We start from the raw sequence: 230,686 nt of genomic DNA, 5'->3' as shown, positions 1-230,686 counted from the left end.
GCTGTCCCAGCCCAATTGGTCCATCTCCGCGCGGGACATGGGCAGGAAGGGCGCGGTGCCAAAACATTCGGCCCAGTAAAGCGGATAGGAGAACAGCTGGCGTTCGGGGCGGATCAGGCTTGTCGGCACGGGGAACTCTTAAGCGGATGGCGTCTTTGGGGCGAAAATTCTACCGATTTTGCCGGGGAAATGGTGGGGAAATTGCGATCACAATGAGACAGATCAAAAAAATCAGCCCCGCTTATCGCCTGGGCCAGGAAGGCATGGCGGCAATATTACCGGCTGTGCCGTTAACGCTCTTACCGAAATCGCAATGGCCGGAAATGGGCCTGATTAGCATTCAGGCCCTCTAAGTCTTCACATTTTATCTATCAAAGTACATTATCGATCATACACTGGAGGAAAGGTTTGACTTGCTCTTGCCGGTCCTGACTGACGGGTTGGCTTGTTTCGTCGCTAATATTCAGTTCCCTCGTTATTTTATCCTGTTTGTCCGGTGATTTTTTATCAACCGCCACTTTGATATCTATGAGGTACTCATGGCCGTCAGGCAGCAGCCTGGTACAGCTTTTTATCCGCTCACTCTCGTTTTCCCTCAGCTTTACTGACTCATGTGTGGTGTGCGCATACGTGAGTGGGCTAAGCGTTACGATTGGTAATAGCATGCAAAGCAATTTTTTCATCTTATATCCTCGTTAAATTTATTTTTATTAAAAACGCGTTAATTAAAAAAATTATGCCAATTATTCACTTTAAAATTATTTTAAGTAAAATAAAAATGACCCAGAATAATCTAACCGGAATGCAATGCTCGCATACTGCTATTTAAAATAGACTATTGTGGTGTGTTTTTATATAGGGTTGGATGTTGGGTGGGCGGTAAAGTTCATCCATTTTTTAAAATCATTATTCATTTTTTGCAAGTTATAGATAGATTATTTTAATTATAATGTTAATTATATATAGTGATTTAAACACCTGGAGCAGAGGGTGCTGCGTAATCACCGTATCGTGGTATCGGCCATCACCTACGCCGAAATGCGCTTCGGGACAATCGGCCAGAAGGCTTCCCGGCGCCATGCTGGTGACCAATAATATCAGAGAATTTGCGCGTGTGCCGGGACTGGCGCTGGAGATTGGGTGGAGCAACAGGATTCGGCGAGCTTTAGCGTTATTCGTTAACCCAGGAGGCAGCGCCGCGTTTAACGCCGCCGCCTTATCTCCTGCGGCAATGTCGCCAGCGTCGCCAGCTCCGCCACCGGCCGGGGGGCGTCATCGGGGGCGGCCAGTCCCACCCGGTTGTGCCAGAACGTGGGCAGGCCCACTTTGGCCGTGCCGAACAGATCGTAGGCCGAACCGGCTACGAATACCGCCCGGTCGGCGCTGACGCCGGCGATATCCAGGGCCAGTTGATAGGGGCGCGGATCGGGTTTATAGAAGCCGGCCTGTTCCGAGGTGACCACCACATCAAAGGGCACGCCAACGCTGAGGGCCGCGGCCAGACCCAGGCGCTGCGAGCAGTTGGTCACCACGCCCAGCCGGTAATGCCGCGCTAACGCCCTAAGCACGCCCACGGCTTCCGGCCAGGGACGCAAATCGCGCCAGCCCTCCTCCAGGCGGCGGGCGGCGGCTTGACCCAGTCCGACCCCGGCGGCGGCTTCCGCCACCAGGGTTTCATAAGGCCGGTAGGCGCCGCAGCCGTAGGTCAGCCCCAGATAGGCCATGCGCCAGGCGCGCCCCGCGTCTTCGGACCCGGCGGCCCGGTTCCATACCGTCCATGAGTCCAGCACGGCGGTAAGCAAATCAAATAACACCAGCTCCACCGGCAATACGGGTGCCCCTGCCTGGATAGCGGTTTGGTCCATGGGTTTCTCCTTGCCTGGCCTTAGTCTGGTTGCGCGATGGCGCTGATGTCCGCCTTGACGTGCCCCGTATTGCCTACCAGCCGTTGATGCGCGGCCAGAATACCGGCGGCTGGGTATCGGCCAGGTAATAACCGCTGAACTGCGCGGCGGTGGCGCAGGCGTGGTTGGGCAATATCCGCAGCAGGGTGCCGATCGGCAGCGCCGGCAGATCGCGCGCGCCGGAACGGGAGGCGATAATGCCGTGCTCCTGATTGGCGTCGGCGACGATCAGGTCGGCGATGGGGTTGCCCTGATTATCGCACACCAGGCCGTACCCCTGATCGACGGGTTGGGCCGCGGTGCCGCGATCGCGCGACAGGGCCATCCAGCCCGCATCGATAAGGGTCCAGCCTTTGGCCGGCTGATGGCCGATGACCGTGGTCGCCACCGACAGCGCAATATCCCCGGCACGACAGACACCCAGTCCGGCCATCACCAAATCAAAAAACGCGAATACCCCGGCGCGCACTTCGGTTACGCCGCTAAGGTCGCGGGCAAACAGCGCGGTGGGCGTGGAACCCACACTGACGATCTCTATGGGAAAACCGGCCCGGCGCAGCATATCGGCGCTGGTGACCACCGCGTCGCGTTCATCCATGGCGCACTGCGCCAGCGCGGCGGCGGAGCGGCAGTGATAAGAGCCGCCGGCGTGGGTCATGACGCCCCGCAGCCGCACCCTGCTGTTTTGCAGCACGCGGGCGATATCGATAAGCAAGGGCGACGCCGGCGGCACGCCGGAACGGTGGCCGTCGCAATCAATTTCCAGCAGGACGGCGAAATCGACCTGGTGACGGCCGGCAAAGGCCGTCAGCGCGCGGGCGCTGGCGAGGTTATCGAGGATCAGCAGCAACCGGCAGCCGGCGCCGATAAGCCTGGCGGCATGGGCTAATTTATTCGGCGCAATTCCCACGCCGTACAGAATATCCCGGTAGCCGGCGGCGAAAAAGAAATCCGCCTCGCGCAGGGTGGACACGGTAATCGGGCCTTTTTCCCCGGCAAAAAGACGCTCGCTGACCTGAAGGGATTTATTGGTCTTCACATGAGGGCGCAGCGTAACGTTAAACGGCGCAACCTGGCGGCGCATGCGCTGAATATTGTTGTCCAGACGCGCAACATCCAGCGTCAGGTAAGGGGTTTCCATGGTGGCGCTTATATCGGGCATAGGTCCTCCGGCTGAATAGTGACAGTATAAAAAACCGCCGCTGGCGGAGTAAATTGAATCTTTCTGTATCTATGATTCAGTACTACTTAATACTTGATTCATGCATTTAGCAGGATGGCAATATTAGTCACAGTAGTATGGTAACGGGCGGTGACTATGATAATTTATCATTATTAATCCCAGATTCAGGAATGTCCTATGCACGATATGCGGGATCTGAAGCTGCTGCTGGCGATTCGCGATAACGATACCCTCGTGGCCGCCGCCCATCAGCTGGGCCTGACCCCTTCGGCGGTGACCCAGCGTTTGCAGACCATAGAGAAGCGGCTAAATGTGCGCTTGATCGACCGATCCGCACGGGGCTTGTGTTTTACCGGCGAAGGGGAACTGTTATGCCTGCGCGGTAAACAGCTAGTGGAGCAGTACGATGCCCTGATGCATGAGCTGGATAAGCGGCGCAGCGGTTTTGCCGGCACCTTGAAAATCAACGCCCCGTTTGGCTTCGGCCGGCGTTACCTGGCGGCGGCGGCCGCGGATTTTCAGCAGCGCTATCCCGACGTCGAGATGTCGCTTACCCTGTCGGACCGCCCGCTGGTTGAAGCCGCCGAACGGTTTGATATCGTGATTCATATCGGCCAATTGCGGTCATCCAGTTTGATTGGCCATGCTATTGCCGCCAACAGACGTTTTGTCTGCGCCTCACCCGATTTTATCGCCCACCATGGCCAGCCCAGCTCGCCGGAAGAGTTGGCCCGCCTGCCCTGCATCGCCCTGCGTGAAAATAATGAAGACGTGCTGCTGTGGCATTTTACCCGCGGACGCACCAGCAGCAGCGTGCGCGTGCGCTCAACGCTTGCGAGCAACGACGGCGATATTATCCGGCTGTGGGCGACGCGCGGGCTGGGCATTATCATGCGCTCGGAATGGGATGTGGCGGAGGCCTTGCATAAAGGGGAACTGGTGCGCCTGATGCCGGCCTGGAAAACCCCCGACGCCAATGTGATTGCCTTGACCCACCAGCGTGAGGGGTTGCCGCTGCGCACGCGCCAGTTCATGCGTTTTCTGCGGGAACGGTTTTCGCCGGTCCCGCCCTGGCGCGAGGCTCAGGAGGGCATCATCCACGGCTAGGACTACGCGTTAATACCGCCGTCCACATTGATGCCGGTGCCGGTAATATGCCCCGCCGCCGGAGACGCCAGGAACGTGACCGCGGCCGCCACGTCTTCTGCCTTGCCGTAATGGCCCAGCGCAATATACTGGCGCTGGGTCTCGGCGCCTTCGCCGTCGGCGGGGTTCATATCGCTGTCGGTGGGGCCGGGGTGGACCAGGTTAACGGTAATGCCGCGCGGGCCCAGATCGCGGGCCAGGCCGCGGGTCAGCGACAACAGGGCCGACTTGGTCATCGCATAAACGGCAATGCCCGGCATCGGCACCCGATCGGCCAGGCAACTGCCGATATTGATAATGCGCCCGCCTTGCCCCAGGTGCGGCAGCGCGGCCTGGGTGGCGACCACCAGGCCGCGGATATTGACGTTAATCATCGCGTCGATATCCTCAAGCGCCATATCCTCCAGCATGCCGCCGCGCGCGATGCCCGCATTATTGACCAGGATATCGAGACCGCCCAGCCCGGCCACGGTTTGGCTTACCGCATCGCGTACCGCGCCGGACGATGCGCTGTCGGCCTGGATGGCCAGCCCCTTGCGGCCAAGCCGCTCAATCTCCGCTACCACCGCGCTGGCCTTGTCGGCGGATTTTTCATAGGTAATAGCCACGTCGGCGCCGGCCCGCGCCAGCGATATCGCCATGGCCTTGCCCAGGCCGCGGCTGGCGCCGGTAACGAGCGCGCGTTTGCCTTGCAGTGAATTCATGGTCGCTTCCTCTTTATGTGTTAATCGATACAAAAATAACTTAAACGGAATTGCCGCCGAAGATCAAGCGTATTATTATAATGATCGACACATAATTAATGAGGGCAGGCGCAGGTTATGGCAGCACGAGGACGACCCAGGGGTTTCGATCGCGAGGCGGCGTTGGCCGCGGCAATGAGACTCTTCTGGCAGAAGGGGTACACCGCGACGTCAATGGCGGAGCTCTATCAGGCGATGGGTATTCATTCGCCAAGCCTGTATGCCGCATTCGGCAATAAGGAAGACTTGTTCCTAGAAGCCGTGGCCTGCTACGAAAAGTCTATCGCGCCGCTGATATGGTCGCCGCTGGATACCGCGCCGACCGCGCGTGAAGCGGTGGGGGAATGGCTGAAATGCTCGGCGCGTATCCTGACCCGGGACGCGTGGCCGCCAGGCTGTATGGTGACGCTGTCGAATGTGGCGGGTGAAGGAAACGCGCGGCTGGGCGAGCAGGTGAAACGATCGCGCCAGCGCGGTATCGATAAGCTCACCGCCCGGCTGGATCAGGCGGTGGCGGAGCGGGAGCTGGCGGCCGGCATCGATACCGCGGCGCTGGCGCGGATGTACTTTAGCATCCAGCAGGGGATGTCCATCCAGGCACGCGACGGCGCCGGATTCGCTGCGCTTGACGCCATGGCGGATATGGCGCTGGCGCTGTGGCCGGCGGCCCAGTCCATGGCGTGCCATGGTGTCCAGGGCGACATCCCCAGGCAGGGGCGAAAGAATGCCGGCGCCTTGGTTACTCGGCATCGCCGTTAAAATGTAATACCGGCGCCGGCTGCCGGTGGGTGCGACGAAACCCGTACAGGCGCAGCCCGCCTAACGCCAGCCAGATCAGGCCTAATATCATGGCGGTTTTATCCAGGCTGACCAGCAGCCATAAGGTCGCGACGGCACCGAACGCCGGGCAAACCAAATAGAGCAGGGTGGACAGGGGGTCTCGCCGGCGCTGGCGGATGAAGTAGTGGCTGATAACGGACACATTGACCAGGGTAAAGGCCAGGAAAGCGCCGAAATTAATAAATGACGTGGAAGTGGTGACGCTCATAAACAAGGCGAGCAGGGCGACCGCGGCGCAAAGCAGGATGGCGTTCACCGGGGTATTACAGCGTCCCAGCCTGCCCAGGACCCGGGGCAGCACGCCGTCGCGGCCCAGGGTATAGATAAGCCGGCTGGCGCTGGCCTGGGCGGCGATACCGGAGGCGAACTGGCCGAAGACCAGGCCAATCATAAACAGGGTGACGAAAATATCGCCGCCAATATTGCGCGCAATCTCAAATGCGGCCGCGTCGGTATTCGCGAATGCCGCGCCGGGGTGCGCCAGCTGTACGCACCAGGACACCGCGATAAAAATAATGCCGCCGATAAGCGTAATCAGCATAATGGCGCGCGGAATACTGCGTTTGGCGTCGATGGTTTCTTCCGTCAGGGTGGTAATGGCATCAAACCCGAGGAAGGAATAACAGGCCACGGCGGCGCCGGCGACCAGCAGCGGCAGCAGATGGGCGCCGCCGGCGGTAAAGGGCGCCAGGCTCCAGAACGGCCGGGACGCGTCGCCCCAGATATAATGCACCGCGAGAGCCACAAAGGCCGCCAGCACCAGCAGTTGCACTATCATCAGCAGGCTGTTGACGGCGCTGGCGACTTTCAGGCCGATAATATTGATACATGTGGTCACGGCGATAAACGCCAGCAGCCATACGTATTGCCCAACGGCGGGAAACGCCGAGGAGAGGTAGACCGCGCCGATAAGCCAGATCACCATCGGCAGGAACAGGTAATCAAGCAGTATCGCCCACCCGGCGAGAAAGCCCAGGTTATCGCTGATGGCATTGCGCACGTACATATAGGCGGAACCCGCCACCGGGAAGGCGTTGGCCATCCGGCTGTAGCTAAACGCGGTAAACAGCATGGCCACCAGGGCCAGCACATAGGCGCCGGGCACATGGCCGTCGGTAATCTGCGCCAGCACGCCAAAGGTGCCCAAAACGATAATCGGCGTCATATAGGCCAGGCCGAACAGCACCAGATGACCGGTGGTAAGCGTCTTTTTAAATGCCGACATGGAAAACTCCCGTGTGTGTTTAGTTTTACTAAACATCAAGTTTAAAAAATGAACGTTAAGCCGTTAAAGCGGCCACCAGCGTTGCCCGTCGGGGCAGGTTTCCATATGGCCGGATAACATGAGCCGGCGGTCCTTGAGATAGTGATATTGGCTGCGGGCTTTTTCCGGCAGGGTAAAATCCAGCGTGACCCTGAGCGTCGCCTCCTGCCTGCCCAGCGCGCCGAGCAGGTTGCCATAGGGATCCACCACCGCGCTTTCGCCGGCAAACGTGAAACCGGCGCCGGCGCCGGCGCGGTTGGTCATCGCGAAAAAAATCTGGTTTTCGAACGCCCGGGCCAGCGCCGCATGGCGGTGTACCGGACCGTAGGGATCCATATTGCCATTGGTCACGACCAGCAGATCGCAGCCCATGGCGGCCAGGGCGCGGGCGGTTTCCGGGAATTCAATGTCATAACAGATAAGCAGCCCGATCCGCTTGCCGCGCCACAGGCCGCATACCAGGCGATCGCCGGCCAGCACCAGCGCGCGTTCATCCGGCCATAAATGGGTTTTGCGGTATTTAAACGCCACGCCGTCTTCCGGGGTGATAAAAACCGTGGTGTTGAAGACGCCCTGTTCATCCCGTTCCAGCAGGCCGATGGCGATGGCGATATCGCGCCGGACGCTGAGTGCCTTAAGCGTTGCGATCTCCGGCCCGTCCAGCCGCAGGGCGCGATCGTCCACATGGCCGTTTTCGGCAAAGCCGGTCAGAAAGGTTTCCGGAAAAATCACCAGCTGTGTTTGCGGACTGCAACGTTCGATATGCATTACTGCCTGCGCCATATTGCCTTTGATATCACCCTCGCGGTTGCGTGCCTGTATTAATTCAAGCTGCATACACTGTTATCCTTTGTGCATATTTATGGCGTTAATCATTAGTCCGATTATGCATGTAGGGATATGCTTGCCTATAACACGAACGGGGATGACTCAAATGGGTGATAAGCTTTACTTATCAATGGATGACCTGGCCTGGCACCATGAAATCGGGCTGCTGATCGATAGCCTGGACCAGGCGGATTTTTGGCTGAAAGCCGCGCGCTATTTGCATGGACGGCTGGTATTCGATAATTGGGTGGCGCTGCTGTTTATCCGCGACGCGCCGCCGGTGATCTTCGCCGAAAGTGATGAAAGTGACGGCAGCGACGCCAAATTGTTTTTGGATTATCAGAAAGGCCTATACCTGCTGGACCCCTTTTACCTTGGCGTATGGGCCAATCCGCGCAGCGGGCTGCAGCGCCTGGACGAGGTGGCGCCGATCCATTTTCGCGACTCCGAGTATTACCGCCGTTATTTCCAGCGCAATATCGTCGAGGATGAAGTGCAGTTAAATCTGGTGTTGGATGAGCGGCGGATTTTGTGTTTATCGCTGGGCGGGGCGCGGCGTTTCAGCGATCATGACATGGGCTTCCTGCGGCTGTCCGTGGCCTGGCTGCTGCCGCTGATGCGCCAGCGCATGCGTTTTGAAACCGCCCGCGCCGAGAGCGTGGCCTCTCCTTTCCTGACCGGCCTGCCGGGCACCGAAATGCTGACCGAACGCGAAAGCGAGGTGACGCAACTCATGTTAAGCGGCTGCTCCACCAAGGAAATCGCCCGTCGCCTGTGTATCTCCATCGAAACCGTGCGCGCCCATAAAAAGCATATCTATGCCAAGCTGGGCGTGAAAACGCAGTCGGAATTATTTGTGCTGTTTTGGCAGGGGCGGCAGGAGTGATGTTGGCCCATTTTCCCGGGGCAGGCTCTTAAAATCGTCCGTAATCAGCAGCGCGGCGGCTTTTTTCAGGATATCCCTTTCCATCTCCAGGCACCTGATGCGTTCCTCAAGCTCCTGGATGCGCTGTTGATCCGCTGTGACCGCCATGCCCGGCGGCATGATGCCGCTGCGTTCAGCCCGCAGCTGCGCGACCCAGCGGTACAATATGTTTTCGTTGACCCCGGTGGCGTCACAGGCTTCCTTGTAGGTATGGTTTTTATCGAGCACCAGGCTTGCGGCCTCCCGCCTGAACTCCATGCTGAATGTTGTTTTTCTGGTCATCAGGACATCCTTTTTAATCCGGCGATTATATCGCCTATCAGGACGCCCGGCATTAGTAGCACCGCCTGCCGTTGCCGCGCGGCCGTCCCCGGCGGCCACGCTTAACCAACAATCTCGGCCAGGGGATTATTCCCGGCCGGCCGGAGAATAATCATGCTTCCTGCCGTTTCGTTCCTGTGCCGTTTAACCGTTTCTTTGCGATCTTCGCAGGGATAAAACCTGACTGGCTCGCTGAAAGAATCAATTATCTCGCACGCTATAAGGCGGGAAATGCTATTTCGCGGGACGCCTGTCCCAGCGAATAATTTCGGGGCGGCAGCGATGCCGGTTTGACGCTTTGCGCAGGGACCACGCCGTCGTCATAACTTTGTCATGATTGCGTCAGGCCGGTGTCAGCGCCGGGCCTGTAAACTCCTTACCTGAAACAAGTGGTACAGACCACTGCCACCACGGTATATGGAGCTTAAAATCATGCGTATTTTGTTAACCCGTACTATGTTGTCATCCGCCGCCTGCGCGCTTTTGCTTACGGCAGGCATGGTTTCCGCCCAGGCCGCGCCGGTCAGGAATATCGTCCTGGTGCACGGCGCATTTGTCGGCGGCGCCGGCTGGCGGCCGGTGTATGATATTTTGACCAGGGACGGCTATCACGTCACACTGGTGCAGGAGCCGCTGACATCGTTCCCGGAAGATGTGGCCGCCGCCAAACGTACGCTGGCCATGCAGGACGGTCCGGCGGTGCTGGTGGGGCATAGCTACGGCGGCGCCATCATTACGGAGGCGGGTAACGATTCCCATGTCGCCGGCCTGGTGTATATCGCGGCCCACGCCCTGGATAATGGCGAAACCGAGGCCAGTAACGGTAAAAAAATGCCCAACACCGCGCGACCTTTCGCCAAAACGCCCGACGGCTACCTGTACATCAACCCGGCAAATTATCCGGCGGATTTCGCCGCCGATCTGCCGCGCAAACAGGCCGAGTTCGAGGCGCAGGCGCAGATGCCGACCTCGGCCAGCGTATTTACCGCCAATATTGCCGACCCGGCCTGGAAAACCAAGCCGAGCTGGTACATGGTGGCGCAGGCCGACAAAATCATCAGTCCCGACCTGGAGCGGATGTATGCGGCGCGGGCGCATAGTCATACGGTGGAAGTCGCCGGCGCCAGCCATTCGGTATACGAATCCCATCCCCAAGAGGTCGCGGCGCTGATAGAACAGGCGGCGCGCCATGCGTTAGACTAAACCGTGGCCGCGACAGGCCGCGCCGGAGATTATATGAAGATTCTCGTCATCGAAGATGAACCCAAGGCCCGGGACTATATGCGCAGCGGCCTGACCGAATCAGGTTATGTGGTCGACGTGGCGTCGGGCGGCGTGGACGGCCTGCATATGGCCCTGGAAGAACGCTACGATCTGATCCTGCTGGATGTGATGATGCCGGGAATGGACGGCTGGTCGGTGATGGAGGTGATGGACAAACGGATTGATACCCCGGTGATCTTCCTCACCGCCAAAGGCACCCTGGAGGATAAACTCAAAGGGCTGGCGCTGGGCGCGGACGATTACCTGGTGAAGCCGTTTTCCTTCGCCGAGCTGCTGGCGCGCATCCGGATTGTTTTGCGGCGCGCGGGACAGGGCCGGCAGGATGACGTGCTGGCCGTCGCCGATTTGCAGATGGATGTCGCCAAACGGCGCGTGGAGCGCAACGGTGTGCGCGTCGACCTCACCAACAAGGAGTTTAACCTGTTGCATCTGTTTATGCTGAGCCCGGGGCAGGTGCTGACCCGCTCGCTGATTGCCTCCAGGGTGTGGGATATGAATTTTGACAGCGACACTAACGTGGTGGATGTGGCGGTACGGCGTCTGCGGCAGAAAATAGACGAGCCGTTCGGCAAGCCATTGATCCATACCGTCCATGGGGTGGGTTATCGCTGTGAAGACGAAACATGAAACGTTTCTCGCTGACCTCCCGCCTGTCATCGGCCCTGGCCATGCTGGTCATGCTGGTCATGGCCACCGTCGGATACGCCCTGTACCGTACTCTTGAGCAACAGCTGATTATCCGCGACGACGGGGCGCTAATCACCCGCGTCGAGCAGATCCGTACCCTGTTGCTCAATGAAGACGTCATGACGCTGATTCACGATAAGCCCGGCCTGTTTGCCAATATGCTCGGCAATACGGAGTCGTTATTGGTGCTGCAATTTACCGACCGGCCTCCCCTGATTGAAATCAATCCCGGCCATTCGCCCATTCCGCACATCAATCCGGTGCCCGCGGACGCGCCCCTGACGCTCGCCGCCGTACAGCATGCGGTGGCCGCCGGCGGCATTCCCTTTATTTCCGCCTCAGCCCTGGCAAACGTCGCCAGCGCGCCTTATCAGGTAAAAATCACCACCGGCCGCCTGATGTCGGAGCGCACCCGTACCCTGGCCATGTACCGCAACCAGATCATCCTCGTCGCGTCGATCGCCACCGTGCTTACCGCGCTGCTGGCCTGGATTTTCACCCGCCGGGGTCTGGCGCCGCTGCGCCGCCTGGCCGCTGAAACCGCCATGATGGATGTCCGCTTTTTGTCCAGGCGCATCGGTATCACCCATGCGCCGCCCGAACTGCGGGAACTGATCGCGGCGTTTAATACCATGCTGGAACGGCTGGAAATCAACTTTCGCCAGCTTAGCCAGGTATCCGCCGATATGGCCCATGACCTGCGCACCCCCATCGGCATACTGCTAGGGCAAACGGAAGTGGCGATGCGGTTCAAACGTGATAATGACTATTATGAAAACCTGCTGGGCTCGAATTTCGAAGAACTGCAGCGCCTGGCAAAAATGATTGATAACATGCTGTTCCTGGCCCGGGCCGGGGATGCGGGCCATGCCATCCAGCGCGTGGTGCTGTCGTTAGCGGACGAATTCGGGCGTTTGAGCGAGTATTTTGAAGGGCCGGCCGGAGAACGCGGCCTGACGCTGGTCTGTGCGCGGGACGGCGCCACGGCGTGGGCCGACCCCGAGCTGCTGCGCCGCGCCCTGGCCAATCTGCTGGCCAACGCGATACGTTATGCCGACGCGGGCACGGCCATCGTGCTGCGGGCCGTGCAGCAGCCTGAGGGAACCACCATCAGCGTGGAGAATACCGGCCCCGACATTGCGCCGCAGCACCTTGAACGCCTTTTTGACCGTTTTTACCGCGCGGACGCTTCGCGTACCGGCGACGCCAGCGCCAGCGGGCTGGGTTTGTCCATTGTCCGCAGCATCATGATGCTGCATCAGGGCAGGTGGCATGCGCAAAGCGGTAAACGGCTCACCCGGTTCAGCCTGTTTTTCCCGGCAAAACCGCGGTAAAACCATTGCCGGGAATATATTTCATAAAAGTGGCATATCCGGCAAACATATTTGATAATTAATCAAATATGAAAACGACTCTTGATGAAATGCAGGCGTTTATCGCGGTAGTGGACAGCGGTTCCATTACCGCCGCCGCCGCGCAGCTGGATCAAACCATTTCCGCCACCAGCCGCACCCTCGGGCGGTTGGAAGAGAAACTGCGCACCACGCTGCTCAGGCGCACCACGCGCCGGCTGGAACTTACCGAGGAGGGCCGGGCCTTTCTCGAGCGCGCCCGGGATATCGTCCGCGCCGTCGAGGAGACGGAGGAATTGCTGTCCATGCGGCGTAACCAGCCGTCCGGGCTGCTGCGCGTGGATGCCGCCTCGCCGTTTATGCTGCACGTCATCGTGCCGCTGGTGGCGGGGTATTGTGCGCGCTATCCCCAGGTGGCGCTGGAGCTGAACAGCAATGAGGGCATTATCGATTTACTGGAAAAACGCACCGATCTGGCGATCCGCATCGGGCGGCTGAAGGATTCCACGCTGCACGCCCGGCTTATCGGCAACAGCCGCATCCGCGTGCTCGCCAGTCCCGCTTATCTGGCCGCGCGCGGCACGCCGGCAAGCGTGGCGGAATTATCCCGGCATACCCTGCTGGGTTTTAACCAACCCGAAGCGCTGAATGAATGGCCGCTGCCCGATGACAGCGGGCTGCCGCTGCATATCCAGCCGTCCATCCGCGCGTCCAGCGGCGAAACATTGCGGCAACTGGCGCTCAATGGCGCCGGTATCACCTGCCTGTCGGATTTTATGACATGCGCGGATCGGCGGGAGGGGAGGTTGTGTCAACTGTTTCAGCGGCAGACGCTGGATGTCCGCCAGCCGATTAATGCGGTGTATTATCGTAATACGGCGCTGTCTTCCCGGATCCAGTCTTTTGTCGATTACCTGGTCGAGGCCCTCGGCCCCCATGGCTTCGGCGCATAAGGCGCCGCGGTTTAGCTGAACAGGCCGAGATGCTCGATCAGGATATGACAACCGATGCCGACCAGCACCATGCCGCCCAGGATCTCGGCCCATTTACCCATGACCGGGCCCAGGAAGCGGCCAAGCAGCACGCCGGATGAGGTCATGACCAGCGTTGCCGTACCTATGGCCAGCGCCGTGGTGACGATATTCACCTGCAGGATGGCCAGGCCGACCCCTACCGCCATGGCATCCAGGCTGGTGGCGATGGCCGTGGTGACCAGCAGCCAGAAACTGTGTTTTCTGCGCGGCGGCAGATCGTCGGTGGTTTTGTTAAAACAGCCGTGAATCATCATTCTGCCGCCCAGGATGCCCAGCAGGATGAAGGCGATCCAATGATCCCAGGCGACGATGTATTTGCTGGCGGCAATGCCCATTATCCAGCCGATTACCGGCGTGATCGCTTCCACCGCGCCAAAGATGGCGCCGGTTCTCAGCGCCTCTTTCAGCCCCGGGCGTTCAAGCGTCGCCCCTTTGCCGATGGAGGCGGCAAAGGCGTCCATCGACATGGCGAAGGCGAGGATCATGGTGGCGTACATATTCATTATTATTACCGGGTGGTGCCTGGCATCGATCCTGCCGCTGTTCGTCCTGCGCGGCGGGCGCATACCGGTTAATCAGTGAAAGAGGGGATGATACAGCGTTATCGCGGGAAAAAAAAGACAATAAAAACATGGGATTAAGTATAGCCATGGCTATATTTTATAGCCATGGCTGTTTAGCGGTATAAAATTGCGACGCTTTACGCCGGCCGCTGCTCGCTGCGCCGGCCCGCGATCAGCATGATAAGGCCGCCGGCCAGCAGCGTCAGGCCGCTGTAGGCGATGGCGCCCGGCGGCCCGAAGCCGTCCACCAACAGGCCGCCCGCCACTGCGCCCAGCGCGATGGCGATCTGGAACGTCGTCACCAGCAGGGCGCCGGCGGTTTCCGCATGATCGGGCGCGGCCAGCGTGTTCCAGGTCTGGAAGCTTACCGGCAGCGCGCCAAAGGCAAAACCCCAGGTCGCCGTGGCGGCAAAAGCCAGCCCGGCCAACGCGCCGTAGGCAAGCAGTAATGCTGCCATGACGCTGAGCAGGAGCGCCGCCAGCCCAACGCCCAGGCGGGCGCTGCGTTCAGCGATAAAGCCACCGGCGAGATTGCCGAAAAACCCGCCGATGCCGAAGGCCAGCAGCGCCAGGGAAATCATGCGCACGTCAAAGTGCGGCACCTGTTCCAAAAAAGGGCGTACATAGGTAAAGCCGGCAAAATGCCCCGAGATGACGAATATCACGGTAACCAGGCCGATGCGGATGCCCGGGCGGCGCAGCAGCAGCCAAAATGTCCCGAGGCTCGGCACATCCGCCGGCGGCAGCCGGGGCAGGGTGACCAGCTGTGCCAGCAAGGCGGCGATGCTGATGCCGGCGGCCGCCAGAAAAGTGGCGCGCCAGCCCAGGATATCGCCCAGATAGGCGCCCAGCGCCGGGGCGCAAACCGTGGCCGCCGAAACGCCGGTAAAAATAATCATCATGGCCCGCGGCAATAACCGGGCCGGCACCAGGCGCAGGGCAATGGCGGCCGCCAGCGACCAGATGCCGCCCAGGGCTATGCCGAGCAGCACCCGGGCTGCGATCAGCACCCAGATATTGGCGGCGACGGCGGCCAGCAGATTCGACAGCACCAGCAGCAGCGCCAGCCCCCAGACGACCATGCGCCGGTCCACTTTGCCCGTGCCGAGCACCACCGCGGGGCCCGCGATGGCGGCCACCAGCGCCGTCGCCGTTACCGCCTGCCCGGCGGCACCGTCCGAAATGCCCAAATCGGCGGCGACCGGCGTCAGCAGGCTGGCGGGTAAAAATTCCGCCGTCACCAGGGCAAATACGCCGAGCGACAGTGAAACCACCGCGCTCCAGGCCGCGGCGGAGCGCCCGTTATCGGTACGCGCCCCAGGGCATGACAAGCTTTCATCACCGGTACAGGACTTTTCTGACATGGAGACTCCACGAGATTCTTTGCAAGGTATGATCCGGATGGTACAGTTGAAGAGTTGGAACATCCATGCTAGGAAACCCGTAATGCTTGACAATTCGTCCAAATCTGGCGCGCCGCCGTTAAACGATCCTTTAACCGATATGCTGCGGGGACTGCGACTGGACGGGGTGGAATATGGCCGCTGCCGACTTGCCGCGCCCTGGGCCTTTGCGTTTCCGGCCCGCCAGGACGCCTGTTTTCTGTTCGTGGCGGAAAAAGGCTGCTGGCTGCAGACCCCGGCCGGCGCATGGGAAGAGCTGAACGCGGGCGACGCGGTGCTGTTGCCGCGCGGCAGCGCGCACGCGCTGGCAAGCGCCCCGGGCGTGGCGCCGCAAGCCTTTCCCCGCTGGCAGTGTCAATCGATTACCGGCAATTTCTTCGATTTAAACGCCGGCGACGAAGGCGAGCATTGCGTGCTGTTCTACGGTTCCATGCGTTTTAATCTTGATAGCCTGCATCCCTTGCTGCGCATGATGCCCGATATGATGCGCGCCCATGAGCTGATGCGTAACGAGCCGGCGATCGTGCCTTTGCTGGAGGCCATGGGCTGCGAGGTGGCGATGAACCGGGTGGGCGCGTGCGGTATGGTAACGCGCCTGGCCGATGTCCTGGCCGCGCAGATTATCCGCGCCTGGGTAGAACACGGCTGCGGCAGCGCGGCGGGATGGATTGCCGCGGTGCGCAACCCGGAAATCGGCCGCGTGCTGGCGGCTATCCACGCGGCGCCCCACCGTGACTGGCCGTTGTCCGAACTGGCCGGCGTGATGGGCGCGTCGCGCTCCAGCTTCGCCAGCAAGTTTGCCGCCATCGTTGGGCAAACGCCGGCCCGCTATGTCGCGCAGGTGCGTATGCACCAGGCGCGGCAGTGGATTATCCGCGATTCCGCGCGCATTTCCGAGGTGGCCCAGCGGCTGGGATATGACTCCGAGGCATCCTTCAGCCGCGCCTTTAAGCGCATTATCGGCACGGCGCCGAGTCATTTTCGCAACGTTGCGAAACAGGAGGCCTGACATTGTGCATGCTATGGCAAGAGGAAACCCGGGCGTTATTCCGGCCGCTACGCGGCCAGGCGCTACCGTCCGGGCGCGTTATTGAGAACACATCGGCCAGGCCGGGTCGCTTTAGGCCGCGTCGCCAGCGCTGCGGGATTGTCCGCTGATTTTTTGCCGCGCCCACTGCTCTGCGTTTGTCATGCCGATATGGTGCTGGTGATTAAACGTCTGGTTCATATCCCATGCCACGCCGGTCCCTTTGGCGAAGGCCAGCCGGTATTTGCGCACCGTATCCCTGGGTTCACGCGCCAGCCCGGCGGCGAGGTATGCTAAATCCCATGTCACACGGCGAACCTTGGTGCCGGTTACGCCGTCAACGATATCCGCCAGCCGCGCATAGGTCAGAGTATCGCCGGCGATATACACCACCTGGTTGACGATGCGCGGCGCGGCGAACAGGATAGCCGCGGTCAGTACGCCGATGTCCTCGGGCGTGGTGACGGTGACGGCGTTATCCCAACTGCCCAGGGCATGCACGGTGTTGCGCGCCAGATCCACGATGCCGAAAGACGGCTCGAACAGATAGCTGGTAAAGATGCCGGTGGAGACGATGACCCATTCGGTGCGCGTTTGCGCCCGCAGGAGATGGCGCACGTCGAGCTGTTCGTCAAACAGATCCTGGCCGCTGCCTTTGCCGATCAGATCGTAATCGACGCCGAATTGCCAGGGAAAATAGCGTTTCACTCCCGCCGCCAGTACCGCATGGGCTATTTTAAGCTGCGTGCCGCCGCCGGCGGCAAAGCCGGTGCAACACACCAGGGTGGTAAACGGCCGGAAGAGGTCGGCCAGGTCCGATGTGGTCGCGGTGAGCAGATCGCCCGCGAGCAACGTTACGCCCAGCGCGCGCAGTTCGGCCACATCGCGTCGTTTGCCCGGTTCCCGGCTGTGTATGGATGCCTGGCGCAGCAGCACGGTGATGGTGGTGCCGGCGGATAAGGCGGCGCGCTGCGCCAAATTGCGGATCACCGCCATGCCAAGCTCGCCGGCGCCGATCACCAGGATAGCGTCGCGGGTATTTTCAGGGTTGACGTTCATGGGCTTCTCCTATTAAGTTGCGACCAGGGTTACATCTCCCATGATGAAGAACAAGAAGGCACACCGGTGATACCGGGAGGCAATGTGGAAATGAGCGATATGATTGCACGGTCGCAGGCCGTGTGCGACGCGTTGAGCGACGACGACGATGGTTTAAAGCGCGAGGTGCTGACCCATGCCGGCAACCGCTGGTCGCTCGGCATCGTACACATCCTGGGCGTGGGGGGACGGCTGCGCCATGCGGAGATAGCCAGGCGCATGGGCGGGGTGACGCAGCGTATGCTGACCCGCTCGCTGCGGCAGCTGGAACGCGACGGGCTGGTGCTGCGTTATGACTATTTTGAGAAATCCCCGCGCGTGGAGTATGAGCTGTCGGAGCTGGGCAGGCAGTTGCTGGGGCAAATGATACCGCTGTGGTTATGGGTGGTGGAGAATGCCGACCGGTTTCGCCAGGCACGGGCGACTTTCGATACCGCCCGGGAGCGTCCGTAAGTCGTCCCGGGCGGCTAGCGTAATCCGGGGAAACAATCCGGTTTGGAGATGATGCCCGGACGGCGGTTATGTATTACAGTGAGATCAGGATAGTTATGCCAGGGGCCACGGTCCTGTTTAACCCGGAGATCTTACCATGCTCACATCGCATATGCGCATCGCCCGCCCGGTCACCAACCTTGAACTCAGCAGGGAAATGTACTGCTCGGGCCTCGGCATGCGGGTGCTGGGCAGTTTTACCGGCCATAATGGGTTTAACGGCGTCATGCTCGGCGCGCAGGGACTGCCCTGGCATTTTGAATTTACCGTTTGCGAACAGCACCCGGTGCCACCGGCGCCGACGCCGGAAGATCTGCTGGTGCTCTACCTGCCGGATGAGGCGCGGTGGCGGCGATCGTGCCAGCGTCTGGGCGAGGCGGGTTTCGAGCGGGTGGTATCGTTTAATCCGTACTGGGACGTGGCGGGCAAGACCTTTCAGGATCATGACGGTTATCGGCTGGTGCTGCAAAATCGGGCCTGGGGCGACGAATCCGGCGCCGGCGCGGCCTAAGGCAAATGTTGCCAGACGATTTCCAGGCCAAGGCCGAGCAGGCCCAGGAAAAAACAGCGGCGAAACAGTCCGGGGCTGATGACGGCGCGCAGCCAGGCGCCGAAAAACATGCCCGCCAGCGCCGGAATAACGGCCAGCAGCGACAGGCCCAGCGCGTGCAACGGCAGCATATGATGCCAGGCGAGGCTGGCCGCCAGCGCCAGGGTCGAGACGGTAAACGACAGCCCCAGCGCCTGGATAAGCTCGTCCCGCGCCAGGGCCAGGGCATTTAAATAGGGCACGGCGGGGAGGACAAACACGCCGGTGGCGCCGGTTACCAGGCCGGTGATTCCTCCCGCCAGCGGCCCCAGCCATTTCTCCGCCGCGGGCGGCACCCGCGCCTGCCGGTTAAGCAGGCTGACCAGCGCATAGGCCATCAGCAGGATCCCCAGCCACAGCGATGTCCACGCCGCCATTGCGCCCGCCATCATGCCGGCGCCGTACCAGGTGCCGAGGCATACGGCCAGCAGCATCGGCCAAAGCCTGCGGCATAAACGCGCCCGGTGCGGCCCGCTGCACAGTTGCCATATATTCGTCACCAGCGAAGGGATAATCAGCAGCGCGGCCGCTTGCGCGGGCGGCATCACCACGCCCAGCACGCCCATGGCAACGGTAGGCAGGCCAAGGCCAATCACGCCCTTTACCATACCGGCGATCAGGAATGTCAGCCCGATTAACAGGATATACAGCGTCGGTTCCATGGTAAGCTTTTTTCTCAAAGTGCGGGTCCTTCTATTTTTGCCGCGTAAAGCATGCGGCACAATGCGTATGTTTTTAAGTCGGCCTTCGTTATTGCCGAAGGCTGGACGCCAGGCCGCACACGGGTAGGGAGGTAATATCATGCATTTCGACCTGACCGATTTACGTCTGCTGGTGTGGGTCGTCGACGCCGGCAGCATTACCGCCGGCGCGGGCAGGGCCTGCCTGTCCCTGTCGTCCGCCAGCGCCCGCATCGCCGGGCTGGAACGGGAGGCGGGCGTCCGCCTGCTGGCGCGCCGCCACCGGGGCGTCACGGCCACGCCGGCGGGACGGGTGGTCTATGACCGGGCAAAAATCATCCTGGGACACGCCGCGCAGCTGTCGGGCGAATTAAGCGCCTTTACCCAAGGCATCAAGGGGCAGGTGCGGCTGCTGGCGAACACCGTGGCGCTGGGGCAGTTTTTGCCCGGGCCGCTGTGTGATTTCCTGCGGCTGCATCCCGGCGTGGATATTGAGCTGGATGAACTGCCCAGCGAGGAGATTACCCGCGCGGTGGCGCGCGGCGCGGCGGATATCGGTATCGCGGCGGATCATGCGGATTTCAGCGGGCTGGAAATCCTGCCGTTCAGGCAGGATTGTTTAGTGCTGGCGGTGGCGCCGGGACATGCGCTGGAACGGCGTCGGCAGGTCAGCTTCAGCGAGGCGCTGGACCATGAGTTTATTGGCCTGCCGGAAGACAGCGCGCTGGCGCGGCATATCGAAGGACACGCGATCCGCGCCGGTAAAACCCTGCGGCTGCGGGCCCGGGTGCGCGGCCTGGATAATATCCGGCGCATGGTGGCCGGCGGCGCGGGGATTGCCATATTGCCCATCGCCATGGCGGCGAACGGGCCGGACGACGGCGTGGCCTTTATCCCGCTGGACGAAAACTGGACCCGGCGGCAGTTGAGGATCGCCATGCGCTCGCGCCTCGATCTTACCCCAGCGGCAAAAAAGCTGGTTGAATTTCTCGGTGCGTTAAACCCCCAGGCGCCAACACCCGGGGGGATAAAGCCTGGCCAGATTACTCCTCCAGGGTGATATAATCCGGCCATGCCAGCGCGGCTTTGACCTGCAGCAGGTCGCGCATGCGCACCGCTTCCTGGCGTGGGCTGCGTGAGAACAACCGTTTAAACTCCCGGCTGAACTGGGATGGGCTTTCATAACCGACCCGGATAGCGACCTCCGCCGCGCTCAGGCCTGAGCGCACCATCAACAGGCGAGCCTGGTGCAAACGAGTGGATTTAAGATACTGCATCGGCGTGCTTTGCGTCACCGCTTTAAAATGGGCATGAAAAGCGGGAATGCTCATGCCGGCGTTTGCGGCCAGTTCGGTCACATCAATGCGCGCGGCGAACTGCTGCTGTATTTTTTGCATCGCTCTGGCTATTTGCCCAAAATGCCCCTGGTTGTCCAGCGCGGCGCGCAGCGCTTCCCCCTGTTCCCCCAGCAATACCCGATAATAAATTTCCTTGATTATACCTTCACCCAGCACCTGACAGTCGAGTGCGGAACCGAGGATTTTCACCAGCCGCAATATCGCTTCGCTTAACGCTTCATCGATAGGCGTAGACACCATACTGGCGGGAGCCGCATAACCCGCGGGTTTTTGCCGGGACAGGGTTAGCATTACCTCCGCCAGCAGTTTGAAATCCAGTTTCATGGATATCGCCAGCATGGGTTCATCGGCGCTGGCCTCGGTTTGGCTGGCAAAGGGCAGGGGAACCGACAGCACCAGATAGTGCCGGGCATCATAGACAAACACGGCGTCACCGAGAAAACCGCGTTTGCGCCCCTGGCAGACAAATACAATACAGGGCTCATACAAGACGGGGGTACGTTCCAGTGCGGCGTTGGCGCGTAGCAAGCGTACACCGGGCAGCAATGAGTGGTTGTAACCCGGATTGGACGCCAGGCGCAGAAGGTGGCCGACTATTTCCCCGCCTAGGGAGTGTGTGGTAAAAAGCATATTTCTCTCATATATCCAGGTTTTTACTGGATTATTTCAAAATTATTGCTCTTTTTTTACCTTATTGCGATAGGAATAGGCAATTTATTTAGAGGCCTGGGCATTATTTCCCTCGCCGGCAATTTTTACAATAGGCCTCAATCAGCCATCTGGCGAGAAAGGGACACTGGGTTCCTTACCGCCCATCGTAGGGTAAACATTATGTCTATAGATACCACCCAAGGCCTGAGGGAACGGGTTGCCATTGTTACCGGCGCGGCGGGGGATATCGGCCGCGCCACCGTGGCGCTGCTGCTGGCCCATGGCGTTCGCATCGTAGCGGAAGATATTAATCCCGAGGTCAGGGATCTAGAACAAGCCGGCCACATTGCGACGCTGGTGGCGGATGTCAGCGAGGAAGCCACGGCAAAGCAGGCGATAAAGTTAGCGCAAGAGCAGTATGGCGGGCTGGATATTCTGGTGAACAACGCCGGGCGCACGCTGAACAAATCCGTGGCCGACACCAGCGCGCAAGAATGGGATCAGATCCTGGCCGTCAACGCGCGCGGTTGTTTTTTGCATTCCCGCGAGGCGCTGCGGGTGATGGCGGCGCAGGAGCAGGGCGCTATTGTAAACGTAGCGTCGGTGGTCAGCGTTATCGGTATGGCCGGCACCGCCGCGTATGCCGCCTCTAAGGGGGCTATCGCGCAGCTAACCAAAGTGATGGCGCTTGAATACGGCGCCCACAACATCCGCGTAAACGCTGTGGCGCCCGGGGTGGTGGAAACCGGCATCCTGAACGGCATCGTCGCGGATAGCCGCGCCACCCTGGCCGGCTACGGTCATCTGCATGCCTTGGGCCGTGTGGCTCAGCCGGGGGAAATCGCCGATGTCATCGCCTGGCTGGCGTCGCCGCGCGCCAGTTTTGTCACCGGCGCGTTAATCATGGCCGACGGCGGTTATACGGCACGTTAAACATTTTTGGGAGTAAAACAAATGAACAACCAAGACATACTGATCATCGCGGCGGAACGCGGACTGGGCCTTGGCCTGGCGGAACAATTTTTCCAACGGGGGTGGCGGCTGTTTGTGACGGCGTTTCCCGGCGCCGATACCACGTCGCTTGAACGTATTGCGGTAGCCGATCCGGCCAGACTGGCCATCGGCTATATAGACGTTACCGCCCGCGAACAGATCGAGGAGCTTAAAACCGCGCTGGGAGAACGCAAGTTTGACGTTATATATCTCAATGCGGGTATTTACGGCGCCTTACATCAGTCAGTGCTGGAGGCCACTGATGAGGAGATGATGCAGATTATGCTGACCAATACCTTTGGCCCTGCCCGGTTGGCCCGTAGTCTGCTGTCTTTCCTGCGCGAAAGGGGCACGCTGGCGTTTATGTCGTCTCACCGCGCCAGTATCGCCGGCAATGTGGAGGGCGGCCTGGAGCTGTACCGGGCGAGCAAGGCTGCGTTGAATATGTTAGCGCGTGGTATCTATGCCGATCAAAAGGCGCGGGGCGTTACCGTACTTTCGCTGCATCCGGGATGGGCCGCCACCGCAATGGGCACGCTGGACGGCAGGGTGGCCGCGGAAATAGACGTGCTGACGAGCGTCACGGGCGTGGCGGACGTAGTGGAGCATTATCGCCATAGCGGACAACATCTTTACCTGGATTATCAAGGAAAACCCCTACCGTGGTGAACTACAAATAGCGCGCGATAAAACTGTCCAGATCGCGAAAATCCGCCAGGCGCTGTTGCAGCGTCTCATGATCCCAATGCCACCACTGGCTGCGCTCGATACGTTCAATCAGCGTCGCGTCAAAACGGCTGCCGATGGGTTTCGCCGGTACGCCGGCGACAATCGCGTAGGGCGCGACGTCCTTGGTCACCACCGACGCGGTGCCGATGACCGCGCCGTTGCCGATGGTGACGCCGGGCATAATGGTGGCGCCATGGCCGATCCACACGTCATGACCGATGGTGACATGCCGTTCGCGCCGCCAGTCGAAAAACGCCTCGTCGTCGGCGCCCAGTCCGTATGCCGAGCTGCGATAGGTAAAATGATGCTGGGCGATGCGCTGATAGGTGGGATGGTTGCCCGGGTTGATGCGCACATAAGAGGCGATCGAGACGAATTTACCGATGGTGGCGTACGAAATCTTGTTATGGCCGTCGGTATACGAGTAATCGCCCATGTCCACCTCTTCGAGAAAGGCGTCATCGGCCAGATGAACATACTGGCCGAGGCGGGTGCTGTTCAGTATCACGTTGTTGCCGATTTTCGGCTGTGACCGGGATGTCATGAGTTGGGTTCCTGTCAAAATAACGCATTCTTCACGGCGGATCGGCGCTGCCTGCCCCGCCGCCGCGGGCTGAAAGGGGCCGCGGTCAGAAGACCTGCCGCCCTTGCCGCCAGACATTTTTCACCGACACATGGCCGTGATGGCGATGGGCCAGCACCAGATCGGCGCGCAAGCCTTCGGCAATCAGGCCGCGATCGCCGAGTCCCAGCGCCCGCGCCGGATTGCCGGTCATCAGCATCACCGCCTGCGGCAGGGTAAAATCGTTGGTCTCATCCGCCGCGATGCGAAACGCGGCATCCAGCAGGCTGGCGGGATAGTAATCGGAGGAGAGGATATCCAGCACCCCAATCGAGGCCAGATGATGGGCCGCCACATTGCCGGAATGCGATGCGCCGCGCACGATATTCGGCGCGCCCATCAATACCTGCAAACCCAGCCGGTGCGAGGCGCGCGCCGCCGCCTCGGTGGTGGGAAATTCGGCGATGGCGCTGCCCAGGGCGCGCGATTCCTGCACATGCGCCACGGTGGCGTCGTCATGGCTGGCCAGGGTAATATTGCGCCGGCGGCAATGGGCGGCGATCGCCGCGCGGTTGGGCGCCGACCAGCGCAGGGCCAGGGCGGTCTGTTCCTGTTCAAAGGCATCCATTTGCCGATCGCTGAGATGATATTTACCCTGGGTATATTCACGGTATTTCAGCGACGAGACAAACTGGCGCTGGCCCGGCGAATGATCCATTAATGACACCAGCGCCACCGCCGGCTGATCCATAAATTGCTCAAACAGCCCAAGGGTGCTGCTATGGGGCAATTCACAGCGCAGGTGCAGCCGGTGTTCGGCGCGGGTGGCGCCGGAGGCGTGGCTGGCGACAATGGCGTCGATCATTTTTTGCAGCGTGCCGGCCCGGTGTCCGCCGTCGCGCACATCGCCTATCGCCACCGCGTCCAGCACGGTGGTGATGCCGTTGGCCACCATCAGCGCGTCATGGCTGCTCATGGCGGAATGCGCCGGCCAGTCGACATTCGGGCGCGGGGTAAAGAATTTATCCAGGTTATCGGTATGCAGTTCGATTAACCCGGGCAGCAGCCAGCCGCCCTCGCCGTCCAGCGCCTGGGGCAATTGGCTGGCGCTGTCGGCGTAGCTGAGAATCATGCCGTCGCGCATCTCCAGCGAACCGCTGACAATCTCATCTTTTAATATGAGTTTGACGTTATTAATGATCATCGGGGGTGTTCACCTCATGAGACGGTTGCATAGCGTAGAGCCGGTCCGCCACCCGCTGGCGGACGGCGTCGTCATGGAAAATGCCGACAATGGCGGCGCCGCGCTGTTTGGCCTGTTCGATCAGGGCGACCACCGCCGCGCCGTTGCGGCCGTCGAGCGACGCGGTGGGCTCGTCGAGCAGCAATACCGGGTAATCGATGATAAAACCGCGCGCAATATTGACCCGCTGCTGCTCGCCGCCGGAAAAGGTGGAGGGCGCCAGATGCCAAAGCCGGCGGGGCACATTCAGCCGGTCGAGCAACTCCTCGGCGCGCTCCCGGCACTGCACGCGTTCGACGCCCAGTTCCAGTAATGGCTGCATCACCAGGTTCAGGGCGCTGATGCGCGGGATCACCCGTAAAAACTGGCTCACCCAGCCGACGGTATGGCGGCGCACCGCCAGGATTTGCCGGGCCTCGGCCTGGACCATATCCAGCCATCCGCCCTGGTGCCGTATCCAGATATGGCCCTGGTCGGGCAGGTAATTGGCGTACAGCGAGCGCAGCAGGGTGGACTTGCCGCTGCCGGAATGGCCGTGCAGCACCAGGCATTCGCCGCCCTTGACCGTCAGGTTGGCGTCGCGCAGCACCGGCAGGCGCACGCCGTTTTGCTGATGCAGCACAAAGGTTTTACTGAGATGTTCGACCCGCAATTGCGTATTCATCTGATGGTTCCACATGATAGATGCCTTTGTCTCAGGATAAGACCGACGAGACCAGGAGCTGGGTGTAGGGATGATGGGGATCGTCCAGTACCCGATCGGTGAGTCCGCTCTCCACCACCCGTCCTTCCTTCATCACCAGCAGCCGATGGGCCAGCAGGCGCGCCACGCCGAGATCGTGCGTGACGATCACCGCCGCCAGCTGCATCTCGACCACCAGCCCGCGCAGCAGATCCAGCAGCCTGGCCTGCACCGACACATCCAGTCCGCCGGTGGGCTCATCCATAAACACCAGCCGCGGCCGGGTGACCAGGTTGCGCGCGATCTGCAGCCGCTGCTGCATGCCGCCGGAAAACGTGGTGGGCAAATCATCAATGCGCGCCGCCGGGATTTCCACATCCTCCAGCCAGTGGGCGGCCTGTTGCCGGATCTCGCCATAATGGCGCTGGCCGACGGCCATCAGGCGCTCGCCAATATTGCCGCCGGCGGAGACGCGCGGGCGCAGTCCGTCGAGGGGATGCTGGTGCACCACGCCCCATTCGGTGCGCAGCAGGCGGCGGCGGTCGCTTTCCGCCATGGCGTACAGGTCGCGCCCCGGACCGGTGGCCGGACAATAGGTTATCCTGCCCTCCTGCGGCGTGAGCCGCGCGGAAATGGCTTTCAGCAGCGTGGTTTTGCCCGATCCGGACTCGCCGACAATGCCGACCACCTCGCCGGGATAGATATCGAACGAGACGTCGCTGAAGCCTTTTCCCGGCGCGTAGAGATGCGTGAGGCGCTCAACCGACAGCAGCGGCGTCGGGGAAAGCGATGCGGAGGTCATACGGGATTCCCCTGTGGCTGTTGCGCCAGCTGCTGCTGGCAAAAATCGGTATCGGAGCAGATAAACATGCGATTGCCCGCGTCGTCGAGCACCACCTCGTCCAGGTAGCTGGCGCGGGATCCGCACAGCGCGCAGGGCTGCTCCCAGCGCTGCACGCTAAAGGGATGGTCATCGAAATCCAGGCTCTTGACCTTGGTAAAGGGCGGCAGGGCGTAGATGCGTTTTTCACGGCCGGCGCCGAACAGCTGCAGCGCCGGCATCATATGCATTTTGGGATTATCGAACTTGGGGATCGGCGAGGGATCCATGACATAGCGATCGTTCACCTTTACCGGATAAGCGTAGGTCGTGGCGATATGGCCGTAACGGGCGATATCTTCGTACAGCTTGACCTGCATGACGCCGTATTCTTCCAGGGCGTGCATTTTACGGGTTTCGGTTTCGCGCGGTTCGATAAAGCGCAGCGGCTCGGGGATCGGCACCTGGTAAATCAGGATCTGGTCCGCCGCCAGGGACGTTTCCGGGATACGGTGGCGGGTCTGGATAAGCGTGGCCTGGGTCGTGCGCACGGTGGTGGCGACGCCCGCCACCCGCTGGAAAAAGCGGCGGATCGACACCGCGTTGGTGGTATCGTCCGCGCCCTGGTCAATCACCTTCAGCACATCGTTGCGGCCGATAATGCTGGCGGTGAGCTGGACCCCACCGGTGCCCCAGCCGTAGGGCATCGGCATTTCACGCCCGCCGAACGGCACCTGGTAGCCCGGAATGGCCACCGCCTTGAGAATGGCGCGGCGGATCATGCGTTTGGTTTGTTCGTCGAGATAGCCCGGATTATAGCCGGCCAATGTCTCACTCATGGGGGTTCTCCGATCCGGTGCCGGCGCCGTGGACAAATTCCTGGCGCAGGCGTTTAAGCAATTCCAGTTCAGCCTGGAAATCGACGTAGTGCGGCAGCTTGAGATGGGAAACAAATCCCGCCGCCTCCACATTATCGGCATGGGCCAGCACGAACTCCTCGTCCTGGGCCGGGCTATCGACCTGCTCGCCGTACTCGCCGCATTGCAGCGCGCGATCGACCAGCGCCATGGACATCGCCTTGCGCTCGGCGCGGCCGAATACCAGCCCGTAGCCGCGGGTAAAATGCGGCGGCCGGTCCGCGGGGTCGACAAAGCCGTTGACCATTTCACATTCCGTCAGCAGGATTTCGCCGATATCAATGGCAAAACCCAGCTCTTCCGGCACGACGGTGACCGTCGCGTAGCCGCTGCGGATCTCGCCGGCAAACGGATGGGTGCGGCCGTAACCGCGCTGGCCGGAGTAACTTAGCGCCAGCAGAAAACCCTCGTCGCCGCGTACCAGCTGCTGCAGGCGGGCGGAGCGCGAGCTGGGATAGGTGGGCGGACGGCGGGTGATATCGTCCGGTTCCGCGCCGTCGTCGTGTTCGCCGGGAGCCAGCTGCTGCTGGCCGAGCAGGCTGAACACATGGGCGCATTCATCGGGCAGCGCGGCGTCGGCGCGCGGCGCGGCCGGCACCGGCGCGCCCTCCGCCAGCAGGGCGAAGTCCAGCAGCCGGTGGGTATAGTCATAGGTCGGCCCGAGCACCTGTCCGCCGGGCAGATCTTTATAAACCGCCGAAATGCGGCGCTCCAGGCGCATTTTTTCCGTGGCGACCGGTTCGCTCACCGCCAGGCGCGGCAAGGTGGTGCGATAAGCCCGCAGCAGGAAGATGGCCTCGACCAGATCGCCGCTGGCCTGTTTTATCGCCAGCGACGCCAGTTGCCGATCGTAGATGCCGCCTTCGGTCATGACCCGATCCACCGCCAGGCCGAGCTGTTGATCGATCTGCCCGCAGCCGATCGCCGGGATCGCGTCGTCGCCGCGACGCAGATGTTCCTGTAGTTGATGGGCGGCATCAATCGCCTTTTCCCCGCCTTTCACCGCAACATACATCAGCACACCTCCACATGGGTGGTCCTGGGAATGGCCATCAGGCCGTCTTCGCAGGCCAGCAGGAAATCAAGGCCAAGCGGGAAACGCTGTGGCCGGTTGACCAGATAATCCAGCAGCGGCGCCGGCAGCGCCGGGGCCGCCCGGCGCGGATGCTCTATGCCCGGGCCGCTCAGGCGCAGCGGTACGCCATCGTCCAGGCTGTCGATTTGCACTACCACCATGGCGCCGAGCTCGGGCGAAATTTCAGTGCCGTGCGCCAGCGCCTGGAGCTGCGCGGCGCTAAGCCGGTTATCGAATACGGCAAGGCTTGCGAGCGCCGGACGTGCGGCCAGCGGCGCGCCGGTATGGAAACGCAGGTTGTTGATAACGGCGTCGCTGCCCAATGCCGGGCAGATGGCGAGCGGCGTTTCCCCATCGGCCAGCGTCAGCAGTACGCCGGTGGCGGCCTTGCCGAGCGGATGCCACCCGTCCTTTACCGGCAGGGTCACCCGGGAGCCGGGTTCGCTCAGGGCTTTGAGGATCAGGCGAAAAGCCTGCTGGGACTGGTGCACCGGTTGGGTAAATCCTGGCAGCAGCGTCATCAGTTATCCCCCCGCACCAGGGTAAAGAAGTCCACGCGGCTGGCGGCGATTTCACGCGCCCGTAATTGGTGTTGCTCTTGCCGCCGGGCGGACAGGGGCTCGATTAATTGCCGATGCAGGCGTTCATGATGCTCCGCCCGTTGCAGCATGGCATCCGCCAGGGCGCACAGCTCGGCATGGGCTTTATCGCGACCGGCCACGTAGCTGTAGCCATAGGTGCCGCTGCCAAGGCGGACCACGGCCCGCGTTACCGTCATGTCGCCCAGGACAAAACGGCGTCCTGTGGCGCCCATGCGCGCGACAAGCTGGGTAAGCCCGGTTTCCGGCGCGCGGATAATGTCAAACGGGACGTTAAGATCCAGGGTCTGCCAGCCGGCCCGCACTTCCGCGGCGGGGGAGGACGCCAGTACCGACATCCAGCGCTGTCTTTGCTGTAAGGTAAACATTCAGTGCTCCATCGTCAGTTCAATCATATCGGCGCGCGCCAGGGTAAAGGAGTATTCCGCTATCCGGTCGCTGTCGCCGCGGGTATTGAGCGTGCGCACGCAGAGCAGCGGGATTTGATGGGCCGCCTCCAGAAGCTGGCTTTCCTTGGTCTGGGCCCGCCGCGCGCTGATGCGCGTTTGCCTGCGCACCAGCTTCTCGCCCAGGCGCGTAGTGATAAACTCATGTAGCGAACCGCTGGCGAACTGCTGCAGTTCGGGCCACCACTCCAGGTCCGGCAGATAGTGGTCGATAACGCTGAGCGGCACGCCGTTGACCCGGCGCAGCGTGCGTAAATGAATCACGGTTGCGCCGGCCTGGCACGACAGCGCGTCCGCCACCGGCACGCTGCACGGTCGCAGCACCGCCAGCAGCAGTTCGCTGGTGGGGTGGCTGCCCTGATCCAGCAGGTTCTGGCTGAAATGCGCCTGGGCATGCAGCGGATAGTCATAGGGCCGCATCAACACCAGGATGCCGATACCGTGCCGACGCTGCAGCCAGCCGCGATCCACCAGTTGATCCACCGCGCGCCTCAGGGTGTGGCGGTTAACCTGATAGCGCTGCGCCAGGCGCTGCTCCGACGGCAAATATTCGCCGCTGCGGTACTGCGTGCGCAGCTCCTGCTCCAGCTGCGCGGCGATATGCTGATAAAGCGTGGGATAACTGGTCGGATGTCTAGATAACTGCATCATAATAAAAATCTCCACGGGGCGGCGGACAGCGGGTATGCAATAACGGGATGGCGCGGTGTGGCGGCATAACATACGGCAACGCTTCCGTTACGACATTGCATAGCATGATGGCGGCGCAAGATGACAGTGCGGTTAAAATAAGATGACATCGGAATGAATACTTGCCATTCACTGTTTTTATAAAAGAAGAAACGTCTGCAGCTATTTGAATTAAAGAGATAAAAAGATATTGCTCATGCGACGGGAATATATTTTTTGGGGCAATAGGCTGATGAATGACTTAATCCGGGGCAGCGTCATCTGAGCATCATAATAATATCATCCTGCTGTCATATATTAATCCGTTAATAGCAATCCATAGTGGTTTGGTAGACTTATTCCGGAGCAAACTTATGGCACAGGCACTGTTGCAGTTGGCGCAGCCCGAGGATCCCGTACTGCTGGCGCTGGAACAAAAAAAGGTCTTGGCGGTCAGGGGATTGAATAAGCATTTTAATCCACAAAATAAGGTATTGCAGGACATTAACTTTGACCTGTACGCCGGTGAATTTGTCGCGATCATCGGCCGTTCCGGCGCGGGGAAATCCACCCTGCTGCATATCCTCAACGGCTCATTGCCCGCCTCCGGCGGCGAAATCCTGCATTACGCGCAAGACGGCGGCATGCTGGATATCGCCAGTCTGCCCGCGCGCCAGATGCGGCGATGGCGGGCGCAGTGCGGCATGATTTTCCAGGATTTTTGCCTGGTGCCGCGCCTGGATGTCATTACCAACGTTCTGCTGGGACGATTAAGCCAGACATCGACGTTAAAATCCCTGTTTAAAATATTCGACGATAACGATCGCGCCAGGGCGATCGAACTCCTGCAATGGCTGAATATGCTGCCCCACGCCCTGCAACGGGCGGAGCATCTGTCGGGCGGGCAAATGCAGCGGGTGGCCATTTGCCGCGCGCTGATGCAAAACCCGAAAATAATGCTGGCGGACGAGCCGGTGGCTTCTCTCGATCCCAAAAATACCCACCGTATTATGGGTGCGCTGAAGAACGTGGCCGAAAATAATATTTCCGTTTTGATAAACCTGCATTCCGTTGAATTAGTAAAAGAATATTGCACGCGAGTAATAGGTATTTCCCAGGGACGGATTGTTTATGACGGACATCCCGATCTGCTGGATGAGCACGTCTTGCAGATATTATATGGCGATGAAATTGCCCAGGTTCATTGATAAGCAGATCAGCCTCCGTTAATAGAGCGGGCGGGTTGGATTAACCCACACTTTTTGCCATTTTATTCATTGACTCACAAAGGCTATTTTAATGAAAAAGACATGTTCCCTGATAACCTTGCTGGCCGGTGCCTTCATGACATTGAATGCCGGTGCGGCCGATGCCCCGAAAGAACTTAACCTGGGTATTCTCGGCGGGCAGAACGCGACGCAGCAGATTGGCGACAATATGTGCGTAAAGGATTTTCTGGATAAAAAATTAAATGTCGATACCAAGCTGCGCAACTCCTCCGATTATTCCGGCGTCATTCAGGGGTTATTGGGCGAGAAGGTGGATATGGTATTGAGCATGTCGCCGTCGTCCTTTGCCTCGGTGTATATCGCCAATCCCAACGCGGTCGATCTGGCGGGCATCGTGGTGGACGATACCGATCAGTCAAGGGGCTATCATTCTGTAGTGGTGGTCAAGGCCGACAGCCCGTATCAAAAGCTGGAAGATCTGAAAGGTAAATCCTTTGGTTACGCCGACCAGGATTCCACCTCGGGTTATCTGATCCCGGATCATGTGTTCAAGAAGCAATTTGGCGGCAATATTGATAATAAATACAATAACTTTTTCTCAAGCGTTACTTTTTCCGGCGGTCATGAGCAGGATATTCTGGGCGTGCTGAACGGCCAGTTCGAAGGGGCGGTAACCTGGGCGTCGATGGTGGGCGATTACGATAAGGGTTACAACACCGGCGCCTTTGTGCGCCTGATTAAGGCGGACCATCCCGATTTGATGAAACAAATCCGCATTATCTGGCAATCGCCGTTAATTCCCAATGGCCCGATATTAGTACGCCACTCCCTGCCGGCGGATTTTAAAGCCAAACTGGTCGACGCTATCGAGCAGTTGGATAAGCAAGACCACGCATGCTTTATCAAGGCGGTTGGCGGCAAACAGCATATCGCCCCCACGTCCCTGAAGGAATTCCAGGATATTATCGACCTGAAACGCGAGCTGGTGAAAGGCAATCGCTAAGGCGCGGTAGGGTTGTTAACCCCCGCCGGCCGCCAGTTGGCGGCCGGCTCTGAAACGATGGCCTATGAATACTGATTTCAACCACTATTATCATCAGGTCCGGCGCAAACATAAACGCGACTCGCTGCTATGGTCGGGGGCGCTGGTGGTGCTGTATCTTGGCGCCGGCAATATCGCCGAATTCAACCTGTACGCGGTTTGGGTCGCCATTCCCCACTTTTTCGACTATCTGGCGCAAACCATTCCTGTCCTGCATTGGCGGGTATTGTTCGCCGATCGCCATACCCTGGGCTCGCTGCCTTACTGGGGCTACCGGCTGCCTATCCAGCTGCCGCTGATTTGGGATACCGTGCAGCTGGCGCTGGCTTCGACGATATTATCGGTGCTGGTCGCCAGCGTACTGGCGTTTCTGGCGGCTAATAATACCCGCAGTCCCGCGCCGCTGCGCTTCGCGCTGCGTACGCTGGTGGCGTTTTTGCGCACCATGCCGGAGCTGGCCTGGGCGGTGATGTTTGTGATGGCGTTCGGCATCGGCGCGTTCCCCGGGTTCCTGACGCTGGCGGTACATACCGTCGGCAGCCTGACCAAACTGTTTTATGAAGCCATTGAGTCGGCTTCGGACAAACCCGTGCGCGGGCTGTCCGCCTGCGGCGCGGGGACATTACAGCGCATGCGCTTCGGCCTGTGGCCGCAGGTGAAGCCGATCTTCCTGTCCTACAGCTTTATGCGCCTGGAAATCAATTTCCGCCTGTCGACCATTCTGGGGCTGGTGGGGGCGGGAGGCATCGGCCAGGAGCTGATGACCAATATTAAACTCGATCAGTACGATCAGGTCAGCATGACGCTGCTGCTGATCATCCTGGTGGTGGCGCTGCTGGATTATATTTCCGGCAGGCTGCGCAAATGGGTCGTGGAGGGGAGGGGCTGATGCCGACCACAACATTGTCACCGCAGGCGCTGGCGGAATCCAGGCGGCGGCACAAAGATATCTTCGCCCGGCAAAACCGCTACCTGCGCCGGCTGGGCCTGCTGGCCGCCGCCGTCGCGCTGTATTATGTTTATTTTTTTGCGGCGTTCGGCCTGCCGTGGCCGCGTTTCCTGCTCGGTTGCCAGCAAATCGGCCATTACATGGCGCGCATGCTGGTTTGGCATGATGTGGCCCACTGGCCGTTTGCCTATTACCTCGGGCAGATCTTCCTCACCATCGCCATTGTCTGGGTCGGCACCCTTACCGCCACCCTGATTGCCTTGCCCCTGTCTTTCCTGGCGGCGCGCAACGTGATGTCCACGCCGGCGCTGCGGCCTATCGCCCTTGTGGTCCGCCACACGTTTGATATTTTCCGCGGTATCGATATGGCTATCTGGGGAATGGTGTTCGTGCGCGCCGTCGGCATGGGGCCGCTGGCCGGGGTGATGGCGATTATCGTGCAGGATGTCGGCCTGCTCGGCAAGCTGTACGCCGAAGGCCATGAGGCGGTGGATAAATCGCCCGGCCGCGGCCTGAGCGCGGTGGGCGCCAACTACGTGCAAAAACAGCGCTTCGGCATCTATACGCAATCGTTTCCCGCCTTCCTGGCGCTCAGCCTGTACCAAATTGAGTCCAATACCCGCTCCGCCGCGGTGCTGGGCTTTGTCGGCGCGGGCGGGGTAGGGCTGGTTTACGCTGAAAATATGCGCCTGTGGAATTGGGATGTGGTGATGTTTATTACCCTGGTGCTGGTGGTAATTGTGATGGTCATGGATAAGATTTCGTCCCTGCTGCGCAAGAAATACATTACCGGTAATGACATCCCCTTATTCCAGGCGCCGCGGATCGCCCGCGAGGTGAAATAACGGCGTCCGGCGGCGCACGGATATCCGCCTCAGATGCCCTGGCCGCCGGAGACCTCGATACGCTGGGCGTTAATCCAGCGGTTGTCTTCCGACAGCAGGCTGGCGATCATCGGTCCGATATCGTCGGGCAGGCCGGCGCGGCCGAGTGCGGTCATCGCGGCGAAAATCCTGTTGATCTCCGGATTGTCCCGCACCGCGCCGCCGCCGAAGTCGGTTTCGATGGCGCCCGGCGCCACCGTATTGACCGCAATCCCGCGGCTGCCCAGTTCCTTCGCCAGGTAGAGGCTTAACACCTCAACCGCCCCCTTTACCGCGGCATAAGCGGCGTAGCCGGGATACGATACCCGGGTCAGGCCCGAGGACAGGTTCACGATGCGTCCGCCGTCCGCCATGTGCGGCAGCAGCGCCTGGGTCAGGAAAAACACGCCTTTGAAATGGACGTTGACCAGGCTGTCGAACTGCGCCTCGGTCGTTTGTCCGATAGGTGCGTAATCACCATGGCCGGCATTATTGACCAGATGATCAAAGCTGTCGCGCCGCCAGGTTTCGCTCAGCGCCGCCTTCACCGCCGCGGCAAACGGCGCGAAGCCCGCGATATTGCCGGTATCGAGGGGCAGGGCGACCGCCTTGCGCCCCATGGCGTTGATGTCGGCGACGACGGATCGGGCGTCTTCGCCGCGGCTGCGGTAGGTGATGATCACATCCCCGCCGCGGCGGGCGATGGCTAAGGCGCTGCTGCGGCCGAGTCCGCGGCTGGCGCCGGTAACGATGGCGATTTTAGTCATGGGGCACTCCTCTTGATTGGGATGTCCATCATAAGCGGTCCGCCGTGCCTTCATCGTTGCCGAAACCTCGACGTTCTTTGCCTATTCCTCCAAACTGATTTGCCTGCCGGCCGGCGATCGGCTAGCATCTGCGCATGAATGATACCCTGCTTACTGCCGTGCGACGGTATGTCGAGGCTTACGCCGATCCCGCCGGACTTGCCCACACTCCCATCGCCGGGCTGACCACCATCCGCGCGACCGCGCCCAGCGGACTGGTTTACGATATCTCCCGTCCGCTGGTGTGCCTGGTGCTACAGGGAAGCAAGCAGGTGGCGATGGGAACCCGCGCGTTCTCGTTTCGCGCCGGCGACTCGCTGCTGATCACGGCGGATGTGCCGACGGTAAGCCAGGTTACCGGCGCGAGCAGCGACGCGCCCTACCTTTCGCTGGTGCTGGACCTGGATCTGGCGGTGATAGCGGAACTGACGGTGGAAATGCAGGCGGACCCGGCAGCCGCCGGGATCCCGGTGCATGCCCAGCCGACCGACGCCGAGGTCGCCGACGCCGCGCTGCGCCTGATGCGCCTGCTGGACCGCCCGGCGGCGGTGCCGGTGCTGCATGCGCAGCTGGTGCGCGAACTGCATTATTGGCTCCTGGCCGGCCGGCATGGCGCGGCCATTCGCCGCCTGGGCTGGCCGGACGGCCATTTCCGGCGCGTGGCGCGCGCCGTCGCCCTCCTGCGCACCGGGTTCGCCCAGCCGCTGCGGGTCGATAGCCTGGCGCAGGCGGCCGGCATGAGCCCGTCATCATTCCATCATCACTTTCGCGCCGTCACTTCGCTTTCGCCGCTGCAGTTCCAAAAGCAGCTGCGCCTGATCGAGGCGCGCCGGTTATTGCGCGCGGAAGGTATGACGGCGGGCAGCGCCGCGTTTGCGGTGGGCTACGAAAGCGTATCGCAGTTTACGCGGGAATATAGCCGGATGTTCGGCCTGCCGCCGGGTAAGGACACACAGGCAGAAAGACGCGGGGCCCAGTGATTTAATTTGTGATCAATATCACAAAATTTCCCCTTGAAAGCCGTGGTAGCGCCCTTATTTAACTAGCGAAGGCAACAGATGATATTGCCTTCAGGTTTGAGCTTTTGAATGTGCAACTGATATTCAGGAGGTTTAACCATGGCACGCACAACATTATCCGTATTCCCAAGCTTTAACGATGCTATTTTCAGCGATCGGTTCGATCGCATCGACCGGCTGTTCAGCCAGCTCACCGGCGACACGCCGCTGTCCACGACGCCGTCTTATGATATACGCCGGCATGGCGACGACCGCTATGATTTAACCCTCAGCGTTCCCGGCTGGAAGGAAGACGAGCTGGACATCAGCGCCCAGGGCGGCACGCTGGTCATCAGCGGTAAACGCAAAGAAGAAAACACCGCTGAAGAACAAGACGGCTGGGTGCATCGCGGCATCAGCCGGACTGATTTCTCCCTGAGCTACCGGCTGCCGGAACATGTCAAGGTTGAAGGCGCCAATCTGGAAAATGGCCTGTTAACGGTGAATTTGCTGCAGGAAATACCGGAAACGGAAAAACCGCGAAAAATAGCGATTGGACAGCGCAACCAGGATGCGCCGAAAGCGTTGGAGCATGATGTGGCGTAACGGTGTTGTCCGCCCGGCCCTGAACCCCGGCTTTGACCGGGGTTCAGACTATTTGCCGCCGCTATGGGGCAAACAGCGTAAAGCGTTGCGCCCCCGGGCGCCGCTTTGCCTTTGTCATCGGGCTTTTTTACGGTTTCTTTGCGCTTTCTTTGCAATGTGCGCGCTGAAGACGCCCGCAGGGTTGCCGATAACCTACCGGGTGCATAGAAAAAGGAGCCCTACCTTGTCCAATACCATCACATCCTCGGCGTCGGCCACATCGTCCGGGGGCGGCAGCGACGTCGCCGCGCAAATCAAGAATCTTACCCAGCAAATCACCAAATTGACCAAGCAACTGAAAACCGTCTCCCAGTCCAGCCTGACTGCCGACCTGAAACAGGAGCAGCAACAGCTTATCGAGGCGCAAATCAAAATGCTGGAAGCGCAAATTGCTCAACTGCGCCAGCAGCAGGCCGAAAAATCCGTCGGCACGCAAAAAACCGCCGCGACCGACGAGATTAAAGCCGATGGCGTCAATCGCGCCGCCGACGCCGATAAGGTCGACGTGTACATCTAAAGCCGCCGTCCGGCCGCCGGGGCGGGCCCGCTTACCACTCCGGCCAGTCCTGCACTATACTTTACCCTGGTTTGCCGGCCGGGGGGTGTTCCGTTCGGCAATAAAAAACCAATTGGTTCAAAAAATCTTGCTAAGCCCGAAGTGTCGCTATAAATTGAACCAATCGGTTCTAAATAGCCACGACGCTGTCGCCTTCGATTTTCATCACCATCCTGTCAGCGCCATAGCGGCACTTAGCGATATTCCAGACACCAACTCCATAAGGGGACCCATTATGAGCACGATTAACGCAGCGGCTTCAGGACAATTTACGCTAGGCGATATTACCATCAACCGGTTGGGTTTTGGCGCCATGCGCATCACCGGCAACGGCATCTGGGGCGAGCCGGAAGATCGGCAGGCCGCGCTGGATACCCTGCGGCGCCTGCCGGAGCTGGGTGTTAACTTTATCGATACCGCCGACAGTTACGGCCCGGACGTCAGCGAAAACCTGATTCGGGAAGCGCTGTATCCCTATGACGGGTTGCTTATCGCCACCAAGGGCGGCTTAACGCGTCACGGCCCGAATATCTGGCAGCCGGTGGGGCGTCCTGAATATCTGCGTCAGGCGGTTTTGATGAGCCTGCGCAAACTCAAGGTGGAGCAAATCGGGTTATGGCAATTGCACCGGGTGGACGCCAAGGTTCCCGAGGATGAACAGTTCGACGCCATTGCCCAGATGCAAAAAGAAGGGTTGATCCGCCACGTCGGGCTGAGCGAAGTCAACGTGCAGCAAATCAAAAACGCCCAGCGCTTTTTCCCGGTGGTCTCGGTGCAAAATATGTTTAATCTGGTGTCGCGCGGCCACGAAGCCGTGCTGGATTATTGTACTGACAACAATATCGGCTTTATCCCCTGGTTCCCGCTGGCCTCGGGCGAGCTGGCCAATCCCGGATCGATACTTGACACCCTGGCGAAGGAAAAAGGCTTTACTCCCGGGCAGATCGCGCTGGCATGGATATTAAAACGCAGCCCGGTCATGTTGCCCATCCCCGGCACCAGTAAGGTAAAACATCTGGAGGAAAACCTGGCGGCGACCCAGGTGCGCCTGACCGACGAGGAGTTTCGCCTGCTTGATGAGCTGGGCCGTAAAGCGCAGCCCTCCCGGGTGCCGGGCAGCAACTGATCCTTCAGGCTGAGGGAAAACCGGCTATCGTCATGATCCTGCGCCCGTCGCGGCGCAGGTTCCTGTCCCGCGCGCGGATTGCACGCTAAGAAATAAGCGGTCCTTATGTGATGCCGGGTTGATGTTATTAATTACAGTGTTGACATGACGATGGAAAGGGGTAGATTGATTATTAACGCAGGCGAAGGCAGTTTTGAAATACTTAATTAAGCCTGTGTTCCAGAAGATGATGCGATAAAGGCAGCGAAGTGGTAAAAATAGTCGTGATTTAAGGTTTGAGTTTGCCAAACGGCGGACGTCACGATGGTAAATAAGGCCACGTAATAAAGCTTTATCATCGCACAATGGGGTCTTAAATGTTAGCGCGATACAGTAAAGCCTTGTAGTTGAAGTGAATATTCGTGATTGTGGGTTTGTAGCCAAATGATTGAGAATATCACGGAGAAAGTAAGGTCCTGTAACAAAAGTATATATCGCGATGGGTGATGTGCTGTGTTAGTCGGTTGGCGTCTGGACTGATTAACCAATATAAGTGTCGGGAAGCTTTTATTCAGTAATATACCGGAGGATAGTTCGTTATAAATACTTGATGTTCCCGTATGAAAATGTACATCGTTAATGTGGTTTGTGTTAAAAAATTGAAGTATTGAATGTTAAATTTTAAATTCGTAGCACCCTGAAAGCCCTGACCTCACCGTCAGGGCTTTTTTCATGGTTTGCCGCCGCGCTGGCGGAGTATTGTCATAATATCCCCAGCCATGATCTACAATTACCTCAGGTTATGACTCCACCGGAGATGTCCATTATGAAACCTTATATCGTATGCCACATGATGTCGGCAGTGGACGGGCGCAGCCTGACGGATGGCTGGAACCTTGACTACGCCTCGGACTTGTATGAATCCACCGCCGCCACCTTTAAGGCCGATGGCTGGATTTGCGGCCGCGTGACCATGCAGGAAATATCCCACGGCACCGATTATCCCAAGAGGCTGGCGAGCACGCCGCTGCCCCGTACCCATTATTTCGCCAGGCGCGATGCCGAACAGTACGCCATATCCATCGATCCGCGGGGTCTGGTGGCCTGGAAAAGCAATACCGCCCTTAACTCACATGTGATTGAAGTGGTGACAAAACAGGTCCCGGACGATTTTCTGGCCTACCTGCGCTCCATTGAGGTGTCCTATGTGTTTGGCGGCGAACTGGAAATTGATTTGGCGGCGGTGGTTACGCTGCTGGCGGCCGAACTGGGCGTGACCAGGCTGATTGTCGAAGGCGGAGCCCATGTCAGCGGCGCTTTTGTCAACGCGGGCCTGGTGGATGAGGTCAGCGTGCTAATCCTGCCGTTGGTAGACGGACGTCCCGGGCGTCCCTCGTCGTTTGAAATTGCCCGCGAGGCCTGGAAAACGCCGAACTACCTGAAGCTCGCATCGGTGGAAAAAACCGATCACGATGGCGTTTGGCTGCGCTATACCAAAATTTAGCCCGGCCGGTAAACGGCCCAATCCACCCATTTACCGGCGGCGCAAAGACGGCCCGGTGCTATTTAGGCAAAATATCTTTATAGATATGGCCGTCTTTCATGATGATCACGAAATTCTTCCCCGGATCCTCGATAAGCTTGATATTTTCCAGCGGGTCGCCGTCCACCAGCAGCAGATCCGCCAGCGATCCTTCCTCCACCGTGCCGAGCCGGCCGGGATAGGGATTGATAAAACCGGATAATCCCATGAGCTCGCCGTTGTCGCCGGTGGCCATTTTCAGCGTTTCCGCCGGGGTAAACCAGCGTACCAGCTTGGCCAGCTGCGCGCCCTGGCGGCTGGCCACCCGCTGGTCGAACAGCGCGTCGGTGCCGAAAGCCGTCTTGATATGGTATTTACCGGCAAGCCGGTAGGCGTTGCCGGTGCCGGCAAACACCTGCTGGGCTTTTTGCCGGGATAGCTCCGTTGGCAGCGGCGAGGCATCCTCATCGTCGAGCAGCGGCTGGATGCTCAGCCAGATACCTTTGTCCGCCAGTAATTTGGCGGTGTCCTCGTCCATCAACTGGCCATGCTCGATGTTTTTAACCCCGGCGTCCACCGCCTGGCGTATTGCCGCCGGGGTGTAGGCGTGCACCGTGACATAGGTGCCCCAGTTGGCCGCGGCCTCCACCGCCGCGCGAATTTCCGGCACGGTGTATTGTACCGATTCGAGGGGATTGTACTGCGAGGCCACGCCACCGCCGGCCATCAGCTTGATTTGGCTGGCGCCCTGCCTTAATTGTTCCCTGGCCCGCAGGCGGACTTCGTCGGGGCTGTCGGCGATGGCTGCAATGCCCGTGCGTTCAGAAAAGCTTAAGGGGCCGCCAGGCTGGCGGGGCAGCTCGAACATAAAGCGGAAGTCGCCATGGCCGGAGGTTTGCGAGATAAACGCGCCGGAGGGATAAATGCGCGGGCCTGTAATCAACCCTTCGTCGATGGCGCGCTTGAGGCCGAATACCGGACCGCCGAGGTCGCGCACCGTGGTAAAACCGCGCATCAAGGTGGCGCCGGCCTCGTGCGCCGCGCGCATCTGCAGATAGTCCGGACTGGCGGTCATCAGCATCATCTGCGGGGTTGCCGCCATAAACGCATGCCAGTGCGCGTCGATAAGCCCCGGCATCAGCACGCGCCCATTGCCGGCGATCACCTGGGCATGGTCGCCGTTGTCCACGGCGATGGGGTCGGCGGAGATGCGCGCAATGACGCCGTTCTTGACCAGAACGTTGGCCGGACCGGACAGGGCGGTGCTTTTACCGTCAAAGATGCGGACATCCTGGAATAAGGTCACCTCGTGATTGACCGGTGGCGGCGGGGCTTCTCCGGGAATGGCGAAATCGCCTTCATCCGCCAGGGCGACAGACGAAAATAAACAGAGTATTCCCACCAGGAGCAGCCAGGGATATTTAAAGGTTTTGCCGTAACCTGGTGAAACAGCGCCGGGCCAGATGGACTGACTGTTATTTATTAAGCTCATAGTTATCGATCCTTAAGGATATTCTTGCGGGAACACGCCGCCGGCGGGTTAATAAAAACGCCATTACTCAATAAACTATGTCACGTCGCTGTATTCTGGTCGTCAATCATTTGCCGTATTTGAGATCGGGTGCGCATTAAAAATGGCGGCTTATTTTCCGTTATTAGATAGGTGAATAAATAATATTATTAAGTATGAACTTTGAGGGCCGCAAAAGAGTGTGTTAATACTTAACGTTGTTTTTTATTCCACCGGCATAACCATGATTGCCGCTGAATAAAAGCCATGTCCGCCGCGCCGCGCCGGCTTTTTGCCACCCTGGATATATAAGGCGCCGGCATGCAATGACCTGGGATAGTCGTGGGTTAACCCGTTGATTATACTAGGCGGAGGATAAGGTTATACTGATGACATTAAATCATGAGATATTTTTATCTTATTTGGGATACCTTTCCGGCGGATTTAACAGGCCTGCTGATTTATTCGCCGGGCGGCGGCCAGGGCAAAAGTCGCGACCGGACAGATTTTTTTAACCATCGCCTTTCACTGCCGCGCTGGTTGCGGCCTGGCCGGACCGCGGGATAAACAGCCGGCGTAAACCATTCAGGTCTATTTGGCGCAAATTCTGAAGGACCTTCTTAATTTTTCGTCTGCTTCTGCGCATTTTATTATTATGAAGGGAATTATTGCATTTAGTGACCTTTCCCCGTGCCGTATTATTCCCCGCCGGCGGCGCCCCGGGCCGCGCATAGCGCAATTACCGCCCTCACATTAATAAGCGCGCCAGGCGCTGAAAGAATGTCCGGACAGCTATTGCCACCGGAGCGGGCGGGTGGGACAATCGGCGCCCGCCGGCCAGGACGGTAAGCGCGGGCACGTATGAGACAAAATTATTTTTGGAAACAATGATAAAAAATTTAATTAAAATAGGATTAATGTTTTCGGGCACATTTGTCCTCTCCGCCTGCGCCACCCTGTCAAGCATGCCCATTGATAATTCGGCCGTCGAGGGCCTGCGCCTTGCCGGCCATGGCGATTTGCGCGCCCAGGTGGACAGCCTGGCGCTGCCCATGATCGCCGCCGGGCAAACGCCCGGCCTGGTGGTCGGCGTGCTGCGGCCCGACGGCGCCATGGCCACCTTTGGTTATGGCGTTACCGATAAGCGCGGGGGATACCCCGTCCGGGGCGATACGCTCTTTGCCGTCGGATCGGTGAGCAAGGGATTCCTTGCCGAGGTGACGGTCATTCTGGTTAATAAGGGCCTCTTGCGCTGGGATGAGACGCTGGAGACGCTATTACCGTCGACCGTGCCGCTCAGCCCGGACGCGCGCAATATTACCCTGCTGCAATTAGTCACCCATACTTCCGGCCTGCCAAGGCAAATGTTTTCCCTAGAGATATTAACTTCTTTCGTTCATTATTTATTTACCGGCGAGAATTTCTACTCTTCGCTGGATAATGACCGGCTGATGGATGCGTTGGCCGGTTTTCATCGTCCCGCCCGCCTGGAACCGCGCTATTCCAACCTGGGCTATGCCTTGCTGGATTATATCCTGCAGCGCCGCGGCGGAAAAAAAGTCACAGAGCTGCTGGCGGAAAATATTACCGGGCCGCTAGGCCTGGAGCATACCGGCTACGACGCCTGCTCATTGCCAGGTTATGCGCGCCGGGCCATCGGCCACGCGGGCGATCAACCCAAGTTTATCCGCCGCGGGCAGGCGGTGCCCGACTGGCATTTTTCATCGTATATGGTGGGCGCCGCCGGGCTGTACACCAATGCCGACGACCTGCTGCTGTATGCGCGCGCGCATCTGCGCCCCACCGGTTATCCCGCCCTGGACGCGGCGCTGCGGGACTCCCTTAGCGTGCGCTATAGCCGTACGCGGGAAGCCGCGGCGCTGGGCTGGATCGTCGATGATCTCGGCGCGCAGAAAATTACCTACCAGGTCGGTTTTATCGGCGGCTATTCCAGCTATATCGGGCTGGACACGCGGCATAACATCGCGGTGGTGGTGCTGCAAAACAGCTTTAACTGGACCAATAATATCGGCCATCGGCTGCTGCAGCGCATGGGCGAGGCGGAGGATGAAAAGGCCCGCGCGTCGCAAACGCGGGCCACGCCCCCGGCCCATTGACGCCAAAAACGGCGCCATGGCCGGCGCTGGCGACTTTCGCCGGCTTGGCATATACCTAACAGTATCGTGCTTAAACCAGCATCGCGTCGGCGCAGCCGGGAAGGAGGAGCCTCCCGGCGGATATTAAGGGTCTTTTATGAATCATGAGCATAAATGGTGGCATCGTTCCGTAGTCTATCAAATTTATCCCCGCAGTTTTTATGACGCCGACGGCGACGGTATCGGCGATCTGGCGGGCATTATCCGCAAACTGGATTACCTGGCGCTGCTGGGCGTGGGCGTCCTGTGGTTATGCCCGGTATACGCGTCGCCCAACGATGACAACGGCTATGACATTGCCGATTATTACCGCATCATGGACGAGTTCGGCACCATGGACGATATGGATCTGCTGATCGCCGAAGCCGGCAGGCGCGGCATGAAGATCATGATGGACGTGGTGGCTAACCATACCAGCGACGAGCACCGCTGGTTTTGCGAGGCGCGTACATCGCCGGATAATCCTTATCATGATTATTATATCTGGACCAAGCAACCCAACGATCTCATGTCGGTATTTGGCGGCAGCGCCTGGCAATATGAACCACGGCTCGATGAATATTACCTGCATCTGTTCTCGCGCAAACAGCCGGACCTGAACTGGGCTAATCCCCAGGTGCGCCGGGAAATCGTCGATGTGCTGACCTTCTGGCTGGAAAAAGGCGTGGGCGGCTTTCGCTTCGATGTCATCGATTTGATCGGCAAAATCCCTGAACAGCGCATCATCGCCAACGGTCCCCGGTTGCATGACTACGTGCTGGAACTCAATGAAGACGGCTTCGGTCAGTATGACGATATCCTGACCGTCGGCGAAGCCTGGGGAGCCACCCCGGAGACCGGGGTGCGCTGGAGCGATCCCGAGAGCCGGCAACTGAGCATGATCTTCCAGTTTGGCCACCTGACGCTGGATCAGGCCCGGGTCGGTGGCGAAAAATGGGATATCATCCCCTATGACCTGCGCGAGCTGAAAACCGTGTTAAGCCGCTGGCAGACCGAACTGTACGGCCGCGGCTGGAACAGCCTGTTCTGGAACAACCATGACCTGCCGCGGGCGGTGTCGCGGTTTGGCGATGACGGCCGGTATCGGGTTGAAAGCGCCAAAATGCTGGCCACGGTGTTGCACGGCATGGCGGGCACGCCCTATATCTACCAGGGCGAGGAGATCGGCATGACCAACGTGCGTTTTGCCGCTATCGCCGATTACCGCGATATCGAAACCCTGAACATGTACCGCGACCGCCTGGCGGCCGGGTACCGGCCCCATGGCGTCATGGCGGCGATCTACGCCAAGAGCCGCGATAACGCCCGCACCCCCATGCAATGGGATACCAGCGAGCATGCCGGTTTCAGCGCTGGCACGCCGTGGATAAAGGTAAACCCCAACTATTGGGACATCAACGCCTTGTCGGCGGTGGAAGATAAGGACTCGGTATTCCATTATTACCGGCGGCTGGTGGCGCTGCGCAAGACGGCGGACTGGCTGGTCTACGGCAGTTATGAACTGCTGTTGCCCGACCACGGCCAGCTGTTTGCCTATTGCCGGCGGTATGAACGCGAGGAATATCTGGTGTTCGGCAATTTCAGCGGCCTTACGCTTACCGTCGACCCGGCGGAACTGCGCCTTGGCGCGCGATCGGTCCCGCTGCTCAATAACTATCCCGACCCGACCCCGTGGGAAAACGGCGTTATCCGCCCGTGGGAAACGGCCATTATCAAGCTGTAGCGCCCGCGTCCGCGTCGATATCCGCCTTGTTCCTGACAAACACCGGAATGGTGTCGATAGGTGTCGCCACCTCGATCCAGGCGCCGCCGGGGTGGGTCCGGCCGGTGAAAAAATCCCGCCAGCGCATACCCTGGGGCAGCGGCGGCAGATAGACGCGCCGGGATGCCATCCCCGCCTCCAGCACCGGCGCCACCAGGATATCCGGCCCGAACAGATACTGATCCTCGATTGACCAGCAGGGCTCATCCTGCGGAAAATCGTAAAACAGCGGGCGCATCACCGGCGTGCCTTTGTCATGGGCCGCCACCATCTGGCGCTGGATATAGGGCCGCAGACGCTCGCGGATATGCAGCCAGCGCGACAGAATGCGGTAATTCCGTTCGCCGAAGCTCCACAGCTCGTTTGCCGAGCCGCTGTTGCACTGTTCGACGCCGTCGCGGAACTTTTCCGGCGGATCGATTTGCGGCTCGCGACAGCCGTGCAGGCGCATGACCGGGCAGAACACGCCCCACTGGAACCAGCGCACCAGCAGTTCCAGAAAGCCGGGGTCGCGGATGTCCCCGCCCTGGAAACCGCCGATATCCGTCGTCCACCAGGGGATGCCCGCCAGCCCCATATTCAACCCGGCGACCACCTGGATACGCAGTGAAGTGAATGAGGAATGCACGTCTCCCGACCAGGCGAGCGCGTCGAAGCGCTGGCTGCCGGCCCAGGCGCAGCGCACCAGGTTGACGATGCCGGTTTGCCCCTCCCGGCGCTGTCCGTCATACAGGCATTGGGTGAAGTTCTGCGGATAGACATTGCCGACTTCAAGCGCAGTGCCCATGGCATAACGATAATTATCGAAGTGGTAGGTGCGGTATTCCGGCTCCGCCATATCCAGCCAGAACAGGCGAATGCCGATATCGTAATAGTTTTTTTTGATTTTTTTCCAGACATACGCGCGCGCCTTGGGGTTGGTGGGATCAAAAAACGTGGTGCTGCCGCGCGAGTCGAGATTGATGGGCACCCCGCGGTCGGTGCGCACCAGCAGTCCCTTGGTTTCCATATCGGCAAAACTGTCGGCCCGGCTGTCGACGGTCGGCCAGATGGAGACCATGAGCTCAATGCCCATGGCGCGCAGCTCGTCCACCATGCCCTTGGGGTCCGGCCAGTCGCGTTGATCAAAACACCAGGTGCCCTGGATGGGCCAATGGAAGGAGTCGATCACCAGCACCGATAGCGGCAGCCCGCGCCGCCGGTACTCCCGCGCCACCGCCAGTACTTCCTCCTGGGTACGGTAGCGCAGCTTCGATTGCCAAAAGCCGGTGGCGAATTCCGGCATCACCGAGACCGTGCCGGTGGCCCGGGCATAGTTTTCCTCGATGGCGGCCGGGCTGTCGCCGGCGGTAATCCAGTAATCCAGCCGGTCGGTGACCCGCGCGCGCCAGACCGTCTGGTTGGCGGCGAAATGGACTTCGCCCACCGCCGGATTGTTCCATAAAAAACCGTAGCCGAGGCTTGAAAGCATAAAGGGCACGCTGGACTGCGAATTGCGCTGGGCCAGCTCCAGCAGGCAGCCTTTGAGATCCAGCATGCCCTGCTGATATTGCCCCATGCCGTAGATTTTCTCGCCGCGCCGCGCTTCAAAAAACTGCGTCAGCTGATATTTGCCGCCGGGAATGGGATTGAACTCCCGCGCCTCGATTTCCAGCGGGCTGATATATTTGTCCTTATCGGTCTCGCCCGGTTCTATGCCGTCGGTGGTGCGCTGGCGCCACTGTTCGGCCAGCAGCAGCTCGCCGCGCTGGTTGTAGAACGCCAGCCGGCCGCGCTTATCGATTTCCGCCCTGATCTTGCCGTTAACCAGGGTCACCCGCCCATCGGTATGCGTGATGACCGGCCTGGATTTTTTTTTCACCGGCAGCAGCGCCCAATCCTGCTGCATATCCAGTTTGGCATAGTAGCTGACCCTGACCCGCAGGCTGTCTTCGCCCCAGGCCTCCATGATTAACTGCTGGCCGCTGGCGCGCCAGTACACCTTATTATTTCTGATGGCAAAGTTAGACATGCGCTACCCCGGTGACATCCATCCCCTGTTTACTATAGCAACCGCGACGGTAAATGCATGGGCGCGGCCGGGACCGGCACCCCTTTGCGCCCCGGGCGGGCGCGGGCGCCGATCCCGGCGTTCGATTTTTCCGAAACTGTCCGGCATGCGCGCTATTTACTGGCTATAGGGTCACCCGCTCTATATAACTATTAGATAAGGTTGCTTATTATTTGGATAACGGGGCGGGCGCTGATGCTGACACTGCGGCAGTTACGTCATTTTATTGCGGTGGCCGAGGCCGGCTCCATTTCCGGCGCCGCCCAGGCCACCTTCGTCGCCCAGTCCTCGCTGACGCTGGCGGTGCAGCAGCTGGAGGAGGAACTGGAGGCGCCGCTGTTCGAACGGCACGCCAAAGGCATGACGCTCACCCATCAGGGCCACCAGTTCCTGCGCCAGGCCAACCTGATCCTGGCGACGGTGGATAATGCCAAATTCAGCGTCAAGCAGGGCATGGCGCGCCTGAGCGGCAACCTGACCCTGGGGGTGACCAGCCTGGTGTCCGGGTATTTTTTAGTGGATATGCTGACCCGGTTCCGCGCCTGTTATCCCGAGGTGACGGTGCAGATTATTGAAGATGAACGCCGTTATATTGAGCATCTGCTGGTCAACGGCGAGATCGATATCGGCGTGCTGATCTTAAGCAACCTGGAGGACCGCCACGCCCTGCAGACCGAAGTGTTGGTCCATTCCCCGTACCGGTTATGGCTGCCGCCGCTGCATCCGCTGCTGGAGCAGGAAGCCATTTCCCTGGGCGATGTGGCGCCCTATCCGCTGGTGCAGCTCAACGCCGATGAAATGGAAAGGCACGCCAGGCAAATCTGGGCCAGGGCCGGGCTGCATCCCTGCATCGCCATGCGCACCGCGTCCACCGAGGCGGTGCGCAGCATGGTGGCCGCCGGGCTTGGGGTCTCGATCCAGCCGGACATGGCCTACCGTCCCTGGTCGCTGGAAGGCAGCATGATTGAGGCCCGCCAGTTGTCGGATCTGAATGAACATCTCAATATCGGCCTGGCCTGGCGGCGGGGCAACAGCCGGCCGGAGCTGGTGACGCCGTTCCTGGCGCTGGCGCGCGAAAAGACGTCGGCGCGCAAGGTTTCGCTTTAATCGAACGGGGCGTTCGTTATTTAGAATTTGTCGCTGGCAGGCCTGCGGGATAGTCTCAATGTGTAAGCAATTGTACCTACGTTGTTAACACCCGCGCCAATCCCCGAGGGCAACGCCGTGACCGACCTTTCCCTGTTAAGCGAGACCCGTTGGCTCAACTTCATCGACGGCGCAACCGTCGCCGGCGAAGGTGCCGCGCAGCCGATTATCAATCCCGCCACCGGCGCGGTCATCCTTGCGCTTAACGAAGCCGGCGAGGAGCAGGTGATCGGCGCGGTTAACGCCGCGCATCGCGCCTTTGCGCACTGGTCCGCCACCACCCCGGCCTTTCGCGCCGGCATCCTGCTGGAGATCGCGGCCGTCATCGACCGCCACGCCGGTTTGCTGTCCGGGCTGGAAGCGCTGAACTGCGGCAAGCCCCTGCACCAGGCGCGGCAGGACGATATCGTCGCCGCCGCCGACGTGTTCCGCTTTTTTGCCGGGGCCGTGCGCTGCCAGCAAGGACAACTGGGCGGGGAGTATATCGCCGGCCATACCTCGATGCTGCGCCGCGACCCGCTCGGCGTGGTGGCCTCCATTGCGCCCTGGAACTACCCGCTGATGATGGCCGCCTGGAAAATAGCCCCGGCGCTGGCGGCGGGCAATACGTTGGTGTTCAAGCCCTCCGAACATACCCCGCTATCGATCCTGGCGCTGATGTCCCGGCTGGACGGCCTGCTTCCCCCCGGCGTGGTTAATGTTATCTCCGGCCGCGGCGAGACCACCGGCGCGGCGCTGGTCAATCATCCCCTGGTGCGCATGATTTCCGTGACCGGCGATACCGTCACCGGTCAGAAGATCCTCCAGGCGGCGGTCGGCGGCATCAAGCGTACCCATCTTGAGCTGGGAGGCAACGCGCCGGTCATCGTCTGCGACGACGCGGATCTGCAGGCGGTGGTGGAGGGGATCCGCCGCTATGGCTATTACAACGCCGGCCAGGACTGCACCGCCGCCTGCCGCATCTACGCCCAGGCCGGCATCTACTCCCGGCTGGTGGACGCGCTGGGAGAGGCGGTGGCCGGCCTGCGTTATGCCCGGCCCGATGATGCAGACAACGAGCTTGGTCCGTTGATTTCTTCGCGTCAGCGCGACCGGGTGGCCAGTTTTATCGAACGCGCGCTGGAACAGCCGCATATCTCCCTGGTCACCGGCGGCCAGGCCCACGCCGGCCCCGGCTTTTATTACCCGCCCACGCTGCTGGCCGGCTGCCTGCAGCACGATGAGGTCATCAAAAAAGAGGTGTTCGGCCCGGTGGTCAGCGTCACCCGCTTCGAGGATATCGCCCAGGCGCTGGCCTGGGCCAACGACTCGGAGTACGGCCTGGCGTCCTCGGTCTGGACCCGTGATGTCGACCTGGCGTTTTTCCTGGCCTCGAAGCTGCAATACGGCTGTACCTGGATCAATACCCATTTCACCCTGGTCAGCGAGATGCCCCACGGCGGCCTGAAAGGCTCGGGCTACGGCAAGGATCTTTCCGGCGAGGCATTGCAGGAGTACAGCGTGGTGCGCCATATCATGGCCAAATTCGATACCCGTTTTCCCACCCGCCCCCCGACCCCGAGACAGGAGACAGGCAATGAATAAAATAATGCGGTCAAGCGCCTTATGTATCAGCGTGTTATGTATCAGCGCCCTGGCCCGGGCCGCCGATCTTCCCACCCGGCTGGGCGAAAACGAAGGGCGGGTGGATATCATCGCCTGGCCCGGTTATATCGAGCGCGGCCAGACCGACAAGCAGTATGACTGGGTGACGGCGTTTGAAAAGGAAACCGGCTGCCAGGTCAACGTCAAGACCGCCGCCACCTCCGACGAGATGGTCAGCCTGATGGCCAAGGGCGGCTACGATCTGGTCACCGCCTCCGGGGACGCCTCGCTGCGCCTGATCCTCGGCAAACGCGTCCAGCCGATCAATACCGCCCTGATCCCCAACTGGAGCAAGATCGATCCGCGCCTGATGGGCGGCGTCTGGTATAACGTCGACGGCAAAACCTATGGCGCCCCTTATCAATGGGGACCCAATCTGCTGATGTACAATACCCGGGTATTCACCACGCCGCCGGACAGCTGGTCGGTGGTGTTCGAGCCGCAAAACCTGCCGGACGGCAAAAGCAATAAGGGCCGGGTGCAGGCCTACGACGGTCCGATCTATATCGCCGACGCGGCGCTGTACCTGAAAAGTACCCAGCCGCAGCTCGGCATCAAGGACCCCTACCAGCTCAATGAAACCCAGTACCAGGCGGTGCTGGCGCTGCTCAAACAGCAGCATCCCCTGATTCACCGCTACTGGCACGACACCTCGGTGCAAATGAGCGATTTTAAAAACGAAGGGGTGGTGGCGTCCGGCGCCTGGCCTTATCAGGCCAATGCCCTGGCGGGCGAGGGGCAGCCGATCGCCACGGTGATCCCGAAAGAAGGGGTTACCGGCTGGGCGGATACCACCATGCTGCACAGCGATGCCGCCCATCCCAACTGCGCCTACCGCTGGATGAACTGGTCGCTGGAGCCGAAAGTGCAGGGGGATGTCGCCGCCTGGTTCGGGTCGGTGCCGGCGGTGCCGGAAGGCTGCAAGGCCAGTACCCTGCTGGGGAGCAAAGGGTGTGAAACCAACGGCTTCAGCCAGTTCGACAAAATCGCCTTCTGGAAAACGCCGATGGCGAAGTGCGACAGCGGCAACGGCGGCCAGTGCGTATCCTACAGCCGCTGGACCCAGGATTATATCGCCATGATGGGCGGCCGTTAGGGCGCCGGTAATTTGCCCGCGGCGCCTGCGCCGGGGCGCCAGCAGGAGGGGCCATGATGAACAGTGCGGTGAGCCTGGATAACGTAACGCGCCGTTTTAACGGCGTTGCCGCCGTGGACGGGGTATCGCTGGATATTCCCGACGGGGAATTTTTCGCGCTGCTGGGGCCGTCGGGTTCCGGCAAAAGCACCTGCCTGCGCCTGATTGCCGGCTTTGAGCAGCCGGACGGCGGCGTTATCCGGCTGCACGGCGTCGACACCGCCAACCTGCCGCCCTATCAGCGCGACGTCAATACCGTGTTCCAGGATTATGCCCTGTTTCCCCATATGTCGCTGCTCGACAACGTGGCCTATGGCCTGATGGTCAAAGGGGTGGGGCGCGCCGAGCGCATGGCCCGGGCCCGGGCCGCGCTGGCGCGGGTGGCGCTGGGCGATGTGCACGATCGCAAGCCGGCCCACCTTTCCGGCGGCCAGCGCCAGCGGGTGGCGCTGGCGCGCGCGCTGGTCAACGAACCGCGCATCCTGCTGCTGGACGAACCGCTGGGGGCGCTGGATCTCAAGCTGCGCGAACAGATGCAGGGCGAGCTGAAAACCCTGCAGCGCGAGCTGGGAATCACTTTTATTTTTGTCACCCACGATCAGGGCGAGGCGCTTTCCATGTCCGACCGGGTGGCGGTATTTAACCAGGGACGCATTGAACAGGTGGATACGCCGCGCCGGCTTTATCTTCAGCCCAGAAGCCGGTTCGTCGCCAATTTTGTCGGCAGCGCCAATGTGATTGGCGGCGAGCTGGCCCGGGAACTGACCGGCGAAAACGGCCTGTTCGCCGTGCGGCCGGAGTTTGCCCGCATCAGCGTAGCGGGCGCGCCCGCGCCGGCCGGCGAGCTGTCGGTTAGCGGCGTTGTGAGCAATATCCTGTTCCAGGGGGCGATGACCCGCTATGAGCTGGTGTTGGCGGAGGGAACCCATTTTTCCGTCAGCGAGACCCATCCGGTACGTTCATCCGGCCAGGAAGGGATTGCCCTCGGCCAGCGGCTGACCGCGTCCTGGTCCCGGGCGGCCATGACCGTCCTCGAGGAGTAAGGAGTATGGCTATGAGCCTGGCCGATCGGCCGCAAACCGCCCGGCGCCCGGGCCGCGCGATAGCGACATTCCTCTACCGCAGGCCGGCGGTGCTGCTGGCGTTACTGCTGCTGCCGCCGCTGATGTGGTTTGTCATCATTTACCTGGGCGCCTTGCTCAGCCTGCTGTGGCAGGGCGCCTATACCTTTGACGATTTCACCATGACCGTGCTGCCGGAGCTGACCACGGCCAATATCCTCGCGCTGTTCAGTCCGGCCAACTACGACATTATCCTGCGCACCCTGGCGATGGCGGTGGCGGTCACGCTGGCCAGCGCGCTGCTGGCGTTTCCCATCGCCTGGTATATGGCGCGTTATACCAGCGGCCGCTGGAAGGCGTTTTTTTATATTGCGGTGATGATGCCGATGTGGGCCAGCTATATCGTTAAGGCCTATGCCTGGACGCTGCTGCTGGCCCATGACGGCGTGTTGCAGTGGTTTTTACAGCATCTCGGCCTGCAGCCGGCGCTGCAGGCGGTGCTTACCGTGCCGGGCATCGGCGGCAGCACCCTGTCCACCTCCCATTTGGGCCGCTTTATGGTGTTTGTGTATATCTGGCTGCCGTTTATGATCTTGCCGATCCAGGCGGCGCTTGAGCGCCTGCCGCCGTCGCTGCTGATGGCCTCCGCCGATCTTGGCGCCCGTCCGGACCAGACGTTGCGCTATGTGGTGCTGCCGCTGGCGGTGCCGGGCATTGCCGCCGGCTCCATTTTTACCTTTTCGCTAACCCTGGGCGATTTTATCGTGCCGCAGCTGGTGGGGCCGCCGGGTTATTTTATCGGCAGCATGGTTTACGCCCAGCAGGGCGCCATCGGCAATATGCCCATGGCGGCGGCGTTTACGCTGGTGCCGATGGTGTTGATCGGTTTGTATCTTACCCTGGCCAAACGTCTGGGGGCCTTCGATGCGCTCTGATCGCGCGCCGCTGGCGCTGAGGCTTGCCGCCTGGGGCGGTATCCTGTTCCTGCATTTTCCCCTGGGGATCATTGCCCTGTACGCCTTTAACACCGAGGACGCGGCGTTCAGTTTTCCGCCGCGGGGATTTACCCTGCACTGGTTTGAACTGGCCGCCGGGCGCCCGGATATTTTGTCCGCCCTGTGGCTGTCCCTGCAGGTGGCCTGCCTGGCGACCCTGATTGCCCTGCTGCTGGGCACCCTGGCGGCGGCGGCTTTGTACCGGCGGGATTTTTTGGGCAAACAGGCCATCGCCATGATGATGGTGCTGCCCATCGCCCTGCCGGGCATTATCACCGGCATCGCCCTGCTGTCCGCTTTCAAGGCGCTGGATATCAGCCCCGGCCTGATGACCATCGTTATCGGCCATGCCACTTTCTGCGTGGTGATTGTTTTCAATAACGTTATCGCCCGGCTGCGCCGCACCTCTTTTAGCCTGATCGAGGCGTCGATGGACCTGGGCGCCGACGGCTGGCAGACCTTCCGCTATGTGGTGATGCCGGGGCTGTCCTCGGCGCTGCTGGCAGGCGGCATGCTGGCGTTCGCGCTGTCGTTTGACGAAATCATCGTCACCACCTTCACCGCCGGCCATGAGCGCACGCTGCCGCTGTGGCTGATGAACCAGTTGGGCCGTCCGCGCGATGTGCCCATCACCAATGTCGTTTCCCTGCTGGTCACCCTGGTGACCATGCTGCCGATACTCCTGGCCTATTACCTGACACGCGGCGGCGAGGGCGTGGCGGGCAGCGGCAAATAACCCAAGGACTCTCCTATGCATGACACATTATTGATAGACGGCAGGTCGGTGACGGGCGCGGGCAAACCGACGCCGGTGATAAACCCCGCCACCGGCGAAACGATTATCACCATTAACGAGGCCAGCCTGGAGCAGGTGGACGCGGCGGTGCTGGCGGCGGACGCGGCGTTTGAAACCTGGGGGCAAACCACGCCGAAAACCCGCGCCACGCTGTTGCTGCAATTGGCCGACGCCATCGAGCGCCACGGCGAGGCGCTGGCGCGCCTGGAATCCCTGAACTGCGGCAAGCCGTACCACTGCGTTATCAACGATGAAATCCCGGCGGTGGCGGACGTATTCCGTTTCTTTGCCGGCGCGAGCCGCTGCCTGGGCGGCAGCGCCGCCGGGGAATACCTGGAAGGGCATACCTCCATGATCAGGCGCGATCCCATCGGCGTCATCGCCTCCATCGCGCCCTGGAACTATCCGCTGATGATGGCGGCGTGGAAACTGGCGCCGGCGCTGGCCGCCGGCAATTGCGTGGTGTTCAAGCCCGCCGAGCAGACGCCGCTGACCGCGCTGTTCCTGGCGCAGCTGATGGCGCCGATCTTGCCGGCGGGGGTGGTCAACGTGCTGTTCGGCACCGGCGCGGAAATGGGCGACGCCCTGACCGGCCATGAGCGGGTGCGCATGGTATCGCTGACCGGTTCGATTGCCACCGGCGCGCATATCCTGTCCCATACCGCCGGGGGGATCAAAAAGACCCATATGGAGCTGGGCGGTAAGGCGCCGGTGATTGTGTTTGACGATGCCGACATCGACGAGGTGGTGGACGGTGTGCGCACCTTCGGATTTTATAATGCCGGCCAGGACTGCACCGCCGCCTGCCGGCTGTATGTGCAGCGTGGCGTTTACGATGCGCTGGTGGACGCCTTGGGCAAAAGCGTCGCCACCCTTAAAACCGGCGATCCGGCCGATGCCGGCACTGAACTGGGGCCGTTGATTACCGCTGAGCACCTGCGGCGGGTCAGCGGGTTTGTCGAGCGCGCCAGGGCGTTGGCGCATATCCGGGTGATTACCGGCGGCGCGCCGATCGACGGACCGGGTTTCTATTTTGCCCCCACGGTGCTGGCCGATGCGCGCCAGGAGGATGAAATTGTCCAGCGCGAAGTGTTCGGGCCGGTGGTGACCGTCACGGTCTTTGACGACGAAGCGCAGGCGATACGCTGGGCCAACGCCTCCCCCTACGGCCTGGCCTCGTCGGTATGGACGCGGGATATCGGCCGCGCCCATCGGGTTAGCGCCCGTTTGCAGTACGGCTGCACCTGGGTCAACACCCATTTTATGCTGGTCAGCGAAATGCCCCACGGCGGCCAGAAGCTGTCCGGCTTCGGCAAGGATCTGTCGATGTACGGGCTGGAAGATTATACCGCGGTGCGGCATGTCATGATTCGCCATTAGCCGCGGCTTATCACTCCGGTCGGCGGCGGGAATAGGGTTTTTCGCCGCCGCGCCGGGGCCGCGAAAAAATTGCCATAAAAAGCGCTGCCATCGACATAAAAAGATTGCCGTTCCGCTCCGCGTCTGTTATAAAATTCTGCGTTCAAATATTATTGGCTAAATATCACTGGTCAATTGCACCTATTTAATGCAGGCGCGATCTATTATGGTGCATGGTTATTTTCGCAATAAATCCCCCTTATATTTCCTTTGGCAGTAATCAGCATTTCCGGCCGCGGTTCTTCTCTCTCCCTATGTGAATAACTTTTTTTATTGGTCTTATTTATATTTTGTTCTAAACCTAAGCATGTAGTTACAGTTGGCCCGGACGCTGCATCTGTCAGATCGATATCATATGATATCTCCTTCCAAGGAGCTTATTTTGTCTCGTTCAACCCCCATGCTTACCCCGTTAGAATGTACTCAGCAGGCGCTTTCGTGGATTGAGAAAAAAACGCTGACGCATGATGAGATGGTTAACCTGAATAAGGAAGTGATAAACAATTTTAAAGAGTATGTGAATCCTGGTTTTCTCGATTACCGTAAATCCGTGACGGTAGGCGGGGATTACGGAGCCGTAGAATGGCGGGCCGGCGGTCTTAATACGCTGGTCGACACCCAGGGCAGGGAATATATCGATTGCCTGGGTGGTTTCGGCATATTTAACGTGGGGCACCGTAATCCAAAAGTTCTTTCCGCCGTCGAAAACCAACTGGCGAAACAACCGCTGCATAGCCAGGAACTGCTTGATCCGCTGCGCTCCATGCTCGCCAGGACCCTGGCGGCGGTCACCCCCGGCACGCTGAAATACAGTTTTTTCAGCAACAGCGGCACCGAGGCCGTCGAGGGCGCGCTGAAGCTGGCCAAGGCGTATCAAACCCCGCGCGGCAAAACCACCTTTATCGCCGCCACCGGCGCCTTTCACGGCAAAACCCTCGGCGCGCTGTCCGCCACCGCCAAATCCACCTTTCGCCGTCCTTTTATGCCGATGCTGCAGGGTTTCGATCATGTGCCGTTCGGCGATATCGGGGCGATGCGCGATCATGTCTATCGCTGCCGGTCCACCGGCGCGGACGTGGCGGCGGTTATCCTGGAGCCTATCCAGGGGGAGGGCGGGGTCATTATTCCGCCGGAGGGATACCTGACGGCGGTGCGGGCGCTGTGCGACGAGGTGGGCGCGCTGCTGATCCTCGACGAAGTGCAGACCGGCATGGGCCGCACCGGCCGGATGTTTGCCTGCGAGCACGAAGGCGTGCAGCCGGATATCCTGTGCCTGGCCAAGGCGCTGGGCGGTGGCGTAATGCCGATCGGCGCCACCGTCGCCACCGAAGAGGTATTCTCGGTGCTGTTCGAGAACCCGTTTTTGCATACCACCACTTTTGGCGGCAATCCGCTGGCCTGCGCGGCGGCCCTGGCGACCATTAACGTGCTGCTGAGTGAGGATTTGCCGGCGCAGGCGGCGCTTAAGGGCCAGATTTTGCTTAGCGGTTTCGCCCGGCTGGCGTCGGCGTATCCAGAGTTTATGGTGGAGGCGCGCGGGCGCGGGCTGTTGCAGGCATTGGAATTCAGACGCAACGATATCGGTTATGCCTTTGCCCAGGGTATGTTCCGTCATCAAATCCTGGTGGCGGGTACGCTGAACAATTCCAAAACCATCCGCATCGAGCCGCCCCTGACCATTACCCCCGAGTATTGCCAGCAGGTGCTCGCGGTAGCGGAACGGGTACTGGACCAGATGCGCGGCAAGGAACCGGCCCATTACAAAACGCCGGCGACGACGGTGGCGCAGCCGCAAACGCAGGCACACATACCGTTCCCCTTGGCCGCCTCGACCGGCCTGACCGCATAAGACGGACCCGCCGTTGGCGCTTGCGGGAGGGGTTGCCGTGTCGGCGCGGGTTTTGCCTAGGCGGCATAAAGCTTACTCCTAGGCGCCCCCCCACCGGTTCGGCATAAATCCCGCGGTAAGCGTCGTGATGCTCAGCCGACCGGCATCACCTGGCGGCCCAGCTGTTCATTGACCACCTGCGCCATGGCCAGATAAATGGCGCTGGCGCCGCAGAACAGGCCTTCATAGCCGGCAATGACGATGATCTGATGATTGCCGGTAATATTGCCGGCGGCCAGCAGGGCGAACAGCACGGTCAGGCTGCCGAACACGATTTGCAGGCCACGGCTGGATTTAAGGGTGCCCAAAAACATAAACAGGGTAAAAATGCCCCACAGCGCCAGGTAAACGCCTAAAAATACCGCGTCGCTCGGCTCGGCCAGGCCCATGCGCGGCAGCATCAGAATCCCCACCAGGCTCAGCCAGAACGCGCCGTACGAGGTAAACGCCGTGGTGCCGAAGGTATTGCCGTGCTTATATTCCATAATACCGGCGATGATTTGGGCAATGCCGCCGTAAAAAATCCCCATACTGATAATGATCGAGGTTAAAGGGAAAAAACCGGCGTTATGCAAGTTTAGCAAGACGGTGGTCATCCCAAAACCCATTAATCCCAGCGGGCCGGGGTTCGCCAACTTAAAGGTATGCATATATCCTCAGCAGAAAAAAGCAAAATGAAGTGGACTGACTGTCCTGTTGCGTCCCGCGACGGCGAAGATGGCTCTGCGGCCGAAGGAGGGCTGCGGCATCATAATGACCTTGCACGGCTGAAACAATGATTTAGATTAGTGCCGGGTGATTTTTGCCGGTTTTTGCCGGCCGGAAAAAAAAGGTGCGCCTGGGCGCACCAATATTCTGCCAAATATCAGCAGTATCGGGATAACCTTACCCCTTGCCTTTTACACTACTGATAAATGTTTGCCGCGCCGATGACGATCCCAGCCGCTCCGCTTCGTTGAGCAGCTTCAGCGCCTTATCGATATTACCGTCGCGCACCGCTTGTTTAATGGCTTGATTAAAATAGCTCTCGGTATCGTTAAGCATCGGCGCGGCCGGTCCCGCTGCCGCTGCCGCGGCCTGGGGCGCCGGCGCCGGCGGCGCGGTATTGCCGACCACGACCGGCTGCGTCTCGGGGCCGGAGAAGATCTGGCCGATGGTGATATTGCCGCTCTTCTGTTCCGCCTCCACTTTTAACCTGATGGTGCCGGTGTCGCTATGGCGGCCGATGGGATCGGGAATATCGGGCACCGCATTACCGACGCCCTCGGCGTAGGCCTTGGCCGGATTGGTCATGGTGGTGGTGGTCAGCAGGTCCTGGCGGGTGGTATAGATCAGCAGGTAGATTTGTTTCTGTCCCAGGGCGGGGGTGAGCTTAAGCGTGCCTTCCAGCCGGTCCATCGACATGCCGCCCGGTTTTTCATAGGGGAAATAGCTGCTGGGGAAAAACGCCGCCGGACGCAGTTGTTCATCCAGCACCAGCACGTTGGGGGCATAGATCGACTGGCCTTTAGCCAGGCTGCTGAGGGTGATGGCCAGCGATCCGCGGTTGGCCGGCAGCGTAATGGCGGCCACCGGCCCGGTGATATCGCCCATCTGGATGCGGGGCGAGGCGGCGTCGAGAATGATTTCCTGCCTGGCCGGGGGCATCAGCGTCTGCCAGGGCAATTGCCGCAAGGTGGACTGCGGTATCACCGGCGCCACCGACATATCTTGGGGGTTGGTCAGGGTATCCGCCAGCGTGGTGGCCGGCAGGGTGGCGCTCAGTGCGGCCATCAGGCACAGGGAAAGTATTTTTATTTTCATTATTATCGCCTTTTCAGCGTGACGAGCGACGGGCCGTCGCCGGGCAAGTAGCGCCGGCCCGCCAGGTACTATCCCACGCGTCCTACCCCCGGGGGCGGGACGCGCCGGAGATTATTTCCACCAGGCTTCCATCTGCACGCCGAAGGAGACTTCATCATCCTTACCGCGGCTGAAGGTGGTCGAGCTGTTATCGCTATACGCGATGCCGTTGGTAAAACCGGCGTCGTTATTGCCATAACCCCATTTTTCATTCCATTTGGCGTAGGTGGCGAACAGGCGGATCGCCGGACGGGAGAAGATGCTGTCCCCGGCCTGCCACTGCTGCGCCAGCGTCACTTTATACTGATCGTTGCGATCGCTGGTGCGCTGGGATTTGACATTGTCGTAGCCGACTTCCAACAGGGTGCTCATGATCGGGGTCCATTTGTACATCGGGCGTATGCCGACGGTGTACCAGGTGGTGCCGTTATTGTTATCGCGGTCGATATCCTGGTACATGCCGACGTACATCATTGCCCACTTGTCGTTGAAGTCCAGGCCGCCGTGATCCAGCACGCGGATCATATGGCCGTCGTTATCGACGTAGGAGCCGTGCGGGCGCCCGGTATTATCGGTGGTCATGGCGTCGGTGGCGTATTGCAGCACAAACTTGTTAAAGCCGTTGCCGATGGTCTGGGTATGCTCCATCGTGGCCATGGTGCCGTCTTTGGTGGCCCCGTCCGCCAGATTGAAATTGTCCTGCACGTTGGCGCGGCCGTAGTCCACGCCGAATTCCAGCTTGCCGCCGGGGTTGGTTTCCAGTTCGGCGATACGCACGTCGTAGATGTCGTTAATGGTCGGCACCTGGTTGAGCTGGTTATCGATATAACCATAAGAGCCGCCGGACTCGCTGTTGCGCGTTACCGCCAGGGACAGCTTGCCTACGCCCAGATCGATATTTTCCAAACCGGCGCCGGGACCGGAAATGTCCCAGTAGTAGAAGTCGATCATATGGACGTCGTGACGCTGATAGAAACGTTTCCCGGCCCACATATTGGCGCCCGGCAAGGCGTCGATCAGATTCTTGCCCACCACGTTGACTTCGCGGAAGCTGGGTTCCAGCGGTTCGTCATCGTTACGCTGGGAAACGGAGTACCCCACGTTGGTATCGAAGTAGAAGCTCTTGTTGCCTTCGCGCCACAGCTCCTGCCCGAGTTTTAATTCGGCGTAGGTTTCGCATTCGTTGCCGAGACGGTATTTACTGGAGGCGCCGGTGGCCTTGAAGCATTGCTGCTCGCCGCCGCTCCCGGTCCAGCCGATGCCGGAACGGGCATAACCGCCAAAATCCACCGCCATCGCCTGGGCGGAAGCTGCGCCGGCGATGATTGCCACTGACAAAGGTAAAATGCGTAGGTTAGTCATTATTTTCTCCTGATTATTATTGCCTGCGGACAGGCAGACTTATACGCCCGGTTCCTGATGTAACCGTCGGCAGGCGCTGCCATCCTCGCGGAATAAATGGCAGCGCTCGGGCGGCAGGCCGATAGCGAATTGGGCACCCTCGTTTACCAGCACCACGTCATTCTGGCGATAAACCAGATTGAGGCGGAGCGAGGGAATTTGAATATGGATCAGGGTTTCATACCCCAGTTGCTCCACCACCTGCACCACGCCTTCCAGGACGACATCGGCGATGTTGCCGGCCAGCAAATGCTCGGGCCGGATACCCAGCGACATCGTGGCGCCGACCTCCACCCGGCTGCTCTCCACCGGCAGCCACACTTTCTGGCCGTTGTGCAGCGCGATCTGCACCTGGTCGATGGCGATGGCGGTGACTTTTACCGGCAGGAAATTCATCTTCGGCGAACCGATAAACCCGGCGACAAACCGATTTTCCGGGTAGTGATACAGCGCCAGCGGCTTGCCGACCTGCGCCACGCGCCCGCCGTCGAGCACCACGATTTTGTCCGCCAGCGTCATGGCCTCGGTCTGGTCGTGGGTGACGTAAATCATGGTGCGCCGCAGGCGCTGGTGAAGACGTGAAATCTCGATACGCATCTGGACGCGCAGCGCGGCGTCCAGGTTCGACAAGGGTTCGTCGAGCAGGAACACCTGCGGCTCCGCCACCAGGGTGCGGCCGATGGCGACCCGCTGGCGCTGCCCGCCGGATAACGCTTTGGGGCGGCGGTCCAGCAAATGGCCGAGCTGGAGAATCTCCGCCACCTGGTTTACCCGGCGCGTTATTTCCTCTTTTTTCACCCGGGCCAGCTTCAGGCCGAAGGACATATTGCCCGCCACCGACAGGTGCGGATAAAGCGCGTAGGACTGGAAAACCATCCCGACCCCGCGTTCGGCGGGCGGCACGTCATTCATCCGGCGATCGTTGATTTTCAGCTCGCCGGAGGTGATGTCCTCCAGCCCGGCAATCATTCTCAGCAAGGTGGATTTGCCGCAGCCCGACGGGCCGACAAACACCACGAACTCCCCTTCGCCGATATCCAGGTTGATATCGCGGGAAATCACGTTTTCACCGTAGCTTTTGCAGATATTGCGCAGCGTCACGCTTGCCATAGACCCGGATTCCTGCCTCTGTTTACCCTGCCGCCCGGCGGTGCGGCGGCAGGCTGACATCAAGTGTCGGCAAGTGTGAGGGAAATGCGCGGCAGGGAAATCATCCGGGACGGTTTTTTTCAAGGGGGAGGCGGCGGGATGACGGCAATGCGCCATTCACGGCCGCGTCGGCGGCGAGCCGGCAAAAACGTGACGGCGGCGGCAAATATCCAGCATGCTTTTTGTGGCTTGCCCCGCAAATTGTCCACGGAGTGTTAATGCGGTCACATCGGGAGGCGCAGGGGCGTAGGACGGGGGAGGATGAGCGCGCCCGAGGTTAAACGCAGTATGTCCGGTGTGTAAATTCACCACAGCTTTCCGTGCGCCCCGGACATCGCCGGGCTGGTTGCAGGTGCGATGCCTGTCGGGACCCGCTTTGCGCGCGTTGGGAACGCTGCCACCAGTAAGGATGGAACTATGACCCGCATCAAATGCACTCTCCGTACCCTGGCGCTGTCGTCCCTGATGTCGGCGATGACCTGTTCTTCGGCGTTCGCCAAAATAGAAGAAGGCCGGCTGCTTATCTGGATCAACGGCGACAAGAGTTACAACGGCCTGGCTGAAGTCGGCAGGAAGTTCGAACAGGATACCGGCATCAAGGTGAGCGTAGAGCATCCCGATAAGCTGGAGGAAAAATATCCCCAGGTGGCGGCTACCGGTGACGGGCCGGATATTATCTTGTGGGCGCACGACCGCTTTGGCGGTTATGCCCAATCGGGCCTGCTGGCGGAAGTGGCGCCGGATCAGGCGTTTCAGGATAAGCTGTTCCCCTTTACCTGGGACGCGGTGCGCTATAACGGCAAGCTGATCGGCTATCCCATCGCGGTGGAGTCCCTGTCGCTGATTTACAACAAGGATCTGGTCGGCGCGCCGCCGAAAACCTGGGAAGAGATCCCGGCGCTGGATACCCGACTGCGCGCCAAAGGCAAAAGCGCCATTATGTGGAACCTGCAGGAACCCTACTTTACCTGGCCGATTATCGCCGCCGCCGGCGGTTATGCCTTCAAGCCGGAAAACGGCGGTTACAATATCAAGGATGTGGGGGTGAACAATGCCGGCTCCCGCGCCGGGCTGCAGTTTATCGTCGATTTGGTCAAAAGCGGGCATATCAGCGCCGATACCGATTATTCCGTCTCCGAAGCCGCCTTCAACAAAGGACAGACCGCCTTGACCATCGACGGCCCCTGGGCCTGGGGCAATATGGAAAAAAGCGGCGTTCACTACGGCGTGGCGCCGTTGCCTACCTTCCAGGGCCGGCCGTCGAAACCTTTTGTCGGCGTGCTAAGCGCCGGGATTAACGCCGCCAGCCCCAATAAGGAACTGGCGAAAGAGTTCCTGGAAAATTACCTGCTGACCAGGGACGGACTGGATGCGATGAATAAAGACAAGCCGCTCGGCGCGGTGGCGCTGAAAAGCTATCAGGCGGAGCTGGCCAAGGATCCCCGGATCGCCGCCACCATGGCGAATGCGCAACAGGGTGAAATCATGCCCAATATTCCCCAGATGAGCGCGTTTTGGTATGCCGAGCGCAGCGCGGTGGTCAACGCCATAAACGGTAAACAAAGCGTGCAGGCGGCGCTGGACGGCGTGAAGGACCGCATTACCAAATAATCCGCCGGCCGCCGTCACGGGGCCTGCGTTCAAGCGGGTTGTCATCCGCCGTTATAGGAAGGGTTATGTCAAACACCGGCTCGGTTCCTCTGTCCCGCAAGCCCGCGCGCTGGCGGCATCACCGGTTTGTGAAGTGGGCGGTCGTGATTTTTTGCGCCCTGGCCATCGCCTGGATGGTGATACCGCTGTATGCCCGGGGTGAATATCTGTTTGCCCTGCTGACGCTCATCCTGACAAGCGCGGGGCTGGCCGTTTTCGCCAATGCCGGGGCCTATGCCTGGCGCTATGTGTATCCGGGACTGGCGGGCGTGGGGCTGTTTGTGTTGTTTCCGCTGCTGTGCACCGTCGGCATCGCCTTTACCAACTACAGCAGCGTCCATCAGCTGTCCTTTGAGCGCGCGCAATCGGTGCTGCTGGATCGGCAGTTGCAAATCGGCAAAGCCTACGCCTTCAGCCTGTACGGCCAGGGAACCGCATGGCGGCTGGCGCTGGCCGATGCCGACGGCGGACGGTTATGGGTCTCGCCGGCGTTCAGCCTGGACGGCGGCCGGGACCAGACGCTAATGATGTTGCCGAGCGACGCGCCGCCGCCGGGAGAGCGCGGCACGCTCAGGGTGGTAACACAGTATCGCCAGGCCCTCGGCCGGCTGACGCTGCAATTGCCCGACGGCGCCCGGCTGCGCATCAGCTCGTTACGGCAATTTTCCGGCCTGCGGCCGCTGTATACGCTGGGCGGCCAGGACCGCCTGACCGACAGCCGCACCGGGGCCGTCTACCGGCCCAACCGGGCCACGGGTTTTTACCAGGCGGTCGATGCCGAAGGCCATTTTGTCGCCGGGCAGCTCAGCCCGGGTTATACCGTGCCGGTGGGGTGGCAAAATTTTATGCGGGTGGTAGAGGATCAGGGAATCCGGCAGCCTTTCCTGGCCATATTTGTCTGGACCATTGTGTTTTCGTTGCTGACCGTGGTCCTGACGGTGGCCATCGGCATGGTGTTGGCCTGCGTGGTGCAATGGGAGGCGCTGCGGGGCCGCGCTTTGTACCGGCTGCTGCTGATCTTGCCGTATGCCGTGCCGTCGTTTATTTCAATATTGATTTTCAAGGGATTGTTCAACCAGAGTTTTGGGGAAATCAATATGCTGCTGAACGCTGTGTTCGGCATCCGGCCCGCCTGGTTTCAGGATCCGCTGCTGGCGCGGCTGATGCTGGTGGTGGTGAACGCCTGGCTCGGGTATCCCTATATGATGATTTTGTGCATGGGGCTGCTGAAATCCATACCCGATGACTTATACGAAGCCTCGGCCATGGACGGCGCCGGACCGTTACAGAATTTTTTCCGTATTACGCTGCCGCTGCTGCTCAAGCCGCTTACGCCGCTGATGATCGCCAGCTTTGCGTTTAATTTTAATAATTTTGTGCTGATCCAGCTGCTGACCAACGGCGGGCCTGACCGCATTGGCACCAGCACTCCCGCCGGTTATACCGACCTGCTGGTAAGTTATACCTACCGTATCGCCTTTGAAGGCGGCGGCGGGCAGGATTTCGGCCTGGCCGCCGCCATCGCCACCCTTATTTTCCTGCTGGTGGGCGGGTTGGCGATACTGAATGTGAAAACGGCGCGTCTGACATTTGATTAAGGAGGTCCCGGGTGGCTATGGTGCAATCTTCATCGCGTTTCCTGCGGCTGGCGGCGACGCACGTGCTGCTGCTGGGTTTTATCGCCCTGATCGTGTTTCCATTGCTGATGGTGCTGGCGATTTCACTGCGCGTCGGCAACTTCGCCACCGGCAGCCTGATCCCGCAGCAGATATCCCTGGAGCACTGGCGGCTGGCGCTGGGTTTGAGCGTACGGCACGCGGACGGCAGCATAACCCCGCCGCCGTTCCCGGTGCTGCTGTGGTTATGGAACTCGGTAAAGGTGGCGACCATTACCGCCCTGGGCATCGTGGCGCTGTCCACCACCTGCGCCTACGCCTTCGCCCGCATGCGTTTTCACGGTAAAAGCGCATTGCTTCAGGGCATGCTGATTTTCCAGATGTTCCCGGCGGTATTGTCGCTGGTGGCGCTGTACGCGCTGTTTGACCGGCTGGGTCAGTATCTGCCGTTTATGGGGCTAAATACCCATGGCGGGGTGATCTTCGCCTATCTTGGCGGCATTACGCTGCATGTCTGGACCATCAAGGGATATTTCGACACTATCGAGGGTTCGCTTGAGGAAGCGGCCGCGCTGGACGGCGCCACGCCCTGGCAGGCGTTCCGGCTGGTGTTGCTGCCGCTGTCGGTGCCGATACTGGCGGTGGTGTTCGTGCTGTCGTTTATTGCCGCCATTACCGAGGTGCCGGTGGCGTCGCTGCTGCTGCGCGATGTGGATAATTTCACCCTGGCGGTGGGCATGCAGCAGTATCTCAATCCGCAAAACTATCTGTGGGGGGATTTTGCCGCCGCGGCGGTACTGTCCGCCCTGCCCATCACCCTGCTGTTTTTGTTGGCCCAGCGCTGGCTGGTAAGCGGTCTTACCGCCGGAGGCCTGAAAGGTTAAGCCACTGTTGTTGTTCTTGCGTACGTGTCTGTGTCTGTGTCCTGTGTTTTTGGCGACGTTATGTCGCCATTTTTTTGCCGGGCACGAAAATATTGATTTTTTCTGCCAAATGGCTATCATGAAGTATGACATTTGGCAGAAAGTGAGGCGTACATGAAAATATATACCCCTCCCGTAATGAAAGAGCCCGCACATAGCCTGTGGGCCTCCGCTCATTTGCCGGATGCGTCCGGTCCTGAGCTGCGTCATCTGATGATGGAAGGGCTTGAAGTGTCGGTAATTGATAATATCAGGTCCATCGTCGGCTTCAAAAGAGAAGAATTTTTGGCGACGCTTGGGTTAAGTGGACGCAGCATTGCCCGGCGTAAAGAGAAGCTCTCTCCGGCTCAAAGTGAATCTATTACCCGTTATGTTACCGCCTTTGATATGGCTTTAGCGCTGTTCGGCAATGACTTCCAGAAAACCATTGCCTGGATGAACAAACCTGCCAGAGTTTTAGGCGGCGAAACACCCAATCAGGCGATAGGAACTGAAACCGGCGCCCGTGATGTGGTCAGTTTAATTGAAGGCATTAAACATGGAGTTGTCATGTGATCTTGTATCGATTTTGCCAGAAGCAATATATTGCCACCGCGTGGAGTGGCGTTGGCGCTTTTAACAGCTCGGTGGCAAGATGGAACAGAATGGGTACGCCGATGGTGTATATCTCCTCGGCAGTGTCACTGGCCATTCTGGAAGTATTAGTGCATTTACAGGACGAATCCATATTAGATTTTTATCAGTTAATGAGTATTGACGTACCCGACGATTTCATTGTCATGCTCAATGCGCAAGATCTTCCTGCTAACTGGAATGCGCCGGTGCCGATTCCCGCCACCAAGGATATCGGCACACAATGGTTTCAGGGAAAATCGAGCGTCGGGCTAATGGTGCCTTCCGCCATTGTGCCTATGGAATACAATGTATTGATTAACAATGAGCATCCGGCGTTTGCTGGTTGTCTGGCGTCGGTTACGCCGCTCGAATTTACCTTTGATCCAAGGCTGAACCCCAGCCTCTAACGCAACTGGCGACGCCGGTTGATATCCCGCAGCAGGGCATTGATGCCCTTATCGGCGAAAATCTCCTCCAGGCCGCGCGTCAATTTGCGGCGCCAGTTCGGATACCCATCGCTGGTGCCGGGCACGTTGACCGGGGTGGTGATATCCAGCCAGTCCTCGGGCTGTAATCCCAATAACGCGCTGCCGCTGTCGGCCAGATAGCGGTGAATGGCATGGTTAAGCATGCGCGACATCGGCAGGCCATCGGCCCGGCGCGATACCCGCCGCGGCAGGCCGCCGTGACGGTGCAGGGCGTCCAGCAGCCCCTGGCGCGCGCGCCGTCGGTCCTCATGCAGATAATGCAGCACCGCCGCGTCGGGATACAGTCCCAGCGTTTTGCCAAGGCTGAGATCGCCGGCGCCCCAGTAGCCGCGCAGCGTCGGTAAATCATGGGTGGCGGCGGTGGCCATAGACTGCGGCGGGTAGGCTTCCGGCGGCTGGAAATGATGCCGGGCGTCCCGCTCGAAATAGAGCACTTTATAGGAATAAACAGCGCTGTCGCGCAGCCGCGCGAGGATTTCATGCGGCACGGTGCCCAGATCCTCGCCGATCACCAGGCACTGGTTGCGCAGGCTCTCAAGCGCCAGGATGGCGAGCAAATCGTCCAGCGGGTAGTGGACGTAGGCGCCCTGTCCGGCGGTATCGCCGCGCGGGATCCACCACAGGCGCAGCAGCGACATGACGTGATCGATGCGCAGCGCGCCGCAGCCCTGCATATTCGATCGCACAAGATCGATAAACGGCTGGTAGCCGCGGGCGGCCATCACCCGCGGATCCATGGGCGCCAGCCCCCAGTTCTGCCCCTGCGGACCGAGCACATCCGGCGGCGCGCCTATCGCTACTTCCAGGCAATATAATGCCGGATCGCTCCAGGTTTCCGCGCCGCCGGCGCTGACCCCCACCGCAAAATCGCGGTATAAGCCGAGAGGCATGCCAAGCGCCCGGCAGAGCGCAGAACATTCGGCAAACTGACGGTCGGCCAGCCACTGCAGCCAGAGATAAAATGCGATCTCACCGGCATGCCGCCGGCGAAACGCCTGCGTTCCGGCGCCCTGGCTGGCGCGGTACTCGGCAGGCCAGTCCTGCCAGCGGCGCCAGGACGGATCCCGCGCCAGCAGGTACGCGTGCAGGGCGTCAAATTCAGCCTGATGGCGCAGGCTGTCGCCGCCCAGGCGCACAAAAGCGGCAAACGCCAGGCGCTGCGCGTCCTGCTCCCCGCGCAGGCTGAACTGTTGCCAGCACAAACGCAGCGCGGCTAATTTCAGCGCGCCGACCCGGGGATAATCCACCTCGGGAGCGGCGCGCGCCAGCGCCAGCGCTTGCTGCACCTCTTCGCGCGCCCACCATGACCGCGCCGCCGGGCTAAGGTGGAAATCCTCCAGGCTATTGATATCGATATACAGCATATTCAGCCAGCGCCGTGACGACGGGCTGTAGGGACTGGCATCGCCCGGCGTGGCCGGGCAGAGCGCATGGATGGGATTGAGACCGACAAACGCGCCGCCGCGCCGGGCGACTTCCCGCACCATCGTTTTCAGATCGCCGGTATCGCCGATACCCCAATTGACCGCCGAACGCAGCGTATAGAGCTGGATGCAGGCGCCCCAGAGCTTTTGCCCGGCCAGCAGCGCCCCTGGCTGAAAACAGCGGGGCGGGGCGATGATTACCCGGCAATGCCACTCCCGCGCGCCCTGGCTTAACGTTAACCGGTGATAGCCGCACGCCAGGGTGTGGGGCAGCGATAGCGGCGATCCGGCGCTTATCTCGCCCTGAAGGGTTCCGCCCTGCTCGGTGCGCAGTTGCCAGCGGTAATCGCCCCGGCCGCCGGGCGTCAGCGCCGCCGGCGCATCCCGGCGCCAAACGGCCACCGGCGGCAGCGGGTCCTGCGAGACGGCCGCCAATCCTGACCCGCGCCCCATGGCGTCCAGCAACCGTCGTTTGGTTTGTGCCGAGATGGCCTGCCGCTGGCCCAGGGCATTGATATAGTCGCTGCCGATACCGGCCTGGGCCGATATCTGTTCCAACAAGAGTTCTTCCATTATTTTTCCCGCGGTGGATAGCCGTCGCCCGTTTGCCGCCACCGGCCATCATGACGCGGCATAGGGCGTTTTTCATCCTCCCGGCGGCGGGTTAAAAGGGGAGGAGCGCCAAGGCTGAGTTAAAATTGTGATAGGGCGCAATTTACTAAAATGGGATATGGATAACCTTAGGTAATAATTATTTACATTATAATTACAATGGTTAACAGTTAGTTTTAGCACATTGCCGTGTACCCCTGGGGAAATAAAAACAATGCTAATCCCATCAAAACTGAGACGGCCAGTGAGGCTGCAAAGTGCCGTGCCGCGCCAGCGTTTGCTGGACCGGCTGGATAGCGCGGCGAACTATCGCCTGGCGCTGATTACCAGCCCCGCCGGTTACGGCAAAACGACGCTTATTGCGCAGTGGGCGGCGGCGAGGCAGGATCTGGGCTGGTATTCCCTTGACGATAGCGATAATGAACCGGAGATCTTTGCCAATTACCTGGTGGCGGCGATCCAGCAGGCGACGGGCGGCCATTGCCTGCGCAGCGAAGCGCTGGCGCAGAAGCATCAGTATGCCAGCCTGGGAACCTTGTTTGCCCAGCTGTCGGTGGATCTGGCCGACTGGACCACGCCGCTTTTCCTGGTCATCGACGATTACCATCTGATCACCAATACGGTTATCCATGACGCCATGCGCGGCCTGCTGCGCCAGCAGCCGGATAGCCTCAAGCTGGTTCTGCTGTCGCGCAACCTGCCGTCGCTGGGCATCGCCAATCTGCGGGTGCGCGATCAACTGTTGGAAATCGGCAGCCAGCAGTTGGCCTTTACCCATGAGGAGGCCAGGCAGTTTTTCGCAGGACGCCTGGATATGCCCATCGCAGCCCAGGACAGCAACCGGCTGTGCGACGAGGTCGCGGGCTGGGCGACGGCGCTGCAGCTGATTGTGCTGTCTTCCCGCCAGTCCGATACCCCGGCCAGCAAAACCGCCCGGCGGCTGTCGGGCATTAATGCCGGTCATTTGTCCGATTACCTGGTGGATGAGGTGCTCGATCGGGTCGATGGCGCCACCCGTCGTTTCCTGCTGCGCTGTTCGCTGCTGCGCTCGATGAACGATGCGCTGATTGACCGGCTGATGGGCGAGGGAAACGGCCAGCAGCGGCTGGAGCAGACCGAACACCAGGGGCTGTTTATCCAGCGTATGGACGACAGCGGCGAATGGTTTCGTTTTCATCCGTTATTCGCCAGTTTCCTGCGCCAGCGCTGCCAGTGGGAACTGGCGGCCGAGCTGCCCGAGATCCATTGCGCCGCCGCCGAGGGCTGGCTGGCGCAGGGCTATCCCGCCGAAGCCATCCACCACGCGATGGCGGCGAATGATGTGGGTATGATGTGCCGGATACTGCTTGATAGCGGCTGGACGTTATTTAACCATGGTGAGCTGGCGTTGCTGGACCGTTGCCTGAAGCATTTGCCCTACGACGTGCTGATCCTGCGGCCCAGGCTGGTGTTGCTCAAGGGCTGGCTGGCCCAGGGCCAGCACCGGAGCGCCGAGGTGGCGAGTCTGCTGGCCCATGACAAAGCGGAGATGGCGCGGCGCAAACTCGATCTTGCCCCCTGGCTGGTGGCGGAGTTTAACGCCCTGCTGGCGCAGGTGGCGATAAATACCGGCAAGCCCCTTGAAGCGGAATCCCTGGCTGCCGAAGCGCTACGGTTTTTGCCGCAGTTTAATTATTACGGCCGTATTGTCGCCACGTCGGTGACCGGCGAAGTCGCGCATTGCCAGGGACAGTTGGTCAAAGCCTTGAGCATGATGCAGCAGACCGATCGGATGGCGCGCCGGCATGGGGTGTATCACTACGCCTTGTGGGCCTTGCTGCAGCAAAGCGAAATCCTGATAGCGCAGGGGTATTTGCAGGCGGCGTATGAAATACAGGATAAGGCGTTCGAACTGGTGGGCGAGCAGCATCTGGAACAATTGCCGATGCATGAGTTCCTGCTGCGTCTGCGCGCGCAGCTGCTGTGGTCCTGGGCGCGCCTGGACGAGGCCGAACAGGCCGCCAGCGCCGGGCTGAAGGTGCTGGAAAGCGCCGAACCGCAGCAGCAGCTGCAGTGCCTGGCGATGCTGGCCAAAATCGCGCTGGCGCGCGGCGATTTCGATAATGCCCGCAGCCATCTGCACCGTTGCGAGAACCTGATAAGCGGCGCGCAATACCATAGCGATTGGGTGACCAATGCCGATAAGCCGCGGGTGCTGTTCTGGCAACTGACCGGGGATGTCGATGCCGCCGCGAGGTGGCTGGACCAGACGGTGAAACCGGATAACGTCGATAACCATTTTTTGCAGGGGCAGTGGCGTAATATTGCCCGCGCCCAGATTCTGCTCGGCCAGTTCGACGAGGCGGAAGTGGTGCTCGACGAGCTTAATGATAATGCCCGACAACTGCATTTGGTGAGCGATCTTAACCGTAACCTGTTGCTTAATAATCTTATTTATTGGCGCACCGGGCGCAAGAACGATGCCCAGCGGGTGCTGATGGAGGCGTTGTCGTTAGCCAATCGCACCGGTTTTATCAGCCATTTTGTTATTGAAGGCGAAACGATGGCGATGCAGCTGCGGCAACTGCTGCAGCTCGGCGTGCTGCCGGAGCTGGAACAACAGCGGACCCGGCGCATTTTGCGCGATATTAATGCCCATCATCGCCATAAGTTCGCCCATTTCGACGAAGATTTTGTCCAGCAATTGCTGCATCATCCGCAGGTGCCCGAGTTGATTCGCATCAGTCCGCTGACCCAGCGGGAGTGGCAGGTGCTGGGGCTGATTTATTCGGGTTACAGTAACAACCAGATTGCCGGCGAGCTGGACGTGGCGTCGACCACCATCAAAACCCATATTCGTAATCTTTACCAGAAGCTGGGGGTGGGGCAGCGGCAGGACGCGGTGCAGCAGGTGAAAAAGATGCTGACGATGATCGGTTATGCGGTATAAGGCGCGTATCGATTACGCGTCCGGGCTGTTGACGGCGCCGGCGCTTTTTTTCGTTCGGGCGTGATGGGTAAAGGGGGGCGGTATTACAGCGGCCTCGTGGCGGCTTGAGCCCGGTGGGCAAAGGTTTTGTTTGCGGTCAGCTGAATGTTGCGTCGGGGAGGGGTCGCTTGCCGTGTGCGGGGGAGGCTTATACTGCCGAGGCGTAAGGTTCGCTTGCGGGGGAGGCTTATGCTGCGTCGGCGAGAGTTTTGTTTGCGGGTAGGCTTATGTTGCTGCGGCAGAGGTTTCGCTTGCCGTGCGTCCGGTGGTTATATGTATTGCCTGGCGCCGGCAAGCGACAAGGAGGCCGTACCGCGACGGCCTCCTTGACCTCCGCGCGCCCGGCAGGTCGCGCGTCGCTGCGCGATGCCTTCCGCCGCCCATGCCCCCGTGATGCACCGGCCCGGTATGCGCTCCCGGCGCTACCGGGCCTTTCGCCGCTCCCGGCGGCTCATGCCGGGGGCACAGGCGCCGTCAGCGCGCTTTATGCCGGTCCCCATGTCGCGGCTCGCACGGCATATTATGAAGTGATAGCGGCGCTGTTGTTTTGGATGGGGGCTGGCGTCGGCATAGGATTGACGGTTATGGAATGCAACACGTATGGAAAACCGTTGGCACAGCGAAAATCAGGCATACAGTCATGCAGGCATACAGTCATGCAGTCATGCAGTAAGGCAGTAAGGCATTCATCATTCAGTTTTGAGTTTTAACAGTAAGCATTACGCTTTCAGCCATTAGCCATCAGGCTGTAAACATTAGCGCAAAATGAATACTGAGACTTTTCCCGGTAAGCGCATACCGCTAAGGACCCCAAAACGCTGTTTTGCTGGCAGGCGATGGTGTTGACGTGGTGCCGGCATAGAGTGCGCCGGCGGCGCACGTCACGGCTGGATGAGCCGCCGGGAGCGGCGAAAGCCCGGGCTGCGCCGGGAGCGCATCCCGGGCGGTCCACAAGCCGGGATGGGTGATGCCGGGGACCGCGCAGCGGCGCACGATCTGTCGGACGCGCGGAGGTCAAGGAGGCCGTCGCGGTACGGCCTCTTTGTCGCTTGCCGGCACCCGGCAATACATATCACCACCGAACGCACGGCAAGCGAAACCTCCCCCACGGCAACATAAGCCTACCCGCACATGGCAAGCGAAACCTCCCCCACGGCAACATAAGCCTACCCGCACACGGCAAGCGAAACCTCCGCCACGGCAACATAAGCCTACCCGCACACGGCAAGCGAAACCTCCGCCACGGCAACATAAGCCTACCCGCACATCAGAAGTGGGTGTTAAGGCCAAGGTAGAAGGTCCTGCCCGGTTCGTTGTAGGTGGCGGCGCCGGCGCCGTACATATAAGCGTTGGTGGCGGCGTTGCCGGTGGTCTGGGCGTTACCGGCGCGGAACTGGCGCTTGTCGAAGACGTTGTCGATGCCCAGGGTCAGGCTGGCGTATTTGTTGATATCGTAGGTGCCGCTCAGGCCGACAATGGCGTAAGGGCTGACCTCATTGGTTTCGCTGCCGGTAACGCGTTCGCCCTTGTAGTTGTATTTTTTCGGTTTCTGGCGTCCATACCATGAAAGGGTGGACTGTAGCGACAGATCCTGGCGCGCCTGCCAGCTCAGGGTGGAATTCAGCGTATATTCCGGAATGATCGACAGGTAGTCCCCGGTCTCTTTATTTTTGCTTTCAATGATATAGGTAACATTGTTATTCCAGGAAACCGTTTCGCTAACCGGGATATTCAGCGTACCTTCCAATCCCTGCACCACCGCCTTGGGTACGTTTTCCCAGCGATAGATATCGGACGCGCCGTTGGTCGAGACGCCGGTCGGCACATAACCCGCCTCGATTTTATCGCGGTAGTCATTGCGGAAATAGGTCACGCCCGCCTGGTAGCCGTCGCGTTTAAATTCCAGCCCGATTTCTTTGTTGATGCTGGTTTCCGCCTTGAGATCATCATTACCCAGCAGATAACACCCGCCGGTGCTGGCGGCACAGCCCTGGCCGCGGCTGTAGAGCAGGTAGTTGGGGTTGGTCTGGAACAGGCTCGGCGCTTTATAGGCGCGGGCGATGCCCATTTTCAGGGTGAAATCCTGTCCCAGCCCCTGCGAGAGGTTAAGCGAAGGACTCCAGTTGTCGCCGACGATGGAATGGTGGTCGAAGCGCAGCCCCGGCACCAGCATGGTGCTGTCGGTCAGTTCCATATTATCCTCGGCGAACAGCGAGAAAATATCGGCCGAGGAGTAGGGGCTGCGTCCGGTGCTGGCCACGCCCGGGATAGCGCCGCCCAGGAGGGTCTGGGTATTCGACGCCGGATCCTTCATTTTCTGCTGGTTCCACTCGCTGCCGGCCGTGAGGGTCTGGTTGACCCCCAGCTCAAACGGCACGCTGAGTTCGGTATGCGCCAGCACGCTGTCCAGCTGGATGGTGGAAAAATCATTGCTGGCGAAAATCCCCTCCGTGCCGCCGGCCAGCCCCTCGTCCAGGCGGGTATTTTTTGTGCGCTCATATTGCAGGTAATTAAGGGTGCTGACGCCGCTGTCCCAGGCGCCGCGCCAGGTCAGGGCATGGGTCTGGCGATAGATACGGTTGGTTTCATGGCCGTAGTTGTCCTGCACCAACTGGCTGGTATTGGTGTTCTGGGTATCGCCGGCGTAGATATTGCCCTGGCGGCTGTAGGTGGTTTCATATTCCAGGCTTTGCATCGGCGCCAAATCCCAGTGCAGGAGGGCATCGATATTTTTGTCCCTGACCCCTTCGCGTCCGGCCGGGACAGTATCGGCATAGGTGCCGGTGCGCAGGGACTGATGACCGTCGTTAATATCCTGGGCGTCGGCCTGGGTTTTGCTGTAGCCGCCGGTCAGGCGGAAGCTGAACGCGTCGCTCAGCGGCCCGGACAGGCTGAAGTTGGTGCGTTTGGTCGCGCCTTCGTCGTCATGCTGCGGCATATTCAGGTAGGTATTCCATGAACCATGCCAATCGCGGGTGTCTTTTTTGGTAATAATATTCACCACGCCGCCGGCGGCGCCGTTGCCGTAGCGCGCCGCCGCCGGTCCGCGGATCACCTCGATATGATCGATCATTTCCGGCGGCACCCAGGCGGTATCGCCCCGGGTGTCGCGCTCGCCGCGCCAGCCCTGGCGCACCGAGTTGCGGCTGCTGACCGGCAGGCCATCAATCAGGATCAGGGTATTTTCCGGCCCCATGCCGCGGATATCGATTTGGCGGTTGTTGCCGCGCTGGCCGCTGGTGGAATTGCCGGTCAGGTTGACGCCGGGCATGGTGCGGATGATTTCCGACACATCGCGGGCGGGCGGCCGTTTCCTGATTTCATCGGCGCTGATGGTGGATACGCCAGGCGCCTGGAGATTTTGCTTTGCCGCGGTGACGACGATGGTATCGCCCGCCGCGCTTTTGCCGCCGCTGGTTGCCGTGGCGTCGTCCGTCGTCGCGGAGGTTGATACCGGTGCTGTGGTCGTGCTGTCGGCCGCAGGCGCGGCCAAAGGAAGCGCCAGAGTTCCCAGACCCAGACTGATTAGGGTCGCTAAGGAGTAACCTGAGAATGTGGTATGCATATGTTCCCTGATCTGTAGCCGATCCCGTGACTGCTCCGGCGAAAGCCAGCAGTATGGACGGCCTGCTATGTTATAAATTGGATAAAATAAGCAGTTTTTTCAGCAACTGCCGGCGGCTAGCACGCAATGTTAAATCGCTGTTAACATTACGTTATTCCCTCGTTCGGCCACGCCATTGACAAATAAAACCGACCCTTAATGGAACTTTTACACACTATTGCAAATAGAAATAATTATCAATAGTATTTAGTTTACGTTTTAGATTAAAACGTCTACATTCACGGTTTACATAAGGAATCGCGCCGGTGAAAAAAATGATGTTGGCCCGCGCCGATGTGGGCGGCGACGACTGGTGGCGGGAGGTGGAACGCCAGGGTGCGCCCTGGGTGGAGGCCGGTGCGACCGGGCAGTGCGGCGTGATATTCCTGTGGCGCGACCCCGGGGGCGACGAGCGCGCGTCCCCTATCCGCCGGGTATGGATTAACATCAGCGGCGTGACCGACCACCATAGCGATACCGGTCCGCAAAGCCTGGAGCGTATTGCCGGCACGGATGTCTGGTATTGGCAAACCAGTCTCGGCGCGCGGTGGCGCGGCAGTTATTGCTTTATCCCATGCCGGGACGACGGGGCGTTCGGCGCGGCGGCGGCGCCCATGGACCGCGCCGCGCTGCGTAACGCCTGGCGTGGTTTATTTTCCGGCGCGGTCGCCGACCGGCTTAATCCGCTGCGCGCCTGGACCAACGGACGCGGCCATCCGGTTTCCGCGCTGCATATGCCGCTGGCGCCCCCGCAGACAGCCTGGAACGAGTACGACAGGCTTGGCCCGGTGGCCGGGCGCACCCTGCCGCCGCTGCCGTCGCCCGCAGGGCTGGAGTGCCATCGCTGGCATAGCGAACGCCTGGGCAACAGCCGCGATATCTGGGTATTCACCAGCGGACGCCGGCATGCGCCCAGGCGTCCGCTGGCCATCCTGCTGGACGGGCAGTTCTGGGCGCGGCAGATGCCGGTCTGGTCGCCGTTGCTGCATATGACGCGCGCCGGGGTCCTGCCCGAGGCGGTCTATGTATTGATTGACGCCATCGATAGCCCACGGCGCGGGCGTGAATTAACCTGCAACCCTGAATTCTGGCGGGCGGTACGGGAAGAACTGCTGCCGCAGCTGGCAGCCTGGGCGCCGTACCGCGCCGATCCGGCGACGACGGTGGTGGCGGGGCAAAGCTATGGCGGCCTGTCCGCCCTGTATGCCGCCTTAAACTGGCCCGGGCATTTTGGCTGCGTGCTCAGCCAGTCCGGTTCGTTCTGGTGGCCCGACCGGGATGCGGCACAGGCGCGGGACGCCTCCGGCGATGCCCGTGGGCTGCCGGCGCAGATCGGGCGGGGCCTGGGCGACGGACTGGCGCTGAAGGTCTTTATCGAGGCCGGCAACCGGGAGCGGCTTATTCACCAGGTAAACGACCGGGTGGTGGAACTCCTGCGCCGGCAAGGGCACCGGGTTGATTACCGGGTGGTGGACGGCGGCCATGACGCGCTGTGCTGGCGCGGCGGCCTGCTGGACGGGCTGGCCGCGCTCTGGTCGCCCGGCCGCTAGCGCCCCTGGCCGGCGCTTCCCGCGTCCATGCCCGGCCTGGCTATTTTCGCCCCGGGCAATCCCCGTCATTGGCGCTATCGCAGCAAAATAAGGAGTGCGTTTTGGAACACCCCAACCCCTTCGACGATCCGCAACAGATTTGTCTGGTTTTGCAAAACCGCCAGGCCCAATACAGCCTCTGGCCGGATTTCAGCCCGGTGCCCGCCGGATGGACGCCGGTTTTTGGCCCGGCGCCGCGCCCGGAATGCGGCCGATGGCTGGAAACCCACTGGACCGATATGCGTCCCGCCGCGCTGCGCGGGGCATAAGCAGCGCAACCCATCGTTTTTAAGGAGTTACCGCCGTGTCAGAAATATCCTTGCCAACCGGCGCCGATGGACAGCCGGCCGAACTGCCGCTGGTGGCGGCGCAGCCCGGTATCTGGGTGGCAGACCAACTTTCCGCGCAGCCCAACGCCTATGCGGTGGCGCACTATATCGAGCTTAAGGGCGATATCGATGAAGGCTGCCTGCTGCGCGCCATCGACCAGGGCATGGGCGAAGCCGACACCCTGCGCATGCGTTTTGCCGAGCGTGACGGCATTGCGGTGCAATGGGTTGACGGCGATCTGACCTTTGACCGTCCCGATTGCGTGGATCTCAGCGCCGCCGGCGACGCCCGGAACGCCGCGCTGGCGCTGATGCAGCAGGATCTGGCGGGAGATCTGCGGGTGCTGAGCGGCAAACCGTTGTACCGGCATCTGCTGATTCGCGTGGCCCGCGATCGCTGGTTTTGGTATCAGCGCTATCATCATCTGATCGTCGACGGCTTTAGTTTTACCGCCATCACCCGCCGCATCGCCGTGCTGTATAGCGCCTTCATGCGCCGGGAAACGCCGCCGCCGTCGCCTTTTACCCCCTTTCAGGGGGTGGTGGAGGAATATCAGGCGTATTATCAGTCGGATGCCTGGCGCCGCGACGCCGCTTTCTGGCGCGAAAAAACCGGCCGACTGCCGGCGCCGGGCACGCTGTCGCTCAAACCGTTGTCCGGCCAGGCCGCCACCACCCATGTGCTGCGTTATGCGCTTGATCTCGATAGCCGGCTGTTCGCCGGCCTGGTCACGGGGGAGGAGCGCGCGCCGGGCATCGCCGATCTGGCCCTGGCGCTGGTGGCGTTATGGTTTGCCCGGCTGTGCGGGCAACCGTCCTATGCCGCCGGTTTTATCTTTATGCGCCGTATGGCCTCGGCCGCCCTGGATGCCACCGGTCCGGTGATCAATGTCCTGCCGCTGGCCGTGACCGTCGGCCCGGGGCAGACGCTGGGCGCCTTGGCCGCCGCCCTGTCCGGCGAGCTGAAGAGCCTGCGCCGCCATCAGCGTTATGATGCGGAACAGGTACTGCGCGACCTGGGCCGCACAGGGGATGAACAACCGCTGTTCGGCCCGGTATTTAATCTGAAGATGTTCGACTTCCAGCTTGATTTCGCCGGGGTGGAGGGCGTGACGCACGCGCTGGCTTCCGGGCCGGTGCGCGATCTGGAAATCGCGCTCTATCTTGGGGAAGAAACGGTAGCGGTGGAACTGGTGGCCAACGCCGAGCGGTATACCGCCGGCGAGCTGGCCGGCCATGCCCGGCGCCTGCCGCTGCTGCTGCGCCAGTTTGCCGCCGATCCCGCGCTGCCATGCAGCCAGGCCGATTTGCTGGGCGAGGCCGACCGCGCGCTGCTGGCGCGCATCAATGATACCGGTAAAACGCTGGCGCCGGATACGCTCGCCACCCTGCTGGCACGCCAGGCGTTGCGCACGCCCCAGGCCGTGGCGCTGGCGGATGCGCGGCGCCGCCTGACCTACGGCGAAACCCGCGGGCAGGTGCTGGCGCTGGCGCAACGGCTGGCGGCGCAGGGGGTGCGCCCGGGCGATATCGTCGCCGTCGCGCTCCCGCGCTCGGTATTCCTGACGCTGGCGCTGATGGCGGTTATCGAGGTGGGCGCCGCCTACCTACCGCTGGACACCGGTTATCCGGACGAGCGGCTGCAACTGATGCTGGACGATGCGCGGCCGCGGCTGATTATCACCTGCGCCGGACAGGCCGCGCGGTTCGACGGCCGCGGCGATCTGTTGCTGTATGAGGCGCCGTTGACCGCGGACCCGCGGCTGCCGCGGGATTTCCCCCGGCCGTCGGCGCATCATCCCGCTTATATTATCTATACCTCCGGGTCGACCGGACGGCCGAAAGGCGTGGTGGTGGCCCATGACGCCATCGTCAACCGGCTGCTGTGGATGCAGGATCGCTATCCGCTGAGCGCGGATGACGCGGTGCTGCAAAAAACCCCCTGTAGCTTTGACGTATCGGTGTGGGAATTTTTCTGGCCGCTTATCAACGGCGCGCGGCTGGTCATGGCGCCGCCGGACGCCCACCGCGATCCGCAGGTGTTGCTGCAGCTTATCGCCGATTACCGCGTTACCACCCTGCATTTCGTCCCCTCGATGCTGGCGGCGTTTGTCGCCTCACTTGCCGATGACGGCGCCATCGCCTGCTGCGCCACCCTGCGGCGGGTATTTTGCAGCGGCGAGGCGTTGCCCGCCGAACTGTCGCGCCTGTGGCAGCGGCGCACCGGGGTGGAGCTGCATAACCTTTACGGCCCCACCGAGGCCGCGGTGGACGTCAGCTGGTACCCGGCCCACGGCGAGACGCTGGCGGCGGTGCGCGGGGCGCATGTGCCTATCGGCTTCCCGGTATGGAATACCGGCCTGCGCATTCTTGACGGGCGGCTGCGGCCGGTGCCGCCGGGCGTTGCGGGCGATCTCTACCTGACCGGCGTTCAACTGGCCCAGGGTTACCTGGCGCGCCCGGAGCTGACCGCCAGCCGGTTCGTGGCCGATCCCGACGGCGACGGCGGGCGGATGTACCGCACCGGCGATGTTGCCCGCTGGCTGGACAACGGCGCGGTGGAGTACCTGGGCCGCAGCGATGATCAGCTTAAAATCCGCGGGCAGCGGGTGGAGTTAAGTGAAATCGATCATGCGCTGCTGTTATTGCCGGGCGTGCGCCAGGCGGTGACCCATGCCCGGGTATTGGGCGCCGCGCCTGATGGCGGCATCGGCGGCGATGCGCGGCAACTGGTCGGCTATCTGGTGGCGCAGCCGGGTGAAAGGCTGCACCCCGAGGCGCTGCGCGACGCCCTGGCCGAACGGCTGCCGGCGCATATGGTGCCGGTGGCGCTGGTCGAACTTCCGGCCCTGCCGCTCAGCGCCAACGGTAAACTGGATCGCAAGGCGCTGCCGTTACCCCAGTCGCGTCGGGCGACACGGGGGCGAGCGCCGCAAACCGCCATCGAGCGGCGGGTAGCCGCGCTGTTTGCGCAACTGTTGCAACAGGAGATCGGGTCCGTCGACGATGACTTTTTTGCCCTTGGCGGTCATTCCCTGCTGGCGATGCGGCTGGCGGCGGAGCTGCGCCGCGACGTGGGTAAGCCGGTAACCGTCGGTCAGGTAATGGTGGCCTCGACGGTGGCGCGCTTGGCCGCGCTGTTTGATGATGAGGTGGATAACGATCCTGGCGATGCTATCCGGCGTTCCGGACTGGACGCGGTCCTGCCGCTGCGCCAGGGCGAGGGCCCGCCGCTGTTTTGCTTTCATCCCGCCTCCGGTTTCGCCTGGCAGTTCAGCGTGCTGCGGCGCTATATCGATCCGCGCTGGCCGCTGGTGGGTATCCAATCGCCGCGTCCGGACGGTCCGCTGCAGCGGTGCGGCACCCTGGAGCAGGTGTGCGACGCGCATCTGCTGACGGTGCGCGGCATACAGCCGCACGGCCCTTATCATTTTATCGGCTATTCGCTGGGCGGCACGCTGGCGCAGGGCATTGCCGCCCGTTTACGCGCGGCGGGGGAAACGGTGGCGTTTCTCGGCCTGCTCGATACCTACCCGCCGGAGACGCGCAATTGGGACGCGGTGCAGGGTAAACATGTGCTGGACCCCGAAGTGCTGGAGGAAGTACGGCGCGAGCGCGAGCAGTTCATCGCCGCGCAACAGGGTATTGCGGAGCCGGCGGGGGACGAACAGCGGCGGCTGTTCGATGCCATCGAGGGCAACTATGCGGATTCGGTACGCCTGCTGGCGGCCAGCCGCAGCGCGTATTTTGCCGGGGAAGCCACGCTGTTCGTGGCCCGGCGCACGCTGCCCGCCGCTATGGACGTGCGCCGGACCTGGTCAGATTATGTGGACCGGCTGCGCGTGCACGAACTGGACTGCGCCCATGTGGATATTATTTCGCCCGCGTCGTTCCAGGTGCTCGGACCCTTGCTTAACCAGGCGCTCAGGGAACTGTAGGCGTCAGCCCCGGCCCAGCGGCACGATCATCGGCGTATGGGATACCGGATCGTCGATGATCATGCAGCGCAGGCCGAATACCGCCTCCACCAGTTCGGCGGTGACGATGTCCACGGGCGCCCCCTGGGCCAGGATACGCCCGTCGCGCATCGCCACCAGATGGGTGGCGTAGCGGCAGGCGTGATTAAGATCGTGCAGCACCACCACCAGCGTATGGCCGGCGCGGTGCAACTCGCGCATCAGCTCCAGCAGGTCTATTTGATGGGCGATATCCAGCCAGGTGGTGGGTTCGTCCAGCAGCAGCAGCGGCGTTTGCTGCGCCAGCACCATGGCGATCCAGACCCGCTGCCGCTGGCCGCCGGACAGGGTATCCACCGGCCGTTCCGCCAGCCCGGCGACGCCGGTGGCGCGCATCGCTTCCTGCACCGCTTGTTCATCGCGCCCGCTCCAGCGGCTTAATAGCGATTGATGCGGGTAGCGTCCGCGCGCCACCAGATCGCCCACCGTGATATCCCCGGGCGCGCTGGAGCTTTGCGGCAACAATCCCAGGCGCCGCGCCACCTCCTTGGTGGCGTAGGCGCCGATCTCCCGGCCGTCCAGCCATACGGTGCCCTCGCCTGGCCGCATCAGGCGGCTGAGCGTGCGCAGCAACGTCGATTTGCCGCAGGCGTTGGGGCCGATGATCACCGTCAGTTCACCATCGGGGATGGTGATGGACAGATCGCGGGCAATCACTTTTTTATCATAGGCGAGCGTAAGATTTTCCGCCCGCAGGCGGCTGGACGACGGGGTAAGGGCGCTCATTTTTTTCGCGACTCCCGGATTAATAAGCCGATCAGATAGAGGCCGCCGATGCTGACGGTAACCACCCCGACCGGAAGCTGATAAGGCGTAAACATACGCTGTGCGGCGAGGTCGGCCGCCAGCAACAGCAGCGCGCCGGTCAGGGCCGCCAGGGGGATCGCCAGGGTTTGGCTGCCCGCCAGGCGGCGTGAAATCTGCGGCGCCACCAGGGCGATAAAGGAAATGGGGCCGGCGGCGGCCGTGGCGGCGGCGGTCAGGGCCACGCCCGCCAGCATCAATCCTAGTCGCGATCTTTCCACCGGCACGCCGAGCGCGCAGGCGGCGTCATCGCCCATTTCCAACAGGCGCATGCGCCGCGACAAAGCCAGGGCCAGGGCAAAGGCCAGGACAATCGGCACGGCCACCGGCGGGCATTTCGCCCAGGTCATGCCGTTAAGCGATCCGGCGCTCCATAGCCCGGCGGTCAGGGCGGATTCCAGCGAAGCGCTGACCACCAGCCAGGTGTTAAGCGATACCAGCAGGGCGCGAACGGCAATGCCGACGATAATGAGCCGGAAGGTCTGGATGCCGTTGCGCCAGGCCAGCAGGTAGACTATGGCGGCGGTCAGCAGGCCGCCGGCAAGGGCCGCGCCGGTTATGCCCAGATAGCTGCTGTTGAACAGCACTATCGCTATCAATACGGCGCTGTGCGCGCCGGTATTGAAACCCATGACATCCGGGCTGCCGAGCGGGTTGCGCATCAACGACTGGAAAATAGCGCCGCTGGCGCCCAACGCCGCGCCCAGCAATAACGCCATCGCCACCCTGGGCAGCCGCCATTGCGTCACGATAACCTGGATATTGTGCGCCGCCGCGCCGCGCAGGGCGTCCACCACCTGCCGGGCCGGAAGCGGGAGCGACCCGGCGCCGAGGGCGTAAATCGCCAGCGCAAGGCAGGCAAGCAGCAGGATGCCGACGGTCAGCGACGTCCTGATCCGGGCGTGCCGGTTCGCCAGCATCACCGGCTTATCATCCGGTGGCGGCGTACCAGGGCTATCAGCACCGGCGCGCCGAGCAGCGCCGTTATCACCGATACGCGCAGCTCGCCGGGCACCATCACCCGGCCCGCCATATCGCTGCCCAGCAGCAGCAGCGGCGTAAGCAGCAGCGTCCAGGGCAGCAGCCAGCGGTGGTCCGGGCCGGCTATCCAGCGCGCGATATGCGGCATCATCAGCCCGATAAAGGCTATCGGCCCCGCCAGCGCCGTAGCCGCGCCGCATAACAGGGTAATGGCCGCCAGGCCGAGCAGCTGCGTCAGGCCCACCCGCGAGCCCAGCGCCGTCGCCAGTTCGCTGCCCATGCCCAGGGTATTGAGCGCCCGCGTTAGCCAAAGCGTCAGACCGGTGCCCAGGACGATAGGCCAGATAACGGCGTTTACCGCCGCCATGCTGCGGATATCCAGCGAACCGGCCTGCCAGAAGCGCAATTGGTCGTAGACCAGGGGATTGAGCAAGGAAATACCGGAGGCCATGCCGTCCAGCACCGCGCCCAGCGCCACGCCCGCCAGGGTGAGGCGAATGGGGTTCAGCCGCCCGCCGCCTGCCGCGCCGATTAACGCCACCAGCAGGGCGGCGGCCAGCGCGCCGGCAAAGGCAAACCACAGGTAGCGATCGATGGAGGCGGCGCCGAAAAAGGTGATGCCCAGCACCACGGCGAACCCCGCGCCGGCGTTGACGCCAAGAATGCCGGGGTCGGCCAGCGGATTGCGGGTCAGGGTTTGCATCAGGGCGCCGGACAGCCCCAGGGCGATGCCCGCAAGCAACCCGGCCAGCGTGCGCGGCAGGCGGCTCTCGAGGATAATAATACAATCCGGGCTGCGGCAGGCGCCGGTCAGCGCGGGCAATACCTGGTCGGCGGGAATGGTTTTGGCGCCGATAAACAGGCTCGCCGCCATCAATAATGCCAACAGCACGCCGCTTAACAGCAATCCGTAATAATGGCGCATAAAAGGCTAAACCATAAATTATATGATAATGATATTTATTATCGTTATTACTCGCAATAACTTATGATAGCATGACTGCTTCCCTGATTGCAGCGCCCAGTGGCGTCGAATTCCCCGGATAGTTAGCGTCTTATGCAAAAACCCTCGTATTTACTCGATATCAGCCTGCTGAAAACCCACCCCGCCTTCCGGGCGGTTTTTATCGCGCGGTTTTTGTCCATCCTGGCGCTCGGCATGCTGGCGGTGGCGGTGCCGGTGCAGATACAGGCCATGACGGGGTCCACCCTGCAGGTCGGGCTGGCGGTGACGCTGGCGGGCGGCGGTATGTTCGTCGGCCTGCTGGCCGGCGGGGTGATGGCGGATCGCCGCGAGCGGCGCGGGCTTATCCTGTTTGCCCGCGCAACCTGCGGGGTGGGGTTTATCGGCCTGTGCCTTAACGCGCTGCTGCCGGTACCGTCCCTGTTCGCGATTTATCTGCTGGCGGTGTGGGATGGTTTTTTTGGCGCGGTGGGGGTGACGGCGCTGCTGGCCGCCACGCCGTCGCTGGTCGGGCGGGAAAATGTCATGCAGGCGGGCGCCATCAGCATGCTGACCGTGCGCTTCGGCGCCATTTTATCACCGGCGGCGGGCGGCCTGGTCATCGCCTCCGGCGGGGTGGCCTGGAACTACGGGCTGGCGGCGCTCGGCACGCTGCTGACGCTGTTGCCGCTGCTGCGCCTGCCCAGGCTGGCGCCGCCTCCCCAGCCCCGGGAACACCCGTTACACGCGCTGGCCGGCGGCATGGCCTATCTGTTTCGTCATAAAACCATCGGCCTGGTGGCGCTGATCGGCGCATTGCTGACCATGGCAAGCGCGGTACGGGTGCTTTACCCGGCGCTGGCGATAAGCTGGCATATCAACGCCGCCCGGCTGGGGTTGATGTACGCGGCGGTGCCCCTGGGCGCGGCGATAGGCGCGTTTACCAGCGGCCGCGTCGCCGCCACGGCGCGGCCGGGAAGAATGCTGTTGCTTACCGCCGTCATGGCGTTTATCTGCGTCGCGGCATGCAGCCTGATGCCGTTCTACGCGCTGGCGCTGCTGTGTCTGGCGGGCTTTGGTTATTTCAGCGCCATCAACTCGCTGCTGCAATATGCATTGATACAACAGCTGACGCCGGATCATCTGCTGGGCCGCATCAACGGCCTGTGGACCGCGCAGAACGTCACCGGCGACGCGCTGGGGGCGCTGGTATTGGGGGGATTGGGCACCCTGATGCCGCCGGGGCTGGCCGCCGCGGCGTTCGGCCTGGCGGCGGCCCTGGCGGGGCTACTGCCGGCGCTGGCGCTGCGGGGCCTGCGCGCCGTGGATATGGCGCGGCATCGGGATCAGGGCCGGCCGGCGGATGAAATCCCGCCCGCCGGCCGCAGTGAGCCATAACCGCCATGAATCCCCGCCCGGCCGGGAATGGCCGCGGCATGACGCGGTTAGCCACGCGGCAGGACGGGGAAAGATCACGGCTTGGCGAACAGCTGTTCCAGGCGGGCCAGCACATTGCTGGCGCTGTAGTAATCAAGGCGGAAGGTGTCGTTGCCAAGGGCGTAGACCCGGCGGTTTTGCACCGCCGGCAGATGCGCCAGGAACGGATTGGCCAAGAGCAACCGGGCGCTGGCGTCATCGCCGGCAAACAGCAGGAAGGCTTGCCCGTTCAGGCCGGCGGCCAGGTTTTCGCCGGACAGCTGGACGATGTCCTTGCGCACGCCCATGCTTCGGCCGCCGACGGGGGGGGCGGGCGGTTCGGCCAGCGTAAAGCCCAGCTGGCGCAGCAGCTGGCCCTGCGGCGAATCGGCGGTCCACAGGTTGGCGGCTTTGCCGTCCGGCTGGTATACCAGGGCGGATACCGGCTGCGGCGGCAGCGCCAGATGCTGTTTCAGCGTCTGCCGGCGGGCGTCGAAGCGGGCGATGACCTCCGCGGCCTGCGCTTCATGGCCGGTGGCTTGTCCCAGCTCCCGGGCCAGGTCCTGCCAGCTTTTATCGTCATAATTGACCACCAGGGTCGGCGCCAGCGGTGACAACTGATCGTAAAGGCGCAGGGCCGAATCGCCGCCGGTGGCGGCGATAATAATCAAATCGGGATTCTGGCCGGCGATGGCCTCGGCATCCGGTTCGCCGATGTACAGGCGTTTGACGCCGCGCTGCCGGGCGACATCGCTCCATTGGCGAAAAAAGCCCTGCTCGTCCGCGACCCGGTTATTCGGCGTGGTGGCGCCGCTGGCTATCACCGGCGCCCCGATGGCCAATAGCGAGCCGGTAAGGGTGACGCTTGTGGATACGATGCGCTGCGGCATGTGATCCAGGGTAATGGCGCCATGCGCGCCCGCCACCTGCCGCGGCCAGCCGTTTTCAGCGGCGCGCGGGGACGCGGCCGCCAGCAGTAAGGGCAGGGCCATCAGGGCGAGCCAATTGCAGGCGGATCGGCGCCGGGACAATAGAGTGATCATGTCTGGTATTCCTGGGGTAGGGGCTGGTTTTGTCCGCCTTATGATGACAAAAAACGGGCAATCAAATCCACCCTTGCGCGGGTGAGGCAGTGTTTACGTTCATTGACACGGCAGATTCTACGACGTAGTTTATGTGCTATCAATACAAATGATAATTATTATTATTGTGTTTATCATTTGATAATAGCGGAGATCGTCACGTGGAATTTTCATTGTTTCGACAGACAACACCAGGCGACGCGGATGCCATTATAAACGGATTTTTTTTCATGTCGCCTTATCGCAGCTTCGTTACCCAGGGTCGTTTCTGCGCCATCAGCGCGCCCGCGGGCAGGGGTGATCAGCCCGATGGCGTGTTTCAGCGGGAGCTGCGCCACGCCTTCCGGCGCGCCAGAAACGCCGGCATTGAACGGCCGCTGGTGGTGGGGGCCATTCCCTTCGATGCCGACCGGCCCGCGGCGCTGTTTATCCCGCAGCGCAGCCAGGGGTTCGATCGCGAGATGTTTTTGCAAAGCCGGAATGTGCCCGCCGAACCCTTGCCGCAGGTAACCGGCAAAATCGAGCGACCGCCGGAGCGCGACTTTAAACACATGGTGGCGCGGGCGGTGGAGGCCACCGGCCAGCAACGGCTGAGTAAAGTGGTGCTCGCGCGCCTGCTGGATATCACCACCCGGGAACCGGTGAATACCGCGGCCCTGATGCGGCGCATCGCGGCCCAAAATCCCGCCAGTTACAATTTCCATGTTCCCCTCGACAACGGCGCCCTGCTGGGCGCCAGCCCGGAGCTGCTGCTGCGCAAGACCGGCAACCGGTTTTACTCCACGCCGCTGGCGGGTTCCGCCCGGCGCGACGCCGAGCCGGGCCGTGACGCCGCCGCCGGCCGCCAATTGCTGGATTCAGTCAAGGACCGCTATGAGCATCAGCTGGTTATCGACCAGATGCGCGAAGTGCTGGCGCCCTACAGCGCGGGTTTAAACGTGCCGCCCGTACCCGGCCTGGTCAATACGCCCACCCTTTGGCATCTGGCCACCGCCATCGACGGCGAGGTGGCGGACCCCGCCGTCAACGCCCTGGCGCTGGCCTGCCTGTTGCATCCCACGCCCGCGCTGTGCGGCGCCCCCACCGATCGCGCGCGCCGCTTAATCCAGACCCTGGAACCCTTCGACCGCGATCTGTTCGGCGGCATGGTGGGCTGGTGCGACGAGGAGGGCAATGGCGAATGGGTGGTAACCATCCGCTGCGCCAGGGTGGCGGGCAACCAGGTGCGGCTGTTCGCCGGCGCCGGCATCGTGCCCGCCTCCATCCCCGACGCGGAGTGGCGCGAAACCGGCGTCAAGCTCGATACCATGCTGAGCGCGTTCGGATTGCATTAACAGGAGAGATGATGAGCATTGTATTTAACCGTTGGCCGGATGAGTTCGCGGCCCGCTACCGCGCCAGGGGATACTGGCTGGATTTGCCCCTGACCGATATTATCGACCGCCGTAAAGACAGCGGCGCGCTGGCGGTGGCCTGCGGCGAGCGCCGCCTGAGCTACCGGGATGTCAACACCTTGTCCGACCGGCTGGCCGCGGCCCTTGCCCGGCGCGGGCTGGCGGCGGGGGATACCGCGCTGGTGCAGTTGGGCAACGTGGCGGAATTTTATCTGGTGCTGTTCGCCCTGCTGAAAATCGGCGTGGCGCCGGTAAATGCCCTGTTCAGCCACCAGCGCAGCGAACTTACCGCCTATGCGCTGCAAATCAGGCCGGCGCTGCTGATTGCCGACCGGCAGCATGGGCTGTTCAGCGATAATGGCTTTATCGATGAACTGCGGCGGCAGTATCCGTCGCTGCGGGTGGTGGCGATGCGCGGCGACGACGCGCCGCAAACAAGTTTACAGGCATTATTCGACGAAGCGCCGGGCGCGTTCACCGCCGCCCCGTCGCCCGCCGACGAGGTGGCCTTTTTCCAGCTATCCGGCGGCAGCACCGGCACGCCGAAGCTGATTCCGCGCACCCATAACGACTATTACTACAGTATTCGCGCCAGCGTGGACATCTGCCGTTTCGATGAGGATACCCGCTACCTGTGCGCGCTGCCCGCGGCCCATAACTACCCGCTGAGCTCGCCGGGCGCGCTGGGCGTGTTTTACGGCGGCGGCAGCGTGGTACTGGCCAGCGATCCGAGCGCCAACGTCTGTTTCCCGCTGATAGCGCAGCACCGGATCACCGTCACCGGGCTGGTGCCGCCCGCCGTGACGCTGTGGCTGCAGGCGATGGAACAATGGGGCGACAGCGGGCAGCTGGCCAGCCTGCAATTATTGCAGGTCGGCGGCGCCAAGCTTGGCGAGGCCCTGGCCGCGCGCATTCCGGCGGAGCTGGGCTGCCGGCTGCAGCAGGTGTTCGGCATGGCCGAAGGGCTGGTGAACTACACCCGGCTGGACGATGACGACGAACATATCTTTACCACCCAGGGCCGTCCGATATCGCCGGATGATGAAGTCTGGGTGGCCGACGGGCAGGGCAATCCGCTGCCGCCGGGCCGCGTGGGACGCCTGATGACGCGCGGGCCCTATACGTTTCGCGGCTATTACCAAAGCCCGGAGCACAACGCCGCGGCGTTTGACGCCGACGGGTTTTATTGTTCCGGCGATTTAATCGAGCTGACGGACGACGGCTACCTGAAAGTACAGGGACGCGAAAAAGATCAGATCAACCGCGGCGGGGAAAAGATTGCCGCCGAAGAAGTCGAGAACCTGTTGCTGCGCCATCCGCACGTGGTGAATGCGGCCCTGGTATCCATGACCGATGCGCTGATGGGGGAAAAGAGCTGCGCCTATATTGTCGTTACGCAGGAGATCAAACCGGTGGCGCTGCGCCGTCATTTGCGCCAGCTGGGGGTGGCGGAATTTAAACTGCCCGACCGTTTTGAACGGGTGGACGCATTGCCCCTTACGCCGGTGGGCAAGGTCGATAAAAAACGACTGCGCCTGCTGATCGACGCCGCCACCGCCACCCCCGCCACAGGAGAAAAATAAATGGCCATCCCGAAACTGGTTTCCTATGCCATGCCCACCCCGGCGGAACTGCCCGCCAATAAGGTCAACTGGGCCTTTGAACCGCAGCGCGCGGCGCTGCTTATCCATGATATGCAAGAATATTTCCTTAACTTTTGGGGCGGGGACAGCGCGCTGGTCAGCCGGCTGGTGGAGAATATCGCCGCCCTGCGCCGCTACTGTAAATCGCAGGGCATTCCGGTGTTTTACACCGCCCAGCCGGCGCGGCAGAGCGAGGAAGATCGCGGGCTGTTAAACGATATGTGGGGGCCGGGGTTAAACCAGTATCCCGAACAGCAGGCGGTCATCGCCGCCCTCGCGCCCGACGCCGATGACCAGGTCCTGGTCAAATGGCGTTACAGCGCCTTTCACCGCGCCCCGCTGGCGGATATGCTGGCCGAGCGCGGCCGCAACCAGCTTATTATCTGCGGCGTTTATGCGCATATCGGCTGCCTGATGACCGCCGCCGATGCGTTTATGCGCAATATCAAACCGTTGCTGGTGGCGGACGCCCTGGCCGATTTTACCCGCGACGACCATCTGATGGCCCTGCGTTATGCCGCCGGCCGCTGCGGGCGCGTGCTGATGACCGCCGATTTGTTGCCGGCGCCCATCAGCAAGGCGCACCTGCGCGCGCTGATCCTGCCGATGCTCGACGACGACTGCGGTGATTTGGGCGATGATGACAACCTGATCGACTACGGCCTGGATTCGGTGCGCATCATGACGCTGGCCACCCGCTGGCGGCAGGCGCGCGCGGGGCTGGATTTTGTCGCGCTGGCGCGGAACCCGACCCTTAACGGCTGGTGGCAATTACTGGCGCCGGAGCATAACGTATGACTATCAGCCTGGATTTCAGCGGTAAGCGCGTCTGGGTGACCGGCGCCGGTCAGGGCATCGGCTACCAGACCGCGCTGGCGTTCAGCGAGGCCGGAGCCGACGTGGTCGGACTGGACCGGCGCTTTGCCGGCGACGGCTACCCGTTTCGCACGCAATTGCTGGATATCACCGATGCCCCCCAGGTCGGACGGGTGTGCGGGGCGCTGCTTGAGGAAAACCCACGGCTGGATGTCCTGGTCAACGGCGCCGGCATCCTGCGCATGGGGGCCACCGATAGCCTGGACCTCCAGGACTGGCAAGACTGCATGGCGGTCAACGCCGGCGGCGCGTTTAACCTTTTTCGCCATACCCTGCCGGTATTTCGCCGCCAGCGGGCAGGCGTCATCGTCAGCATCGCCTCCAACGCCGCCCACGTGCCGCGCGTGGGCATGTCCGCCTACTGCGCCTCGAAAGCGGCGCTGAGAAGCCTGTGCATGACCGTCGGGCTGGAAATGGCGCCGTTCGGGGTGCGCTGCAACCTGGTGTCGCCCGGCTCGACCGATACGCCGATGCAGCGCGGCCTGTGGCAAAGCGCGGATGCGGAACAGCGGACCATTGCCGGGTTTCCCGGGCAATTCAAGCTGGGCATTCCGCTGGGGAAAATCGCCCGGCCGCGCGAGATTGCCGACGCGGTGCTGTTCCTGGCCTCGGAACATGCCGGCCATATTACCTTGCAGGATATCGTCATCGACGGCGGCGCGACCCTTGCCGCCTGATGCCGTTACGGCCCGCCGGGCGATAACGCCGGCGGGCATGTTTCATCGCCGGCCGGCCTGAGTCAGTGCCAGCCCAGCCGGTTGCTCAATACTAGTGCATGGCGTTTCACCGCCGCGATAATATCCTCGCGCCGCTCGGCGAAACGGCTGGAAAGGGCCGCCACATTCAGCGCGGCCACGGTTTCCCCCTTGGCGTTCAGCACCGGCGCCGCCACCCCCGAACCGCCGATATCCATCTCCTGATCCGACACCGCGAAGCCGTCCCGGCGGGCCTTGGCGATATGCTGGCGGATAAGATCGCGGTCCACCAGGGTATGCCGGGTGTACTGCACGATGCGTTCATGGGCGAGGTAACGCTCGATCTGGCCGTCGTCCCGGGCGGCCAGCAGGGCGCGCCCCATGGCGGTGCAATAGGACGGCAGGCAACTGCCCAGCGGCGACTCGTAACGCACCGGTTGGGTGCCGCTGCAACGCTCCAGGGTTTTCAGCCGGCAATCGCGGTTCAGTACCCCGAGCATGATGGTTTCGCCGCAGCCGTCGCGCAGCTCGCGCATCACCGGCCCGGCCAGTTCAATCAGCCTGGCCTCCGGCCCGCAAATCCAGCCCGGGCCGTTGCGGTACGTGTCGTTCAGCGTATACCGATCCGCCTCGCCGCGCACCGCATAGCCGCGCGCCACCAGGGTCGCCAGCAGGTTATGGGTGCTGCTTTTCGGGTAGCCCAACTCGTCCACCACCTCTTTCAGGGCGAGCGGTTTTTCTGCCTGCGCCAGTAGTTCGAGTACTTCCAATACGCGCACCGCGCTTTTGACTTCGTTCATGTATGTGAACCCTATTCTTGTTGCTGAACTTATTTTTACTGTGTTAGAACTCGGAACACAATCTTTTCCTGATACGGGATCCGCGATGAGCCAAACAGCGCCGTTGGACCAGATAGCCATCGAGCTTGTCCGCAACGCCTTCCATTCCATCTGCGATGAAATGGCCGAGTCGCTGGTGCGTTCCAGCCACTCGCCGAATATCAAGGAGCGGCGCGACTGCTCATGCAGCGTCTATGACGTGGCCGGCGATATCGCCGTGCAGGCGGAGCATATTCCCATCCATCTCGGTGTGATGGCGGGGGCGCTGCGCCATATCCTGGCGGCGTTCCCGGCGGCGGAGATGGCGCCGGGAGACGTGTTCCTGGTCAACGATCCGTATTACGGCGCCAATCACCTGCCGGATTTTATCGTCGCGGGACCCTTGTTCGCCGGCGGCCGGATGGTCGGCTTCGGCGCCAGCATGGCGCACCATACCGACGTGGGCGGCCTGACGCCGCGCAGCATGCCCGCCACCGCCACCGAGATCTTCCACGAGGGCCTGCGCATTCCGCCGGTGAAACTGGCGGCCGCCGGCCTGGTGGATAACAATATCCTGACCATTATCGCCGCCAACTCGCGCCTGCCCGACGAGCGCATGGCGGATCTCGGCGCGCAAATCGCCACCATCCGCGTCGCCCAGAGCCGCATTGACGAACTGGCGCGCCGCTATGATACCGATCAGCTGCGTTACGCCCTGGCCGAGATTATCCGCCGGTCGGAGGCGGCGACCCGCGCCTGTATCGCCGCGCTGCCCGACGAGGTTTGGTACGGCGCGGCGGCGGCGGATTTCGGCGGCGAGATGATCCCGCTGCGGGTGGCGATTTCCCATCAGGGCGATCGCCTGAAGATTGATTTCTCCGGCAGCGGCCCGCAGACCAACAGCCCGTTTAATTCCTGCCTGGCCAATACGCTGGCCTGCGTCTACATGGCCATCCGCATCACCCTGGCGCAGGGCATCCCGGCCAACGCCGGCATGTACCGCGCCCTTGAGATCGCCATTCCCGCGGGTTCCATTCTCAACCCCGTTTTCCCGGCGGCCATTTCCGCCGCCACCCAGGTGTCCTATCATACCTTTGAGGCGCTGATGGACGCGCTGTCCGCCTTTGCGCCGGAACGGGTGCTGGCCGGCACCGGCGGCGGCGGGGTGTTTTCCTTCGGCGGCACGAACCCGCTGACCGGCCGGCTTTTTGCCTATGGCGAGGCGCTGGGCGGCGGTTCGGGCGCCAGCAACGTGGCCGACGGCGAGAGCGGCATGATCCCGCCGGTGGCCAATTTGCACGACACGCCGGTGGAAGTGCTGGAAATGAGTTTGCCGGTGCGTATTTTACGTTATGAACTGGTGCCGGGTTCCGCAGGCGCCGGACGCCAGCGCGGCGGCTTTGGCCTGCGCCGGGAATTCCAGGTGCTGACGCCGGTGCGCTGCTCTTTCCAGGTCAGCATGCCCACGCACGGGCCGGGCGGCCTGCTGGGCGGCGGCGCCGGCGCGCCGACGCGCATTACCGTCACCGCCCCGGACGCCGCGCCGTTGTCCATCACGGGTTTTAGCGAACTCTCCGCGGCGGCGGGCACGGTCATCCGGGTGGAAACGGCGGGCGGCGGCGGCTACGGCCCGCCGTGCGAACGCGCCGCGCCGGCGCGCGCGCAGGACCGGCTATACGGCTATGGCGATATCCACATCAGGGAGGCTCAGGCATGAGCGGATTACTGGCCGCCGTTGACGTCGGCGGCACCTTTATCGACGTGGTGGTGACCCATCCCGCCACCGGCGAAACCCGCATCGCCAAAGTCCTTCACCGCAAGGGCGATCAGGGCAATGACATCCTGGCGGCGCTGGACGGGCTGGCGCGGCAGATGAATGCCGGCGCCGCCGACATCGATGCCGCGGTGGTGGGCACCACCGTGGTGACCAATGCCTTGCTGGAAGGCGCGCTGGCCAAGACCGCCCTGGTGACCACGGCGGGCTTTCGCGATGTGCTGGAAATTGCCCGCATGACCCGGCCGTCCTCCTATGATTTGCACGCCCGGCGCGCGCCGGTGGTGGCGCCCCGGCATTTGCGCCTGGAGGTGCCGGAACGCCTCGATCATCGTGGCGAGGTGCTGCTGCCCCTGGATGAGGCCGCGCTGGACCGCTGTATCGAACAGCTGCTTGAGGAAAAAGTGGAGGCGGTGGCGGTCAGCCTGCTGTTTTCCTTCGTCAATCCCGACCATGAGCGGCGTATCCTGGAAAAGCTGGCGGTGCTGGGGGTGCCGGTCTCGTTGTCCTCCGACGTGTTGCCGGTATTCCGCGAATACGAACGCACCGCCACCACGGTGCTGAACGCCGCCACCATGCCGGTGATGGCGCAGTTTTTAGCCGGCCTGCAAACCCTGAAAGACCAGGGACCGGCCCGGGCCTTTATCATGGGATCGGCCGGCGGCTGCCTGACCTTTGCCGAAGCCCGCCGTTTCCCGATAAAATGCGCCATGTCCGGCCCCGCCGGCGGGGCGGTGGGCGCGCTGGATCTCTGCGCCCGCCATGGCCTGGGGGAAGCGCTGACGCTGGATATCGGCGGCACCAGTTCGGATATCGCCCTGCTGCGCAACGGCGCCATCCCGGTGACCGACGAGCGGGCGATCGGCGGCTATCCGGTGGCGGTGGCCTCGGCGGAAATTGAAACCATCGGCGCCGGCGGCGGTTCGATAGCGTATCTGGACCGCGCCGGATCCCTGAAGGTCGGGCCGCGCAGCGCCGGCTCGACGCCGGGGCCGGTGAGCTACGGCCGCGGCGGCGAACTGCCCACCGTCACCGACGCGCATGTGGCGCTCAATCGCCTGGGGGTCGACAGCATGCTCGGCGGCGGATTCCCCCTCGACCGGGAGGCGGCCGTCGCCGCCATCGGACGGCATATCGCCGCGCCCCTGGGCGTCAGCTGGCAGCGGGCGGCGCACGGCATATTGCAAATCACCACCGCCAATATCGTGCGCGCCATCCGCGCCATGTCGGTGGAACGCGGTCACGATCCGCGCGCCATGACGCTTATCGCCTTCGGCGGCGCCGGCCCGCTGCACGCCGTCGACGTGGCGCGCGCGCTTGAGATTCCGCGCGTGCTGATTCCGTATTTTTCCGGCGTGTTTTCGGCCCACGGTATTTTGTCGGTGGATATCGCCTATGACGCCCAGCGCACCTGGCTGCGGGAGCTGTCCGCCATCGATGCCCACGCACTGGCGGAACTGACCGACGAGATGCTCGGCGCGCTGCTGGCCCGCGCCGCCGAAGACGGGTTTAGCGCCGGCGACCTGGCCATCGCCTGGTCGGCCGACCTGCGCTATCGCGGCCAGTCCCATGCGCTGACCGTGGCGCTGCCGTCGCCGGACGCGGCGGGCCTGGCCGTCAGCCGCTCGGCGTTTTTGGCCGAGCATCTGCTGCGCTACGGCCACGCCTCCGCCACTGCGGCGGTGGAGCTGCTCAACCTGCGGCTGAAAATCAGCCGGCCGCGCGGGGGCGGCGGCGAGGTCGGCGCTGCGCCCGCGACGGCGGCCGAACCGGCCGGTCAACGCGATATCTGGCTTGATGAGGCCGAATGCGTCGCCTGCCCGGTCTATCAGCGCGCCACGCTGCCGGACCACTGGCGCGCCACAGGCCCGCTGGTGATTGAACAGTTCGACGCCGTGACCGTACTCGGCCGCGGCGATATCGCCGAGGTCCTGCCCGGCACGCGCGCCTTATCGATTCGCATCCACCCACACACCGACTGAAACCATTCACCCGAAGGAGCACCCTATGAGATTTTCTGCTAAGCACGGCGCGGCGCTGATTGTACTGGCCGCCAGCCTGACCGTCGCCGCCCTATCGGCCCAGGCGCAGGGCCTGACCCAGCTGCGCGTTGGCGCCGATCCCAGCTACCGGCCGATATCCTTCGTCGATCCGTCGGGCAAGCTTATCGGTTTCGACGCCGATTTCGCCGCCGCCCTCGGCCAGCATATGGGGGTGCCAGTGTCCTATGAGGGCATGGCGTGGGACGGTATTATCCCGTCGCTCCAGGGCGGAAAAATAGACGCCATCACCAATCTGGTGATAAGCGACGAGCGCAAGAAAGTCGTGGCGTTTTCCCAGCCGATCATGACGCAAACGATTGTCGCGGTGGTGCGCGCCGACAGCCAGCATCCGCAGGCGGCCGCCGCCGACCTGCCGGGGCTTAAGGTCGGGGTGATGGTCAACACTGCCGCCGCCACCGCGTTGCAGGGTATGAAGGGGGTAACGCCGGCCACCTATAACACCGTGGTGGACGCCTATAATGATCTGATGCTCGGGCGCATCGACGTGGTGGCGGTGGAAAGCGTTAATGGTACCTATATTGCCGCCAGCCAGTATGCCGGCAAGCTGAAAGTGGTGCCGAAGCCGCTCACCGACGATGTGAAGCTGAACGGCGTGGCGCTGCGCAAGCAGGATACCGACGGGCTGGCGCAGGTTAACGCCGCCATTGATAAAATGAAGTCGGACGGCACCCTGGCCGCCATCGCCACCAAGTGGTTCGGCAATACCTTGAATGTGCCACACTGATTGTACTGCCAACGTTACCCATGAGGTCAACAGATGCCGGAAATGACGGAAACGCCGTCGGTGGCGCCAGAGCCGCCGATCCTGCGGATTAGCCAGCTCTGCAAGTCGTTTAACGGCGTGCCTGTCCTGACCGATGTCAATCTTGATATCGCGCGCGGGGAAACCGTGGCGGTGATTGGCCCCAGCGGGGCCGGCAAGACCACGTTGCTGCGCTGCGTCAATTTTTTAAATACCTACGACAGCGGCAGCGTGACCCTGCGCGGCGAGCAAATCGGCTACCGGCAGTTGGGCAACCGGCGGGTGGAGGATAGCGACGCCAATATCAGCCGGATGCGCCGTAAAACCGGCATGGTGTTTCAGCGGTTTGCGCTGTTTCCGCACCTGAGCGTGCTGGAAAACCTGATTGAGGGACCGACGCGGGTGCTGGGACAATCCCATCGCGAGGCGGTGGCGCGCGCGACCGCGACGCTTGCGTCTGTGGGACTGGCGGATAAGGCCCATGCCTACCCGGCCCGGCTTTCCGGCGGCCAGCAGCAGCGGGTCGGCATTGCGCGCGCCCTGTGTATGGAACCGGACGTGCTGCTGTTTGACGAGGTGACCTCGGCGCTGGACCCGGAACTGGTGGGCGAGGTGCTGGCGGTGATGCGCCGCCTCAGCGAGGAGGGGCGTACCATGCTGATGGTCACCCACGAGCTGCGCTTTGCCCGCGATGTGGCCGATCGCATCGTGTTTATGGAGCAGGGACGCGTGGTGGCCGACCTGCCGGCCCGGCAGTTTTTTGCCGAGCCGCCCAACGAGCGTATCCGGGCGTTCCTGACGGCCAGCGAGGCAAAATAAGCGCGCCGGCGACGGCAATATTTAATCTTGATACAGGATGGCGCGGGTTATGATGGAATTTGTGGCGGCCTATTCGCCGCTGTATTTGCAGGGCGTGCTGGTCGGTCTTTCTTTAACCGTCTTCGCTATGGCGGGCGCCCTGGTCATCGGTTTGCTGGTGGCGCTCGGGCGTTTATCCCGGCGGATGCCGGTGCGGCTGTTTTGTCTGGCGTATGTCACTGTTTTTCGCGGCGTGCCGCCGCTGGTATTGCTGTATCTGGTGTATTTCGGCTTGCCGGCCTGGGCCAGCCAGGCCGGCAGCCCGCTGCTGATAAGCCTGCTCAGCCCGCTGGATAACCGGCTGCTGGCGGCGACCCTGGCGTTTGCGGTTAACGCCGGCGCCTATACCGCGGAAAGCATTCGCGCCAGCATTACCTCGATTCACAGCGAGCAGATGGAGGCCGCCCGCTCCATCGGCATGACCTATCCGCAGGCCATGCGGCGCATTATCCTGCCGCAGGCGCTGCGGGTGGCGTTTCCGCCGTTGTGTAATGAGTTTATCATCGTGCTTAAGGGAACGTCGCTGGCGTCGGTTATCGGCGTTACCGAGCTGATGCGCAATGCCCAGATGGTGGCATCGGCCACTTTCCTTAATCTTCAGGCCTACCTGCTGGCCGCCGCGTTTTATGTGGTGCTGGTGATCCTGCTGCAAGTGCTCGCCAGCGCCGTCGAACGCCGCCTGAGCCTGCCGAAAGGCTAAGGCGCTACGCTTTACTCTCCTTGCCCCTCATTCCCGCGTCAGGCTTGGGTACGGTCAGCGCCGGCCAAACCGCCATCCAGGTGGCCGCGATAGCGTGCAGATCATCCCGGCTGGCGCCTTCGCGCGCCTGTACCGACATGCCGTGCAGCGCGCAGACCAGATTCTTGGCCAGGCCTGCCGCGTCAATATCCGCCGCCAGCTCTCCCGTCGTCTGGCGCTGGCGGAAAAATGCCAGCAGCATATCCTCCTGCCGGTGATGGCGAGCGCGCAGCATCAGCGCCACGTCGTGCGAGGACGAAGACAGCGCCGCAGAGGTGCAGATTAAAAAGCAGCCCGGCGGCAGCGTCTCATTGGTAAACATCGCTGCGGCGTCGCGCAGGTAATCCCGCAGTACCTCATCCAGCGGGCGGCCCGCATCGGCCAGCAGGTTTTTACCCCGCTCGGCGTACAGCGCGATATAACGTTCGGCGGCGGCGCGAAACAGCCCCTCCTTATTACCGAACGCGCTATAAAGCGTCGGCGCCTTGGCGCCGGTGGCCGCCACCAGATCGGACATGGAGGTGGCTTCATAGCCATGGCGCCAGAACAGTTCCAGCGCTTTATCCAGGGCGCACTCCCGGCTGAACTGTTTTGGCCGGCCCGGTCCTTTGGCGGTTTTGACACACGCAGTCAGATGTGTGTCCATAAAATCCTCTCTTAATGATGGTGATGTATCAGTATATAATTAACGATCATTAAGAAAATTACAAGCACCACGTGGCAACGCAGGGGTATGACGCATTGCCAGGGAGGTTGTAACGGGGATAAAAACAAAAAAATTTCAACTTTAATCGTATTGTTATCAGCCGCTTAATTATTAAATTAACGATCGATAATAAAAAGAGGTTGCGTGCCGCGCCGCTGGAGGATAGTATTTAGTTATCGAACGTTAAGAAATTAACGTCGCCAACTGAATCCTGACTAACTTTAGAGAGTACATATCATGAAAAACGTAAAATATGCCGTTGCCGCCATCGCCCTGAGCGTTGTTTCTTTCGGTAGCTTCGCCGCCGACCTGGTTAACGCCGCACCGGCCGACCAACAGCAGGTCGGGGTGATTTCCGCCACCGGCGGCAGCAACCTGTCCTCGCTGGAAAGCCAACTGGCCGATAAAGCCGCGCAGTCCGGCGCCAAGTCGTTCCAGATCACCTCGACTACCGGCCAGAATAACCTGCACGGCACCGCGGTGATTTATCAATAAGTGTGGCCGGCCGCGGGGCCTATCCCCCGCGCCGCAGATAAATAACAAACCCACAATCGTTAATTATGCGCTTACCCGCGGATAATGATAATGTCATTTGAATACAGAGAGTCGCTATCATGAAAAACGTAAAATATGCCGTTGCCGCCATCGCCCTGAGCGCTATTTCCTTCGGTAGCTTCGCCGCCGACCTGGTTAATTCAGCGCCGGCCAACCAGCGCCAGGTCGGGGTGATTTCCGCCACCGGCGGCAGCAACCTGTCCTCGCTGGAAAGCCAGCTGGCCGATAAAGCCGCCCAGTCCGGCGCCAAGTCGTTCCAGATCACCTCGACCACCGGTCAGAATAACCTGCACGGCACCGCGGTTATTTATGAATAATATAAAAAGAACGGAAGCGCCGTTTAACCGGCCTTCCGTTCTTTTTTATTCGCTATTATTGCGCCGTCAGCGCGGCGTCTTCATAGTTTCGCCCGCCGTTAACCTCCCTGTTTATCCGCCGCGTTCGCGTGCTCATCGCTTGTCAAATCACTTATTCAAATGAACCCAGATAATCGCTTTTACCTATAGCCAGGCCCTGGTTACGCAGGATGTCATAGGCCGTGGTGATATGGAAAAACAGGTTCGGCAACGCCAGGCGGAATAAATAATCATAGCCGGTGAAGGTTTTCGCCGTACCGCGCATATTCATCACGATGGGCCTTTCGCCGCTATGGGCAAACTGATCCTGGGACAGGCTGTTGAGGTAGGTGATGGTTTTGGCGATACGCTCCTGCAACTGCTCAAAGGTGGTCTCGGTATCGGGAAAACTGGGAATGTCGCCGCCGGACAGGCGCGCCGCGCAGGATTTTGCCGCGTCGCTGGACGACTGCACCTGCCGGGCCAGGCTGAACATATCGGGGGCCAGGCGGGCGTTGACCAGTTGGGATTCGTCGATGCCCTGCTCGGCGGCGTAAGCGACCGCTTTATGCAGCAGCGCGGACAGATTGTTCAGCGCCCGGATAAATACCGGGATCGAAGCCTGGTAGTAGGTCAGGTCATGTTGTGCCGGATTAGCCATTTTTCGTCTTCTCATCGTTATCGGACATCAGGATAGACAGCGGGCCGTTGATTCTGCCCGCCATCAACTTAGGGCGCGGCATCCGGCCCGTCAATGGTTTTTTAACGATCGCTATGAAATGTGATAACCCGGCGGCATTGGTTTCAGGTACGGCATACGCAGGCCAACGCCTCAGCCGGCCCGGTCGCGGGCCAGGCAGGCCAGGCGCCGTTCATCAACCCGCTTGGCGAACCAGGCGGTGGTCAGCTTGCGGGTTATTTTCGGGCTTTCCAGGGTAATGCCCGGCAGTATGGCGCGCGGCAACGGCTGGCCCTGGGTTTTATCGGCCAGGGCAAACACGCGCCGGTAAAGATCCGTTTCTTCAAAATCCAAACGTTCGCCCTTTTCCAGCGCCCGGCGGATGGCCGCGTCGCCGATATCCAGACGCTTGCCGATCGCCCGTACGGCCAGTTCCGTGGCGCTCGCCGCATCCGACCCATAGTTAACCAGATCGCCGTCAAGCGCCAACTGCTTGCCGGAGAGGCGATTGACGGCATTCTGGAACGCGGCGTTGCGGCTGGCATACCAGCCGGCGTTGAAATCGGCGAAGCGGAAGATCTGCCGGGGATAATGGGTAGGGTAGCCGAGTAAATGCACAATGCCGAAATACATGCCGCCGCGCCGGCTGAACACTTCGTGGCGGATCGAGCCCTCGATGGGGTAGGGATAGCCGTCGGCGTGTTCGGCGGCGAAGGCGATGCTGACCTGCATCGGCCCGCCGGTATGGACCGGGTTCAGGTTGCCGAACAGTTTTTGCCCCATCGGCACCATGCCGATAAAGTCCTCGAAAATGCCGCTCAGTTCCTTTTCATTGCGCACGTTGTCCAGGCGTTCGCTATAGGTCTTGCCGTTGGGCGAATTGATATGCAGCGCCGCATGGACCACGATCGCCGGGATATGCGCCTGCGCGGCGCGGCGGTCGATTTCATCCCAGGCTATCTTGCCCAGGCCCGCTACCGGCGCGTCGGCCTGCAGCCCTGATTCCTGCTGGGCTACCGCCAGTACCGAGCAGATATTCTCGCTATTGGGGTCGATATTGCGAACGGCGAACGCCGTATAGATATCCTTGGCCCAGCCCGCGCGATCGGCGGTATTGGCCGGCAGTAACCGGATGATATGCGCCTGGACGTCCGCCGGCTGCGGCTTGGCGGGCTGGCGCTGCTGGCTGCCGCAGCCGGCCAGCGCCAGCAGCAGGGCGATGCCCGCCCAGGGGCGGCAGGCGCGCGATAATGCCGCCGCCGGGCGGTTTCCCGCTTGGCCGCCGATCCTGTCGGCGACCTGGGCAACAGGTGAAAATGAGATAACGCGGTATAAAAGCATGGCTTTCCTGTTAAACCTGACGGGGACGGCGGGACAACGCACAATGCAGCAGCCCCGAGATAAGCAGCGCCGGCAGGGTGGCGCCCACCTGCGGCAACCAGTGCGACATGGCCTGGTAGACCGCGATGCCGCAGACCCAGGCCAGGAAGGCCCGCCATGACAAGGCGGCGCCCGGGGCCAGGTCATGGCGGCGGCGCACCAGGAAATGTTCCACCAGCACCACGCCGAACAGGGGCGCGAACACCGACCCGATCAGCAGCAGAAAGTTTTCATACTGCGACAGCGGCACCCGCCAGGCTATCAGCGTACAGGCCAGGCCGATAACCAGGGTCAGCGGTTTCACCCGCAGCGGCACCAGCAGCGCCGACGACAGCGCCGCCGAATGGATATCGGCAAAGGCGTTTTCATTTTCATCGATAAGGATAAGCAAAAGGGGAATGCCCATGGCGGCGCCCGATAACGCCACCAGCAGCGCGCTGGTATCGTTATTGCTGACGAACGCCAGGGCATAGGCGCCGCCCAGGGCCATGATCCACAGACTGCCGCACAGATAGCCGGCCAGGGTGCCGAAAAAGGTTTGCCGGGCGCTTTTGCCGAAACGGGTGTAATCCCCCACCAGCGGCAGCCAGGATAAGGCCATGGAAATCACGATATCGCAGCCCGCCGCAAACGGCAGCGTGCCGTCGCCGGGGCTGGCGGCCAGCGCGCCCATATCCGCCCGCCGCCATAACGACCAGCTCAGCCAGCCGCAGGCAATAATCAACAGCCAGATGCCGAAGCGCCGCAGCACCACCCGGATAAACGCCAGCGGCCCCGACAACGCCAGCGCCGTGGCGCACAGGCCGAACAGCCAGGTCCACAGAATGGGATTCGCCCACGGACTGCCGCCGCCCAGGGCGCGCGTCGCCAGCAGGCTGGCCGCGTCACGCATCATCACAATTTCAAACGCGCCCCAGCCGACCAGCTGCAAAAAGTTGAGCAGCGCGGGTACCGACGCGCCGGTGTTACCCAGGCTGAAGGCCATGCCCGCCATGGACGATCGCCCGGTGTCATAACCGATAACGCCTGACAGCGCCAGCAGCACGCAGCCGGCCAGCGATCCGATGGCGATGGCGGACAGGGCGCCCAGCATGCCCAGGCCCGGCGTAAGAAGGGCGCCGGCCTGCAACACCGCCAGCCCCAGGCCTAAAGAGAACCATAAGGAAAAAAGATCCCGCCAGCCCAATACGCGCCCGCCAGGGGCAATCAACCGGTCGGGGGCATAAGTATCACTGTTTTTCATGGGGTTATCTGTTCGCACAAGGATAAGCGAGCATAGCATAGCCCGCGCGCGCCGTCGGCTAATCCCGGCGCCGGCGTCAATCCGGCTTGCCTTGCAGCGCGAGCTGCGTCAGCCACAGGCGGGTATCGAATTCCAACTGGTGATAGCGCGGCTCCATATGGCAGCAAAGCTGATAGAACGCCTTGTCATGCTCTTTCTCTTTCAGGTGGGCCAGCTCATGCACCACGATCATGCGCAGAAAATCCGCCGGCGCGGTTTTGAATACCGTGGCGATGCGGATCTCCGCCTTGGCTTTCAGCCTGCCGCCCTGCACGCGCGATACCGCGGTGTGCAAACCCAGCGCATTCTTCAGCACGTGGATTTTACTGTCCCAGGCGACTTTATTGATCGGGGCCGCGTTGCGCAGGTAGCGGTTTTTCAGCTCCAGCGTATATGCGTACAGCGCCTTGTCGCTGGCGATCTCATGCGCGGCGGGATAGCGCTGCGCCAGCACCGCCGCCAGCCGCTGCTCCGCGATAAGCGTGCGCACCTGGGCGAGGAGGTGCTCCGGGTAACCCTGCAAATAGATAAGTGGTGTCATAAGTGCCCTGTTGCGCGGCAAAAGATGCCGACCCGGCTAAGGGTAACGGATCCCGGGTGTAAAACCAACGGCCGCGGCCGCGTCGCCCCGGTGTTATCGCCGGCCCGTAATGTGCGTCAGTTCACCCTCTGCCGCGCTACGCCCGCCTGATGTTCCAAAATGAAACCTTATCCGCGCCGCAACGTTCCAAAACGGAACTATTTACGTCGTTATCCCGTCCGGCCAAAGCTGCCTTATAGTCATGATCTATTCCTATTCATCTGGCGGAGCAGCGTATGAAAAAATTAATCAATAGCGTTGAAACGGTGTTGCAGGAACAGCTCAACGGCCTGGTAGAGGCGCATCCCACACTGGCATTGCACCAGGAACCGCTGTTTATCACCCGCGCCGACGCGCCGGTGGCGGGGCGGGTGGCGCTGATGTCCGGCGGCGGCAGCGGCCATGAGCCGATGCACTGCGGTTATATCGGCCAGGGTATGCTGGCCGGCGCCTGCCCCGGGGAAATCTTCACCTCGCCCACGCCGGATCAGATGTATGAATGCGGGCAGGCGATTGACGGCGGCCAGGGCGTATTGATGCTGATTAAAAACTATACCGGCGATATCCTTAATTTCGAGACGGCGGCGGAATTGCTGCACGCCAGCGGCACGGCGGTGGCGACCCTGGTGGTCGACGATGACGTGGCGGTAAAGGACAGCCTGTTTACCACCGGGCGGCGTGGCGTGGCCAATACCGTGTTGCTGGAGAAATTGCTGGGCGCGGCGGCGGCGCGCGGCGACTCGCTCGATGATTGCGCGGCGCTTGGGGAGCGCATCAACAACCAGGGGCATTCCCTGGGCATCGCCCTGGGCGCCTGCACCGTGCCCGCCGCCGGTAAACCGTCGTTTGCGCTGGCGGACAACGAGATGGAATTCGGCATCGGCATCCACGGCGAGCCGGGCATCGAGCGCCGTCCGTTTATCTCGCTTAACGACACGGTGGATACCCTGTTCGCCACCCTTATCGAAAACGGCGGCTACCAGCGCACCCTGCGGCACTGGGATCGCCAGGCGGGCGATTGGCGTGAAACCCGCCAGTCCAAGCAGCCGTTGGCAAAAGGCGATCGGGTTATTGCGCTGGTCAATAACCTGGGGTCGACGCCGCTGTCGGAGCTGTATGGCGTCTGGCATCGCCTGGCGGAGCGCTGCGCGGCGTTCGGCCTGCAGGTGGAACGTAAATTAATCGGTTCCTATTGCACTTCGCTGGATATGCAAGGCATGTCCATCACCCTGCTGAAGGTGGATGACGCGCTGCTGGAACTGTGGGATGCGCCGGTCAACACGCCGGCCCTGCGCTGGGGCTGTTAATTTATGGAGGCAATAATGGTTATTACCAGACAGCATATCGTCAGTTGGCTGCAACTGTGCGCCGAGGTGTTCACCGAACAGCGGGACTTCCTTACCCAACTGGATTCGGATATCGGCGACGGCGATCACGGTCTGAATATGAACCGCGGTTTTAATAAGGTACTGGAGAAATTGCCTTCAGTCGCGGACAAGGATATCGGCTTTATCCTCAAGAATACCGGCATGACGCTGTTGTCGAGCGTGGGCGGCGCCAGCGGCCCGTTGTTCGGCACCTTCTTTATCCGCGCCGCCCAAAGCGCCAACGCCAAACAAAGCCTCGATTTGCCGGCCCTGTGCCAGATGCTGAAGGAGGGCGTGGAAGGGGTGGTCATGCGCGGCAAGGCTGAACCCGGTGACAAGACCATGTGCGACGTCTGGGTGCCGGTGGTCGAGCAACTGGAACAGGACAGCCGGGACCACCTGGCGTTGCCCGACGCCCTGCGCCAGGCCGTCGAGCGGGCGCAGCGGGCGCTGGAGTCCACCATCACCATGCAGGCGCGTAAAGGACGGGCCAGCTATCTGGGCGCACGCAGCATCGGCCACCAGGATCCCGGCGCCACCTCGGCGATGCTGATGATCCAGGCGCTTTACCAGGTGACGACCCGTTAGTCGCAAGCCCGGGCGGGCAGGAGGAAAGATGGTCAATATCGTGGTAGTGTCCCATAGCCTTCTTCTGGCGCAGGGCGTAGCTGAGCTGGCTGAACAAATGATCCAGGGCGGCTGCCGGCTGGTTATCGCCGCCGGGGTGGACGACGGCGATCATCCCATCGGCACCGATGCGGTCAAGGTGATGGACGCCATTGAATCGGCGGACGATCCCTCCGGGGTGCTGGTGCTGATGGATCTCGGCAGCGCCCTGTTGAGCGCGGAAACCGCACTGGAACTGCTGGACCCCGCGCTGGCGCAGCGGGTAACGCTGTGCGCCGCGCCGCTGGTGGAAGGCACCCTGGCGGCGGTGGTGGCGGCGTCGGCGGGGGGTAGCCTGGCGCAGGTGAAGGCGGAGGCGCTGGGCGCGCTGGCGGCTAAGGCCCGCCAGCTTGGCGAGCCGGATGACGCCGGCGACGAGGGGCCGGGCAAGACGGTAATGCCCGCCGACAGCCAAAGCGTCAGCTGGACGGTGCTTAACCCGAACGGACTCCATGTCCGTCCGGCGGCGCGGCTGGCCGGGGTATTGGCGCCGTTTAAGGCGGACCTGCGTCTTGAAAAGGGCGGGCGCGGCGTCGACCCGCGCAGTCTTAACCAACTGGCGACGCTGCAAATCCGCCAGGGCGATACCCTGCGCCTGCTGGCCAGCGGACCGGAGGCGGGGGCGGCGCTGGACGCGTTTATCGCCCTGGCGCGCCGGGGTTTCGGCGAACAGGTCGACGTGCGCGCCGGCATGACGCTTACCGGCATACCGGTTCCCCCCGGCGGTATTCGCGCGCCGGTGCTGAAGCTGCGTCCGGCCCGTTATCATGCGCGGCCGGAGACGATTTCGCGCCACCAGATAACCGGACAGCAGCAGCGGCTGCGTTCGGCGCTGGCGGCGACCCGCGGCGATCTGCGGCGGCTGGCGCATCGGGCCGGCGATGCCATGGGGCCGGATCAGGCGGCCATTTTCAGCGCCCACGCGCTGCTGATTGAGGATGCGGATCTGCTGCGGGCGCTGGATCAACGCATCGCAACGGAACTCTCCAGCGCCGAGGCGGCGGCGTCGCGGGAACTGATGGCCATGGTCGACGAGTACCGCGCGATGGAGGACCCCTACCTGCGCGCCAGGGAACTGGATATCCGCGATATCCTCAACCGGGTACTGGGACATCTTGGCGCCGGGCCGGTGGCGCCGCCCGGCATTGGCGACGGCGACGGCGTGCTGCTGGTGGCCGAGGAACTGATGCCTTCCGAGATGCTTGGCCTGGAACGGCAAAAGGTGAAAGGCATTTGCCTGAGCGCGGGGAATATCTGGTCGCATAGCGCCATCCTGGCGCGGGCGCTGGGCATACCGATGGTGGTGGGCGTGAGCGGATGTTTACAGGCCACCCGCAACGGCCAAACGGCGGCGCTGGACATGGCCACCGGCATCCTCACCGTCGACAAGCCCGCCGGCGGTAAAAAAGCGGGGGCGGAGGAGAGCGAAGACAAAAAGCCGCGCGGCGGCGCGCTGGTTTAACGCCAGGCGCTTTCGCAACGATGTTTGGCGCGAGTATTTTTCCGGCGCCGGCGGCAGCGGACCCGCCCGCCGGCGCTTATTCCGCCTCGGCGCCCGTTTTAAACCGCGCCATTTCCAGATGGTATTGCTTCACCTTGCGCCAAAGCGTGGTGCGGCCGATGCCCAGCAGCGGCGCCATTTCGTTTAGCTGCCCCCGGCATACCAGCGCCGCGCGGATAATCGCCTGGCGCTCCAGGTCCGGAAACGACAGCACCGGCTGCGACGCGGGCGCGTCCGGTTCCACCAGCGCCCGTTCCTGCAGCAAATGCTCCGGCAGATCGTTAAGCTCGATACGATTGTTGCGGCAGGTCATGGCGGCGCGCTCCACCACGCTTTTCAACTCCTGATCGTTGCCCGGCCAGGGGTACAGGCACAGCTGGCGAATGACGTCCCCGCCAATCTGGTAACGGCACTGGAAATGGCGGCCCAGCGCCTGCAGGCTGTCCTGCACCAGCACGGGAATATCCTGCGTCCGCAGGCGCAGCGGCGGGATATGCAGTTCAAAGGATTGCAGCGTGTAAAACAGCTGGCGGCGAAAACGGTTTTGCTTGACCAGCAGCGGCAGATCGGCGCCGGTGGCGGCGATGACCCGCACATTCACCGGGATCACCCGGTTCGAATTGACGCGCATCAGCATGCCGGTCTTGATGATTTGCAGCAGGGCTGACTGCATTTCCGGCGACAGATATTCCACCTGTTCCAGATACAGGGTGCCGCCGTTGGCGAGTTCGAATTTACTCGGCTGCCCGGCCTCGCCCTCGCTGGCATCGCTGCCGAGAAATTCCCGCGCCATCAAATCCTGCGGCAGCGCCTGGCAGTTCAGGGCGATAAACGGACCCTGCGCGCGTTCGCCGCCGTTATGGATGGCCTGTCCCAGCCGCTGCTTGCCCACGCCTTCCTCGCCGTGCAGCAGCATGGGATGGCTGCCTTTGGCCGCCTGTTTGCCATAACGCACCAGCCGCCGCATTTCCAGCGACGCCAGCGGCATATCCGCAAAGGTATAACTCACCCGGCCCAACTGGTTATGCACCAACTGCTGCAGAAGCTCCTGCGGGTGAAGCAGGGCGATAAAACCGCAGCGATCGCCGTCGGGGATAGGTTTTAGCGTCAGCAGCGCCGGGATAAACTGCTGCCGGTTCTCAAACGTGACCTGTACATGGCTCAACGGGCTGCGGTTATGCATGGCCTGGATCACCAGCGCCGGCAGCGTCAGCAGCGCCAGCACCGGCTTGCCGAGGCTTTCCGTTTCATCGAGGCGCAGCATGGCCGCCGCGCGCGCGTTAAGGTATTGCAGGCAACCGTGCTGATCCCAGGCCAATACGCCGTCTTCCACGCCGTCGAGCAGGGCGTTGAGCGCGTTAAGGTGGCGGTTGGTTTCGGCCAGCAGGCTGTCGGCGTGCAGGTAATTGCCCACTTCGCGCGCCAGCACCAGCGTCAGCGACAGATCGCTGGCGGCCTTGTCCTCCACCAGGCTGGCCAGCACGATGACCGCCCGCTGGCGGCCGCCGTTGTCGTACACCGGGGCGGCGCAAAAGTGCCACGGGTGCAGCGCCTGGCGAAAATGCTGCGCCCCCGCCAGTTGCACCGGATAGCCCCCGGCGATGGCCAGCGCCGGCGCGTTGGTGCCGATCAGGCCTTCGGTCCAGTAACTGCCGGGGCCGATGCCCAGCGCCTCCAGCCGGGCCTGGGTAAACGGATGGCCGCACGCCCACAGGGTACAGCCGCTTTCATCCAGGATCAGCAACGCGCAGGGCCGCGACTCCATATACTCATACGCATCCTCCAGCGCCGCCTGTCCCAGCACCAGCAAATCGTCCTTACGCCGGCAAATGGAAGCAAAGGTCACGCCGGCGGCCCGGTGCGCGGGACGCCAGTCGGCGGGCTGCATCAGTTTGCGGCAGCGGCGCCAGGATTCCTCCAGGGCCGGAACGGCGCACGCCGGTTCCCGCTTGGGCGGGTCGTCGCGGCCAGGGTGGGGCAAGGCTGTTTTCAGCACCAAGGTATCGTCTCCCCGGATTAACGGCATCAAGGGAGCTATTACTCCAGAATCCCGGCGGGATTTCTGTTAAGCCTCAGGCAAATATCGCAGGCGGCGATAACGCGGGGGGAGCAACCGCACCGGCGGGGCGCGGTTAGGCAGGGGCTAAAAGTCCTGGCCGTATAGGCTGCCGAGACGTTGGAACTCTTTCATTTCAGTCCGCTCGAAGGTAAGCGGCGTCACCGAAATATAGCCTTCGTCATTCAGCTTCAGCTCGCTGTTCTCCGGGCGTTCAAGGCCGCCGTGCTGCACCCGGATCCAGAAATAGTCCTCGCCGTGGGGATCCTTGGCGGGAATGACCATCATGCCGTCCACATTGCCCATGCCCTGCTTGGTGACCCTGATGCCTTTCACCCGATCGGCGGGCATATCCGGGAAATTCACATTCAGGCACACCTGCCGGTCCCATGTCGCCTGCAACACATGCCGCAGGGTCGGTATCAGGTAGCGCGTGGCGCTATCCCAGTTTACCGGTTGATCGGGATCGCGGTTCTGGCTTAGCGCAATCGAGGGAATGCCCGACAGCATGCCGGTCATCGCCGCGCCCACCGTGCCTGAGAGCAGGGTTTCAAATCCCAGGTTGGAACCGTTGTTGACGCCGGAAAGCACCAGGTCGGGCGGGGAACCGAGCATCGCCTGGTGCACGGCGTAGGCCACGCAGTCGGCGGGCGTGCCATAGACGGCAAACCGCCGAGGACCTTTGTTGATCACCCGCACCGGCTCGCGCATGCTCAGGGAGTTGGCCACGCCGCTTTTGTCCTGGGCGGGGGCGACTATCCACACCTCTTCTGCAATCTCCTGGGCGGCCTTGGCCAGCAGCTCCAGACCGGGGGCGTCGATGCCGTCATCATTGGTCAATAAAACGCGATTCACTTTTTTCATCACAGGGTTGTTCTCCATGGGTCAGGCCAAAAATGAATGAATGTCGAGTTGATTTCGCCACGGGCTCTGCCTGACATCATAAGACAAAAATCACGTGCGCAGGGGATAAAATCTGCGCGGCCGCGCGGCTTCCCGCCCTGGGGCGGGTCAAAAAGCGCAGCGCAAGGGTAAAAAAATGGGTTGAATAGGGGATGACAAAAATATGACAAATCAGATAAATAAAGCGGTTACCCTCAACGCACTCGGTGTTTGCCATCAATACGCTTGTTCACCAAGTTGCTGGGGACCATAAGTCCTGGATTATTTCCGCCAATATCCATTAACCATCAGTGATATCACTGCGGGAAATCCGTCGCCAGCGACGCATCCTTCCACGCCGCCAGATCCAGCTTAACCTCGCCGAGTTTCTGATACGCCAGATCCCAGGCAAGATTGCCGGCAAACAGATGCAGCGGCGGTTTTTCCACGGACGCGATCCGGACGATAAGTGCGGCCAGCTTGTCGGGATCGCCGGCCTGGTTGCCCGCCAGGGTGTCCATATGCAGATCCAGCGACGCCTGGGCGGCGGCGTAGTCGTCAATCTGGCGCTGCGCCACCGCCAGGGAGCCGGCCGAGAGAAAGTCGGTGCGCACCGGCCCGGGGTAGATCACGGTGGCATGGATGCCCAACTCCCGCGTTTCGGCCGCCAGCGATTCCGTCAGTCCGGCCAGGGCGAACTTGGCGGCGACATAACCGCCCCAGCCGGCATAGCCGCCCTGGAAACCGGCAACGGACGCGATATTGATAATGTGCCCTGCGCGCTGGCGGCGCAGCTGCGGCAAGGTCTTGCGCAGTACGTTTAGCGGCGCGAAGACATTGACGTCGAAATTACGGCGCAGTTCGGCGTCGGTCAGCGCTTCCACCGTGCCCTGCAGGCCATAACCGGCATTATTTACCACGACATCGATAACGCCGAACGCCTTTATAGTTTGCTCCACCGCCGCGCCGACGCTGTCCTCGTCGGTGAGATCGGCTTCCAGCGGCAGGAACAGCAGGAACTGGTCGGCGGTGGGCGCCACGGCGCGCTCCAGCGCCGCGCGGTTTCTCGAGGTGGCGGCCACGTTGTGGCCCTGCGCCAGCAGCAGGCGGGCCAGGGTCAGACCGAGGCCCCTGGAGGCGCCGGTAATAAACCAAGTCTTGGGTGGTAGGGTGCGCATAGCAGTTATTCCTCAGGATAATGAAACGGGCCGTCGGTCTGACGGGCGATCGGTTTGCCGACGTCGACGCCGTCCGGCTGGAGAATGACCATGCTATGGTACGGGGTTGTCCGCCGCGCGCGAATATACAGTCCTTTTGATTTGTTGCCTATTTCTCTTTAATTGCTCTTCAAAACGGTTTGCCGCAAAAATTGGCATTTAATTTCAATTTGTGACAGACATTAAAATTTCACATTTTGATAACCAAAAAATGTGACCCACTTCATTCTACTGATTGATGGTGTATTTTATAAAACACCGTTCCAGATATATTCATTTTGTTACTTTCCTTTTGCTTATACATTTTAGCGCCCAGCGGCGAGCTGCCCGTCCGCCCAGGCGTATGCGACCTCTGAAACCCGTCCGGAGTTAAAATAATGAAAACGAATAAATTATTGATTGCACTATCGATAACCCTGGCCACCGCATTGTCCGCCCCCATCGCCACGGCCAGGGTGCTTAAGGTCGCCGAGGTGCAGCCCGACGGCTATCCCACGGTGGTGGCGCTGCAGCATATGGGGGAAAAGCTGAAGCAGGCTACCGACGGGCGCCTGGAGATGAAGGTCTATTCCGGCGGCGTGCTGGGGGATGAAGAGCAGACGCTGCAGCAGGTACAAATCGGCGCGGTGGATATGATTCGCGTTTCGCTGGCGCCGATGACCACCATTGCCCCGGAAACCAGCGTGCTCACCCTGCCGTATATTTTTCGCGATGAAGATCATATGCATAAGGTGCTTGACGGCGAAGTGGGGCAGGAAATCGCCGCCAAGGTCAGTGCGGATCCCAAGGCTAAAATGGTCTTCCTCGGCTGGACCGACGCCGGCGTGCGCAATATGATCACCAAAAAACCGGTGGTGAAGCCGGAGGATCTGCACGGCATGAAGATCCGCGTACAGAATAGCCAGATTTCGCTGGCGACATTAAAAGCCATGGGCGCCAATCCGGTCGCCATGGGCGTAAGCGAAGTCTTCAGCGCCATGCAGACCGGCGTGGTGGACGGCACCGAAAATAATCCGCCGACCTTTGTTGCCCATAATTATATTCCGGTGGCCAAGTATTACACCCTGACCGGCCATTTTATCCAGCCGGAAATGATTTTGGTATCCTCGCTGGTGTGGAATAAATTATCCGCCGCGGATCAGCAGACCATGCTGAAATTGGGCAAGGAAGCGCAACTGGACGAGCGGCAATTATGGGCCACCTACAACCAGCAATCGCTGGATAAAATGAAAGCCGCCGGCGTGACGTTCCAGAATATCGATCATGATTATTTCATTAAGGCGACGCAGCCGGTAAGAGATCAGTTTGGCAAAGGACATGAAGAATTAATGAAACGTATTGCCGATGTGCATTAATCCTTATCCCTCCCTGCGGCGGGGATAACGTCCCGCCGCCTGCAACCTTTCAGGTGGAACATTATGCCTTTTAATTATTCCCGGTTAATGGACGGGTTGTATGCGATATGTCTGCTGATCGCCAGCATCGCGCTGATGATTATGGTCACCGTGATCCCCATCGGCATCGGCGCCCGTTATTTGTTTGATAACGCCCTGTCCTGGCCTGAGCCGGTGGCGATTGTCTGCATGATTATCTTTACCTTTATCGGCGCGCCGGTGGGGTATCGCGCCAACACCCATATTTCCGTCTCGATCATGACCGATCGGCTGTCCCCCGCCGGAAAGCGTCTCTGCGAGCTGGCCTGCGATATCCTGATGTGCGTGATCTGCCTGATCATGATCTGGTACAGCACCAGCCTGTGCGCCGCCATGTGGGACCAGATGATGGCCTCGCTGCCGGGCTTTTCGTACGGAGAAATGTACCTGCCCATCCCCGTAGGCTCGTTCCTGATGATGTTGTTTGTCATCGAACGCATGATATCCGGGCCCCAGGATCACCGTCCTTTGGTGATGCTGGGCAATTCCCATTAATAAAGCGGAGCGGTGCTATGGATGCGTTAATCTTGATAGGCAGCCTGGTGGTGCTTCTCGCCCTCGGGTTTCCCGTGGCCTTTGCCGTGGGCTTAAGCGCTTTTATCGGCGCGTGGTGGATTGATTTACCGCTGGAGGCGATTGTTATCCAGCTGACCAACGGCATTAACAAGTTTTCCCTGCTGACGATTCCGTTCTTTATTCTGGCCGGCGCCATTATGGCCGAAGGGGGCATAGCGCGGCGAATGGTGAACTTCGCGTACATCTTCGTCGGCTTTATCCGCGGCGGCCTGTCGCTGGTGAATATTGTGGCGTCGACCTTTTTCGGCGCGATTTCCGGCTCGTCGCTGGCGGATACCGCCTCCATCGGCTCGGTAATGATCCCGCAAATGGAGGCGCAGGGCTATCCGCGCGATTTCGCCGCCGCGGTGACCGCCAGCGGCTCGGTGCAGGCGGTGTTAACCCCGCCCAGCCATAATTCGGTGATTTATTCGCTGGCCACCGGCGGCACCGTAACCATTTCCTCCATGTTTATGGCGGGTATCTTTCCCGGCTTATTGCTGGGACTGTGCCTGGTTATCATGTGTATCGGCTTTGCGCGCAAGCGCAATTATCCCAAAGGCGAACTGGTGCCGTTCCGCCAGGCGTTGAAAATATTTATCGATGCGTTCTGGGGCCTGTTCACCATCGTGATTATACTCGGCGGTATTCTTTCCGGCGTGTTCACCGCCGCTGAATCCGCGGCTATCGCCTGTATCTGGGCTTTTTTTGTCACCATGTTCATTTACCGCGAATTCAGGTGGCGCGATCTGCACCTGCTGCTGTTCCGCACCATTAAAACCGTCACTATCGTCATGGTGCTGATCGCCTTTGCCGCCGCCTTTGGTTCGGTGATGACCTTTATGCAGCTGCCGACGATTATTACCGACTTTTTCCTGAGCATTTCAGAAAACAAATACGTTATCCTGATGTGCATTAATATCATGCTGCTGATTGTCGGCTGCCTGATGGATATGGCGCCGCTGATATTAATCCTGACCCCGGTGCTACTGCCGGTCACCACCTCGCTGGGTATCGACCCGGTGCATTTCGGCATGATTATGCTGGTCAATCTCGGCATCGGCCTGATCACTCCGCCGGTGGGCACCGTGCTGTTTGTCGCCAGCGCGGTCAGCCAGCAGAAAATGGAGGCGGTGGTAAAGGCGATGCTGCCGTTTTACTGCGTGCTGTTTATCGTGCTGTTGATCATTACCTATGTGCCGATTATCTCGCTATGGCTGCCCGCGGTCACCGGGGTGTATAACGGCAACGGTTGAAGGGTGCGCCGCGATTTCTTAGCAGTACCGGCAATAACTTAGAACCGATCAGTATTGGGCGACGTTTTAAAGATGATGCATGTTGGGCTCTGAGGTATGAACAACGGAGCAGCCTATGAGTACGGCAGTAGCGGCATCTTTACCCTTGCTCGATCTTTCCCGGCTTGATGGCGGCCAGGCGGAGCGTACGGTCTTTTTAACCGAGCTGCGTCTCGCGGCGCGGGATATCGGTTTTTTCTACCTGGCCGGCCATGGCGTGGATGCGCAGTTGCTTGACCAGGTGCAGCGGCTGTCGCGTGAATTTTTTGCGCTGTCCGACGCGCAAAAACAGGCGGTGGCGATGATCAACTCTCCCCATTTTCGCGGCTATAACCGCGCCGCGTCGGAATTGACCCGGGGACAACCCGACTGGCGCGAACAGTTCGATATTGGCGCCGAGCGCGCGCCGCTGCCGCAGACGGAGCGGACGCCGGCGTGGACCCGGTTGCAGGGGCCTAACCAGTGGCCGGCGGAACTGCCCGGGTTAAAACCGGCGCTGCTACGCTGGCAGGCCGCAATGACCGCGATGTCCCTGCGCCTGCTGCGCGCCTTTGCCGAGGCGTTGTCGCTGCCGGCGGACGCGTTCGATCCCCTGTACGGCGATAAGCCCAATGAGCATATTAAGCTTATCCGTTATCCCGCCCGCAACCAGACCGGCAGCAGCCAGGGCGTCGGCGCCCATAAGGATTCCGGTTTTCTCAGTTTCCTGCTGCAGGATCGGCAAAAGGGCCTGCAGGTGGAAGTGGAAGACGGTCATTGGACGGATGCCGCGCCGGTTGCCGGCACCTTTGTGGTCAATATCGGCGAACTGCTGGAACTGGCCACCAACGGCTACCTGCGCGCCACGGTGCACCGGGTGGTGTCGCCGCCCGCGGGCGCCGAACGCCTGTCCATCGCCTTTTTCCTTGGCGCCCGGCTGGACGCGGTGGTGCCGCTGTTTGAACTGCCGCCCGCGCTGGCCGCCCAGGCGCGCGGCCCCGCAAGCGATCCGCGCAATCCGCTGCTGCGCGACGTCGGCTGGAATTATCTGAAAGGACGGTTGCGCTCCCACCCCGATGTGGCGCAGCGCTATTACCCCGATATCCCGGCGTTATTATAACGCCGCCAGCCCGCGGGCCAGATCCGCCATCAAATCCCCGGCATCCTCAATGCCCACCGACAGCCGCACCAGCTGCGGCGTAATGCCGGTGGCCAGCCGTTGCTCCAGCGGAATGGACGCGTGGGTCATGGCGAAGGGCTGGCTTACCAGGCTTTCGACGCCGCCCAGGCTTTCGGCCAGAGTGAACAGGCTAAGCTGCCGGATAAAGCGATTGGCCGCCTGCGCATCGTCGCCGCGCAGGCGGATGGAAATCATGCCGCCCGCGCCGCGCATCTGGCGCCGCGCCAGCTCATGCTGCGGATGGCTCGCCAGGCCTGGGTAATAAACGTTCTCAATCTGCGGCTGCGTTTCCAGCCATGCGGCAATGCGCAACGCGCTTTCGCTGTGGCGGGCGATGCGCAGCGCCAGGGTGCGAATGCCGCGCAGGGTTAAAAAACTGCTGAACGGGTCGAGCACGCCGCCGATGGCGTTTTGCAAATAGGCCAGCCGCTCCGCCAGCGCGGGATTATCCCCCACCACCGCCAGCCCGGCCACCACGTCGGAATGGCCGTTAATGTATTTGGTCGCCGAATGCACCACGATATCGAACCCCAGCGTCAGCGGCTGCTGCAATACCGGCGAGGCAAAGGTGTTATCCGCCACGCTTATCAGGTTATGGCGGCGGGCGATAGCGGCAATCGCCGCCAGATCGGCAAGCTTAAGCAGCGGATTGGTGGGGGTCTCCACCCAAATCATCCGGGTATCGGGTTGAATGGCCCGCTCCAGCGCGTCCGCGTCCTGTGGCTTGACCCAGCTGACGCGCAGGCCGGCGGTGCGGGCGCGCACGTTTTCCAGCAGCCGGTAGGTGCCGCCGTACACATCGTCCACCGCCACGATATGGCTACCCTGATCCAGCAGTTCCAGCACCGTTGAGCAGGCCGCCAGCCCGGAGGCGAAGGCGAATCCCCGGGTGCCTTGCTCAAGCTGGGCGATGGCCTGTTCCAGCGCGTGGCGGGTGGGATTGCCGCTGCGCGAATATTCGTAGCCGCTGTGTTCGCCCGGCGCCGTTTGCGCAAAGGTGGAGGTGGCGTAAATCGGCGGCATTACCGCGCCGGTGGCGTCCGGGGTATAACCGCTGTGCACGGCAAGGGTGGCGATATGGGTCATGCTATTATCCTTATTATGATTATGGAGGTTGCGGTTGCGTCGGGTGTTCAGCACATCATGTTGAAGGCAGGCGGTTGCGCCACGTGTTCAGCACATCGGCGCGGGTGATGAGCCCCAGGAATTGCTCGCCATCCATTACCACCGCCACATGGCCTTGGGCGAAGGTACGCAATAGCGTCGCTTCGTCGGCTTCTTTCGCCAGGGTAATCACCTCCCGCGTCATGGCGGCGTCGACCGTCAGGGCGAACCGCCGGGCATCGGCCCGTACCTGGGTAAGAATATCCCATTCATCGATAAGCCCCACCAGCCGGCCGTTTTCCAGCACCGGCAGTTGTGAGATATCGTACAGGCGCATACGGGCGTGGGCTGTGGCCAGGGTATCCGCCGGCAGGGCGAACACGGTGGCGCCTTCATCGTGACGAAAAGCGATAAAATCGCGCAGATCGCCGGTAACCGGACGCGCCAGCAAACCCTGCTGGCGCAGCCAGTCGTCGTTGAACATTTTGGAGAGATATTTGTTGCCGCTGTCGCAGGCGAAGGTCACCACCCGTTTGGGCGTACGCTGCGCCCGGCAGTAGCGCAGCGCCGCCGTCAGCAGGGTGCCGGTGGACGACCCGGCCAGGATGCCCTCCTTATGCAACAGGGTACGGGCGGTGGCGAATGCCTCGCCGTCGGTAATGCGAAACGCCTGGCTCAGCCGCTCCACCTGGCTGAGCGGCGGCACAAAATCCTCGCCAATCCCCTCCACCAGCCAGCTGCCGGCCTCGGGCGCGGTGCCGTGCTCCACCACATCCGCCAGGATTGACCCCGCCGGATCGGCGAGGATAAATTCGGTTTTGGGCGATACCTCGTCAAAAAAGCGCCTGAGTCCGCCCAGGGTGCCGCCGGAGCCGACCCCGACCACGATGGCGTCGATATCCTGATCCATCTGCTGCCACAGTTCGGGCGCGGTGCCCTGGTAATGGGCCAGCGGGTTGGCGGGGTTGTTAAATTGATCGATATAAAAGGCGCCCGGGGTTTCCCCGGCCAGGCGACGGGCGTAGTCCTGATAATAATCGGGGTGTCCCTTACCCACGTCGGAGCGGGTCAGCAGCACTTTCGCCCCCAGCGCCCGCAGATGGAATATTTTCTCGCGGCTCATTTTATCCGGCACCACCAATATCAGGCTATAGCCTTTTTGCGCGGCCACCAGCGCCAGGCCCAGGCCGGTATTGCCGGCCGTGGCCTCGATAATGGTGCCGCCGGGGGCCAGGATGCCCTGGCGCTCCGCCTGCTCGATCATGGCGAGCGCCACGCGATCCTTGATCGATCCCGCCGGGTTTTGGTTTTCCAGCTTAAGAAACAGCCGGCAGATGCCGCTGTCCAGCCGCGTAAGTTCCAGCATCGGGGTATGGCCTATCAGATCGAGAACGGAATCAGGTAATGGCATGGGCAATGTCCTTTAACGTGCCGGGGATGATTTGCGTGGATAATAGAGCTGAATCAAGCCGGTGTTTAAAGAACAAATAACTACTTTATATGCCATAAAGTAATATATTGCTCTGTTTAGACGTCGGGATGTACGGCCGTATAGCGGTAAGGAAAGATAAAATAAAACCTCTTCCGCGCCGGCGCTGGGTCCGGCGACGGCGGGTATCGCGTTCCGGTGCCGACCCTGCGGCCCGATAGGCAAAAAATGCGTTAGCTTAAACAAAATAAGTATAAGTTGACGCCATACTGAAACACCGGCGTGGTATGAACTATGATCTCCATATCCGGACAGGTGCAACGCGGGGGGAGATATGCGTAAGCCACGTAATGACGATCGCGCCATCATCGAGATGCTGGGAGATGATCAGGAATTCGCCGTGGAATTTTTACATATGGTGTATGGCGGGCTGGACGAGGAAGAAGAGGAAGAGCTTTTCCTGACGGCGCTGCATGGGCTGAAGGCGTCCGCCGGCGATAACGCCCAGGCGCCGGAAACAGCGCCGGGACGCCAGGGCGGTTAACCGGCCGGCACCGATATAACCCTGATAAACCGGGCCGAAACCCGTTCCCGGTGTAGATTTCTGCGCCCGGCATCGCCGCCATTGCGCCGCCGCCGGACGCCACGTTCGCCGCGCCGGTGGCGACGACGGTCCCACCTTTGCGCCCGTCCGGCGGCCATTTCCCCACCTGTTATTTCCCGCAAACGCTCCCGCGACGCAAGACCGGCCCGCCAGGATCAATCCGGCGGGTTTTTGTGATCCAAGATACAGAACGAACACGCATTCCCACGGTGGGTATTTACACCGCCAAAATGACGGTGCTAGTATCTCGTTAAGCATTATACAACAGTGTTCTATAATATAGAACAAATCCACTGACGATTGCCGGTAATGATCCTGATCTTTTGGCCGGTCCGCATAATGCGCCTTCCCACATTCCCGGTTGTAAAAGGTTACTATTATGATTGATAACAAGAAGTTCCGCGGGATTATTCCGCCGGTGTCCACCATCCTGACCCAGGAAGGTCAGCTTGATGAGGCGGGCATGGGCCTGACCATCGACCATCTGATCGCCGCCGGGGTCAACGGCCTGTTTTTCCTGGGGACCGGCGGCGAATTTTCGCAAATGTCGTGCGCCGAACGGCAGACCGTGGCCGAATTCGCCGTGCGCTATGTTAACCACCGGGTGCCGGTGCTGATTGGCACCGGCAGCACCAATACGCGCGAGGCCCTGACGCTGAGCCGCCATGCCCAGGCTATCGGCGCGGACGCCATCGTGGTGATCAATCCCTATTACTGGCATCTCACCGACGCCAACCTGTTGCGCTATTACGGCGACATCGCCGCAAGCGTCGATCTGCCGGTGATTTTATACAATTTCCCTTTCCTGACCGGGCAGGATCTGACGCCGGCCCTGGTCAAGCGCCTGGCCGATGCCCATGGCAATATCGTCGGCATCAAGGACACTATCGACTCCGTGGCCCATCTGCGTGAAATGATTATCACGCTGAAGGATGCCCATCCCGCTTTCTCGGTATTCTGCGGTTTTGACGATCATCTGCTTAATACCCTGTTGCTGGGCGGCGCCGGCGCGATTTCCGCCAGCGTCAATTTCGCCCCCCAGCTCTCCGTCGGCATTTATAACGCGGTACGCGCCGGCGATCTGGCCAGGGCCGCCGAATTAAACCAATCCTTGCTGATGCTGCCCGCGCTGTATGCCATCGACAGCCCGTTCGTCAATGTGGTCAAGGAGGCGATGCGGGTATGCGGACTGGCGGTATCCGATTATGTACTGCCGCCGGCGCAGCCGCTGGATAGCGCGGGCAAAGCGGCCGTCAGGCGGGTACTGCAACGGGCCGGCGTCATTAACCAACAATGATGCGCCGCAACGTTAATGTCGCCGCTACGCAGTATGTTGAATCACAGAGAATGAAGTCATAGCAGCAGGTGAGTAATATTATGTCTATCAATACTATTTTCACTGATGTCGATGCGTCGATATATGATATCCAGACGCACGCGGAAGGGCCCAGGGGGTCGCTGCCGCTGACGCCGGAAATGCTGATGGATTCCCCCAGCGGCAACATTTTCGGCCTGACCCTGAATGCCGGCATGGGCTGGGATCCTAATAAGCTATTGGGTACCGAAGTACTGATCCTGGGTACCCAGGGCGGGATTCGCGATCATGACGGCGCGCCCATCGCCCTGGGTTACCATACCGGCCATTGGGAAATCGGCCTGCAAATGAAAGCCGCGGCGGAGGAAATCAGCCGGCACGGCGGCGTTCCTTTCGCCGGTTACGTCAGCGACCCTTGTGACGGACGCTCCCAGGGCACCACCGGCATGTTTGATTCCTTGCCCTATCGCAACGACGCGGCCGTGGTATTCCGGCGCCTGATCCGCTCCCTGCCGACGCGCAAGGCGGTGATAGGCGTGGCGACCTGCGACAAAGGGCTGCCGGCGATGATGATCGCCCTGGCGGCGATGCACGACCTGCCGACGATTATCGTGCCCGGCGGCGCGACGCTGCCGCCCACCCAGGGTGAGGATGCGGGCAAGGTGCAAACCATCGGCGCCCGTTTCGCCAACCATGAGCTTACCCTTGAGGAAGCGGCGGAGCTGGGTTGCCGGGCCTGCGCATCACCCGGCGGCGGCTGCCAGTTCCTCGGCACCGCCGGCACTTCCCAGGTAGTGGCGGAAGGGCTGGGCCTGGCGTTGCCGCATTCGGCGCTGGCGCCGTCCGGCCAGGCCGTCTGGTTTGAAATTGCCCGCCAATCGGCCCGCGCCGCGCTGGTGATGGGGCGCAAGGGACTCGCCACCAAGGATATCATCACCGATAAAGCCATAGAAAACGCCATGGTCATCCATGCGGCTTTTGGCGGTTCGACCAACCTGCTGCTGCATATTCCCGCCATCGCGCACGCCGCCGGATGCCATATCCCCACCGTGGACGAATGGGCGGCGATAAACCGCCGCGTGCCCAGGCTGGTGAGCGTGTTGCCCAACGGCCCGGTATATCACCCCACGGTAAGGGCGTTCCTCGCCGGCGGCGTTCCCGAGGTGATGCTGCATCTGCGCCGGCTGGGTTTGCTGCATGAGGATGCGCTGACCGTGACCGGCGAAACCCTGGGCGCCAATCTGGACTGGTGGGAGGCGTCGCCGCGGCGCGCACTGTTCCGCGAACGTTTACAACAGCTTGACGGCGTGCATCCGGATGAGGTAATCATGTCGCCGCGCCAGGCAAAGGAACGCGGCCTGACCTCGACCATTACCTTCCCCACCGGTAATATCGCCCCCGAGGGGTCGGTCATCAAATCTACCGCCATCGACCCCTCGGTGGTCGGCGCCGACGGCGTTTACCGCCATACCGGCAAAGCCCGGGTATTTACCGCCGAGTCCGACGCCATCAAGGCCATCAAGCAGGGTCATATCCACGCCGGCGACATGATGGTGGTGATAGGCGGCGGCCCGTCGGGCACCGGCATGGAGGAGACCTATCAGTTAACCTCCGCGTTAAAGCACCTCTCCTACGGCAAGCATGTTTCCCTGCTGACGGATGCGCGTTTCTCCGGGGTATCCACCGGCGCCTGCGTCGGTCATATCGGGCCCGAAGCGCTGGTGGGCGGCCCGATAGGCAAACTGCGCGACGGCGATATCATTGAAATGATCGTCGACCGCGACCGGCTGGTGGGATCGATTAATTTTATCGGCACCGATTCCGCCGCGCTGTCCCCCGGCGAAGGCGCCGCGGTATTGGCGCAGCGTCCCAGCCACCCCGGGCTGCGCCCGCATCCCCAATTGCCCGACGACACCCGGCTCTGGGCGGCGCTCCAGGCGGTCAGCGGCGGAACCTGGCGCGGCTGCGTCTACGACGCGGACCGTATTATCGCGGTGCTCGATGCGGGCGTGAAAGCCCTGGCGGAAAAAACGCATAATTAAATTACTATTCAGATCTATAACGACGAAGCTATTAATAGCTCACTGATATGAAGTGGCAATCTTATTAACAGGATTGCCACCTCTTTTTTCATATTGTTGTCATGATAGAACATATCTCTGCGCTGACTATAGCTCCAGTGATAATAACCACAGCCTTATTTCTCTATATAAGGTTGGCGAAAGCGTGTGTCTTTTTTATTAATTGATAACACAATAAAACCGGAGTGAGAGAATGCCTTTAATTATTGTTTCTTTGGGAATAGTAACCCTCTTATTTTTAATCATGAAGTGTAAGCTTAATACTTTTGTTTCGCTGATTATTGTTTCATTCGGCGTGGCGTTGGCATTGGGCATACCGCTGAATAACGTGGTGAAATCCATCGAAGGCGGCCTGGGCGGCACGCTCGGTCATATCGCGCTGATATTCGGTATCGGCGCCATGCTGGGACGCCTTATTGCCGATGCCGGCGGCGCCCAGCGCATCGCCATTACCCTTATCGGCAAATTTGGCGAGAAAAATATCGAATGGGCGGTGGTGGTCGCGTCTTTTATCGTTGGCATCGCGCTGTTTTTTGAAGTGGGCCTGGTCTTGCTGATCCCGATAATCTTCACCATCGCCAAACAGCTGAAGGTGTCAATCCTGCATCTGGGGATTCCCATGGCCTCGGCGCTGCTGGTGACCCACGGCTTTTTACCGCCGCATCCGGGGCCGACGATGATCGCCGGGGAATATGGCGCCGATATCGGTTCAGTGCTGCTGTACGGCATTATTGTCGGCACGCCGACGGTGATCCTGGCCGGTCCGGTTTATAATAAACTGGCCAAAAAAATCGTGCCTGAGGGGTTTAACAAAATCGGCAATATCGATTCCCTTGGCGAATCAAAGCTGTTCAGGCTTGAGGATACCCCCGGTTTCGCCATCAGTATGCTGACCGCCATGCTGCCGGTGATATTGATGTCGTTAGCGACCATTATTACCATGATCCAGCAGGAAACGGGGCTGGCCGATAATACCGCGCTGGCCATTATCCGCCTGCTGGGCAACGCTTCTGTCGCCATGCTGCTTTCCCTGCTGTTCGCCATCTACAGCATGGGGCTGGCGCGCGATATCCCCATCAAAAACCTTATGGCCTCCTGTGGCTCGGCGGTGACCAGCATCGGCATGATGCTGCTGATTATCGGCGGCGGCGGGGCGTTTAAACAGGTGCTGATCGATGGCGGCGTCGGGCACTATGTGGCCGATTTATTCACCGGCACCGCCGCCTCGCCGATTATCCTGGCCTGGGTGGTCGCCGCGATCCTGCGTATTTCGCTGGGTTCCTCCACCGTGGCCGCTATCTCGACGGCGGGGCTGGTCATACCCACCCTGGCGCACAGCGATGCCAACCTGGCGCTGGTGACGCTGGCCACCGGCGCCGGCAGCGCCATCGCCTCGCATGTCAACGACGCCGGTTTTTGGATGATCAAGGAATACTTCGGCCTGACCATGAAAGAGACATTCGCCACCTGGACGGTACTGTCCACCATAGTCTCGGTGGCCGGGTTGGGGTTTATCTTATTACTGAGCCTGGTGGTATAACCCCCGGCGAGTGATGAATGACGATCTTGATGCCGGGAGCGCGGTAACCCTTGTCGCCGTCAGTTCCCGGCCGTATATCCTAATTGCTCTGATAATTCCTGCCCGGCCTGTTTTAATAATTGGATATAGTCATCGAATTCGTTATCGCTGACGCGGGAAATTAAGGTCGAGATACTGATGGCGGCGATAACCTTGCGTTCAACATTCCATATCGGCACGGAAATACATCTTACCCCCTGTTCATTTTCCTGGTTATCGAGGGCATATCCCCGGCTGCGCACCTCGGCCAGTTCCGCTAAAAACCGGCCTTCATCAGTAATGGATTGCGGCGTTTGCCGGGTATAGTCGTAATTCTCCAGCAACGCCTGGATATCCGCCGGTTTAAGAAAGGATAACAGCACTTTGCCGATGGCTGTGGCATGCACCGGCAGCCTGCGCCCGATGCGGGAATAAGAAATTACCGCCATCTTCCCTTCCACTTTATCGATATACACGCCTTCTTTACCGTCAAGAATACCCAAATGCGTGGTCTGGCCGGTTTTAATCGATAATTCAAGCAGGAAACTTCTGGCTTTTTGCCGGATATCAATGGAATTGACCACCAGGTTTCCCCGTTCGACCAATTTCATGCCCAGACGGTATTTGCCGTTTTCATGATTTTGATCGATATAACCCTGCACCTGCAGGGTTTTAAGCAAGGAGTGCAGGGTGCTTTTGTGCAGGCCCATTTTATTGCTGATTTCGGTGATTTTTAGTTCGGTGTCGTGTTCATCGAACAGGTCCAGAATATGCAGGGCTCGTTCAACGGATTGGATGATTGGCATGGCTGACCGCTTGGGAAAAGAATGATACATGTTATGGGCTTGACGGTACTACGTCCGGTCGGGAAAATCAATTTAACCCCATCCGCCGCGCGGCGCGTCCGTTTATCGTCTTATGCGATCGCGAACACGGATTTTAAAAAAATAATTTCAAAATCATCTAAATTTGAAAGTTTTTTTGGCGGACGGTCGCTACCTTGTGGCGGTAAATCAGGGGAGAATTCGTTATGACGACAAACATCACTAACAACTCTTTTTACCGTCCCGAGGATAATAATGCGTTCAACACAGGCGTGAACAGAATGTCGGGCGCGCTGCGGTTAGATGATCGCAGCGAAGGAGCGTATGAACAGCCGGGCGTGCCGCAACATATCATCAAAGTCAGTAACCGGCCGGCGGGAAGCCCGTTAGCACCAAACGGCCATCGTGCGTCTGGATTCCTTCCTTTGCCGGTTCAGCCTATCAATCCGGGTGTTGCGGCAGCGCGCGCCGCGGCAGGTTCTTCCATGGCGGTAGCCCCCGGCGCCGCACACAAGACCACCGCTATAAAGGCCATACCCGCTAACGCCGAAACCACGGCAAGCCAGCGCATTAATATGTTCATTAAGTCGTTATTTACGGCTAAAAATATTAACAAGGCCATCAGAGTGGTGGGCGTAGCCATGACCGCTGCCGCGCTATTCTCCGCCGTGGCGACCTTAGTCGGTGTGGCGGGGGGACCTTTGCTTATCGTCGTCGCGGTAGGTTTTGCCATTGGCGCGCTGGTGAGTTTAACGGCCAAGGGTTTATCCCGCGCTTTCGCCAAGGCTGCGGTTCATGTGGTCAAAAATAAATCCGCCGAAACCCAGGCCAAAACCGGCGGCGCGGTGGCTCTGATGTCGGCGTTTGGCCACAATGCCAGCACCCGTGGAATGCAAACCGCCGCCTACGTTGGCGGCATAGCCGGTTATTGCTGCGCCACAATCGGGAAACCTGAACTGACCAAGGTTTTGTTGGCGCCCATTGGCAAAGCCGTTGGCGTAATGGATACGATGATGTGTGGAACGGCTAATGTGGCTAAACAATGGGGCGCGGCCGTAGGCACCGCCGTGGCGGGCTGTTTGGCATGGTACAGTGATTTGGCGGAGCACGAACTTGGCAAAGTTGCCGATGGCGCCGCGTCTGGCAGCCAAACCGGGGCGTCAGTTGGCCGTTTAATCGATGATTTTATTTTTTCTCCCCTCGGGCTGGGTTTGATTCGCAATATACAAAATCAGTATATCAACACCGCTAAATCCTGGTATTTATTACCCTGGACATCGGAAGAACCCGCGGCCGGTCCCGCGGAATGGCTGGCGGCGATATCCGGGGGCACCCTGGGCGGCGTGACGCAGGTGGCCGATATTTACACCGGGGGGGAAATAACCCGCATAGGCCAGGCGGCCGATACCGCCCGGCGCACCGTATCCTTTGGCAAACTGCTGCGCGCGGCGGGTAATGCGCGGGATATACGGCCCGGCGGGACCCTCAACGCCTTGCATACCGCCTGGCAAACCGTTTCCTTCGGCAAGATGGTAAGCGCGGTAGGTAATTATTTCGAACTGCGTATTCCGCATCCGGCCTGAATCACGCCTCGGCGGCGGCCAGCAGTTTTACGGCGGTATCCTCATCCGTTACCAGGCCGTTAATCCAGCCGCCGCTGAGCACCGCCTGGATAGCCTGGAACTTTTCCCGGCCGCCGGCAAAGGCGATCACCGGTTTTTCGGGGCGTGTCTGGATAGCGACGCTGGTCAGGCGATCGTCCATTTCGCTTGCCACCCGCTGGCCGTTTGCGCCGATAAAATGGCCGACGATTTCCGCCACTACGCCCGCCTGCGTCAGCCGGTTGACTTCGTCGGTGGTGATAAAACCATCCTTATGCAACGGGCAAAGGTAGTTCATCTGGCCGATGCCGATAAAGGTGACATCCGCCTGCGCCGCCTTATCGGTCACCATGCGGTAGATACGGTGATTACACCACAGCTCTTTATCCGTCAGGTTATCGGCGAACAGCGGCGCCGGCAGGATAAAATATTTACCCTGGGTTTTTTCCGCCATCCATAACGGCACATCGTAACGGGTACAGGAGCCGTCGGAGGCGATGGCGCCGATAAGCGATACGCAGCTATGCTGCGGGCGATCGATGGGCGCCATTTCGTTAATGGTGGCGCGCAGCGCCCGGCCGGAGCCGACGGCGATGGTCCTGGGCTGCGGCTGATCGAGAAACTGCATCATCACCTCCGCGCCGGCCACCGCGATCATGCTGTTAATACTGCCGGTATCCATGCCTCCCGACGGCACCACCAGGCATACCGACAGGCCAAAACACCGGGCCAGCCGTTGGGAAAGCGCCGTGCATTCAGCCACCGGATGGGTGATATTCACCCTGACCAGGCCATTTTCCGACGCCAGCGCCACCAGGCGCTGCGCCGCCTGGCGCGACACCCCCAGCACATCGGCGATTTCATGCTGTGTTTTGCCCGCCACGTAATACATCCAGGCGGCCCGGGCGGCCTGATCCAATTTCCTGTCGATTTTACCCATTGATCATACTCAGCTTTTAGCAGTGGTGGAACTATACCCATCATTTATGGAGGGCGTAAATCGATCATGTGCGAACTGTGAGCTAAAGCTCATTTGATGGGCTATTATTCGATTAAGCTCTCCATCTAGGCAATTACTCATTTTGTGAGCTTATGCTCATCTCCCTTTCGCGAGGTACTATACATTATGACCACTTCACAACACTTTACCTGGATGCACATCGGCGCCGGTTCTTTCCACCGCGCGCACCAAGCCTGGTATCTGCACCGTCTGCTGATGCAGGGCGACGGACGCTGGTCGATTGCGCTGGGTAATATCCGCGACGACGCCAACCCACTGCTGGATATCCTGGCGGCACAGAAAGGGGAATATGCACTGGAAACCGTGACGCCCGCCGGGGAGCGCAGCTATGAAAAAATCACCTCCATCCGCAAAATCATCCCCTGGGACGAGCAACTGTCGGCGCTGGTCGGGCAGGGCGCGAGCGCCGATACCCGGGTTATCTCCTTTACCGTGACCGAAGGCGGTTATTACCTGGATACCCATTTTAAACTCGACCAATCCAACGCGGATCTGCAGGCCGACCTGAAGGGCGGCGCGCGCACGATTTACGGCACCATCGCGCGCATCCTGCAAACCCGCCGCAGCCAGGACACCGGCGGCGTCACCCTGCTCAGCTGCGACAATGTGCGCCATAACGGCGAACGGTTCCGTGACGGCCTGACCGAATTCCTGACCCTGCGCGGCGAGCAGGATCTGCTGGCCTGGTTCCAGGCCAATACTACCACGCCGAACACCATGGTTGATCGCATCACGCCCCGTCCGTCCGCTGATATTGCCGGCCGGGTCAAGGAAAATCTGGGCATGGACGACCGCGCGCCGGTGATGGGCGAGTCTTTCATCCAATGGGTGGTGGAAGACCATTTTATCGCCGGACGTCCGGCGCTGGAAAATGTCGGCGTCGAAATGGTGGATTCCGTGGTGCCTTATGAAGAAGCGAAAATCCGCATCCTCAACGCCAGCCACAGCTGCATTGCCTGGGCGGGCACGCTTATCGGCCAGTCTTATATCCATGAAAGTACCGGCACCGCGGATATCCGCCGCATGGCCTACGACTATGTCACTCAGGACGTGATCCCCTCGCTGACGCCAAGCCCGCTGGACCTGGCGCAATACCGCGATGTGGTGCTGGACCGCTTTAGCAATCCCTATATCCGCGACACCAATCAACGGGTCGCCGCCGATGGCTTCTCCAAGATCCCGGGCATGATCACCCCGACCCTGATTGAATGTTACCGCCGGGGACAGCCGCCCAAGGCCACGGCCGTGCTGCCGGCGCTGTTTTTTATCTTCATGCGCCGCTGGCATGACGGCGAACTGCCTTACGACTACCAGGACGGCATCCTGGACGCGGCGGCCACCCACGCCATGTTCAGCGCGGCCGACCCCGTCGCGCTCTTTGCCCGCGACGCCAAACTGTTCGGGCCGCTGGCCACCGACCAGGATTTTGAAAAATTACTGCGCGAGACCATCACCCGGCTTGACGCCTGGGCGCTGGCCAAGGCCCCGAAGGTCGCCGCTCAGTAACCGCATCAGCCAATAACGAAGGGGAGCGAATATGTATCTCGGTCTTGATTTAGGCACCTCGGAAATCAAAGTAGTGATTATCGATGACAAGGGACAACTGGTCGCCAGTGAAGGCGAACCGCTGACGGTGCAGCGCCCGCATCCGCAGTGGTCCGAGCAGGATCCCGCGCAGTGGTGGGCGGCCACCAACCGCGCCGTCGGCCGCCTGCGCGCGCGGCATACCGATCTTTGGGCGGGGATTCGCGCCATCGGCCTTTCCGGCCAGATGCATGGCGCGGTATTGCTCGACGCCCGGGATAACGTGCTGCGCCCGGCCATTCTGTGGAATGACACCCGCAGCGCGCAGGAGTGCGAACAGCTTACCCGGCTGGCGCCGGAGCTGCATCAAATAGCCGGTAACCTGGCGATGCCGGGGTTTACCGCGCCTAAGCTGCTGTGGGTGGCGAAACATGAGCCGGAGATCTTTGCCCGCGTCAAGACCGTACTGTTACCCAAAGATTACCTGCGCCTGATGATGAGCGGTGAAAAAGTGTCGGATATGTCCGACGCGGCGGGCACGCTGTGGCTGGATGTGGCGAAACGCGACTGGTCGGATTCCTTGCTCGGCGCCTGCGGCCTGACCCGGGATCATATGCCGGCGCTGGTGGAAGGCTCCGCGCCGTCCGCCACCCTGAAGGCGGATGTCGCCCGGGAATGGGGTCTGCCGCCATCGGTGGTGATAGCCGGCGGCGGCGGCGACAATGCGGCCAGCGCCGTGGGCATCGGCGCGGTGAATACCGGCGATGCGTTTATCTCACTCGGCACCTCCGGGGTGATCTTTGCCGTTAACGAATGTTTCCGCCCCAACCCGCAGTCGGCGGTGCATGCGTTTTGCCATGCCCTGCCGGGCCGCTGGCATCAGATGAGCGTCATGCTCACCGCCGCCAGCGCGCTGCGGTGGTTATGCCAGATTCTGCATACCGACGAACCCACCCTGCTGGCGGAGGTGGCCGCGCTGAGTCTTGAGGAACAGCGGCGGGCGCCGATATTCCTGCCTTATCTTTCCGGCGAGCGTACCCCGCATAACGATCCCGTCGCCAGCGGGTCGTTCCATGGCTTGACGCATTCCACGGAGCGCGCGTCGCTGGGCTACGCGGTGCTGGAAGGCGTGGCGTTCGGTCTCGACGATGGCCTGGCGGTCATGAAACAGGCCGGCAGCCATATCGAACAATTTTCGCTGATCGGCGGCGGCGCCCGCAGCCCGTGGTGGGCGCAGCTGATAGCCGACGTGGTGGCCGTCCCGGTGGTAACCCATCGCGACGGCGCGGCCGGCGGCGCGCTTGGCGCGGCCAGGCTGGGCTGGCTGGCGGCGGGCGGCAACGAGGCGGACGTGTGCCGCAAACCGGCAATCCATACCCGTTTCACCGCCGGGACCGACCGCACCGAACAGCTGCAACACCGATTGGCGCTCTACCGGCTGTTCTATCGCCAGCAGGTGGACGCCAGGAAACTGGCGCTATGATCCCGGCCCGCCGGATCGGGCGCCGTATCCGGCGGGCCACCCCCATTCACGCACGCTGAACAGAACAATAAAGACGTTACCTCTACCCTAACGTAAACAAACAGAAGGAAGGATATCGATGAAAAAAGTATTAGCGGGTCTGTTGCTGGCCGTGGCCTCGGTGGCGATATCGGCCCATGCCGAAGATAAAATCAAAGTCGGTTTTGCCAACCGAACCCTCAATGGTGCCTTTTTCAACGGCCTGACAGAGTATATGAAAATCCATGCCAAGGAACGGGGCTATGATTTGATCACCACCGATGCGCGCGGGGATTTGAACAAGCAGATTTCCGATGTCGAGGATATGATTTCCCAAGGCATTAATTATCTGGTGCTCAATCCGCAGGATCCCGAAGCCGGCATGCGTATTACGCAAATCGCTAAACGCGCGGGTATTCCTACCGTTATCCTCGACAGCGATATTTCACTGGATGCGCCGGTGATCACCCGCGTGCAGGCCAATAACGCCAAGAACAATATCGCCATTGGCGAATTCGCGGTCGATCAGTTTGGCAATAAGCCGATGAACTGCGTCATTATCAGCGGCAACCAGGGCAACCTGGTGGGTGAAGCCAGGCGCACCAATTTTATTCGCGGCGTGATGGAAGCGCAACTGCGTAAATATAACCAAACCAACCTGACCATCGTCAGCCAGGGCTGGGGCAACTGGGATCAACAGGGCGGCCTGAAAGCCATGGAAGACATCATTGTCGCCCAGGGCAATAAGATCAACTGCGTCTACAGCGAAATGGACGATATGGCCCTGGGCGCCATTTTGTCGCTAAAAGGCGCCAATAAACTCCAGGACGTAAAAGTGTTTGCCCACGACGGCTATAAAAAAGGCCTGGAAGCCATTGAACGCGGCGACCTGCAGGCGACGGCGGCCAATAACCCCAATACGCTGACCAATACCGTGCTGGATGTTATCGCCAAATACCAGGCGGGCAATAAAGACTTCCCAGATTATGTTTACACCCCCACCGTGCTCATTACCAAAGATAACGTGAAACAAGTCTACGATGCTAAATCGCTTTTCTAACGTCTTCCCCCCCTTGCCACAAGGGGGGCTGATATGAGGTATGTTCATGGACCAGTATGCAGTCGTTATCGAAAAGGTTAAAAAAAGCTTTGGCGGAGTCCATGCGCTAAAGAGTATTGATTTGAAGGTGAAGAAAGGAAGCATCCACGCCATCGTCGGTGAAAACGGCGCGGGTAAATCGACGCTGATGAAAATCCTCTCCGGTATCTATATCAAGGATAGCGGCACCATCTATATCAACGGTAAAGAGGTGCATTTCACCACGCCAAAACAAAGCCGGGAAAATAATATCGGCATTATCTACCAGGAACTGGCGCTGGCGCCGGATCTGACCGTGGCGGAAAATATTTTCCTCGGCGACCTGGGGTTCGGTGGCCAACTGGTGAACTGGAAAAAAATGAACCAGAAAGCCGGCCGGGTATTATCCAACCTGGGTTTCCATATACCGCCCACCGCGCGCCTGGGCACGCTGAGCGTCGCCTACCAGCAGATGGTGGAAATTGCCAAATCGCTGGCCAGGGACGTCAAGATATTGATTCTTGATGAACCCTCGGCGGTATTATCGAACCGGGAAATCGATATTTTATTCAGCCAGCTGAAATTACTGAAAGGGCAGGGGGTCACCATTTTGTATATCTCCCATCGCCTGGATGAAATATTCGCCATCGCCGACGCCATTACGGTTATCAAGGATGGCGAGACGGTGACCGATCTGGACCCCAAGACCTGCACGGAAGACGACATTATTTCCAGCATGGTGGGGCGTAAATTTGAAAACCTGTATCCGACCAAAAATATTCCCCAGGACGAAACGGTGCTGGAGGTGTACGGCATGTCCACCAAATCGCTGTTAAAGGATATCAGCCTGACCGCCAGGAAAGGGGAAATCGTCGGGCTGGCGGGACTGGTCGGATCCGGGCGCACGGAAATTTCCCGCTGCCTGTTCGGCCTGGACCGCATGACCAAGGGCCGGATTGTGAAAAACGGCAAGGACATCACCATTCGCCACCCGGCCGACGCCATGCGCCAGGGCATCGGCCTGGTGCCGGAAAGCCGCAAAGAGCAGGGCGCGATTTTAACCCGTCCTATTCGGGAAAATATGACGTTATCCAGTCTGAAACGCGTTTGTTATAGGTTTGGCATTATTAATTATCGCAGTGAGCGGGCGTTCAGCGAACAGTCGCGGCAACGGCTGGCGATCAAGCTGGGCTCCGTCGAGGACCCCATATCCAGCCTGAGCGGCGGCAATCAGCAAAAGGTGGTTATCGCCAAATGGCTGGCCACGGAATGCGATCTGCTGATCCTGGATGAGCCCACGCGCGGCGTCGACGTCGGCGCCAAGGTGGAAATTTACAACGTCATCCATGAACTGGCCGAGAAAGGCTACGCCATTATCGTTATCTCGTCGGAAATGATCGAGGTTATCTCCCTCTCCCACCGGGTGTATGTGATGAGCGAGGGATCGATAACCAAAGAGTTGCAGGGCTCCCAGATTACCGAGGAAAACATCATGAGATTCGCCATACCTAAACGTGCTTTAGTGTAGATGAGGAAAAATTATGGAAACGGTAAACAATCCCACTAAAACGACGGGCTTTGCCATGCGAGCCAAAGTGCTGAAATTTTTCGCCAACAACTCCACGTTACTGGTATTTTTCGTGATGTTGATTGTGGCCAATTTTTTATCCGATCGCTTCTATAGCCCGGAAAATATTACCAATGTGCTAAGGCAAAGCGTGCCGCTGGGCCTGGCGGCCATCGGCATGCTGTTTGTTATCCTCACCGGCGGCATTGATTTATCGGTGGGGTCGATCATGGCCCTGGTGTCGGTGGCCGTCGCGCTGCTGATCCCGGAAATCGGCGTGATGCCGGCCATCGTGGCGGGCGCGGGCATCGCCACGCTGGTGGGGGCCGCCGCCGGCTGCCTGGTGACTTTTTTTAATATCGCCCCCTTTATCGCCACGCTCGCCATGATGACCATTGCGCGCGGCCTGGCGCTGATTGCCGCCAAGGGGCAGCCGATTTTCATCGACGATGTGTCTTATGTGAATTTCGGCACCGGCTATTTATTGGGACTGCCCCTGCCGGTCTATGTCTTTATCGCATTTGCCATCATTGCCCATTTTGTCTATCAGTACACCGTGTTCGGCCGGTTGGTGATTTCCATCGGGTCCAACGAAACGGCCACCCGTTTCGCCGGTGTGCGGGTCGACTGGTATAAGTTTGCCGTCTATGCCCTAAGCGGACTGGCCTGCGGCCTGGCGGGCGTGCTGGCCTCCACCCGTACCGGCGTCGGATCGCCGGTGATGTCCATCGGCTTCGAGCTGGATGTGATCGCGGCGGTGGTGGTGGGCGGCGCCAGCCTGGCGGGTGGCCGCGGCACGGTGGTCAATACCATTATCGGCGTGCTGATTCTCAGTATCATCTCCAATCTGATGAATTTAATGAATATCTCCGGCTATAACCAACAGGTGGTCAAAGGCGCCATCATTATCATCGCGGTGATGCTGGAAAGCTTTAAATCCCGGGCGCGGGCGTAAAGCCACTTCGGCGGGAAGAGCGGCCAAACCGATCGGGGCATGTGGTTTTGGTGGGCAAACCAGCGCTGGGCGCGGGCGTATGCAACGAGCGTGCATACGCCCGTTTTCGCCTAAAATTAACGCGTCTGCGCAGCGTCGGTCAAGGGGCGGCACTGCTGATAAAGCTCGCGAAAACGCGGGTACAGTTGGTGGTAAAAATCCCGTGCCGCGGCACTGGGCCGGATGACCTCGCCGAAACGCACAAACCGGCTGGCGCCGTTCCAGTCGTCGCTTAGACCCGCTCCAATGGCGGCGGTCCAGGCGGCGCCCAGGCAAGAGCCGGGATGTCCCTCCAGGCGCTGCAACGGCTCACCGAGCACGTCGGCGACAATTTGCATCCACAACCGGCTGCCGGAACCGCCGTCGGAAACGATATAACGACGGGTGGGATACCCGATATCATGTAGCGTGTCGATATGGTGCCTGATGGCAAAGGCGTAGGCTTCCAATAACGCGCGCCAGATATGACCCGCGTCGTGGGACAGCGTCAGGCCGAACAATACGCCGCGCGCCGCCGGATCGTGCAGCGGCGTCTTTTCGCCCAGGAAATAGGGCAGGCATATCACCCCGCCGGCCCCCGGCGGTTTCTGTTGCGCCAGGCTATCGATATATTGATGCAGTGAAAGGCCGGCCTGCGCCGCCGCCGGCCGGTGCTGGCCGGCAAAATTTTCCGCAAACCAGTTTAGTCCCGAGCCGCCGGTGGACATACAGCCGTTCGGCATATACATACCCGGCACCAGATGATAATCAAGAAAAAGGCGCGCATCTGGATTGACCGTGGCGGTGGCGGTCAATATATCCACCGACCCGCCGAATTTCAGCAACACGTCGCCCTCCCGGGTGACGCCTGCGCCCAGCGCGGAGGCAATAAAATCCGCCGCGCCGCCGATAACCGGCGTGCCCGCCGCCAGGCCGGTGAACTTAGTCGCCGCCGGCGATACCCTGCCCAGGATGTCATGGGATCGTACCAGGCGCGGCACCGCCAATCTTGGCAGATGGGCCAGGGCAATCTGTTCGTCGTCAAGCCTATGGGAGGCGATATCGATAAAACCCGCTTCCAGCGCCCAGTTCTGCTCGATGGCCTTTTCGCCGGTCAGCCGCCAGTTGATGAAGTCATAGGCGCCGAATACCGTGGCGATCCTTTGATAGATCGCGGGTTCATGGCGTTCGATCCAGCGGATCTTGGCGGCGACCAACTGCTGGTTGATGCCGTTGCCGCTACGGCGGATAAACGCTTGCTCATCCTGTTCGGCGCGAAGTTCGGCCACTTCCCTACCGCAACGGCCGTCGCTTTGCTGGATGCTGGGGCGCAATAGCCGATCCTCTCCATCCAGTAGCACCACGGCCGGTAACATGCCGGTGATGCCGATGCAGGCGATATCGGTGTTGGTTATGCCGCTACTCTCCAGCAGCTCGCGGCAAATTTCGCCGACGTTGCGCCACCATTGTTCAGGATCCTCCTCGGCCCATCCCGGCTGCGGCGAGGAGAGCCGCACCGGACGGGAAACCAAGCCCAATACGTCATCCGGGAGCCGGATCAGCATGCCGATGGTGGACGTGGTGCCTATATCAATACCCAGTAAGCAGTTCATGCGCCCTCCCGTCAGGCCGCCGTCGCGATGTCAGTTCATTAACGCAGGCTTTCCACCACATCCATAAAGCGCTTGACCCGATCACCGTCCACCGCGTTCCAGGTATAGCCGTCCACCTTGAAATGCGTGCCAATAACCACGCCGCTGGCCATGCTTAACACGTCGCGCACGTTATCGATGGTGGTGCCGGTGTTGGCGAATACCGGCACGTCGGAAACTGCTTCGCAGACTTTACGCAGATGGGATTTATCCGCCGCCTCGCCGGTTATCTGGCCGGAGACCAGAATGGCGTCGGCCAGAGAGGAGAATACCGCGCTGCGCGCGCGCAGCTCAATCGGCCGGCAGTCCAGGGAATGGGCGAATTCGGCGTTGATATTGAACAGCAGTTTCATATCGTCCCGGCCCAGATTATGGCGCAACCGGGATGCGGTGGCGCAGTCGGGCTGCCAGATGCCCATGTCGGAGGCGAACACGCCGGTAAAAATTTCCCGCACAAAACTGGCGCCGGTGACGGCGCCGATAGCGACGCTGGCATTCGGATCCCACAGGTAGTTGACGCCGAAGGGTACCCTAAGCGCCGGTTTAATGGCCTGCACCACCGCCGACATGGCGGCGACGCCTTCCAATGCCGCGTTAAACACATAAGGCCGATCATTTTCGTTGCCGAACATGATGGCGTCCACGCCGCCCGCCTGTAGCTTTTCCACATCGGCCAGCACATCGGCGATCAGTTTATCAATGCCGCCGCCGGCATCGTAGAGCGGGGACCCCGGCAGCGCGCCGATATGCGCCATGGCTATAACCGCTTTGGCTTTATTACCAAAAAAATCAAAAATCATAGGACACTCCAGACGATGTTATCGGGGACCGGTATCCCCGGGCCACATATCAGCAGCCTGCCGACAAAGGCGGAGCGATGACCACCTTAATCCTGGCTGCCTCGAGCGCCAGGGCAATTGCCGGTGGCGGCGAGCTCTCGGTAATCAGCATGTCCACACCCTCTAGCGGGGCGATGTTCACCAGCGACATGCGTTGGAATTTGGATGAATCGCACAGCACCACGGTATAACCCGATCGGTTTAGGTAAAGCCGTTTCAGGTCCACATCCTCAAAGGAGTAGTCATAAATGCCGTCGGCGGTAATGCCGGAAACACCGATAAAGGCGACATCAAACCACAGCTGTTCAAACTGGGCGATGGCGGCCGGGCCGCCCATGGCCATTTCATCGCCGCGCATATGCCCGCCCGCGAGATAAATATCCGGCGCCCCGCTGCTCATACGGTGGGCAATGCGCACGCTGTTGGTGAAAATTTTCATCCGCTGGCGCTCCAGTAGTCTTTCCGCCACCAAATAGGTGGTGGTGCCGACATCCAGCGCCACGGTGCGGTAACCGCAGGCGATATCCGCCGCCATCGCCGCAATGCGGGCCTTTGCCTCGCAATGCTTTACCAGGCGGGCGTCAAAACTGGGCTCTTCGCGATCTATCGCCACCGGCGTAATGTGGTCCGGCAGCACCGCCCCGCCGTGGATCCGCACCAGTTTCCCTTCCGACTCCAGCTCGAGGAGATCGCGTCTGATGGTCATATCTGAAACGTCCAATTCGGCGGCGATGCCGGTAACCGAAACGGATCCCTGCTGCGCCAAGGTCTCGATGATATGTAAATGGCGGTCTTGTGCCAGAAGCCTGGGGCGTTCCGGTTTCGCGTCATAGGCCGAAAACTGTTCTTTATTGGTGTTCATTCCGACATCCATTGCAGCTTAATGTTTGGGTTTGTCTGTCATCAAACAATAATTCACATAATACGGAGAATTATTTTTTTATCAAACATATTTATGTTTTGATTTGTTCGATATTTTGTTGTAGATAATAGTGGATAACGTAGAGGAGCAGCAACATGAGCTATGATATTGCCAGTCCCTATCAGTATCACGATCTGGCCGGAAAGGCCGCGGTAGTCACGGGCGGCGCCACCGGTATCGGCCGGGCCATCGCCGCCGCGCTGGCCGCGCAGCGTGTGCGCGTCGCCATTGGTGATATCGATGAGGTAAAGGCGAAACGCACCGCCGAGGAATTAGGCGGCGAGACGTTTGGTTTTCATCTTGACGTATGCTCCCGCGCATCGGTCACCGCCGGGTTTGCCCGGGTAAATGAGGTTTTTGGCGGTTTTGAGATTTTAGCGGCCAACGCCGGGGTTTCTACGATGCAGCATGCGTTAAAACTCACCGATGACGAATGGGATTTTAATTTTGACGTCAATGCGCGCGGGGTGTTTCTGACCAATCAGATCGCCGCCCGCCAGTTTGTCGGCCAGGGCCGGGGGGTGATAGTCAATACCGCTTCCCTGGCGGCGAAAGTTGGCGCGCCGCTTCTGGCGCACTACTCCGCCAGTAAATTCGCGGTACTGGGCTGGACCCAGGCGCTGGCCCGTGAACTGGCGGTACATGGCATTAGGGTGAATGCCGTGTGCCCCGGATTTGTTAAAACGGGGATGCAGTCGCGAGAGGTGGAATGGGAAGCGGAGCTGCGTTCCGTCGAGCCGGAACGGGTCATCGCCGATTATATCGCGCAGACGCCGTTGGGACGTCTGGAAACCCCCGATGATGTCGCCGATGTGGTGGCGTTTTTGTGCTCGGACGCCGCCCGCTTTATGACCGGTCAGGGTGTTAATGTCACCGGTGGCGTTTATACCGGCTGATAAATACAACAAAAAGAAACATTCTAATCAGATGCGGACAACACTTCTGCGGGATCCGATAGGCAACCGGCGAAAGCGCGCCACCGGTAAAAGCAATCGTTTGCCCCAATGATGGTCGGTTTTGCGTTAACGTCAAAGAGAGGGAATACCATGGCTTCTATTGAACTGCGGCGGGTTTCCAAGATCTATCAAAACAATCAGTACAGCGTACGTGACGTCGACCTGAAGATTCGGGATGGTGAGTTTGTGATCTTTCTCGGCCCCTCCGGCTGCGGCAAATCCACGACGCTGCGCATGATTGCCGGCCTGGAAAGCATTACCTCCGGAGAACTGCGCATCAATGACCAAAATGTTAACCATGTGGCGCCCCGCGATCGCAATATTGCCGTGGTATTTCAAAGTTACGCGCTCTACCCCCATATGACGGTGGCGGAAAACATGGGTTTCGGTTTGAAAATGCGCGGCACCGCGACCGGCGTTATCCGGCAAAAGGTCGCCGAAACCGCCGCCATGCTGGGACTGGACCAACTTCTGCATCGCAAACCAGGCGCCCTGTCCGGCGGCCAGCGGCAGCGGGTGGCGCTGGGGCGCGCTATCGTGCGGGAACCGCAGGCTTTTCTGCTGGATGAGCCCTTATCCAACCTGGATACGCAACTGCGCGCCGAAATGCGCACCGAACTGATAAAACTGCACCGCAGGTTGGGTAAAACGATGGTGTATGTCACCCACGACCAGATAGAGGCGATGACCATGGGTGATCGCATCTGCATCATGCGCGACGGATACCTGGTACAGAGCGGCACGCCGTTGGAGGTTTACGCCAACCCGGCCAATACCTTTGTGGCGCGTTTTCTTTCCTCACCGCCCATCAACCTGATCCCCTGCGTGGTGCGCGCGTGGGCCAAGGGAGTATCTCTTGAGCTGAACGCCACCTGCCGCCTGCGGGTGGCGGATTACGCGCGGGGGGATTACCGGCACTATGACGGACAGCCTGTGATCCTGGGAATCCGCCCGGAAGATTTCCATGCGCGGCAGCTTAACGCCAACTGGCAGCCGGTGATGTTAAAGGTGACGGCTGTGGAAGCCCTGGGGGCGGAGAACATCGTCATCGGCACCATTGCCGATGTCCGGTTCGTGGTGCGGCTTGACCGGCATACTCTGCCGTCGCCCGGGAGTACCATCACCCTCTATATGGACCCCGACCCACTGCATTTATTTGACAGCCTGACGGGGGATGTCCTGCCGCGCCGGGCCTCCCCTCCACTCGCCAGCTAGGCTACACCGAGGGCATGGTATGTTACGCAAAATTGCACTGCATCTTGGGCTGATACTTTCCTGCCTGCTGGTGATACTGCCGCCGTTATGGGCGCTGCGCACGAGTCTGGTACCCGAGCCTATGGCCTACAGCGCCGATTTGTTCCCAGGCTGGTCATGGGAAAATTACCAGGGACTGCTTGAGAAAAACAATTTTCTGGTTCATTACCGCAACAGTCTGATTGTCTCGATATGTTCGGTGATTCTGGCGATGCCGTTTGCCGCCGCCACCGGTTATGCGTTTGCCCGTTTCAGGACCGGCGGACGGGCGGCGCGCTTTATTATGCTCGCAACCCAAATGCTGCCGGCGGTGGCGCTGGTATTGCCGGCGTTTGCCCTATTGCGCACGCTCGGGCTGACCAACTCGCTGGTCGGGTTGACGCTGGTGTACGCCGCGCTGAACCTGCCGTTCCTGACCTGGATCCTGATGGGTTTTTTCGAGGGTATACCAGTCGACCTGGAATGGGCGGCCATGACCGACGGCGCCACCGCCTGGGGCGCCTTCCGCCACGTGGTGCTGCCGGTTTCGCTGCCGGGCCTGGCCGCCGCCGCGGTGCTGGGGTTTATTCTTTCGTGGAACGAGTTTCTATTCGCCCTGGTGCTGAGCGGGCCGCAAACCTCGACTATTCCGGTGGCGCTGGCCGCGTTGCAAACGTCCAACGGCGTACAGATTGGCAAAGTGTCGGCGGGGGTGGTAATGGCCATTTTACCGCTGATTATCGCATCGCATTTTATCCAGCGTTTTATCGTCAAGGGCCTGACGTTCGGTAGCGTTAAATAATATAAGCGTTTAATAGTTAAAACCTCACGGCCCATTGTTCTTTTTCACCAGAGAAAATCATCAATCCGACGAAACAGGAGCCGGTCATGTTAATAAAGACAAAAATATTATTCTTATCAGGTTTGGTTATGTTGTCCACCGTTATGGCAGCGCAGGCAAAAGAGGTGGTATTGCGCGCCCTGATGGAAGATGTCCCTGAGACTCATATTATCGAGCAAATGCTGCCGCAATTTGAAAAAGAGAGCGGTATCAAGGTTGAGTTTGAAAAGATCGGCTACGGCGATATGCATGATAAGCTGGTAGCACAATTAATTGCTCCACAAAGTTATTACAATTTGCTGGAAGTGGATTTTCTATGGGCCGGTGAATTTCCCGCCGCGCAATGGCTAACCAATCTCACCCCGCTCATTAAAAAAGATAATTTTGATACGTCGGCGTTTATCCCATCCACCGTTTCACTGCTCAACCACGACAAAGATAAATTATTTATTTTGCCGATGTATAACTATTCCATGGGGCTGATATATCGCACTGATATTCTGGCGGATAAAACGCTACAGCAGCAATACCAGGCCAGCGCCAATAAGGCGTTGGTGCCACCGCAAACGCTTCAAGACTATGTCGCGTTAATTAAATATATTAAAGAAAAACAGGGTATTGCCGGGGCGGCCATGCAGGGGCAACGCGGGGATCCCAACAGCATGGAATTCTCCAACTATCTGTTTGCCGCCGGCGGCGATTACCTGGACCAGGATAATAAGGTGGTGCTCAATAGCCCGGCGGGTAAAAAGGCCCTGGCCTTATATGTCGATGCCATCCAGCATGGGGCCCAAGCTGGCGCGCTGTCCGCCACCCTCGACGATACCATGCGTTTGATGTGCGGCGGCAAGGCCTTCAGCATGATCACCTACTGGTGGATGCTGCCGCAACTGGACAACCAGCAGGCATGCCCGGCCGTGGCGGGTAAACTGGCGCTGACGACGATGCCGGGCGGCCATGGTGAAAGCGGCGGCTGGGGATGGGGCATTCCACATAATGTTTCACCTGAAGAAAAACAGGCCGCCTGGACCTTTATCCAATGGGTGCAAAGTAAAAAAACCGAAACCGAGCGCGCGCTGCAGGGCCATGCGCCGGTGCGCGCCGATGTCTACCAAGACCCGGCGGTGCTGGCTAAATTCCCCTATTACCAAACCGCGCAGCAGGTGGTCGCCAGCGGCAAATCTTTCCCTATCTTCACCTATTCCGCCCAGTATGAGGATGTGCTCGGCACCCAACTTTCCCAAGTGGCCGGCGGCAGCGGCACCGTTGACGGGGCGCTGGCGGAATCCGCCGCCCAGCTTGAAAAGCTGATGAAGAAGTAGAAGTCATTGATGATGCTATCTAAAACCTCCGCAGCTTCCCTGCGACAGACAAAACCCGACCGCGTCGGGTTTGACCGGTTTCGCCTGACCGGCTGGGCGTTTGCCTCACCGGGTTTGACCGCATTGGCTATCGTGCTGGGTTTCCCTGTGCTGTATGCCGTCGCCCTGGCTTTCTCTTCCTTTACCCTGATGCGGCCTGCCCTGGCGCCGTTTGCCGGCATCGACAACTTTGTCGCCGTGCTGAACGATGGGGCATTTTGGGCGGCTGCCTGGTTGACTATTAAATATTCGCTGATTACCGTCACCGGCGAGTTTTTGGCGGGGCTGGGCATTTCTCTGATGCTTAACCGGGTGGTCAGGACCCGGCCGCTTTATTTCGCGTTGCTGACCATCCCGATGGCGATGTCGCCGGTATGCGTTGCGCTGATTTGGCGTATGTTGCTGCAGCCCAACCTGGGTATTATCAACCATGTGTTCGAGTCCTGGGGACTACCGCGCATGGACTGGTTGGGCAATCCGACCCTGGCGTTCTGGAGCATGGCGTTTATTGATGTCTGGCAGCAAATGTCTTTTGTGGTGCTGATCCTGGCGGCCGGTCTTGCCGCGCTGCCACGTGAACCTTACGAGGCCGCCGAAATGGACGGCGCCAGGCAATGGCAGCAATTTTGGTATATTACCTTGCCGATGCTGCGCCCGGTGGCGGCCATCGCCGTGGTCATCCAGCTGATTAACGAGCTGCGAACCTATGATTTGCCTTATGTGCTGACCCGCGGCGGCCCCGGTACCGCCACCGAGGTACTGAGTTTTTTTGCCTACCGTCGGGCCTTCCTCGGCCTGTCGATTAACGAAGGCTCGGCCGCTGCACTGGTATTGCTGCTCATTGTGCTCGCCATGACGGTCATCTTTTTCGCCATGCTGGAGCGGCGTCGTTAATCGCCGGGGCAACCCGCTGTTCCTGATAACGTTACGCCAGCCCAGGGGATTGGCGCCCGGCACGTATGAAGGCAGGTGGCGGCTAATATCGGTATTGGCGCCGGCAACGACTGACGATAGCGGTATATTAGCCGCTATTAGCCGCTACTGGCCGATATGCCGCAGCTTTTTACCCGCCAGCAGGTTGTGCTCTATTTTTTCCAGCGACATATTTTTGGTTTCCGGTATCAGGATAAAGGTGATCACCACAAAGACCACATTAAGCGCGCTGTAGAGCCAGAACGTGGCGGCGGCGCCAATATGTCCCATCAGGGTCAGGAAGGTGGCGCCGATAATCATATTGGCGACCCAGTTGGTGGTGGTGGAACAGGTAATGCCGAAGTCGCGGCTTTTCAGCGGCTGGATTTCAGAACACAGGATCCAGACCACCGGCGCGGCGCTCATGGCGTAACCGGCGATGCACATCATGGTCATGCCCACCGCCAGATAGGAAATGCCGGCGGAATGATTGCCGCTATCGATCAATTGCAGGCAAACCCCCAGCAGCAGCGTGCCGACGGCGATGACGCTAAAGCCGATTTTCAGCGCCGGCTTGCGCCCCGCCTTGTCCACCATGCCGATGGCGATAAACGTCGCCAGCACAAACGTCAGACCGACGATAACCGTCGCGATCATTTGTTGGCGGGTGGTGGTGAATCCCGCCAGGCTGAAAATTTTCGGCGCGTAATACATGATGATATTCATACCGGTAAATTGCTGCATTGCCTGCAACAACATGCCGAGAAACACCGCCCGGCGCACATTGCCGTTGGACTTGAATAATGCCCAGCCGTTTTGCTTGAGCTTCAGGCTTTCACGGATATCATTGAGCTCTTGCCGCGCCTTTTCCGAGGTGTCGCGCAGCATCCGCAGTACCTGTTCCGCTTCGATATGCCGTCCCTTGGATGCCAGCCAGCGGGGACTGTTGGGCAGAAAAAACACCGCCGCCAGCAAGACGATCGCCGGGATGCACAGCACGCCCAGCATGGCGCGCCAGTTGCCGCTAGCGCTAAAGGCGGTATCGGACAAAAAGGCCAGCAATATGCCCAGGGTCACCATCAGCTGATACATGGCGATAAGCTTGCCGCGTATGGATTCAGTGGCCATTTCGGACAAATAAAGCGGCGCGGTATAGGACGCGATGCCGATGGCAAAACCCAGCAGCACACGGCTGAGCAACAGGATTTCCGCCGACTGGGCCAGCGCCGAGCCAACAGAGCCGAAGATAAACAGCACGGCGCCGATCATCAGGCTGTATTTGCGTCCCAGACGGGAAGAGAACCAGCCGTTGGCCAGCGCCCCGATCGCCGCGCCCAGCATCATGCTGCTGACTATCCACTCCTGCAATTGATTGCTCAGGGAAAAATGCTCGGCGATAAGCGGCAGGGCGCCGGCAATCACGCCGATATCCAGCCCGAACAACAGGCCGGCCATGGCGGCGGAGAAGGAGATAAACGCATTCATAAAGCGCGCGTTACCGGCCAACGGAATGCCGGTAGCGGCGGCCGGGGAGGGGTATTCGCCAGAGTGTGACATGAAGTCTCCATACAAAGCATAACAACGGCGGTCAGCCGGACAGGTGCTTAACATGGAACCCATTGCCCTTCAGCGTGAGACTTGGTCGGCTAAAGATATAGAGAGTCCTGCTACTTATCTGGTATTTGTGATAGGTGTATCACATTTATCAGCTGGTTAATCCCTACAAAATGGATAAAACAGCTTTACGATTGCCCGCTTTTTTTATGCCGCGCGCCGGCGACCGGACAGACTTTTAATGCACTGGCCGAAGTGCTAAAGTTAATCAAATTGCAGGTATTTCCGTCAGCGGTGGGTTTAAACGCCGCAATTCACTACATCAAATATGGCGGTAGGGCTGTATGGATTTTAAAGATTATTATGCCGCTCTGGGTGTCGAACCCACGGCCGATATTAAAACGATCAAAACCGCGTATCGCCGGCTGGCGCGTAAATATCATCCCGACGTCAGCACCGAGCCCAATGCCGAAGCTAAATTCAAAGATATCGCCGAAGCCTATGAGGTGCTCAAGGACAGCGCCCGTCGCGCCGAATACGATGAACTGCGTAAATATGGTCAGGGCGGGCGCTTCGAGGCACCCCCCGGCTGGCAGCCCGGCGGGCGCGCCGGCGGCCAGGCGCAAAACGATTTCGAGCCGCGTGACTATTCCGATTTTTTTGAATCGGTGTTCGGCGGCCAGGCCCGTGGCGGACAGCGCGCCCGCGCGCCCAGGCGCGGCCAGGATGCTGAAATTGAGGTGGCGGTATTCCTGGAGGAAACCCTTGAGGAGCACCAGCGCACCATCAGTTATCAACTGTCGGCCCCGGTTGAGCGCGGGCGGCAGGGCGCGCCGATCGGCAAAACGCTGAAGGTGAAGATCCCCGCCGGCGTCAGCGACGGCGATCGCATCCGCATCAAAGGACAAGGGCCCGCGGGCAGCAACGGCGGCGACAATGGCGACCTTTATTTGGTTATCCGCATCGCCCCGCATCCGTTATTTGACATCGACGGCAACAACCTGCTGGTCACTTTGCCCCTGGCCCCTTGGGAAGCGGCGCTTGGCGCTAAAGTCACGGTGCCCACGCTCACCGGCAAGATTACCCTTACCGTGCCGGCCAACAGCCAGACCGGCCAGCACCTGCGCGTCAAGGGCAAGGGCCTGGTGAATAAGCAGGGAACCGGCGATTTATATGCTTTGATTAAAGTGGTGATGCCGCCGCAGGCCGACGATCGGGCCCGTGACCTGTGGACGCAGCTCGCCGCGCAATGTGCGTTTAATCCTCGTGCGGAATGGGAGTAAAAGGCCATGACCGATGTCAGGGTTACCCTGGAAATCACGGAAATTTGCCAAACAGCCAGTATTTCCCGGGACGAACTGTTAGAAGTGGTGGCGTTGGGCATTATTGCCCCGCAGGATAACTCAACCGACGACTGGCGTTTCGAGCCGGCGGCGTTGCGGGAGCTTAAGCGGGCGCAGCGCCTGCGCCAGGATTTGGAGCTGGACTGGGCGGGCATTGCGCTGGCGGTGAACCTGCTTGACGAAATCTCCCGCTTAAGAACGGAGAACCGGCGTTTGCATCAGCGCCTGGACCGCTTTCTGATGAAATAATTGGCCGGCGACCCGGCCGGTTACCCCACTCTTTCAGCCCTGGTCCAGGGCTGATATCATTTATTGCCTTATCATTTATCTTCAAATGGTTGAACGTGTCTAATTCGCCGGTGTCCTATAACCGGTCATAAACCATCCTTATGTGGCCCGGTGGGGTTTTAACCTGACTGTTAATTCTATCAGCGGAGCAACGCCATGAGAGCCTTGGTGGTATGTCGGGATAATATCGGCGATACGTTGTTGACCACTCCGCTCATCCGCGCCCTGGCCAGGGAAGGCGGCTACCAGGTCGATGTCCTGGCAAACAGCTACAATGCCGGGGTGCTGGCGCGCAATCCCGATATCGGCAATATCTACGTCTATCAGAAAAGCCACCATCGCGGCGCGGGCGCATCCCGTCTCGGTATTCTCCTGCGCCGGATAAAAATCATGTGGCTTATCCGCCGTACGCATTACGATATTGCCGTGATTGCCAAAAGTCGCTGGGACCGGCGGGTATTAAAATGGGGCACATTGTCGGGGGCCGCCAGGATCCTGGCCCTGGGCGAACTTTCCCATCCGATGATTACCGATTTGGTCACGCCGCCGCCAGAGAGCCGGGAACATCTGGTGCAGCGATTTCACCGTATGCTGGCCCCCCTGGGGCTACGCTCGCCCGCCGGACCCCTGGTGCTTAACGCCGATCCGGCCGCGGTCGACGCGCTGTCGGCACGTTACGGCATCGAGCCCGGCCAGCCGGTCATCGGGCTGCAAATCAGCGCCCGCAGAATTCTGCAGCGCTGGCCCGAGGCTCATTTTGTCGCCTTGGCAAGGCTCATCGCCGCCGCCGGTCCCGGCAGGATCATCCTGCTCTGGTCGCCGGGCGCGGCGGATAATCCCACGCATCCGGGTGATGACGCGTTGGCTGCGCGCATTGTGGCCGCCTGCCGTTTACCTGGTTTGATCCCTATCGCCACCCGATCGCTGGATGAGCTGACGGCGGCCATGCAGCTGTGCGACAGCGTGGTGACCAGCGACGGCGGGGCGATGCATATCGCGGCCGGATTGGGCAAAGGCATTGTCGCGTTATTCGGCGACAGCGATCCGATATGCTGGGCCCCCTGGCGGGTGCCGCATACGGTTTTGCTGGCAGAGGATAACAATGTGGCGTCTCTGACACCCGAACGGGTGTATCAGGCGTTGCGCGGGCTCAGGCCGGAAGCGCGCTAGTTTTCCTGCCGCGGCCATCTGCCGGCGCGGGCGGCCGAGACCAGCATCGCCAGGGTTAATGGCCGCGGACCGTCTGGCGGCGCAGCACCGATGCTCAGGCCCAAATGCTGCATTATCCTGATGGGGATCGGGCGGTTGTTTTCCGGGAAATAGGCCAAATGGTCGTAGTGGCTGGCGTCGACCTGAAAAAGCAGAAAAAAGTCGTTCATCAGGTGATCGAATTCGTCTTGGGATAAATTCAGATCCTCGCGCAGGGAAAAGGCCGGGCACAGGGGCTTGCTCCGGCCCCAGATATCGGGCTGGCGAAACGGGCTGATAAAATCGAATACCTGCTGGCGCAAATCAGGTTCCATAATGGTATTCGCTCATTGCCAGATCCGGCGTGTTGTCCTGGCCGCGGCGGTAACTTCGGCGCACGGCGGCAAAAACTTCATCGACGGTAATGGCCGTCATCGGGAACGGGCTGTTGGCCAGGTCCGGCGCCAGCGTGTGCAGCGGTTTATAAAACACATGGTGCAGGTGCTGGTCCTGGTAGGGCCCGGTATACAAGGGATTGGCGGTCACGAACAAGCTTACGGTCCGCACCTGCTGCGCAATCGCCAGATGCAGTGGCCCGGTATCGCCGGTTACCAGCGTATCAAAAGTGGTTATCGCGGCGGCAAGTTCCAGCAGGCTGGTTTTACCCACCAGTGAAATTACCCGGCGCCGGTTATCAGCCGGTATCAGGGCCATAAAGTCATCGACCAGGGATAACTCGTTCTTGCCGCCGATAAGCACCACGTCAAGCGTTGAATCCTGATCCATCAGTTTGCGGCTTAACGCGGCGAAGCTCGCCGGCGGCCAGCGCCTGAAATCCCGCGAGGCGCCAAGCTGGAAGCCGACGCGAACCCTATCCAGGGGTTTTGCCTGATGCGGGATGACCACTGGAATCGCCATCCGCACCGCGGTCGTATCGCATCCCAGGGGTTGCAGCAGATTCAGCTTGCGTTGCACGGTATGTCCCTCGAATTTTTGCGAGTAGGCGGTGAGCCAGGGGTTGAGCGCCGGGCTTTCGCTGCCGTAATGATCGCGAAAGATGTAACGGCATCCGGCCAGTACCACGCTTAGGATATCGTAAGGAAAATAGGAGTGCAGGATCACCGCCAATTGCGGACGCAGGCGACGTAATTTATAGATAAAATAGATAATATTATTGAACTTATTGTTCCAGTATATGACCTCGTCAAACAGCGCGCTGTTATGTACCAGTTCCTTATTTTTCGGGCTGGACACCAGCACCAGCCTGGCATGGGGGAATTTTTTCCTGAGCGCATGAATTGCAGGGGTATTAAGAATTAAATCGCCTAGCGCAGTAGTGGAATAGATGACAATACAACTAATGTCATTATTGTTGCACTCGTCCGCCCGGCCTTTTTTATAGCCGCTAAAAAAAGTGTAGCAAGAGAGTATCTTGTTGATAATATTGATCTTATTTCTTTTCATAGCGTTATTTTATTAATAAGAGAATTAAAGGCATAATAACATAACCTGGCCAAAAAATATTCGCTATTATTGCCAGGAAATCGTTAAATTCGTAAATGCTGATGGCAAAACGGAGCGGCCAGAAGAACAGGGTATGCCATTTTTATCGCCAAGTTAAATTAAATAATTTTATATGTTACTTAAATGGCGTTTATACCAAATGCTCCATGAGCTTGTCCTTGGAGGGTTTTTATTTTGGTAAGTTCAATTAATTTTAATTTTAATAGTAACTCTGTCATAAATTAAATAGGGTTTGGCATATCTTGCAATAATATCTGCTTAAATCCATGAGTAACATTACATAATCTACCCGTGAGTTATTTATTCACCCTGTGACTCGACCCGGTCTGGGGCAAAGCAACATTCGTTACAAAAAAAATGTGATATAACCCCATTTTTTGGAGGTACATCACACTTTTAGTGTGATCTGCTTCTAAGTTCTTGCCTTTTTTATAGTCAGGAAGGACTATTGTTACCGGTAACATTTTTTCTTTAGGAGTCAGCGCGTGATCGCACAAAAAAGAACTACCGTCAGGACCGGCGGCGCCATGACCGGTATGGCGGATAAGGCAATATGAGTACCTTAACATTGATTATCACCGCCATCGGGTCGGTGCTTATCCTGCTGTTCCTGGTGATGAAAGCGCGTATGCACGCGTTTGTCGCCCTGCTGTTGGTTTCCGTGGGCACAGGTATCTTCTCCGGAATGCCGCTGGAAAAAATTGCCGATACCATGCAGGCGGGCATGGGCGGGACGCTGGGCTTCCTGGCCATCGTCGTCGCTCTGGGGTCGATGTTTGGCAAGGTTTTGCATGAGACCGGCGCGCTGGATCAAATCGCCGGTAAAATGGTGAAGTGCTTTGGCGAAAGCCGCGCCTTTTTGGCTATGGGCATCGTGGGATTAATTTGCGCGTTGCCGCTGTTTTTTGAAGTGGCGGTCATGCTGCTGATTGGCGTGGTTTTTGCCGTCGCCCGCCGTACCGACGGTAATTTGGTTAAGTTATTGGTGCCGTTATTTGCCGGCGTCGCGGCGGCGGCGGCATTTTTGCTGCCTGGTCCGACGCCAATGCTGCTCGCCTCGCAGATGCACGCGGATTTTGGCTGGATGATTGCCATCGGCCTGATGGCGGCAATCCCGGGCATGCTGTTGGCCGGTCCGGTATTCGGCAGCTTTATCAGCAAGTCTGTTTTTATCCCGGTGCCGGCGGATGTCGCTGAACCGCAGCTGAAAACGGGCGAGCTGCCGTCGTTTGGTTTTAGCGTCTCGCTGGTGCTGTTTCCGCTGATCCTGGTGGGGTTGAAAACCATCGGCGTGCGCTTTGTGGCCCAGGGCGGAACCATGTATCGCTGGATGGAACTGGTCGGTCACCCGTTTATCGCCATCCTGCTCGCCTGCCTGGTGGCCATCTACGGTCTGGCTTATCGCCAGGGCATGAGCAAGGATAAGGTGATGGAGATTTGCTCGGCGGCGTTGCAGCCGGCGGGCATCATCCTGCTGGTGACCGGCGCCGGCGGGGTATTCAAACAGGTATTGGTGGATTCCGGCGTAGGGCCGGCGCTGGGCAATGCCCTGATCAGCACCGGACTGCCGATTGCCGTGGCCTGCTTTGTGCTGGCCGCCGCTATCCGCATTATCCAGGGGTCCGCCACCGTTGCCTGCCTGACCACCGTCGGCCTGATTATGCCGGTGGTCGCGCCGCTGGGATTCAGCGGCGCGCAGATGGCGGCGCTGTCGGTATGCATCGGCGGCGGCTCCATTGTCTGCAGTCACGTCAACGATGCCGGCTTCTGGCTGTTCGGCAAGCTGACCGGCGCCACCGAACTGCAAACGTTAAAGACCTGGACGGTTATGGAAACCATTCTCGGCACCACCGGCGCGGTGGTGGGCATGATTGCCTTTGCCTTGCTATGATTCCCTCCACGCGGCTTTGCGTCCATAGCCGCTCAAGAGGATGCCGATAGCCACCGCGTAGACGGGCGTGAATCACACTGTCCGGATAAGACATCTGCCCGCCGCCGGCAATCATTCTTGCCGTCGGCGGGCAGCGCTAATCAGAAGCGATAACCCACGCCCGCGTTAAACCCATTGATTGCCAGTGATTTATGATTATCGCTGGCTTTGAAATGGGAGCCTTCATATCCCACGTCCAGCGTCAGGTTTGAAGTGGGGTTAAACTGCACACCGGCTCCATACATCAGGGACGTATTTTTATAGTTAGCCTGGTTTTCTCTTATTACCTTTCCTGTTTTATCATAAGCCTTGCGGTTATAGTCCAATTTATTAAAGTTAACCCCAGCCAGGCCATAAATACTGATAAATTCATTGAATCGGAAAGCCGGGCCGGCGGCAAGAGACAGATAACGGAATTTTTCTTTTTCTTCGCCGGTGCGATAGTTCTGTTTAGGATCAAATGCGGAGTAAGAATCATTGGAGCCCATAAACGTCATGGAAGTAATAATACCGACCGGACTCTCCCCTTCATAACGATACTTGAGATTCGCGCCTTTGGGACGGGAGTCTAAAATTTTACTCTGCGCATACCCCAAAGACAGGGTATGTTCGTTAGCGGCGGCGGCAAAACTGGTTCCCAGGGTCGCGCAAGCGGCCAGCGCAAGGCATATTTTTTTCATTATCTCATCCTTAATTAATTTATAAATTAAATATATGCAATTGTTCAATAGTGTTATAACGCGTGAGTATAATAACGTGTTTGATGTCGAGAATTTTAAACGAAACATTACACTGAGAAAGAATAAATAAAAATCACCGGGTTAAATTGAACTTCTTGGTAATGCATGTTCATAAAATTGCTGATTAAAGTATTAAGTAATTTATGTAACAAGAGAGGATGTTGCCATAAAATTATATTATTTTTATGATTAACCTCTATTGCCTGAATTAAAAAAAAGATGACGTCTGTGCATTATATTCCATGCCCCGGCCGCGGTTGAGAGGACCTGGCATCCGCCTTCGACCGTCATTGCCGCTCTCCGCTGTCGAAAGCGGTCCTCGCGCCGGGATGTCCCTGGCGCAACAGCCTTGACAAAATCTGAAAACCACCTCGACACTGGCGTCGCGATTTTTTATAATGGCCATTAATTATTCAATCACCGCAGTTTGGGCCAGAGAGGATGTCATGAGCATTGAACAAGCAGCATGTCTGAAGAAGGGTCGTGGACGCCCTAAGCAGTTTGACCGCGACATCGCTTTGGACAAGGCGCTGGAAATGTTCTGGCGGCATGGTTATGAAGCCACCTCAATGGCCGATTTGGTCGAGGCCACCGGCGCCAAGGCGCCGACGCTGTATGCCGAGTTCGGTAATAAAGAAGGGTTGTTTCGCGCGGCGGTGGAACGCTACGTCAGCAAATTCGCCGAGAAAGGCAAAGCCTTGCTGACACGCCCCGGCAGTTCCATCACCGAAGCCGTGGAAGGTTTTTTCCGCGCCGCGGCGGCCACCTTTACCGATAAGAGCCTGCCTTCAGGGTGCTTTATCATCTGCACGTCGGCGGCGTTGTCCGCCTCCTCGGAAGATGTCGCCGAATTGCTGCGCACGCGCCACCATTTGCAGGAAAATACGCTGCGGGAATTCCTGCTGGCCCGCCAGGCCCAGGACGAACTGCCCGCCGGCACCAACATCCCGGCGTTGGCGAAATATCTGGCCTGCACGCTGCAAGGCATGTCGGTCCAGGCCCGGGACGGCGCAACCCAGGAAGATTTGGACAGTATCGTTTCCACGCTTATGGCGGTCTGGCCGGAATTAATCCGCATCGGCGCGGACTTCAGGCTGCTTGCCGCCGTCGAAGCCTGACTTTTACCCCCGGCGGCCCGTCGGCGCAGCCTGGCCCCCCACCCTTGGCGCGCCGGCCAGGGGGCGTGTACATCCCCCGCCGTGCGCTGGTCCGTTTTACACGGCTGCCTGCGTGATACCACTGATTACCCCAGCATTAATTTTTGCGCCAGCGTACGCATTTCCGCCGCCGGATTATGGCCGATCAGCATAAAATGGTGCTTTTGCGCGCTCCAGTACACCACGTTCATCTCCAGGCGGACTTCGCTTTGCGCGCCGCGGTTAACCGCGCGATCGGCCGTGGTAATACAGAACGCCAGTGGGCCATGGCTAGGGTCCAGATAGGCGATTTGCGCAATGGGCTGGCTATCGTAACGCAGCATCCGGGCAAACTTCAGCTCTATCCCCGGCAGGGACAGGCGTGAAGGCTCAAGCGCCAGGCCCAGCTTGGCGCCGATAGTGCGCAGCTGCCGGTGTTGCAGCGCCATGGATTCGGGCATGTCGGCAAAGGTTTCATTGGTATAAAGCGACATATACTGCGCAACCAGGCCGCGCCAGTTGCCCTCGGGCGCTTCGCCTTCTCCCAGCCCCGCCGACAGCCGTCCGGCCACGCCGCCCACCGCCAGGCACGCTATCGCCGCCGCGATCAGCTGGCGCCGGCTGACGCCATTCCCGCGCGCAGACGACGCCGGCAATGGTGAAGACCCGGCGTACAGCGTTGCCAGCCCGGCCTTTAAGCGGGCCACCGGCGCCTGTTCCAGCAGGCCGGCATAAGCCGCGCCAAACGGCAGGCTGGCGGAATCCAGATGGGCCAGACGCGCCGCCAGCCGTGGGTCCCGGCTGACCTGCTCCTCTATCTGACGGCGTTGTTCCGCGCTGATTTCATTATCCAGGTAAGCCACCAGGGTTTCATCGGAAAACGGCGGAGCCGGGTGTTGTTGTGTCATTAAAAATCCCCCTCTGCCACGATCCGTCCTGACGCGACGGCGGTGTCGTTTGCCAACCGTTGCCGGGCGGTCGCCAGTCGGCTCATAATAGTGCCGATAGGTACGGACAAGGTATGTGCCGCTTCCTGATAGGTAAAACCTTCCACATAAACCAGGAATACCGCATTGCGCTGCGCCTCCGGCAACCGGTTGACCCGCGCCATGACTTGATTCGCCCAAATAGCATTCACCGCGCTATGGTCGTCGGTTGGAACATCGGCGCCATCGATATCAACAAATCCCTGGCCCTGGCGGATTAACCGTGACCTGATCTCATTGACCCATATTGAGTGCAGAATCGTGAACAGCCAGCGATCCAGGGTGGTGCCGGCGGTAAACTGCCCCGCACGCTCCAGGGCGCGCACGCAGGTCGCCTGCACCAAATCATCGGCGATATCCGGTTTGCGCGATAACACCATGCCGTAGCGCCAAAGGCGCGCCAGATGGTGCTCCAGTTCGCCTCTGATCTCGTCTGCTTTCACACTTATCCTCTCACTGCCGGATGCGCTGCCTACAGCTCGGGGTGGCCGTCAATGGCCGCCGCCAGATCGCGATATTCCTCGCATCCGGTACCGCACAGGGTCTTGATCGTGGCCAGCTGTTCCCTGGCCAGGTCCGGACGTCCCTTGATCATATAGGCTTCGCCAAGATATTCGCGTACCTGGGCATAATGCGGATCGAGGGCGATCGATTTCTGATAATACCCGATGCCCTCGTCGGTGCGCCCCAGCTTGCGGGTGGCGTAACCGCGATAATTCCAGGCCTGGGCGGTATTGGGCTGCCTGAGGGTATTCAATACTCCCAGCGCCTCGTCATAACGCCCGGCCTTGGCCAGGGAATAGGCATACCGGGCGCGATCGGCGTCGGATAGCATGCCGCCTTTATCCACCATGCAGCTTTTGGTGCGTGAATCGTAGATCTGTCCCTTGGGACAGGTGGGCGTCGTGGCCGAACTGTCGCCCATGGCGTTCGCCGCGCCGGACAGCAGCAGCATGACGCCGCCCGCCAGCGGCAGGACGCGGTTTTTTAATACCCTTACAGTCGCTGCGTAAGTCATGGTTGGTACTCCGGTGGTTAAGGGGCGGATATCCGGACGTTATTCTGCCGGCGGGAACATTCTTTTCAGCGTATCGTCGCGCAGAACGTAGTGATGGAATAACGCCGCGCAGGCATGCAGGCCCGCAAGGATGATAATGGTCCACGCGGTATAGAAATGCAGCATGCCGAACGTACGGCGCAGCATGGGATCGACGCTGAAAATATCAGGAACAGGAAACAGGCCGAAAAACAGAAAAGGTTCGCCCTGAGCCCACCGGAACAGAAAGCCCAGGGTAACCTGCCCGATCAGCAGCAGGTATAGCGCCCAATGGGTCAGCTTGGCGATACGGTGCAGCCATAATGACGACGAGGCGGCGGGTAATCGTTTCCCGGCCGTACCCCGCCAGATAAGCCGGGCGACAATCAGAGCGGCGAGCATGATACCGAAGGAGATGTGCAGCGACTGGAGCCCTTTACGCCAGGGCGTACCGCGCTCCAGTTGCTCCCATATCTGCGAGCTGGCAAAAAGAAAAATAACGATTAACGCCGTTGCCCAATGCAACGTGATGGTCCATTTATCATAGCGTCGCGAGGGCGTTTTTTCCGATGCGGAAGGTGTGGTTGACATACCTGTATCCTGATTGCCTGGTTGGAATACAGAGTAAACACCTCATCGTGGCAATTTATTCGCTTTTTATAAATTATTTTTCTCACCGGCCTATGACGCTACGGCGTGCTCCCGGCCGCGCTGATAGACCGCCAGATGGGTATAGGCGGCGCAAAGCAGGGGAGTGGCGAGCCCGGCGCGCTGGCCTATTGCCACCAGATCGCCCAGCACCTGCTCCGCCTCCACCTGGTAACCCTGGTTCATATCCCGGTACATGGACGAGGTTTGCGCTGAATTTTTCTGAGTCAATAACGCGGTGGTATGCGCGATATAGTCTTCGCGCCGCTGATAGCCCGCCGAGGTTATCACCGTCAGTATCTCGTTTATCATCGCGCGGGCGAACTGTTCCCCGCCCGGGGCCGCGGCCACCTGGCCGATATTGCCGCGCATCAGGCAGGTAATGGCGCCGAGGCTTGCCAGCAGCAGCCATTTTTCCCACATATCGTTGATGATGGTGGTGGATAACCGGGAGGTAAAACCCGCATCCTTGAACAGCGCATCAAGCCGGCTGATGCGATCGGACAGCGAGCCGTCCAGTTCGCCGTAGGTGAATTCATGCAGCGGGCTTAATTGCACGACCCGTCCCTGTTCGTCAAGGGTGGCGGCTATTTTGCACAACCCGCCGATAACCGCCTGCCCGCCGAAGCGGTCGATGAGGATCTCCAGATGCTTCATGCCGTTGAGTATCGGCATGATAATCGTATCGGCGCCCACCGCCGGGGCAATATCGTTAAGCGCCGCTTCCAGGCCGAAGGCTTTTACCGTTAACAGGATGGCGTCAAAGGGGCGGTTGATTTGCGCCGCGGTTATCAGCTGCGGTTGCAATGACGTCTCGCCTGTGGGAGTGACTAACCGCAGGCCGTGATGGCGCAGCGCATCGGCACGCTTGCCGCGCACCAAAAAAGTCACGTCGCGTCCGGCCTGGGCCAGCCTGCCGCCAAAATAACCTCCGGTAGCGCCTGCGCCGACAACTAAGATCCGCATAGTATTCCCTTCTTATTGTTAAATAGTGAAGAACCCCATCATCCGCCAGAAATGGGTGAGGATGCAACTCAGCGCGCGGACATCCCAGGCATCGCATAACCCGGTCTGGGATGGGGCCTGCGCCAGGGAGCGGACAGGATACGTTAATCTAAACGCAATGCATGGCGTTAAGAAAATATCTTTCTAGCGGTTGATTATGAAAAATACTACCGTGATAATCCACGCTATTCAGTCTCAATAGCCAGCGTCAGGCCGGGATTTATATTGCGGCAGCAATTACCGCGGGATTATTTTCGCCACCTGCTGTTTGATCCGGTCTGGTCATGAAAATGTCATTTTATTCAATTATAATGAATTTAATAATATGATTTTAAAATAAAATATATTATGCCATTCTTAATAGATTATTGAATCGTATATGTTGACGCTTGGCGGTAAAAGTGCCGGCCGACCTGTTAATCGGCGCATGATGGATGACCCGTCATTCGATCCGATAATAATGTCATCGATAAGATAGTATTCAAAAGTTTTGATAATGTTATATGAATTAATATTAGCGGAGATAAGAAATGAAAATCATCCAGATCACCGACAGCCACCTGCGTTCAACGCCTGGCGCGACGATCCATGGCTATAATACCTATGAGGGGTTAACCTCGGTGATAGACGTTATTATTGACCATCATAATTTTGCATGCGAAGCACTGCTGGTTACCGGTGATATCTCTGATGACGGTTCTCACGCGTCTTATCGGCTCGCGCTGCAACAGATGAAAAGGCTGAGTCTGCCGATTTATTATTTGGGTGGTAATCATGATAACGCAATAAATCTGGCTGCGGTATTCGGCGCGGAAAAAAACGTCGGCAAGATAGAGGCGTTGTTATGCGACGATTGGCAATTTATCTGCGTCGACACCGTACAAAATAACCAGGACAGCGGTTTCCTGTCCGCGCAGGCGCAGGAGACATTGCGCAGGAAAATCGCCGGCGGTGAAAAAAATAATATCGCATTATTTATGCATCATCACCCCGTTGCCGTAGGTATACCTTTGGTCGATGATTGCATGCTGCTTAACGGCGAAGACATTATCGCCCTCTGTCAGGCTCACGATGAAATCAAGGCGCTGTGCTGCGGCCATGCGCATACAGAATATCAGGAAATACAAAATAATTGCATGATAAGCGTATGCCCGGCGACCTCGTTTCAATGGCAAGACGGCGCCAGAACACTACTCACGGAAAATAAGCGCGGGTTCAACATCCTGGAGTTCGGCGCAACCTATCAGGCCACAACCTTTTTTATATGACTGCCGTTAAGAGATATAACCTGCGCCATACCGTTGCCATCCCTGCAACGCGGCCGGCACTCCCCGCCGTTTACAGCCCGGGCGCTTTCCACATCGAGGTGGTCAGGCCATGATCCACCAGGCCCAGCTGGTCGGCGTACACCGCCTGCCAATTGATTTTCATTTCCTGGTAGCGCTGATGGTTTTCCATGTCGGGCTGGTATTCACGCTCCCAGCGCACCAGGCGCTCGCCGGTTTCGGCCAGCGCCGGATAGATGCCGGCGCCCACCCCGGCGGCGATGGCGCAGCCCAGCGCCGTGGCTTCCTTGACCTCGGGTACTTTAACCATCAGGCCGGTAACGTCGCTGAGGATCTGGCACCATAACTTACCTTTGGATCCGCCGCCGGCGAAAACCAAGGAGGGCGCCTGTACGCCTGAGAAGCGGGCGATCTGCTCCAGATTGCAGGCACAAACGATGGCCGCGTTTTCTTCCAGGGCGCGGAACAGCGTCTGTTTATTGCAGCGATCGGGATCGATGGACAAATTGATAAACGAGGGGGCGGCGTGATACCAGGATTTAAAATGCATGGCGTCGGAAAATATCGGCATGATGCCATGGGATCCCACCGGTACGCGGGCCGCCATTTCCTCCAGCAGGCTATAGGTGTCCACGCCCATGCGCGCGGCGATGGATTTTTCCTCGCTGCAAAAAGCGTCGCGAAACCAGCGCATGGTAAGCCCGGTAAAAAAGCTGATGCACTCGGCCTGCGTCATGCCGGGGATGACATGGGGATTGATGCGGATGTTCATATCCGGATCGGTCATCGGCGCGGGCAGGTTAACCACCTGCTGCCAAAAGGTGCCGCCCAGCACCGCGGTTTGTCCCGGCTGCACGATGCCTAATCCCAGGCTGCCGAGCTGTACATCGCCGCCGCCCATGACGACCGGGGTGCCCGCCGCCAGTCCGCAGGCATGCGCGGCCAGGCGCGTGACCTCGCCCAATAGGGTGCCGGTCTCGCGCACCGGCGAGAGCATGTCGGCGCGCAGGCCGGCCATATCCAGCAGGCTGCGTTGCCAGTCGCGGCTGGAGAGACTCAGCATGCCGGTGGTGCCGGCGTTCGAGGGATCGACCGCCAGTTCCCCGGAAAGCATATAGGCCAGCCAGTCGCTTATCATGGTCAGCGTCGCCGCCCGGCGATACACGTCCGGCCGGTGGTGCGCCAGCCACAACAGGCGCGGCATGGCGCTTAGCGCCAGGGTTTGCCCGGAATACTCATACACCTCGCGCTCAAAACAATAATCGTGCAGTTCTTTCAGCTCGGCCACTTCGCGGCTGGCGCGGGCATCGACGTTGGCGCAGGCCCAGATGGGCTTGCCGTGGCGATCATAGAGCACGATGCCTTCGCGCATGGAGCAGGCGGCCACCGCCCGAATCGCCAGGGGAGGAAGCCCGGCGCGTTGCAGCGCCTGGCGTATGCATCCGCAGGCCAGCTGCCAGTTGTTGTCCAGATCAAAGTCCATGGACCCTGGGATGGCGGGGTCGGAGACGTGCCGCCATTCAGCCTGGCTCACGGCCACCTGATTGCCTGCGGTATCGAAAATTACCGCCCGCACGCTGCCGGTGCCGGCATCGATCGCCATCAGATAATCGCCGCCGGGGGCGGGGTCATTGTGCGTAGGGTTACAGAGTGATGTCATGGTTTTATCTCTGTTTTATCCGCGCCGGGGCGCGTTATGGGTATGGATTACAGCCTATCGAGCATGGCCCTCACCGTACTTTCTTCCGTGACCAGGGCGTTGATATGTTTGCCCGCCAGCGCCGCCAGGATGGCCTCGGCTTTTTCCACGCCGCCCGCCACGCCGATCACCAAGGGAATATTGTCCAAATCCCGCAGCGATATGCCGATCAGTTCCTGGTGGATTGGCATGGCCGCCGTCAATTCGCCGTTTCGCTGCATAAAATAGCCAAGAATATCGCCCACCGCGCCCTTGCGTCCGAACAGCAGCTGTTCCCCCTCGCTGATATAACCGGAACGCATGATGGTGGCCTCGCGCCGCTGGCTTAGCGAACCGATGCCTACCACCGCGATATCCGCGGCGCAGGCGGTCAGCATGACATCCTGTACGCTGCGCTCCTGGCGGAAAATTTCCGCCACGCTTGCCGAGGACGCGCGCAGCGGCGCCGGGATAATGCTGACGCTGCAGGCGGCGTCCAACTGGCCGATGCCGGTCATATAGGGACCGACCCCGCCGGAAAGGGTCACCAGCCTGATCTGCTGCGAGGTGATAAAACCGCTCAGATGCTGCAGCGTGCTCATGGCGGTTTCGCCAAAACCCACCGCCAGCAGTTGCTGCGGTTGAAGCTGCTTCATGATCTCCTGGGCGGCGCCGATGCCGATGCGTTGGCTCATATCCCGCTGCGGCAAGGCCGGCAACACCCGCGCGTGGCGCAAATCGAAACGCTCCAGCAATTGGTTTTCCAGCTCCAGGCATCCCTCGTAACGGGAGTTAATCTGTACGCGGATGACGCCCGACTGGCGGCCTTTTTCCAGCAGACGCGACACCTTGAGGCGGGTCAGCCCAAGCTGCTCGCCAATCTCTCCCTGGGTCATGCCGTCGTGATAATAAAACCACGCTATACGCGCTAACAGTTCCTGCTCGGCCATGCTGCTGTCCGCTGGGTTGAAATGATCCGGATTATTTTTCTTCATATAGAACACTTATTAAAATTTAAATCAATTGTTCAATTAATCACAACGCTAAATTGTGATGGAGACGACAAAAAGACCTTTCCGCCATCTGGTACGGCGATTAATAACCCCGTGATGCACAAAATGTGATCGATCTGGCGGTTTTATTATAACGGCCCAACTAGGATTATGAACAGTTTTGAATTTTAAATTCATTTGTTCATACGCGTCGAGGCAGCATGATACTACCATCCCCGATGGAACCCACGCCGTTGCTCAGCGTGCATAACGTCAGCAAACACTATTCAGGCGTGGCGGTATTAAAAGATATCGCCTTTACCCTGATGCCGGGGCAAGTGCATGCCTTACTCGGCGGCAACGGCGCGGGTAAGTCGACGCTGATGAAAATCATCGCCGGCGTGGTGGCGCCGGACAGCGGCGCCCTGAGCATCATGGGCGAGCCCTGCCCGTCGCTGACGCCCGCCCGGGCGCATCAGTTGGGTATCTATCTGGTGCCCCAGGAGCCGATGCTGTTTCCCAACATGACGGTTAAGGAGAATATCCTGTTCCGCCTGCCGCGCCATCAGGCCGATAGCCGGAAATTGCAGGCGCTGTTGCACCGCCTGGGCTGCGATCTGCCGCTGCAGGCCGCGGCCGGCACGCTGGAAGTGGCCGACCAGCAGTTAGTCGAGATCCTGCGCGGCCTGATGCGCGACGCGCGTATCCTGATCCTCGACGAACCCACGGCGTCGCTGACCCCCGTGGAAACCCAACGTTTGTTTCAACAGGTGCGCGGCCTGTCCGGTCAAGGGGTGGGGGTGGTGTTTATCTCCCATAAACTGCCGGAGGTCCATGCCCTGGCGGACCGGGTCAGCGTTATGCGCGACGGCGCGATTACCCTCAGCGGCGCCATCGGTGAGTTTACCACCGACGCGCTTATCCAGGCGATCGCCCCCGTGGCGCGTGTGGATAGCCTGCCGGTGGAGCAGAAGATGTGGCTGGAATTGCCGGGACGACGCCATACCTTCGCCGCCCGCGGGCCGGTACTGGACGTGTCGGGCCTTACCGGCGAAGGGTTTAAAGACGTCTCTTTCACGGTTAATGCCGGAGAAATCATCGGCCTGGCGGGCGTGGTGGGCGCCGGGCGTACTGAGCTGGCGGAAACGCTGTATGGCCTGCGCCCGGTCCGCGGCGGGCAGCTACGGCTGGAGGGACGCGATATCGGATCGCTGACGCTGGCCCAGCGGCTGGCGGCCGGGCTGGTCTACCTGCCGGAGGACCGGCAGTCGTCGGGATTGTACCTGGATGCGCCGCTGTACTGGAATACCGCCGCGCTGACCGCCGGCCGCCGCGGCTGGTGGCTGCATCCTCGGCGGGAAAAAGCCACCCTGGAACGCTACCATCGCGCGCTGGGCATCAGATATGCCGATCCCGATCAGCCGGCGCGCACCCTCTCGGGCGGCAACCAGCAAAAGCTATTGATCGCCAAATGCCTGGAAGCGCAGCCCCGTCTGCTGATCGTCGACGAACCGACGCGCGGCGTCGACGTATCGGCGCGCGCCGATATCTACCAGCTGCTGCGCGGGGTGGTGGCGCAGAATGTGGCGCTGCTGCTGATTTCCTCGGATCCGGAAGAGATAGCGCTGCTGGCGGACCGGGTCTTTGTCATGCATCAGGGGCAATTAAGCGCGCCCATGACGGGCGGCAGCGTAAGCGTAGAACACATGATGCGCATGGCCTTTGGCTCCCATGCCCCGGATGAGGAGATCGCGGATGCTTAGACTATTGCAGAATAACCGTGAATTTACCGCCTTGCTGGCCATCCTGGTGCTGTTTGTGCTGCTGGGGGCGCTTGATCGCGGTTATATCGGTTTCCAGACGCTGCTGATGATTTTCAGCAGCGCGCAGATCCTGATGCTGCTGGCGATGGGCGCCGCACTGGTTATGCTGACGCGCAATATCGATGTGTCGGTGGGGTCCATCGCCGGTCTTTGCGCGGTAACGCTGGGATTGTTGCTCAATGCCGGCTGGCCGCTGGCCACCGCCATTGTGTTTACCCTTTTGACCGGGCTGGCGGCGGGGCTGTTTAACGGTGTGCTGGTCGCCTGGTGCCGGATACCCGCCATTGTCGCCACGCTTGGTACCCTGGGGCTGTACCGGGGACTGATGCTGTTGCTGACCGGCGGTAAATGGATTGAAGGCCTGCCGTCCGGGTTAAAGTCTTTGTCCAATCCGTCCTGGTTTGGCGTCTCGCCCATCGGCTGGGTGATCATGCTGTTGCTGGCCGGCCTGTTCTGGCTATGCTCGCGCAGCGCGTTCGGGCGCAACTTCTATGCGGTGGGGGACAATCTGCAGGGCGCGCGCCAATTAGGCGTGCCGGTAAACGCCATCCGTATCGCCGCGTTTGCCGTTAATGGGGCGATGGCATCGCTTGCCGGCATCGTGTTTGCCTCGCAGATCGGTTTTGTCCCCAACCAGACCGGCAGCGGACTGGAAATGAAGGCTATCGCCGCCTGCGTGCTGGGCGGCATCAGTTTGCTGGGCGGCACCGGTACGGTGATAGGCGCCATCCTCGGCGCCTATTTCCTGACGCAAATCGACACCGTGCTGGTATTGCTGCGTCTGCCGGCATGGTGGAATGATTTTATCGCCGGCCTGGTGCTGCTCGGCGTGCTGATTTTCGACGGCCGCCTGCGCCGGGCGCTGGAGTTGAACCGCCGCCGCCAGAAATACGCCCGTTTTATGCCGGCGCCGACGGCGAAGGCCAAAGACGCTAAAAAACGCCCCGGCGGCGGCGCGCGCGCGGCGGCGTCCGGCACCACTAAAAAGAACAGCGGGGTGGCCTGATGAAACCGGCAAAACTAAAAGGCTATGGCTGGGAAGGCGCGCTGATAGTGCTGCTGATAGCGGAAATCCTGCTGTTCGGCGTCATCAACCCGCGCATGCTGGATCTCAATATGCTGTTGTTCAGCACCAGTGATTTTATCGCCATCGGCATCGTCGCCCTGCCGCTGACCATGGTCATCGTCAGCGGCGGGATTGATATCTCTTTCGCCGCCACCGTCGGACTGTGCGCCATCGCGCTCGGGGTCCTGTTCCAGGGCGGGGTGCCCCTGTCCCTGGCGATCCCCTTGACCCTGCTGCTTGGCCTGGCGTGCGGGCTGCTTAACGCCGCCCTGATTCTTTATACCGGCGTGAATCCGCTGGTGATAACCCTTGGCACGCTGTATCTGTTCGGCGGCAGCGCCCTGCTGCTGTCAGGCCTGGCGGGCGCCACCGGGTTTGAAGGCATCGGCGGTTTTCCCGCGGTCTTCAGCGATTTCGCCAACCTGGCGCCGGGCGGCCTGCCGATGCCGCTGCTGCTGTTCCTGCTGACGCTTCTCGGGTTCTGGCTGCTGATGCACCGCACGCGGCTCGGCCGCAATTGCTTTGTTATCGGCCAAAACGCGCGCGTGGCGCGTTATAGCGCGGTGCCGGTCGGGCGCACCCTGTGCGCGGTATATGGCTTGACCGGCCTGGCGTCGGCGGTGGCCGCGGTACTGCTGGTGTCTTATTTCGGCTCCGCCCGGTCCGACCTCGGCGGCGCGTTGCTGATGCCGGCGATTACCGCCGCGGTGCTCGGCGGGGCCAATATCTACGGCGGCTCCGGTTCCATCCTCGGCACCGCGCTGGCGACCCTGCTGGTGGGCTTTTTGCAGCAGGGCCTGCAAATGGCGGGCGTCGCCAACCAGGTCTCCAGCGCCCTGTCGGGCGCGCTGCTGATCCTGGTGGTTATCGGCCGCTCCGCCAGCCTGCATCGGGAACTATTGGCCCGCTTCCTGACTCGCCGGCTGCGCCCGCGGGTTTCCTTATGATGACTATCTCTGAGATCAATGGAGTCGAACATGGATAACAGTATCTGGCGCAATAGAGCAATGGCGGGCGCGTTCCTGCTGGCGGCCGCGGGGTTCGCCACCGCCCAGGCCGCCGAGCGCATCGCCTTTATCCCCAAGCTGGTGGGCGTGGGTTTTTTTACCAGCGGCGGCAACGGCGCGCTGGCGGCGGGCAAGGAACTGGGCGTCGACGTTACCTATGACGGCCCTACCGAGCCCAGCGTCTCCGGGCAGGTACAGTTAATCAACAATTTTGTCAACCAGGGCTACAACGCCATCATCGTATCGGCGGTGTCGCCCGACGGTCTGTGTCCGGCGCTCAAGCGGGCCATGCAACGCGGGGTAAAGGTGCTGACCTGGGATTCCGATACCAAACCGGAGTGCCGTTCGGTGTATATCAACCAGGGTACGCCGAAACAGCTCGGCTCGCTGCTGGTGGATATGGCGGCGAAACAGATCACCAGGGAGCAGGCCAAGGTGGCGTTTTTTTACTCCAGCCCGACCGTTACCGATCAAAATCAATGGGTCAAAGAGGCAAAGGCCAAAATCAGCGCCGATCATCCCGGCTGGACTATCGTTACCACGCAGTTCGGCTATAACGACGCCACCAAATCCCTGCAAACCGCCGAGGGTATCCTGAAGGCCTACCCGGACCTGGATGCGATTATCGCGCCTGACGCCAACGCGCTGCCCGCCGCCGCGCAGGCCGCGGAGAATCTTGGCCGTAAGGGCGTGACCATCGTCGGTTTCAGCACGCCTAATGTCATGCGTCCCTATGTGCAACGCGGCACGGTGAAGACCTTTGGCCTGTGGGATGTGGTACAGCAGGGCAAGATTGCGGTGTATGTGGCGCATGAAATGCTGCAAAAGGGCGACCTCAATGTCGGCGATAAACTGACCATCCCGCAGGTGGGCGCGGTGGAGGTCTCCGCCAACAGCGTGCAGGGATATCAATATGAGGCCAAGAACAACGGCATCGTCCTGCTGCCCGAACGCGTGCAGTTCAATAAAGACAATATCGATAAATACGATTTTTAACCGGTCTGCGTAGGAGACATGATTATGGCTGATTTGGACGATATCAAGGACGGCAAGGATTTCGGCATCGGCGTGGCGCAGCGCAATGTGCCGTTTTTCCTCAAGGGCAGCGGAGCGCTTGACTGGGGCATGCAATCGCGCCTGGCGCGGATTTTCAATCCCGTATCCGGCCGTACGGTAATGTTGGCGTTCGACCATGGTTATTTCCAGGGGCCGACCACCGGTCTTGAGCGGATCGATTTGCACATCGCGCCGCTGTTCGCCCATACCGACGTGCTGATGTGCACGCGCGGCATCCTGCGCAGCCAGGTGCCGCCGGCGGTAAATAAACCGGTGGTGCTGCGCGCGTCCGGCGCCAACTCCATCTTAGGTGAACTGTCGAACGAGGCGGTGGCGGTATCCATTGAAGATGCGCTGCGCCTGAACGTGGCGGCGATGGCGGCGCAGGTGTATATAGGCAGCGAATACGAGCATCAGTCGATAAAAAATATTATCCAGCTGATTGACCAGGGCACGCGCTACGGCATGCCGACCATGGCGGTCACGGGCGTGGGAAAGGATATGGCGCGCGATCAGCGCTATTTTTCGCTGGCGACACGCATTGCCGCCGAAATCGGCGCGCAGGTGATCAAGACCTATTATACCGATATCGGTTTTGAACGCGTGGCGGCGGGCTGTCCGGTGCCGATCGTCATTGCCGGCGGCAAAAAACTGCCCGAACGGGAGGCGCTGGAGATGTGCTATCGCGCCATTGACCAGGGCGCATCCGGGGTCGACATGGGGCGGAATATCTTCCAGTCCGAGGCGCCGGTGGCGATGCTGAAAGCCGTGCAGGCGGTGGTGCACCACGGCGAAAACGCCGAGCGCGCGTATGCGCTGTTCAAAAGCGAGCAACACCCGATAGAAGGGGGCAGGTAATGCATGTGACGCTGGTGGAGATCAATGTCAAAGCCGACAAGATAGACGATTTTATTGCGGTTTTCCGGCAAAATCATCTTGGTTCGATTCAGGAACCAGGCAATTTACGCTTCGACGTGCTGCAGGACGAGCAGGTGCCGACCCGATTTTATATTTACGAGGCGTATCGCGATGAACAGGCGGTGGCGGCGCATAAAAAAACCGCGCACTACCTGCGCTGCGTTGAGCAATTGGCGCCGCTGATGACCGAACCGCGCAAGAAGACCACCTTTATCGGCCTGCTGCCGGAGACGGCGTAAGCTCCCGGCATAAACGGCGGGCGGTCAGGGCTGCCATAGCGGTTCCTGTCCGCTGAGCTTACGGTCAAGGAAAAACGCCGCGCTGATCAGTGCCAGATGGGTCAGCGCCTGCGGCGTATTGCCCAGCGGGTAACCCCGCTGGTCGAATTCTTCAGCGTACAGGCCGAGCGGATTGGCATAGCTGAGCAGTTTTTCGAATTCGAAATGCGCTTCCTCCAGGCGATCCGCGCGCGCCAGGCACTCTACATACCAAAACGAGCAGGCGGCGAAGGCGCCCTCGCTGCCGGGCAAGGTATCGGATGGCGTGTTTTCGTTATTATAGCGCCGCACCAGGCCGTCCTGGACCAGCGTATCCCTGATGGCGTCCAGGGTGGCGAGCCAGTCGGGATCGGTGGCGCCGACAAAACGGAACAGCGGCATCAGCAGCATGGACGCGTCCAGGTCCTGACCGTGCCGCGTGGCGGTAAAATGGCCTAGCTCATCATTCCAGAAATGCGTCCAGATATCCGCGCGGATATCGGTGCGCGCCTGATCCCAGCGATCGTAGGGCATGGGCAGGGAGCGTTTCATCCCCAGGCGCAGCGCGCGATCGATGGCTACCCAGCACATCAGCCGGGAGTGCAGGAAATGCTGGGGTTCACCGCGCATTTCCCAGATGCCCGCATCCGGCTGGTTCCAGCTGTTGCAGACATGATCGATCATCCTGACGATATGCTGCCAGCCGCGGTGCGAAATAGCCTCGCCATATTTGTTCGCCAGGTAAACGGCATCCATCAGTTCGCCATAAATATCGAGCTGGAGCTGCCGGTAAGCCCCGTTGCCGATGCGTACCGGCACCGACCCGGCATAGCCCGACAGATGCGGCAGGCTGGCCTCCGGCAGTTCGGTACCGCTGTCCAGCCGATACATGACCTGCAGTTTATCCGGCTCAAACTGACTGTTTTCCATGCAGCGGCCCACCCATGTGGTAAAGGCGCCGGCTTCCTCGATATAACCCAGGCGCATCAGGGCATAAACGCTAAACGAGGCGTCGCGGATCCAGGAGGCGCGATAGTCCCAGTTGCGCGCGCCGCCCAGATGCTCAGGCAGGCCGAAAGTGGCGGCGGCGGCAATGGAGCCGTGTTTCCAGGAGGTCAGGAGCTTAAGCGCCAGCGCCGATCGGTTGACCATTTCCCGCCAGCGCCCTTTATAGCTGCTGGCGGCGCTCCAACGCCGCCAATAGCGCAGCGTGGTATCGAAGCATACCCGGGTATTATCCAGATTGACCTGCGGGTCGCGGGCGCTGCCGAAGATAAATTCCGCGTGTTCACCGGCTTTAAGCGTAAAACGGGCCACGGCGGCGGTGCCCGCGGCGGTATGCAGGGGGACGCTGGACACCAGGCGCAGGCTGGGCTGGCCGGGAGCGGTAAACACCACCGTCTCATGGTCCAGGCGGGCGCGGGTGGCCGCGCGGGCATAGTCGTGCACCGGCGCGCAGCGCAGCGTAAAGCATGCTTCGCCCTGAAGCACCTTCAGGCGACGTATAATGCGCGGCATGCGGTTTTCGTCGTCGCAGATCGGCATAAAATCGGTGATTTCCGCCAAGCCGGTAGTGTCCAGCCAGCGGGTTTGCAGGATATTGCTGTCGGGCAGGTAAAGCTGTTGCCTGCGGGCATCCGGCCAATCGGGGGATAAGGTGAAAACCCCGGCCGCGTCGGTATCCAGCAGCGCGCTGAACACGGACGGACTGTCAAGGTCGGGCCAGCAGAAATAGTCAATGCTGGCGTCAACGGCGATCAGTGCGCAGGTCTGTAAATCGCCGATGATGCCGTGTTCCCCAATGCGTCGTATCGCGTCGGTTTGAGGTAAGTCAGCCATGTCCCTGATTTCCTGAAAAGGCGCGTATGCCGCTGGATTGAGTCAATGTAGTACTAACTATAGCGCAGGATGAATGGCCTGGCCTTTGCATCCGCGTTCATGCGCGCCAGTCTATGGGGTTTATGCAGGGATGATTTCAGGCGGCAGGCACGGAGAGCCGGGTTTTGGCATTGATGTTGATCAGCTGGCTGCCGGCGCAGAAAAATTTTTGCGGAATGTAACGATCGAACCCCTTGGCACGGCAAAAATCCACTAGCCCGCTTAAACAGTGCACGCCGGCTTTTTTATACACAATAAGCAATCTATTCTCGACGGTCCTGAACGAGAGGTTAAGTTTTTTGGCTATTATTTTACTGCTCATGGATTGCAATGCATAAAAGATCACGTCCAACTCGCCTTCGGAAAACAGCTGTTCCGGCGGGAAAAAAGAGAAGAACGTGGGACGCTCGCCGTTAATATGTTTCAGCAGGGAAAAATGCTCAAACTTGCGGGCATGGAAAACGGTGCCGATACATTTGCCGATTCTATGGTCAAATAAAGGGAATTTATCAAAATAATAGGGCTGTAGCAGCTGTTCGCCGCCATAACGATGAATTTCCAGGGAACAGAGCCGATCTTTGACTTGCAGCGTGCTGCGGTCATGCTCTTTGAAATGCCAGGCGAATTCGGCAATGGAGGAGGGCAACTGATCGTCCAGGCAGCCTTCAATATTGTGTAACGAGCGCTTTACATTAATAAGGTCATAATAAGCTTTATTTGCATAGGCATAACGAGATTCTGTATCTTTAACGCCCCACGGCTCGCTGGAATTATCCCAGAACATCAAAAGCTGTGGTGATATTTCAATTGCAAATCGCTCGGCTATCCCAGCAGCGCATTTCATATTAACTTCCATTAGTGTGCCACCTAATTAATCACAACTTGTCCATATCCCCATCATAATGTTTAAACATAGTACTGTCCAGAGGGGTAAAAAAGATATTAATAACTGATAAAAATACATTGTCATTATAGAATGCAGGCCGTTAAGCCGAAGGCGCCCGTGTAGCTTACACCTTCATTTTTTTAATTTTAATTAAACGTAAATTATAAAATTAGATATATAACCAACGTATAAACCGCCGATCCCGCATCTGGCGCTATTTACACTATAAGGATATTTGTGATGGAAAAAATCAATATCGCCGCCAATGATTATGCCTGCGCGCGCGTACCGGACGCGCGGCGCTCCGGCTTTCTCACCGTGACCATGATACGCATCGGCATTACCACCACCCTCGGGCAATTTTTGCTTGGGGCGATGCTTGGCCATGCCATGACATTTTACCAGGCGCTGTTCGCGACCTTTCTGGGAAGCCTGATCCTGGAATTCGTCGGCCTGGGGCTGGGACTGGCCGCCGCCAGGGAGGGGTTGTCCACCAGCCTGCTGGCCCGCTGGTGCGGTTTCGGCCAGGCGGGATCGGTGCTGATTGGCGTTGTGATCGCCCTTAGCCTGTTAGGGTGGTTTGGCGTGCAGAACGCCATTTTTGCCCATGGCGTTGATTATATGCTGGGAGGGCGGCTCGGTTTCGGCTGCTCCGCGGTTATTACCGGCATGGCGCTTACCGCCCTGGTCGCCTGCGGTTTTCGCGCCCTGGGCTGGACGGCCATGATATCGGTACCGCTCTTCTTCCTGGTGGTCGGCTGGATCGCGCTGGAGCTGCTGGCCGGCCATGATGTTGCCGCCCTGGTCGCCGCCGCGCCTATCGGCGAACCCATGACCCTGGGGATGGCGGCCACCAGCGTAGCGGGCGGTTGTATCGTCGGCGCTGTCACCACGGCGGATATCAGCCGTTATTGTAAAAACGGCCGGCATGTTTTCTGGATGATCACCGTCTCGATTATCATCGGCGAATTCGTGGTTAACGGTATCGCCATCCTGATAGCGCATGCGCTGGGAACGTCGGACGTGGTCGCGGTGATGACGCAGACCGCCGGATGGGTAGGCGTATCCGCGGTGATCCTGTCGGCGGTGAAAATCAATGACGCCAATTTGTATTCGTCTTCCCTGGCGCTGGCCAACGCTTTCGAAGGCATTACCGGCAGGAAGTTAAGCTATCGCCGGCTGACGATTATCTTGGGTGCCTGCGGCACGATATTGACGCTAATCGGCATTCTGGAGCAATATCAGCATTTCCTTATCCTGATGGGTGTGGTTTTCCCTCCGGTGGCAGGCGTTATGGTTTGTGATTATTATCTGCTGCGAACCAGCCGCCGGCTCCTCGACCAAACGCGCGCCAACCATGCCCTGCCGGACCCGGCATTGACGCCTGTCATCGGCTGGCGGGCCGTTATAGCCTGCGTAACGGGGATCCTGGCCGGCCTTCTCTTTGATGCGGGGATCGCGGCCCTTAATTCGTTAATGGTTTCCATTATTGTCTATTGGATAATATGTACTCTTAAATCAAGGCGCGTTGCCGATGTACAATAACCCTCCCCTGGTAAAGTAAAATGCCATAACATTAACAGGAAGCGTATCAGCGTCCGGAAAAAGGCGGATATCCTGATCGCTTCTTTGATATTCAAAATAATTCTTTATGTGTTTAAGGAAAATGAATATATCGTTCAGGTAAGATTTAACGTAATCTGCCAGCGCCATGACAATACCGGGCTTTATGCCACAATGTGCCCCGTTGTTAATCACTGGTATATCACAATTAGCCGCTGTCCACTAATCCACGTGGTAGAGTACTTTCTACTCGATAATAAATATGTTTTAATACGCAGCTATTTTAACAACATAACACTATACATTTGCCGGTGCAGGAGAAGACGCATGTGTAAATTCAGCCCCTGCTTCTATGAGTTCCTTTTTGATAGTCATGTTGAGTTCATTAGGAAGCCTGATGGAAATACAATAATTTTTGGCGCCTTGAATTTAACCCATACGGGAATCAGGCATATTCCGCAAAAATTGATAATTGTTAATTCGCTTATTATGAGATATTGCGACATTGAATATCTTCCCGAGGGGTTACAGGTGTTTGATGACCTGGACTTGAAAAACACGCCGATCAAGCGATTACCGCAGGACCTGCACGTTGGCGGAAGTATCTTCCTGGAAAATTCGCAGTTGAGCGAGCTGCCGGACAATTTCGAGGTTGACGGCGGATTGGATCTTGAAAATACGCCGATAAGAACGTTACCGAGTAATCTGTGCGTAGGGGGTTATCTGAACATCCAGGGTACCAATATTACCGCTTTGCCTGAAGATCTTTATGTCGGCCAGACTTTGCTGCTTGATAGCGAAAAAATCAGTATGAACGAGGCCTATCGCAATATTTTGGCCAGCGGGATAATATGGCCTAAGGAACGTCAATATATTAACAAGAATGTTAAGTCATTAACAAAGGTAGGCAATGCCGAATCGAGCTACACGCATCGTGCGTTTTTCTAGCTGCGCCGTTCGGCGCGCCCATGGCGGCCTGCTTTTTGATCCTCTTACCGGAAACGCCGTTCCAGGCTGTATTGCATTGGGGGGCCCGGCTTGTTATTAATATTTCTAATAGGGATATTAATAAAATGAGGGTGGGTTATCCCATTCCCGCGGCCTGTTTTATGGAATAGTAGTGGGCAATCTGACCCATACCACCGGTGTTTACCGCCCGGCGTACCGGCGCTGGGAGTCAATTTTCGCCATGGAGAGATTGTCATGACCCATTTTATCAACGGCAGCTGGCGCAGCGGCAAAGGCGATCCTTTTACCAAGCTTTGCCCTGTCAGCGGCGCGCTTTTATGGCAGGGTAACGAAGCGAATGCGCTTCAGGTCGACGAGGCATGTCGGGCCGCGCGCGCTGCGTTTCCCGCCTGGGCCAGGCGGCCGTTGTCAGGACGCGTCGAGCTGCTGCAGGCATTCGCCGGTTTGCTTGCCCAGCATAAAACCGAGCTGGCGAGCGTCATTTCCCGCGAGACCAGCAAGCCGCTGTGGGAAAGCCAGACCGAAGTGCAGGCCATGATCAATAAGGTGGCTATTTCCCTGACGGCTTACCACGCCCGCACCGCAGAAAGCGTCGCGGCGCAGGGCGACGGCCAGGCCAGCTTGCGCCACCGGCCGCACGGCGTGCTGGCGGTATTCGGCCCGTATAACTTTCCGGGGCATTTACCCAACGGCCATATCGTGCCCGCGCTGCTGGCGGGCAATACCCTGGTGTTTAAACCCAGCGAACTGACGCCGATGACCGCCGAACTGACCTTGCGTTTGTGGCAAGAAGCCGGACTGCCCCCGGGGGTTATCAACCTGGTGCAGGGCGGCCGGCAAACCGGCATGGCCCTGGCTCAATCTTCTGAGACCGACGGGCTCTTGTTTACCGGCAGCGCCCATACCGGCTATCAACTGCACCGGCAATTGGCCGGCCGGCCGGAAAAAATGCTGGCGCTGGAAATGGGCGGTAACAACGCCCTGATTGTTGAACAGGCGGACGACGTGGACGCGGCGGTAAATGTTATTATCCACTCGGCGTTTATCTCCGCAGGCCAGCGCTGTACCTGCGCCCGCCGTCTGCTGGTCAGGCGCGGTGCGGCGGGGGATGCCCTGCTCGGCCGGCTGGTAAAGGTAAGCGCCGCCTTGCGTATCGGCGCCTGGGATAGCCAACCGCCGCCGTTTATGGGCGGGGTGATAAGCCTGCAGGCGGCGGCCAGTCTTATCGTGGCGCAGGAACAACTGCTGGCCGCGGGCGGCAAAGCCTTGCTGGCCCTGACTCAGCCGCGGGCGGAAAGCAGCCTGCTGACGCCGGGCATTATCGATATCACCGCGGTGCCTGACGCCCCGGATGAAGAATACTTTGGCCCGCTGTTAAGCGTTATCCGCTATGACGATTTTGACCAGGCCCTGCATATTGCCAACAATACCCGTTTCGGGCTGGCCATGGGATTGATATCACCCCATCGCCATCATTTCGACCGGCTATTGCTTGAGGCCCGCGCCGGCATCGTCAATTGGAATAAACCGCTGACCGGTGCGGCCAGCAGCGCGCCTTTCGGCGGCATCGGCGCATCCGGCAACCACCGGCCCAGCGCTTTTTACGCGGCGGATTATTGCGCCTGGCCCATGGCGTCGCTGGAAAGCGAGCAATTGACCCTGCCCGAGCCATTGGCGCCGGGTCTGACATTTCCCGGTTAGCGGCGCGGATGTTTTCAGGCCGGCGGCGCGGGAAAGTAAACCCGGCATCACCCGCCGGCCGGATTCATAATTTGCCGCTGACCGCAGCGTAAATCGCTGCTATGATTGCCGGATTCATGGGTTCACCGTCATCCGGGCGCCCTCGCTCAGCCTAAGGTAGAGATATGGACATCAATAAAAGCTTCTCTATGGCGGCGCTGTGCGCCGTACTAAGCGCCTGCGCGCCGGCGCCGCACCGCGAGGCGCCGGCGCTATCGCAAAGGGCTGCGAGCGCGCCGGCCCTTTGTGGCAAACCGGATGCGGGCGCGGAAATGGATTATTATCAATCCACCAGGCAGGCCTATCTGGACGCCGGGATGGATGATGAACTAAGCACCTATCTTGCCCATACCGCCTCCGCCATGATGAGCTGTATCTGGCATCAGGAATTCGGTCAGTTCGCCGGCAGGACCTGCTCGGTGAAACTGGATTTCAGCGGTACGCGCCCGGAAAAGTCGTTTTCCGGTGATAAGGCGTTGTGCGCCTTTATCGAAAAACAAATTGTCCCGGTCGCCATTTCTCCGCCGCCGGCCTCCTATCTGAAACAGCATCAAGCCATTTGGATTGAGTTCACGCCCGGTTAAGGCGATACCGCCCGCGCTCAGACATTGCGGTTGGTGAACTCCTGGCCCAGCCAGTCTATAAATACCCGCACCCGGGGTGCTAGCTGGCGATTATGCGGATAGAGCACCGCAACCGGAATCGGCGCGGCGGGATAATCCGCCAGCAGCGACAATAGGGCGCCGCTGGCCAAATCGCCGGCCACATGGTAGCGCGGCACCTGGATTATTCCCATGCCCAGCCGCGCCGCCGCCACCAGGCTCTCCGCGCCGGTAACCGAGACCGTGGCCTGCAGCGTACGGGTGTGCAGGGTGCCATCGATCATGAATTCCAACGGCATAAGGGTACCGGTGGCGGACGAGCGGAAACCGACCATCCGGTGGTCTGCTAGATCCGCCGGCGAAGCCGGCAGGCCGAAACGCTGAATATAATCAGGCGAAGCGCAGGTGATTTGTGCCAGCGCGCCGAGACGCCGCGCCACCATATCGCTGTCTTTCAGGTTGCCGACCCGCAATACGCAATCCATGCCCTCGCGCACCAGATCCACCAGCCGGTCGCCCTCGCTCATGAAAAACTCGATTTCCGGATACCGCGCCAGAAAGCCGGGCAGGCCGGGCAGTAGGAAATGGCGTGCCAGGGTGCCGTGTACGTCTACCCGCAATAATCCCTTCGGCCGGGCGCCGCTAAAGGCGGTCTCCGCATCCTCCACCGCCGCCAGGATCAGCAGGCAGCGCTGGTAATACGCCTCGCCATCCAGCGTCGGGCTTACCTGGCGCGTGGTACGATGCAGCAGCCTTACCTGCAGCCGGTTTTCCAACTGCTTGACGGCGTCGGTGGCGGTGGAACGCGGAATGACCAAATCCCGCGCCGCCAGCGTAAAACTGCGCTGTTCAACCACCCGGGTAAACACCCGCATGGCATCGTATCTGTCCAAGGTATTGTTTCTCATTTTCGGATAGTGATGACGAATAATAGGGGATTATCCGGTAAAGAAAAAGGTCCATGCTGTTTTCACCGGCCCCGACAGGGTATGGCCGGCAACCCGACAGGAGAACAGCATGAATAACGCTACATCGCGCGTCGCCATCATTACCGGCGCCTCAAGAGGCATCGGCGCCGCCATCGCCCGGCGCCTGGCCCATGACGGTTATACCGTTATCGTTAATTATTCGCGCCAGCAGCAAGAGGCCGACGCGCTGGTCAGCCAGATCGCGCAGGCCGGCGGCCATGCCCTCAGCGCCCAGGGCGACGTCAGCGACCCGGCGACTTTTACCACCTTGTTTGATCGGGCGGAAGAGGCGTTCGGCGGGGTGGATATCCTGGTCAATAATGCCGGCATCATGAACCTGAGCACCCTGGCGGACAGCGACGACGCGCTGTTTGATCGCCAGATCGCAATCAACCTGAAAGGCACTTTTAACGGATTGCGGGAAGCGGCGCGGCGCCTGCGCACTGGCGGCAGCATCGTCAATTTTTCCACCAGCGTCGTCGGCCTGCGGCTTGAAACCTACGGCGTCTACGCCGCCACCAAGGCGGCAGTGGAAACCCTGACCGCCATCCTGGCTAAGGAACTGCGCGGCCGCGCGATCAACGTCAATGCCGTCGCTCCCGGACCAACGGGAACCGACTTGTTTTTAAAAGGCAAACCGCAGGAAGTGGTTGACCGCATGGCCAAAATGGCGCCGCTGGAACGCCTGGGCACGCCGGAGGATATTGCCGCCGTGGTGGCGTTCCTGGTGGGTGCCGACGGTGCCTGGATCAATGGCCAGGTGCTGCGCGCCAACGGCGGGCTGATCTAACGCCTTTTCAGTCGATTCATTTCATCTTGAAAAGAGGTTTGGCCATGAAACACGCGATCGTGATAACCGGCGCCTCCAGCGGCTTTGGCGCCCTGACCGTACGGGCGCTGGCCGCAGCCGGACATACCGTTTACGCCGGCATGCGTGAAACCACCGGGCGCAACGCGCCGCAGGCGGCCGAAGCCCGGCGCTATGCCGCCGAACGGGGCGTCGATCTGCGCCCTGTGGAGCTGGACGTCGTGTCCGACGCATCGGTGCAGGCCGCCACTGCCGGCATTATCAGGGAGTGTGGCAGGCTGGATGTGGTGATCCATAATGCCGGTCATATGTCGTTCGGCCCGGCGGAGGCGTTTACCCCGGAACAATTTGCCCAACTGTACGATATCAACGTGCTCAGCACCCAACGCGTAAACCGCGCCGCCTTGCCGCAGCTGCGCAAGCAGGGCAGGGGATTGGTGGTATGGGTGTCGTCCAGCAGCGCCAGGGGAGGCACGCCGCCCTACCTGTCTCCTTACTTCGCCGCCAAGGCGGCGATGGATTCACTGGCCGTCTCTTACGCCGCGGAACTGAGTCGCTGGGGAATTGAAACCAGCATTATCGTGCCGGGGGCGTTTACCCGCGGCACCCATCACTTCGCTCATGCCGGGGCGCCGGCCGATGCGCCGCGCGCCGCGGAATACGATCAGGGGCCCTACACCGGGCTGGCGGAGCAGAGCCTGAAGGGGTTGTCTTCGCTGGAGCCGGCGAATGCCGATGTCGCCGAGGTGGCCAGGGCCATCGTCCGGGTCGTGGATATGCCCTTCGGCACCCGGCCGTTCCGGGTGCATATCGACCCGTCCGGGGACGGCTGCGAGGTGGTCAATGGCATGGCGGACCGGGTGCGCGCCGAACTGTTCCGCCGCATCGGCCTGGAAGACTTATTAAAACCGCACAACCGGTAGTATCTCAAGGCGCTTATGGTCTGGCATCCATCCTGTTACCGCCGCGACGGATCGCGGCGGTGATGTTCATCAGCTGTAGGGCCATAATGGCAACGTATGGTTCGCGGTAGTTATGGGCATGGGATAAATCAATTCGGTAAGACGGCGGAAATTCTTGACGGAAAAAAGGATATCGAAAAAACACTGCAGGTAATATTCGTCCGCTTCCGCAATATAGTCCTGGTACTCCCTGAGAATATGATAAATTTTTTCTTCAGACTCTTTATCCAACTGCTGCCGGTAGAGGCCGGTAAAATCATAGAAATTCATATCGCGAATGATAAGTCGCGCTAAATCACTCAAAATATCGGGTAAAAAAGTGACGTTTCGTTTGATGCGGGCGTTATTGAGTGATTTTCTGATGGTAATAAGCATTTCCACCATATCAGCCAGGCGCCTGGTTTTTGCATAGCCCCGGCGATGTTCAGTAGCGCCATGCCTGTGCGTTACCGGCGCTGGCAATGCTTCACCCGGTTCGACGGTAGAGGGTGAAAAGCGGGTAAACCAATGGGGCTGCCGTTGCCTGATGTTATCTGTCGCCAGATAGGGGCCCAGCTGGATGTTGAGCCTGAGATCATTAGCCAGCACCTGTCCCCGCTGGGAATGAGGCGCAAATCCATCAAAGAGGGTGATTAATTCCATATATCGTACCTGCGCGAGGTCGGGCAGCTTGCTGTTGGCATAAACCAGACCGCGGATAATGTGCGCCATTTCGCGGGGGCGGGAGGGATAAATATTTTGTGGGACAGCCTCCATTTTAAGCGTCAGCACCGCGGGATTATCAGCCGAAGCCGCCAGCGTCCAGGTATTTTGGGTCAGCGTTTTTTCCCTTGCGGCCACAGGAAATTCTGCGATGGCCTCTTCACCATACGTAGTGGTGTTAACAATCTTCTGAAACGCCAGCCTGTCCGACATAACGGGTTCATCAGGCGGCGCGTTAAAAAGATTACCTGCGATCAGGGTATATTGTTCGGACGTGTTTCTTATCGTGAGCTTGCCTTCGGAAAAAGTACCCATTTCTTCGGCCAGGATAATCGAAGGCCCGGTCTCGAACAGCGGGTTAAATAAATTATTGCCTACGCCTGCAAAGCGGCCATCGCCGACGCTGAGTAATAAATGGCTTAAATATAAATCATCATAGAATACCGCGAGCAATTTTCCCGGCTTTATTTTTAACAAATCATCGATTTCTAGCAGTTCGACACCGGCTGACATGTAGCTCTGGCTGGGATAATTTTGACCTAATGCCCGCGTGGTTTTTTGCTGCATATCTTCCGTTTCCTGGGCGCTGAGAAGTTTAGCCTCTTTCAAAATGAGAAAAGGAAAGGTCACTTTCATATGATGATTTTCATCTGTTCGATCAATACGATCATATTCAGCGGTCATGTTACGCGCTGCCGACAAAACGGAAGGGGTATCATCATACTCAGCAGGTAATTTTTCCTTGACATAGCGATAATAATATTTAATCCCTGCGGTTTTATACCATATAGGTTCACGCAGCAAGAACGCGCCTTTGACGTATTTTCCCGGATGTTCCGCCTCACGATAGGGAAAGGCGATAGCCGATTTAATTTTACTGAAATCTTTGTATTTTATCAGGGGGTAATCGTTGCTGATGGTTTTTTTAATCAGATATGCCCATTCGGGTTCATTAAAAACCTGCCGGTCTTCAATGAGCCCGGCTCCGTACGGACGAAGGTAGGTCATATCAACAATATAATTATTCCCATTTATCTTTAAGACTAAAACAATATGATCTACCGGCAAACGATCGTGCTCATTCTGCCATAAGCGTTGCATGCGGTAGGCGACGCCCACTCCCCCATCCAGTGCTAAACCGGTTACAAAGTGGCGCAGCATAATGTTTTCCTCACCGGATCCCTGCGTAAAGACCTCACGGAATTTATGCTCGTCGGCAAGACAAACTACAAAGTCGGTTAACATATTACTTATGTCGCTGTTTTGGTCAAATAAATTTTTCATATGGGTGGTGTAGTCATTTACCATGATTTCTAACATGTAAATGTACATCCATTTATTGTCCCGGTAATGGTCTTTCGTAAATTGTATGGCGCGTAATGGTTCCATGGTAAAAATATCAATTTCTTTATTTATATGCCGGGTTCGACGGCCGGAGCGCATGTATATAGGGAAGCGGTCATTATCCAAAAAATAGGTGGCACTCCATTTGCCTTTATCGTTTTTATACATAGGGATGGCGTAATTGAAATTTATAACCTCGGTCGGTTTGACGACACGCCAGGATTTTATCGCGGCATCCCAAATAACCTGAAAGAAATAATCGTCAATCTCGATAAATTTCTGCGTGGTCCCCTGTCCCTGATCAAGGATAAATGTGCCATCGTTGTTTTTTTGAGAGAGCAAATTTTTATCAATTTTAGCGGACCAAAGAATAAAATTAGTCATTCTTTGCTCCATATTATTTAGAATAAAATTGCTCATCCATGAAATTACCGTGGCCATATTTTTAGATAAGTGATGCTTTACCTGCCTTGAGAATATGGAATGTATCGGCAACGGATTTAGATAACCGATAAGGCTGCTAACAACAGAACCCGAGCTTTTTCTTGCAATAGTGGGTAATTCTTCAACCAGTATTTTTGAAATAGCCCTATTCAGCTGCTTAACGGGCAGGTTATCGATATTGGCAATGTTAAATAAACGTTTGTATAATATCCCGGTTCCTTTGGCCGCACTACCGGTTAATTGCGCGAGCATAAAAGCCAGATCAAAAGTATCGAATATGATTTCTATGCCATTGGGCTGGTTGTCAGCGTCATGCCATTCCTTCCACAAGATTTCATAAAAGGGTATTAACGCCAGCAACTCTTGCCACCATTTTCTTTCTCGTAGCGAAATTTTTAACTGATCTGTTATCTCCTTTAGCATTTGCGTATTCCAGTAGTCCATTATTTCCATCAGCGTCTTATATCCATCTTTTTCTTTTCCCGCCACCAGAACATAATCCGGTGTGGGCATGCTGGCAATGTTTTCTTCTGGTTCAATCAGGAAAAGACTCAATGGCGACATACGCAACGTAGAGTTGTCAAAATGAATATTAAAAAGCTCTAATAAATCATCCGTTGTTATAGATATTTTCCGGCGATTAAGCCAGTTAAGGTCGAAATTGGTTTTTTTATGTTCAGCCCGAATAAAACTAAGTATGACATTCTCAGGAGATATCGATATCTCTTTGATAAATGGAGCGCTAAAAAGAGTGCATGCCATAATGAGTTTATGACTGTAAGTTTTAATCAGGGAAAAAGTGCCAAAGTTATTATTTGGCGCGAAGATATCAGTATTGGGAGATAATGAATTCTGGACGTAATTCCTAGAATAGATTTTAAAAGTATGTACTTCCTTGGGGGGATAGATCATATCCAAATAATCTAATTGCGAACGGGAAAGAATTTTATATGTAAATTGCCGTGCTTCCTGTTGTAGGGAATAAGCTTTATAATGGATAAATTGGTTATAAAAATCCCTGGCTGAATCAAATTCACTCGAGGGTTTCAACTCAAATATTTTTTTGAAATTTTCAACGGATCGCGACTCGAAATCAAGCGCGACCATTTTTTTTGCATCTTGAAATTGCTTGATGATAAATAATGAATTGAGTTCGCTTAACTGATCCGGCCGGACGCGATGATAATCCATGTACCAGTAGATTGACGCTCTCAAAAGCAGTTCAATATCGCCCATAGTAACGCGGTGGAAGTATTGGTTGAGTATGTCCTGCTTTGATTTGTTGCTGGCGTCGCCGGGGAAGGCCATTATCATCGCCATGATTTTTGCTTCCGCCAGCCGTTGCTCATCCGTGTTACTGCCTAACAACACTTGTTCGTGCTGATGCTCGTCGACTATAATTATTAAGGAGGTTTGCAGCTTTTCAAGGAAACTCAACAATAAAATGCATTCCTTGTCATATTTAATTTGATCGAATAAAGTATTAATCCATTGAGGATTATGCGCATAGGCAGGATCGTCCATACGCGCAAGATTGGTGGCCGCGCTTTTCTCAAGGCAATGTAATGTCTCTTGGTAGGGTAGCAAACTTTCATCCTGCCAGCGTTGGCCTGCGTTGTGAGTAGCTAGGCGGGTACGATAAAAAGCGATGTCACGCAGCAACCGGTCGATATGGGGATGATATTTATCACTGCCGTGGATAAAATCCACGATCTGCTTTGCCACCAGCTCGGCTATTTCCTCTTCGCTTAACGGTGGGACCGGCTGGTCAAAAAGATTTCTGTATTCAGTCAGCTCTCCTGGAATAAAAAGATAATTGCCCTGAATGCTTAGGCCATTGTTCCTGCTATACTCGAAAATATAATAAAAAAAACGCTTAATAAGAATCCGCTTGAGATTTTTGGGCTGTTCATCGAGCATGTCAATATATATTTCCCGGGAATTGTAATAGATGAGTCTGTCTATTGTTGGGATTGAATCACTAAATAATGATCTTTCGTATTTATGCTGCGCTTCTTGCATTAAAATAAGCATTGTATATTGTTCTCTATACATTTCAACATCGTCTAATGATGATTCTTTAATCAGTTGCAGCAGGTTTTTTTTGGCATCGGCATACGAAATGCCATTTTTAAAATCTATCAATTCACGCAAAAGTTTGAAATTGATTTTTCCCAACGCCTCTTCAATGTGGTGGCTAATCTGAGGATAAAAATCGGCCACCATCCTTTGCTCTTTGAAATAGTTTCTGCTGGAATTTTCATATTTTGTTATTTTGGCTGATGATTTAATACAATCTTCAATATTGTTTTCGATATATTTTTTGATCATTATAATATCAGTAAACTGCACTATATTGTTAAGGTATGAAATATCGTTAAATAGTTCAGTTATTTTGTCGTATAAAAAAATATTGAGATCGTACATCCATTCTAGCGAGTAAATTTTACCTTTCGCCAATGGGATATATTGCTGTTTAATTTCCGTATATAATTCTTTGGCTGCATGATTAGCGATATGTAAGTTTGTTTCACAGATATGATTTTTTCCATTATCGTCGTTTTCTGTTATCGGCGGGTCGGAAAACAAGGGCAAGGCGTGGTCATGCCGCCGCTCAATGTCATCTACCGCTGCCGCGCCGGCGCCAGGTAACAATGTGGGTAGAAAGAACCTATGACGGGATTGCCACAGGGTGGTTAATATGCCGGAGGCACGCAGCGGGGAAGGACCGATATCGCGTGCTTGCGCGTTGGGCCGGTGCCCCGATGCGGCGATTTTTGCTTGTTGCGGCCCCGGTGTGCCCCGGGGTTGTGCCTGGAAAATCCGGCTCGCGTAATAGCCGCTGACCACGCCCGCGAGATGCTCCAGCAGATTGACCAAATTGTCCATCCAGGTGCGGGGCGGACCGGCAAGATCGTCAATATGATAGATTTCCCCATCGGAAAGCAGCCACCGTCCGTCCATTTCCGCGATATAAACACCATAGCCGCCTGGCAAGACAATCTTGCGGGTCGGTATGCTAAGGGATTGATCGGCAATAGTGATGGTAATATTTTTTCCGGTTGTCGCCGTGGATACGCTTTCGGGATGTTTTTTAAATAAAGCCACGCAGGCGTATAACCGATCCGCTTTTAATTTTTGTTCAGCTGTTTCTTCAGTGTCAATACCGTTATGTGGTTTAGATACGCATTCGCGCTGCTTTGACGGCAGATTAGTATCATGTTGGTTCTGAACGTTGTTAATTTTTTGATAGTAATTATTAATTGTTGATGAGTTGGCATGACCGGCGACAGCGACGTTGGATTCTTTTGTTAAAAAGCAATTATATTGGCTGATAGTTGTATTTAACATAGTATCTCCAGTGATTTATAGGCATCTGTGCAGCTTGCCGACGGGAAAAGTAAGCGGGGCGCCATAATATTATGGCGTGCTATATAAGGCATATTGGAGCATGTTAATTAAGAAAGGACAGTGGATTTTTCGTTAATGTATTTGTGATAAAAAAGCGCTTGCTAACGAACGCAAAAAAATGCCGTTGTTTATTGTTATTGCAACCATAGGCGCAGCATGGCCGGCACAGCCGGTAATTGCGACAGCAGGTACAACACCAGGCCGATAAATCCCCCCACCAGCGTGCCGTTGATGCGAATAAACTGCAGATCCTTGCCGATGTTCAGTTCTATTTGCCGCGACATATCGCGCGCGTCCCAGCTTTTTACCGTATCGCTGATATGCTGGGTCAGGAAGGCCGAGAAGTCGGGCGCCATGCGCAGGGCCGCCTGTTCCAGATGCTGGTTTAACGAAGCGCGCAGGTTGGCATCCTCCGCCAGCGTCCGGCCCATCCAGAGGCCGGCGTCGGTCACCTTGCCATGCAATACCGAGTCCGGCCGATCCAGATCGTCTTTCAGCCAGCCGCGCACATCACCCCACAGGCCGCTGATATAGGTATTCAACACCTCATCGTTTTTCAAGTAATGTTTGATTTCCTCCGCCCGGCGGGCAGTAGCGGGGTCGTGTTTTAGCCGCTCGATCAATTTTTGCGCCAGCCGATCGAACCGCCCGCGCAGCTCATGGCCGCGATCGCGGCCAATTTCATCCAGCCAGGCGTTCACCGCGTTGGCCACCGCCGTGGCGCTGTGTTCGCCAAGCCATTCCGTCGGCAAAACCTTTTCTTTCAGCGGATGCTCACGTTTAAGCCATTGGATAATCTGATCGGCGATAAGCGTGCGGGTGGAAGATTTGTTCAGCAGTTTAACCAGCTGGCGCAGCCCCGCGTCCAGCAAATCCTGATGCCGGCCGTCTTTGGTCAGGCTGTCCAGGATGGCGCCGACGGAAACGGACAGGTCGATTTTATCTATCACAGCGTCCAGGGCGCGGCGGATAAAACCCTGGATGCGCCGGTCATCGGTAAAGTCGAGAAAGCCGCGCATCAGCTGCAGGATTTGGCCGCCCAGACGATCGGCGTTGGCGGGGTCGGTCAGCCAGCCGGCAATGGTCTGCGCCGGATCGTGTTTCCTGATAAGGCCGGCAAGGGACGACGTATTGAGGAATTTTTCCCGGACGAACAGCGCCAGGTTATCGGCAATTTTGTTTTTATTGCGCGGAATAATGGCGGTGTGGGCGGCGATGAACGGGATCGGCACCCGCCTGAACAGCGCTACGACGGCAAACCAATCGGCCATGGCGCCGACCATTGCCGCCTCGGCGACGGCCTTGATTCCATCGCGCCAAAAGCCGGGCGGTATAAACAGCGTCGCGACAAATATGCCCGCGGCCACGGCCAATAACAGCAGAGCCACCCGTTTGATTTTTTTCAGTTCCGTTTGTTTAGTCATAAAGTACTAATATCGGCATCCATCAGGCGGCCGTGGCCTTGGCGCTCTAACGCTCGGGGACAGCCGCCGGTGACTGCGCAGAAGAGGCGCACGCCATCGGGCGTGTGAACGACTTCTCGTGCGGTGGTTAACGTTCAGGTTCCTTAAGCGTAGTCGGCATTTCATCCGGCGGTAAACGAATAGGCGGCCGATCCCTTCCTTCGCGCGCCTTGCCGTTAACGCATTCTTATCACCTGCCGGCGCCGGCGTGTTCAAGAGAAGTCTTAACGCGTTTACCCGTGATTTGCCCTACGATACCGTCGGCAACGCCCCCGTCACCGGCAGCCATCGTGCAAGTTTCCTCCGCTGACGGCAACACGCTTGATGGTATTCAGTGTAATATTAGTGGGCAAATAAAATGCCATACAATATTAACCCGTTATCGGCCTAGCGGCGGACGACGGCAGATAATAATCAGTACCGGCAGTTATCTGTGAGCGTCGCATGCACAACAACCGGCGTAGCGGCCACGGCATCGTTGATTTTCGGAATCATTTACTCTATGTATAACTTTTTCTTTCGGACATGTTTGCACCGTTGCGTCCTGATGGTGTTTATCATCGCGGCGGGTTTTTCCCCCATCAATGTTGTCTTTGCCGCCGATCCCGCACCGGCCGGCGCCGCCCCCGCCGCGCCGAAACTGGTGGCCAGCGTGGAATTGCCCAAACTGCAAAAGCAGTTGGACAGCATCAAGCAACGCGTCTCAGCCGCCACCAATGACAATCAGCTGAGCGCGCTGAACGATGAGACGCTGCAATTAGCCGCCGACGCCGACGCGCTGGTGGCCGCCATCCAGCCGGATCGGGCCCAGGTCCAGGCTCAGCTCGATATCCTGGGGCCGCCGCCCGCCGAGGGGGCGATGCCCGAGACCAGCGTGGTCGCCCAGCAACGCAATGCTCTGAATAAAAGCAAAACGCTTATCGACGGGCAGCTCGAACATGCCAAGGCCATCAGTACCGGCGCCACCAACTTATCGGTGCAAATCGTCGATATCCGCCGCAATGCGCTGCGCACGCAGATGGCGCTGAACTCGGGCAGCATCCTGTCGGGTAGCTTCTGGTCGCCGTTGTTCAATACCGCGCCGGAAGACAAGCGGCGTCTGGACAATTTTGGGGAACAGTTAAAAGACGCCTGGCTTGCGGCCTGGGAGCCCGAGTGGCGCTTTGGCTCGGCCGCGCTGCTGATCATGGCGCTGGCCGTCTGGGCGTTGGCCAGTCGGTTATTGGACAAGCTGACGGCGTGGTTCTGTATCAATATCCTGCCGGAAGGGCGCCTGCGGCGCAGTTTCCTGGCCTGCGCCACCGCGCTGGTGACCGTATTCAGCGTCGGGCTGGGGGCGCAGCTGATTTTGCTGCTGTTTCTCCGCCATCCCGATGTCTCGCAGCTGGTGACGGATTTTATCATCGAAATCTTTAAGCTCACCCTGTTTTCGGCGTTGATTGCCGGGCTCGGCCGCGGATTGCTCTCCATCAAGCGCCCCTCGTGGCGGCTGATGGCCATCGCCGATCCGGTGGCCATGGCGATGCGTTCGCTGCCGCCGATGCTGGCGTCGTTTATTCTGGTGTTCGGCGCGGTGGAGCAGATGAATAACCTGGTCGGCACCAGCGTCGCCACCACGATTTTCGGCAACGGCATTTCGGCGCTGCTGGTGGCGCTGACCGCAGGCTACGCGCCGCTGCGCACCAACCGTACCCGGCGCAAGCTTCTGGCCGAAGGCGGGGAGCCGGAAGCGCGCAGGACGCTGGCCGGGCTGATTCACTTGTGCATTACCGTCACCGCCATCGCCATCCTTGTTTCCCTGCTGATCGGCTATATCGCCCTGGCGCGGTTCCTGACATATGAGCTGGTGTGGGTGGGCATTATCCTGTCCTGCCTTTATCTGCTGATCCACCTGGTGGTGGATCTGTCCGATAGCTTGTTTTCCCCTGCCACCCTGGTCGGCCAGCGTATTAAACACTCCCTCGGCCTTGACGACCGCCACCTGGCCCAGGCCTCCACGCTGTTGTCGGCCATCGGTAAAACGGTGCTGATCCTGTTTGCCGCGGTGGCGTTGCTTAACGGCACCTTTGGTTCCACCACCCCGCTGGCGTTGCTGAACAAGGCCATCGATATGTGGGGCGGCAAGGGGCTGGAGAAGCTGAATATCGTCCCGGCGCATGTGATGAACGCGTTGATTTTCCTGGCCATCGGCATCTATGTGCTGCGCTCGGCCAGGCGATGGCTGGATAAGGATTTCCTGCCGCAGACCATGATGGAGCCCGGCATGCGCGCTTCGCTGGTGATCCTGTTCAGCAATATCGGGTATGTGCTGATCGCCCTGCTGACGCTGTCGACGCTGGGCATCCAGTGGAACAACCTGGCGTGGATCGTCAGCGCCCTGTCGGTGGGCATCGGTTTCGGCTTGCAGGAAATCGTGAAGAATTTTATTTCCGGCATTATCCTGCTGATTGAGCGCCCGGTAAAAGTAGGCGATTTGATCACCATCAGCGGCGTCGAGGGGGACATCCGGCGTATTAACGTGCGCGCCACCGAAATCCAGCTGGGCGACAGGTCTACCGTTATCGTGCCGAATTCACAGTTCATTTCCCAGAACGTGCGTAACGCCACCATGGGCAACGCCCAGGGCGTGGCGACCATCGCCCTGACGTTCCCGTTGGATATCGACCCGGAGCAGGTGCGTAATCTGTTGCTTGAGACCTACCGCGATCATGAGTCCATCCAGGATACGCCCGCGCCCTCGGTGACCTTCAGCCAGCTTGGCCCCAGCGGTATTACGCTAAGCGTAACCGGGTTCGTCAGCAGTCCGCGTATCGTGGCGGGCACTAAAAGCGATCTGTTATTTGAAATGCTTAAACGTATGCGCGCCGCCGGCATCGTGCTGTCTACGCCGCAGAAAATGATTTTCGAGAATTCGCCGCCGTCGGCGCCGGGCATACTGGACACCACGGCCCAGTAGCCCGTTAAAACCGCGGCGTCGGCAATGACGGGCCTGGCGCCCGGCGGCGGGGGATCCGTTATGGCATGGCCGCTATGCGGCCGGCCCGGGCAAGGTATCCTGTCCTTCACCCAGCGGCCGCTGCATCAGCAGCGTGTCGACCCAGCGGCCATGCTTAAACCCAACGGCGGCCAGGGTGCCGATAAGCCGGAATCCCAGTTTTTCGTGCAGACGAATGGAACCAATATTGCCGCTGTCGCCGATAACCGCCAGCATCTGGCGCCAGCCGCCCCGCTGCGCCCGCTCGATGGCCTCGGCCAGCAGGGCATAACCTATTCCCTGGCCGCCCATTTCCGGATGAATATAGACCGAGTCCTCCACGGTAAAACGGTAGGCATGGCGCGGACGATATAATCCCAGGTAACAGTAGCCGACCACCCGACCGTCGAGCCTTGCCGCCAGCCAGGGCAATCCCTTCGCCAACACGCCGGCGCGCCGCGCCGCCATGTCCGCCAGGCAGGGTGGTTCGGTCTCGAAAGAGGCGATGCCGTGCAGGACATGCCAGGCGTATATCGCCTGGATGGCGGTCATATCCGCGTCGGTGGCGTCGGTGATGCTTAAGGGGGTAATGGACACGTTATCGGCCTGTCAATCAAATACATCAGGCGTTCAGCATAATGCAGAAATTCCGCGCCGGGTAGCCGCTTTCTCTTATCGACGCCATAAGCAAAACAGGGTACCGCCGCATTTTGGCCCCGGCTAGTCATTTTGTCCCACGCCCGCCGGCATGGCCCGTGCACGTCGGAACACCGCGCCGTAGCGACGCATCCTCGGCAACAACAGCGCCGCGATAAGGCCCAGCAGCGCTGCCAGCGACAGCCAGGCCCCCGGCATGGCCTTATCGCCGCTGGCATGGATGAGATAGCTGGAAACCGCCGGCGTAAAACCGCCGAAAATGGCCGTCGCCAGGCTGTAGGCCATGGAGAAACCGGTGGCGCGCACGTCGGCCGGCATGACTTCGGCAAGCGTGACCACCATGGCGGCGTTATAGCTGGCGTAGAGAAAAGACAGCCACAGCTGGGCCATCATCAGCCGGCCGAACGCCGGGGCGACCACCAGCCAGTGCAGCACTGGATAAGCGGTCAGCAACATCAGGGCGCTACAGGCCAGCAACAGCGGCCGCCGGCCGATTTTATCCGACATGGCGCCCATGACCGGCAGCCAGAACAGATTGGAAACGCCGACGCACATCGTGACGATAAAACTTTGCTGCTCGCTGAAATGCAGCACGCTTTTGCCATAGGTGGGCGTAAAGGCGGTGATCATATAAAACGCCACGGTGGTGGTGGTCACCATAAACATGCCCACCAGCACCAGCCGCCAGTTTTCCGCCATTGAGCGCATGATATCGGCGGTATGGGGATGGTGGGGGCGCTGTTTGAATGCATTGGTCTCCTCCAGCATGCGTCGGATCCAGAACAGCACCGGCACAATCAGGCAACCGATAAAAAACGGTACCCGCCAGCCCCAGGCCGCCATGACGGCCTCGCCAAACAGATGATGCAGCGCCACGCCGAGCAGGGCGGCAAAGATAACCGCCACCTGCTGGCTGGCGGATTGCCAACTGACATAAAAGCCCTTCTTGCCCGGCGGGGCGATCTCGGCCAGGTAAACCGATACGCCGCCCAGCTCCACGCCGGCGGAAAACCCTTGCAGCAGGCGTCCCAGCAGCACCAGCGCCGGCGCCGCCACGCCCAGGGAGGCGTAGCCGGGCACGCAGGCGATGGTCAGGGTGCCGAACGCCATCAGCGCCAGGGTAAGCAACAGCCCCTTGCGGCGGCCGTGGCGGTCGATATAGGCCCCAAGCACCAGGGCGCCCAGCGGGCGCATCAGGAACCCGGCGCCGAAGGTCATCAGGGTCATCATTAACGAGGCGAACGGATTATTATTCGGGAAAAACGCCGCGGCGATGGCGCTGGCGTAATAGCCGAAGACCATAAAATCGTACATTTCCAGGAAGTTGCCGCTGGTGACGCGAAAGACGGTCATGATGCCGGCCTGGTGAATCCCGGCGTGGGAGTCAGGTGAAGACATAATTAATAACCCATGCAATCAAAAACATTTTATTAACATTGCCGCCGGGGTTTAAAAAGTGATCCAAGTCTCATTTATCTTCATGGCTACGTTAACCCCAAAGCAGAGAGATATTTTTGCCCAACCCGCGCATCCGCGACGTATTTCCCGTAAACTCATTGGCGCTGTAATTTTTTTCCGTGGAATTTTTTATCCCGCCCGCTGTCGAAAAAGTCGAACCCGGGAGGAGCCGAGTGCCCGAAGCCCGCCGCGACGCCTGTCGGCGCACGGCTCCGCGCGGTCACTATACTGCCAGTCATAGGAACCTTTTCCGGCATGGAACGAAGATCATTTATCAAAGCTTCATTGGCCCTGGCCGCCTATTGCGGCGTGCCCGCCATGGCATCATTATTCGTGCGCTCGGCGCAGGCCGCCGACACCGTCGCCGACGGCAGCGCAACCGCGTTTGATTTTTCCACGCTGAAGACCATGGCCGCCAATCTGGCGGGGCAGGCCTTTGGCGGTCCTCCGGCAGAACTGCCGAAGACCCTGGCCGAACTGACTCCCCAGGCTTATAACGATATCCAGTACGATGCCAACCATTCGCTATGGCATGACGTCCCCGGCCGTCAGCTGGATGTGCATCTGTTTCATGTCGGCATGGGATTCAAGCGCCGGGTGCGGATGTATTCCGTTGATCCGCAGGCCCATCTTGCCAAGGAGATCCATTTTCGGCCCGAGCTGTTTAACTACCATAACGCCGGGGTGGACACCGCTCAGCTCCAGGGGCGCGATAACCTGGGTTTTGCCGGTTTTAAAGTCAATAAGGCGCCGGAGCTGACCCGACGCGACGTGGTTTCCTTCCTTGGCGCCAGCTATTTCCGCGCGGTGGACGATACCTATCAGTACGGCCTGTCGGCGCGCGGGCTGGCCATCGACACCTTTACCGATCAACGGGAAGAATTTCCTGATTTTGTCGCTTTCTGGTTCGATAAACCGCAGCCCGCCGATACCACCTTTACGTTGTACGCGCTGCTCGACAGCCCCAGCGCCACCGGCGCCTATCGTTTTGTCATCCATTGCGAGGCCGAACGGGTGGTAATGGATATCGAGAAACATATCCATGCCCGCACGGCCATCAAGCAGCTCGGCGTGACGCCGATAACCAGTATGTTCAGCTGCGGCACCAACGAACGGCGCACCTGCGATACCATCCATCCGCAAATCCACGATTCCGATCGCCTGGCGATGTGGCGCGGCAACGGCGAATGGATCTGCCGCCCGCTGAATAATCCCCAGCGACTGCAGTTTAACGAGTACCTTGATGAAAATCCCAAGGGGTTCGGCCTGCTGCAGCTCGATCATGATTTTGACAATTACCAGGATGTGATCGGCTGGTATAATAAGCGGCCCAGCCTGTGGGTAGAGCCGGTGGGCGACTGGGGCAAAGGGTCGGTCAACCTGCTGGAGATCCCGACCACCGGCGAAACCCTGGACAATATCGTCTGCTTCTGGCAACCCGCCGAGCCTATCCAGGCCGGGCAAGAGCTCAGCTTCAGCTATCGTCTGTACTGGAGCGGCGAACCGCCGGTCAGCAGTCCCCTGGCGCGGGTTAAGGCCACCCGTACCGGCATGGGCGGATTCCCTGAAGGCTGGGCGCCGGGCGAGCACTATCCCGCCACCTGGGCGCGCCGCTTCGCCATCGATTTTGTCGGCGGCGACATCAAGGCCGCAGCGTCCCAGGGGATAGAACCGGTGATTACCCCCACGCGCGGCAAGATCGATAATATCGAGATCCTGTTTGTCGAACCGATGGACGGGTATCGTATCCTGTTCGACTGGACGCCGGACAGCGATTCGATTGACCCGGTGGAGCTGCGCATGTTCCTGCGCACGCGCGGCAATGTGCTGAGCGAAACCTGGCTGTACCAGTATTTTCCGCCGCCTCCCGATAAGCGTAAGTATGTCGACGACCGCCAGATGAGCTGACGGAACCGCGTTGCTTGCACCGGCAGCGCATAGGGCGGAGCGGGCAGCTCCGCCCTTTTTCAACGTCCGGGCCATGATGCGCGGCCGATCAGCGGCATTTGGGCCACGCTGAGCCACAATGCGTTATGACCGGGCCTCACCGTAGTGCATTCCTCCCCTCTCTTGCACCAAAAGCGGAAGTATGGCCGCCGCGTACGTTTGCCATCCTGGAAAAAATCCACGAATAACATGATTAATCATACGGTTACCATGAGTGTTTTTTGTGCTCATTATTGGCCCTGTAATTGCTTGCTCTTGTCTATACAAGTCCCACCTTCGCGTTATTTTCTGATGGAGCCGCCGTATGCCTTCCCCCATAACCCTGTCGATGATCGGCATTCGCAAATCCTTTGGCGACCAGGAAGTATTAAAAGGCATATCGCTGGATGCGCGCCAGGGCGAGGTGATTTCCCTATTGGGCGCCAGCGGCTCCGGCAAAAGCACTTTTCTGCGCTGCATCAATTTGCTGGAAACGCCGGATGAAGGCACCGTGGCCATTGGCGGCGAGACCATCGTCATGAAGCGACACCGGCGCGGGCATCAGCAGCCCGCCGATCGGCGCCAGATTGATAAGATCCGCGCCCGGCTCGGCATGGTGTTCCAGAATTTTAATCTTTGGCCCCATATGACCGCGCTGCAAAATGTGATCGAAGGTCCACAGCATGTGCTGAAACGAACGCGCAAGCTCTGTATCGAACGGGGCGAACAGCTGCTGGCGAAAGTGGGGTTATATGATCGCCGCAATTATTATCCGTCCCAGATGTCCGGCGGCCAGCAGCAGCGGGTCGCCATTGCGCGCGCGCTGGCCATGGATCCGGAAGTGATGTTGTTCGATGAGCCGACTTCCGCGCTCGATCCAGAACTTGTGGGCGAGGTGCTCAAGGTCATGCGGGCGCTGGCGGAGGAGGGCCGCACCATGCTGGTGGTCACTCATGAAATGGGTTTCGCCCGCGGCGTTTCCAATCGAGTGGTGTTTATGCATCAGGGCGCTATCGAGGCGCAGGGCACGCCGGAGGAATTATTTAATCACCACCCGTCCGAACGTTTCCGGCAGTTTATCTCCAGTCATCAACAGCGGGCGCAGTAGCGAAGGCAACACGCGCATGGCGCTTTACCGGGGCGGCCTTCCGGCTATAGTTGCCCGTACACCCGGCAGGCGCGCCGTTGGGCAGCATGGCAAGCCGGTATTCCCTAGGGATGTCGGCCCACGCTAAGCCACGCCGGCATAGGGATAGGGCATTGATTAGTCATGATATTGATGTAAAGGTGAGCGATTGCAGGTAAGGTAGGAAGGCTTCTCACTACCTGAACCCATCGCCGGAGGACTTATCATGATGATTAAAGCCGTTACCCGCGCCGCTATCCTGCTCTGCGCCGCGGCAATGATGCCGTTTGCCTGGGCTGCCGCCACGCCGCAGATCAAAAGCCAGGCCCCGGGCTACTATCGGATTATGGTCGGCAATGCGGAAGTCACCGCCCTGTATGACGGCAGCTCCACTTTTCCCCTGACCCTGTTTAAAAACGCCACGCCTGAAGAATTGCAACGTTATGTCGCGCAAGTGGACGGCGACGCGCCCAAGGTGGTTAACGGATCGGTTAACAGCTTTCTGATCAATACCGGCGAACACCTGATCCTGATCGACAGCGGCGGCGGCAAACTGCTGGGCCCGGGTTTCGGTCAGGTAATGGCCAATCTGAAGGCATCTGGATACGCACCGGAGCAGGTGGACACTATTTTATTAACCCATATGCATGGCGATCATATCGGCGGGCTGGTGACCGCCGACGGCAGGCCGGCCTATCCGAACGCCACCGTCTGGGCGGCTAAGCCGGAGGTGGACTATTGGCTGTCGGCAAGCCGGGCCGCCAAGGCGCCGCAGGCGCAGCAGGCGGGTTTCCAGCGCGCGCGGGATATCCTGACGCCGTTGAAAGACGCAGGCAAACTGAAAACCTTTACCGCCGGCAAAGACCTGCTCCCCGGCCTGCAGCCCATTGCCCTGCCCGGCCATACGCCGGGACACAGCGGTTTTGTCCTGGAACAAAGCGGGCAGCGTATTTTTTTCTGGGGCGACATCGTGCACTACTCCGCCCTGCAGTTCGCCCATCCGCAGCTGGCGGTGGGGTTTGACGCCGACGGCGCCCAGGCGGTGAAAACCCGTGCCGGCCTGTTAAAACTGATGGCGCATCAGAGAACACTGATTGCCGGCGCCCATATCACCTTTCCCGGCATTGGTTATGTCAGCGAAAACGGGCAACAGGGATACCGTTGGACGCCGGTGGGTTATGGCGAGGTACGCTAAACGCGTTGGCCGGGTTAACGCGGCGCGGCCAGGGGATCGTCGTCGAGGATAAAGCGCAGGCGCCGCTGTTCGACACGCACGCGCAGGTGACGATATTTAACCAAGTAGTACATGCCGACCAGCGCGGCGGCCAGTCCCGCGGCGGCGCCGATGCCCATTGCCCAGCGCGGGCCGAACCTGTCGGCCACCCAGCCCACCGCCGGGGCGCCGATGGGGGTGCCGCCCAGGGCGATGGCCAGGAAAATGGCCATAACGCGCCCGCGCATGGCGGGTTCGGTGGTCAGTTGCATCAGGCTGATTGCCGAGGTGGTTAACGTTTGCGCCGTCACGCCGATAAACACCAGCATGACGCTGAACAGCAGATAATTGGGCATAACGGCGGCAAGCGCCAGGCCGAGACCAAAGATGAGGGTATGGGTGAACAGTAGTGAGATGCCGGTGGTGGCGCGCCGGGCGGCGAGCAGCGCGCCGATAACCGAGCCAAATGCCATCGTCGAGGTTAACAATCCGTACTGGCTGGCGCCGGTATGAAATACGCTGACCGACATGGTGGCGATAAAAATAGGGAAATTCAGCCCGAAGGTACCCATTAAAAAGATCATCAGCAGGATGGTCTTGAGTTCCGGCCGGGCCCAGACATAACGAAATCCCCCGGCGAAGCTTCCCGGCGCGCGCATCGTCCGGTCGCGCGCATACAGTTCACCGTGACGCAGGGCATGCAGCGAGCCCAGCACGGCGATAAAGGAGGCGGCATTGATAAGAAACAGCCAGCCCGATCCCACCACGGCAATCAGTATCCCGGCAAGGGCCGGGCCGACCATGCGCGCCGTGTTGAACGAGGTGGAGTTCAGCGCTACCGCATTCGGCAGGTCGGCTTGCGCCACCAGCTCGGCGACAAATGTCTGGCGCGCCGGCGCGTCGAACGCCGTGGCGCAGCCCAGTAAGAACGCAAATACATAGACGTGCCATAACTGCACCAACCCGGTCACCGTCAGGAGACCCAGTGCCAGAGCCAAGATGCCCATGGACGCCTGGGTGGCGATCAGGAGTTTTCGCCGGTCGACATAATCGGCGGCGAATCCCGTCAGGGGCAGCAGCAGGATCTGCGGGCCAAACTGCAGCGCCATCACCACCCCGACGGCGGTGGCGTTATTATGGGTAAGTTGCGTCAGCACCAGCCAGTCCTGTGCGGTGCGCTGCATCCAGGTACCGATATTGGACACCAGCGCGCCGCCGGCCCATATCCGGTAATTGACATTGCGTAATGAACGGAACATCCCCGTGGCCGTACCGCCTGGGCCGGTCATTGGCGCGGGTCGTCGACAAGGCGTTGAAGCAATGCTACCGCGTTGGCCAGTTCCCGCTGTTCCTGCGGCGAGAATTTGGACCGCACGGCCTGGAACAACCAGTCCTCCCGGGCCGCCCGATTGTCGGCAACCCACTGCCGGCAGGCGTCGGTCAATGAGAGCAAGGTCTGCCGTCCGTCGGCCGGGTCCGCCGTGGCGCCGACCAGTCCGGCCGTTTGCAGGGCGGCCACGGTGGCGCCCATGGATTGCGGGCGCATGCCCTCGCACCGGGCAAGGCCGGTGACGGTCATGGGGCCCTCGCGCTCCAGGCGGATAATAACGGCAGTTTGCGCCGGCGTCAGTCCGCCCGGCCGCGTTTCCTCGCGCAGCCGGCGTTTCAGCTGGCCGATCAGGACACGAAAATCCCTGACCAGGGTCAAGGTACGCGCGGCATCGGCATCGTTGGGTAGCAATTGGGTTTTCATAACGGAATGAATAGCAGATATACAGGTAAACTACAAAGGTATCCTTCATAAATAGTGCGCGCGGATGTTAATGCCGGTAACCTGTTATGACATTACGGCGCCCGGGTTCAGCCATGGCAACGGGTAAAGCGCAACACCTCAGCCCCTGCCGTGATCCAGGTAGCGACGACCCTGGCCGTCATCGGGGGGCGGGGTGCCGGCGGGCAGCTTGCCGAACCAGCGATAGCGATTGCGGGCGACGGCGTTATAGATGCCGTCTTTGATCACCTGCGGGAAAAAACGCAGGATCAGCAGTGCGCGCCATGGCCAGCCAAGCTGGGCCAGGGCGGCGAAAAAGGCCGTCGAGCGGGTCGATACCTCGCCGTTGGCGATATAGGCGATGGTGCTGAAATTATCGGTGGGCAAACCGGCCCAGCGCAGAAGATCCTGGCCGGCTGGCGATTGCACCGTGGCCAGATGGATTTTTTTGCGCCGGTCGGCGCGGATCAGAAAACGCACCAGCCGCTGGCATAACACGCATTCGCCGTCAAACAGGATCACCCGCTCGCCGGCCAGCAAATGCGGCGGGGGCGTGAGGCGTTGATTGCGGATAACATAGAGCAGCGGCGCGGTTGATTTGCGTCTGGCGTTTTCCATGATGCTTACCCCCTTAAAACCGATCCCGGCGCCGCGCCACCGGGCGGCGCGGGGTGACTGCCTCCCGCCGCGCCTGCGGCGTCAGCCCTGTAAATCCTTGAGTACCGCCTGTTTGAACTGCGCCATCGGGCAGAACCCGCGGGCATCCACCGGACATCCCGCAATATGTAGAGTGACACGTTGCGGCGGCGCGGAAAGCGACAGCGCACGCGTATTGCGAATTTGCCTGGCGGTGGGATACACATATTCGATTTTCATCAGATCACGATTGTGTCGAGCGTCGTGCCAGCGCTGAAATACCACGGCGCCGCTGATGGGGGTGCGTTCAAACTGGCCCGGCAGTTGATAATCGCCGGTGCGCAGCGCCGCCAGGAGCGAGGCGATATTGGAATCATGACCTGCCAGCACCGTCAGCTTCGCCCGCTGAGCGGCCTGTTGATTGGCATCCGCCGCCGGCTGGACATCCAAGGCGCCGGCGATAAAGCCCAGCAGGGGCTTGGCCGCATTGGCGGCGATGGCCGGCGAGCCGAACAGCGTTTCGTGGTACAGGTTTTTAATTGTCTCCAACTGCCGCCATTGCTTATCGGTGGTCACTTTGCCCCAGGCGACATCCTTAAGCGGAAAGCCTTCATAATATTGCAGCATAAACGCATCGGTGGCGCCGGTGGCGGTGCGCAGCGGGCCGTTGATGCCCGGTTCCCTGCCGGTGGTCAGCGTCACCGACGACGGTTGTGCGGCAAGATCACAGGTATGGTCCCGCAGGCAGACCGTGCTTTGCCGATAATCCAATACGGTTTCCAGCAGGCGGTAGTTCGGCTGCAGCCGCTGGTTCAGGCCGTCGATGCCGCCGTCCCCCGCGTGCCGGTTAACCGATTCCAGCGCGTTTTGCTTAAAGCTATCGGTCACCTCGGCGGTGATGATCGGATTAAACGTCGGATCCATGGTGCCGACGGCGGCCTGATGGGTAACGTCAATGCCGCAGGTGGGAAAGGCGCCGGCGATAAATGCTTTTGCGGTATCAATGGTGCGCGGCAGGCTGTTGGCATAGATAAACACCTGCTGGTCCGCGGGGCAACCCTCCCTGGGAAGCAGGCCGGTTTGCGCCAGCCATTGCCGGAAATACCGGCCGACATGTTGTTCCACTTCGCCGCCCTTGGGGGTGAGCAGTCCGCCGTCGGTTTGCCATACCGGCCATTTTTGCGGCGTCGCTTCCGCCAGCGCGTCGCCATAGTTCACCAGCGGCGCGCGGATACCGTGGCGGCTGAGCGCCACCACTTGCTCCAGGGTATAACCCGCGGGGATCCGGGCGTTGTTTTCGGCTGCCCGCAGGGGGGCGGAAGACATGGCACATTGCAGCGCCAGCAGGCCAAGGGCATAACCGGGGAGTGTTCTTTTCATTGATATTTTCCTAAAAAAACCGATGCCAATTATATGCAGGTAAATATATTCTATTGAATATAAAGTATTTTCAGAATAGTCATTAATAAGGAAAATAGAGGGATCGACGTCACACTGCCGGCACCGCCCCTGACAAAAACACAAAAAGTTACTTAAACCGCCATGCTTACCGGCGTGATCCGGTATAAATTAATCTGGTCTATACTCAGGATCGGCAAAGCGTAGGCGCGCTACCACCGGCCCCGCGTTCTGTTATCCATCCCCTCTCTGTTCCCTCCCTGCCGTGCCTGCCGCTGATGCGCGTCGCATTTGTTTAATTTAAACACGGATGTCCATGTTGCGGCGGGCCACGGCGGGGAGATTTTTTTTCGGAGGAATTATGCGTTACAGTACATTCGGCAATACCGGTTTATTTGTTTCCGAGCTCTGCCTGGGCACCATGACCTTTGGCGGCGAGGGCGGCATGTGGGGACAGATCGGCAACCTGCAGCAGGCGGACGCCGAACGGCTTATCGGCCGCTCCCTGGACGCCGGCATCAATTTTATCGATACCGCCAACGTCTATTCGGAAGGCCGGTCGGAAACCATTACCGGCCAGGCCCTGAAAAACCTGAAGGTGGCGCGGGAAGACGTGGTGGTGGCCACCAAGGTCTTCGGCGCCAGCGGCACCCAGGGCGTGAATTCCTCGGGACTGTCGCGCTTTCATATTATGGAGGGCGTGAAGGCCAGCCTGAAGCGCCTGCAGCTTGATCATATCGATCTCTACCAGGTGCACGGCTTCGACCCTGCCACGCCAATCGAGGAAACGCTGTATGCCCTGGATAATCTGGTGCAGCACGGGCATGTGCGTTATATCGGCGTCTCCAACTGGAGCGCGTGGCAGATCATGAAGGCGCTGGGCATCTCCGCGCGCCTGGGATTGGCGAGGTTTGAATCGCTGCAGGCCTACTACACTATCGCCGGCCGGGACCTGGAACGGGAACTGGTGCCGTTGCTGCAAAGCGAGAAGGTCGGCCTGCTGACCTGGAGCCCCTTGGCCGGCGGCTTGCTAAGCGGCAAATACGACCGCCATACCGCCGGGGTGGAAGGCAGCCGCCGCACCACCTTTGATTTTCCGCCGGTTGATAAGGAACGCGCGTATGACTGTATTGACGTCATGCGCGAAATCGGCGATGCCAAAGGGGTGTCGGTGGCGCAGATCGCCCTGGCCTGGCTGCTGCATCAGCCGGTGGTGACCAGCGTTATCATCGGGGCGAAAAAAATCGAGCAGTTGGAAGACAATATCGCCGCCACCGCCATCACCCTGTCGCCGGATGAACTGGCCCGGCTGGATAAGGTCAGCGCCCTGCCGGCGGAATATCCCGGCTGGATGCTGGAGCGCCAGGGCGAGAATCGTCGCAAGCGCCTAAACGAGGCGAATAAAGCCTAGCGCCTCCCGCCTGGTGCAATATTTGCAGGCATCGGCGCGCGGCATATATCAATGCGCCGCGCCGATGCCAGTAAAAGGCGAATGACGGCGTGAAGCGTCTTAGGGAGGTATTTTATTAATTACTTATCTTCACACTACTTTCATTAAAACAAATATAATATTTTTATTTATGGGCTCTGATAATGAAATCACGTCATTTACAGTGTCCCGCTAGGTAATATTGAGGTTCCCCCCTGTTATAATCAATATCCCAAGGTTCTTTAATGTCCGCTGCCGGAGTTAATTATGCCGCAATGTCCCCTTGCCAGCAGAAATTGCATTGGTATTTATCATAATAAAACCGCCATTACCGTTGCGGATCAAAAATATCAGCGTCAAATCATTCGCTATTTATCCGAGCACCCCGGCGACCCGCTTAAACGCGCGCGCGCGGATCTGCTGCTGCAAAGTTTGCTATTTATAACGAATATCACGGCTCATACGTCGACCCGCATTTTGCCGCCGGCGGCGCATAAAAAGAACACACATTCGCCGGTATCGCCGGCTGCCCCGCTCGCCGCTGAACGCCAGACGGGGAACGCCGGCGATCGCCGCCATTATTGGCACGCCAGCCTTATTCTCGCCCGAACCGATGCGAAAGCGGGTGAGGGGGGCATATTGCCCGCCATGGTCAACCCGGCGTGGATAAAATCCGGCGACGCCGAAATGGGGCGCGGTGACGTAATCGCCGGCCGCTCCACGCTCGCGCGGCGCCAGCGTCGGCATGCGGCATTAAAAACCAGGCATGATCATGGCATAAACCTGCGCGGCCCGTCCGGCGTGGATGATCCGGCGGCCAATAAAGTGAAAGCCCAAACCCGCCGGATTACGGCGTGGCTGATAAAAGAACGTCTCGCCGCCGTTGACGATGTCGCCAATCATATTTACCCCTTGATCAACCGATGTATTGATTCTTTACAGGATAATCCCGGCATATTACCCAGCCTGGCCAGGGAACTGAGCAAGCCGTCGGGTGATTTTGGATCATATCGCGCGGAGCTATTATCTGAAAAACAGCAGCAGCGTATTTTCAGCCAGTGGCTGGATGCGGTGGTCTTTAAACCCGGCATCGGCGAGTTTATTGCCCGCGCCCTGGTGTGCGACAGGTCCGGCGACGATGAAAATCCCCCCTCGCGCACGGCCATAAGGCACCTATTTTCCGCCATCGAAGCTGAGCTGGCGGCCCCCGCCACGGCGCAAGAGGACGCGGCTTCCCCGGACGCGGGCCAGGCGTTAAGCCAATCCGCCCAGCGCTATATCCTGGACAATGTGGTCTTTGCCGACATGCCGACCTTGCGGTTTTATAACGAAACCGCGCCTTTTGCCGGCATGGATGTTGGCAGCGTGGAATGGGTCTATTTGCATGCCGGGCTGCGTTATGCCGACAGCCTGGCGCTGGACGGTTCTCTCCTGTCGAAAGAAGAATTGCTCCAGCTAGGGTATTCGCTGGAAGAGATGCTAAGCGCCGCGGTGATTGATGCCGAAGTGTTGTTTTTATTTGACGCGCCGGCCAGGATTTTTTATAGCCGGCAACAAAGGTTGCCGGCGACAGAGCGGCAGGTGGAAAATATCTTCCATGGGACGAATGCCTCCTCTGTTGCCCTCGAGGCGTTCTTTGCCGCCGGCGAAAAATATAAAAACGACCATAATCCGGCGGAAATTTTACTCTCGGCGCTGGGGAAATACCAAACCCGTACCGCATTGTCGCCGGATCTGGCGCAGGCTACGGCGCTGTTCCAGAGTCAAAATGAGGATATTGCCGCTAAATACGCCGTGGTGGACGCATTAATGCTGTCGCGGTTGCTGGAGGATCGGGCGTCGGTGGCGTCTGAATTTATCGCCGGCGCAGCGGTGAGGTTAATATCGGCAAAATTCAGCGCCTTTAAAAGCCTGAAGCATCTCATGGGCGCAAGGCATATTCCCCGACACGCTTATTCCATCGCGCTATTGCCCGAGGTAGACCTGCTGGCCGCGTCCGTGGGGAGCGAAATACGGATTTTTGCCCTGCGACCCTCGCAGGCGGGTTATAGCCTTGAGCGCGTGGATAAGATAACGGCACATTATTATGCGCTGATGACGGACCCCACGACGGCGAGAAAAGATCCGGACTATCAGTTGGAAATTTATGAGAAGGCCGTCAATGCGCCGCTGATGAAAAGTGCCGGCGATACGCTGGGGCCGTTGATCGAAAATTTGGTCATGCGGCATAAGCAGCGGCTGATGGACCAATTGCATCAATTCGGTTTTGAAGAAACGTCATGGGAAAAAACACAAAAGTTCCTGCTGTCACTGGTTCCGTTTCATGATTGCTTAACGGGACTCGAGGAAGGGCGCAGGGAGGCGATCATCCCCTGCCTGACGGACGCGTTTTCCCTGGTTCCCCTGGCTGGGCAGGGCGTGGCGCTATCGGCCCGATTTGCACAACGCGGCGCCATGGGCGGCATAGTTGCCCTGCGCGCCAGCCTCGGCGCCCTGGTTGTGCGCGCGTCATTCAGGGAAACGCTGCGCCGGGCCGGAACGGATGTCGTCCACTTCGCCGTGCTGCCGGCGTCGCGCGAGCTGAACCGCCAGGCCATGATTTCGCTTGGCCTGACGGCCATCAGGGCCATGGATCCCGGCGTTGAACTGGCGGGCTTCGCCGGCGCCCGGACGTTTAAACAGCTGGTCTCCATCGCCGAATTCATGAACGGCCGACTACCGGTATGGCAAAAAATACGCCTGGGGCTTGAACAGCGTCTACCGCCGGTAATGGCGCCGCCCGCTACACCGGTAATAATGGCTCGGCTGGCGGGGCTGGACAAGGAACTGCCGGTGGTAAAACTCGGGGGCGATAAGCTGGCGGGCCAGGACGTTTATGTCCGTTTTAATCCCGAGACCGGCGAAGCCTTCGGCAAAAAATACCAGTTGGCCCTTGGCAATATATTGCAGGCGATACCTTTGCCCATGGCCAAACGGTTGCGAAACATTCTGGAGCAGGGTATGGGCGGGCGGGGCGCGCCGGGGGCGGGGAAAGCATTCGCCGCCGCATCTTCCGGCCAGCCCTATGCCTGGGTCACGGCCCAACACCTGGCGGCATGGGTGGAAAACGCCATCGGTCCATTACCGACCACTACCCTGGCCCTTATCGCGCGGTGGCGCATTTCTGTGCGCCAATGGCGGGGCTATGTAAGCCCGGACGGGGTATTAACGGCCCGGGGGCGCGAGATGTTGCAAAACGCCGCGCCGGTGACATGGCGTCGCATTCTTGACCTGCCGCCTGCTATGCAACAGCGTATCCTGGGTCCTTCCTACCCGGGGACATTAAGCCATACCGGCCTTGCTTCTCCTGCAGCGGATAACGCTCATCGCGTCCTGGCGCTTTTTCCCCGGCAATCCGATTTGCTCCTGGCAAAAGAACATGCCCATTTCAATGACATATGGCATCGATGGGCAGCCGGCGGGAGCAGCCACGAACAGCGCGGCAATGCGGTGGTAACATTGCAGTTCTGCCTGCGAGATAACCTGAAGGAACTTGATTTAAGGGGGTTGGGCCTGAGGTCTTTACCCACGGCATTACCGCCACAGGTGGTGAAACTGAAGCTTAGCCACAATGAGCTGCGACACTTTCAAGGCGTTCCGCTGCCCAATTTAACGCACCTGGATATCAGCCATAATCGTTTTAGCCTGTTACCCCGGGTGCAGGCGGATAAGCTGGAAACCCTTATCGTCCATCACAACCAGTTACAAAAACTTCCCGCCACGCAGGCGCCGAACTTGTCCGAACTTGACGTCAGCTATAACGAGATTAATATGGTCAACCTGATTAGCCATGGGAAATTGATGTCGTTAAAACTTAATAATAATGAATTAACCACGTTACCCGACATTAGCCAGCTGAAATTAAAAAGTCTTTACCTGGACCATAATTTTCTGACCGAGTTGCCCCGGTTACCGGAGACGTTAACTATTTTCAGCGCCGCGAATAATATTTTAGCGCAGGGAATGGCGGTATTACCGCACAAATTAACCAATCTGGATCTTAGCTTTAATTTAATCAACAAAATACCCCAGCAATGGCAGTTCAGCCAGTTGTTGCATCTGAAACTCAATAACAACCAGATAAGTGATATACAGCGGCTATTGCCGCCAACGCTGATTACCTTGTCGGCAAACCACAACTTTATCATGGAACTGCCGCCAACCTGGCCACCTAAAATAAGGTCTATCGGGCTACAGCATAATGATATCACCACGTTGGCAAACACCCACTTCCCGCCCGGGCTGCGGCTGATCAACCTGAACCAAAACCATATCCAGTCCCTGTCTGAAAACTTGCCCGCCGGCATAAAAAAGATTTTCATCGCCGACAATAAATTGAAAGCCATTATGACCAACGTGCCGCGTGACCTGGAGCTTATCGACGTTAGCAAGAATATGATTAAGCAGCGCCCCGCGCATTTGCCCGTCGAGGTGGAATTTATCAATACCCCTTAGCGGCAGGGCGTGCGCCTCTATTTTATCGCGCCCTGCGCTGTTTCCCAGCCCCCGCCCAGCGCCCGGAACAGCATCACCTGATCGTCGGCCAGTTGCGCCTGCGACTGCGCCAGGGCGGCGTCGCTGTCGGCCAGGCTGCGTTCCGCGTCCAGTACATCCAGATAGCCTATTTTGCCGCTGGCGTACAGCCGGCGGGTTTTTTCCGCCACGTCACGGGTTTCTTTACCCGCAGCGCGCAGCGCCTGGTAGCGGTCCAGTTCCCGGGCGTAGTTATTCAGGGCGGTCTCCACTTCCCGCAGCGCGGTCAGGACGGAACCGTCAAAGCGGGCCAGACTGGCTTTTGTGGCCGCCTGGGACTGGGCGATGCGCGCCTGCGCCACGCCATTATTGGGGATCGTCCAGGAAATCAGCGGTCCAAGGCTCCAGCCATAGGTATCTTTTTCGCCGATGCCGTTCATCAAGCCGGCGGAGCTGCCCGCCAGGCCCAGGGTGATTTTGGGATAGAGATCGGCCATCGCCACGCCGACCCGGGCGGTGGCGGCGGCCAACTGACGCTCGTTCTGGCGGATATCCGGACGGCGGCGCAAGAGCGCGGCGCCGTCCCCCATCGGGATAAGCCGGCTGAGGCGGGGCGGCGTCACGCAGTCGGCGACATCACGCGGAAAATCCTGCGGCAGCGACCCGGTAAGGGTGGCCAGACGGTAGAGCGCGTTCTGGCGCTGGGCCAGCAGGGGCGGCAGGGTAGCCGCGAGCTGTTGCAACTGCGCGCGGGCGCGTACGGTATCCAGTTCACCGGTGCGGCCCGCCTGTAGCAGCCGGCCGGTTAACGCCACCGATTGACGCTGCAGGTCGATAGAACGCCGGGCGGTTTGCAGCCGCAGGCCGGTGGCGCAGATCTCGGCATAGGCGCGGGCGGTGTTCGCCGCCACGTTGATTCTGACCAGATCAAGGGCCGCCCGGGCCGCCTCGCTGTCGGCGTTGGCGGCCTCGATGGCGCGCTGGATCTGGCCGAACAAATCCAGCTGATAGGACAAGTTCAGGCCGCTGTCGTAGTGCCAGGCGTTATCCGGCACATAACCCGGCTGCAATTCGGACAGCCCGGACGGATGGCCGTAATAAGGCTTGGCGTTAACGCCGAGCGTGGGATTTTGCGCGCTGCCGGCTTCCCCGAGCAAGGCCTGCTCCCGCTCAAGATTGGCCATGGCGACACGCAGATCGGTATTACGCGCCAGCGCCTGGGCCACCAGGCGGTCAAGCCTGGCATCCCGGTAAAGCTGCCACCAGCGGTCCGGCAGCGGTTGGGCGCTGGCCGGCGCGGCTCCGGCCTGCGTCGGGGCGTCCGTTTTTTCATCCGCCAGCGGCAAGCTGCCGGCGCGGGTGACCAGCGTTGATGCGGGAGCCCGGTAGTCCGGCCCGACCGGTTGTAACGAGCAGGCGTTCAGGCCGGCCAGGGCCAGCACTATGGCGCAGGCCGGCCCGAACGGAAATTTTTGATACCCGGCAATCATGGCTTGCATCGGCATGGCTAGCGTCCTTGCGCGACGGGATGGAGATTAATGATGCCGCTGGACGACCCCGCCACCTCCACGGTAACCGTCTCGCCGGCCACCAGCCGCTGATCCGGCGCTAAAGCGCCGATTTTCACCCGTACGGGGATACGCTGCGCCAGCCTTACCCAGTTAAAGGTCGGGTTCACGCTGGGCAGCAGGTTATCGCCGGTCAGCCGATCGCGTTCGGCAATGCCGGCGGCGATGCTTTCCACCGTACCCTTGAACGGCCCATTGCCGCCCATGGGGATAACCCGGACCGGATCGCCAAGGTGAATGCGCGGCAGCTTGGTTTCCTCAAAATAACCCTCGACGTAAAACGATCCGGTATCCACCAGCGCCATCACCGGTTTGCCGGTGGTGGCATAGCTGCCCTGGCGCAGATCAAGATTGGTCACCATGCCGTCGACCGGCGAACGCACCTGGGCCCGCTGCAGGTTCAGCCGGGCGCTGTCCAGCGCGACCTCGGCCTGGGCCAGGGCGTTTTGCGCCTGGTCGAGCTGGGTGCGGGTGCGTTCCCGTTCCTCCTGCGGGATCAGCGTGCCCAACTGGGCATTGCGCTTGTCCTCGCGCTGGGCCTGGGCGATGGCGATGCGCTGGGAGTTAAGGCCGACTTCCGCCTGCCGCACCGCCAGTTCATAGCGGCTGCGATCCACCACGAATAACAATGCGCCGGCCGCCACGCGCTGGTTATCATGCACCGCCACCTCGGTCACCAGGCCGGAAACATCCGGCGCGATGGGCACCACGTTGGCGCGCACCCGGCCGTCCCGGGTCCAGGGGGCCAGTTCATAATGATCCCATAGCTGCAATACCGCCCAAATGGCCGCCAGCGTCACCAGCAGGGTAATCAATACGCGGATCGCTTGCCGCGAACGTAAGGCAAAAGTGTCGGATTTCATCGTAGGTTATCGCTGCAAAAGATACGTGACATGGGTAATCCCATAAAGTAAAAGGAAATAAACGGCGATATCGAACAAGGCCGGATGCCAGACCCAGCGATAAAAACCGCCCATCGCCAGCAGGCGCCGTACCGCCCAGAATAGCCCCAGCGCGGCCAGTGCCAGCACCATCAGCCAGGGGAAAAAGAGACCATAAAAACTGGCTTCGCCAATCATGGCGCCTCCTCCTTAACGTTCAGGGCGACGGGGGCGTCGGGGAACAGGTTATTGCGCAGCCCCACCAGGGCGGAAATGGCGCTGCGCCACTGCGGGGTGGGTTCCGGCATGTCGAGCATCGTGCCCAGCGCCTGGTCGACGGCGCGATGCAACGACACGGCGGGCAGGTTTTCCGCCGAGCGGAACAACTGGGACAACTGGGCGAGCAGCGCGCCGAAGTCCACCGCCGGAAAATGCCGCCGCGCCTGCTGCAGCGCGATGATATTCACCCCCAGGCGCAGATCGCGCAGGGTTTCCCTGGCGACGCTATGGTGCCGGTTGGTTTCGCCCTGGGCGATGCGCGTCACCAGCAGGCCGATGCGATCGATCATCCTGACGGCAAAAATTTGCAGCTGCTGCGCTTTTACGCCCCTGGCCATCGCCACCAGGTCGCGGCGTATTGCCCGGCGGATACGGCGCGCGCTCCAGTCGGCGCCGACCGAGCGAAATAACCGGGTTACCCGCGCCGCCACGAAGGTTCCCAATAACTGGGCGGTGGTGCTGTTGATAAAGCTGGTGACGTCCGCATGGGCGGTATCATGCAGCGACAGGGTGCCCGCCACGCCGAACAGCAGCGGCAGCGCCACCATAAGCAGGGCCGGGCGGGCGCTGTAGCAGCCCAGCACCAGGAACAGCGGCGCGCATATCAGTACCAGCATGCCGAAGTCATGTACCGCGGGCAGCAGCACCAGAATATAAATCGCCGATATGGGAGCCGACAGGAAGGTGTATTTAAGGAAATTATTGATGGCGGGCACCGGATCGTCCATGACGGCGAAAAAGCTGCAAAACACCGCCGCCATCATGGCCGCGGTGGCGCCGTCGGCCCAGCCGATTTGGATCCAGAACACGCAACACAGGCCGATGGCGATAAAGGCCGCCAGCGACGAAAGCAGCGCCATGCCCAGATCCCGATGCAGCACCCGGTTGCCGACGGCGGCCAGGCGGCGCCTGGGCATGACGCCGAGCCGCATGGCGGTGGCGATATCCTGGCGCAGCACTATGCACTCCTGCCATTTCATCACCAGTTCTTCCAGGTAGCTGACCAGCGAAATGCGCAACGCCCGCGACCACGGGCTGTGATTACCGCCGGATTCCAGCCGTGTTGCCGATTCCCTCAGCGCCAGGCGCTGGTCGTGATACTCCGCCGGGGTGAGCCGGACCTCGACGCCGGCCATTAGCGGTTCGTTGGCCGCCAGCCAGGCGCTGATTTGCCGTTGCACCGCCAGCACATCGGGGCTCCAGCCGCCTTCCGCCCGATACAGCGCCTGCAGGCGATCCTCCACCCCGGAGAGCGTGGGGATCAGTTCCGCCACCCGGTCCTGCATGGTACGCATAGCGCCCGTCGTCCAGGCCAGATTGCCGGTATCAAACGGGATATGGGTGGCCAGCAGCCGCAGTTGGGTAATATCCACCGACAGGCGCAGGCGCGCCGCGGAAGTGGCGCCGTCCTCCCCTGCGGTAGGGGGAAGCGGCGCCGGGGCGGAAAAAATATCCTTCAGCCAGCGCCGGGTATCGGTTAAGGTTTTGTCCAGCAGGCCCATGACGCTGCCCGTCAAGCCTGCCGGCAGCACCACGCTGTGTACCAGGGTGGCGCATAAAATCCCCAGGCAGATTTCCTCCACCCGGGTGATGGCGGTATTAAAGATCAAATCCGGGGACTGTACCGATGGAAAACCGATCAGCGCCGCCGTGTAGCCGGCCAGCATAAAGGCGTAGGAGCGCGGGGTTCTGTCGAGCAGGGAAATAAACAGGCAGACGCTGACCCACAGCGCCATGGCCAGCACCAGCAGCACCGGCGCGTTGGACAGGGCGGGAATGATAAATACCGTGGCGGTGCTGCCGATAAACGTGCCGCACAGGCGGTAGACCGCCTTCGATCGCACCATGCCGGCCAGCGGCTGGCTGACCACATAGACCGTCATCATCGACCAGAAGGTATTGGGCAGCCCGGCGCGGCTGGACAAATAGAGTGCCATCATCGCCGCCGTAAAGCTTTTCAGCGAATAAATCATTTCCGCGCGGGAAAACAGCCTCAAGGCAGGCAACGTCATGGTCATCAGGCCGGCGTGTTGATTAGCGCGTCGTCCAGGGACGAAGATCCGTTGATACCCAGCCGCCGTTCCAGCAGGCAAAAAGTCCGCAGGCATGCGTCAATGTCCGCCTGCGGCACGTCCTCGAACAGCGTGGCGCGAAAGTCGTTCAGCATCGCCTCGATCCGTATCTGGATAGCGCTGCCCGCCGGCGTCAGGTGCAGAACCTTGGCGCGCTTGTCCACCAGGTCGTCCTGGCGCAACACCAGCCCGGCATCCACCAGTTGGTTGAGCGAGCGCACCAGGGAGGGCCCCTCGATCCCTAGTTCTTCCGACAGCCCGCCGGGACGTATCCCTTCGGGATGACGGCCTATCAGCACCAGCGGCCAGGCCATGGCGGAGGAGAGTCCCAGCGGCGCGACCAGTTTATCCGCCTTGGCCCGATAGGCCCGTTGTAGCTGGCCCAGGGCCATGGTCATCGCCATCAGCGCCTGCGCGCGGGTTTTCGGCATAGTCATCGCTATCGTTAGTATGTAATTAGGTAGTTTGCTAACTATATGGTGATCAGGGGCATGCGTCAACGGATCGGCCTCTTTTCGTTATGCAGTCTTTGCCGATTCGGGACTAGGTTTATTACCCATACATAGTGATCATAGCTATCCACTAACGCGTTGTTGCGTACTGATAAGGATGACTACGCCATGCCAGATCCGTTATTAACCGGCCATGTATTGGGAGAGGCGGCCTGCCTGCACGCCGTTGATGATGGGCCGCCGGAAACGCCTCGCTTTTCGCTTGATCATTTTATCCTGAAGACCTATGTGCAGCCCTGCCGCTACGGCGCATATCGCCTTTATCACGGCATGCGCTGGTTTGAACATGCCGATACCGCTTCCCTTAGCGCGCGCATCCATTTTACCCGCTGTCTGGTCGATCGCATCATTGCCATGGACTTGCCCAGGCAACAGCCGCTAACCCTGATTTCACTGGGTGCCGGCGGACTTTTGGCGGAATATGTCATCAGCCGGTTATTAACCGATAAGGGATTTACGCATCTTCGCTGGCGCTGCATCGACGTTATGTATGCCCATGAGGATTTTGCCGACGCCATCAGGGTTTTCCGTGAATGCACCGGCTCTTGCATCGAGACTTTTTCCACCGAGCGGGCGTATCTTGATCCTATGGCGGGCGCGGGGGCTTGGGCGGCAGGCGACAGGGACGACGGCGCCGCCATTGTGCTGTCCATGGCGCCGCCGGCGATAGCGATGAAAGATTTGACGCCGTCGCAGGAAAAACAATTGGCGGGCCAGGTCTGCATGCGCGGGCATATTACCGAAGAGCTGGACGAGGCCAACTGTGTGAATATTATTTTCGCACTAAACAATAATATAGACAGCTATTATCAAGAATTAACGGCTGTGCTCAAAGGCAGTAATAAACTTATCTGGCTTAATTGTATACTAAAATGCTCTGTGAATGACCAAGGGCATTATGATATGGTCTCCAGCGCTGATACATACGCCGATGTCATTTATAACAGGCTGACAACGCAATTACATCAGCTCTGGAAAAGCGCGCGCCCTCGCACCGCCGGGACGCCGGGCGATGCCGTCCCCGTGCTTAGCCTGTCGCAGATCATTATAGCGGCGGGGTTGCTAAGGACACGATGGCCGCCATTAAGGGTCATCCACAAGCTGTTTTTATTCAACGATTATGATATCGCGTTGAGCGGGCTGCGCGCCTTTTTTCGCGACGGCAGCCGGTCAACGTTATTTGCTTCTTTTGAGAATAATACCGCGGAGTTTGCCTAAGCGAGCGGCGATGGCCGGGTTTAGATATAGACCCGCAAATACTCCGTCAGGCACAATATGGCCATGGCCTGGCCGTAGGGCATGGACGTCAGGGGGATCTGGCGGTAATATTCCAGCTCGCTGCCCATCGCCGTGCCGAACGACACATCGGTCAACTCGCCGTCCTGGTTTATGCGGCCGATGACGCCGCGCACCGCGTTTTCCGCCATTGCCCGGTAGCGCGGGTCGATGTAGCGTTTGCGCAGCGCCTTCAGTATGCCATAGGCAAAACCGGCGGTGGCTGAGCTTTCCAGGTACGACTGCGGCTCATCAAGCAGCGTATGCCACAGGCCGCTCTCATCCTGGCATTTTCCCAGGGCGTCGATTTGGCTGGTCAGTACCTCGAGCAAATAGCGGCGCGTGGGGTCCTGTTCCGGCAAATCCAGCAACTCGATAAATTCCGGAATGGCCACCGTCAGCCAGCTGTTGCCGCGCGCCCAGCGCGCCCGGGCAAAATTATGCCGGCCGGCGAAACTCCAGCCGTGAAACCACAGCCCGGTTTCCCGATCCATCAGGTACTGGATATGCAGTAAAAATTGATAGGTTGCTTCCGCCACGAACTCCGGCCGGTTGAGCAATTTGCCGATTTTCGCCAGGGGCAGCACGCTCATCATCAGCGTATCGTCCCACAGCTGCTGATGGTTTTCATTGTTATAGACGATATGCTGCAACCCGTTTTTTTCGGTGCGCGGCATCTCGTACATCACCCATTCCGCCCAGCGCTCCAGGTAAGGGCGCCAGGCTGGATTGCCGGTATCCTCATAGCGGTAGGCCAGGGTCAGCAGCGGACACACCGTGTTCACGTTTTTGGTGGGCGTGCCCTCCGCCAGCCTGGCGGCGAACCAGTCGTCGATAATCCCCCGCATCCGGTCGTCGCCGGTTTGCTGGTAGTATTGATAAATGCCGTACAGGCCGATGCCGTGCGTCCATTCCCACCCGGCCCATCCCTTGGTGTCGATGACCCGTCCGTCGTCGAGGCGCAGTAAAAACTCGCCGGTGCGATCCTCGATATTGATCAGGTTATCGGTCACTTTGCCGATCAACCCTTTTAACCGGTCGCGGGGTAACAGATATTCAGGCTGCCGGAGCAACGGGCTGTGTTTTACGCTAAAGATAGTCATGTATGTCGTCCTGCCGATGTCTTTATAGATAGATTAAATCAGGTGCCCGGTGGGCGCGGCTTTTTCCGGCGCGCCTTTATGGCGGTTAAGGTAGCCGATGTTGTTATTGCCCCACAGCGATTCGTATTTCATGCCGGTCAGCGTCTCCACGGTGGCCCGTGCCTCCGGCGTGATCTGCTGCGGCAGCGGATGATTGGCCGCGCGCATTTTTTGCGTTTCCAGCTGCAGGATGCGGTGGGTTTTCAGGTTCAGCTTAAAGCGCAGGGAAATAATGAAACCCGCGGTCAGCACCAGCACCGTGCCGATGCACAGGATGGCCAGGATGGCGTGGCTTACCTGCGGCAACTGCACTTTCTGCCCGGAAACGAACCCCGACAGCTGCAGGAACACCCCCACCAGCATGACAGCCCCGGCCTGGGACGCCTTGCGCGTCAGCGTCATGATGCCGGCGAAGATGCCCTCGCGCCGCTGGGCGGTGATCGCCTCGTCCACATCGGCGATATAGGTGTAGATATTCCAGGGCACATAGTTGATGCCGCCCCGGCCAAGGCCGGCCACGGCCGATACCAGCAGCAGCAGCGAGAACGTGTCGCTCAGGCCGGCGTAGTACAGCACGCCGTAGGAGAGCGCGCTCAGGCCGAACAGGGTGACCACCAGCCGGTAGGACGGCGCCGGTCCGAAGCGGATGCACAGCGGGATCATGCCGATCACCGCCACGAACTGCAGGATCGCCATCACCCCCATCAGGTTGGAGGCCACGGTGGCGCTTTGCATCAGCACGAACACCACATAATAGGTAAACACCGCGTTGAACACGTCCTGGGCGATGTAGCCGCCGAGGTACAGGCCCAGATGCTGGCGAAAAATGCGCACGCGCAGCGTGGAGGACAGTTCGATATGCAGGCGCCGCAGGCTTTGTCCCAGGGTCAACTGCTGTTTTTCACGCTCAAGCTTTAATACCGCCTCCGATTTCAGCGCCGCCGGTCGCTCCCAGGTAAACAGGTAGACCAGGGTCAGCACCAGCGCGCAGATCACCGCGAACACCACGCTGGCGTAGAAAAAGGAAATAGCGTTGTCCTTGCCGAAATGCGACAGCAGGATGCCGGGCAAAAAGGCGGCCAGGATGGCGGACAGCTGCGCCAGGGCGATGCGCGCGCCGGAGAACTTGGATTTTTGTTTAAAATCGTCGGTCATTTCCGGCACCAGGGTTTCGTAGGGCACCAGGATCATGGTGTAGACCACGTCAAACAGCAGATAGGTCAGCAGGTAATAACCGTAGCCCATGCCGCCGACCCACATCAGGCAGTAGCTGAACACGCAGGGAATGCCGAGCAGGATAAAAAACTTACGGCGGCCGAAGCGCTTGCCCAGCCAGGTGCCGCCGAAGTTATCGGTCAGGTAGCCCATCAGCGGGCTGACCACGGCGTCCAGCACCCGGGCGCAGGCAAAGATAAAGGTGGCCTCGATGGGCGAGAGGCCGCAAAACGTGGTGTAGAAATAAAGCAGCCAGGCGGCGGTCAGGGCGGTGGTGCCCGCGCCCAGGAAATCGCCGGAGCCATAAGCCAGGTATTGCGGTAAACCTATGGAGCGTATTTTCATCGTCATGCTTCCCCGGATAAGGCGTTGACAGGGCATGGTAAAAAACGGTCAACCGACCGTAATCCTCATTGTCGCTGTCAACCCTAGCGCCTGGGGCGGCGAGAAACCTTTCTCCCGTTGCCAGACCCGGTGATTGAATGGCAAAAAAACAAAGAGCGGGGCGATCAAGCTCAAATTTATAAAATTTTATTTCTTTTATTAAGAAACATTGGTTCATTTAATCAGCAAACCCTGTCCGCCGCGGCGCAAACCTACAAAAAAAGATCAGCCACCTCCCGCCAGTCGTTGACCCGGCGATAGCCGCGCGCATGGATATTATGCGGAGCGGTAAACAGGATGCCTTCGCCGACGAAATGCTCAAAATGACGGACATTGTCGTCGATAAGAAAATCGGCGTTGAGGATGCGCTTGTTGCCGCAAAAGACAAAATTCATGGCGCTTAAAAAACCGAAGTGGGTTTGCAGCCAGTTAAACTTGGCGGTAAACGAGGCGGGGAATTCCATGGCGGCGGTAGTGATGAAAACATGGTATTTGCCGCTCAATTCCCGGACCACATCCTGCGCGCCGGCGATCACATCCAGATCGCTGAAAAACGCCGGTTCGCCGATCATCAGGTTGATTTTCTCGCGCAGCGCCGGACGCAATTGCTGAATAGTCTGTCCGGCAAGATCGTTTAAGCCGATATGTTCGCCAAATTCGGCATTAAAATGCCGGATCATTTTGCTGTTGAAATCGGCAATCACCTCATCCATATCTATGGCTATCGTCTGCATGGCTCCTCCGGTTTTTCAGGCCGCGCCGTGCAGCGGCGGGCCGGTATCGTAGAGCACAATACTAGCCCAACAAGCGGGTAATTGGCCACGCTTGTCCCGGCATCACGCGCGCGCTCACTGGAAAAATTGGTTGATAACGCCGACGATCCGGTCCTGCTCTGCCAGGGACATATGATTGTGCAGTGGAATATGGAGCACCGTGGCATGAATGCTGCGGCTGGTAGCGAAACTTATTTTATCTTGGTAGGTTAAGGCAAACTCGTTGGCCCCGTCATACCCTAATATGGGATAATAGATATCAAATTCGATATTCATTATTTTGGCAAAACGTATCAACTCGTCCCGCTTGCCCGCGTTGACCCGGATGGGGAATAAATGCCAGGTGTTGGCCGTTTGTTCGATGGGCAGCGTAATAAATCCGCGATGTTCCAGGAGAGCGAGCTTATTAATATAACGATAAGCCAGGTAAGATCGTTTTAACGCATTCAGGGCAAAAAAAGTTAATTTGGCTAATAACGTCGCCGCCTGGATATTATCCATCCGGCTGTTAAACCCCCAGTTCTGCGCTTTGACGTTTTTTTTACCCTCGCAAAAGCCATGATAGGAAAATTGCCGGGCGCGTTTGGCGATGGCCGAGGAACAGGTCAGCAACGCGCCCGCCTTGCCGAATCCGCCGATGTTTTTAAACGGGTTAAAACTCAGCGTCACCACATCGCCGTAGTTGATGATATCCGGTATGCCGAAACACTGGGCCGCGTCAATGATGACGCGCAGCTCATGATGCCTGGCCTCTTGGGATATGGCGCTCATATTTCTGACGGAGCCGTACAGGCAAACGGCCAGGATGGCCTTGGTGCGCGGGGTGACCAGCCGCGGGATCTCGGTTGGGTTGAGATTGAAACTGGCGTCGATGTTGGCGTAGACCGGCTTTGCCCCGATGGAAAATATGGCGTTTTCCGTGGCCGCGAAAGAGTTGGGCGGCACAATGACTTCGTCGCCCGCACCGACGCCGATGGCCTTCAGCGCAATTTTCAGCGCGTCCGTCCCGCTGCTGGTGGCGATGCATGCCGTCGCCCGGTAAGACGCCGCCAGCCGTTTTTCCAGCCGGGTGATAAAGTCGCCGCTGGTGAACTGGCCTGACGCCACCACTTTTTCCATTTCTTCCAGGCAAGCCGCCCGCTCTTTGTCCGAATTAAGCCGGGTGAAGGGGAGGAATGGAATAGGGGCGCCGCTGTCGTATTTGGCTTCGTTATTAATAATACTGATTAAGCCGTCGCTTTCCATAGGTAAATGGGTTGCCCGTGCGTTGAATTTTCCAGTCTTTAATAATTCAAGTGCGTGATGATTAATATCGATAATGTTAAGCATATAGCTTATTCTTCCTTGATGGCCGGGAGAATAACTTATGCCATTAATGTAAAAAAATCATCATAAAGTTAAAATTTTAACGTTATTTTTCGCTCAATGATTTAGCATTAATATACTTAATTATTTGCAATAAATATTATGTTTTTAATATCCATGCGCCGCTTTTCGTTTCCCCGGCCATAGCGGCGGGCGCATCACGTTGGCGGCTTTCGGTACTCCGTATCGGAAATGACCCGCGCCACCTGGGCCAGCGGTCCGATTTTCACCGTGCTCCTGCGCCCGAGCTTGCTTTTGTCCATCAGCAACAGCGACTGCGTGGCCTTGTTGAGCATCAAGGTCTTGTAATCGGCGTTGATCGCGTTCGAATCCCACATGATATCGTCATTATCAATGCCTTCGCAGGAAAAAATAAACAGGTCGATATCAAGGTGCCTGACAATGGAAAACAGCGCTGGATTGACGTAACAGGCATATTTACGCTGCAACGTGCCGCCGGAGCTGACCAGCGTAATATGGGATTTCTTTTCCAGCTCGCTGCACACCCGGACGCTATTGGTAAACACGGTTAGGGGGATGTCCGGCAGCTTTTTGGCCAGGTACCAGCACGTGGTGCTGGCATCCAGGGCAATCACCATATCCTCGTCAACCCAGGTCAGGGCCTGGCCGGCGATATCAGCCTTGCTGTTTAAATGGCTTTTGACGCGGGCATTAAACGAGTCGCCGCTGTCGGGTTTGCCGCGCGCAATGCCTTTGGCCCGGCCATGTTGACGGATGATCAGGCCCTGGTCCTGCAGGCTGTTGAAATCCCGGCGGATGGTTTCCTTGCTGACGTCGAACCACGCCGCCAGTTCATCCACCTTCAGGACCTCCTGTTGGGATATTAACGCCAGGATATCTTGCTGCCGCGTTGATTTCATCTTGCCCTCCCGCTTACCCGATGTCCCGCTTCCGGCGCCCCAAGCCAGGGTGTGAAAGCGGTTGTCGGCATAAGATACGGCAACGGATGGTCAAAATATGGGCGTTACCCCTTTTTTTAATAAGATATTACCGTATTTTGCCCGCTCGCCGGTCATGACGATGGCGAACGCCCGCCGGGCGCGCTCGTAAAAAGCAAACCGGTCGATGCGCGTCACCGGCAGGCGTTCGCCCGCGCCAAACAAGGCCTGCAGGTAGCGGTTTTCCACCGCCGGGTCCAGTTCATCCCCTGCGCCGGGCATCATCATCACCAGCGGCGGCGCATAGCTGTCCAGCTGGAACAGCGGGATCACCGCCGCCAGCAGCGGTCCGATGTCCAGCCCGTCGGCGCGCAGCACCTGCGGGCCGAGGGAATGCCCCGGAAAATGCGCATCGGCGAAAACAATCTCGTCGCCATGGCCCATTTCGGCCAGCGTTTTTAGCAGCGACGGCGAGATAAGCGGGGATATCAGTTTTAACATACATGCACTCCAGTTCGAGGGGATGGGAGCCCGGTCGGGGGCCACTTAATATCGGCATAGTCGCCGCCGGGCCTGAACCATTGATAGCGATAGCCGACCAGGGCGCGGGCATCTTCCGGCGACGGAACATAACCGATGCCGCTCCAGATAAACATCGAGGCGCCCAATACCGTGGTTTCCGCCTCGTCCATCACTTTGATCGGCACCTGCAGCAGGTCGGCCTTGATTTGGTTCCACAGGGCATTGCGACCGCCGCCGCCCACCAGCGTCAGTTCACTGACGGTGAAATGTCCTATTTGCGCTAATAATGCCAGATTATCGCGCAGGGTCACGGCCAGTCCTTCCAGCGCGGCGCGATAAATATGGCCGCGCCGCGCCGCCAGCGCAAGTCCCTGCCAGCTTGCCAGTCCCGCCCCCGCCGCCAGCAGGGAACCGCTCATCCTGACGCCGTCCGCCCCCGGCGGCACCTCGCGCGCCTCGCGAATCATCGCCTGATAGACTTTGCTGGCCGGCGTTGCCGACCAGCAAAGCTCGCGCACCCACTCCAGTACGCCGGAGGCCAGCCATTGCAGGCCGGGATTAAACAGGCCGGCGCAGCTGTCCAACTCGCAGGTGGACCCGGCGATACGCGGCAGTATGCCGGTGTCCACCCGCCGGCTGCGTACCATCAGTATTTCCCAGGTGCCGGAGGACAGCACCGGCTGGTCCAGCCCGGCCCCCGACCCGAACAGGGCAAACTGCGTGTCATGCCCGGCGGCGATCACCGGCAGGCCCGGCGGCAGCCCAAGCCTGGCGGCGGCGGCGGGCAGCAGCGCGCCGATGATATCGCCGGCGTTCACCAGCGGTGGAAACAGCGCGGCGTCCAGGCCGACGGCCGCCAGTATCCGCGCGCTAAAGCATTCGCGCCCGACATCCAGCAGCTGGCTGGTGCCGGCCATGGTGCGATCGGTGGTGAACGCGCCGGTCAGACGGTGGTTGATAAGCGACGAGATAAACAGCCAGGCGCGGGCCTTCGCCAGCAATGCGGGATGATGCTGTTTCAGCCAGATAAGTTTATACAGGGTATTAAAACTGAACTGGCCGACGCCCGATATCGCCTGTAATTCCGCCGGGCTGATATAGCGGGCGATATCGGCCATCACCGGCGCGGTGCGCGGACACTTCCAGCTGATAACCGGATACAGCAAGGCGCCTTGCGCATCCACCAGCGCGCCGTCGACGCCAAAGGTGGTCACGGCCAGGCCGCGCACCCGGCATGACGCCAGTTCGGCCGCCAGGCGGCGGGAGCACTGGCTGAAGCCGTCCATAATGCTGTCCAGCGACCAGGTTTGCCAGTCGGGGTTCTCCGCCGCCGGCAGGCTGGCGTTCGGCATAACCGCCTTGGCGACCGTCCGGCCGTCCGGGGCCATGGCGATCGCCCGGATATTGGTGGCGCCGCAGTCCAGTACGATAACCACATCTTGCTTCATACCGTCTCCCCACTCGCGTCAAGGGGCGGGGCCGGCAATCCCGCGATAGCGCCGGGATCCGGCCGCGCGCCGCCGGGATTATTTTTTATATAACGCGCCGTAGTTGGCGCAGGCGCGGTAATCCTGTCCTTCCGGATCCATGCCGTGGGCGGCCCAGGCGGAGGGCCGGTAGATGTCTTCCGGCGCCACGTTATGCATGCAAACCGGGATGCGCAGCATCGCCGCCAGGGTAATAAAATCCGCGCCGACGTGGCCCACGCTGAGCACCCCGTGATTGGCGCCCCAGTTGGCCATCACCGAGTAGACGTCGCGAAACGGTCCTTGCCCGGTCAGCCGGGGGGCGAACCAGGTGGTCGGCCAGGTGGCGTCGGTGCGCTGGTTCAGCGTATCGTGGACTCCGGCGGGCAAATCGACGCTCCAGCCCTCGGCGATTTGCAGCACCGGTCCGACGCCGCGGATGATATTGACGCGCGTCATGGTGAACGGCACGCCGCCCCGGCTTAAAAAGCATGACGAATAGCCGCCGCCGCGAAAATACTCATGAATGGCCGGGCACCACGCGGTGGCCGCCAGGCACGCCTGGGCGTCCTGTTCGGTTATCTCCCAATGCGGTTTGATGGTGGGGTTGCCCGCGTCATCGGTCTGGCGGCAGGTGCCGTCAAGCGCCGCCGAGCCGGAGTTGATCAGATGGATAATGCCCGCCGCGGCCCGGCCTTCAAGCCGGTGGCCGGTAACCCGTTCCACCGCCTGCGGCGACCAGTAGGTACGCACATCGGCAAAAATCTGCGCGGTGCCGGTCAGGGCGCGGCCGAACAGCATGGCGGCGGCGTTCAGGCTATCGTTTTCCGTCGCCACCACCATCGGCTCGCGTACCCCGTTCCAGTCGAACGCGCTGTTGAGCAATGCCTCGGCGGTGTCGCCGTTGGGGTACTGATCGGTCCAATGCCGCTGCCCCTGGAAGCCGGCGGCAATGGCGTTATAGCCCAAAGACTCCTCAATAAAGCCCTTGGCCGCCACCTTAGCGCTGCCCTGCATCATGTCGCGGATACAGATCGCCATCAGCAGGCTGTCGCGCAATACGCCGCGGCTTTGCGCGGCATCGCGGCGGTACCGCTGCGCATTCTTGTCCGGGCCGAAACGAAAGGCCTTGTCCGCCCAGGTCAGCGCCAGCGCCAGTTCTTCCTCGTCATAAATGCCCTGATCCATGCGGCGGCGCAGCTCGGTCATATCCACCGCCTGCACCTTCATGCCCAGCCAGGATTCAAAAAAGTCATGATCGACAATGGAACCGGCGATGCCCATGGCGACGCCGCCGATGGACAGATAGCTTTTACCGCGCAGGGATGCCGCGGCAATGCCCGCGCGGGCGAAGCGCAGGAGCTTTTCCCGCACGTCGTCGGGAATGGCGCCGTCCCCGCCGTCCTGCACGTCGCGGCCATAGATGGCGAACGCCGGCAGTCCTTTCTGGTTATGGCCGGCCAGCGCGGCGGCAAGATACACCGCGCCGGGGCGCTCGGTGCCGTTAAACCCCCAGATGGCTTTCGGCCGGAAGGGGTCCATGTCGATGGTTTCGCTGCCGTAGCACCAGCACGGCGTTACGGTAATGGTCAGGCCGATGTTGCGGCCGCTGAATTTGCGCTCGCAGGCGGCGGATTCCGCCATCCCGGCAATGCAGGTATCGGCGATGACGCACGCCACCGGCTCGCCGTTGGGGTAGCGCAGGGACGCGGTTAGCAGGGTGGCGGTGGCGCGCGCCATTGACAGCGTTTGTTCTTCCAGCGATTCGCGGATGCCCAGGCGACGGCCGTCAATAACCGGGCGAATGCCGATGGCCGGCATATCGTCATGCCGCTGTGGGGAAGCTGTTGTCTTGTTCATGGCAATTCCTTGTGACGTTGACGGTTATTTTTTGCCGAACGGATAGAGCAATTTCTGGATAGCCGGATCGTTAAGATTGGTTTGGGTAACGAATTTCACCGGGATATCGATGACCTTGGCCACCTTCTGTCCCTTCAGGAAGCTGTCGAGGGTCTTGATGCCCTGGTAGCCGATCTGGTAGGCGTCCTGGACGATAAAACCCTGCAGGGTATTGGATTTCAGGAAACCGATAATGGCCTCGGTACTGTCGAAACCGATCACCTTGACCTTGCCGGCCAGGCTCAGGCTGTCAATGGCGTTGGCAACGCCCAGCGTCGACCCCTCGTTGGTGGCATAGATGCCCGCCAGGTCGGGATTGGCCTGTACCATATCGATGGTTTTATCCATGGCTTTCTGCGGGTCGCCGTCGCTGTACTGTACCGGCAGCAGGGTAATGGCGGGATATTTTTCCTTGATGGTCTTGGTAAAACCCTCGGTACGCTCTATCGCCGAGGTGGTGCCCGCCACATGGGCGATAATGCCGACCTTGCCTTTGCCTCCCACCTCTTTCGCCAGGGCGTCCGCCGCCGCGGAGCCGGCCTTGACGTTATTGGTGGCGACAAAGCTCACCGGGATATCGGAGTTGACGCCGGAGTCGAAGGTGGCGACAGCGATTTTTTTGCTGTGCGCCATTTCCACCAACGGCACCAGGGCGTTGGCATCCAGTGCCGCGAGCAGAATACCGCTGGGCTGGCGCGTGATGGTATTTTCCATCAGCTGGATTTGTTCGGCGATTTGCGTTTCATCGGACGGGCCGACAAAACTGGTTTTTATGCCTAATTCTTTTGCCGCCGCCTCCGAACCCAGTTTTACCGTTTGGAAAAATTCATGCTGGTAGCCTTTGCTCACCACCGGAATAGAGATATCGCCGGTGGCGGCATCAGCGCCGCCCGCGCCGCATAGCGTGAACAGCGCGATGCCGCACAACCTGATTAATTTCATCATGACAACCTCCAAAGTGATATTTTTACTGTCCAGATAACAGGAACGTCGGTGAATCAGATCTTTTTGCGCAGCGTATCCAGATACACCGCCGCAACCACGACAATGCCCATCGCAACCATTTGCCAGAATTGCGACACGCCCATTAAATTCAGTCCGTTTTTCAGCACGCTCATGATAAAGGCGCCGATAATAGTGCCGCCGATGGTACCGATGCCGCCCATCAGGCTGGTGCCGCCGATCACCACCGCGGCGATGGCCTCAAGCTCATAGCCCACGCCCACCGTCGGTTGTCCGGAATTCAGCCGTGATGCCAGCACCACTCCCGCGATGCCGGTCAATATGCCGCAGAACAGATAAACGAACAGTTTGACGTTCCGCACCTTGATTCCCGATAAATGGGCGGCGTCCTCATTGCTGCCGACGGCGTAGATATACCGGCCGATAACGGTTCTTTTCAGGATATAGGCGGCAATGGCCGCCAGTACGATCAGGTAGATAACCGGATAGGGCAGGAAATCGAACAGCTTGCCCTGGGCCAGGGTTTTAAAACCGGGATATTGCGAAAAATAAATGGCGCGGCCGTCGGTCAGCACCATATTGATGCCGCGCACCGACATCATCAGGCCGAGCGTGGCGATAAAGGGGGGAATGGCCGCCCGGGCCACCAGAAAACCGTTGATATAACCGCACAACGCGCCGCCCAGCGCCCCGCAGAGGATACACAGCGCCAGCGGCAGTCCGGCCGCGGCCCCCAGGCCGATGGCCACGCCGGAAAACGCCACCACCGACCCCAGCGACAGGTCGATGCCGGAGGTAATAATGACATAGGTTACGCCAATGGCCATGATGCCTATTACCGAGGTTTGCAGGGCGATGGTCATCAGGTTTTCGGTGTTCAGGAAAAACGGCGAACCGAGGCTGAAAAATATCATCAGCAGAATCAGGCTGAGCAGCGGAGCAAAACGCATCAGCAACGCTTTATTGCTTATTTTTTTATTGGAGCCGTTCTGTAAATATTTGGTTATGCCAATCATGATTTACCCCTCAAGCGTTGCATATTTCATTATATTTTCCTGGGTGGCCTGCGCGGCCGACAGCTCGGCGGTAATACGCCCCTGCCGCATTACCAATATCCTGTCGCACATGCCCAAGATCTCCGGTAATTCAGACGAAATCATAATGATTGATTTACCTTCCGCCGTCAGACGGTTCATCAAATCGTATATTTCGAGCTTGGCGCCGACGTCAATGCCGCGTGTCGGTTCATCAAAAATCAATATTTCCGAATTCTTGCATAGCCATTTGGCGATAATAATTTTCTGCTGGTTGCCGCCGCTTAAATTTACCGCCAGTTGTTCCAGGTCAGGCGTTTTAATACGCAGCTGGCGGCGCAGGCGCTCGCTTTCGGCGTGACACCTTTTGTCGTCGATAATCCCTAAGCCGTTGGCATAGTGCCGGTAACTGCTGAGCATAATATTGGTGCCGACCGACAGGCCCAGCGCCAGCCCGTCTTTTTTGCGATCTTCGGTCAGATAGCCGATGCCCAGGGCGATGGCGCCGTGCACGCTGCTTATTTTGACGCGATGTCCGGACAGGCGTATTTCCCCGTGGTCCATGGGATCGGCGCCAAACAGCGCCCGCGCCACCTCGGTTCGTCCGGCGCCCATCAGGCCGGCGATACCGAGGATCTCGCCTTTGCGCAGCGCAAAGGTAATATCGTGCAGTACGCCCTTACGGCCGAGATTATGGACGTCGAGCACCACGTCGTCGCCGGGAATGGCGGCCCGGGCGGGGTAGATATCGCCCAGTTCGCGTCCCACCATCATGGCGATCAGCTGTTCGATGCGCACCATGGTGTAATCGACGGTGGCGATATATTTACCGTCGCGCATGACCGTGGCCCGATCGGCGATAAGCGCCAGTTCCTCCAGCCGGTGGGAGATATAAACGATGGCGACCCCCTGCGACTTAAGCAGTTCGATCACCTTGAACAGACTGTCGATTTCACTTTCGGTCAGGGCCGCGGTAGGTTCGTCCATGATCAGGATTTTGGCGTTGACCGAGAGCGCCTTAGCGATTTCCACCATCTGCTGCTGCGCCACGGTCAATTCACGGATGCGCCTGGCCGGATCGATGGTCAGGTTCAGCATCTGCAGGATATTCATGACCGCCTGCCGCTGGGCGACGTCATCCAGGATCCATGGCGCGCGTTGATGAAATTCCCGGCCGATATAAATATTTTCTTCCACGGTTAAATCAGGAAATAAATTGAATTCCTGGTGAATAATGGCAATGCCCAACGCCCCCGCCTGGATGGGGCTGGTAATCGTCACCGGCCGGCCGTCGAGTTCTATCCGGCCCTCGTCGCAAGAATAAACACCGGATAATATTTTCATCAGCGTGGATTTGCCCGCGCCATTTTCACCCAGCAGCGCATGAACCTCCCCGCGGTTTAAATCGAAGTTAACGTTATCCAGGGCCAATACCCCGGGGAATCGTTTTGTGACATGCTTCATGGTTAACAACGCTGCGGACATGTTGCCTCCGGACAAAACGGGTTCTGGGTGTTTCAATGTTTTAGCTAACTCGAGTTAGCTATTTAAGACATGTTTCCCGGATAAACAAAGTATTTATCCCCCTTTTGTGATGGCGATCGGGCCAGTCAGATTAATACACTGATAAAAAACAATTTTATTGACGGTTTATCCCTTCTTCTCGGGCGGGGACGTTACGGCGCGGGGTAATGAACGTGTTTGCCGTAAAAGCCTGCCGCTGGAAAAAATCTAAGGCAGATACGGATAAAAACCTACGGCGGGGGAGAGGTAATGCCTGTTATGTAAATAAATTGTGAAGTTAATCACTAAAAAAAACGACGGTTAAATGATTTTTCTTCTGCCACGAAAAAAATAGCGGCGGATAAATGACCGTATTAGAGGTTTAGTAAAAAAACGGGCACTTATTAACAATAGACAAAGCAGGTTGACCGTTTACGCCGGTTCTGCGTTTAAACGGACATTTCTATTTAACTTCAGCACGATGAAAAGCGTATGACCATTAAAATAATGTCGATGTTATCACAATTATAATGCTCGTCGACGGCAGGGTAAGTCGTTCAGTTAATTATTACGCGGAAAAATGGCACTTATTAACTTGAGGAGCAATCATGGCAAGAACGACGCTTGCGCACGAGATTATCGCCACGTGTCTGGAGATGACGCGTTTAGGATTGAACCAGGGTACCGCCGGCAATGTCAGCGTCCGCTACCAGGGCGGAATGCTGATTACACCGTCCGGTATCCCTTATGAGCAGCTGACGGAGCAGCACATTGTCTTTGTCGACGGCCAGGGACATGGCGAAACGGACAAGATCCCCTCCAGCGAATGGCGCTTCCACCAGGCGGTATACCAGGCCCGGCCGGACGCCAACGCCGTGGTCCATAACCATGCGGTCAACTGTACCGGCGTGTCGATCCTCAACCGGCCGATTCCGGCGATCCACTATATGATTGCCGCCGCCGGCGGCAGCGATATTCCCTGCGCGCCTTACGCCACCTTCGGCAGCCGGGCCTTGTCCGAACATGTGGCCGCGGCGATCAAACACCGTAAGGCCATCCTGTTACAGCATCATGGGCTTATCGCCGCGGAAGATAATCTGGCCAAGGCGCTGTGGCTGGCCCATGAGGTGGAGGTGCTGGCCGCGCTGTACTTAAAACTCCTGCCGATTATCGATCCGGTGCCGGTATTGTCCAACGATGAAATTGCGCGCGTGGTGGAAAAATTCAAAACCTACGGCCTGCGTGTGGAGCAATAACCGGGCCTTAACGCCGGCTCCGCGCCGGCGTTAATTTCCGAGGCAGCAGGGGGTGCCGGACGCCGGGAGGCGCCGCGCGGCCGCCAGCCATAACGTCTTCAGGGTAGCGTATACGGCTAGCCGTTATTCATAAAATAATAAGCAATATGTCTATAACGTCGCTGCCATTGCGTCGCCCGCCGTGGTGAACAAGACTGACATAAGCACGCCCTATGCCGAGACGGCCGTTTAACCCCAAGCCTCCCGACATGTGCTGCGCCCGCCCGCCGGGTCCCCGGCGAACCCTGGGCGGGTTCCGACAAAAGGTGTGTAGCACTATTTCATTAAACGTTTATTCACCAAAGGTTAACTGAATGAATCGTAAGCTTCGTATAGGCGTCATCGGCGGAGGCATCGGTGGCGCTGCATTGACCGCATCATTGCAGCAACGGGGCATGGAAGCACATCTGTTTGAGCGTACAGCGGCATTTAGAGAAGTGGGCGCGGGGGTGCAGATGACGCCCAACGCGGTAAAAGTGTTAAAGGCCCTTGGCCTGGGCGGCGAACTCCAGCGGTTGGGCTACCTGCCGCTGGCGATTGTCGGGCGCAACTGGCGTACCGGGCGGGAGAAGTTTCGCACGCCATTATCCAGTGCCTGCCCGCAGCTGTTTGGCGCGGAGTTTTATCACCTGCACCGGGCCGATTTGCTGGCCATGCTGGTCGGCCTTATCGACGCGCGGTTGATTACCCACAACGCGCGCTGCGTCTCGGTGCTTAACCATGAGGGGACGGCGGTCGCCCGCTTTGATAACGGCGCGGAGTACGAGGCCGATGTCATCGTTGGCGCCGACGGCGTTCATTCGGTGGTGCGCGGCGCGCTGTTTGGCGACGAAGCGCCGCGTTTTACCGGCCATATCTGCTGGCGCGCCGCCATTACCCTGGGCGAACACGCCGATTTTATCAGCCCGGTTTCCGCCGTCTGGCTTGGCCCCAACGGACATGTCGTGACCTATACCATCTGCGGCGGCCGGGTGTTGAACATCGTCGCGGTCAGCGAAGCCGCCGACTGGATGGAGTCATCCTGGCATTTGCCCAGTAATCGCGACGAGCTGTTGCGCACGTTCAGCGGCTGGCATCCCGAGCTGCTGCGCATTCTGTCCTGCGCGCGAAACGTGCTGAAATGGGGCTTGTTCGATCGGGATCCGATGCCGCGCTGGTCGCTGGGGCATATCACGCTGCTGGGCGACGCGGCGCATCCCATGCTGCCGTTCCTGGCCCAGGGCGCCGCCATGGCCATGGAGGACGGATATGTGCTGGCCAGCGTCCTGGCGGCCAATGCCGGCGATATCCCCCGGGCGCTGCGGTTATACGAGGCGGAACGGCTGCCGCGCACCAGCCGGGTCCAGCTTTCGGCGCGCGAGCGGGGCCGGCTGTATCATTTGTCCTCGCCGTGGCAGCAGTTCCGGCGTGATTTCAGCTACAAGGTCAAGGCCCTGATGAATCCCCATGCGTCCGGCCTGGAAGCTCACTGGGTCTTCGCCTACGATGCCACCGCCTTCAGCCCGCCCGCGGCCACGCCGCCCGATGCGCCGGCGACCGCCACGCGTTCTGTTATGGGATAGGGGGATGTCGCCGGCGCCCTCCGGTCAGCGGGGTCCGGCGCCGTCGCCTGCCCCGGTTGACGTGTTACCCGCCGGCGGCGGCATTGGCCGGCTGGCTTGCCGTCATGGCAACCTGCGGTTAGAATAACCCTACTTTTTCAGTAGCTATCGCCGCCGCAGCGGCAAAAAGGGCGAACGTGGCCATCGACAATCAATCGCGCCAGGGTCTGGACGGCGCGGAGCTTACGCTGTTAAGACGCCTGCATCTCGCATCGGTGGTGGAAGGCTGTACGCTGGTTATCCTGGTGTGCATTGCCGTGCCGTTAAAACACCTCGCCGGCTTTCCTCAGGTGAGTGCGGCGATGGGGCCGATCCACGGACTGGCTTTTCTGTTTTACGCCTGGATGGTGGTGAATACCGCCGCCGGCGGTATGTGGCGTAAAGCCCAGGTGGCGCGCCTGCTGATCCTGGCTTTTATCCCTTTCGGGACGTTTTTTAACGTGGGCATGATTAAACGGCGTGAAGCCGGGCCGGGCGTGGATGGCGTGCCGGTTAAGGAGAAACGGATATAATGACCTATATGCTGATAAAGGCGCTGCATCTGGTGGCGTTCACGCTGTGGATAGGCGGTATGCTGCTGCTGGCGGTGGCGATGACCGCCTGGAAACACACTCCCGCCGCCGAGCGCGCGCCCGGCCTGCGGCTATTCAGCGCCGTGCAGCGTTTTAACCAAACCGTGACGCTGCCGGCCATGATCGTCACCTGGCTTTCCGGGCTGGCGCTGACCCTGATGGGCAATTGGCCGCCGTCCCTGTCGCTTATCATCAAGGTCATCTTTGTGCTGGCGTTATCGGCGCTGCACGGTATGCAGTCGGGATCGCTGCGCCGCAGCCTGGGCCGCGCCGAACTGACGGCCCCGGCCATCCTGCGCCACGCCGCCGCCTTTACCCTGGTGGCGCTTATCGCCTGCGTGCTGCTGATCGTGCTGCAGCCGCTGTAGCGCGGGCAACGCCGCGCATCGCGGCGGGCGATTACCCGGCTTTCAGTACGGCGGCCACCGTATCCCTGATGGGCGTGGTGGCGCGGCCTATCAGCCGGCTCAACTGCCGGCCATCGTCAAACAGCCCGCCCTGCGACGCGCCGGCATCAGAATCAGCCAGCAGCGCGGCAACCGGCCCGGGCAGTCCCGCCTGGCTGAGCAGCGCCTGGTATTCCGATGGCGGCAGGTCGACATATTTCACCGCCACGCCGGACTGGCGGGTAATTTCCGCCGCCAGTTCGGACAGGGTATAGGCGCTGTCCCCCGCCAGTTCATACACTTTACCGGCCTGGCCGTCCAGGGTTAATACCTTTGCCGCCGCAGCGGCAAAGTCGGCGCGCGCGGCCGAGGCTATCCTGCCGTCGCCGGCGCTGCCCGCCAGGGCGTGGTGGGCCAGGGCGGCGGGGACGCCGGCGGCATGGTTTTCGTTGTACCAGCCGTTGCGCAGCAGCACGACCGGCAGGCCGGAATCACGCAGCAGCGCTTCGGTTGCGCGGTGCTCTTCGCCAAGTCCCAGCGGGCTGGTATCGGCATGCAGCAAGCTGGTGTAAGCCAGTAATTCCACCCCGGCGCGTTTGGCGGCGTCGATCGCGGCGCCATGCTGGCGCGTGCGCTGGCCGAGTTCGCTTGAGGAGATCAGCAGCAGTTTCGTCGCGCCCTTAAACGCGCTGTCCAGCGTCTCGGGCCGGTCATAATCGGCCTGGCGCACGTTAACGCCGCGCGCCGCCAGATCCTGCGCTTTTTGCGGCGAGCGCACGGCGGCCACCAGATCCGCGGCCGGATGGGTTTTTAACAGTTCAGCTATCACTAAACGGCCCAGTTGGCCGGTCGCGCCTGTAATAACAATCATCATTTTCTCCTTTGGGCTTCAGAAAGAGCATCATATCCCCTATACTTACTTAAAGTAAGTACTAACAAAAAGGTAAGTATATGAATTTTCAGGCGGCACCCAAATCCACGCTGGCGCGGCAAATGCAGCGCGGCGAATTGCTTGACGTCAATTGCCCGTCGCGGGAGGTGTTGAAACACCTGACCAGCCGCTGGGGCGTACTGGTGCTGATCGCCTTGTCGCAAGGTACCCATCGTTTTAGCGAGCTGCGCCGTAAAGTGGGCGGCGTCAGTGAAAAAATGCTGGCGCAGACCCTCTCGTGCCTGGAGGAGGACGGCCTGGTCATCCGCCAATCCCTGCCGGTGATGCCGCCCCATGTGCAATATAGCCTTAGCGGGCTGGGACTGGAGGTCGGTGCTATCGTGGAACACCTGGCCGACTGGATAGAAACCCATTTGCCGCAGATTATGCAGGCGCGGCAGGCAAAACCGGCGCGGCGGGAAGCGGATGCCCTGGCCGTGCCTGATGCCGCAATGGTCAGCCGCACCGGCAGCGCGCGGCGCTAATAAGACATTTCGCCATATTTTTCACGATATTCCTTGGGCGTGATATCAAACCCTTTTTTAAATACCGAATAAAAATATTGCAAAGAAGGGTAGCCGCACATTTGCGAGACTTCATTGATGGTGAGCGACGTGGAGATCAATAAATTGCGCGCGCTCTCCAGCTTTTCCTCATGGATGACGTTATGAATTGTTTTACTGGTTTCGTCCTTAAACCGTTTTTCCAGGTTGGAGCGGGACATGCCCACCACGTCCAGCACCTGCTCGACCTTGATGCCCTTGCAGGCATGATAGCGGATATAATGCATCGCCTGTATCACCGCCGGATCGCGCAGCGAGCGGAAGTCCGTCGAGCGGCGCTCCATGACTTTCAGCGGCGGCACCAGAATCCGCTGCAGCGGCAGCCGTGATTTATTCAGCAACTGGTGCAGCAGCTTGGCGGCCTGGTAGCCCATCTGGCGGGTGCCCTGGGCGACGGACGATAAGGCTACCCGGGAAAGGCACCGCGCCAGCTCTTCATTATCGATGCCGATAATGCACAGTTTTTCCGGCACGGCGATATTCAGGTGTTCACATACCTGCAGCAGATGGCGGGCGCGGGCATCGGTTACCGCGATGATGCCGGTTTGCGGCGGCAGCGACTGCAGCCAGTCGGCCAGCCGGTTTTGGGCATGCTGCCAGTTATCCACCGCGGTTTCCACGCCCTGGTAGACTATCGGCTGGTAATACTCATCCGCCGTTAGTTTGCGAAACGCCTGCTCGCGTTCGTGTGACCAGCGCTTGCCGCTGCTGGCCGGCAGGCCGTAAAAAGCAAACCGGTTCAGGCCTTTTTCCTTCAGGTGCAAAAAAGCGCTGGCCACCAGCGCATGGTTATCGGTGGCGATATAGTGCACCGGCGGATATTCCTCGGCATGCTGGTAAGAGCCGCCGACGCCGACAATCGGCACCTTGGCCTCGCTGAGCAGCAGTTCAATTTCCTTATCGTCGTAATCGGCAATCACGCCGTCGCCCAGCCACTCTTCAATACGGTTGATACGGCAGCGGAAATCATCTTCGATAAAAATATCCCAATCGCACTGCGACGCCTGCAAATACTCGCCCACCCCCTCGATAACCTGGCGGTCGTACACTTTATTGGCATTAAATAATAGAGTTATACGATAACGTTTTTCAAACATACGGTGGGTTCTCACGAAAATCTGCCGAAGGCCAGCATATACCTTTGAACAATCAGAAAGAATTGACCGGATGTGCGCCAGCTAGCAAATTCATTATAAAGTGCGGGCGAGGCTCTACTCGCCCAAATGCGCCACCTGCTGGTAGAACCGGCGGAATACTTTCCGTTGCTCCGCATAAGCCTCGTGCCGCTCCTTATCCGGCGTATAGCGGGCCTCCAGCGGCAGCGCGGGCAGCATGTCCGCCCAGGACGCCCCGGGGTGGCAGCTAAGCTGCGCCAGACGCGCCGCGCCCAGCGCCGGACCGACGTCGCCGCCGGTGCGGTAGTCCAGCGCCTCGCCGCTGACATCGGCCAGCAGCTGCCGCCAGTATTCGCTGCGCGCCCCGCCGCCAATCAGCGTGATGCTGTCCGGCCGCAGGCCGGTGCCGTGCAGGGCGTCCATACCGTCCGCCAGGCCGAAGCTGACGCCTTCCACCACCGCGCGCGCCAGGTCGGCCGGGCCGTGTTCATGGGTCAGCCCCCAAAACGCGCCGGTGGCGTTGGGATTATTGTGCGGCGTGCGTTCGCCGGAAAGATAGGGTAAAAACCACACCGGCGCCGCGCCGGGGCGGGACTGCGCGGCGGCTTCCAGCAGCGCCGGCACGCTGCCGATGCCGGTCAGGCGGGCAGCCCAGTCCAGGCAGGATGCGGCGCTGAGCATGACCGACATCAGATGCCAGGTACCCGGCAGCGCATGGCAAAAACTGTGCACCGCCTGCTCGGGATTGCTGAGAAACCCATCGCTGACGGCAAAATAAACGCCGGAGGTGCCAAGCGACAGCATGGCCTGTCCCCGGCGATACAGGCCGACGCCGATGGCCCCGGCCGCGTTGTCGCCGCCGCCGGCCACCACCGGCACCGCGGCCATGCCCCAGCTTGCCGCCACCTGCGGCAACAGAGTGCCGGTCGCCTGGTTGCCCTCGAACAACCGCGGCATCTGCGCCCGGGACAGCCCACAGGCGCCCAGCAGCGCATCGCTCCAGTCGCGGCGCCCGACATCCAGCCACATCGTCCCCGCCGCATCGGACATATCGGTGGCGAAATCCCCGGTTAGACGCAGCCTGAGGTAGTCTTTCGGCAGCAGGACCTTATCCACTTGCGCAAAGATCTGTGGTTCCTGTTCGCGTACCCAGCGCAGCTTGGGGGCGGTAAAACCGGGCATCATCAG

General features: G+C 59.6%; 196 protein-coding genes and 2 pseudogenes (2 of these 198 running past the window's edge). 106 read left to right on the top strand and 92 right to left on the bottom strand.

Annotated features, from left to right (window positions below; genetic code table 11):
- Both ACL2XG_RS13890 and ACL2XG_RS13885 read right to left on the bottom strand, forming a co-directional pair.
- A protein-coding gene (locus ACL2XG_RS13890; protein ID WP_413721946.1) for a YgiQ family radical SAM protein crosses the window boundary here: on the bottom strand, positions 1–129 show its 5' portion. 2,043 nt of this gene lie to the left of the window's left edge; only the first 129 of its 2,172 coding nucleotides appear in the window; its start codon is at positions 127–129; its stop codon lies off the left edge, out of view.
- 242 nt (positions 130–371) lie between these two features.
- Positions 372–683: a hypothetical protein gene (locus ACL2XG_RS13885; protein ID WP_410012469.1), complete on the bottom strand. Its 312-nt coding sequence runs from the start codon at positions 681–683 to the stop codon at positions 372–374.
- A gap of 289 nt (positions 684–972) precedes the next feature.
- Between ACL2XG_RS13885 and ACL2XG_RS13880 the strand changes: the two are divergent.
- Positions 973–1,080 (top strand): annotated as a pseudogene (locus ACL2XG_RS13880) (VapC toxin family PIN domain ribonuclease); the annotation flags it as partial.
- A gap of 122 nt (positions 1,081–1,202) precedes the next feature.
- Here the strand turns inward: ACL2XG_RS13880 and ACL2XG_RS13875 are convergent.
- Positions 1,203–1,865, bottom strand: coding sequence for an HAD-IA family hydrolase (locus tag ACL2XG_RS13875; protein WP_413721947.1), 663 nt, complete (start codon positions 1,863–1,865; stop codon positions 1,203–1,205).
- Between the two features lie 73 nt (positions 1,866–1,938).
- Positions 1,939–3,066: an alanine racemase gene (locus ACL2XG_RS13870; protein ID WP_410012467.1), complete on the bottom strand. Its 1,128-nt coding sequence runs from the start codon at positions 3,064–3,066 to the stop codon at positions 1,939–1,941.
- Between the two features lie 198 nt (positions 3,067–3,264).
- On the opposite strand from ACL2XG_RS13870, the gene ACL2XG_RS13865 reads away from it, so the two are divergent.
- Entirely contained in the window at positions 3,265–4,194 is a 930-nt protein-coding gene (locus ACL2XG_RS13865) for a LysR family transcriptional regulator (RefSeq protein ID WP_410012466.1), read from the top strand.
- 2 nt (positions 4,195–4,196) lie between these two features.
- On the opposite strand, the gene ACL2XG_RS13860 is transcribed toward ACL2XG_RS13865, so the two are convergent.
- Positions 4,197–4,937: a 3-oxoacyl-ACP reductase family protein gene (locus tag ACL2XG_RS13860; RefSeq protein WP_410012465.1), complete on the bottom strand. Its 741-nt coding sequence runs from the start codon at positions 4,935–4,937 to the stop codon at positions 4,197–4,199.
- Positions 4,938–5,054: 117 nt separating this feature from the next.
- Between ACL2XG_RS13860 and ACL2XG_RS13855 the strand changes: the two genes are divergently transcribed.
- A complete protein-coding gene (locus tag ACL2XG_RS13855; RefSeq protein WP_410012464.1) occupies positions 5,055–5,735 on the top strand; it encodes a TetR/AcrR family transcriptional regulator in 681 nt (226 codons plus the stop codon).
- On the opposite strand, the gene ACL2XG_RS13850 is transcribed toward ACL2XG_RS13855, so the two are convergent.
- Together ACL2XG_RS13850 and ACL2XG_RS13845 are read right to left on the bottom strand one after the other, a co-directional pair.
- Complete coding sequence (locus tag ACL2XG_RS13850; protein WP_410012463.1) at positions 5,716–7,041, bottom strand: APC family permease; 1,326 nt, start codon at positions 7,039–7,041, stop codon at positions 5,716–5,718. The two genes, ACL2XG_RS13855 and ACL2XG_RS13850, sit on opposite strands and share 20 nt — an antisense overlap.
- Positions 7,042–7,104: 63 nt before the next feature.
- Entirely contained in the window at positions 7,105–7,917 is an 813-nt protein-coding gene (locus tag ACL2XG_RS13845; RefSeq protein WP_410012462.1) for a carbon-nitrogen hydrolase family protein, read from the bottom strand.
- 97 nt (positions 7,918–8,014) lie between these two features.
- Here ACL2XG_RS13845 and ACL2XG_RS13840 point away from each other — a divergent pair, with 97 nt between their 5' ends.
- Positions 8,015–8,794 carry a response regulator transcription factor gene (locus ACL2XG_RS13840; RefSeq protein WP_410012461.1) on the top strand — a complete coding sequence of 260 codons (780 nt, stop codon included), beginning with the start codon at positions 8,015–8,017 and terminating at the stop codon, positions 8,792–8,794.
- Here ACL2XG_RS13840 and ACL2XG_RS13835 read toward each other — a convergent pair.
- Positions 8,759–9,115 carry a transposase gene (locus ACL2XG_RS13835; RefSeq protein ID WP_410012460.1) on the bottom strand — a complete coding sequence of 119 codons (357 nt, stop codon included), beginning with the start codon at positions 9,113–9,115 and terminating at the stop codon, positions 8,759–8,761. The genes ACL2XG_RS13840 and ACL2XG_RS13835 overlap by 36 nt on opposite strands.
- 471 nt (positions 9,116–9,586) lie before the next feature.
- On the opposite strand from ACL2XG_RS13835, the gene ACL2XG_RS13830 reads away from it, so the two are divergent.
- The 4 genes from ACL2XG_RS13830 (at position 9,587) to ACL2XG_RS13815 (ending at position 13,430) form a co-directional block, all read left to right on the top strand.
- Positions 9,587–10,357, top strand: a complete 771-nt coding sequence (locus ACL2XG_RS13830; protein WP_410012459.1) for an alpha/beta hydrolase — start codon at positions 9,587–9,589, stop codon at positions 10,355–10,357.
- A gap of 33 nt (positions 10,358–10,390) precedes the next feature.
- On the top strand, positions 10,391–11,065 hold the full coding sequence (locus ACL2XG_RS13825; RefSeq protein WP_410012458.1) for a heavy metal response regulator transcription factor: 675 nt from the start codon (positions 10,391–10,393) through the stop codon (positions 11,063–11,065).
- Entirely contained in the window at positions 11,062–12,459 is a 1,398-nt protein-coding gene (locus ACL2XG_RS13820) for a heavy metal sensor histidine kinase (RefSeq protein ID WP_410012457.1), read from the top strand. Before ACL2XG_RS13825 ends, ACL2XG_RS13820 begins: the two co-directional genes overlap by 4 nt.
- A gap of 68 nt (positions 12,460–12,527) precedes the next feature.
- Positions 12,528–13,430, top strand: coding sequence for a LysR substrate-binding domain-containing protein (locus tag ACL2XG_RS13815; RefSeq protein WP_410012456.1), 903 nt, complete (start codon positions 12,528–12,530; stop codon positions 13,428–13,430).
- Between the two features lie 11 nt (positions 13,431–13,441).
- On the opposite strand, the gene mntP is transcribed toward ACL2XG_RS13815, so the two are convergent.
- Entirely contained in the window at positions 13,442–14,014 is a 573-nt protein-coding gene (gene mntP, locus ACL2XG_RS13810) for a manganese efflux pump MntP (RefSeq protein ID WP_410012455.1), read from the bottom strand.
- A 197-nt stretch (positions 14,015–14,211) separates the two neighbouring features.
- Positions 14,212–15,438, bottom strand: a complete 1,227-nt coding sequence (locus ACL2XG_RS13805) for an MFS transporter (protein WP_410012454.1) — start codon at positions 15,436–15,438, stop codon at positions 14,212–14,214.
- Positions 15,439–15,520: 82 nt separating this feature from the next.
- Between ACL2XG_RS13805 and ACL2XG_RS13800 the strand changes: the two genes are divergently transcribed.
- Positions 15,521–16,486: an AraC family transcriptional regulator gene (locus ACL2XG_RS13800; RefSeq protein WP_413721948.1), complete on the top strand. Its 966-nt coding sequence runs from the start codon at positions 15,521–15,523 to the stop codon at positions 16,484–16,486.
- Between the two features lie 111 nt (positions 16,487–16,597).
- Here the strand turns inward: ACL2XG_RS13800 and ACL2XG_RS13795 are convergent, their stop codons facing one another.
- Positions 16,598–17,563 (bottom strand): aromatic alcohol reductase, encoded by a 966-nt coding sequence (locus ACL2XG_RS13795; RefSeq protein WP_413721949.1) that lies wholly within the window; start codon positions 17,561–17,563, stop codon positions 16,598–16,600.
- Positions 17,564–17,653: 90 nt separating this feature from the next.
- On the opposite strand from ACL2XG_RS13795, the gene ACL2XG_RS13790 reads away from it, so the two are divergent.
- On the top strand, positions 17,654–18,055 hold the full coding sequence (locus ACL2XG_RS13790; RefSeq protein ID WP_410012451.1) for a winged helix-turn-helix transcriptional regulator: 402 nt from the start codon (positions 17,654–17,656) through the stop codon (positions 18,053–18,055).
- Positions 18,056–18,191: 136 nt separating this feature from the next.
- Complete coding sequence (locus ACL2XG_RS13785) at positions 18,192–18,605, top strand: VOC family protein (protein ID WP_410012450.1); 414 nt, start codon at positions 18,192–18,194, stop codon at positions 18,603–18,605.
- On the opposite strand, the gene ACL2XG_RS13780 is transcribed toward ACL2XG_RS13785, so the two are convergent.
- Positions 18,602–19,345 (bottom strand): sulfite exporter TauE/SafE family protein, encoded by a 744-nt coding sequence (locus tag ACL2XG_RS13780; protein ID WP_413723530.1) that lies wholly within the window; start codon positions 19,343–19,345, stop codon positions 18,602–18,604. The genes ACL2XG_RS13785 and ACL2XG_RS13780 overlap by 4 nt on opposite strands.
- Positions 19,346–19,484: 139 nt before the next feature.
- Between ACL2XG_RS13780 and ACL2XG_RS13775 the strand changes: the two genes are divergently transcribed.
- Positions 19,485–20,423: a LysR family transcriptional regulator gene (locus tag ACL2XG_RS13775; protein WP_413721950.1), complete on the top strand. Its 939-nt coding sequence runs from the start codon at positions 19,485–19,487 to the stop codon at positions 20,421–20,423.
- On the opposite strand, the gene ACL2XG_RS13770 is transcribed toward ACL2XG_RS13775, so the two are convergent.
- Complete coding sequence (locus tag ACL2XG_RS13770; protein WP_413721951.1) at positions 20,407–21,351, bottom strand: AraC family transcriptional regulator; 945 nt, start codon at positions 21,349–21,351, stop codon at positions 20,407–20,409. The genes ACL2XG_RS13775 and ACL2XG_RS13770 overlap by 17 nt on opposite strands.
- 201 nt (positions 21,352–21,552) lie before the next feature.
- On the opposite strand from ACL2XG_RS13770, the gene ACL2XG_RS13765 reads away from it, so the two are divergent.
- Together ACL2XG_RS13765 and ACL2XG_RS13760 are read left to right on the top strand one after the other, a co-directional pair.
- The gene (locus tag ACL2XG_RS13765) at positions 21,553–22,305 is read left to right on the top strand and encodes an SDR family NAD(P)-dependent oxidoreductase (RefSeq protein WP_413721952.1); all 753 of its coding nucleotides are present in this window, start codon (positions 21,553–21,555) and stop codon (positions 22,303–22,305) included.
- Between the two features lie 21 nt (positions 22,306–22,326).
- On the top strand, positions 22,327–23,034 hold the full coding sequence (locus tag ACL2XG_RS13760; RefSeq protein WP_410012446.1) for an SDR family oxidoreductase: 708 nt from the start codon (positions 22,327–22,329) through the stop codon (positions 23,032–23,034).
- A 1-nt stretch (position 23,035) separates the two neighbouring features.
- Here the strand turns inward: ACL2XG_RS13760 and ACL2XG_RS13755 are convergent, their stop codons facing one another.
- From ACL2XG_RS13755 to phnF, 9 genes are all read right to left on the bottom strand, one after another.
- Positions 23,036–23,638 carry a DapH/DapD/GlmU-related protein gene (locus ACL2XG_RS13755; protein ID WP_413721953.1) on the bottom strand — a complete coding sequence of 201 codons (603 nt, stop codon included), beginning with the start codon at positions 23,636–23,638 and terminating at the stop codon, positions 23,036–23,038.
- 85 nt (positions 23,639–23,723) lie between these two features.
- Positions 23,724–24,860 (bottom strand): alpha-D-ribose 1-methylphosphonate 5-triphosphate diphosphatase, encoded by a 1,137-nt coding sequence (phnM, locus tag ACL2XG_RS13750; RefSeq protein WP_413721954.1) that lies wholly within the window; start codon positions 24,858–24,860, stop codon positions 23,724–23,726.
- Positions 24,850–25,563, bottom strand: coding sequence for a phosphonate C-P lyase system protein PhnL (gene phnL, locus ACL2XG_RS13745; RefSeq protein WP_413721955.1), 714 nt, complete (start codon positions 25,561–25,563; stop codon positions 24,850–24,852). The genes phnM and phnL overlap by 11 nt, the downstream gene beginning before the upstream one ends.
- Before the next feature lie 31 nt (positions 25,564–25,594).
- Positions 25,595–26,383, bottom strand: coding sequence for a phosphonate C-P lyase system protein PhnK (phnK, locus tag ACL2XG_RS13740; protein ID WP_413721956.1), 789 nt, complete (start codon positions 26,381–26,383; stop codon positions 25,595–25,597).
- Entirely contained in the window at positions 26,380–27,240 is an 861-nt protein-coding gene (locus ACL2XG_RS13735; RefSeq protein WP_413721957.1) for an alpha-D-ribose 1-methylphosphonate 5-phosphate C-P-lyase PhnJ, read from the bottom strand. Before ACL2XG_RS13735 ends, phnK begins: the two co-directional genes overlap by 4 nt.
- Positions 27,233–28,333, bottom strand: a complete 1,101-nt coding sequence (locus tag ACL2XG_RS13730) for a carbon-phosphorus lyase complex subunit PhnI (protein ID WP_410012440.1) — start codon at positions 28,331–28,333, stop codon at positions 27,233–27,235. Before ACL2XG_RS13730 ends, ACL2XG_RS13735 begins: the two co-directional genes overlap by 8 nt.
- The gene (phnH, locus tag ACL2XG_RS13725; RefSeq protein ID WP_413721958.1) at positions 28,333–28,914 is read right to left on the bottom strand and encodes a phosphonate C-P lyase system protein PhnH; all 582 of its coding nucleotides are present in this window, start codon (positions 28,912–28,914) and stop codon (positions 28,333–28,335) included. The genes ACL2XG_RS13730 and phnH overlap by 1 nt, the downstream gene beginning before the upstream one ends.
- Positions 28,914–29,360, bottom strand: a complete 447-nt coding sequence (phnG, locus tag ACL2XG_RS13720) for a phosphonate C-P lyase system protein PhnG (RefSeq protein WP_410012438.1) — start codon at positions 29,358–29,360, stop codon at positions 28,914–28,916. The genes phnH and phnG overlap by 1 nt, the downstream gene beginning before the upstream one ends.
- Positions 29,361–30,086: a phosphonate metabolism transcriptional regulator PhnF gene (gene phnF, locus ACL2XG_RS13715; RefSeq protein WP_413723531.1), complete on the bottom strand. Its 726-nt coding sequence runs from the start codon at positions 30,084–30,086 to the stop codon at positions 29,361–29,363.
- 395 nt (positions 30,087–30,481) lie between these two features.
- Here phnF and phnC point away from each other — a divergent pair, with 395 nt between their 5' ends.
- The 4 genes from phnC to phnE (ACL2XG_RS13695) all read left to right on the top strand — a co-directional run bounded on the left by phnC (position 30,482) and on the right by phnE (ACL2XG_RS13695) (position 34,172).
- A complete protein-coding gene (gene phnC, locus ACL2XG_RS13710) occupies positions 30,482–31,315 on the top strand; it encodes a phosphonate ABC transporter ATP-binding protein (protein ID WP_413721959.1) in 834 nt (277 codons plus the stop codon).
- Positions 31,316–31,406: 91 nt separating this feature from the next.
- A complete protein-coding gene (gene phnD / locus ACL2XG_RS13705; protein ID WP_413721960.1) occupies positions 31,407–32,339 on the top strand; it encodes a phosphonate ABC transporter substrate-binding protein in 933 nt (310 codons plus the stop codon).
- Between the two features lie 64 nt (positions 32,340–32,403).
- Complete coding sequence (gene phnE / locus ACL2XG_RS13700) at positions 32,404–33,267, top strand: phosphonate ABC transporter, permease protein PhnE (protein ID WP_410012435.1); 864 nt, start codon at positions 32,404–32,406, stop codon at positions 33,265–33,267.
- On the top strand, positions 33,267–34,172 hold the full coding sequence (gene phnE / locus ACL2XG_RS13695) for a phosphonate ABC transporter, permease protein PhnE (RefSeq protein WP_413721961.1): 906 nt from the start codon (positions 33,267–33,269) through the stop codon (positions 34,170–34,172). The genes phnE (ACL2XG_RS13700) and phnE (ACL2XG_RS13695) overlap by 1 nt, the downstream gene beginning before the upstream one ends.
- Before the next feature lie 29 nt (positions 34,173–34,201).
- Here the strand turns inward: phnE (ACL2XG_RS13695) and ACL2XG_RS13690 are convergent, their stop codons facing one another.
- A complete protein-coding gene (locus ACL2XG_RS13690) occupies positions 34,202–34,957 on the bottom strand; it encodes an SDR family NAD(P)-dependent oxidoreductase (protein WP_413721962.1) in 756 nt (251 codons plus the stop codon).
- 134 nt (positions 34,958–35,091) lie between these two features.
- Here ACL2XG_RS13690 and ACL2XG_RS13685 point away from each other — a divergent pair, with 134 nt between their 5' ends.
- From ACL2XG_RS13685 to ACL2XG_RS13665, 5 genes are all read left to right on the top strand, one after another.
- Complete coding sequence (locus ACL2XG_RS13685; RefSeq protein WP_413721963.1) at positions 35,092–35,976, top strand: AraC family transcriptional regulator; 885 nt, start codon at positions 35,092–35,094, stop codon at positions 35,974–35,976.
- A gap of 138 nt (positions 35,977–36,114) precedes the next feature.
- Positions 36,115–36,600, top strand: coding sequence for an Hsp20 family protein (locus ACL2XG_RS13680; RefSeq protein ID WP_410012431.1), 486 nt, complete (start codon positions 36,115–36,117; stop codon positions 36,598–36,600).
- A 223-nt stretch (positions 36,601–36,823) separates the two neighbouring features.
- Positions 36,824–37,156, top strand: coding sequence for a FlxA-like family protein (locus tag ACL2XG_RS13675; RefSeq protein ID WP_413721964.1), 333 nt, complete (start codon positions 36,824–36,826; stop codon positions 37,154–37,156).
- Positions 37,157–37,430: 274 nt separating this feature from the next.
- Positions 37,431–38,321 (top strand): aldo/keto reductase, encoded by an 891-nt coding sequence (locus ACL2XG_RS13670; protein ID WP_410012429.1) that lies wholly within the window; start codon positions 37,431–37,433, stop codon positions 38,319–38,321.
- Positions 38,322–39,126: 805 nt separating this feature from the next.
- Positions 39,127–39,804: a RibD family protein gene (locus tag ACL2XG_RS13665; protein WP_410012428.1), complete on the top strand. Its 678-nt coding sequence runs from the start codon at positions 39,127–39,129 to the stop codon at positions 39,802–39,804.
- 58 nt (positions 39,805–39,862) lie between these two features.
- Here the strand turns inward: ACL2XG_RS13665 and ACL2XG_RS13660 are convergent, their stop codons facing one another.
- Positions 39,863–41,314, bottom strand: coding sequence for an amidohydrolase family protein (locus ACL2XG_RS13660; protein WP_413721965.1), 1,452 nt, complete (start codon positions 41,312–41,314; stop codon positions 39,863–39,865).
- A 935-nt stretch (positions 41,315–42,249) separates the two neighbouring features.
- Here ACL2XG_RS13660 and ACL2XG_RS13655 point away from each other — a divergent pair.
- Both ACL2XG_RS13655 and ACL2XG_RS13650 read left to right on the top strand, forming a co-directional pair.
- On the top strand, positions 42,250–43,449 hold the full coding sequence (locus ACL2XG_RS13655; protein WP_410012426.1) for a serine hydrolase domain-containing protein: 1,200 nt from the start codon (positions 42,250–42,252) through the stop codon (positions 43,447–43,449).
- A 136-nt stretch (positions 43,450–43,585) separates the two neighbouring features.
- Positions 43,586–45,211: an alpha,alpha-phosphotrehalase gene (locus ACL2XG_RS13650; RefSeq protein ID WP_413721966.1), complete on the top strand. Its 1,626-nt coding sequence runs from the start codon at positions 43,586–43,588 to the stop codon at positions 45,209–45,211.
- Here the strand turns inward: ACL2XG_RS13650 and ACL2XG_RS13645 are convergent.
- Complete coding sequence (locus tag ACL2XG_RS13645; protein WP_410012424.1) at positions 45,201–47,261, bottom strand: TIM-barrel domain-containing protein; 2,061 nt, start codon at positions 47,259–47,261, stop codon at positions 45,201–45,203. The two genes, ACL2XG_RS13650 and ACL2XG_RS13645, sit on opposite strands and share 11 nt — an antisense overlap.
- Before the next feature lie 234 nt (positions 47,262–47,495).
- Between ACL2XG_RS13645 and ACL2XG_RS13640 the strand changes: the two genes are divergently transcribed.
- The 8 genes from ACL2XG_RS13640 to ygjG all read left to right on the top strand — a co-directional run bounded on the left by ACL2XG_RS13640 (position 47,496) and on the right by ygjG (position 57,345).
- Positions 47,496–48,407, top strand: a complete 912-nt coding sequence (locus ACL2XG_RS13640; RefSeq protein ID WP_410012423.1) for a LysR substrate-binding domain-containing protein — start codon at positions 47,496–47,498, stop codon at positions 48,405–48,407.
- 117 nt (positions 48,408–48,524) lie between these two features.
- On the top strand, positions 48,525–50,030 hold the full coding sequence (locus tag ACL2XG_RS13635; protein WP_410012422.1) for a gamma-aminobutyraldehyde dehydrogenase: 1,506 nt from the start codon (positions 48,525–48,527) through the stop codon (positions 50,028–50,030).
- A 4-nt stretch (positions 50,031–50,034) separates the two neighbouring features.
- The gene (ydcS, locus tag ACL2XG_RS13630) at positions 50,035–51,186 is read left to right on the top strand and encodes a putative ABC transporter substrate-binding protein YdcS (RefSeq protein ID WP_413723532.1); all 1,152 of its coding nucleotides are present in this window, start codon (positions 50,035–50,037) and stop codon (positions 51,184–51,186) included.
- Positions 51,187–51,242: 56 nt separating this feature from the next.
- Positions 51,243–52,268: an ABC transporter ATP-binding protein gene (locus ACL2XG_RS13625; RefSeq protein WP_410016651.1), complete on the top strand. Its 1,026-nt coding sequence runs from the start codon at positions 51,243–51,245 to the stop codon at positions 52,266–52,268.
- 5 nt (positions 52,269–52,273) lie between these two features.
- The gene (locus ACL2XG_RS13620; RefSeq protein ID WP_410012421.1) at positions 52,274–53,221 is read left to right on the top strand and encodes an ABC transporter permease; all 948 of its coding nucleotides are present in this window, start codon (positions 52,274–52,276) and stop codon (positions 53,219–53,221) included.
- Positions 53,211–54,017, top strand: coding sequence for an ABC transporter permease (locus ACL2XG_RS13615; RefSeq protein WP_410012420.1), 807 nt, complete (start codon positions 53,211–53,213; stop codon positions 54,015–54,017). Before ACL2XG_RS13620 ends, ACL2XG_RS13615 begins: the two co-directional genes overlap by 11 nt.
- A 15-nt stretch (positions 54,018–54,032) precedes the next feature.
- A complete protein-coding gene (patD, locus tag ACL2XG_RS13610) occupies positions 54,033–55,457 on the top strand; it encodes an aminobutyraldehyde dehydrogenase (protein WP_410012419.1) in 1,425 nt (474 codons plus the stop codon).
- A gap of 439 nt (positions 55,458–55,896) precedes the next feature.
- The gene (gene ygjG, locus ACL2XG_RS13605) at positions 55,897–57,345 is read left to right on the top strand and encodes a putrescine aminotransferase (RefSeq protein WP_410016650.1); all 1,449 of its coding nucleotides are present in this window, start codon (positions 55,897–55,899) and stop codon (positions 57,343–57,345) included.
- Between the two features lie 131 nt (positions 57,346–57,476).
- Here the strand turns inward: ygjG and satP are convergent, their stop codons facing one another.
- From satP to malK, 4 genes are all read right to left on the bottom strand, one after another.
- A complete protein-coding gene (gene satP, locus ACL2XG_RS13600) occupies positions 57,477–58,034 on the bottom strand; it encodes an acetate uptake transporter (RefSeq protein WP_410012418.1) in 558 nt (185 codons plus the stop codon).
- Positions 58,035–58,269: 235 nt separating this feature from the next.
- The gene (malM, locus tag ACL2XG_RS13595) at positions 58,270–59,187 is read right to left on the bottom strand and encodes a maltose operon protein MalM (RefSeq protein WP_413721967.1); all 918 of its coding nucleotides are present in this window, start codon (positions 59,185–59,187) and stop codon (positions 58,270–58,272) included.
- Between the two features lie 111 nt (positions 59,188–59,298).
- Positions 59,299–60,588, bottom strand: a complete 1,290-nt coding sequence (locus ACL2XG_RS13590; RefSeq protein WP_410012416.1) for a maltoporin — start codon at positions 60,586–60,588, stop codon at positions 59,299–59,301.
- A gap of 39 nt (positions 60,589–60,627) precedes the next feature.
- Positions 60,628–61,737, bottom strand: a complete 1,110-nt coding sequence (gene malK / locus ACL2XG_RS13585; RefSeq protein ID WP_410012415.1) for a maltose/maltodextrin ABC transporter ATP-binding protein MalK — start codon at positions 61,735–61,737, stop codon at positions 60,628–60,630.
- A 456-nt stretch (positions 61,738–62,193) separates the two neighbouring features.
- On the opposite strand from malK, the gene malE reads away from it, so the two are divergent.
- From malE to ACL2XG_RS13560, 5 genes are all read left to right on the top strand, one after another.
- Positions 62,194–63,387, top strand: coding sequence for a maltose/maltodextrin ABC transporter substrate-binding protein MalE (gene malE, locus ACL2XG_RS13580; RefSeq protein WP_413721968.1), 1,194 nt, complete (start codon positions 62,194–62,196; stop codon positions 63,385–63,387).
- 65 nt (positions 63,388–63,452) lie between these two features.
- A complete protein-coding gene (gene malF, locus ACL2XG_RS13575; RefSeq protein ID WP_413721969.1) occupies positions 63,453–65,024 on the top strand; it encodes a maltose ABC transporter permease MalF in 1,572 nt (523 codons plus the stop codon).
- A gap of 11 nt (positions 65,025–65,035) precedes the next feature.
- Positions 65,036–65,926, top strand: coding sequence for a maltose ABC transporter permease MalG (gene malG / locus ACL2XG_RS13570; protein WP_410012412.1), 891 nt, complete (start codon positions 65,036–65,038; stop codon positions 65,924–65,926).
- A gap of 153 nt (positions 65,927–66,079) precedes the next feature.
- Positions 66,080–66,520 (top strand): antitoxin Xre/MbcA/ParS toxin-binding domain-containing protein, encoded by a 441-nt coding sequence (locus ACL2XG_RS13565; protein ID WP_413721970.1) that lies wholly within the window; start codon positions 66,080–66,082, stop codon positions 66,518–66,520.
- Complete coding sequence (locus ACL2XG_RS13560) at positions 66,517–66,987, top strand: RES family NAD+ phosphorylase (RefSeq protein ID WP_413721971.1); 471 nt, start codon at positions 66,517–66,519, stop codon at positions 66,985–66,987. Before ACL2XG_RS13565 ends, ACL2XG_RS13560 begins: the two co-directional genes overlap by 4 nt.
- Here the strand turns inward: ACL2XG_RS13560 and malQ are convergent.
- Positions 66,984–69,065, bottom strand: coding sequence for a 4-alpha-glucanotransferase (malQ, locus tag ACL2XG_RS13555; RefSeq protein ID WP_413721972.1), 2,082 nt, complete (start codon positions 69,063–69,065; stop codon positions 66,984–66,986). The genes ACL2XG_RS13560 and malQ overlap by 4 nt on opposite strands.
- 253 nt (positions 69,066–69,318) lie before the next feature.
- Between malQ and malT the strand changes: the two genes are divergently transcribed.
- Entirely contained in the window at positions 69,319–72,033 is a 2,715-nt protein-coding gene (gene malT / locus ACL2XG_RS13550) for an HTH-type transcriptional regulator MalT (RefSeq protein WP_410012408.1), read from the top strand.
- 1,306 nt (positions 72,034–73,339) lie between these two features.
- On the opposite strand, the gene ACL2XG_RS13545 is transcribed toward malT, so the two are convergent.
- Complete coding sequence (locus tag ACL2XG_RS13545; protein WP_410012407.1) at positions 73,340–75,637, bottom strand: TonB-dependent siderophore receptor; 2,298 nt, start codon at positions 75,635–75,637, stop codon at positions 73,340–73,342.
- A 314-nt stretch (positions 75,638–75,951) separates the two neighbouring features.
- On the opposite strand from ACL2XG_RS13545, the gene fes reads away from it, so the two are divergent.
- The 3 genes from fes to ACL2XG_RS13530 all read left to right on the top strand — a co-directional run bounded on the left by fes (position 75,952) and on the right by ACL2XG_RS13530 (position 81,532).
- Positions 75,952–77,226, top strand: a complete 1,275-nt coding sequence (fes, locus tag ACL2XG_RS13540; RefSeq protein WP_413723533.1) for an enterochelin esterase — start codon at positions 75,952–75,954, stop codon at positions 77,224–77,226.
- Positions 77,227–77,327: 101 nt separating this feature from the next.
- Entirely contained in the window at positions 77,328–77,534 is a 207-nt protein-coding gene (locus ACL2XG_RS13535) for an MbtH family protein (RefSeq protein WP_410012406.1), read from the top strand.
- A 35-nt stretch (positions 77,535–77,569) separates the two neighbouring features.
- The gene (locus ACL2XG_RS13530; protein WP_413721973.1) at positions 77,570–81,532 is read left to right on the top strand and encodes an enterobactin synthase subunit F; all 3,963 of its coding nucleotides are present in this window, start codon (positions 77,570–77,572) and stop codon (positions 81,530–81,532) included.
- Between the two features lie 3 nt (positions 81,533–81,535).
- Here ACL2XG_RS13530 and ACL2XG_RS13525 read toward each other — a convergent pair whose 3' ends face one another.
- Genes ACL2XG_RS13525 through fepD form a run of 3 tightly spaced genes read right to left on the bottom strand, consistent with a single transcriptional unit; the run spans position 81,536 to position 84,320 of the window.
- On the bottom strand, positions 81,536–82,336 hold the full coding sequence (locus ACL2XG_RS13525; protein ID WP_413721974.1) for an ATP-binding cassette domain-containing protein: 801 nt from the start codon (positions 82,334–82,336) through the stop codon (positions 81,536–81,538).
- Positions 82,333–83,334, bottom strand: a complete 1,002-nt coding sequence (gene fepG / locus ACL2XG_RS13520; RefSeq protein ID WP_413723534.1) for an iron-enterobactin ABC transporter permease — start codon at positions 83,332–83,334, stop codon at positions 82,333–82,335. Before fepG ends, ACL2XG_RS13525 begins: the two co-directional genes overlap by 4 nt.
- The gene (gene fepD / locus ACL2XG_RS13515) at positions 83,334–84,320 is read right to left on the bottom strand and encodes a Fe(3+)-siderophore ABC transporter permease (protein ID WP_410012402.1); all 987 of its coding nucleotides are present in this window, start codon (positions 84,318–84,320) and stop codon (positions 83,334–83,336) included. The genes fepG and fepD overlap by 1 nt, the downstream gene beginning before the upstream one ends.
- 132 nt (positions 84,321–84,452) lie before the next feature.
- Here fepD and entS point away from each other — a divergent pair, with 132 nt between their 5' ends.
- Complete coding sequence (gene entS, locus ACL2XG_RS13510; RefSeq protein ID WP_410012401.1) at positions 84,453–85,736, top strand: enterobactin transporter EntS; 1,284 nt, start codon at positions 84,453–84,455, stop codon at positions 85,734–85,736.
- A 74-nt stretch (positions 85,737–85,810) separates the two neighbouring features.
- Here entS and fepB read toward each other — a convergent pair whose 3' ends face one another.
- Positions 85,811–86,746 (bottom strand): Fe2+-enterobactin ABC transporter substrate-binding protein, encoded by a 936-nt coding sequence (fepB, locus tag ACL2XG_RS13505; RefSeq protein ID WP_413723535.1) that lies wholly within the window; start codon positions 86,744–86,746, stop codon positions 85,811–85,813.
- Between the two features lie 251 nt (positions 86,747–86,997).
- Here fepB and ACL2XG_RS13500 point away from each other — a divergent pair, with 251 nt between their 5' ends.
- Genes ACL2XG_RS13500 through dhbA form a run of 4 tightly spaced genes read left to right on the top strand, consistent with a single transcriptional unit; the run spans position 86,998 to position 91,426 of the window.
- Complete coding sequence (locus tag ACL2XG_RS13500) at positions 86,998–88,170, top strand: isochorismate synthase (RefSeq protein WP_413721975.1); 1,173 nt, start codon at positions 86,998–87,000, stop codon at positions 88,168–88,170.
- An 11-nt stretch (positions 88,171–88,181) separates the two neighbouring features.
- The gene (locus ACL2XG_RS13495; protein WP_413723536.1) at positions 88,182–89,813 is read left to right on the top strand and encodes a (2,3-dihydroxybenzoyl)adenylate synthase; all 1,632 of its coding nucleotides are present in this window, start codon (positions 88,182–88,184) and stop codon (positions 89,811–89,813) included.
- A complete protein-coding gene (locus ACL2XG_RS13490) occupies positions 89,814–90,671 on the top strand; it encodes an isochorismatase family protein (RefSeq protein ID WP_413721976.1) in 858 nt (285 codons plus the stop codon). It begins immediately after the preceding gene.
- Positions 90,668–91,426 carry a 2,3-dihydro-2,3-dihydroxybenzoate dehydrogenase gene (gene dhbA, locus ACL2XG_RS13485; RefSeq protein ID WP_413721977.1) on the top strand — a complete coding sequence of 253 codons (759 nt, stop codon included), beginning with the start codon at positions 90,668–90,670 and terminating at the stop codon, positions 91,424–91,426. Before ACL2XG_RS13490 ends, dhbA begins: the two co-directional genes overlap by 4 nt.
- Positions 91,427–91,488: 62 nt before the next feature.
- Here dhbA and ACL2XG_RS13480 read toward each other — a convergent pair whose 3' ends face one another.
- Complete coding sequence (locus ACL2XG_RS13480) at positions 91,489–92,244, bottom strand: IclR family transcriptional regulator (protein ID WP_413721978.1); 756 nt, start codon at positions 92,242–92,244, stop codon at positions 91,489–91,491.
- An 85-nt stretch (positions 92,245–92,329) separates the two neighbouring features.
- Here ACL2XG_RS13480 and ACL2XG_RS13475 point away from each other — a divergent pair, with 85 nt between their 5' ends.
- The 5 genes from ACL2XG_RS13475 to ACL2XG_RS13455 are packed head-to-tail and all read left to right on the top strand — an operon-like array spanning position 92,330 to position 98,399.
- A complete protein-coding gene (locus tag ACL2XG_RS13475; protein WP_413721979.1) occupies positions 92,330–93,979 on the top strand; it encodes a hydantoinase B/oxoprolinase family protein in 1,650 nt (549 codons plus the stop codon).
- Positions 93,976–96,018 (top strand): hydantoinase/oxoprolinase family protein, encoded by a 2,043-nt coding sequence (locus ACL2XG_RS13470; protein WP_413721980.1) that lies wholly within the window; start codon positions 93,976–93,978, stop codon positions 96,016–96,018. The genes ACL2XG_RS13475 and ACL2XG_RS13470 overlap by 4 nt, the downstream gene beginning before the upstream one ends.
- Positions 96,019–96,043: 25 nt before the next feature.
- Positions 96,044–96,823: an ABC transporter substrate-binding protein gene (locus ACL2XG_RS13465; RefSeq protein WP_413721981.1), complete on the top strand. Its 780-nt coding sequence runs from the start codon at positions 96,044–96,046 to the stop codon at positions 96,821–96,823.
- A 42-nt stretch (positions 96,824–96,865) separates the two neighbouring features.
- On the top strand, positions 96,866–97,660 hold the full coding sequence (locus tag ACL2XG_RS13460) for an amino acid ABC transporter ATP-binding protein (protein ID WP_410016646.1): 795 nt from the start codon (positions 96,866–96,868) through the stop codon (positions 97,658–97,660).
- A gap of 49 nt (positions 97,661–97,709) precedes the next feature.
- Positions 97,710–98,399: an amino acid ABC transporter permease gene (locus ACL2XG_RS13455; protein ID WP_410012392.1), complete on the top strand. Its 690-nt coding sequence runs from the start codon at positions 97,710–97,712 to the stop codon at positions 98,397–98,399.
- A 4-nt stretch (positions 98,400–98,403) separates the two neighbouring features.
- On the opposite strand, the gene ACL2XG_RS13450 is transcribed toward ACL2XG_RS13455, so the two are convergent.
- The gene (locus tag ACL2XG_RS13450; RefSeq protein WP_413721982.1) at positions 98,404–99,084 is read right to left on the bottom strand and encodes a TetR/AcrR family transcriptional regulator; all 681 of its coding nucleotides are present in this window, start codon (positions 99,082–99,084) and stop codon (positions 98,404–98,406) included.
- Between the two features lie 297 nt (positions 99,085–99,381).
- Between ACL2XG_RS13450 and bhsA (ACL2XG_RS13445) the strand changes: the two genes are divergently transcribed.
- On the top strand, positions 99,382–99,639 hold the full coding sequence (bhsA, locus tag ACL2XG_RS13445; RefSeq protein WP_413721983.1) for a multiple stress resistance protein BhsA: 258 nt from the start codon (positions 99,382–99,384) through the stop codon (positions 99,637–99,639).
- A 119-nt stretch (positions 99,640–99,758) separates the two neighbouring features.
- Positions 99,759–100,016, top strand: a complete 258-nt coding sequence (gene bhsA, locus ACL2XG_RS13440; RefSeq protein WP_410012389.1) for a multiple stress resistance protein BhsA — start codon at positions 99,759–99,761, stop codon at positions 100,014–100,016.
- Positions 100,017–100,167: 151 nt separating this feature from the next.
- Here bhsA (ACL2XG_RS13440) and ACL2XG_RS13435 read toward each other — a convergent pair whose 3' ends face one another.
- The 4 genes from ACL2XG_RS13435 to ACL2XG_RS13420 form a co-directional block, all read right to left on the bottom strand.
- A complete protein-coding gene (locus tag ACL2XG_RS13435; RefSeq protein ID WP_410012388.1) occupies positions 100,168–100,695 on the bottom strand; it encodes a DUF1993 family protein in 528 nt (175 codons plus the stop codon).
- Between the two features lie 171 nt (positions 100,696–100,866).
- On the bottom strand, positions 100,867–102,054 hold the full coding sequence (locus ACL2XG_RS13430; protein WP_410012387.1) for a DUF1615 domain-containing protein: 1,188 nt from the start codon (positions 102,052–102,054) through the stop codon (positions 100,867–100,869).
- 10 nt (positions 102,055–102,064) lie between these two features.
- Positions 102,065–103,336, bottom strand: a complete 1,272-nt coding sequence (gene cytX / locus ACL2XG_RS13425) for a putative hydroxymethylpyrimidine transporter CytX (protein WP_413721984.1) — start codon at positions 103,334–103,336, stop codon at positions 102,065–102,067.
- A 76-nt stretch (positions 103,337–103,412) separates the two neighbouring features.
- Positions 103,413–103,916, bottom strand: a complete 504-nt coding sequence (locus ACL2XG_RS13420) for a YgjP-like metallopeptidase domain-containing protein (protein ID WP_413721985.1) — start codon at positions 103,914–103,916, stop codon at positions 103,413–103,415.
- Between the two features lie 275 nt (positions 103,917–104,191).
- On the opposite strand from ACL2XG_RS13420, the gene dhaK reads away from it, so the two are divergent.
- The 3 genes from dhaK to dhaM are packed head-to-tail and all read left to right on the top strand — an operon-like array spanning position 104,192 to position 107,450.
- Positions 104,192–105,262 (top strand): dihydroxyacetone kinase subunit DhaK, encoded by a 1,071-nt coding sequence (dhaK, locus tag ACL2XG_RS13415; protein WP_410012384.1) that lies wholly within the window; start codon positions 104,192–104,194, stop codon positions 105,260–105,262.
- A gap of 15 nt (positions 105,263–105,277) precedes the next feature.
- The gene (gene dhaL, locus ACL2XG_RS13410) at positions 105,278–105,910 is read left to right on the top strand and encodes a dihydroxyacetone kinase subunit DhaL (RefSeq protein WP_410012383.1); all 633 of its coding nucleotides are present in this window, start codon (positions 105,278–105,280) and stop codon (positions 105,908–105,910) included.
- A gap of 28 nt (positions 105,911–105,938) precedes the next feature.
- Positions 105,939–107,450 carry a dihydroxyacetone kinase phosphoryl donor subunit DhaM gene (dhaM, locus tag ACL2XG_RS13405; RefSeq protein WP_413721986.1) on the top strand — a complete coding sequence of 504 codons (1,512 nt, stop codon included), beginning with the start codon at positions 105,939–105,941 and terminating at the stop codon, positions 107,448–107,450.
- 76 nt (positions 107,451–107,526) lie between these two features.
- On the opposite strand, the gene dhaR is transcribed toward dhaM, so the two are convergent.
- The 3 genes from dhaR to ACL2XG_RS13390 form a co-directional block, all read right to left on the bottom strand.
- On the bottom strand, positions 107,527–109,515 hold the full coding sequence (dhaR, locus tag ACL2XG_RS13400) for a dihydroxyacetone kinase operon transcriptional regulator DhaR (protein ID WP_413723537.1): 1,989 nt from the start codon (positions 109,513–109,515) through the stop codon (positions 107,527–107,529).
- Between the two features lie 117 nt (positions 109,516–109,632).
- The gene (surE, locus tag ACL2XG_RS13395) at positions 109,633–110,409 is read right to left on the bottom strand and encodes a 5'/3'-nucleotidase SurE (RefSeq protein WP_410012381.1); all 777 of its coding nucleotides are present in this window, start codon (positions 110,407–110,409) and stop codon (positions 109,633–109,635) included.
- A gap of 335 nt (positions 110,410–110,744) precedes the next feature.
- Complete coding sequence (locus ACL2XG_RS13390; protein ID WP_413721987.1) at positions 110,745–111,605, bottom strand: SDR family NAD(P)-dependent oxidoreductase; 861 nt, start codon at positions 111,603–111,605, stop codon at positions 110,745–110,747.
- 416 nt (positions 111,606–112,021) lie between these two features.
- On the opposite strand from ACL2XG_RS13390, the gene ACL2XG_RS13385 reads away from it, so the two are divergent.
- The 4 genes from ACL2XG_RS13385 to ACL2XG_RS13370 all read left to right on the top strand — a co-directional run bounded on the left by ACL2XG_RS13385 (position 112,022) and on the right by ACL2XG_RS13370 (position 116,026).
- A complete protein-coding gene (locus tag ACL2XG_RS13385) occupies positions 112,022–112,999 on the top strand; it encodes a TRAP transporter substrate-binding protein (protein WP_413721988.1) in 978 nt (325 codons plus the stop codon).
- Positions 113,000–113,062: 63 nt separating this feature from the next.
- Positions 113,063–113,572 carry a TRAP transporter small permease gene (locus ACL2XG_RS13380; protein WP_410012378.1) on the top strand — a complete coding sequence of 170 codons (510 nt, stop codon included), beginning with the start codon at positions 113,063–113,065 and terminating at the stop codon, positions 113,570–113,572.
- A gap of 17 nt (positions 113,573–113,589) precedes the next feature.
- Positions 113,590–114,888 (top strand): TRAP transporter large permease, encoded by a 1,299-nt coding sequence (locus tag ACL2XG_RS13375; protein WP_410012377.1) that lies wholly within the window; start codon positions 113,590–113,592, stop codon positions 114,886–114,888.
- Between the two features lie 115 nt (positions 114,889–115,003).
- Complete coding sequence (locus tag ACL2XG_RS13370; protein ID WP_413721989.1) at positions 115,004–116,026, top strand: isopenicillin N synthase family dioxygenase; 1,023 nt, start codon at positions 115,004–115,006, stop codon at positions 116,024–116,026.
- Here ACL2XG_RS13370 and ACL2XG_RS13365 read toward each other — a convergent pair.
- Positions 116,021–117,172 carry a trans-sulfuration enzyme family protein gene (locus tag ACL2XG_RS13365; RefSeq protein WP_410012375.1) on the bottom strand — a complete coding sequence of 384 codons (1,152 nt, stop codon included), beginning with the start codon at positions 117,170–117,172 and terminating at the stop codon, positions 116,021–116,023. The two genes, ACL2XG_RS13370 and ACL2XG_RS13365, sit on opposite strands and share 6 nt — an antisense overlap.
- A 55-nt stretch (positions 117,173–117,227) precedes the next feature.
- A complete protein-coding gene (locus ACL2XG_RS13360) occupies positions 117,228–118,601 on the bottom strand; it encodes a pyridoxal-phosphate dependent enzyme (RefSeq protein WP_413721990.1) in 1,374 nt (457 codons plus the stop codon).
- A gap of 352 nt (positions 118,602–118,953) precedes the next feature.
- Here ACL2XG_RS13360 and ACL2XG_RS13355 point away from each other — a divergent pair, with 352 nt between their 5' ends.
- The 4 genes from ACL2XG_RS13355 (at position 118,954) to ACL2XG_RS13340 (ending at position 124,159) form a co-directional block, all read left to right on the top strand.
- Positions 118,954–119,163: a hypothetical protein gene (locus tag ACL2XG_RS13355; protein ID WP_410012373.1), complete on the top strand. Its 210-nt coding sequence runs from the start codon at positions 118,954–118,956 to the stop codon at positions 119,161–119,163.
- Positions 119,164–119,602: 439 nt separating this feature from the next.
- Positions 119,603–120,520, top strand: a complete 918-nt coding sequence (locus ACL2XG_RS13350) for a dihydrodipicolinate synthase family protein (protein ID WP_410012372.1) — start codon at positions 119,603–119,605, stop codon at positions 120,518–120,520.
- 80 nt (positions 120,521–120,600) lie between these two features.
- Positions 120,601–122,580, top strand: a complete 1,980-nt coding sequence (locus ACL2XG_RS13345) for a YjhG/YagF family D-xylonate dehydratase (RefSeq protein ID WP_413721991.1) — start codon at positions 120,601–120,603, stop codon at positions 122,578–122,580.
- Positions 122,581–122,812: 232 nt separating this feature from the next.
- Positions 122,813–124,159, top strand: coding sequence for a GntP family permease (locus ACL2XG_RS13340; RefSeq protein ID WP_410012370.1), 1,347 nt, complete (start codon positions 122,813–122,815; stop codon positions 124,157–124,159).
- Between the two features lie 59 nt (positions 124,160–124,218).
- Here ACL2XG_RS13340 and ACL2XG_RS13335 read toward each other — a convergent pair whose 3' ends face one another.
- Entirely contained in the window at positions 124,219–124,983 is a 765-nt protein-coding gene (locus tag ACL2XG_RS13335; RefSeq protein WP_413721992.1) for an IclR family transcriptional regulator, read from the bottom strand.
- 503 nt (positions 124,984–125,486) lie between these two features.
- On the opposite strand from ACL2XG_RS13335, the gene ACL2XG_RS13330 reads away from it, so the two are divergent.
- A complete protein-coding gene (locus ACL2XG_RS13330; RefSeq protein WP_413721993.1) occupies positions 125,487–126,584 on the top strand; it encodes a hypothetical protein in 1,098 nt (365 codons plus the stop codon).
- 1 nt (position 126,585) lies between these two features.
- On the opposite strand, the gene ACL2XG_RS13325 is transcribed toward ACL2XG_RS13330, so the two are convergent.
- A complete protein-coding gene (locus tag ACL2XG_RS13325; protein WP_410012367.1) occupies positions 126,586–127,542 on the bottom strand; it encodes a sugar-binding transcriptional regulator in 957 nt (318 codons plus the stop codon).
- Between the two features lie 186 nt (positions 127,543–127,728).
- Between ACL2XG_RS13325 and dalD the strand changes: the two genes are divergently transcribed.
- The 5 genes from dalD (at position 127,729) to ACL2XG_RS13300 (ending at position 134,248) form a co-directional block, all read left to right on the top strand.
- Positions 127,729–129,129 carry a D-arabinitol 4-dehydrogenase gene (gene dalD / locus ACL2XG_RS13320; protein ID WP_410012366.1) on the top strand — a complete coding sequence of 467 codons (1,401 nt, stop codon included), beginning with the start codon at positions 127,729–127,731 and terminating at the stop codon, positions 129,127–129,129.
- Positions 129,130–129,160: 31 nt separating this feature from the next.
- A complete protein-coding gene (xylB, locus tag ACL2XG_RS13315) occupies positions 129,161–130,630 on the top strand; it encodes a xylulokinase (RefSeq protein WP_413721994.1) in 1,470 nt (489 codons plus the stop codon).
- Positions 130,631–130,748: 118 nt separating this feature from the next.
- The gene (locus ACL2XG_RS13310) at positions 130,749–131,708 is read left to right on the top strand and encodes a substrate-binding domain-containing protein (protein WP_331122048.1); all 960 of its coding nucleotides are present in this window, start codon (positions 130,749–130,751) and stop codon (positions 131,706–131,708) included.
- A gap of 46 nt (positions 131,709–131,754) precedes the next feature.
- Entirely contained in the window at positions 131,755–133,254 is a 1,500-nt protein-coding gene (locus tag ACL2XG_RS13305; protein WP_410012364.1) for a sugar ABC transporter ATP-binding protein, read from the top strand.
- Between the two features lie 55 nt (positions 133,255–133,309).
- Positions 133,310–134,248 carry an ABC transporter permease gene (locus ACL2XG_RS13300; RefSeq protein ID WP_410016644.1) on the top strand — a complete coding sequence of 313 codons (939 nt, stop codon included), beginning with the start codon at positions 133,310–133,312 and terminating at the stop codon, positions 134,246–134,248.
- Positions 134,249–134,364: 116 nt separating this feature from the next.
- Here ACL2XG_RS13300 and ACL2XG_RS13295 read toward each other — a convergent pair whose 3' ends face one another.
- Genes ACL2XG_RS13295 through ACL2XG_RS13285 form a run of 3 tightly spaced genes read right to left on the bottom strand, consistent with a single transcriptional unit; the run spans position 134,365 to position 137,619 of the window.
- Positions 134,365–135,879: an FGGY-family carbohydrate kinase gene (locus ACL2XG_RS13295; protein WP_413721995.1), complete on the bottom strand. Its 1,515-nt coding sequence runs from the start codon at positions 135,877–135,879 to the stop codon at positions 134,365–134,367.
- A 38-nt stretch (positions 135,880–135,917) separates the two neighbouring features.
- Positions 135,918–136,718 (bottom strand): BtpA/SgcQ family protein, encoded by an 801-nt coding sequence (locus ACL2XG_RS13290; RefSeq protein WP_410012362.1) that lies wholly within the window; start codon positions 136,716–136,718, stop codon positions 135,918–135,920.
- Between the two features lie 49 nt (positions 136,719–136,767).
- Positions 136,768–137,619, bottom strand: coding sequence for a DeoR/GlpR family DNA-binding transcription regulator (locus ACL2XG_RS13285; protein ID WP_410012361.1), 852 nt, complete (start codon positions 137,617–137,619; stop codon positions 136,768–136,770).
- Between the two features lie 155 nt (positions 137,620–137,774).
- On the opposite strand from ACL2XG_RS13285, the gene ACL2XG_RS13280 reads away from it, so the two are divergent.
- The 5 genes from ACL2XG_RS13280 to ACL2XG_RS13260 all read left to right on the top strand — a co-directional run bounded on the left by ACL2XG_RS13280 (position 137,775) and on the right by ACL2XG_RS13260 (position 142,964).
- The gene (locus tag ACL2XG_RS13280) at positions 137,775–138,575 is read left to right on the top strand and encodes an SDR family NAD(P)-dependent oxidoreductase (RefSeq protein ID WP_410012360.1); all 801 of its coding nucleotides are present in this window, start codon (positions 137,775–137,777) and stop codon (positions 138,573–138,575) included.
- Between the two features lie 150 nt (positions 138,576–138,725).
- Entirely contained in the window at positions 138,726–139,850 is a 1,125-nt protein-coding gene (locus ACL2XG_RS13275) for an ABC transporter ATP-binding protein (RefSeq protein WP_410012359.1), read from the top strand.
- A gap of 19 nt (positions 139,851–139,869) precedes the next feature.
- Positions 139,870–140,670 (top strand): carbohydrate ABC transporter permease, encoded by an 801-nt coding sequence (locus ACL2XG_RS13270; RefSeq protein WP_410012358.1) that lies wholly within the window; start codon positions 139,870–139,872, stop codon positions 140,668–140,670.
- Between the two features lie 128 nt (positions 140,671–140,798).
- Positions 140,799–142,031, top strand: coding sequence for an ABC transporter substrate-binding protein (locus ACL2XG_RS13265; RefSeq protein ID WP_410012357.1), 1,233 nt, complete (start codon positions 140,799–140,801; stop codon positions 142,029–142,031).
- Positions 142,032–142,040: 9 nt separating this feature from the next.
- The gene (locus tag ACL2XG_RS13260; RefSeq protein ID WP_413721996.1) at positions 142,041–142,964 is read left to right on the top strand and encodes a carbohydrate ABC transporter permease; all 924 of its coding nucleotides are present in this window, start codon (positions 142,041–142,043) and stop codon (positions 142,962–142,964) included.
- A 144-nt stretch (positions 142,965–143,108) separates the two neighbouring features.
- Here the strand turns inward: ACL2XG_RS13260 and ACL2XG_RS13255 are convergent, their stop codons facing one another.
- Entirely contained in the window at positions 143,109–144,539 is a 1,431-nt protein-coding gene (locus ACL2XG_RS13255; protein ID WP_410012355.1) for a sugar porter family MFS transporter, read from the bottom strand.
- Positions 144,540–144,880: 341 nt separating this feature from the next.
- Between ACL2XG_RS13255 and cbpA the strand changes: the two genes are divergently transcribed.
- From cbpA to ACL2XG_RS13240, 3 genes are all read left to right on the top strand, one after another.
- Positions 144,881–145,819 carry a curved DNA-binding protein gene (gene cbpA, locus ACL2XG_RS13250; RefSeq protein ID WP_410012354.1) on the top strand — a complete coding sequence of 313 codons (939 nt, stop codon included), beginning with the start codon at positions 144,881–144,883 and terminating at the stop codon, positions 145,817–145,819.
- Positions 145,820–145,825: 6 nt separating this feature from the next.
- Positions 145,826–146,128: a chaperone modulator CbpM gene (locus ACL2XG_RS13245; RefSeq protein WP_410012353.1), complete on the top strand. Its 303-nt coding sequence runs from the start codon at positions 145,826–145,828 to the stop codon at positions 146,126–146,128.
- Between the two features lie 195 nt (positions 146,129–146,323).
- Positions 146,324–147,337 (top strand): glycosyltransferase family 9 protein, encoded by a 1,014-nt coding sequence (locus tag ACL2XG_RS13240; RefSeq protein ID WP_410012351.1) that lies wholly within the window; start codon positions 146,324–146,326, stop codon positions 147,335–147,337.
- On the opposite strand, the gene ACL2XG_RS13235 is transcribed toward ACL2XG_RS13240, so the two are convergent.
- Positions 147,334–147,690, bottom strand: coding sequence for a DUF1493 family protein (locus tag ACL2XG_RS13235; RefSeq protein ID WP_410012350.1), 357 nt, complete (start codon positions 147,688–147,690; stop codon positions 147,334–147,336). The two genes, ACL2XG_RS13240 and ACL2XG_RS13235, sit on opposite strands and share 4 nt — an antisense overlap.
- A complete protein-coding gene (locus ACL2XG_RS13230; RefSeq protein WP_410012349.1) occupies positions 147,680–148,819 on the bottom strand; it encodes a glycosyltransferase family 9 protein in 1,140 nt (379 codons plus the stop codon). Before ACL2XG_RS13230 ends, ACL2XG_RS13235 begins: the two co-directional genes overlap by 11 nt.
- A gap of 613 nt (positions 148,820–149,432) precedes the next feature.
- On the opposite strand from ACL2XG_RS13230, the gene gntU reads away from it, so the two are divergent.
- The gene (gene gntU / locus ACL2XG_RS13225) at positions 149,433–150,770 is read left to right on the top strand and encodes a gluconate transporter (protein ID WP_410012348.1); all 1,338 of its coding nucleotides are present in this window, start codon (positions 149,433–149,435) and stop codon (positions 150,768–150,770) included.
- Positions 150,771–150,910: 140 nt separating this feature from the next.
- Here the strand turns inward: gntU and ACL2XG_RS13220 are convergent, their stop codons facing one another.
- Entirely contained in the window at positions 150,911–151,489 is a 579-nt protein-coding gene (locus tag ACL2XG_RS13220; RefSeq protein ID WP_410012347.1) for an Ail/Lom family outer membrane beta-barrel protein, read from the bottom strand.
- Positions 151,490–151,995: 506 nt separating this feature from the next.
- Between ACL2XG_RS13220 and ACL2XG_RS13215 the strand changes: the two genes are divergently transcribed.
- On the top strand, positions 151,996–152,667 hold the full coding sequence (locus ACL2XG_RS13215) for a TetR/AcrR family transcriptional regulator (RefSeq protein ID WP_410012346.1): 672 nt from the start codon (positions 151,996–151,998) through the stop codon (positions 152,665–152,667).
- Between the two features lie 125 nt (positions 152,668–152,792).
- Here ACL2XG_RS13215 and ACL2XG_RS13210 read toward each other — a convergent pair whose 3' ends face one another.
- The 5 genes from ACL2XG_RS13210 to panE form a co-directional block, all read right to left on the bottom strand.
- Complete coding sequence (locus ACL2XG_RS13210) at positions 152,793–153,593, bottom strand: anti-sigma factor family protein (protein WP_413721997.1); 801 nt, start codon at positions 153,591–153,593, stop codon at positions 152,793–152,795.
- On the bottom strand, positions 153,593–154,120 hold the full coding sequence (locus ACL2XG_RS13205; protein WP_410016643.1) for a sigma-70 family RNA polymerase sigma factor: 528 nt from the start codon (positions 154,118–154,120) through the stop codon (positions 153,593–153,595). The genes ACL2XG_RS13210 and ACL2XG_RS13205 overlap by 1 nt, the downstream gene beginning before the upstream one ends.
- 23 nt (positions 154,121–154,143) lie before the next feature.
- On the bottom strand, positions 154,144–154,626 hold the full coding sequence (locus tag ACL2XG_RS13200) for a tetratricopeptide repeat protein (RefSeq protein WP_410016642.1): 483 nt from the start codon (positions 154,624–154,626) through the stop codon (positions 154,144–154,146).
- 102 nt (positions 154,627–154,728) lie between these two features.
- On the bottom strand, positions 154,729–155,298 hold the full coding sequence (locus ACL2XG_RS13195; protein WP_413721998.1) for a cytochrome b: 570 nt from the start codon (positions 155,296–155,298) through the stop codon (positions 154,729–154,731).
- Between the two features lie 90 nt (positions 155,299–155,388).
- Positions 155,389–156,321 carry a 2-dehydropantoate 2-reductase gene (panE, locus tag ACL2XG_RS13190; RefSeq protein ID WP_413721999.1) on the bottom strand — a complete coding sequence of 311 codons (933 nt, stop codon included), beginning with the start codon at positions 156,319–156,321 and terminating at the stop codon, positions 155,389–155,391.
- 569 nt (positions 156,322–156,890) lie between these two features.
- Here panE and ACL2XG_RS13185 point away from each other — a divergent pair.
- Positions 156,891–157,628 (top strand): metallophosphoesterase, encoded by a 738-nt coding sequence (locus ACL2XG_RS13185; RefSeq protein ID WP_413722000.1) that lies wholly within the window; start codon positions 156,891–156,893, stop codon positions 157,626–157,628.
- Between the two features lie 70 nt (positions 157,629–157,698).
- Here ACL2XG_RS13185 and lsrK read toward each other — a convergent pair whose 3' ends face one another.
- Both lsrK and lsrR read right to left on the bottom strand, forming a co-directional pair.
- Positions 157,699–159,306, bottom strand: a complete 1,608-nt coding sequence (gene lsrK, locus ACL2XG_RS13180) for an autoinducer-2 kinase (protein WP_410012340.1) — start codon at positions 159,304–159,306, stop codon at positions 157,699–157,701.
- Positions 159,307–159,353: 47 nt separating this feature from the next.
- Positions 159,354–160,319 carry a transcriptional regulator LsrR gene (lsrR, locus tag ACL2XG_RS13175; protein WP_410012339.1) on the bottom strand — a complete coding sequence of 322 codons (966 nt, stop codon included), beginning with the start codon at positions 160,317–160,319 and terminating at the stop codon, positions 159,354–159,356.
- A gap of 218 nt (positions 160,320–160,537) precedes the next feature.
- Here lsrR and lsrA point away from each other — a divergent pair, with 218 nt between their 5' ends.
- The 6 genes from lsrA to lsrG are packed head-to-tail and all read left to right on the top strand — an operon-like array spanning position 160,538 to position 166,425.
- Positions 160,538–162,079 (top strand): autoinducer 2 ABC transporter ATP-binding protein LsrA, encoded by a 1,542-nt coding sequence (gene lsrA, locus ACL2XG_RS13170; RefSeq protein ID WP_413722001.1) that lies wholly within the window; start codon positions 160,538–160,540, stop codon positions 162,077–162,079.
- A complete protein-coding gene (gene lsrC / locus ACL2XG_RS13165) occupies positions 162,072–163,145 on the top strand; it encodes an autoinducer 2 ABC transporter permease LsrC (RefSeq protein ID WP_413722002.1) in 1,074 nt (357 codons plus the stop codon). The genes lsrA and lsrC overlap by 8 nt, the downstream gene beginning before the upstream one ends.
- Positions 163,145–164,152, top strand: a complete 1,008-nt coding sequence (gene lsrD / locus ACL2XG_RS13160) for an autoinducer 2 ABC transporter permease LsrD (protein ID WP_413722003.1) — start codon at positions 163,145–163,147, stop codon at positions 164,150–164,152. The genes lsrC and lsrD overlap by 1 nt, the downstream gene beginning before the upstream one ends.
- A 30-nt stretch (positions 164,153–164,182) precedes the next feature.
- Positions 164,183–165,208: an autoinducer 2 ABC transporter substrate-binding protein LsrB gene (gene lsrB / locus ACL2XG_RS13155; RefSeq protein WP_410012334.1), complete on the top strand. Its 1,026-nt coding sequence runs from the start codon at positions 164,183–164,185 to the stop codon at positions 165,206–165,208.
- Positions 165,209–165,232: 24 nt separating this feature from the next.
- The gene (gene lsrF, locus ACL2XG_RS13150; RefSeq protein WP_410016641.1) at positions 165,233–166,126 is read left to right on the top strand and encodes a 3-hydroxy-5-phosphonooxypentane-2,4-dione thiolase; all 894 of its coding nucleotides are present in this window, start codon (positions 165,233–165,235) and stop codon (positions 166,124–166,126) included.
- Entirely contained in the window at positions 166,126–166,425 is a 300-nt protein-coding gene (gene lsrG / locus ACL2XG_RS13145; protein ID WP_410012333.1) for a (4S)-4-hydroxy-5-phosphonooxypentane-2,3-dione isomerase, read from the top strand. The genes lsrF and lsrG overlap by 1 nt, the downstream gene beginning before the upstream one ends.
- 24 nt (positions 166,426–166,449) lie before the next feature.
- On the opposite strand, the gene ACL2XG_RS13140 is transcribed toward lsrG, so the two are convergent.
- Both ACL2XG_RS13140 and ACL2XG_RS13135 read right to left on the bottom strand, forming a co-directional pair.
- Positions 166,450–168,282, bottom strand: a complete 1,833-nt coding sequence (locus ACL2XG_RS13140) for a glycoside hydrolase family 15 protein (protein ID WP_413722004.1) — start codon at positions 168,280–168,282, stop codon at positions 166,450–166,452.
- A 136-nt stretch (positions 168,283–168,418) separates the two neighbouring features.
- The gene (locus ACL2XG_RS13135) at positions 168,419–169,177 is read right to left on the bottom strand and encodes a helix-turn-helix transcriptional regulator (RefSeq protein WP_410012331.1); all 759 of its coding nucleotides are present in this window, start codon (positions 169,175–169,177) and stop codon (positions 168,419–168,421) included.
- A gap of 270 nt (positions 169,178–169,447) precedes the next feature.
- Here ACL2XG_RS13135 and ACL2XG_RS13130 point away from each other — a divergent pair, with 270 nt between their 5' ends.
- From ACL2XG_RS13130 to ACL2XG_RS13115, 4 genes are all read left to right on the top strand, one after another.
- On the top strand, positions 169,448–170,752 hold the full coding sequence (locus ACL2XG_RS13130; protein WP_413722005.1) for a purine-cytosine permease family protein: 1,305 nt from the start codon (positions 169,448–169,450) through the stop codon (positions 170,750–170,752).
- A 345-nt stretch (positions 170,753–171,097) separates the two neighbouring features.
- Positions 171,098–171,718 carry a hypothetical protein gene (locus ACL2XG_RS13125; RefSeq protein WP_413722006.1) on the top strand — a complete coding sequence of 207 codons (621 nt, stop codon included), beginning with the start codon at positions 171,098–171,100 and terminating at the stop codon, positions 171,716–171,718.
- A gap of 255 nt (positions 171,719–171,973) precedes the next feature.
- Positions 171,974–173,440 (top strand): succinylglutamate-semialdehyde dehydrogenase, encoded by a 1,467-nt coding sequence (astD, locus tag ACL2XG_RS13120; protein ID WP_413722007.1) that lies wholly within the window; start codon positions 171,974–171,976, stop codon positions 173,438–173,440.
- 164 nt (positions 173,441–173,604) lie between these two features.
- Positions 173,605–174,063, top strand: a complete 459-nt coding sequence (locus ACL2XG_RS13115) for a hypothetical protein (RefSeq protein ID WP_410012327.1) — start codon at positions 173,605–173,607, stop codon at positions 174,061–174,063.
- Positions 174,064–174,080: 17 nt separating this feature from the next.
- Here ACL2XG_RS13115 and ACL2XG_RS13110 read toward each other — a convergent pair whose 3' ends face one another.
- The gene (locus ACL2XG_RS13110) at positions 174,081–174,974 is read right to left on the bottom strand and encodes a LysR family transcriptional regulator (RefSeq protein WP_410012326.1); all 894 of its coding nucleotides are present in this window, start codon (positions 174,972–174,974) and stop codon (positions 174,081–174,083) included.
- Between the two features lie 124 nt (positions 174,975–175,098).
- On the opposite strand from ACL2XG_RS13110, the gene ACL2XG_RS13105 reads away from it, so the two are divergent.
- Together ACL2XG_RS13105 and ACL2XG_RS13100 are read left to right on the top strand one after the other, a co-directional pair.
- On the top strand, positions 175,099–175,839 hold the full coding sequence (locus ACL2XG_RS13105; RefSeq protein ID WP_410012324.1) for an SDR family oxidoreductase: 741 nt from the start codon (positions 175,099–175,101) through the stop codon (positions 175,837–175,839).
- Positions 175,840–175,883: 44 nt separating this feature from the next.
- Positions 175,884–176,780 carry an SDR family oxidoreductase gene (locus tag ACL2XG_RS13100; protein ID WP_413722008.1) on the top strand — a complete coding sequence of 299 codons (897 nt, stop codon included), beginning with the start codon at positions 175,884–175,886 and terminating at the stop codon, positions 176,778–176,780.
- A 69-nt stretch (positions 176,781–176,849) separates the two neighbouring features.
- On the opposite strand, the gene ACL2XG_RS13095 is transcribed toward ACL2XG_RS13100, so the two are convergent.
- Both ACL2XG_RS13095 and ACL2XG_RS13090 read right to left on the bottom strand, forming a co-directional pair.
- Positions 176,850–182,660 (bottom strand): hypothetical protein, encoded by a 5,811-nt coding sequence (locus ACL2XG_RS13095; protein ID WP_413722009.1) that lies wholly within the window; start codon positions 182,658–182,660, stop codon positions 176,850–176,852.
- A gap of 194 nt (positions 182,661–182,854) precedes the next feature.
- Positions 182,855–184,144, bottom strand: coding sequence for a DUF445 domain-containing protein (locus ACL2XG_RS13090; protein WP_410012320.1), 1,290 nt, complete (start codon positions 184,142–184,144; stop codon positions 182,855–182,857).
- Between the two features lie 586 nt (positions 184,145–184,730).
- Between ACL2XG_RS13090 and ACL2XG_RS13085 the strand changes: the two genes are divergently transcribed.
- On the top strand, positions 184,731–187,139 hold the full coding sequence (locus ACL2XG_RS13085; RefSeq protein ID WP_413723555.1) for a DUF3772 domain-containing protein: 2,409 nt from the start codon (positions 184,731–184,733) through the stop codon (positions 187,137–187,139).
- Between the two features lie 72 nt (positions 187,140–187,211).
- On the opposite strand, the gene ACL2XG_RS13080 is transcribed toward ACL2XG_RS13085, so the two are convergent.
- Together ACL2XG_RS13080 and ACL2XG_RS13075 are read right to left on the bottom strand one after the other, a co-directional pair.
- Entirely contained in the window at positions 187,212–187,754 is a 543-nt protein-coding gene (locus ACL2XG_RS13080; RefSeq protein ID WP_410012318.1) for an N-acetyltransferase family protein, read from the bottom strand.
- A gap of 123 nt (positions 187,755–187,877) precedes the next feature.
- Positions 187,878–189,212 carry an MFS transporter gene (locus ACL2XG_RS13075; protein ID WP_413722011.1) on the bottom strand — a complete coding sequence of 445 codons (1,335 nt, stop codon included), beginning with the start codon at positions 189,210–189,212 and terminating at the stop codon, positions 187,878–187,880.
- Between the two features lie 315 nt (positions 189,213–189,527).
- Here ACL2XG_RS13075 and ACL2XG_RS13070 point away from each other — a divergent pair, with 315 nt between their 5' ends.
- The 3 genes from ACL2XG_RS13070 to ACL2XG_RS13060 all read left to right on the top strand — a co-directional run bounded on the left by ACL2XG_RS13070 (position 189,528) and on the right by ACL2XG_RS13060 (position 193,519).
- Positions 189,528–191,180, top strand: coding sequence for a glucan biosynthesis protein D (locus ACL2XG_RS13070; protein ID WP_413722012.1), 1,653 nt, complete (start codon positions 189,528–189,530; stop codon positions 191,178–191,180).
- Positions 191,181–191,523: 343 nt separating this feature from the next.
- On the top strand, positions 191,524–192,306 hold the full coding sequence (locus tag ACL2XG_RS13065) for an ABC transporter ATP-binding protein (protein ID WP_410012315.1): 783 nt from the start codon (positions 191,524–191,526) through the stop codon (positions 192,304–192,306).
- A 244-nt stretch (positions 192,307–192,550) separates the two neighbouring features.
- On the top strand, positions 192,551–193,519 hold the full coding sequence (locus tag ACL2XG_RS13060; protein ID WP_413722013.1) for an MBL fold metallo-hydrolase: 969 nt from the start codon (positions 192,551–192,553) through the stop codon (positions 193,517–193,519).
- A gap of 14 nt (positions 193,520–193,533) precedes the next feature.
- Here ACL2XG_RS13060 and ACL2XG_RS13055 read toward each other — a convergent pair whose 3' ends face one another.
- From ACL2XG_RS13055 to agp, 4 genes are all read right to left on the bottom strand, one after another.
- Positions 193,534–194,796, bottom strand: coding sequence for an MFS transporter (locus ACL2XG_RS13055; RefSeq protein WP_410012313.1), 1,263 nt, complete (start codon positions 194,794–194,796; stop codon positions 193,534–193,536).
- 26 nt (positions 194,797–194,822) lie between these two features.
- Positions 194,823–195,290, bottom strand: coding sequence for a MarR family winged helix-turn-helix transcriptional regulator (locus tag ACL2XG_RS13050; protein ID WP_413722014.1), 468 nt, complete (start codon positions 195,288–195,290; stop codon positions 194,823–194,825).
- Positions 195,291–195,428: 138 nt separating this feature from the next.
- A complete protein-coding gene (locus ACL2XG_RS13045) occupies positions 195,429–195,926 on the bottom strand; it encodes a thiol-disulfide oxidoreductase DCC family protein (protein ID WP_413722015.1) in 498 nt (165 codons plus the stop codon).
- Between the two features lie 81 nt (positions 195,927–196,007).
- Positions 196,008–197,324, bottom strand: a complete 1,317-nt coding sequence (gene agp, locus ACL2XG_RS13040) for a bifunctional glucose-1-phosphatase/inositol phosphatase (protein ID WP_413722016.1) — start codon at positions 197,322–197,324, stop codon at positions 196,008–196,010.
- A 379-nt stretch (positions 197,325–197,703) separates the two neighbouring features.
- Between agp and ACL2XG_RS13035 the strand changes: the two genes are divergently transcribed.
- Positions 197,704–198,753 (top strand): aldo/keto reductase, encoded by a 1,050-nt coding sequence (locus ACL2XG_RS13035; protein ID WP_410012308.1) that lies wholly within the window; start codon positions 197,704–197,706, stop codon positions 198,751–198,753.
- Between the two features lie 285 nt (positions 198,754–199,038).
- Positions 199,039–203,265, top strand: a complete 4,227-nt coding sequence (locus tag ACL2XG_RS13030) for a hypothetical protein (protein WP_413722017.1) — start codon at positions 199,039–199,041, stop codon at positions 203,263–203,265.
- Between the two features lie 17 nt (positions 203,266–203,282).
- Here the strand turns inward: ACL2XG_RS13030 and ACL2XG_RS13025 are convergent, their stop codons facing one another.
- Genes ACL2XG_RS13025 through ACL2XG_RS13005 form a run of 5 tightly spaced genes read right to left on the bottom strand, consistent with a single transcriptional unit; the run spans position 203,283 to position 208,514 of the window.
- Complete coding sequence (locus ACL2XG_RS13025) at positions 203,283–204,788, bottom strand: efflux transporter outer membrane subunit (RefSeq protein ID WP_413722018.1); 1,506 nt, start codon at positions 204,786–204,788, stop codon at positions 203,283–203,285.
- A gap of 2 nt (positions 204,789–204,790) precedes the next feature.
- Positions 204,791–205,714, bottom strand: a complete 924-nt coding sequence (locus tag ACL2XG_RS13020) for an efflux RND transporter periplasmic adaptor subunit (RefSeq protein ID WP_410012305.1) — start codon at positions 205,712–205,714, stop codon at positions 204,791–204,793.
- Positions 205,715–205,720: 6 nt separating this feature from the next.
- Positions 205,721–205,930 (bottom strand): DUF1656 domain-containing protein, encoded by a 210-nt coding sequence (locus ACL2XG_RS13015; RefSeq protein ID WP_410012304.1) that lies wholly within the window; start codon positions 205,928–205,930, stop codon positions 205,721–205,723.
- Positions 205,927–208,023 (bottom strand): FUSC family protein, encoded by a 2,097-nt coding sequence (locus ACL2XG_RS13010; protein WP_413722019.1) that lies wholly within the window; start codon positions 208,021–208,023, stop codon positions 205,927–205,929. Before ACL2XG_RS13010 ends, ACL2XG_RS13015 begins: the two co-directional genes overlap by 4 nt.
- A 5-nt stretch (positions 208,024–208,028) precedes the next feature.
- Positions 208,029–208,514: a MarR family winged helix-turn-helix transcriptional regulator gene (locus ACL2XG_RS13005; protein ID WP_410012302.1), complete on the bottom strand. Its 486-nt coding sequence runs from the start codon at positions 208,512–208,514 to the stop codon at positions 208,029–208,031.
- Positions 208,515–208,703: 189 nt separating this feature from the next.
- Here ACL2XG_RS13005 and ACL2XG_RS13000 point away from each other — a divergent pair, with 189 nt between their 5' ends.
- The gene (locus ACL2XG_RS13000; protein ID WP_413722020.1) at positions 208,704–209,813 is read left to right on the top strand and encodes a hypothetical protein; all 1,110 of its coding nucleotides are present in this window, start codon (positions 208,704–208,706) and stop codon (positions 209,811–209,813) included.
- A 20-nt stretch (positions 209,814–209,833) separates the two neighbouring features.
- On the opposite strand, the gene ACL2XG_RS12995 is transcribed toward ACL2XG_RS13000, so the two are convergent.
- From ACL2XG_RS12995 to ACL2XG_RS12945, 11 genes are all read right to left on the bottom strand, one after another.
- Positions 209,834–210,973 (bottom strand): glycoside hydrolase family 88/105 protein, encoded by a 1,140-nt coding sequence (locus tag ACL2XG_RS12995; protein ID WP_413722021.1) that lies wholly within the window; start codon positions 210,971–210,973, stop codon positions 209,834–209,836.
- 33 nt (positions 210,974–211,006) lie between these two features.
- Positions 211,007–212,572, bottom strand: coding sequence for an MFS transporter (locus ACL2XG_RS12990; protein WP_410012298.1), 1,566 nt, complete (start codon positions 212,570–212,572; stop codon positions 211,007–211,009).
- A gap of 251 nt (positions 212,573–212,823) precedes the next feature.
- Entirely contained in the window at positions 212,824–213,345 is a 522-nt protein-coding gene (locus ACL2XG_RS12985; protein WP_413722022.1) for a 5' nucleotidase, NT5C type, read from the bottom strand.
- A 114-nt stretch (positions 213,346–213,459) separates the two neighbouring features.
- On the bottom strand, positions 213,460–214,713 hold the full coding sequence (locus ACL2XG_RS12980; protein WP_413722023.1) for a DegT/DnrJ/EryC1/StrS family aminotransferase: 1,254 nt from the start codon (positions 214,711–214,713) through the stop codon (positions 213,460–213,462).
- A gap of 194 nt (positions 214,714–214,907) precedes the next feature.
- Positions 214,908–215,630, bottom strand: a complete 723-nt coding sequence (gene fucR / locus ACL2XG_RS12975) for an L-fucose operon activator (RefSeq protein WP_413722024.1) — start codon at positions 215,628–215,630, stop codon at positions 214,908–214,910.
- A 90-nt stretch (positions 215,631–215,720) separates the two neighbouring features.
- Complete coding sequence (fucU, locus tag ACL2XG_RS12970; RefSeq protein ID WP_410012292.1) at positions 215,721–216,149, bottom strand: L-fucose mutarotase; 429 nt, start codon at positions 216,147–216,149, stop codon at positions 215,721–215,723.
- Positions 216,143–217,618: an L-fuculokinase gene (fucK, locus tag ACL2XG_RS12965; protein WP_413722025.1), complete on the bottom strand. Its 1,476-nt coding sequence runs from the start codon at positions 217,616–217,618 to the stop codon at positions 216,143–216,145. Before fucK ends, fucU begins: the two co-directional genes overlap by 7 nt.
- 78 nt (positions 217,619–217,696) lie before the next feature.
- The gene (locus ACL2XG_RS12960) at positions 217,697–219,457 is read right to left on the bottom strand and encodes an L-fucose isomerase (protein WP_413723538.1); all 1,761 of its coding nucleotides are present in this window, start codon (positions 219,455–219,457) and stop codon (positions 217,697–217,699) included.
- A 63-nt stretch (positions 219,458–219,520) separates the two neighbouring features.
- Positions 219,521–220,480, bottom strand: a complete 960-nt coding sequence (locus ACL2XG_RS12955) for an ABC transporter substrate-binding protein (RefSeq protein ID WP_413722026.1) — start codon at positions 220,478–220,480, stop codon at positions 219,521–219,523.
- Positions 220,481–220,533: 53 nt separating this feature from the next.
- The gene (locus tag ACL2XG_RS12950) at positions 220,534–221,514 is read right to left on the bottom strand and encodes an ABC transporter permease (protein WP_413722027.1); all 981 of its coding nucleotides are present in this window, start codon (positions 221,512–221,514) and stop codon (positions 220,534–220,536) included.
- Positions 221,515–221,517: 3 nt separating this feature from the next.
- Complete coding sequence (locus ACL2XG_RS12945; RefSeq protein ID WP_410012287.1) at positions 221,518–223,017, bottom strand: sugar ABC transporter ATP-binding protein; 1,500 nt, start codon at positions 223,015–223,017, stop codon at positions 221,518–221,520.
- Positions 223,018–223,643: 626 nt separating this feature from the next.
- On the opposite strand from ACL2XG_RS12945, the gene ACL2XG_RS12940 reads away from it, so the two are divergent.
- The 4 genes from ACL2XG_RS12940 (at position 223,644) to ACL2XG_RS12925 (ending at position 226,871) form a co-directional block, all read left to right on the top strand.
- Positions 223,644–224,291 carry an L-fuculose-phosphate aldolase gene (locus ACL2XG_RS12940; protein ID WP_413722028.1) on the top strand — a complete coding sequence of 216 codons (648 nt, stop codon included), beginning with the start codon at positions 223,644–223,646 and terminating at the stop codon, positions 224,289–224,291.
- Positions 224,292–224,644: 353 nt separating this feature from the next.
- Positions 224,645–225,892, top strand: a complete 1,248-nt coding sequence (locus tag ACL2XG_RS12935) for an FAD-dependent monooxygenase (RefSeq protein ID WP_410012283.1) — start codon at positions 224,645–224,647, stop codon at positions 225,890–225,892.
- Between the two features lie 176 nt (positions 225,893–226,068).
- Entirely contained in the window at positions 226,069–226,443 is a 375-nt protein-coding gene (locus ACL2XG_RS12930) for a DUF3817 domain-containing protein (RefSeq protein ID WP_410012282.1), read from the top strand.
- Positions 226,443–226,871: a CopD family protein gene (locus ACL2XG_RS12925; protein WP_410012280.1), complete on the top strand. Its 429-nt coding sequence runs from the start codon at positions 226,443–226,445 to the stop codon at positions 226,869–226,871. The genes ACL2XG_RS12930 and ACL2XG_RS12925 overlap by 1 nt, the downstream gene beginning before the upstream one ends.
- A 31-nt stretch (positions 226,872–226,902) precedes the next feature.
- Here ACL2XG_RS12925 and ACL2XG_RS12920 read toward each other — a convergent pair whose 3' ends face one another.
- Positions 226,903–227,760 (bottom strand): SDR family oxidoreductase, encoded by an 858-nt coding sequence (locus tag ACL2XG_RS12920; protein ID WP_413723539.1) that lies wholly within the window; start codon positions 227,758–227,760, stop codon positions 226,903–226,905.
- An 80-nt stretch (positions 227,761–227,840) separates the two neighbouring features.
- Between ACL2XG_RS12920 and ACL2XG_RS12915 the strand changes: the two are divergent.
- Positions 227,841–228,233, top strand: a pseudogene (locus tag ACL2XG_RS12915) (winged helix-turn-helix transcriptional regulator); the annotation flags it as partial.
- Positions 228,234–228,301: 68 nt separating this feature from the next.
- Here the strand turns inward: ACL2XG_RS12915 and xylR are convergent.
- Together xylR and xylB (ACL2XG_RS12905) are read right to left on the bottom strand one after the other, a co-directional pair.
- On the bottom strand, positions 228,302–229,480 hold the full coding sequence (xylR, locus tag ACL2XG_RS12910) for a D-xylose utilization transcriptional activator XylR (RefSeq protein ID WP_413722029.1): 1,179 nt from the start codon (positions 229,478–229,480) through the stop codon (positions 228,302–228,304).
- A gap of 114 nt (positions 229,481–229,594) precedes the next feature.
- Positions 229,595–230,686 carry the 3' portion of a xylulokinase gene (gene xylB, locus ACL2XG_RS12905; protein WP_410012276.1) on the bottom strand. Its footprint extends 363 nt past the window's final position, so 1,092 of the gene's 1,455 nt are visible here — the last part of the coding sequence; the start codon falls outside the window, past its right edge; the stop codon is at positions 229,595–229,597.

The organism is Sodalis sp. RH24 (genome assembly GCF_047324145.1).
Lineage (GTDB): Bacteria > Pseudomonadota > Gammaproteobacteria > Enterobacterales > Enterobacteriaceae > Acerihabitans.
Note: the sequence above shows the minus strand (reverse complement) of the source record. Positions and strands in the feature narration are given on the sequence as shown.

What these genes read in the sequence shown, in the direction of transcription:
- ACL2XG_RS13885 (WP_410012469.1), bottom strand. Translation starts at nt 683, where the DNA reads ATGAAAAAATTGCTTTGCATGCTATTACCAATCGTAACGCTTAGCCCA.
- ACL2XG_RS13875 (WP_413721947.1), bottom strand. Translation starts at nt 1,865, where the DNA reads ATGGACCAAACCGCTATCCAGGCAGGGGCACCCGTATTGCCGGTGGAG.
- ACL2XG_RS13870 (WP_410012467.1), bottom strand. Translation starts at nt 3,066, where the DNA reads ATGCCCGATATAAGCGCCACCATGGAAACCCCTTACCTGACGCTGGAT.
- ACL2XG_RS13865 (WP_410012466.1), top strand. Translation starts at nt 3,265, where the DNA reads ATGCACGATATGCGGGATCTGAAGCTGCTGCTGGCGATTCGCGATAAC.
- ACL2XG_RS13860 (WP_410012465.1), bottom strand. Translation starts at nt 4,937, where the DNA reads ATGAATTCACTGCAAGGCAAACGCGCGCTCGTTACCGGCGCCAGCCGC.
- ACL2XG_RS13855 (WP_410012464.1), top strand. Translation starts at nt 5,055, where the DNA reads ATGGCAGCACGAGGACGACCCAGGGGTTTCGATCGCGAGGCGGCGTTG.
- ACL2XG_RS13850 (WP_410012463.1), bottom strand. Translation starts at nt 7,041, where the DNA reads ATGTCGGCATTTAAAAAGACGCTTACCACCGGTCATCTGGTGCTGTTC.
- ACL2XG_RS13845 (WP_410012462.1), bottom strand. Translation starts at nt 7,917, where the DNA reads ATGCAGCTTGAATTAATACAGGCACGCAACCGCGAGGGTGATATCAAA.
- ACL2XG_RS13840 (WP_410012461.1), top strand. Translation starts at nt 8,015, where the DNA reads ATGGGTGATAAGCTTTACTTATCAATGGATGACCTGGCCTGGCACCAT.
- ACL2XG_RS13835 (WP_410012460.1), bottom strand. Translation starts at nt 9,115, where the DNA reads ATGACCAGAAAAACAACATTCAGCATGGAGTTCAGGCGGGAGGCCGCA.
- ACL2XG_RS13830 (WP_410012459.1), top strand. Translation starts at nt 9,587, where the DNA reads ATGCGTATTTTGTTAACCCGTACTATGTTGTCATCCGCCGCCTGCGCG.
- ACL2XG_RS13825 (WP_410012458.1), top strand. Translation starts at nt 10,391, where the DNA reads ATGAAGATTCTCGTCATCGAAGATGAACCCAAGGCCCGGGACTATATG.
- ACL2XG_RS13820 (WP_410012457.1), top strand. Translation starts at nt 11,062, where the DNA reads ATGAAACGTTTCTCGCTGACCTCCCGCCTGTCATCGGCCCTGGCCATG.
- ACL2XG_RS13815 (WP_410012456.1), top strand. Translation starts at nt 12,528, where the DNA reads ATGAAAACGACTCTTGATGAAATGCAGGCGTTTATCGCGGTAGTGGAC.
- mntP (WP_410012455.1), bottom strand. Translation starts at nt 14,014, where the DNA reads ATGAATATGTACGCCACCATGATCCTCGCCTTCGCCATGTCGATGGAC.
- ACL2XG_RS13805 (WP_410012454.1), bottom strand. Translation starts at nt 15,438, where the DNA reads ATGTCAGAAAAGTCCTGTACCGGTGATGAAAGCTTGTCATGCCCTGGG.
- ACL2XG_RS13800 (WP_413721948.1), top strand. Translation starts at nt 15,521, where the DNA reads ATGCTTGACAATTCGTCCAAATCTGGCGCGCCGCCGTTAAACGATCCT.
- ACL2XG_RS13795 (WP_413721949.1), bottom strand. Translation starts at nt 17,563, where the DNA reads ATGAACGTCAACCCTGAAAATACCCGCGACGCTATCCTGGTGATCGGC.
- ACL2XG_RS13790 (WP_410012451.1), top strand. Translation starts at nt 17,654, where the DNA reads ATGAGCGATATGATTGCACGGTCGCAGGCCGTGTGCGACGCGTTGAGC.
- ACL2XG_RS13785 (WP_410012450.1), top strand. Translation starts at nt 18,192, where the DNA reads ATGCTCACATCGCATATGCGCATCGCCCGCCCGGTCACCAACCTTGAA.
- ACL2XG_RS13780 (WP_413723530.1), bottom strand. Translation starts at nt 19,345, where the DNA reads ATGGAACCGACGCTGTATATCCTGTTAATCGGGCTGACATTCCTGATC.
- ACL2XG_RS13775 (WP_413721950.1), top strand. Translation starts at nt 19,485, where the DNA reads ATGCATTTCGACCTGACCGATTTACGTCTGCTGGTGTGGGTCGTCGAC.
- ACL2XG_RS13770 (WP_413721951.1), bottom strand. Translation starts at nt 21,351, where the DNA reads ATGCTTTTTACCACACACTCCCTAGGCGGGGAAATAGTCGGCCACCTT.
- ACL2XG_RS13765 (WP_413721952.1), top strand. Translation starts at nt 21,553, where the DNA reads ATGTCTATAGATACCACCCAAGGCCTGAGGGAACGGGTTGCCATTGTT.
- ACL2XG_RS13760 (WP_410012446.1), top strand. Translation starts at nt 22,327, where the DNA reads ATGAACAACCAAGACATACTGATCATCGCGGCGGAACGCGGACTGGGC.
- ACL2XG_RS13755 (WP_413721953.1), bottom strand. Translation starts at nt 23,638, where the DNA reads ATGACATCCCGGTCACAGCCGAAAATCGGCAACAACGTGATACTGAAC.
- phnM (WP_413721954.1), bottom strand. Translation starts at nt 24,860, where the DNA reads ATGATCATTAATAACGTCAAACTCATATTAAAAGATGAGATTGTCAGC.
- phnL (WP_413721955.1), bottom strand. Translation starts at nt 25,563, where the DNA reads ATGAATACGCAATTGCGGGTCGAACATCTCAGTAAAACCTTTGTGCTG.
- phnK (WP_413721956.1), bottom strand. Translation starts at nt 26,383, where the DNA reads ATGACCTCCGCATCGCTTTCCCCGACGCCGCTGCTGTCGGTTGAGCGC.
- ACL2XG_RS13735 (WP_413721957.1), bottom strand. Translation starts at nt 27,240, where the DNA reads ATGAGTGAGACATTGGCCGGCTATAATCCGGGCTATCTCGACGAACAA.
- ACL2XG_RS13730 (WP_410012440.1), bottom strand. Translation starts at nt 28,333, where the DNA reads ATGTATGTTGCGGTGAAAGGCGGGGAAAAGGCGATTGATGCCGCCCAT.
- phnH (WP_413721958.1), bottom strand. Translation starts at nt 28,914, where the DNA reads ATGACGCTGCTGCCAGGATTTACCCAACCGGTGCACCAGTCCCAGCAG.
- phnG (WP_410012438.1), bottom strand. Translation starts at nt 29,360, where the DNA reads ATGTTTACCTTACAGCAAAGACAGCGCTGGATGTCGGTACTGGCGTCC.
- phnF (WP_413723531.1), bottom strand. Translation starts at nt 30,086, where the DNA reads ATGCAGTTATCTAGACATCCGACCAGTTATCCCACGCTTTATCAGCAT.
- phnC (WP_413721959.1), top strand. Translation starts at nt 30,482, where the DNA reads ATGGCACAGGCACTGTTGCAGTTGGCGCAGCCCGAGGATCCCGTACTG.
- phnD (WP_413721960.1), top strand. Translation starts at nt 31,407, where the DNA reads ATGAAAAAGACATGTTCCCTGATAACCTTGCTGGCCGGTGCCTTCATG.
- phnE (WP_410012435.1), top strand. Translation starts at nt 32,404, where the DNA reads ATGAATACTGATTTCAACCACTATTATCATCAGGTCCGGCGCAAACAT.
- phnE (WP_413721961.1), top strand. Translation starts at nt 33,267, where the DNA reads ATGCCGACCACAACATTGTCACCGCAGGCGCTGGCGGAATCCAGGCGG.
- ACL2XG_RS13690 (WP_413721962.1), bottom strand. Translation starts at nt 34,957, where the DNA reads ATGACTAAAATCGCCATCGTTACCGGCGCCAGCCGCGGACTCGGCCGC.
- ACL2XG_RS13685 (WP_413721963.1), top strand. Translation starts at nt 35,092, where the DNA reads ATGAATGATACCCTGCTTACTGCCGTGCGACGGTATGTCGAGGCTTAC.
- ACL2XG_RS13680 (WP_410012431.1), top strand. Translation starts at nt 36,115, where the DNA reads ATGGCACGCACAACATTATCCGTATTCCCAAGCTTTAACGATGCTATT.
- ACL2XG_RS13670 (WP_410012429.1), top strand. Translation starts at nt 37,431, where the DNA reads ATGAGCACGATTAACGCAGCGGCTTCAGGACAATTTACGCTAGGCGAT.
- ACL2XG_RS13665 (WP_410012428.1), top strand. Translation starts at nt 39,127, where the DNA reads ATGAAACCTTATATCGTATGCCACATGATGTCGGCAGTGGACGGGCGC.
- ACL2XG_RS13660 (WP_413721965.1), bottom strand. Translation starts at nt 41,314, where the DNA reads ATGAGCTTAATAAATAACAGTCAGTCCATCTGGCCCGGCGCTGTTTCA.
- ACL2XG_RS13655 (WP_410012426.1), top strand. Translation starts at nt 42,250, where the DNA reads ATGTTTTCGGGCACATTTGTCCTCTCCGCCTGCGCCACCCTGTCAAGC.
- ACL2XG_RS13650 (WP_413721966.1), top strand. Translation starts at nt 43,586, where the DNA reads ATGAATCATGAGCATAAATGGTGGCATCGTTCCGTAGTCTATCAAATT.
- ACL2XG_RS13645 (WP_410012424.1), bottom strand. Translation starts at nt 47,261, where the DNA reads ATGTCTAACTTTGCCATCAGAAATAATAAGGTGTACTGGCGCGCCAGC.
- ACL2XG_RS13640 (WP_410012423.1), top strand. Translation starts at nt 47,496, where the DNA reads ATGCTGACACTGCGGCAGTTACGTCATTTTATTGCGGTGGCCGAGGCC.
- ydcS (WP_413723532.1), top strand. Translation starts at nt 50,035, where the DNA reads ATGCGGTCAAGCGCCTTATGTATCAGCGTGTTATGTATCAGCGCCCTG.
- ACL2XG_RS13625 (WP_410016651.1), top strand. Translation starts at nt 51,243, where the DNA reads ATGAACAGTGCGGTGAGCCTGGATAACGTAACGCGCCGTTTTAACGGC.
- ACL2XG_RS13620 (WP_410012421.1), top strand. Translation starts at nt 52,274, where the DNA reads ATGGCTATGAGCCTGGCCGATCGGCCGCAAACCGCCCGGCGCCCGGGC.
- ACL2XG_RS13615 (WP_410012420.1), top strand. Translation starts at nt 53,211, where the DNA reads ATGCGCTCTGATCGCGCGCCGCTGGCGCTGAGGCTTGCCGCCTGGGGC.
- patD (WP_410012419.1), top strand. Translation starts at nt 54,033, where the DNA reads ATGCATGACACATTATTGATAGACGGCAGGTCGGTGACGGGCGCGGGC.
- ygjG (WP_410016650.1), top strand. Translation starts at nt 55,897, where the DNA reads ATGCTTACCCCGTTAGAATGTACTCAGCAGGCGCTTTCGTGGATTGAG.
- satP (WP_410012418.1), bottom strand. Translation starts at nt 58,034, where the DNA reads ATGCATACCTTTAAGTTGGCGAACCCCGGCCCGCTGGGATTAATGGGT.
- malM (WP_413721967.1), bottom strand. Translation starts at nt 59,187, where the DNA reads ATGAAAATAAAAATACTTTCCCTGTGCCTGATGGCCGCACTGAGCGCC.
- ACL2XG_RS13590 (WP_410012416.1), bottom strand. Translation starts at nt 60,588, where the DNA reads ATGACTAACCTACGCATTTTACCTTTGTCAGTGGCAATCATCGCCGGC.
- malK (WP_410012415.1), bottom strand. Translation starts at nt 61,737, where the DNA reads ATGGCAAGCGTGACGCTGCGCAATATCTGCAAAAGCTACGGTGAAAAC.
- malE (WP_413721968.1), top strand. Translation starts at nt 62,194, where the DNA reads ATGACCCGCATCAAATGCACTCTCCGTACCCTGGCGCTGTCGTCCCTG.
- malF (WP_413721969.1), top strand. Translation starts at nt 63,453, where the DNA reads ATGTCAAACACCGGCTCGGTTCCTCTGTCCCGCAAGCCCGCGCGCTGG.
- ACL2XG_RS13565 (WP_413721970.1), top strand. Translation starts at nt 66,080, where the DNA reads ATGAAAATATATACCCCTCCCGTAATGAAAGAGCCCGCACATAGCCTG.
- malQ (WP_413721972.1), bottom strand. Translation starts at nt 69,065, where the DNA reads ATGGAAGAACTCTTGTTGGAACAGATATCGGCCCAGGCCGGTATCGGC.
- malT (WP_410012408.1), top strand. Translation starts at nt 69,319, where the DNA reads ATGCTAATCCCATCAAAACTGAGACGGCCAGTGAGGCTGCAAAGTGCC.
- ACL2XG_RS13545 (WP_410012407.1), bottom strand. Translation starts at nt 75,637, where the DNA reads ATGCATACCACATTCTCAGGTTACTCCTTAGCGACCCTAATCAGTCTG.
- fes (WP_413723533.1), top strand. Translation starts at nt 75,952, where the DNA reads ATGATGTTGGCCCGCGCCGATGTGGGCGGCGACGACTGGTGGCGGGAG.
- ACL2XG_RS13525 (WP_413721974.1), bottom strand. Translation starts at nt 82,336, where the DNA reads ATGAGCGCCCTTACCCCGTCGTCCAGCCGCCTGCGGGCGGAAAATCTT.
- fepG (WP_413723534.1), bottom strand. Translation starts at nt 83,334, where the DNA reads ATGCTGGCGAACCGGCACGCCCGGATCAGGACGTCGCTGACCGTCGGC.
- fepD (WP_410012402.1), bottom strand. Translation starts at nt 84,320, where the DNA reads ATGCGCCATTATTACGGATTGCTGTTAAGCGGCGTGCTGTTGGCATTA.
- entS (WP_410012401.1), top strand. Translation starts at nt 84,453, where the DNA reads ATGCAAAAACCCTCGTATTTACTCGATATCAGCCTGCTGAAAACCCAC.
- fepB (WP_413723535.1), bottom strand. Translation starts at nt 86,746, where the DNA reads ATGGCCCTGCCCTTACTGCTGGCGGCCGCGTCCCCGCGCGCCGCTGAA.
- ACL2XG_RS13495 (WP_413723536.1), top strand. Translation starts at nt 88,182, where the DNA reads ATGAGCATTGTATTTAACCGTTGGCCGGATGAGTTCGCGGCCCGCTAC.
- ACL2XG_RS13490 (WP_413721976.1), top strand. Translation starts at nt 89,814, where the DNA reads ATGGCCATCCCGAAACTGGTTTCCTATGCCATGCCCACCCCGGCGGAA.
- dhbA (WP_413721977.1), top strand. Translation starts at nt 90,668, where the DNA reads ATGACTATCAGCCTGGATTTCAGCGGTAAGCGCGTCTGGGTGACCGGC.
- ACL2XG_RS13480 (WP_413721978.1), bottom strand. Translation starts at nt 92,244, where the DNA reads ATGAACGAAGTCAAAAGCGCGGTGCGCGTATTGGAAGTACTCGAACTA.
- ACL2XG_RS13475 (WP_413721979.1), top strand. Translation starts at nt 92,330, where the DNA reads ATGAGCCAAACAGCGCCGTTGGACCAGATAGCCATCGAGCTTGTCCGC.
- ACL2XG_RS13470 (WP_413721980.1), top strand. Translation starts at nt 93,976, where the DNA reads ATGAGCGGATTACTGGCCGCCGTTGACGTCGGCGGCACCTTTATCGAC.
- ACL2XG_RS13465 (WP_413721981.1), top strand. Translation starts at nt 96,044, where the DNA reads ATGAGATTTTCTGCTAAGCACGGCGCGGCGCTGATTGTACTGGCCGCC.
- ACL2XG_RS13460 (WP_410016646.1), top strand. Translation starts at nt 96,866, where the DNA reads ATGACGGAAACGCCGTCGGTGGCGCCAGAGCCGCCGATCCTGCGGATT.
- ACL2XG_RS13455 (WP_410012392.1), top strand. Translation starts at nt 97,710, where the DNA reads ATGATGGAATTTGTGGCGGCCTATTCGCCGCTGTATTTGCAGGGCGTG.
- ACL2XG_RS13450 (WP_413721982.1), bottom strand. Translation starts at nt 99,084, where the DNA reads ATGGACACACATCTGACTGCGTGTGTCAAAACCGCCAAAGGACCGGGC.
- bhsA (WP_413721983.1), top strand. Translation starts at nt 99,382, where the DNA reads ATGAAAAACGTAAAATATGCCGTTGCCGCCATCGCCCTGAGCGTTGTT.
- bhsA (WP_410012389.1), top strand. Translation starts at nt 99,759, where the DNA reads ATGAAAAACGTAAAATATGCCGTTGCCGCCATCGCCCTGAGCGCTATT.
- ACL2XG_RS13435 (WP_410012388.1), bottom strand. Translation starts at nt 100,695, where the DNA reads ATGGCTAATCCGGCACAACATGACCTGACCTACTACCAGGCTTCGATC.
- ACL2XG_RS13430 (WP_410012387.1), bottom strand. Translation starts at nt 102,054, where the DNA reads ATGCTTTTATACCGCGTTATCTCATTTTCACCTGTTGCCCAGGTCGCC.
- cytX (WP_413721984.1), bottom strand. Translation starts at nt 103,336, where the DNA reads ATGAAAAACAGTGATACTTATGCCCCCGACCGGTTGATTGCCCCTGGC.
- ACL2XG_RS13420 (WP_413721985.1), bottom strand. Translation starts at nt 103,916, where the DNA reads ATGACACCACTTATCTATTTGCAGGGTTACCCGGAGCACCTCCTCGCC.
- dhaK (WP_410012384.1), top strand. Translation starts at nt 104,192, where the DNA reads ATGAAAAAATTAATCAATAGCGTTGAAACGGTGTTGCAGGAACAGCTC.
- dhaL (WP_410012383.1), top strand. Translation starts at nt 105,278, where the DNA reads ATGGTTATTACCAGACAGCATATCGTCAGTTGGCTGCAACTGTGCGCC.
- dhaM (WP_413721986.1), top strand. Translation starts at nt 105,939, where the DNA reads ATGGTCAATATCGTGGTAGTGTCCCATAGCCTTCTTCTGGCGCAGGGC.
- dhaR (WP_413723537.1), bottom strand. Translation starts at nt 109,515, where the DNA reads ATGCCGTTAATCCGGGGAGACGATACCTTGGTGCTGAAAACAGCCTTG.
- surE (WP_410012381.1), bottom strand. Translation starts at nt 110,409, where the DNA reads ATGAAAAAAGTGAATCGCGTTTTATTGACCAATGATGACGGCATCGAC.
- ACL2XG_RS13390 (WP_413721987.1), bottom strand. Translation starts at nt 111,605, where the DNA reads ATGCGCACCCTACCACCCAAGACTTGGTTTATTACCGGCGCCTCCAGG.
- ACL2XG_RS13385 (WP_413721988.1), top strand. Translation starts at nt 112,022, where the DNA reads ATGAAAACGAATAAATTATTGATTGCACTATCGATAACCCTGGCCACC.
- ACL2XG_RS13380 (WP_410012378.1), top strand. Translation starts at nt 113,063, where the DNA reads ATGCCTTTTAATTATTCCCGGTTAATGGACGGGTTGTATGCGATATGT.
- ACL2XG_RS13375 (WP_410012377.1), top strand. Translation starts at nt 113,590, where the DNA reads ATGGATGCGTTAATCTTGATAGGCAGCCTGGTGGTGCTTCTCGCCCTC.
- ACL2XG_RS13370 (WP_413721989.1), top strand. Translation starts at nt 115,004, where the DNA reads ATGAGTACGGCAGTAGCGGCATCTTTACCCTTGCTCGATCTTTCCCGG.
- ACL2XG_RS13365 (WP_410012375.1), bottom strand. Translation starts at nt 117,172, where the DNA reads ATGACCCATATCGCCACCCTTGCCGTGCACAGCGGTTATACCCCGGAC.
- ACL2XG_RS13360 (WP_413721990.1), bottom strand. Translation starts at nt 118,601, where the DNA reads ATGCCATTACCTGATTCCGTTCTCGATCTGATAGGCCATACCCCGATG.
- ACL2XG_RS13355 (WP_410012373.1), top strand. Translation starts at nt 118,954, where the DNA reads ATGCGTAAGCCACGTAATGACGATCGCGCCATCATCGAGATGCTGGGA.
- ACL2XG_RS13350 (WP_410012372.1), top strand. Translation starts at nt 119,603, where the DNA reads ATGATTGATAACAAGAAGTTCCGCGGGATTATTCCGCCGGTGTCCACC.
- ACL2XG_RS13345 (WP_413721991.1), top strand. Translation starts at nt 120,601, where the DNA reads ATGTCTATCAATACTATTTTCACTGATGTCGATGCGTCGATATATGAT.
- ACL2XG_RS13340 (WP_410012370.1), top strand. Translation starts at nt 122,813, where the DNA reads ATGCCTTTAATTATTGTTTCTTTGGGAATAGTAACCCTCTTATTTTTA.
- ACL2XG_RS13335 (WP_413721992.1), bottom strand. Translation starts at nt 124,983, where the DNA reads ATGCCAATCATCCAATCCGTTGAACGAGCCCTGCATATTCTGGACCTG.
- ACL2XG_RS13330 (WP_413721993.1), top strand. Translation starts at nt 125,487, where the DNA reads ATGGCGGTAGCCCCCGGCGCCGCACACAAGACCACCGCTATAAAGGCC.
- ACL2XG_RS13325 (WP_410012367.1), bottom strand. Translation starts at nt 127,542, where the DNA reads ATGGGTAAAATCGACAGGAAATTGGATCAGGCCGCCCGGGCCGCCTGG.
- dalD (WP_410012366.1), top strand. Translation starts at nt 127,729, where the DNA reads ATGACCACTTCACAACACTTTACCTGGATGCACATCGGCGCCGGTTCT.
- xylB (WP_413721994.1), top strand. Translation starts at nt 129,161, where the DNA reads ATGTATCTCGGTCTTGATTTAGGCACCTCGGAAATCAAAGTAGTGATT.
- ACL2XG_RS13310 (WP_331122048.1), top strand. Translation starts at nt 130,749, where the DNA reads ATGAAAAAAGTATTAGCGGGTCTGTTGCTGGCCGTGGCCTCGGTGGCG.
- ACL2XG_RS13305 (WP_410012364.1), top strand. Translation starts at nt 131,755, where the DNA reads ATGGACCAGTATGCAGTCGTTATCGAAAAGGTTAAAAAAAGCTTTGGC.
- ACL2XG_RS13300 (WP_410016644.1), top strand. Translation starts at nt 133,310, where the DNA reads ATGCGAGCCAAAGTGCTGAAATTTTTCGCCAACAACTCCACGTTACTG.
- ACL2XG_RS13295 (WP_413721995.1), bottom strand. Translation starts at nt 135,879, where the DNA reads ATGAACTGCTTACTGGGTATTGATATAGGCACCACGTCCACCATCGGC.
- ACL2XG_RS13290 (WP_410012362.1), bottom strand. Translation starts at nt 136,718, where the DNA reads ATGATTTTTGATTTTTTTGGTAATAAAGCCAAAGCGGTTATAGCCATG.
- ACL2XG_RS13285 (WP_410012361.1), bottom strand. Translation starts at nt 137,619, where the DNA reads ATGAACACCAATAAAGAACAGTTTTCGGCCTATGACGCGAAACCGGAA.
- ACL2XG_RS13280 (WP_410012360.1), top strand. Translation starts at nt 137,775, where the DNA reads ATGAGCTATGATATTGCCAGTCCCTATCAGTATCACGATCTGGCCGGA.
- ACL2XG_RS13275 (WP_410012359.1), top strand. Translation starts at nt 138,726, where the DNA reads ATGGCTTCTATTGAACTGCGGCGGGTTTCCAAGATCTATCAAAACAAT.
- ACL2XG_RS13270 (WP_410012358.1), top strand. Translation starts at nt 139,870, where the DNA reads ATGTTACGCAAAATTGCACTGCATCTTGGGCTGATACTTTCCTGCCTG.
- ACL2XG_RS13265 (WP_410012357.1), top strand. Translation starts at nt 140,799, where the DNA reads ATGTTGTCCACCGTTATGGCAGCGCAGGCAAAAGAGGTGGTATTGCGC.
- ACL2XG_RS13260 (WP_413721996.1), top strand. Translation starts at nt 142,041, where the DNA reads ATGATGCTATCTAAAACCTCCGCAGCTTCCCTGCGACAGACAAAACCC.
- ACL2XG_RS13255 (WP_410012355.1), bottom strand. Translation starts at nt 144,539, where the DNA reads ATGTCACACTCTGGCGAATACCCCTCCCCGGCCGCCGCTACCGGCATT.
- cbpA (WP_410012354.1), top strand. Translation starts at nt 144,881, where the DNA reads ATGGATTTTAAAGATTATTATGCCGCTCTGGGTGTCGAACCCACGGCC.
- ACL2XG_RS13245 (WP_410012353.1), top strand. Translation starts at nt 145,826, where the DNA reads ATGACCGATGTCAGGGTTACCCTGGAAATCACGGAAATTTGCCAAACA.
- ACL2XG_RS13240 (WP_410012351.1), top strand. Translation starts at nt 146,324, where the DNA reads ATGAGAGCCTTGGTGGTATGTCGGGATAATATCGGCGATACGTTGTTG.
- ACL2XG_RS13235 (WP_410012350.1), bottom strand. Translation starts at nt 147,690, where the DNA reads ATGGAACCTGATTTGCGCCAGCAGGTATTCGATTTTATCAGCCCGTTT.
- ACL2XG_RS13230 (WP_410012349.1), bottom strand. Translation starts at nt 148,819, where the DNA reads ATGAAAAGAAATAAGATCAATATTATCAACAAGATACTCTCTTGCTAC.
- gntU (WP_410012348.1), top strand. Translation starts at nt 149,433, where the DNA reads ATGAGTACCTTAACATTGATTATCACCGCCATCGGGTCGGTGCTTATC.
- ACL2XG_RS13220 (WP_410012347.1), bottom strand. Translation starts at nt 151,489, where the DNA reads ATGAAAAAAATATGCCTTGCGCTGGCCGCTTGCGCGACCCTGGGAACC.
- ACL2XG_RS13215 (WP_410012346.1), top strand. Translation starts at nt 151,996, where the DNA reads ATGAGCATTGAACAAGCAGCATGTCTGAAGAAGGGTCGTGGACGCCCT.
- ACL2XG_RS13210 (WP_413721997.1), bottom strand. Translation starts at nt 153,593, where the DNA reads ATGACACAACAACACCCGGCTCCGCCGTTTTCCGATGAAACCCTGGTG.
- ACL2XG_RS13200 (WP_410016642.1), bottom strand. Translation starts at nt 154,626, where the DNA reads ATGCTGCTGCTGTCCGGCGCGGCGAACGCCATGGGCGACAGTTCGGCC.
- ACL2XG_RS13195 (WP_413721998.1), bottom strand. Translation starts at nt 155,298, where the DNA reads ATGTCAACCACACCTTCCGCATCGGAAAAAACGCCCTCGCGACGCTAT.
- panE (WP_413721999.1), bottom strand. Translation starts at nt 156,321, where the DNA reads ATGCGGATCTTAGTTGTCGGCGCAGGCGCTACCGGAGGTTATTTTGGC.
- ACL2XG_RS13185 (WP_413722000.1), top strand. Translation starts at nt 156,891, where the DNA reads ATGAAAATCATCCAGATCACCGACAGCCACCTGCGTTCAACGCCTGGC.
- lsrK (WP_410012340.1), bottom strand. Translation starts at nt 159,306, where the DNA reads ATGACATCACTCTGTAACCCTACGCACAATGACCCCGCCCCCGGCGGC.
- lsrR (WP_410012339.1), bottom strand. Translation starts at nt 160,319, where the DNA reads ATGAAGAAAAATAATCCGGATCATTTCAACCCAGCGGACAGCAGCATG.
- lsrA (WP_413722001.1), top strand. Translation starts at nt 160,538, where the DNA reads ATGATACTACCATCCCCGATGGAACCCACGCCGTTGCTCAGCGTGCAT.
- lsrC (WP_413722002.1), top strand. Translation starts at nt 162,072, where the DNA reads ATGCTTAGACTATTGCAGAATAACCGTGAATTTACCGCCTTGCTGGCC.
- lsrD (WP_413722003.1), top strand. Translation starts at nt 163,145, where the DNA reads ATGAAACCGGCAAAACTAAAAGGCTATGGCTGGGAAGGCGCGCTGATA.
- lsrB (WP_410012334.1), top strand. Translation starts at nt 164,183, where the DNA reads ATGGATAACAGTATCTGGCGCAATAGAGCAATGGCGGGCGCGTTCCTG.
- lsrF (WP_410016641.1), top strand. Translation starts at nt 165,233, where the DNA reads ATGGCTGATTTGGACGATATCAAGGACGGCAAGGATTTCGGCATCGGC.
- lsrG (WP_410012333.1), top strand. Translation starts at nt 166,126, where the DNA reads ATGCATGTGACGCTGGTGGAGATCAATGTCAAAGCCGACAAGATAGAC.
- ACL2XG_RS13140 (WP_413722004.1), bottom strand. Translation starts at nt 168,282, where the DNA reads ATGGCTGACTTACCTCAAACCGACGCGATACGACGCATTGGGGAACAC.
- ACL2XG_RS13135 (WP_410012331.1), bottom strand. Translation starts at nt 169,177, where the DNA reads ATGGAAGTTAATATGAAATGCGCTGCTGGGATAGCCGAGCGATTTGCA.
- ACL2XG_RS13130 (WP_413722005.1), top strand. Translation starts at nt 169,448, where the DNA reads ATGGAAAAAATCAATATCGCCGCCAATGATTATGCCTGCGCGCGCGTA.
- ACL2XG_RS13125 (WP_413722006.1), top strand. Translation starts at nt 171,098, where the DNA reads ATGTGTAAATTCAGCCCCTGCTTCTATGAGTTCCTTTTTGATAGTCAT.
- astD (WP_413722007.1), top strand. Translation starts at nt 171,974, where the DNA reads ATGACCCATTTTATCAACGGCAGCTGGCGCAGCGGCAAAGGCGATCCT.
- ACL2XG_RS13115 (WP_410012327.1), top strand. Translation starts at nt 173,605, where the DNA reads ATGGACATCAATAAAAGCTTCTCTATGGCGGCGCTGTGCGCCGTACTA.
- ACL2XG_RS13105 (WP_410012324.1), top strand. Translation starts at nt 175,099, where the DNA reads ATGAATAACGCTACATCGCGCGTCGCCATCATTACCGGCGCCTCAAGA.
- ACL2XG_RS13100 (WP_413722008.1), top strand. Translation starts at nt 175,884, where the DNA reads ATGAAACACGCGATCGTGATAACCGGCGCCTCCAGCGGCTTTGGCGCC.
- ACL2XG_RS13095 (WP_413722009.1), bottom strand. Translation starts at nt 182,660, where the DNA reads ATGTTAAATACAACTATCAGCCAATATAATTGCTTTTTAACAAAAGAA.
- ACL2XG_RS13090 (WP_410012320.1), bottom strand. Translation starts at nt 184,144, where the DNA reads ATGACTAAACAAACGGAACTGAAAAAAATCAAACGGGTGGCTCTGCTG.
- ACL2XG_RS13085 (WP_413723555.1), top strand. Translation starts at nt 184,731, where the DNA reads ATGGTGTTTATCATCGCGGCGGGTTTTTCCCCCATCAATGTTGTCTTT.
- ACL2XG_RS13075 (WP_413722011.1), bottom strand. Translation starts at nt 189,212, where the DNA reads ATGTCTTCACCTGACTCCCACGCCGGGATTCACCAGGCCGGCATCATG.
- ACL2XG_RS13070 (WP_413722012.1), top strand. Translation starts at nt 189,528, where the DNA reads ATGGAACGAAGATCATTTATCAAAGCTTCATTGGCCCTGGCCGCCTAT.
- ACL2XG_RS13065 (WP_410012315.1), top strand. Translation starts at nt 191,524, where the DNA reads ATGCCTTCCCCCATAACCCTGTCGATGATCGGCATTCGCAAATCCTTT.
- ACL2XG_RS13060 (WP_413722013.1), top strand. Translation starts at nt 192,551, where the DNA reads ATGATGATTAAAGCCGTTACCCGCGCCGCTATCCTGCTCTGCGCCGCG.
- ACL2XG_RS13055 (WP_410012313.1), bottom strand. Translation starts at nt 194,796, where the DNA reads ATGTTCCGTTCATTACGCAATGTCAATTACCGGATATGGGCCGGCGGC.
- ACL2XG_RS13050 (WP_413722014.1), bottom strand. Translation starts at nt 195,290, where the DNA reads ATGAAAACCCAATTGCTACCCAACGATGCCGATGCCGCGCGTACCTTG.
- ACL2XG_RS13045 (WP_413722015.1), bottom strand. Translation starts at nt 195,926, where the DNA reads ATGGAAAACGCCAGACGCAAATCAACCGCGCCGCTGCTCTATGTTATC.
- agp (WP_413722016.1), bottom strand. Translation starts at nt 197,324, where the DNA reads ATGAAAAGAACACTCCCCGGTTATGCCCTTGGCCTGCTGGCGCTGCAA.
- ACL2XG_RS13035 (WP_410012308.1), top strand. Translation starts at nt 197,704, where the DNA reads ATGCGTTACAGTACATTCGGCAATACCGGTTTATTTGTTTCCGAGCTC.
- ACL2XG_RS13030 (WP_413722017.1), top strand. Translation starts at nt 199,039, where the DNA reads ATGCCGCAATGTCCCCTTGCCAGCAGAAATTGCATTGGTATTTATCAT.
- ACL2XG_RS13025 (WP_413722018.1), bottom strand. Translation starts at nt 204,788, where the DNA reads ATGCCGATGCAAGCCATGATTGCCGGGTATCAAAAATTTCCGTTCGGG.
- ACL2XG_RS13020 (WP_410012305.1), bottom strand. Translation starts at nt 205,714, where the DNA reads ATGAAATCCGACACTTTTGCCTTACGTTCGCGGCAAGCGATCCGCGTA.
- ACL2XG_RS13015 (WP_410012304.1), bottom strand. Translation starts at nt 205,930, where the DNA reads ATGATTGGCGAAGCCAGTTTTTATGGTCTCTTTTTCCCCTGGCTGATG.
- ACL2XG_RS13010 (WP_413722019.1), bottom strand. Translation starts at nt 208,023, where the DNA reads ATGACGTTGCCTGCCTTGAGGCTGTTTTCCCGCGCGGAAATGATTTAT.
- ACL2XG_RS13005 (WP_410012302.1), bottom strand. Translation starts at nt 208,514, where the DNA reads ATGCCGAAAACCCGCGCGCAGGCGCTGATGGCGATGACCATGGCCCTG.
- ACL2XG_RS13000 (WP_413722020.1), top strand. Translation starts at nt 208,704, where the DNA reads ATGCCAGATCCGTTATTAACCGGCCATGTATTGGGAGAGGCGGCCTGC.
- ACL2XG_RS12995 (WP_413722021.1), bottom strand. Translation starts at nt 210,973, where the DNA reads ATGACTATCTTTAGCGTAAAACACAGCCCGTTGCTCCGGCAGCCTGAA.
- ACL2XG_RS12990 (WP_410012298.1), bottom strand. Translation starts at nt 212,572, where the DNA reads ATGAAAATACGCTCCATAGGTTTACCGCAATACCTGGCTTATGGCTCC.
- ACL2XG_RS12985 (WP_413722022.1), bottom strand. Translation starts at nt 213,345, where the DNA reads ATGCAGACGATAGCCATAGATATGGATGAGGTGATTGCCGATTTCAAC.
- ACL2XG_RS12980 (WP_413722023.1), bottom strand. Translation starts at nt 214,713, where the DNA reads ATGCTTAACATTATCGATATTAATCATCACGCACTTGAATTATTAAAG.
- fucR (WP_413722024.1), bottom strand. Translation starts at nt 215,630, where the DNA reads ATGAAATCAACGCGGCAGCAAGATATCCTGGCGTTAATATCCCAACAG.
- fucU (WP_410012292.1), bottom strand. Translation starts at nt 216,149, where the DNA reads ATGTTAAAACTGATATCCCCGCTTATCTCGCCGTCGCTGCTAAAAACG.
- fucK (WP_413722025.1), bottom strand. Translation starts at nt 217,618, where the DNA reads ATGAAGCAAGATGTGGTTATCGTACTGGACTGCGGCGCCACCAATATC.
- ACL2XG_RS12960 (WP_413723538.1), bottom strand. Translation starts at nt 219,457, where the DNA reads ATGCCGGCCATCGGCATTCGCCCGGTTATTGACGGCCGTCGCCTGGGC.
- ACL2XG_RS12955 (WP_413722026.1), bottom strand. Translation starts at nt 220,480, where the DNA reads ATGATGAAATTAATCAGGTTGTGCGGCATCGCGCTGTTCACGCTATGC.
- ACL2XG_RS12950 (WP_413722027.1), bottom strand. Translation starts at nt 221,514, where the DNA reads ATGATTGGCATAACCAAATATTTACAGAACGGCTCCAATAAAAAAATA.
- ACL2XG_RS12945 (WP_410012287.1), bottom strand. Translation starts at nt 223,017, where the DNA reads ATGTCCGCAGCGTTGTTAACCATGAAGCATGTCACAAAACGATTCCCC.
- ACL2XG_RS12940 (WP_413722028.1), top strand. Translation starts at nt 223,644, where the DNA reads ATGGCAAGAACGACGCTTGCGCACGAGATTATCGCCACGTGTCTGGAG.
- ACL2XG_RS12935 (WP_410012283.1), top strand. Translation starts at nt 224,645, where the DNA reads ATGAATCGTAAGCTTCGTATAGGCGTCATCGGCGGAGGCATCGGTGGC.
- ACL2XG_RS12925 (WP_410012280.1), top strand. Translation starts at nt 226,443, where the DNA reads ATGACCTATATGCTGATAAAGGCGCTGCATCTGGTGGCGTTCACGCTG.
- ACL2XG_RS12920 (WP_413723539.1), bottom strand. Translation starts at nt 227,760, where the DNA reads ATGATTGTTATTACAGGCGCGACCGGCCAACTGGGCCGTTTAGTGATA.
- xylR (WP_413722029.1), bottom strand. Translation starts at nt 229,480, where the DNA reads ATGTTTGAAAAACGTTATCGTATAACTCTATTATTTAATGCCAATAAA.